The organism is Stenotrophomonas sp. 3(2025) (assembly GCF_052665395.1).
Genome location: NZ_JBQOIF010000006.1, coordinates 1 through 196932, shown reverse-complemented (window position 1 = coordinate 196932; position 196932 = coordinate 1). Strand labels below are relative to the sequence as shown.

164 protein-coding genes, 1 other RNA gene and 1 riboswitch are annotated in these 196932 nt (G+C 66.8%); of the genes, 83 read left to right on the top strand and 82 right to left on the bottom strand.

What is annotated here, in order from left to right; all coding sequences use genetic code 11:
* Positions 1-256: 256 nt before the first annotated feature.
* The 3 genes from ACUXVE_RS07165 to ACUXVE_RS07155 form a co-directional block, all read right to left on the bottom strand.
* Positions 257-2614 (bottom strand): beta-N-acetylhexosaminidase, encoded by a 2358-nt coding sequence (locus tag ACUXVE_RS07165; RefSeq protein ID WP_222388367.1) that lies wholly within the window; start codon positions 2612-2614, stop codon positions 257-259.
* Between the two features lie 112 nt (positions 2615-2726).
* Positions 2727-5390: a TonB-dependent receptor gene (locus ACUXVE_RS07160; RefSeq protein WP_445514102.1), complete on the bottom strand. Its 2664-nt coding sequence runs from the start codon at positions 5388-5390 to the stop codon at positions 2727-2729.
* 142 nt (positions 5391-5532) lie between these two features.
* Positions 5533-6549, bottom strand: a complete 1017-nt coding sequence (locus tag ACUXVE_RS07155) for a glucokinase family protein (RefSeq protein WP_445514101.1) — start codon at positions 6547-6549, stop codon at positions 5533-5535.
* A gap of 384 nt (positions 6550-6933) precedes the next feature.
* On the opposite strand from ACUXVE_RS07155, the gene ACUXVE_RS07150 reads away from it, so the two are divergent.
* The 6 genes from ACUXVE_RS07150 to ACUXVE_RS07125 all read left to right on the top strand — a co-directional run bounded on the left by ACUXVE_RS07150 (position 6934) and on the right by ACUXVE_RS07125 (position 15913).
* Positions 6934-8226, top strand: a complete 1293-nt coding sequence (locus ACUXVE_RS07150; RefSeq protein ID WP_025878685.1) for a sugar MFS transporter — start codon at positions 6934-6936, stop codon at positions 8224-8226.
* Between the two features lie 39 nt (positions 8227-8265).
* Positions 8266-9333, top strand: coding sequence for a LacI family DNA-binding transcriptional regulator (locus ACUXVE_RS07145; protein WP_025878684.1), 1068 nt, complete (start codon positions 8266-8268; stop codon positions 9331-9333).
* A gap of 7 nt (positions 9334-9340) precedes the next feature.
* Positions 9341-10369 (top strand): SIS domain-containing protein, encoded by a 1029-nt coding sequence (locus tag ACUXVE_RS07140; RefSeq protein ID WP_445514100.1) that lies wholly within the window; start codon positions 9341-9343, stop codon positions 10367-10369.
* On the top strand, positions 10369-11517 hold the full coding sequence (gene nagA / locus ACUXVE_RS07135) for an N-acetylglucosamine-6-phosphate deacetylase (protein WP_445514099.1): 1149 nt from the start codon (positions 10369-10371) through the stop codon (positions 11515-11517). Before ACUXVE_RS07140 ends, nagA begins: the two co-directional genes overlap by 1 nt.
* A 2-nt stretch (positions 11518-11519) precedes the next feature.
* On the top strand, positions 11520-12587 hold the full coding sequence (locus tag ACUXVE_RS07130) for an acyltransferase family protein (RefSeq protein WP_445514098.1): 1068 nt from the start codon (positions 11520-11522) through the stop codon (positions 12585-12587).
* A 359-nt stretch (positions 12588-12946) separates the two neighbouring features.
* Positions 12947-15913, top strand: coding sequence for an autotransporter family protein (locus ACUXVE_RS07125; RefSeq protein WP_445514097.1), 2967 nt, complete (start codon positions 12947-12949; stop codon positions 15911-15913).
* A 152-nt stretch (positions 15914-16065) separates the two neighbouring features.
* On the opposite strand, the gene ACUXVE_RS07120 is transcribed toward ACUXVE_RS07125, so the two are convergent.
* A complete protein-coding gene (locus tag ACUXVE_RS07120) occupies positions 16066-16410 on the bottom strand; it encodes a hypothetical protein (RefSeq protein ID WP_445514096.1) in 345 nt (114 codons plus the stop codon).
* Positions 16411-16782: 372 nt separating this feature from the next.
* Here ACUXVE_RS07120 and ACUXVE_RS07115 point away from each other — a divergent pair, with 372 nt between their 5' ends.
* The 3 genes from ACUXVE_RS07115 to ACUXVE_RS07105 are packed head-to-tail and all read left to right on the top strand — an operon-like array spanning position 16783 to position 18648.
* A complete protein-coding gene (locus ACUXVE_RS07115) occupies positions 16783-17823 on the top strand; it encodes a S41 family peptidase (protein ID WP_445514095.1) in 1041 nt (346 codons plus the stop codon).
* Between the two features lie 3 nt (positions 17824-17826).
* On the top strand, positions 17827-18162 hold the full coding sequence (locus ACUXVE_RS07110; protein WP_445514094.1) for a hypothetical protein: 336 nt from the start codon (positions 17827-17829) through the stop codon (positions 18160-18162).
* Between the two features lie 51 nt (positions 18163-18213).
* On the top strand, positions 18214-18648 hold the full coding sequence (locus ACUXVE_RS07105; RefSeq protein WP_059065110.1) for an SseB family protein: 435 nt from the start codon (positions 18214-18216) through the stop codon (positions 18646-18648).
* A 57-nt stretch (positions 18649-18705) separates the two neighbouring features.
* On the opposite strand, the gene ACUXVE_RS07100 is transcribed toward ACUXVE_RS07105, so the two are convergent.
* Positions 18706-19926, bottom strand: a complete 1221-nt coding sequence (locus ACUXVE_RS07100; RefSeq protein WP_445514093.1) for a multifunctional CCA addition/repair protein — start codon at positions 19924-19926, stop codon at positions 18706-18708.
* A 90-nt stretch (positions 19927-20016) separates the two neighbouring features.
* Entirely contained in the window at positions 20017-22002 is a 1986-nt protein-coding gene (locus tag ACUXVE_RS07095; RefSeq protein ID WP_032975397.1) for a transglycosylase SLT domain-containing protein, read from the bottom strand.
* A 151-nt stretch (positions 22003-22153) separates the two neighbouring features.
* On the opposite strand from ACUXVE_RS07095, the gene ACUXVE_RS07090 reads away from it, so the two are divergent.
* Both ACUXVE_RS07090 and ACUXVE_RS07085 read left to right on the top strand, forming a co-directional pair.
* Positions 22154-22561 carry an ExbD/TolR family protein gene (locus ACUXVE_RS07090; RefSeq protein WP_025878672.1) on the top strand — a complete coding sequence of 136 codons (408 nt, stop codon included), beginning with the start codon at positions 22154-22156 and terminating at the stop codon, positions 22559-22561.
* A gap of 371 nt (positions 22562-22932) precedes the next feature.
* Positions 22933-25797, top strand: coding sequence for a TonB-dependent receptor plug domain-containing protein (locus ACUXVE_RS07085; protein ID WP_445514092.1), 2865 nt, complete (start codon positions 22933-22935; stop codon positions 25795-25797).
* A 79-nt stretch (positions 25798-25876) separates the two neighbouring features.
* Here the strand turns inward: ACUXVE_RS07085 and fhuE are convergent, their stop codons facing one another.
* The 4 genes from fhuE to ACUXVE_RS07065 form a co-directional block, all read right to left on the bottom strand.
* Entirely contained in the window at positions 25877-28036 is a 2160-nt protein-coding gene (fhuE, locus tag ACUXVE_RS07080) for a ferric-rhodotorulic acid/ferric-coprogen receptor FhuE (RefSeq protein WP_445514091.1), read from the bottom strand.
* A 232-nt stretch (positions 28037-28268) separates the two neighbouring features.
* Positions 28269-28745 (bottom strand): hypothetical protein, encoded by a 477-nt coding sequence (locus ACUXVE_RS07075; protein ID WP_223496551.1) that lies wholly within the window; start codon positions 28743-28745, stop codon positions 28269-28271.
* A 109-nt stretch (positions 28746-28854) separates the two neighbouring features.
* Positions 28855-29409, bottom strand: a complete 555-nt coding sequence (locus ACUXVE_RS07070) for a M23 family metallopeptidase (RefSeq protein WP_445514090.1) — start codon at positions 29407-29409, stop codon at positions 28855-28857.
* Between the two features lie 43 nt (positions 29410-29452).
* Positions 29453-29926 (bottom strand): Lrp/AsnC family transcriptional regulator, encoded by a 474-nt coding sequence (locus tag ACUXVE_RS07065; RefSeq protein WP_093818005.1) that lies wholly within the window; start codon positions 29924-29926, stop codon positions 29453-29455.
* Positions 29927-29998: 72 nt separating this feature from the next.
* On the opposite strand from ACUXVE_RS07065, the gene ACUXVE_RS07060 reads away from it, so the two are divergent.
* Positions 29999-30874 (top strand): EamA family transporter, encoded by an 876-nt coding sequence (locus ACUXVE_RS07060; RefSeq protein WP_025878667.1) that lies wholly within the window; start codon positions 29999-30001, stop codon positions 30872-30874.
* A gap of 191 nt (positions 30875-31065) precedes the next feature.
* On the opposite strand, the gene ACUXVE_RS07055 is transcribed toward ACUXVE_RS07060, so the two are convergent.
* The 4 genes from ACUXVE_RS07055 to ACUXVE_RS07040 all read right to left on the bottom strand — a co-directional run bounded on the left by ACUXVE_RS07055 (position 31066) and on the right by ACUXVE_RS07040 (position 34332).
* On the bottom strand, positions 31066-31803 hold the full coding sequence (locus tag ACUXVE_RS07055; protein ID WP_025878666.1) for an endonuclease/exonuclease/phosphatase family protein: 738 nt from the start codon (positions 31801-31803) through the stop codon (positions 31066-31068).
* Positions 31804-31855: 52 nt separating this feature from the next.
* Entirely contained in the window at positions 31856-32671 is an 816-nt protein-coding gene (locus ACUXVE_RS07050) for a thiol:disulfide interchange protein DsbA/DsbL (RefSeq protein WP_222388380.1), read from the bottom strand.
* 106 nt (positions 32672-32777) lie between these two features.
* A complete protein-coding gene (locus tag ACUXVE_RS07045) occupies positions 32778-33428 on the bottom strand; it encodes a thiol:disulfide interchange protein DsbA/DsbL (protein ID WP_093818001.1) in 651 nt (216 codons plus the stop codon).
* A 106-nt stretch (positions 33429-33534) separates the two neighbouring features.
* Complete coding sequence (locus tag ACUXVE_RS07040) at positions 33535-34332, bottom strand: c-type cytochrome (RefSeq protein ID WP_025878663.1); 798 nt, start codon at positions 34330-34332, stop codon at positions 33535-33537.
* Positions 34333-34487: 155 nt separating this feature from the next.
* Between ACUXVE_RS07040 and yihA the strand changes: the two genes are divergently transcribed.
* Positions 34488-35090 (top strand): ribosome biogenesis GTP-binding protein YihA/YsxC, encoded by a 603-nt coding sequence (yihA, locus tag ACUXVE_RS07035; protein ID WP_025878662.1) that lies wholly within the window; start codon positions 34488-34490, stop codon positions 35088-35090.
* 84 nt (positions 35091-35174) lie between these two features.
* Here yihA and ACUXVE_RS07030 read toward each other — a convergent pair whose 3' ends face one another.
* From ACUXVE_RS07030 to ACUXVE_RS07020, 3 genes are all read right to left on the bottom strand, one after another.
* Positions 35175-36149: an MBL fold metallo-hydrolase gene (locus ACUXVE_RS07030; protein ID WP_445514089.1), complete on the bottom strand. Its 975-nt coding sequence runs from the start codon at positions 36147-36149 to the stop codon at positions 35175-35177.
* 661 nt (positions 36150-36810) lie between these two features.
* A complete protein-coding gene (locus ACUXVE_RS07025) occupies positions 36811-37635 on the bottom strand; it encodes a helix-turn-helix transcriptional regulator (protein ID WP_093817999.1) in 825 nt (274 codons plus the stop codon).
* Positions 37632-38336, bottom strand: coding sequence for a VIT1/CCC1 transporter family protein (locus tag ACUXVE_RS07020; RefSeq protein WP_445514088.1), 705 nt, complete (start codon positions 38334-38336; stop codon positions 37632-37634). The genes ACUXVE_RS07025 and ACUXVE_RS07020 overlap by 4 nt, the downstream gene beginning before the upstream one ends.
* A gap of 152 nt (positions 38337-38488) precedes the next feature.
* On the opposite strand from ACUXVE_RS07020, the gene ACUXVE_RS07015 reads away from it, so the two are divergent.
* The gene (locus tag ACUXVE_RS07015; protein ID WP_093817997.1) at positions 38489-39853 is read left to right on the top strand and encodes a glutamate--cysteine ligase; all 1365 of its coding nucleotides are present in this window, start codon (positions 38489-38491) and stop codon (positions 39851-39853) included.
* 117 nt (positions 39854-39970) lie between these two features.
* On the opposite strand, the gene ACUXVE_RS07010 is transcribed toward ACUXVE_RS07015, so the two are convergent.
* Positions 39971-41023 carry an NAD(P)-dependent alcohol dehydrogenase gene (locus ACUXVE_RS07010; protein WP_208083206.1) on the bottom strand — a complete coding sequence of 351 codons (1053 nt, stop codon included), beginning with the start codon at positions 41021-41023 and terminating at the stop codon, positions 39971-39973.
* A 107-nt stretch (positions 41024-41130) separates the two neighbouring features.
* On the opposite strand from ACUXVE_RS07010, the gene ACUXVE_RS07005 reads away from it, so the two are divergent.
* A complete protein-coding gene (locus tag ACUXVE_RS07005) occupies positions 41131-42015 on the top strand; it encodes a LysR family transcriptional regulator (RefSeq protein ID WP_445514087.1) in 885 nt (294 codons plus the stop codon).
* Between the two features lie 99 nt (positions 42016-42114).
* On the opposite strand, the gene ACUXVE_RS07000 is transcribed toward ACUXVE_RS07005, so the two are convergent.
* Together ACUXVE_RS07000 and ACUXVE_RS06995 are read right to left on the bottom strand one after the other, a co-directional pair.
* Entirely contained in the window at positions 42115-42531 is a 417-nt protein-coding gene (locus ACUXVE_RS07000) for a VOC family protein (RefSeq protein ID WP_445514086.1), read from the bottom strand.
* 108 nt (positions 42532-42639) lie between these two features.
* Complete coding sequence (locus tag ACUXVE_RS06995) at positions 42640-43743, bottom strand: alkene reductase (protein WP_445514085.1); 1104 nt, start codon at positions 43741-43743, stop codon at positions 42640-42642.
* 131 nt (positions 43744-43874) lie between these two features.
* Between ACUXVE_RS06995 and ACUXVE_RS06990 the strand changes: the two genes are divergently transcribed.
* The 5 genes from ACUXVE_RS06990 (at position 43875) to ACUXVE_RS06970 (ending at position 48800) form a co-directional block, all read left to right on the top strand.
* On the top strand, positions 43875-44783 hold the full coding sequence (locus ACUXVE_RS06990; protein ID WP_445514084.1) for a LysR family transcriptional regulator: 909 nt from the start codon (positions 43875-43877) through the stop codon (positions 44781-44783).
* 56 nt (positions 44784-44839) lie between these two features.
* Positions 44840-45115, top strand: coding sequence for a metal/formaldehyde-sensitive transcriptional repressor (locus ACUXVE_RS06985; protein ID WP_445514083.1), 276 nt, complete (start codon positions 44840-44842; stop codon positions 45113-45115).
* Between the two features lie 63 nt (positions 45116-45178).
* The gene (locus ACUXVE_RS06980; RefSeq protein ID WP_445514082.1) at positions 45179-46288 is read left to right on the top strand and encodes an S-(hydroxymethyl)glutathione dehydrogenase/class III alcohol dehydrogenase; all 1110 of its coding nucleotides are present in this window, start codon (positions 45179-45181) and stop codon (positions 46286-46288) included.
* 50 nt (positions 46289-46338) lie between these two features.
* Positions 46339-47169 (top strand): S-formylglutathione hydrolase, encoded by an 831-nt coding sequence (fghA, locus tag ACUXVE_RS06975; protein WP_222388385.1) that lies wholly within the window; start codon positions 46339-46341, stop codon positions 47167-47169.
* Between the two features lie 185 nt (positions 47170-47354).
* Positions 47355-48800, top strand: coding sequence for a diguanylate cyclase (locus tag ACUXVE_RS06970; RefSeq protein WP_445514081.1), 1446 nt, complete (start codon positions 47355-47357; stop codon positions 48798-48800).
* Positions 48801-48917: 117 nt separating this feature from the next.
* Here ACUXVE_RS06970 and ACUXVE_RS06965 read toward each other — a convergent pair whose 3' ends face one another.
* Positions 48918-49358 (bottom strand): universal stress protein, encoded by a 441-nt coding sequence (locus ACUXVE_RS06965; RefSeq protein ID WP_154881051.1) that lies wholly within the window; start codon positions 49356-49358, stop codon positions 48918-48920.
* Positions 49359-49499: 141 nt separating this feature from the next.
* Here ACUXVE_RS06965 and ACUXVE_RS06960 point away from each other — a divergent pair, with 141 nt between their 5' ends.
* The 4 genes from ACUXVE_RS06960 to ACUXVE_RS06945 all read left to right on the top strand — a co-directional run bounded on the left by ACUXVE_RS06960 (position 49500) and on the right by ACUXVE_RS06945 (position 54619).
* Positions 49500-50417 carry a LysR family transcriptional regulator gene (locus ACUXVE_RS06960; protein ID WP_025874094.1) on the top strand — a complete coding sequence of 306 codons (918 nt, stop codon included), beginning with the start codon at positions 49500-49502 and terminating at the stop codon, positions 50415-50417.
* 154 nt (positions 50418-50571) lie between these two features.
* Complete coding sequence (locus ACUXVE_RS06955; RefSeq protein WP_445514080.1) at positions 50572-52101, top strand: MFS transporter; 1530 nt, start codon at positions 50572-50574, stop codon at positions 52099-52101.
* A gap of 20 nt (positions 52102-52121) precedes the next feature.
* A complete protein-coding gene (locus ACUXVE_RS06950) occupies positions 52122-53213 on the top strand; it encodes an HlyD family secretion protein (RefSeq protein ID WP_445514079.1) in 1092 nt (363 codons plus the stop codon).
* Positions 53210-54619, top strand: a complete 1410-nt coding sequence (locus ACUXVE_RS06945; protein ID WP_445514078.1) for an efflux transporter outer membrane subunit — start codon at positions 53210-53212, stop codon at positions 54617-54619. The genes ACUXVE_RS06950 and ACUXVE_RS06945 overlap by 4 nt, the downstream gene beginning before the upstream one ends.
* Before the next feature lie 94 nt (positions 54620-54713).
* On the opposite strand, the gene ACUXVE_RS06940 is transcribed toward ACUXVE_RS06945, so the two are convergent.
* The 7 genes from ACUXVE_RS06940 to ACUXVE_RS06910 form a co-directional block, all read right to left on the bottom strand.
* Positions 54714-55112, bottom strand: a complete 399-nt coding sequence (locus tag ACUXVE_RS06940; protein WP_301864747.1) for a hypothetical protein — start codon at positions 55110-55112, stop codon at positions 54714-54716.
* Between the two features lie 181 nt (positions 55113-55293).
* Positions 55294-55857, bottom strand: coding sequence for a DUF3916 domain-containing protein (locus ACUXVE_RS06935; protein ID WP_445514077.1), 564 nt, complete (start codon positions 55855-55857; stop codon positions 55294-55296).
* A gap of 189 nt (positions 55858-56046) precedes the next feature.
* Positions 56047-56385 (bottom strand): hypothetical protein, encoded by a 339-nt coding sequence (locus ACUXVE_RS06930; protein WP_222388387.1) that lies wholly within the window; start codon positions 56383-56385, stop codon positions 56047-56049.
* Positions 56386-56463: 78 nt separating this feature from the next.
* Positions 56464-57405 carry a DegV family protein gene (locus tag ACUXVE_RS06925; protein WP_093817987.1) on the bottom strand — a complete coding sequence of 314 codons (942 nt, stop codon included), beginning with the start codon at positions 57403-57405 and terminating at the stop codon, positions 56464-56466.
* 95 nt (positions 57406-57500) lie between these two features.
* Positions 57501-58133, bottom strand: coding sequence for a 2-hydroxychromene-2-carboxylate isomerase (locus ACUXVE_RS06920; protein WP_445514076.1), 633 nt, complete (start codon positions 58131-58133; stop codon positions 57501-57503).
* A gap of 19 nt (positions 58134-58152) precedes the next feature.
* Positions 58153-59415 carry an amidohydrolase family protein gene (locus tag ACUXVE_RS06915; protein WP_445514075.1) on the bottom strand — a complete coding sequence of 421 codons (1263 nt, stop codon included), beginning with the start codon at positions 59413-59415 and terminating at the stop codon, positions 58153-58155.
* Entirely contained in the window at positions 59415-60824 is a 1410-nt protein-coding gene (locus tag ACUXVE_RS06910) for an amidohydrolase (RefSeq protein WP_445514074.1), read from the bottom strand. Before ACUXVE_RS06910 ends, ACUXVE_RS06915 begins: the two co-directional genes overlap by 1 nt.
* Before the next feature lie 255 nt (positions 60825-61079).
* Here ACUXVE_RS06910 and ACUXVE_RS06905 point away from each other — a divergent pair, with 255 nt between their 5' ends.
* The 3 genes from ACUXVE_RS06905 (at position 61080) to ACUXVE_RS06895 (ending at position 66199) form a co-directional block, all read left to right on the top strand.
* Positions 61080-64709 carry an autotransporter domain-containing protein gene (locus tag ACUXVE_RS06905; RefSeq protein WP_445514073.1) on the top strand — a complete coding sequence of 1210 codons (3630 nt, stop codon included), beginning with the start codon at positions 61080-61082 and terminating at the stop codon, positions 64707-64709.
* Between the two features lie 130 nt (positions 64710-64839).
* Positions 64840-65616, top strand: coding sequence for an AMP nucleosidase (locus tag ACUXVE_RS06900; protein ID WP_093817982.1), 777 nt, complete (start codon positions 64840-64842; stop codon positions 65614-65616).
* 43 nt (positions 65617-65659) lie between these two features.
* The gene (locus ACUXVE_RS06895; RefSeq protein ID WP_032975420.1) at positions 65660-66199 is read left to right on the top strand and encodes a DUF924 family protein; all 540 of its coding nucleotides are present in this window, start codon (positions 65660-65662) and stop codon (positions 66197-66199) included.
* 120 nt (positions 66200-66319) lie between these two features.
* Here the strand turns inward: ACUXVE_RS06895 and grxD are convergent, their stop codons facing one another.
* Positions 66320-67246, bottom strand: a complete 927-nt coding sequence (gene grxD / locus ACUXVE_RS06890; protein WP_025874107.1) for a Grx4 family monothiol glutaredoxin — start codon at positions 67244-67246, stop codon at positions 66320-66322.
* Between the two features lie 60 nt (positions 67247-67306).
* Between grxD and ACUXVE_RS06885 the strand changes: the two genes are divergently transcribed.
* Entirely contained in the window at positions 67307-68086 is a 780-nt protein-coding gene (locus ACUXVE_RS06885) for a polysaccharide deacetylase family protein (protein WP_445514072.1), read from the top strand.
* A gap of 253 nt (positions 68087-68339) precedes the next feature.
* Here ACUXVE_RS06885 and ACUXVE_RS06880 read toward each other — a convergent pair whose 3' ends face one another.
* From ACUXVE_RS06880 to ACUXVE_RS06870, 3 genes are read right to left on the bottom strand one after another with little or no spacing between them, the layout of a single operon-like run.
* On the bottom strand, positions 68340-69071 hold the full coding sequence (locus tag ACUXVE_RS06880; RefSeq protein ID WP_445514071.1) for a class I SAM-dependent methyltransferase: 732 nt from the start codon (positions 69069-69071) through the stop codon (positions 68340-68342).
* 4 nt (positions 69072-69075) lie between these two features.
* Entirely contained in the window at positions 69076-69693 is a 618-nt protein-coding gene (locus ACUXVE_RS06875) for an SGNH/GDSL hydrolase family protein (protein ID WP_222388394.1), read from the bottom strand.
* A 3-nt stretch (positions 69694-69696) separates the two neighbouring features.
* Positions 69697-70971, bottom strand: a complete 1275-nt coding sequence (locus tag ACUXVE_RS06870; RefSeq protein ID WP_117311357.1) for a pyridoxal phosphate-dependent aminotransferase — start codon at positions 70969-70971, stop codon at positions 69697-69699.
* 112 nt (positions 70972-71083) lie between these two features.
* On the opposite strand from ACUXVE_RS06870, the gene rsgA reads away from it, so the two are divergent.
* Together rsgA and ACUXVE_RS06860 are read left to right on the top strand one after the other, a co-directional pair.
* Positions 71084-72193: a ribosome small subunit-dependent GTPase A gene (gene rsgA / locus ACUXVE_RS06865; RefSeq protein WP_445514070.1), complete on the top strand. Its 1110-nt coding sequence runs from the start codon at positions 71084-71086 to the stop codon at positions 72191-72193.
* A 156-nt stretch (positions 72194-72349) separates the two neighbouring features.
* A complete protein-coding gene (locus ACUXVE_RS06860) occupies positions 72350-73603 on the top strand; it encodes a flavohemoglobin expression-modulating QEGLA motif protein (protein ID WP_313250387.1) in 1254 nt (417 codons plus the stop codon).
* A 436-nt stretch (positions 73604-74039) separates the two neighbouring features.
* Here ACUXVE_RS06860 and ACUXVE_RS06855 read toward each other — a convergent pair whose 3' ends face one another.
* The 4 genes from ACUXVE_RS06855 to ACUXVE_RS06840 form a co-directional block, all read right to left on the bottom strand.
* A complete protein-coding gene (locus ACUXVE_RS06855; RefSeq protein ID WP_445514069.1) occupies positions 74040-76328 on the bottom strand; it encodes a TonB-dependent receptor in 2289 nt (762 codons plus the stop codon).
* Positions 76329-76504: 176 nt separating this feature from the next.
* Entirely contained in the window at positions 76505-77245 is a 741-nt protein-coding gene (phbB, locus tag ACUXVE_RS06850) for an acetoacetyl-CoA reductase (RefSeq protein WP_222388396.1), read from the bottom strand.
* 25 nt (positions 77246-77270) lie between these two features.
* Positions 77271-78599: a CitMHS family transporter gene (locus ACUXVE_RS06845; RefSeq protein ID WP_222391103.1), complete on the bottom strand. Its 1329-nt coding sequence runs from the start codon at positions 78597-78599 to the stop codon at positions 77271-77273.
* Positions 78600-78674: 75 nt separating this feature from the next.
* Positions 78675-79811, bottom strand: coding sequence for an OprO/OprP family phosphate-selective porin (locus ACUXVE_RS06840; protein ID WP_445514105.1), 1137 nt, complete (start codon positions 79809-79811; stop codon positions 78675-78677).
* A gap of 327 nt (positions 79812-80138) precedes the next feature.
* Here ACUXVE_RS06840 and ACUXVE_RS06835 point away from each other — a divergent pair, with 327 nt between their 5' ends.
* The 4 genes from ACUXVE_RS06835 (at position 80139) to ACUXVE_RS06820 (ending at position 83993) form a co-directional block, all read left to right on the top strand.
* Complete coding sequence (locus ACUXVE_RS06835) at positions 80139-80828, top strand: response regulator transcription factor (RefSeq protein WP_025874118.1); 690 nt, start codon at positions 80139-80141, stop codon at positions 80826-80828.
* Positions 80821-82212 carry a sensor histidine kinase gene (locus ACUXVE_RS06830; RefSeq protein ID WP_032975453.1) on the top strand — a complete coding sequence of 464 codons (1392 nt, stop codon included), beginning with the start codon at positions 80821-80823 and terminating at the stop codon, positions 82210-82212. Before ACUXVE_RS06835 ends, ACUXVE_RS06830 begins: the two co-directional genes overlap by 8 nt.
* Positions 82209-83264, top strand: coding sequence for an ABC transporter substrate-binding protein (locus tag ACUXVE_RS06825; protein ID WP_309911349.1), 1056 nt, complete (start codon positions 82209-82211; stop codon positions 83262-83264). The genes ACUXVE_RS06830 and ACUXVE_RS06825 overlap by 4 nt, the downstream gene beginning before the upstream one ends.
* A gap of 72 nt (positions 83265-83336) precedes the next feature.
* Complete coding sequence (locus ACUXVE_RS06820) at positions 83337-83993, top strand: response regulator (protein ID WP_033831979.1); 657 nt, start codon at positions 83337-83339, stop codon at positions 83991-83993.
* 214 nt (positions 83994-84207) lie between these two features.
* Here ACUXVE_RS06820 and ACUXVE_RS06815 read toward each other — a convergent pair whose 3' ends face one another.
* A complete protein-coding gene (locus ACUXVE_RS06815; RefSeq protein ID WP_445514068.1) occupies positions 84208-86859 on the bottom strand; it encodes a hybrid sensor histidine kinase/response regulator in 2652 nt (883 codons plus the stop codon).
* A gap of 68 nt (positions 86860-86927) precedes the next feature.
* Complete coding sequence (locus tag ACUXVE_RS06810; protein WP_093817970.1) at positions 86928-88097, bottom strand: OprO/OprP family phosphate-selective porin; 1170 nt, start codon at positions 88095-88097, stop codon at positions 86928-86930.
* A 331-nt stretch (positions 88098-88428) separates the two neighbouring features.
* Between ACUXVE_RS06810 and ACUXVE_RS06805 the strand changes: the two genes are divergently transcribed.
* Together ACUXVE_RS06805 and ACUXVE_RS06800 are read left to right on the top strand one after the other, a co-directional pair.
* Positions 88429-89784 (top strand): dicarboxylate/amino acid:cation symporter, encoded by a 1356-nt coding sequence (locus ACUXVE_RS06805; protein WP_049466649.1) that lies wholly within the window; start codon positions 88429-88431, stop codon positions 89782-89784.
* Between the two features lie 229 nt (positions 89785-90013).
* Entirely contained in the window at positions 90014-92305 is a 2292-nt protein-coding gene (locus ACUXVE_RS06800; protein ID WP_093817969.1) for an NADP-dependent malic enzyme, read from the top strand.
* Positions 92306-92810: 505 nt separating this feature from the next.
* On the opposite strand, the gene ACUXVE_RS06795 is transcribed toward ACUXVE_RS06800, so the two are convergent.
* Both ACUXVE_RS06795 and ACUXVE_RS06790 read right to left on the bottom strand, forming a co-directional pair.
* Positions 92811-93566 carry a basic secretory protein-like protein gene (locus tag ACUXVE_RS06795; RefSeq protein ID WP_032951610.1) on the bottom strand — a complete coding sequence of 252 codons (756 nt, stop codon included), beginning with the start codon at positions 93564-93566 and terminating at the stop codon, positions 92811-92813.
* Complete coding sequence (locus ACUXVE_RS06790) at positions 93563-96907, bottom strand: GH92 family glycosyl hydrolase (RefSeq protein ID WP_445514067.1); 3345 nt, start codon at positions 96905-96907, stop codon at positions 93563-93565. The genes ACUXVE_RS06795 and ACUXVE_RS06790 overlap by 4 nt, the downstream gene beginning before the upstream one ends.
* A gap of 438 nt (positions 96908-97345) precedes the next feature.
* Here ACUXVE_RS06790 and ACUXVE_RS06785 point away from each other — a divergent pair, with 438 nt between their 5' ends.
* The 4 genes from ACUXVE_RS06785 to ACUXVE_RS06770 all read left to right on the top strand — a co-directional run bounded on the left by ACUXVE_RS06785 (position 97346) and on the right by ACUXVE_RS06770 (position 100710).
* On the top strand, positions 97346-97543 hold the full coding sequence (locus ACUXVE_RS06785) for a zinc-finger domain-containing protein (RefSeq protein ID WP_025874129.1): 198 nt from the start codon (positions 97346-97348) through the stop codon (positions 97541-97543).
* A 15-nt stretch (positions 97544-97558) separates the two neighbouring features.
* Positions 97559-98674 carry a glycosyltransferase gene (locus tag ACUXVE_RS06780; RefSeq protein WP_445514066.1) on the top strand — a complete coding sequence of 372 codons (1116 nt, stop codon included), beginning with the start codon at positions 97559-97561 and terminating at the stop codon, positions 98672-98674.
* A complete protein-coding gene (locus ACUXVE_RS06775; RefSeq protein WP_445514065.1) occupies positions 98655-99986 on the top strand; it encodes an O-antigen ligase family protein in 1332 nt (443 codons plus the stop codon). Before ACUXVE_RS06780 ends, ACUXVE_RS06775 begins: the two co-directional genes overlap by 20 nt.
* Before the next feature lie 274 nt (positions 99987-100260).
* The gene (locus ACUXVE_RS06770; protein ID WP_059065052.1) at positions 100261-100710 is read left to right on the top strand and encodes an REP-associated tyrosine transposase; all 450 of its coding nucleotides are present in this window, start codon (positions 100261-100263) and stop codon (positions 100708-100710) included.
* 159 nt (positions 100711-100869) lie between these two features.
* On the opposite strand, the gene ACUXVE_RS06765 is transcribed toward ACUXVE_RS06770, so the two are convergent.
* A complete protein-coding gene (locus ACUXVE_RS06765; RefSeq protein WP_025874133.1) occupies positions 100870-101787 on the bottom strand; it encodes an LpxL/LpxP family Kdo(2)-lipid IV(A) lauroyl/palmitoleoyl acyltransferase in 918 nt (305 codons plus the stop codon).
* 60 nt (positions 101788-101847) lie between these two features.
* Between ACUXVE_RS06765 and waaA the strand changes: the two genes are divergently transcribed.
* Both waaA and ACUXVE_RS06755 read left to right on the top strand, forming a co-directional pair.
* Positions 101848-103146 (top strand): lipid IV(A) 3-deoxy-D-manno-octulosonic acid transferase, encoded by a 1299-nt coding sequence (gene waaA / locus ACUXVE_RS06760; protein ID WP_222388404.1) that lies wholly within the window; start codon positions 101848-101850, stop codon positions 103144-103146.
* A 235-nt stretch (positions 103147-103381) separates the two neighbouring features.
* A complete protein-coding gene (locus ACUXVE_RS06755) occupies positions 103382-104704 on the top strand; it encodes an amino acid transporter (protein ID WP_445514064.1) in 1323 nt (440 codons plus the stop codon).
* A gap of 81 nt (positions 104705-104785) precedes the next feature.
* Here the strand turns inward: ACUXVE_RS06755 and ACUXVE_RS06750 are convergent, their stop codons facing one another.
* The 3 genes from ACUXVE_RS06750 to ACUXVE_RS06740 all read right to left on the bottom strand — a co-directional run bounded on the left by ACUXVE_RS06750 (position 104786) and on the right by ACUXVE_RS06740 (position 107625).
* Complete coding sequence (locus tag ACUXVE_RS06750) at positions 104786-106144, bottom strand: TolC family outer membrane protein (RefSeq protein WP_025874136.1); 1359 nt, start codon at positions 106142-106144, stop codon at positions 104786-104788.
* Positions 106145-106160: 16 nt separating this feature from the next.
* Positions 106161-106808, bottom strand: coding sequence for a protein-L-isoaspartate O-methyltransferase family protein (locus ACUXVE_RS06745; protein WP_222388405.1), 648 nt, complete (start codon positions 106806-106808; stop codon positions 106161-106163).
* 136 nt (positions 106809-106944) lie between these two features.
* Entirely contained in the window at positions 106945-107625 is a 681-nt protein-coding gene (locus ACUXVE_RS06740; protein WP_117311341.1) for a TetR/AcrR family transcriptional regulator, read from the bottom strand.
* A gap of 123 nt (positions 107626-107748) precedes the next feature.
* Between ACUXVE_RS06740 and ACUXVE_RS06735 the strand changes: the two genes are divergently transcribed.
* Entirely contained in the window at positions 107749-108885 is a 1137-nt protein-coding gene (locus tag ACUXVE_RS06735) for an efflux RND transporter periplasmic adaptor subunit (RefSeq protein ID WP_222388406.1), read from the top strand.
* A 3-nt stretch (positions 108886-108888) separates the two neighbouring features.
* A complete protein-coding gene (locus tag ACUXVE_RS06730) occupies positions 108889-112050 on the top strand; it encodes an efflux RND transporter permease subunit (protein WP_093817963.1) in 3162 nt (1053 codons plus the stop codon).
* Between the two features lie 522 nt (positions 112051-112572).
* Here the strand turns inward: ACUXVE_RS06730 and ACUXVE_RS06725 are convergent.
* The gene (locus ACUXVE_RS06725; protein WP_445514063.1) at positions 112573-113481 is read right to left on the bottom strand and encodes a LysR family transcriptional regulator; all 909 of its coding nucleotides are present in this window, start codon (positions 113479-113481) and stop codon (positions 112573-112575) included.
* Between the two features lie 116 nt (positions 113482-113597).
* Between ACUXVE_RS06725 and ACUXVE_RS06720 the strand changes: the two genes are divergently transcribed.
* Together ACUXVE_RS06720 and ACUXVE_RS06715 are read left to right on the top strand one after the other, a co-directional pair.
* Entirely contained in the window at positions 113598-114371 is a 774-nt protein-coding gene (locus tag ACUXVE_RS06720; protein WP_049465737.1) for an SDR family oxidoreductase, read from the top strand.
* A 100-nt stretch (positions 114372-114471) separates the two neighbouring features.
* Entirely contained in the window at positions 114472-115545 is a 1074-nt protein-coding gene (locus tag ACUXVE_RS06715; RefSeq protein WP_222388409.1) for a hypothetical protein, read from the top strand.
* Positions 115546-115607: 62 nt separating this feature from the next.
* Here the strand turns inward: ACUXVE_RS06715 and leuB are convergent, their stop codons facing one another.
* From leuB to ilvC, 9 genes are all read right to left on the bottom strand, one after another.
* A complete protein-coding gene (leuB, locus tag ACUXVE_RS06710) occupies positions 115608-116669 on the bottom strand; it encodes a 3-isopropylmalate dehydrogenase (protein WP_093817959.1) in 1062 nt (353 codons plus the stop codon).
* On the bottom strand, positions 116659-117237 hold the full coding sequence (leuD, locus tag ACUXVE_RS06705) for a 3-isopropylmalate dehydratase small subunit (RefSeq protein WP_093817958.1): 579 nt from the start codon (positions 117235-117237) through the stop codon (positions 116659-116661). Before leuD ends, leuB begins: the two co-directional genes overlap by 11 nt.
* On the bottom strand, positions 117237-118655 hold the full coding sequence (leuC, locus tag ACUXVE_RS06700; protein ID WP_222388411.1) for a 3-isopropylmalate dehydratase large subunit: 1419 nt from the start codon (positions 118653-118655) through the stop codon (positions 117237-117239). Before leuC ends, leuD begins: the two co-directional genes overlap by 1 nt.
* 59 nt (positions 118656-118714) lie before the next feature.
* Positions 118715-119494 (bottom strand): class I SAM-dependent methyltransferase, encoded by a 780-nt coding sequence (locus ACUXVE_RS06695; RefSeq protein WP_445514062.1) that lies wholly within the window; start codon positions 119492-119494, stop codon positions 118715-118717.
* Positions 119495-119504: 10 nt separating this feature from the next.
* The gene (locus tag ACUXVE_RS06690) at positions 119505-121091 is read right to left on the bottom strand and encodes a 2-isopropylmalate synthase (RefSeq protein ID WP_025874148.1); all 1587 of its coding nucleotides are present in this window, start codon (positions 121089-121091) and stop codon (positions 119505-119507) included.
* Positions 121088-122179, bottom strand: coding sequence for a threonine dehydratase (locus ACUXVE_RS06685; protein WP_445514061.1), 1092 nt, complete (start codon positions 122177-122179; stop codon positions 121088-121090). Before ACUXVE_RS06685 ends, ACUXVE_RS06690 begins: the two co-directional genes overlap by 4 nt.
* A gap of 96 nt (positions 122180-122275) precedes the next feature.
* Positions 122276-122527: an ACT domain-containing protein gene (locus ACUXVE_RS06680; RefSeq protein WP_025874150.1), complete on the bottom strand. Its 252-nt coding sequence runs from the start codon at positions 122525-122527 to the stop codon at positions 122276-122278.
* Positions 122511-124247 (bottom strand): acetolactate synthase 2 catalytic subunit, encoded by a 1737-nt coding sequence (gene ilvG / locus ACUXVE_RS06675; RefSeq protein ID WP_059065039.1) that lies wholly within the window; start codon positions 124245-124247, stop codon positions 122511-122513. The genes ACUXVE_RS06680 and ilvG overlap by 17 nt, the downstream gene beginning before the upstream one ends.
* A 37-nt stretch (positions 124248-124284) precedes the next feature.
* Positions 124285-125259: a ketol-acid reductoisomerase gene (ilvC, locus tag ACUXVE_RS06670; protein WP_025874152.1), complete on the bottom strand. Its 975-nt coding sequence runs from the start codon at positions 125257-125259 to the stop codon at positions 124285-124287.
* 801 nt (positions 125260-126060) lie between these two features.
* On the opposite strand from ilvC, the gene ggt reads away from it, so the two are divergent.
* Positions 126061-127722, top strand: a complete 1662-nt coding sequence (gene ggt, locus ACUXVE_RS06665; protein WP_093818215.1) for a gamma-glutamyltransferase — start codon at positions 126061-126063, stop codon at positions 127720-127722.
* 552 nt (positions 127723-128274) lie between these two features.
* On the opposite strand, the gene ACUXVE_RS06660 is transcribed toward ggt, so the two are convergent.
* Positions 128275-129852 carry a BCCT family transporter gene (locus ACUXVE_RS06660; RefSeq protein WP_445514060.1) on the bottom strand — a complete coding sequence of 526 codons (1578 nt, stop codon included), beginning with the start codon at positions 129850-129852 and terminating at the stop codon, positions 128275-128277.
* A gap of 247 nt (positions 129853-130099) precedes the next feature.
* A riboswitch (TPP riboswitch) is annotated at positions 130100-130201 on the top strand.
* Between the two features lie 93 nt (positions 130202-130294).
* Here ACUXVE_RS06660 and thiC point away from each other — a divergent pair.
* From thiC to ACUXVE_RS06635, 5 genes are all read left to right on the top strand, one after another.
* Positions 130295-132139 (top strand): phosphomethylpyrimidine synthase ThiC, encoded by a 1845-nt coding sequence (gene thiC, locus ACUXVE_RS06655; protein WP_222388415.1) that lies wholly within the window; start codon positions 130295-130297, stop codon positions 132137-132139.
* Positions 132140-132240: 101 nt separating this feature from the next.
* On the top strand, positions 132241-132912 hold the full coding sequence (locus ACUXVE_RS06650; protein WP_093817951.1) for an ion channel: 672 nt from the start codon (positions 132241-132243) through the stop codon (positions 132910-132912).
* A gap of 259 nt (positions 132913-133171) precedes the next feature.
* The gene (locus tag ACUXVE_RS06645) at positions 133172-135496 is read left to right on the top strand and encodes a winged helix-turn-helix domain-containing protein (RefSeq protein ID WP_445514059.1); all 2325 of its coding nucleotides are present in this window, start codon (positions 133172-133174) and stop codon (positions 135494-135496) included.
* Positions 135497-135611: 115 nt separating this feature from the next.
* A complete protein-coding gene (locus ACUXVE_RS06640; protein ID WP_445514058.1) occupies positions 135612-136511 on the top strand; it encodes a helix-turn-helix transcriptional regulator in 900 nt (299 codons plus the stop codon).
* 49 nt (positions 136512-136560) lie between these two features.
* Positions 136561-139449: a TonB-dependent receptor gene (locus ACUXVE_RS06635; protein ID WP_177176989.1), complete on the top strand. Its 2889-nt coding sequence runs from the start codon at positions 136561-136563 to the stop codon at positions 139447-139449.
* Between the two features lie 233 nt (positions 139450-139682).
* On the opposite strand, the gene ACUXVE_RS06630 is transcribed toward ACUXVE_RS06635, so the two are convergent.
* Together ACUXVE_RS06630 and ppa are read right to left on the bottom strand one after the other, a co-directional pair.
* The gene (locus ACUXVE_RS06630; RefSeq protein WP_445514057.1) at positions 139683-140804 is read right to left on the bottom strand and encodes an HDOD domain-containing protein; all 1122 of its coding nucleotides are present in this window, start codon (positions 140802-140804) and stop codon (positions 139683-139685) included.
* Between the two features lie 151 nt (positions 140805-140955).
* Positions 140956-141492: an inorganic diphosphatase gene (gene ppa / locus ACUXVE_RS06625; protein ID WP_005410935.1), complete on the bottom strand. Its 537-nt coding sequence runs from the start codon at positions 141490-141492 to the stop codon at positions 140956-140958.
* Positions 141493-141677: 185 nt separating this feature from the next.
* Here ppa and ACUXVE_RS06620 point away from each other — a divergent pair, with 185 nt between their 5' ends.
* The gene (locus ACUXVE_RS06620; RefSeq protein WP_445514056.1) at positions 141678-142169 is read left to right on the top strand and encodes a hypothetical protein; all 492 of its coding nucleotides are present in this window, start codon (positions 141678-141680) and stop codon (positions 142167-142169) included.
* The gene (locus ACUXVE_RS06615) at positions 142169-142645 is read left to right on the top strand and encodes a hypothetical protein (RefSeq protein ID WP_445514055.1); all 477 of its coding nucleotides are present in this window, start codon (positions 142169-142171) and stop codon (positions 142643-142645) included. Before ACUXVE_RS06620 ends, ACUXVE_RS06615 begins: the two co-directional genes overlap by 1 nt.
* A 153-nt stretch (positions 142646-142798) precedes the next feature.
* On the opposite strand, the gene ACUXVE_RS06610 is transcribed toward ACUXVE_RS06615, so the two are convergent.
* Positions 142799-143056: a DUF2789 domain-containing protein gene (locus ACUXVE_RS06610; protein ID WP_093817945.1), complete on the bottom strand. Its 258-nt coding sequence runs from the start codon at positions 143054-143056 to the stop codon at positions 142799-142801.
* Positions 143057-143243: 187 nt separating this feature from the next.
* Positions 143244-145271, bottom strand: coding sequence for a sodium-translocating pyrophosphatase (locus tag ACUXVE_RS06605; protein WP_222388420.1), 2028 nt, complete (start codon positions 145269-145271; stop codon positions 143244-143246).
* Between the two features lie 306 nt (positions 145272-145577).
* Here ACUXVE_RS06605 and ACUXVE_RS06600 point away from each other — a divergent pair, with 306 nt between their 5' ends.
* Positions 145578-146081, top strand: a complete 504-nt coding sequence (locus tag ACUXVE_RS06600; RefSeq protein WP_222388421.1) for a hypothetical protein — start codon at positions 145578-145580, stop codon at positions 146079-146081.
* A 79-nt stretch (positions 146082-146160) separates the two neighbouring features.
* Here ACUXVE_RS06600 and ACUXVE_RS06595 read toward each other — a convergent pair whose 3' ends face one another.
* Together ACUXVE_RS06595 and ACUXVE_RS06590 are read right to left on the bottom strand one after the other, a co-directional pair.
* On the bottom strand, positions 146161-146550 hold the full coding sequence (locus ACUXVE_RS06595) for a DUF488 domain-containing protein (protein ID WP_093817942.1): 390 nt from the start codon (positions 146548-146550) through the stop codon (positions 146161-146163).
* 32 nt (positions 146551-146582) lie between these two features.
* On the bottom strand, positions 146583-147839 hold the full coding sequence (locus ACUXVE_RS06590; protein WP_445514054.1) for a 6-phosphofructokinase: 1257 nt from the start codon (positions 147837-147839) through the stop codon (positions 146583-146585).
* Between the two features lie 136 nt (positions 147840-147975).
* Here ACUXVE_RS06590 and ACUXVE_RS06585 point away from each other — a divergent pair, with 136 nt between their 5' ends.
* The 3 genes from ACUXVE_RS06585 (at position 147976) to ACUXVE_RS06575 (ending at position 150807) form a co-directional block, all read left to right on the top strand.
* Positions 147976-148539, top strand: a complete 564-nt coding sequence (locus ACUXVE_RS06585; RefSeq protein WP_025874177.1) for an adenylate kinase — start codon at positions 147976-147978, stop codon at positions 148537-148539.
* 328 nt (positions 148540-148867) lie between these two features.
* A complete protein-coding gene (gene mpl / locus ACUXVE_RS06580) occupies positions 148868-150232 on the top strand; it encodes a UDP-N-acetylmuramate:L-alanyl-gamma-D-glutamyl-meso-diaminopimelate ligase (RefSeq protein ID WP_445514053.1) in 1365 nt (454 codons plus the stop codon).
* On the top strand, positions 150229-150807 hold the full coding sequence (locus ACUXVE_RS06575; protein ID WP_445514052.1) for an LON peptidase substrate-binding domain-containing protein: 579 nt from the start codon (positions 150229-150231) through the stop codon (positions 150805-150807). Before mpl ends, ACUXVE_RS06575 begins: the two co-directional genes overlap by 4 nt.
* A gap of 143 nt (positions 150808-150950) precedes the next feature.
* Here the strand turns inward: ACUXVE_RS06575 and ACUXVE_RS06570 are convergent, their stop codons facing one another.
* Positions 150951-152948, bottom strand: a complete 1998-nt coding sequence (locus ACUXVE_RS06570; RefSeq protein ID WP_093817938.1) for a bifunctional DedA family/phosphatase PAP2 family protein — start codon at positions 152946-152948, stop codon at positions 150951-150953.
* Positions 152949-153033: 85 nt separating this feature from the next.
* On the opposite strand from ACUXVE_RS06570, the gene ACUXVE_RS06565 reads away from it, so the two are divergent.
* The gene (locus ACUXVE_RS06565; RefSeq protein ID WP_445514051.1) at positions 153034-153696 is read left to right on the top strand and encodes a serine/threonine-protein kinase; all 663 of its coding nucleotides are present in this window, start codon (positions 153034-153036) and stop codon (positions 153694-153696) included.
* On the top strand, positions 153693-154181 hold the full coding sequence (locus ACUXVE_RS06560) for a DUF2867 domain-containing protein (protein WP_140225562.1): 489 nt from the start codon (positions 153693-153695) through the stop codon (positions 154179-154181). The genes ACUXVE_RS06565 and ACUXVE_RS06560 overlap by 4 nt, the downstream gene beginning before the upstream one ends.
* A gap of 47 nt (positions 154182-154228) precedes the next feature.
* On the opposite strand, the gene ACUXVE_RS06555 is transcribed toward ACUXVE_RS06560, so the two are convergent.
* The gene (locus ACUXVE_RS06555) at positions 154229-154912 is read right to left on the bottom strand and encodes a hypothetical protein (protein WP_445514050.1); all 684 of its coding nucleotides are present in this window, start codon (positions 154910-154912) and stop codon (positions 154229-154231) included.
* Between the two features lie 107 nt (positions 154913-155019).
* Here ACUXVE_RS06555 and ACUXVE_RS06550 point away from each other — a divergent pair, with 107 nt between their 5' ends.
* The 3 genes from ACUXVE_RS06550 (at position 155020) to ACUXVE_RS06540 (ending at position 158028) form a co-directional block, all read left to right on the top strand.
* A complete protein-coding gene (locus ACUXVE_RS06550) occupies positions 155020-155838 on the top strand; it encodes an SDR family oxidoreductase (protein ID WP_093817934.1) in 819 nt (272 codons plus the stop codon).
* 92 nt (positions 155839-155930) lie between these two features.
* On the top strand, positions 155931-156923 hold the full coding sequence (locus ACUXVE_RS06545; RefSeq protein ID WP_222388426.1) for a YiiG family protein: 993 nt from the start codon (positions 155931-155933) through the stop codon (positions 156921-156923).
* A gap of 238 nt (positions 156924-157161) precedes the next feature.
* Positions 157162-158028: a YiiG family protein gene (locus ACUXVE_RS06540; protein WP_445514049.1), complete on the top strand. Its 867-nt coding sequence runs from the start codon at positions 157162-157164 to the stop codon at positions 158026-158028.
* Positions 158029-158178: 150 nt separating this feature from the next.
* On the opposite strand, the gene ACUXVE_RS06535 is transcribed toward ACUXVE_RS06540, so the two are convergent.
* Positions 158179-159051 carry an ion transporter gene (locus tag ACUXVE_RS06535; RefSeq protein ID WP_093818214.1) on the bottom strand — a complete coding sequence of 291 codons (873 nt, stop codon included), beginning with the start codon at positions 159049-159051 and terminating at the stop codon, positions 158179-158181.
* 63 nt (positions 159052-159114) lie between these two features.
* Here ACUXVE_RS06535 and ACUXVE_RS06530 point away from each other — a divergent pair, with 63 nt between their 5' ends.
* Entirely contained in the window at positions 159115-160341 is a 1227-nt protein-coding gene (locus tag ACUXVE_RS06530) for an acetylornithine transaminase (protein ID WP_093817931.1), read from the top strand.
* Positions 160342-160412: 71 nt separating this feature from the next.
* Here ACUXVE_RS06530 and ACUXVE_RS06525 read toward each other — a convergent pair whose 3' ends face one another.
* The gene (locus ACUXVE_RS06525; protein WP_445514048.1) at positions 160413-161015 is read right to left on the bottom strand and encodes an HAD-IA family hydrolase; all 603 of its coding nucleotides are present in this window, start codon (positions 161013-161015) and stop codon (positions 160413-160415) included.
* Between the two features lie 123 nt (positions 161016-161138).
* Between ACUXVE_RS06525 and azu the strand changes: the two genes are divergently transcribed.
* Positions 161139-161588, top strand: a complete 450-nt coding sequence (gene azu, locus ACUXVE_RS06520) for an azurin (RefSeq protein ID WP_025874190.1) — start codon at positions 161139-161141, stop codon at positions 161586-161588.
* Positions 161589-161784: 196 nt separating this feature from the next.
* Here azu and hemL read toward each other — a convergent pair whose 3' ends face one another.
* Positions 161785-163074, bottom strand: a complete 1290-nt coding sequence (gene hemL, locus ACUXVE_RS06515; protein ID WP_445514047.1) for a glutamate-1-semialdehyde 2,1-aminomutase — start codon at positions 163072-163074, stop codon at positions 161785-161787.
* Positions 163075-163089: 15 nt separating this feature from the next.
* The gene (thiE, locus tag ACUXVE_RS06510) at positions 163090-163725 is read right to left on the bottom strand and encodes a thiamine phosphate synthase (RefSeq protein ID WP_445514046.1); all 636 of its coding nucleotides are present in this window, start codon (positions 163723-163725) and stop codon (positions 163090-163092) included.
* Positions 163726-163759: 34 nt separating this feature from the next.
* On the opposite strand from thiE, the gene ACUXVE_RS06505 reads away from it, so the two are divergent.
* Positions 163760-163984 (top strand): rubredoxin, encoded by a 225-nt coding sequence (locus ACUXVE_RS06505; RefSeq protein ID WP_025874193.1) that lies wholly within the window; start codon positions 163760-163762, stop codon positions 163982-163984.
* 110 nt (positions 163985-164094) lie between these two features.
* Here the strand turns inward: ACUXVE_RS06505 and ACUXVE_RS06500 are convergent, their stop codons facing one another.
* The 8 genes from ACUXVE_RS06500 to ACUXVE_RS06465 all read right to left on the bottom strand — a co-directional run bounded on the left by ACUXVE_RS06500 (position 164095) and on the right by ACUXVE_RS06465 (position 168336).
* On the bottom strand, positions 164095-164940 hold the full coding sequence (locus ACUXVE_RS06500; RefSeq protein WP_025874194.1) for a SirB1 family protein: 846 nt from the start codon (positions 164938-164940) through the stop codon (positions 164095-164097).
* 305 nt (positions 164941-165245) lie between these two features.
* The gene (locus tag ACUXVE_RS06495; RefSeq protein ID WP_140225571.1) at positions 165246-165692 is read right to left on the bottom strand and encodes a DUF192 domain-containing protein; all 447 of its coding nucleotides are present in this window, start codon (positions 165690-165692) and stop codon (positions 165246-165248) included.
* A 21-nt stretch (positions 165693-165713) separates the two neighbouring features.
* Positions 165714-166361 (bottom strand): ribose-5-phosphate isomerase RpiA, encoded by a 648-nt coding sequence (rpiA, locus tag ACUXVE_RS06490; protein WP_049469006.1) that lies wholly within the window; start codon positions 166359-166361, stop codon positions 165714-165716.
* Positions 166362-166385: 24 nt separating this feature from the next.
* Positions 166386-166865 (bottom strand): EVE domain-containing protein, encoded by a 480-nt coding sequence (locus ACUXVE_RS06485; RefSeq protein WP_025874197.1) that lies wholly within the window; start codon positions 166863-166865, stop codon positions 166386-166388.
* On the bottom strand, positions 166862-167455 hold the full coding sequence (locus ACUXVE_RS06480) for a 5-formyltetrahydrofolate cyclo-ligase (RefSeq protein ID WP_032976727.1): 594 nt from the start codon (positions 167453-167455) through the stop codon (positions 166862-166864). Before ACUXVE_RS06480 ends, ACUXVE_RS06485 begins: the two co-directional genes overlap by 4 nt.
* 83 nt (positions 167456-167538) lie before the next feature.
* Positions 167539-167724, bottom strand: a non-coding RNA gene (gene ssrS / locus ACUXVE_RS06475) — 6S RNA.
* A gap of 97 nt (positions 167725-167821) precedes the next feature.
* Complete coding sequence (locus ACUXVE_RS06470; protein ID WP_025874199.1) at positions 167822-168118, bottom strand: cell division protein ZapA; 297 nt, start codon at positions 168116-168118, stop codon at positions 167822-167824.
* Positions 168115-168336: a TIGR02449 family protein gene (locus ACUXVE_RS06465; RefSeq protein WP_049469000.1), complete on the bottom strand. Its 222-nt coding sequence runs from the start codon at positions 168334-168336 to the stop codon at positions 168115-168117. The genes ACUXVE_RS06470 and ACUXVE_RS06465 overlap by 4 nt, the downstream gene beginning before the upstream one ends.
* Before the next feature lie 150 nt (positions 168337-168486).
* Here ACUXVE_RS06465 and ACUXVE_RS06460 point away from each other — a divergent pair, with 150 nt between their 5' ends.
* Both ACUXVE_RS06460 and ACUXVE_RS06455 read left to right on the top strand, forming a co-directional pair.
* Complete coding sequence (locus tag ACUXVE_RS06460) at positions 168487-169035, top strand: UPF0149 family protein (protein ID WP_445514045.1); 549 nt, start codon at positions 168487-168489, stop codon at positions 169033-169035.
* Positions 169036-169040: 5 nt separating this feature from the next.
* Positions 169041-170363 (top strand): aminopeptidase P N-terminal domain-containing protein, encoded by a 1323-nt coding sequence (locus ACUXVE_RS06455; RefSeq protein WP_445514104.1) that lies wholly within the window; start codon positions 169041-169043, stop codon positions 170361-170363.
* 540 nt (positions 170364-170903) lie between these two features.
* Here ACUXVE_RS06455 and pepQ read toward each other — a convergent pair.
* The 7 genes from pepQ to rph all read right to left on the bottom strand — a co-directional run bounded on the left by pepQ (position 170904) and on the right by rph (position 178073).
* Positions 170904-172235, bottom strand: a complete 1332-nt coding sequence (gene pepQ, locus ACUXVE_RS06450; RefSeq protein ID WP_093817923.1) for a Xaa-Pro dipeptidase — start codon at positions 172233-172235, stop codon at positions 170904-170906.
* 75 nt (positions 172236-172310) lie between these two features.
* The gene (locus ACUXVE_RS06445) at positions 172311-172685 is read right to left on the bottom strand and encodes a PilZ domain-containing protein (protein ID WP_025874204.1); all 375 of its coding nucleotides are present in this window, start codon (positions 172683-172685) and stop codon (positions 172311-172313) included.
* On the bottom strand, positions 172682-174964 hold the full coding sequence (locus ACUXVE_RS06440; protein WP_445514044.1) for a DUF1631 family protein: 2283 nt from the start codon (positions 174962-174964) through the stop codon (positions 172682-172684). The genes ACUXVE_RS06445 and ACUXVE_RS06440 overlap by 4 nt, the downstream gene beginning before the upstream one ends.
* A gap of 119 nt (positions 174965-175083) precedes the next feature.
* Positions 175084-176310, bottom strand: coding sequence for a radical SAM family heme chaperone HemW (gene hemW, locus ACUXVE_RS06435; protein ID WP_261311977.1), 1227 nt, complete (start codon positions 176308-176310; stop codon positions 175084-175086).
* Positions 176311-176368: 58 nt separating this feature from the next.
* Complete coding sequence (gene rdgB, locus ACUXVE_RS06430; RefSeq protein WP_080150629.1) at positions 176369-176965, bottom strand: RdgB/HAM1 family non-canonical purine NTP pyrophosphatase; 597 nt, start codon at positions 176963-176965, stop codon at positions 176369-176371.
* Positions 176965-177351 carry a VOC family protein gene (locus ACUXVE_RS06425; RefSeq protein WP_445514043.1) on the bottom strand — a complete coding sequence of 129 codons (387 nt, stop codon included), beginning with the start codon at positions 177349-177351 and terminating at the stop codon, positions 176965-176967. Before ACUXVE_RS06425 ends, rdgB begins: the two co-directional genes overlap by 1 nt.
* Positions 177348-178073, bottom strand: a complete 726-nt coding sequence (gene rph / locus ACUXVE_RS06420) for a ribonuclease PH (RefSeq protein ID WP_025874210.1) — start codon at positions 178071-178073, stop codon at positions 177348-177350. The genes ACUXVE_RS06425 and rph overlap by 4 nt, the downstream gene beginning before the upstream one ends.
* Positions 178074-178195: 122 nt before the next feature.
* Between rph and ACUXVE_RS06415 the strand changes: the two genes are divergently transcribed.
* The 15 genes from ACUXVE_RS06415 to ACUXVE_RS06345 form a co-directional block, all read left to right on the top strand.
* Entirely contained in the window at positions 178196-179056 is an 861-nt protein-coding gene (locus ACUXVE_RS06415) for a YicC/YloC family endoribonuclease (RefSeq protein WP_093817918.1), read from the top strand.
* On the top strand, positions 179053-179715 hold the full coding sequence (gene gmk / locus ACUXVE_RS06410; RefSeq protein WP_032976987.1) for a guanylate kinase: 663 nt from the start codon (positions 179053-179055) through the stop codon (positions 179713-179715). The genes ACUXVE_RS06415 and gmk overlap by 4 nt, the downstream gene beginning before the upstream one ends.
* Before the next feature lie 110 nt (positions 179716-179825).
* A complete protein-coding gene (rpoZ, locus tag ACUXVE_RS06405; protein ID WP_049469622.1) occupies positions 179826-180125 on the top strand; it encodes a DNA-directed RNA polymerase subunit omega in 300 nt (99 codons plus the stop codon).
* 106 nt (positions 180126-180231) lie between these two features.
* Positions 180232-182394, top strand: a complete 2163-nt coding sequence (locus ACUXVE_RS06400) for a RelA/SpoT family protein (RefSeq protein WP_025874213.1) — start codon at positions 180232-180234, stop codon at positions 182392-182394.
* A gap of 197 nt (positions 182395-182591) precedes the next feature.
* Positions 182592-182978 carry a RidA family protein gene (locus tag ACUXVE_RS06395; protein WP_025874214.1) on the top strand — a complete coding sequence of 129 codons (387 nt, stop codon included), beginning with the start codon at positions 182592-182594 and terminating at the stop codon, positions 182976-182978.
* Between the two features lie 7 nt (positions 182979-182985).
* Positions 182986-185097: an ATP-dependent DNA helicase RecG gene (gene recG / locus ACUXVE_RS06390; RefSeq protein ID WP_059064985.1), complete on the top strand. Its 2112-nt coding sequence runs from the start codon at positions 182986-182988 to the stop codon at positions 185095-185097.
* Positions 185098-185587: 490 nt separating this feature from the next.
* Positions 185588-186526, top strand: a complete 939-nt coding sequence (locus ACUXVE_RS06385; protein ID WP_445514042.1) for a nucleoside hydrolase — start codon at positions 185588-185590, stop codon at positions 186524-186526.
* Positions 186527-186613: 87 nt separating this feature from the next.
* Positions 186614-186856, top strand: a complete 243-nt coding sequence (locus tag ACUXVE_RS06380; RefSeq protein ID WP_006389217.1) for a type B 50S ribosomal protein L31 — start codon at positions 186614-186616, stop codon at positions 186854-186856.
* Between the two features lie 296 nt (positions 186857-187152).
* Positions 187153-188430 carry a citrate synthase gene (locus ACUXVE_RS06375; RefSeq protein WP_025874217.1) on the top strand — a complete coding sequence of 426 codons (1278 nt, stop codon included), beginning with the start codon at positions 187153-187155 and terminating at the stop codon, positions 188428-188430.
* A gap of 269 nt (positions 188431-188699) precedes the next feature.
* A complete protein-coding gene (locus ACUXVE_RS06370) occupies positions 188700-189797 on the top strand; it encodes a hypothetical protein (protein WP_445514041.1) in 1098 nt (365 codons plus the stop codon).
* Between the two features lie 375 nt (positions 189798-190172).
* Positions 190173-190679, top strand: a complete 507-nt coding sequence (locus ACUXVE_RS06365; RefSeq protein ID WP_093817912.1) for a CS1 type fimbrial major subunit — start codon at positions 190173-190175, stop codon at positions 190677-190679.
* A 51-nt stretch (positions 190680-190730) separates the two neighbouring features.
* Positions 190731-193454, top strand: coding sequence for a TcfC E-set like domain-containing protein (locus ACUXVE_RS06360; protein WP_445514040.1), 2724 nt, complete (start codon positions 190731-190733; stop codon positions 193452-193454).
* A 20-nt stretch (positions 193455-193474) separates the two neighbouring features.
* Positions 193475-194578 carry a CfaE/CblD family pilus tip adhesin gene (locus tag ACUXVE_RS06355; protein WP_445514103.1) on the top strand — a complete coding sequence of 368 codons (1104 nt, stop codon included), beginning with the start codon at positions 193475-193477 and terminating at the stop codon, positions 194576-194578.
* Positions 194579-194597: 19 nt separating this feature from the next.
* The gene (locus ACUXVE_RS06350) at positions 194598-195296 is read left to right on the top strand and encodes a pilus assembly protein (protein ID WP_445514039.1); all 699 of its coding nucleotides are present in this window, start codon (positions 194598-194600) and stop codon (positions 195294-195296) included.
* 66 nt (positions 195297-195362) lie between these two features.
* On the top strand, positions 195363-196932 hold a 1570-nt coding region (locus tag ACUXVE_RS06345; RefSeq protein WP_445514038.1), incomplete at its 3' end, for an ESPR-type extended signal peptide-containing protein.

Genomic DNA, 196932 nt, shown 5'->3' with positions numbered 1-196932 from the left:
GTGGATGAATCTTCCCGGCGCCAACCAGGGTTGGCGTCTACCAAAGGCAGCCAGGCATGGCCTGGCGCTACAGTAGATCCACGCCATGCAAGGCAGCCAGGCATGGCCTGGCGCTACAGTAGATCCACGCCATGCGTGGATGAATCTTCCCGGCGCCAACCAGGGTTGGCGTCTACCAAAGGCAGCCAGGCATGGCCTGGCGCTACAGTAGAGCCACGCCATGCGTGGATGGAACCCGCTACAAGAAGATCCGCCGCTATTTCCCCAGCGTCACCTCATCCAGCACCCACATCGCCGGGCGCGTGTCGCCGGTGAAGTTGATGCACAGATCACCCGTACCCGAGGTGCCCTTCGGCAATGCCGCACGCAGGGTCACGAAGCCGTCGGCATCGGTCTGCGCCGGCAGCGGCACCTGCGCCAGGACCTTGCCGGTGCAGTCACCGCGACGGATCAGCATTTCGCCGTGCGCGCTCCGGGCCTTTTCGAAGCGACGCTTCGGCTCGTCGTGGGCCAGCTGGAAGTAGTACGGAATGCGGCCTGCGCGCACTTCCACGCTGCCGATGCCATCCAGCTGTGCCTGCGGCCAACGCCAGCACGGCTGGAAGATGTCGACGGTGAACACCGCTCGCGCACCTTCGCGCGGACCATCATCTTCCAGGCGCAGGACCAGGCCCTTCTCGCCGACGCAGCTGCGCAGTGCTTCGCTGTGACGCGACAGCAGCGACTGCGCGGTGTACGCCGCCACCGTCGGCTTCGCGGCCAGCGGCTGGCCCTGGTAGAAGGCGGCAGCCTGCACCGTCGCCGGCAGCGTGGACGTCAGTGGCTGCCGGTACAGCGGCGATTGCGCGGTCACCGGCTTGCCGTCGCTGCTGTAGCGCACTTCATAGCCCAGTGGATTGGCCAGCGACACGGTCACCGCGTTCGCCGCGCGGTCATCGGTGTAGGCCACGCCTACTTCGAACGGCGTCTGCGCGTAGGCCAGGCCCCAGGCACGGTAGCGCTGCAGCTGCGAGGGCAGGCGGGCCAGGAAGTCGCGGTAATCGCGATGCTCCGGCGTGCTCCAGCCGGTCTCGGCCACGGCGGCCAGGCGCGGGAACAGGTTGTGCTGCAGGCGTGCGTAAGTGCGCGTGTGCTCGGTGAACATGTTCGCCTGCAGGCCGAGAATGTGCCCGCGCTTGTCGGCGGCCAGTTCGGCCGGCACCGGTTCGTAGTTGTAGAGCTTGGCCAGGTTCACCTGCGTCGGTCGGCCCGGCGGCTCGTTCGGCGAGGCCGTCTGCAGGTAATCCAGGTACAGGTGGCTGACCGGCGACATCACCACATCGTGGCCGGCGCTGGCCGCAGCAAGGCCGCCTTCGGTGCCGCGCCATGACATTACCGTGGCCTGCGGCGGCAGGCCGCCCTCAAGGATTTCGTCCCAGCCGATCAGGCGGCGGTCGTGTTGTTCCAGGAAGGTCTCCAGGCGCTTGATGATGTGGCTCTGCATGGCCATCTCATCCTTGATGCCGAGCGCGCGCATGCGCTGCTGCACCTTTTTTGAGGCCTCCCACTGGTCCTTCACCGCCTCGTCGCCACCCACATGCACATACCTGGCCGGGAACAGCTGGATCACTTCTTCCAGCACGTTTTCCAGGAAGGTGACGGTGCCGTCCTCGACGTTGAACAGGTTCGGGAACACGCCCCATTCGCTCAACGGCTTCAATGGCGTGTCGATCGTACCCAGTTCCGGATAGGCGGCGATGGCAGCGGTGGCGTGGCCGGGTACATCGATCTCCGGAATCACCTGGATATGCAGCTTGGCGGCGTAGGCGATCACTTCGCGGATCTGGTCCTGCGTGTAGAAGCCGCAGTACGGATGCTCCTTGCCACTGACCGGATCGATGCCGCCATCACCGGCCGGAAGGCGGCAGCTGCCGACTTCGGTCAGCTTCGGGTAGCGCTTGATCTCCATGCGCCAGCCCTGGTCGTCGGTCAGGTGCCAATGGAAGGTGTTGAGCTTGTGCGCGGCCATCGCATCGAGCACGCGCTTGATCTCGTCCAGGCTCTGGAAGTGCCGCGCCGAGTCGAGCATGAAGCCACGCCAGCTGAAGCGCGGCGCATCCTGGATCTGCACGGCCGGCAGCACGCCGTTGCTGCCGCCGGTGGCGAGCTGGGCCAGGGTGGTGGCGCCGTAGAACAGGCCGGTCTCGTTGCCGGCCTGCACCAGCACGCCCTGTGCGGTGCTTTCCAGCGTGTAGCCCTCGCCGCTGTCGCGGAAGGTCGGCACGATCTGGAAGCGGATGCTGTTGCCCTCGCCGGCGGCCTTGCCGTTGGCCACGGCCAGTCGCGGCCCACCACTGCGCGCCAGCAGGTCGGCGAACTGTGCGGCCACGCGCTGTGCGGCTTCGCCATCGGCATGCAGCACGGTAGCGGCGCCCACGGTGATGCCCGCGCCGTTGCCGCGCTGCACGTTGGCCGGTGCGGGAATCAGCATCAGGCTGCCGGCGCGCAGCTGCGGGCCAGGGCCGGTATCGAGTGCCGGGGCATCGGCGGCCAGTGCCGGCAGCACAGGCAGGGCGGCCAGCAGGCTGCCCAGCAACAGAAGGCTGCGCATCCTGGCGCGGGTGGGCTTCGTCATCGGAAGGACTCCTTGGATCGGGTGCGATGTTCGCTATACATGAAAAACGCCGGGCCCGGAATGACCCAGGCCCGGCGTGCGTGCACGACTCGGCGATGAGGCTGCCGCTGGATCAGTACTTGAAGCGGAAGTTCAGGTAGTACTGGCGACCGTTGCTGTAGAACGAGGTCGGAATGGCAGCGGTCTGGTAGTACTTGTAGGTCGGGTTGTTGAGGTTCAGGCCATCCAGGCTGATGCTCAGCCAGTCGGTGGCCTTGAAGCTCAGCGACGCCGACAGCGTGCCGAAGTCATCCTGGTAGTACGGGTTGGTGCCCGACAGGCTGATCAGGAACGAGGAACGGTGGGTGTAGCTGACCCGTGCACCGAAGCGCTCGTTCTCGAAGTAGGCGCCCACGTTGTAGGTGTTCTTCGAGGTGCCCAGCAGGTTGTGCGAACCATCGGACCAGGTGTGCGCGGTCGTGCCGTTGGCGTAGGTGTAGTTGGCGTTGACGCCGAAGTATTCGCCGATCGGCTGCTCGTAGGCCACTTCCACGCCGGTGACCTTGCCGTCGGCATTGATCGGGGTGGAGATCTGGTAGGTCTCAAGCTGGTTGGTCAGTTCGCTGTACAGCTGGCGCGAGACGACGTCGAAGGCAATGTAGTCCTTCAGGTCCATGTGGTAGGCGCCGACCGACAGCAGGCCACGCGGCATGAAGTACCACTCCAGGTTGGCATCCAGGTTGGTGGACAGGGTCGGCTTGAGATTCGGGTTGCCGCCGCCGCCGGTCCGGTTCAGGTCGGAACCGTACGAGGACGCGCCCAGTGCCGAGTAGTCCGGCAGGGTCTGGGTCTGCGACGCGGCCACGCGCAGCACGAGGTTGTCGTCCAGGTCGAACTTGATGTTGGCGCTGGGCAGTACGCGGTTGCGCTTGTTCTGGAAGGCCATGCGTTCCCACATGCCGAACAGGCTGCTGACATCCGCATCGGCAGCATTGCTGACGGCGTTGTAGGTATCGATGTCCTGCTTGATGTTGACGTAGCGCAGGCCCAGGTTGCCGCTCCACCAGTCACCGCGGAAGTTGGCCTGCACGTAGCCGGCGAAGTTCTTTTCCTTCACCTGCCACTCGGCGCCGTAATTGTGGCGACCGGTCGGGCCGTCGTTGCCCGCCAGCCAGGTGGAGTTGTTGGTCACCGCATCCTTCAGCGCACCCGGGGTGAAGTACCAGATGTTGCGCGGGAAGGTGCCGCCGATATCGCCGGCGAAACCGCTCGGATAGTTGGAGGTGGCGCCGTTCTTCAGCGCACTCCAGATGTCACCCGGCGTTGCACCTTCCGGCGACAGCGCTTCGCGCTTGTGGTCGGCGAAGCGCAGGCCGAAGTCGATGGAGCTCAGCACGCCGCCGTCGTTGAAGTACTGGTTGAAGTCGAGCGTGGCCCACTTCTCCTTGTCTTCGGCGGTGACCTGCTGGTTGCCCCAGGTGCCGAAGCTGGTCACGCCGTTGGGCGAGAGGTCGCCGCCGACGTTCCAGTCGATCGGCGAGCCGCTGCCGTGCGTAGCCCAGCTGGCGCCACCGCCGCCGGCCAGGGTGACCTCGGCGATGTACTGGCGCGGGGTCTCACCGGTGCCCTTGGTGCTGCCGGCCTGGAACTTGGCGGTCAGGCTGTCGCTGATCTGCCAGTCGGCGTCGAAGGTGACGTAGCTCGACTTGGCCTTCGACTCGCGGTAGATCATGTCGTACACCGCGTAGTTGGTGCCCGGCACGCCTGCGTAGGTGGCGTTGGTCAGCACGCCATCCTTGACCACATAGCCCGGGTTCGGCGCCTGCGACTTGGCGAAGCTGTTGCCGAACATCATGAAGTTGCGGTTGTAGTTGTTCGCCTTCAGCTCGGAGCTGAAACCATTCAGGCCCAGGGTGAGGGTATCGGTCGGCTTGAACTGCAGCGAGACCAGGCCGCCCTTGCGCTCACGGGTCTGCTCGAACAGGGTCGAGCCCAGCAGGCCGGGAACATTGACGCCGATCAGGTCCGGATTGGTCAGGGCCACCGGGTCGTCGGCGCCGATCTTGAAGAAGCCACCCGGAATTTCCTGCGCTTCACGGCGCAGTTCGCGCTTCTGGCTGAAGCCCTGCACCATCACGCCGAAGGTGCTTTCTTCGTTCTTGTAGTTGAACAATGCCGAGTACTGCGGGTCGTTCGACTTGGCCTGGTCCGAACGCACCATGCCGATCGAACCTTCAGCGGTGAACTGCTTGGAGAACTCCAGCGGCTTGCGGGTGATGATGTTGACGGTACCGGTGGTGCCACCGTCCTGCAGCTTGGCCTGCGAGGACTTGTTCACTTCCACCGAGCTGACCAGTTCCGACGGCAGCAGCGAGTAGCTGACGCTGCGACCGACGTTGTTGCCCTGGCTGAGCACGAACCAGTCGGCCGAACCGACGGTGTGGCCGTTGATCAGGGTCTGGGTGAGGCTGGGGCTGGTGCCGCGCAGGCTGACACGGTCGGCTTCGTCGAAGCCGCCCTCATCGGCGCTGGACGAGCTGATGTTGACGCCCGGCAGGCGCTGCAGGGTGTCGGCGACGTTGTGCGCCGGCAGCTTGCCCACGTCTTCGGCGGTGACCACTTCCACGCGCGCGTTGGCTTCGCGCTTGGTGTCCAGCGACTTCTCCATCGAACCGCGGATACCGGTAACGGTGACGGTGTCCAGATCGGTGGCGGTCGGGGCGGCCTGCTGCGCGTGCGCACTGAAGGCGATGCAGCTGACGATGGCGGCCGAAAGCAAGGTCTTGCGGGTATTCATGATGTCTCTCCTCATCACTCGATTGGATGCCGGCGGCGATATGGGATTGCGGTTGCGATGACGTGCGCGGGGCGGCGGCGATGTCCCGGCATTGGCGTGCCACGTACTGCGTGCTGCGATTGCGTTGAAGCCGATTGCAGGTTCAGGCGTCGGCGTGGAGCAGGTACCAGCTGGCAGCGCCGATCACGCCCAGCTGTCCGTGCTCGACCACCTTCACCGGGATGCGTGCCAGCGCCTCGCCCATCGGCCCCTTCTGCAGGTAGCGTTCGACGAAGGTGCTGGTGCGCAGGTACTCGCGGATCTGCGGCAGGATCCCGCCGGCCAGGTACACCCCGCCGTGGGCGCCGTAGAACAGGGCCATGTCGCCGATGGTGCTGCCGAGCAGGCCGCAGAACACATCCAGCGCCTGCCGTGCCAGCGGATCGGTGCCGGACATCGCCGCAGCGGTGACCGCATCGGGGCTGGCCAGCGCCGGTGCCTGCCCCTCCAGCGCGCAGATCGCGCGGTACAGGTTCATCAGGCCGGGGCCGGAAAGGGCATGTTCGATCGACACGTGCGCGCGGTCGCGCTGCATGTGGCGGACGATCGCCATTTCCAGCTCGGTGCTGGCGGCCAGGGTCGGCTGGCCGGCCTCGGTGGCCAGCACCACCGGGCCGTTGGCGGTGGGAATCCACAGCGCTGCGCCCAGGCCCGTGCCGGGGCCGACCACCAGGGTCGGGCCGCGCGGCGCCGTTTCCGGGCCGCACAGGTGCAGCACGCCGCTGGCATTGACCTGCGCGGCTGCGTAGGCCACCGCTTCGAAGTCATTGACGATGTGCACCCGCTGCAGGCCGACGTCGGCCTCGATCTGCCGCGCCGACAACGGCCACGGCACGTTGGCGGTGATCACCGTGCCGTCTTCGCGGGCGTAGCCGGCGGTGGCGACCACGCAATGCGACGGGCGCGGGCCTTCGGCCAGGAAGTCGGCGAGGATCGCGCTGAGCCCGGCGTGGTCGGCGTTGCGGTACTTGCGGTAATCGAGCACCTGCACCGGATGGGCATCGTCGCCGCTGGCCTGGACCCGGGCGACACGCACATGGGTGCCGCCAACGTCGGCAGCCAGGAACGAGGGCGCGACGCGGGACAGGACATGGGCCGGGGCGGGATGGCTGGCGGTCACGCGGGCTCCTGCTGCAGGTGGGGCCGGCCCCGGGAAGGGCAACGATGGAGCCGGCGATTGGGCGGAGTCTGTAACCGCGTTGACAACGATGTCAACGAGTTCGTGACACTTTCGTTGCTGCGCCGCAACGAATGCAGATCGCCGTAAACGTTTACATGGCGTGAATGCGGCGCCCTCGGCAGAACCATTGCAGCAAGGGGCTTCAAGGGCCAAGCGCATTCAGCGGATGGCCGTGCAATGCGCTGGCGCAGTGCAGCATGAGGTAGGGTGACCCGTGCGTGGAAGTTGACAAACGGTCGCTGTCCATCGAAAGAATGTGACAACGTTGTTCCCAGCCACTCTCCGACGCCGTGTTCTGCGGCCGTCGCCGCAGGAGCCTTCCTGATGTCAGCCGTCCCCGCTGCAAGCGCACGCCCGAACGTGGCCTCGTCCATCGCCATCGTCGGCGTGCTGTTCTTCCTGATCGGCTTCTTCACCTGGCTCAACGGCCCGTTGATCACCTTCGTCAAACTCGCCTTCGAGCTGAGCGAGGTCGGCGCCTTCCTGGTGCTGATGGTGTTCTACCTGTCCTACTTCTTCCTGGCCCTGCCGGCCTCGTGGATCCTGCGCCGCACCGGCATGAAAAAGGGCCTGAGCCTGAGCCTGCTGGTGATGGCCGGTGGCGCGGCGTTGTTCGGTGAATTCGCCACCCAGCGCTGGTATCCCGGTGCACTGGGCGGCCTGTTCGTGATCGGTAGCGGCCTTGCGCTGCTGCAGACCGCGATCAACCCGTACATCTCCATCCTCGGCCCGATCGAAACCGCCGCACGGCGCATCGCGATGATGGGCATCTGCAACAAGATCGCCGGCATCCTTGCGCCGATATTGATCGGCACCCTGGTGCTGCATGGCATCGGTGATCTCGACGCCCAGGTGCAGGCCGCCGATGCGGCCACCAAGGCCACGCTGCTCAACCAGTTCGCGGCCAAGATCCACGCGCCGTATCTGGCCATGGCTGGTTTGCTGGTGCTGCTGGCGGTGGCGGTATTGTTCTCGCCGCTGCCCGAAATCAAGGCCTCCGAGGCCAATGCCACACCGGCCGGCGTGCCAGGCAAGGCCGAGCGCAGCAGCATCTTCCAGTTCCCGCATCTGTGGCTGGGCGTGCTCTGCCTGTTCGTCTACGTCGGCGTGGAAGTGATGGCCGGAGATGCCATCGGTACCTACGGTCATGGCTTCGACCTGCCGCTGGACCAGACCAAGATGTTCACCGCATTCACCCTGTTTGCGATGCTCATCGGCTACGTGGTCGGCCTGGTGTTGATCCCGCGAGTGGTCTCGCAGTCGCGCTACCTGACCGTCTCGGCGGTACTGGGCGTGCTGTTCTGCCTGGGCGCCTTCTTCACCCACGGCTATGTGTCGGTCGCCTTCGTGGCGCTGCTGGGCTTTGCCAACGCGATGATGTGGCCGGCGATCTTCCCGCTGGCGATCCGTGGCCTGGGCCGCTTCACCGAAACCGGTTCGGCACTGCTGGTCATGGGCATCGCCGGCGGCGCGATCATTCCGCAGCTGTTTGCCGTGCTCAAGCAGCACATCGACTTCCAGCTGGTGTTCCTGCTGCTGATGGTGCCCTGCTACCTGTACATCCTGTTCTACTCGGTGGTCGGCCATCGCGTCGGCCTGCCGCAGGACAAGGTCTGATCGGCGATGATGGACGGCAGCCAACCCCAGGAAAAGCCGATGCGCAGAGCGACCATCAAGGACGTTGCCGAAAAGGCCAAGGTCTCGCTGAAGACGGTGTCGCGGGTGATCAACAACGAGCCCTCGGTGATGCAGGCCACCCGTGCGCGGGTGCTGCGTGCCATTGCCGAGCTCGACTACGAACCCGATCCGTCGGCGCGCAACCTGCGCAGCGGCACCACCTTCGTGATCGGGCTGGTGTACGACAACCCCAACCCGTACCACATCATCGGCGTGCAGAACGGCGTGCTCGCGGCCTGCCGCGAAACCGGCTTCGGCCTGCAGATCCATCCGTGCGATTCCAGTTCGCCGCTGCTGGCCGATGAACTGGCCGACTGGGTGCAGCGCTCGCGCCTGGCCGGGCTGGTGCTGACCGCCCCGATGTCCGAACGTCGCGACCTGGTCCAGGCGCTCACCGCGCGCGGCATCAAGCTGGTGCGGATCATCGCCGCCACCGAAGACCCGGCCGATGGCGCCTGCGTGTTCGTCGACGACCGCGAAGCCGCCTATGAAATCACCGAGCACCTGATCCAGCTGGGCCACCAGCGCATCGGCTTCCTCTGGGGTGGCACCTCGCACCGTTCTTCGGGCGAACGCTACGCCGGTTACGAGGCCGCGCTGAAGGACTACGGCATGACCGTGGACAAGCATCTGGTGGTGCAGGGCGACTACACCTTCGACGATGGTTTCCGCGGTGCGCGGCGCCTGCTGGCACTGCGCGAACCGCCCACCGCCATCTTCGGTTCCAACGATGAAATCGCCGCCGGCGTGCTGGCCGCAGCGAAGTCGGCCGGCATGAACGTGCCCTACGACCTGTCCATTGCCGGCTTCGAGGACAGTCCGTTCTCGCGGCAGTCGTGGCCGCCGCTGACCACCGCCAAGCAGGCCACCGAAGACATCGCCCGCCATGCCGCGCGCCTGCTGATCGCACAGCTGCGCAGCGATGCCTACGACGATGCGCCGGCGCCGCTGCACAACCAGGGCTTCGTGCCGCAACTGGTGGTGCGCGGCTCGACCGCACCGATGCGTCCTGCCGCCGCCCGTCCCCTCCCTTCCGATCCTTCCTGAGCCTGCCATGTCGCTGTCCGATCCCACCTCCACCCTGATGTTCGCCGAGGCTGCCGAAGCGGCCGAGGTCGTTGCCCGCCAGTTCGCCCGCAACCACGCCGTGATGGAGACGCTGGCCGCCAGCCTGCGCGCTGCGCCGCCGCCGTTCGTGGTGACCTGCGCACGTGGCAGCTCCGACCATGCCGCGACCTACGGCAAGTACCTGCTGGAAACCCAGCTGGGCCTGGTCGTTGCCTCGGCCTCGCCATCGGTGGGTTCGGTCTACGCGGCACCGCTGCAGCTGCGCGGTGCGTTGTTCATTGTCATCTCGCAGTCCGGCAAGAGCCCGGACCTGCTGCGCAACGCCGAAGCGGCCAAGGCCGCTGGCGCGCGCGTGGTGGCGCTGGTCAACGTCGAGGATTCTCCGCTGGCACAACTGGCCGACACGGTCATTCCGCTGCATGCCGGCGTGGAGAAGAGCGTGGCGGCGACCAAGAGCTACCTCGCTTCGTTGTCCGCGCTGCTGCAGCTGGCCGCGTACTGGAAGCAGGACAGCGCGCTGCGCAATGCACTGGACCTGCTGCCCGATGCGATGCGTGAGGCCTGGCAGTGCGACTGGAGCGCGGTGACCGATGGCCTGGTGGAGGCCAACAACCTGTTCGTGCTCGGCCGTGGCCTCGGCCTGGGCGCGGCGCAGGAAGCGGCGCTGAAGTTCAAGGAAACCTGCAGCCTGCATGCCGAGGCCTACAGCTCGGCCGAGGTCAAGCATGGTCCGATGGCGCTGGTCGATCGCGGCTTCCCGGTGCTGGCCTTTGCCCAGCCCGATGAGACCGGCGCCGGTACCCGTGCCGTGGCTGAAGAGTTCACCGCACGTGGCGCCAAGGTGTGGCTGGCCGGTGCCGGCGGCAACCTGCCGGTCGCTGCCGCGCCGCATCCGCTGTGCGCGCCGCTGCTGACGGTGCAGAGCTTCTATCGCGCGATCAATGCACTGGCGCTGCGCCGTGGCTTCAACCCGGATCTGCCGCCGCATCTGAACAAGGTGACGGAGACGGTGTGATGGCAACCGTCCTGCGCAATGCCCGCATTCTTGCCGGCGATGAGTTCCGCGATGATCTTGCGGTGGTGATCGAAGACGGCCACATCAGCGCGCTGCTGCCCGACGCGGCGCCGCAGCTGGGTACGGCCGACGAGCAGGTGGACCTGGGCGGTGGCTGGCTGCTGCCCGGCTTCATCGATGTACAGGTCAATGGCGGTGGCGGCGCGCTGTTCAACAACACGCCCGACGTCGAGTCGCTGCGCACGATTGCCCGTGCGCATCGCCGCTTCGGCACCACGGCGGTGCTGCCGACCCTGATCAGTGACGACGTGGCCGTGATGCGCGAGGCGATCGGCGCGATGCGCCAGGCCATTGCGCAGGGTGTGCCCGGCGTGATCGGCATCCACCTGGAAGGCCCGTACATCGCACCGGCGCGCAAGGGCACGCACGATGCCAGCAAGTTCCGCGTGCCGGACGAGCAGGAAATCGAACTGGCGTCGTCGCTGGACAACGGCGTGACCCTGCTGACCCTGGCGCCCGAGCGCGTGCCGCTGGAGACCATCCGCGCGCTGGTCGAGCGCGGTGTGATCGTCGCTGCTGGCCACACGGCCGGCACCTATGAAGAGATCCGTGCCGGCCTCGATGCCGGCGTGCGTGGCTTCACCCATCTGTACAACGCGATGTCGCCGCTGCAGGGCCGCGAACCCGGCGCAGTCGGCGCGGCGCTGGAAGATCGCGACAGCTGGATCGGCATCATCGTCGATGGCGTGCACGTGCATCCGGCCAGCCTGCGGGTGGCGCTGGCGGCCAAGCCGCGTGGCCGCCTGCTGCTGGTGACCGACGCGATGCCGCCGGTCGGTGCCGACGATCCGAGCTACGTGCTGTATGGCGAAACCATCACTGCCATCGACGGCGTGGTGCGCAACGCGGCCGGCTCGCTGGCCGGTTCGGCGCTGGACATGGCCACTGCCGTGCGCAACACCGTGCAGTTGCTGCGCCAGCCGCTGGCTGAAGCCGCGCGCATGGCCTCGACCTATCCGGCGCAGTTCCTCAATGTCGATGATCGCCTGGGTTACATCGCCGAGGGCTACCAGGCCGACCTGGTGCTGCTGGACGACGCGCTGCACGTGCGTGGTACGTGGATCGCCGGCCAGTACGAGGCGGCCTGACGATGAGCAGCGCGCCGCCACGCCGGTTGGGCTCGATCGACGCCCTGCGCGGCATGACCGTGGCGGCGATGCTGCTGGTCAACAACCCAGGCGACTGGAGCGCGGTGTTCGCACCGCTGCGCCATTCGGACTGGCACGGTTGTACGCCGACCGATCTGGTGTTCCCGTTCTTCCTGTTCCTTGTTGGCGTGTCGATGGCCTTCAGCGTTGCACCGCGCGCGCTGGATCCGGCGGCACGGCCTGCGCTTGCACGTGGCGTGCTGGAACGCGCGCTGCGCATCGCCGTTGCCGGTGTGCTGCTGCACCTGCTGGTGTGGTGGGCACTGCACACGCACCATTTCCGCATCTGGGGCGTGCTGCAGCGCATTGCGCTGTGCGCGGCCGTGGTGGGCGTGCTGGCGGTGTATGCGCGCCCGCGCGTGCAGGCGGCCGTGCTGGTGGCGCTGCTGGTGGGTTACGCCGCGCTGCTGCTGGGCGTGGGTGACCTGGCGCCGTGGACCAACCCGGCCAGTCGCCTGGATACCACCTTGTTCGCGCCATGGATCTACCAATGGCAGGCCGATACCGGTCTGGGCCATGACCCGGAAGGATTGCTGAGCAGTCTGGGCGCATTGGCCAGCACCGTGCTGGGCCTGCTGGCCGGGGGCCTGCTGCGCAGTGGCCGCGCCGGTGCATTGGCCGCGCTGGGTGCGGTCACCGCCGTGCTTGGCCTGCTGCTGGCAACCGTACTGCCGCTCAACAAGCAGCTGTGGACGCCCAGCTACGTGCTGTGGACCGCTGGCCTGGCCGCGCTGGCATTGTGGCTGGGCCACCTGCTGATCGACCGCAAGGGATGGCCCGCGCTGGGCCGGCGCTTCGGCGTCAATGCCATCACCGCCTATCTGGGGGCCTCGGTGATGTCGGTGATCCTGTTGGCCACCGGCGCCTGGGGTTGGGTCTGGCAACAGTTGGCCGCAGCAATGCCACAGGCGCTGGAGCTGGCCTCGATGCTGCAGGCGCTGGCGTTCGTCGCGCTGTGGTGGGGCGTGGCGTGGTGGTTGGACCGACGTCGCATTTATCTGAAGATCTGAGCGCGGCAAACATCGTGGAGAAACGCCCATCCACGCATGGCGTGGATCTACTGGGCATGGCCCATCCGTGTGTGGTGTGGCGCCACGGTTTATCCACGCGTGGCGCGGATCCATGGCCCATCCATGCGTGGCATGCCTGCTGTAGATCCACGCCATGCGTGGATGTTCCATCCCGGGCGATGGGAAATGAATCGGTTCATCGACATGCGGGCGGCGTGACTACTACCCGGTTTCACAACGAAAGCGTGACCGACTGCCGATAAGTTCACCTGTCGAAACCATTCATGGCAGGGCAGACTGCATCAGCAGTGTCGTACAGAGCATCCGCAGTTCCTGATCCCCCGACCCAGGAGTGCTGTATGTCCCATGTCGTCCCGCGCGGGTTCCGCCAGCGCCGCTTGACCGTTTCCCTGCTGCAGATCCTGGCGATGCCCTCGCTGCTCGCCCTGTCCGCCCCTGCCGCCTGGGCAGGGTGCGATGCAACGGCTCCCGTGGCCGGGCAGACCGTCACCTGCAGCAGCACCGCCCCCAATCCCGAGACAGCAGCCATCAGCGCCAGTGGCGCGGCAGGCATCACCGTGAATGTTGGCAATGGCGCGCAGCTGCAGCAGGCCGGCGCGGGCAGCGCCGTCTCCCTGCTCGGCGCTGGCGGGCACGTGCTCACCAATCTCGGTGCCATCAGCTCGGCGAGCGGTACCGCGGTACAGCTTGGCGGCGGCAGCCGCGTCGACAACACCGGCAGCATCAGTTCCGGCAGCGGTATCGCACTGCAGTTCAGCGGTGCCGGCGACAGCGAGCTGGTCAACCGCGGCACCATCAGTGGCAGCAGCGGCGTGCAGTCCGGTGCCGGCAACGATCGTCTGCAGATGCTGGGCGGCAGCATCAGCGGCGGCGTGCAGCAGGGCGATGGCAACGACGTCCTGCTGCTCAGCGGCGGCACCATCGACAGCCTCGACCAGGGCAATGGCGATGACCAGCTGACCGTCAACGCCGGCACCATCACCGGGCTGGTGACGCAGGGCAGTGGCCGCGATGATTTCGTCATGACCGGCGGCACCATCGGCGCCCTGCAGCAGGGCGACAACATCGACACCTTCCGCATGAGCGGTGGCCGCATCGTTGGCGCGTTCGAAGATGGCGACCAGGCGTGGATGACCGGCGGCCGCATCGGCCGCGTCAACATGAAACTGGACAAGAACCTGTGGGACATGTCCGGCGGCACCGTCGACGGCAACGTGGTCACCGGCTTCGACACCGACACCATCATCATCTCCAACGACGCCTACATCGGCGGCAACATCAGCGTCAGTGGCGGCGCCGACAGCGTCACCATCACCGGTGGCACGGTGCGTGGCCAGGTGCTGCTGAGCACCGGCAACGACACCTTCAACTGGAATGGCGGCGGCATTGTCTACGGCGCCATCGACATGGGCCCCGACGATGACGTCGCGACCCTGGGCAATCTCAACCAGGCCAACCTCGGCGCTGTACCGCTGTTCGATGGTGGCACCGGCAGCGATCGCCTCAGCTTCAACAACGTCAAGACCGCTGGCGTCGGACGCTTCCAGAACTGGGAAGCGATCAGCCTGGCCAGCAGCACCGAGCTCACCTTCGATGGCGACCTGGTGCTGGGCGACAGTGCCACCGGCACCGGCAGCTTGAACGTGGACGAGACCAGCACGCTGTTCGGCGGTGGCGGCAACCATGCGATCCGTCCGTTCGCGGCAGCTGCGCTGGTGAACATGGTCAACGCCGGACGCATTGATCTGACCAACAACAGCGGCGCCGGCGATGCTTTCACCATCCGTGGCAACTACCGCGGCGACGGTGGTGGCGTGTACCTGCAGACCGTGCTGGGTGCAGACGACTCAGCCAGCGACCGCCTGGTCTTTGATGGCGGCACCGCCACCGGCAGCACCGGCCTTGGCATCATCAATACCGGTGGCGGAGGAGCGGCCACGCTGGTCGACGGTATCCTGGTGGTGCAGGCGCTGAACGGCGCAACCACCGCGCCAGGCGCGTTCTCGTTGTTCGCACCGGTCTCGGCCGGTGCCTACGAGTATTTCCTGTTCAAGGGCGGCGTCAGCGCCGGCACCGGCGAGAACTGGTACCTGCGTTCGACATTGGCGGCCGGGCCGACGCCCGCGCCGAACGGCGGCGGCGGGGGTGCCACCGATCCGGACCTGACCGCAGGCGAGACCGCACCGCCGCCACCGCCGCCGGAACCTGCGCCCGTAGCGCCGCCCAGTGATCCACCCGTACCGGACGTGCCGGTGGCCGGTGGCAGCCTGCCCGGTACCGGTTCGCCGCCGCCCAGTGCGGGGGCAAGGCCCGCCGCGCCGAACGAGAACGGCCTGGTGCCGCTGTACCGCCTGGAGACCGCGGCCTACGCCGTGGTGCCACCGCTGCTGCGCGAGACCTCGCTGGCCAGCCTGGGGACCTTCCATGAGCGCCAGGGCGAACAGCGCCTGCTGTACAACCAGGGCGCCTTCCGCACGGCGTGGGGAAGGCTGGTCGGGCAGAGCAGCGAGATCCACTGGAAAGGCGATGCACGGCCCGGCTTCGATGGTGATGTGATGGGTGTGCAGGCAGGCCTGGATGTGTGGGCTGCCAGCGGTGACAGCCACCGCAACCAGATCGGCGTGTTCGTCGGCCGTACCCGCGCCGATGGCAGGATCACCGGCCTGGCGGTGGGCTGGGACAACGTGTTGGTCGGCCAGAGCCGGTTGGACGACAAGCACGTGGGCCTGTACTGGACGTTGACCGACAGCAGCGGCGGCTACATCGACGCGGTGGCGATGCAGAGCCGCTACGACGGCCGCACGCGCTCCTCGCGCGGGCTGGGCATCGACCTCAAGGGCGATGGCACCACGCTGTCGCTGGAAACGGGCAAGCCACTGCTGCAGTTCGGGCAGTCATCGTGGTGGCTGGAACCGCAGCTGCAGGTGATCTGGCAGCGCAGTTCACTGGATGACCAGCGTGATCTGGTGTCCACCGTTTCCTTCCACAACGACAACGCCTGGACCGGCCGCGTCGGCCTGCGCCTGGCGGGCGATTACCAGTTGGCCGACAACGGCTGGCAGCCGTACTTCAAGTTGAACTACTGGCATGGCCGTTCGGGCGAGGACCGCATCCTGTTCGACAGCGACGCGATCATCAATTCGCAGCGCTCGCGTGCTGTGGAGGCCGGTGTCGGCGTGGTCGGGCGCTTCAACCGCACGATCAGCGCGTATGCCGTGGCCGACTACACCCGCGAGGTGGGTGGCAGCGACAACGGCAAGCGTCGCATCATCGAAGGCAACATCGGCCTGCGCGCGGACTGGTGACGATCGCCGCTTTGGTGGGTGTCGACCTCGGTCGACATGCCTTTCCACCAGTCAAACAATCCCAACGCCGCTGCATTACAACGGCGAACGCCCCAGCAACGCGCCCGCGTGATCGGCCAGCAGCTGCACCGCGTGCAACAGCCCTTCCTCCGTCAGCGGCGGGCACTGCGCATCCGCGTCGTCCAGTTCACGCGCCGCCTGCGTCGCCAGCAGCACCCCCCCAGCGCCGACAACGCCAGCAGGCAACGCGTGGTGCAGGCCAGATCGCGCGCCCGCGCCGGCGTGATGCGCAGTTCCGTCCACGGCTCGCCGTCAGCGGCGTGGCAGCGCGTGACGTCGCGCAGCCGCTTGAAGAAGGCGGGCGTGGGGGCAGCTTCATCGGCTTCGGCCAGCGCGTCTTCCAGTGCTTCGGCGGTGGCGTTGGGCAGCTGCAGGTCGGGCAGGGCATCACCCAGCAATGCGTGCAGGCGCGGATAGGTGGGGTAGAGCGTGGTCATGGCAACAACCTCACAGGGCTGGGCCATCTGCGGGATGCAAGGTGGCGGGCGGTGCGGGTTGGCGTGCCGGTCAAGAGCAAAGAAGAAGCCGACGGACCCAAGGGTCCCCACGCACCGCCCGCCATGGACCGGCAGGTGGTGCATTGTCGCGAGTGCCTGCATCGAGGCAATCGGTCATCTTTGCTCATTGATTCAGGACGCCAATCCCGGCCAGCGCAGGCGGCGCCGGCACAGCGACCTTCGCGCGTTTGCCAGCGTGCCGACATGGGCAAAGTTGTAAATCGCAGTCTGATCCTGACGTGCCTTATGCGACACGCCGCGCGGCGGCCAAGGCGCTATGCTTCGCCTTCATTCAACGACAGGGAGATGTCGATGCGGAACAGCAAAGGATTGCCGGGACGCGCCCTTCTCATCGCCGCGCTGCTGGCAACGACCGCTGCCACTGCGGCCGACGCCATCGAGATTCCATCACCCTCCGCACAGGCACAGCTGCTGGACATGCTTGAACGCGAGGCGCTGTACCGAGGCAGGGTCGATTGGCCTGCCACGCGCACGCGGCTGAAGGATGTGCAGGGCGATCCGGCCAAGGTCCGGACCGTCCTGGCCGAGGCCATCGGTCGCAGTTCAGGCGGTCACGGCAGCTGGATGACCCCGCAACGACAGCAGCAACGCGTGGAGCGTTTCGCCCGCGAAAACGCCACTGCCGCTGCCCGCAGCGAAAGCGACACCACCCGCGCACGTGACCCGCGTATCGGCCAGGTGCTGATCGAGGACTATGCGGCAGATCCCGGTGCGCCGCCGCAGCAGCTGCAGCAACAGAACATCCAGCGTGCGGTGCGTTGGCAGAACATCATCCGTGCAAAGGACAGCACGCCTCGCTGTGGCTGGATCGTCGACCTGCGCGACAACACCGGCGGCAACATGTGGCCGATGCTGCTTGGCGTTGCGCCGCTGCTGCGCACCTCGGCGATGGCTATCGAGGACGTGGGCTCATTCGAGACCGCCGACGGTCCGGTACGCTGGCAGACCACTGCCAGTGGCGTGCGCATGGGCGAGGCGACGCGCCTGGATTTCGGCCAGCCCGGCTATCTGCCCCGCCAGGTTGGCGCGCCGGTGGCGGTGTTGACCGGCCCGCGCACCGCCAGTTCCGGCGAAGCGACCGTACTGGCGTTCCGTGGCCGGGCGCAGACCCGCAGTTTCGGACAGCCCACGGCGGGTGTATCGACGGCCAACGTGGTGCGCCGGCTGGTGGACGGCAGCGCGTTGGTGCTGACCACCAGCGTCATGCGCGATCGCAATGGAAATGGCGACGGGCGGAAGATCGCGCCGGACCAGGCCACCGCTGGCGATGACGCCACGGTGGCGGCGGCCGAAGCCTGGCTGTTGGCCCAGCCCGCCTGCAAGGAGGGCTGAACCTTGCTGCTGATCGGCCAACACGAACGGGTGCTGATTGTCGGCCCCACCAAAGCACACCACTGCCTGCGCTGCCAGACCGAAACCGAATTCGCCCCGCAGCTGCGCTACAGGATGGCGCGCATCGACCTGCTGTTCGGCTTCGTCTACCAGCGCCGCTACGAGCTGGCCTGCACCGGCTGCGAGCACGGCTGGGTGCTGGATACCGAAAGCATGGACCAGCAGCTGGGCGGGGTGCCGATCCCATTCCGGCACCGCTTCGGCCTGCCGGTGATGCTGATGGTGGTGGCCGGGCTGGCGGTGGCGGGGTGGATGTGGCGGCATGGACACGTCGCTTGAAGACGCGGGCTGCTAAAGTTGCAGCCAGTAGCCACGCAGTCGGACCCCACCATGGACCACGAAACGCCTTTCGAACCCGCCAACGACCTGGAAGTGCGCCTGTTGCAGGCCCAGGACGGAACCCTCACGGCCTCGCAGTTCCTCGACGGCCTGCTGACCGCGCCGGTGTTCGTGCTGCTGGACAAGGCCATCGGTGAAGACGGCGCCTGGGACGAGAGCATTTCGCCGCTGGTGCTGACCAGCGAAAGCGGCGAGCCGATGTTTGCGGTGTTCACCGCGCCCGAGCGCGCGGAGATCTGGCACGAGCAGCTGCCGCAGTTTGCCCACGCCATGCCCATCGCGGTGCATGCACTGCTGTCGGGCATCGGCGAGGGCGTCGGCCTGGTGCTGAACCCCGGCCTGGACGTGGGCATGGAGATGATCCCCGACGCGGTGGCGCAGCTGAAGGAACGTGCTGCGGCGATCACCCGTGGGATGGCGCACTGATAGCGCTGTGGTTGCCGGCCAGCGGCCGGCACTACCGGTAAAAGTGCCGGATAAGCATCAGCGGGCGGCGGCGATCGCCTTCACCCGCGCCTTGGCCAGCGCCTCACCAATGGCCGGGCCTTTCAGGTGTGTGGTGTCCAGGTCACGCGCCTGCACTGACAGCGCCGCCCGGTGCAGGCGCTTCAGCGTCTCGCCCTGTGGGTAGTCGCTGTCCTCGAAACCGAGCCGGCCGCGCTTGTCGGCCTCGCAGCACAGCGCGATGCGTGCCACCCGCTCCGGCCGGCGCAACGCATCGCAGCGGCCCAGCAGTTCCAGCACGGTGGCATCGCGCAGTTCGTCGATGCGATGTACGTTCAGATGCTCGCGGCAGACGGCCTCGGCCAACTGCTGGTGCTCGGTCGGAATCTTCAGGCGCGCGCACAGTGCTTTCAGCGGTTTGATGCCGCGCTGCTCGTGCATGATGTGGCGCGGCCATTCCTCGGCCGGGGTCAGGCCCTTGCCGAGGTCGTGGGTCAGTGCGGCGAAGCCGACCAGGTCATCACCGGGCGCCAGCGTCGCCGCCATGTCGCTGACCATTTCCTGGTGGATGCCGGTGTCGACTTCCGGATGGAATTCCGCGCGCTGCGGCACGCCGTACAGCGCTTCCAGCTCTGGCAGTATCGGGCCAAGCGCGTGCGCGTCGTGCAGGGTGCGCAGGAACGCCGATGGGCGCTCGCACACCAATGCCTTGCGCAGTTCCTGCCACACACGTTCCGGCACCAGCGCGTCGAGTTCGCCACTGACGGCTACCTCGCGCATCAGCGCCATGGTTTCCGGCGCGACGGTGAAGCCGAGCGAGGCGAAGCGGGCCATGAAGCGCGCCGCACGCAGCACGCGTAGCGGGTCTTCAACGAATGCGGGACCGACGTGGCGCAGCACGCGTTGCTCGATGTCGCGCGCGCCGCCATAGGGATCGACCAGCGCGCCGCTGTCTTCATCGCAGGCGATGGCGTTGATGGTGAAGTCGCGGCGCTGCAGGTCTTCTTCCAGCGTCACCGCCGGATCGGCATCGACCACGAAGCCGCGGTAGCCACGGCCGGATTTGCGTTCGGTGCGGGCCAGCGCGTATTCCTCGCCGGTCTTCGGGTGCAGGAAGACGGGAAAATCACGGCCCACGGCGGTGAAGCCCTGCGCTTCCATCTGCGCGGGCGTGGCGCCGACGACGACCCAGTCACGGTCGCCGGCAGGCCGCTGCAACAGGCGGTCGCGCACGGCGCCGCCGACAAGATAGATCTTCATGGGGGGATGATGGCACGGTAGCGCCGGGCCGTGCCCGGCCGAACACATGGCGTTCGCCGGGCATGGCCCGGCGCTACCGATACCACGTGATCAATCGCCGCCCTGGTCGGCGTTGGCGGCGCAGGTGAAGGCCTTGCGCTTGTCCACCAGGCGGCCCATCAGGCGGTCGCTCAGCGGCAATGCGTCGCCATTGAGTCGCCAGTCGTAGATCACGCTGAAGGCCAGCACGCGGGCGACATACTCGCGCGTTTCCTTGTAGCTGATGGTCTCGATCCACAGGTCCGGATCGAAGCCCGGGCGCTGGGTCTGCCAGCGTGCGGTCGGCGTCGGGCCCGCGTTGTAGGCGGCGATGGTCACGTAGGGCAGGCCGTCGTACTTGTTCATCAACTGCCGCAGGTACGCGGTGCCGATGGCGATGTTGGTATCCGGGTCGTACAGGCTGTCAGCGCCGCCGTAGCCGGTCAGGCCGATGGACCTGGCCACGCCGGCGCCGGTCGCCGGCAGTACCTGCATCAGGCCCATGGCGTTGGCAGGCGAACGCGCGCGCGGGGTGAAGGTGCTCTCGGCGCGGATCTCGGCGGCCACCCAGGCCGGGTCGATGGCATTGCGTGCCGATTCACGGCGGATCGTGGCGTCGTGGTGCAGCGGGAAGCGCAGGTCGTACAGGCGTTGCTCCTGCGGTTGCTTGCCGAGCGCGAACACCGCGCGGTCGAACCAACCGTTGTCCTGCGCCACGCGCACGGCGAGGCGACGCTGGGTGTCATCGAAGCGCGACAGCGCATTGTTCCATTCGGCCACCGCCCAGCCGGCGCGGTCGATCTGGTACAGCGCCATCGCTCGCTGGATGGCCGGATCGCGGGCCACCGCGGCCTGCGCCTGCGCGCTGTCGTTGGGCTTCCACGGGCACAGCGTGTAGGGCTGCTGCAGCTTGTCCGCAGCGAGGAAGCCATGGAAGGTCGGTGCGCGCGCGGCTTCGCGGAACAACGGCTGCGCCTGCTGTGCCTGGCCGGTTTTTTCCAGCATGCGGCCTTCGAAATAGCGCCAGCGCGAATCGTTGCGCTGGGTCGGGCCCATCTTGCGGATCGCTGCCAGCGTCGCCGGCCAATCGCCGCGCGACATCGCTTCGCGCGCGCGCCATTCGTGCAGGCGTTCGTCGTAGGCCGCATCGGGCACGGCATTCAAGCGGCGGGCAGAGTCGGGCAGGTACGACGCCACCGTCCACAGGGCGATCTGGTAACGCACCTGGCCCTGCTGTTCGGCGCTCAGGCCCAGCGCCTGCGCGTACTGCGGCAGCTGCTGTTCGGTAGCATCCGGGTCGGCCTTGGCCAGCTTGGCCAGGCCGTCGGTGGCGATGCGCCGGCTGCGCTCGTTGCGCGGCCAGTTCAGGGCGCTGGCATTGGGCTTGTCGACGAAGGCGGCGTAGGTGTTGGCCAGGGCCAGATCGCTGGCCGGCAGGCCGCGCGCGGCCGAACGCATCACCGCCGGCTGCTGTGCATCGGCAGCGGCATCAATGCGTTCCCAGCGCAGCGCATCGCTCATGCCACCCTGCGCCTGCAGCACGGCGAACACGGCGTCGCAGGCGTCGGGCAACGACTTGCCGTTCTTGCGCCACAGATCCTGGGCTTCACCGATCCACTGCGGGTCCAGCTTGCCGGTGGCCTGGCGCGCTGTCAGCTGCGCACAGCGCAGGCCGAGGTTGTCGGTGGGAGCCCAGTTGGCCAGCAGCGTCGGCCAGTCCTGGCGGCGCGCTACAGAGGGCAGCCAGGCGCTGCGGAAGCTGTTGGCCACGGCCTGGCCCTGGTAGCGCTTGAGGAAGGCCTGTGCCTGCGCCGTATCGACGGTGTCGATGTTGCGCCGCAGGTTGGCGAACTCCAGCCAGCCATACGCGGGATGGCGGCTGAGCGCGGCGGCCTGGCCGGGATCGAACTGGCCACGTTCGGCGGCGGCGATGGCGGCCTTCAGCTGGGCGTTCTGGGCATCGAGGGACTGGGCACTCGCGCAGCCGATCAGCAGCGTGGTGGCCAGCGGGAGCAGGGACAGGGCGGTCGAAGATCGTCGGGTCATGGCGACCAGCATAGCGGGCAGTGGCTGAATTCAGTTTCGCATTGTGTACACGGCCGAAGACGGCAACGACAGCTGAATGATGGTGGGATCCACACTGCCGCGAAGGCGGTTGTCCGGCGTAGGTTTGGGCTGGGGCGACCGGCCCTGCTGCAGGGAGCGGCACATGGCATTCAGTAGCGCAGGAAGAAGCGGCCCGCTGGCGGACATCAACGTCACGCCCCTGGTGGATGTAATGCTGGTGTTGTTGATCATCTTCATCGTGACCGCGCCGATGTTGTCGCGGCCGATCAACGTGCAGTTGCCGCAGGCCACCGATCGCGTGGTGGATCGCCCCGAGCCGCCGCCGCCGATCGAACTGCGCCTGGATGCGTCCAGCCAGTTGAGCTGGGACGGGCAGCCGATGGCCATCGGTGATCTGCAGTCGCGCCTGCAGGCGCAGGCCAGCGAGCATGCCGGCAACCTGCCGGAGCTGCGCATCAGCACCGATCCGTCGGCCGAGTACGACGGCATGGCCAAGATCCTGGCCGCCGCCGAAGCCACCGGCATGCAACGCATCGCGTTCGTGCAGTGAGCGGAGCACCGGTGCGGCCTTCCCAAGGGAAGGCCGCACGTGCACCGGTAACGCCGGGTCATGCCCGGCGGCAGGCCTGCGATGCGCACCGGGCTTGGCAGAGGCGTGTTCGACAGTTCGCCGGGCATGGCCCGGCGCTACCGTGACCCCGGCGGGAGAATGACCCAGCGCTACGGCGATGTTGTCGTACGCGCATTTCGGTGAATGCGTAGGCAATTGACGTTATCTGCTCTCAGAATCGTCAAATTCGCGTGAAAGAGTGTCGGGCATCACGCCGCGATGTTTACCGCTTGTTTACAAAGGAGACGCTGCCGCCATGCAGGGGGGAGCGCGGCAGTCCATGTCCCGACATTCCTTTGGAGAGAGAGCGAATGAATTACCTGCATCACCGCCCCTTGGCGGTTGCCGTCGCGCTGTGCGTGACCGCACTGGCCCCGTTGGGGGCTGCTGCCCAATCGGCCACCACCGACCTGGATCGCGTCGAAGTCACAGGTACCCGCATCAAGCGCGCTGAAGTGGAAGGCCAGGTGCCGGTCCAGACGCTCAACCGCGCCGACATCGAACGCACCGGCCTGACCTCGATCGGTGAAGTGCTGCAACAGCTCACCGGCTCGGGCTCGGCGCTCAATGCCAAATTCAATTCGTCGGGCAACTTCGGTTTCCCACCCGACGGTAGTGGCGTCGGCGCGGGTTCGGCGCAGGTGGACCTTCGCCATCTCGGAGCCAAGCGCGTACTGGTGCTGGTCGATGGCATCCGCTGGGTCAATGAATCCTCGGCCTCCGGCGTGGGCTCGGCCACCGATCTCAACACCATCCCGCTGGCGATCGTTGAGCGCATCGAAGTACTGGAAGACGGCGCATCGTCGCTGTACGGCTCCGATGCCATCGCAGGTGTGGTCAACATCATCACCCGCCGCGATTTCGATGGCGGCCAGGTGACGTTGAACTACGGCCAGTACGGCAAGGGCGATGGCACGCAGAAGGGCGTGGACCTGGCCTGGGGCAAGAGCGGCGACCGTTACAGCCTGTTCCTGGGGGCAAGCTGGACCAAGCAGGACCCGGTGTATGCGAAGGACCGTGAGCAGTCGCGCTTCCCGATTCCCGGCACCGGCCTGGCCTTCGGCAGCGGCGGCATTCCGCAGGGGCGCTTTGCCTTCGTCGATCCCAACACCGGTGCCGAACAGGACATCGTGCCCAACACCGGCGTGAGCAGCCCGCGTTACGACGGCAGCGCCGGCTGCAACCGCACCGACGACTACCATTGCTTCACCAGCGCCGACCGCTTCAACTTCGCCGAATACAACATGGTGCTGACACCTTCGGAGCGTAAGGGCCTGTTTGGCCAGTTCCGGTTCGACATCACCGACAACGTGCAGTGGTACGTCAAGGCGCTGGGCAACCGCCGCGAGTCGACCAACCAGGCTGGCCCGGAGCCGCTGTTCTTCGGCCCTGATGGTGCCACCGGCAATCCGCTGGCCGACAACATCGTGGTCTCGGCACTGAACCCGTACAACCCGTTCGGCTTCGACCTGGTGTCGTCGGGCAACATGAGCCTGATCGGCCGCCGTCCGGTGGAAGGCGGCGCACGCGTATTCGAACAGCAGGTGGACACCACGTACTTCGCCACCGGCCTGGTCGGCAACTTCCAGGCCGCTGACCGCAGCTGGTACTGGGACGTCAACGGCATGTACAGCAAGAACAAGGCCGAGCAGACCAACTACGGCAGCTACAACATCTACAACGTCAACATGGCGCTGGGCGATCCTGCGGTGTGCGCGGCCACGCCGGGCTGCGTACCGCTGAACATCTTCGGTGGCGCCGGTTCGATCACCCCGGACATGCTGCGCTGGATCCAGCCGGTGGTGCGCGACCGCAGCCAGAACGAGCTGAGCCTGTTCACCGCCAACCTGTCCAGCGATCTGTTCACCCTGCCGGCCGGCCCGGTGTCCTTCGCCACCGGCCTCGAACACCGCAAGTACAAAGGTTCGTACCAGCCTGATCCGCTGACGGTGATCGGCCACTACAACGGCGTACCGTCGCAGCCGACGTCCGGCTCCTACGACGTCAACGAAGCGTACCTGGAGCTGAGCGTGCCGATCTTCGCCGACTCGGCACTGGGCAAGAAGCTGGACCTGAGCCTGGCTGGCCGCTACTCGGATTACTCGACCTTCGGTGGCGAGTTCACGCCCAAGTACGGCCTGCGCTGGCAGGTGACCGATGACTTCGTGCTGCGTACCACCTACGCCGAAGGCTTCCGCGCACCGTCGATCGGCGAGCTGTACGGCTCGGCCGCGCGCGCCGATCTGCAGTTGTTCGATCCGTGCTCGGTGGGCCTGGGTGGCACACCGCCGCGTGGCAGTGCGGCCAACTGCGCGTCGCTGGGCGTGCCGACTGGCTTCCAGCAAGCCAACTCGCAGATCTCGGTGACCACCGGCGGCAACCGCGAGTTGGAGCCGGAGCGCTCGCGCAGCTTCAGTGCCGGCTTCGTGTGGAGCCCCTGGTTCGGCAACGATGCATCGTGGTCGGAGCGCTTCGACGTGGAAGTGACGTTCTACCGCCACAACATCGATGGCGCGATCCAGGCGATCAACGCGCAGACCCAGCTGGACCTGTGCGTGGATACCCTGGACCCGATCTACTGCGACGGCATCACCCGTGCCAGCACCGGTGCGGTCAGCAGCTTCAACAACCGCCTGACCAACCTGGGTTCGATCAAGACCGACGGCTGGGATGTGGACCTGTTCTGGACCCTGCCGCAGAGCTCGATCGGCCAGTTCAAGCTGGGCTGGAAGAACACCTTCGTCGGTCGCTATGAGGCCACCGGTGCGGCCGGCCAGCGGCAGCCGCAGAAGCCCGGCGTGGAAGTGGCTGACAGTTCGATTCCGGAGTGGACCAGCAACGCCAGCATCGGCTGGACGCTGGACAACTGGAGCGCCAACTGGACGGTACGCCACATTTCCGAACTGACCGAAGACTGCGGTGACGCCGTGGCGTTCCCGGTGTGCAGCAACCAGGCCGCCGGCACCAACACGCTGTCGGCCACCACCTTCCATGACATGCAGGTGGGCTACAAGATCGACTGGATGAAGGGCCTGCAGCTGACGGCGGGCCTGAACAACGTGTTCGACAAGGACCCGCCGATCTGCCTGTCGTGTTCGTTGAACGGCTATGACGCCTCGACCTACGACATCCCGCGTGGCCGTTACTGGTACCTGCGCGCGGATTTGCGGTTCTGATGTGAGTACAGCAGCGCCGGAGAGATTCCGGCGCTGCTGTTGCCGCGGTAGCGCCGGGCCATGCCCGGCGACGTTTCCTTCAGAACGACCAGGTAAACGTCAGCGAGCCGTTGCGACCATCGCCATACGCACCGTAGCCATTGATCTGCGAGAGGTACTTCTTGTCCAGCAGGTTGTTGAGGTTGGCCTGCACGCTGAACTCCGGCGAGATGCGGTAGCGCACGAAGGCGCTGACCAGTGCGTAGCCGCTCTGCTCGATGCGGCCATAGGCCGGCACCGGGTAGTAGATGCGGTTCTGCCAGTTGGCACCGCCACCGACAGTCAGTTCCTGCAGCGACTGCGGGGTGTAGCTGGTGAACAGCTTCAGCGCGGTCTGCGGCAGGTTGGTGTTGATGTCGGCATCGTTGGCATCCTTGGCCACGTAACGGGAGGCGCCGAACGTGGCGTTCCAGCCCGGTGCCAGTTCGCCGTTGAGCTCGAACTCGAAGCCACGGCTCACCGTGCCGCGTGCGGCGCGATAGGCGAATTCGTTCTGGCTGCCGGGCACCGGTTCGCCAGTGATCTGGCCGACGTTGTCCTGCTCGATGCGGAACACCGCCAGCGAAGCATTCAGGCGGTTGTCGAACCAGGCGCCCTTGACCCCCACTTCGTAGCTTTTGCCATCCACCGGGTCCAGATAGCTGCCGTTGCGGTCCTTCAACGTCTGCGGCTGGAAGATCTCGGTGTAGCTGGTGTACGCCGAGTAGGTGTTGTTGATGTCGAACACGAGGCCGGCATACGGCGTGGTCACCTTGTGCTGGCGATCGGCGCCTTCGCCCTCGCTCTTCCAGTCGGTGTAGCGCGCGCCGATGATCAGCTTCAGCGGATCGGCCACCGACAGGCGGGCGGCGGCATAGCCGGCCTTCTGGGTGATGGTGCCCTCGCTGGCCAGCGCCAGCGGGTTCCAGTCCGGCTCGCTGATGTTGCCGGTCCAGTTGAGGTAGCTGGCGAACGGGTCCCAGCTCTGGCCGGCGCCGCCGACCTGGTAGTCGCCGTAGTTGGCGTAGTCGCGCTTGTTGTAGCTCAGCCCGGCCATGAACTGGTGCTCGCGGCCGAACAACTGGAACGGACCATCAACGTAGCCATCGACACCGGTGACCTTGCGCTCGGTGTTGTAGAAGCCTGCGGAGGGCGAAATGCCGGCGCCGGTGGTCCTGTCGAAGTTCGACGCGCCGGTGGTCCAATCGTTGTAAGCAGGGTAGAACAGCTTGTCGTCGGCCCTGGTCTGGTCATGCGTTGCGCCGATCTTGAACTTCCAGCCGTTGCTGAAGGCGTGCTGCAGGGTGGCAAACGCGCGCTTGCTGGTGGTGTCCCAGTAGGTCCAGTTCGGGCTGGCGTTGAACGATTCGTCGTAGCCGGTGGGCGAGCCATCGGAATACAGCATCGGGAAGCCGCCCCAGGTAGCGCCGTTGGCGCGCTTCTGCTGGTAGTCGTAGCCCACGCTGAGCTGGGTGTCCGGCGTCAGGTCGGCATCGATGACCGCATAGCCCAGCGTCTTGCGCTGGTTGTAGCGATCCATCTGGCCGTCGGTGTCCAGGTAGCTGCCGATCACACGGCCGCGCACGGTGCCGCTGGCGTTGAGCGCGCTGCCCACGTCCACGGTGGTGCGGGTGCGGCCCCAGCTGCCGACGTTCACCGACACGCTGCCGGTCAACTCAGCGCTGTCGGCGTGCTTGCGGATCAGGTTCACCGAGGCGGAAGGATTGCCGGCGCCGCTGAGCAGGCCGGTGGCGCCACGCACCACTTCCACGCGGTCATACAGGGCCAGGTCCAGGCCGGAGTCGCCGTAGCTCCAGTTCTGCACCATCTGCGTGGGCAGGCCATCGAACTGGTAGCTGTCGATGTAGAAGCCGCGCGCGTAGAACTCGGTGCGCTCGCTGTCCGACTGCGTGCTGGTCACGCCGGTGGTGTTGCCCAGCACGTCGATGATGTCGTCCAGCTTCTGATCTTCGATGCGCTGGTGGCTGATGATGCTGACCGACTGCGGGATTTCGCGCGGCGCCAGGTCGAAGCGGGTGCCGGCCGAGGTGCGGCGCACCGAATAGCCTTCGGCACGCTCGCCCTTCACCACGACCTTGTCGAGGGTGGTCGGGTCGGTGGCGGTTTCGGCGAAGGCGGCGGGCGCGGCGGCCAGGCACAGGGCGGAGAGCACCGCTGCGGACAGGCGATGCGGCAGCAGGGGGGAGGTCGAACGGTTCATCAAGGTTCCTGGACGGGCACGTGCGTGCGTCCGACCGGCTTCCCGGATGGTCTGGCGCCGCGGCTGGTGGGGATCTCACGCCGCTGGCGAAGCCCTGCGTTTCAGGGCGGTGGCTGGGCAATGCGAGGACGGACGAACCGTCCTGGCTGCCCGGAAAACGCGAATAGCGTAATGGGAATTGTTTCCATTTACAAATGGGCCAGCGGCTGTGCCTGCGTTCCGCGCGATAGGGCTATTCGTCGGGAGCCAGGCGTTCAGCAAGGATATTCAGGCGCGGCAATTGGCCCTCGATGCCGTCGGCATATTCGATGGAGATCATCACGTTCCGCTCGAGCCCACGGATGTCGGACACATGGATCTTGCCGGTCAGGTACTCGGGCGTGGTACGCACCGGTCCGGCATAGCGGGCGCCGGGGTCCAGGCAGGCCATCGCGCTGCGGATGTTGGCCGAGGCGAATTCGGTGGAGGAATGGGCAAGCAGCCAATCGCAGAACCGCTTGCTTGCCGGATTGCCCTCGTGCGTGCAGCCCTTGCTCCACGTGTTCCAGTCAGTAACCAGTTCGATCGACTGGCTGACGCCCACCGGCGTGCTGTTGGCGAAGGCGAGCATCTGCGCGCATATCGGCTCGCGCGGCGCCTGCAGCGTGCTGCAGCCCGTGGCCAGCAGCATGATGGTGATCAGCAGCGGGGTGGGGCCAAGTGCGGCCATCGGCGTGCTCTCCCTGTCACTGTGGTTGATGATGGGGGCATGCAGGTGAAGAGTCGAGCTTGCAGAACTGCCTGGCAGCGGTCGGCAACGTGTGACTCTGCGAGGCAGCTCAGCGCAGCAGCGGCAGCGGGTTGCGGGCACCATCGGCGCCGTAGATACCCCAATGCAGATGGGGCGGCGTGCCCTTGGCGTTGCCGCTGTCGCCGACATGGCCGAGCAGGTCGCCGGGTTGCACTACCTGTCCGCGCCCCAGGCCATCGGCCCAGTCTTCCAGGTGCGCGTAGTAATAGCGCTCGCGTCCCGGCCCGATCACCCAGACCTGGCGGCCACCGAGTCCGCTGTCGCGGATGTCGGCGACAACGCCGGGGGTAGCGCTGCGCACCGGCGTGCCGCGCTTGCCGAAGATGTCGATACCCGCGTGCGTGCGGTCGCGCCCGCGCGGTGCGCCGAAGGTATCGGCGATCTGCCGGGGCCGCACGCCGTCCACCGGCACTGGCAGTTGCGTGGCCGGTGGCATGCGCGAGAGTGTCCACAGCATCTTCGGTGCGGCAGCCCACGGGCTGTTCCAGAAGGCCATCGCCGCGATGACCAGGATCAGCAGGAAGGCGCCACGCAGCAACCAGCGGCGCAGGCGTCTGGCGTTGGAGGGGGAAGCGGTGTTCATGCGTCACCAGTGTAGGAGCAGGACAGGCTCGACGGCGTCTGCGTCATGTCAGTGGCACGTCGAACCCGCGCTTCAACGTGCCCAGCACCACCGACGTGCGGAAGCGCTCGATGTTGTCATCACCGCCGAACAAGCGCTCGGTGATCGCCTCGTATTCCTCCATCGATGCCGCCGAGAGCAGCAGCAGGAAATCGCCGTCGCCGGTGATCGCGTAACACTGCTGCACGGCAGGGTCGTCCTGCACGCGGCGGCGGAACGGGGCGACCTTCCCGCGCTGTTCGCTGACCACGCGCACCTCGACGATGATGGTCAATGGCCGGCCGATTTTCGCAGCGTCGATCACCGCCACGTTGGCGGCGATCACCCCGCTGTCCTGCAGGCGCCTGATCCGCCGCTGCACCGCCGGCGTGGACAGGTGCACGGCTTCGGCGATCTGCCGCTGCGGCAGGGTGTTGTCCTGCTGCAGGAGGGCGAGGATGGCGCGGTCGAAGCTGTCCAGCACGGGGGTGGTGGCCATGGTGAGCAGAAGTTGCGCGGACGGGCCGTCAATTGAGCCAAGTGCTCGCCGCCGACGCAATAGACTGGCGGCATGCAGACGTCTCGAATCGCGCCGATGTTGCCGGCGCTGGCGGTGCTCGGCTCGGTCACCGCACTGGCCATTGGTACCTCCTACGCCAAGCAGCTGTTTCCGTTGATCGGCGCGCAGGGCACCAGCGCGCTGCGCGTGGGCTTTTCGGCGCTGTTGCTGCTGCTGTTCTGGCGGCCATGGCGCTGGAAGACCAGCCGCGTGGATGCGGTCACCATCCTGCGCTACGGCCTCACCCTGGGCCTGATGAACCTGCTGTTCTACATGGCCTTGCGCACGATCCCGTTCGGCATCGCGGTGGCCATCGAATTCACCGGCCCGTTGACGGTGGCGATGCTGTCGTCGCGGCGGCCGATCGATTTCCTGTGGGTGGGTTGCGCGGCGGTCGGGCTGCTGTTGCTGCTGCCGATCGGTGGCGGCCCGGCACTGGACCCGGTGGGCGTGCTGTACGCCATGGGGGCGGCAGCGTGCTGGGGCCTGTACATCGTGTTCGGCAAGCGCGCCGGCCACCTGCACGCCGGGCATTCGGTGTCGCTGGGGCTGCTGGCCGCGTCGCTGGTGGTGGTGCCGGTGGGCGTGGTGCATGCCGGCGCGGCGTTGCTGGAGCCGAAGATCCTGCTGGCCGGGCTGGTGGTGGCGCTGGTGTCCAGCGCGATCCCGATGTCACTGGAAATGATGGCGCTCAAGCGACTGCCCAAGGAGACCTTCGGCATCCTGATCAGCATGGAACCGGCGGTGGCCGCGCTGTGGGCGATGCTGCTGCTGCATGAGCACCTGCATGGCCTGCAGTGGCTGGCCATCGGCTGCACGGTACTGGCCTCGGTGGGCAGCACGATGACCGCACGGCGGTTGAAGGTGCCGGTGGCGCAGGCGGGGTAGCGCCGGGCCATGCCCGGCGGAGAGCGTGCGGACCAACGGTCCGCACCCACCAGGGAAGCCTGCCAACGGTCCGCACCCACCAGGGAAGCCTGCCAACGGTCCGCACCCACCAGGGCAGCGTGCCAACCAGGGTTGGCCCCTACCAGGGTCGGTAGCGCCGGGCCATGCCCGGCGAGCGTAGCGGCAGCGCGTCAGCGCAGGGCGTCGGCCGGGACGTCGATTGCCATGGCCAGGGCAAGATGGTCGGAGAACGCAGCGGGCACCGCTTCCACGGTGCGGGTCTGCAGGCCGCTGCTGACCAGGATGTGGTCGATGGCGCGGTCGGGGCGCCAGCTGGGGAAGGTCGGCACGATGCAGCCGGGCGGCTGCAGCCGGGTCTTCTGGTACAGCACCTGCATTTCCGGACGTTCGGCCAGGCAGTTGAAGTCGCCCATCAGCACCGCATTGGGATGGTCGGACAACAGCTCGGCAATGAAGCCGAGCTGGGCCATCCGCGAACCGGCGCCCAAGGACAGATGCGCTACCGCAACGGCCAGGCCATCGCGGCCATCGCCGAACTTGGCCAGCAGCACGCCGCGCCCGCCGATACGGCCGGGCAGGGCGTGGTCCTGCACTTCCACCGGTTCCAGCTTGCTCAGCAGGCCGTTGGCGCTGGAGGCGACGCCACCCATGCGCCGGTTCGGCTGGTGGCTCCAGTAATTGAAGCCGGCGCGTTGGGCCAGGTAATGGGTCTGGTTGGTGAAGCCCGAGCGCAGGCTGCCCGGGTCGGCCTCCTGCAGGCCGACGATGTCATGACCGCGCGCCAAAGTGGCAATCGCGTCAAGGCTGCTGCGCTTGCGACCCGCCGGCAGCGCATGTGACCAGCTGCGGGTCACATAGTCGCTGTAGCGGCGGGTGCTCGAGCCGGCCTGGATGTTGGCCGTCAGCAAGCGCAGGGTCCGTGTTGTGGGGGAAGTCACGGCCGGGAAAACGTCTCTTTGATCAGTGAGCCTGGGCCGCACCGCGTTCGCGGGCGATCAGGTGGTCGGCAATGCGCAGCATGTCCGGGAAGCTCTTGCCCTTCACCAGGTACTTGCCGTTGACGATGATCGACGGGGTGCCGCTGATCTGGCTGCGCTGGGCGAACTGCTTGGCCGAGTTGGTCTTGGCATTGACCGCGAAGCTGCCCATGGTGGCGGCGAACTGCTTCGGATCCACGCCGTAGGCACCATAGAACTTGGCGATGTCATCGACCGAATCAGCACCGCGCTCGCCCTTCAGGGTCTTCTGCGAGTGGATGGCCGAGTACAGCGCTTCGTGGGTCTTCTCCTGCACGCCCAGGGTCTGTGCGGCGTAGAAGGCACGGGCGTAGTTGTCCCAGGTGCCGCCGAACATGGCCGGCACGTAGACGAAGTTCACATCGCTCGGCAGGCCAGCCTTCCACGGGCCGACCAGCGGCTGGAACGCCGCGCAGGCCGGGCAGACGTAACCGAAGATCTCGACCACTTCGACCTTGCCGGCGGCCGGCTGGAACGGCTGGCCGTTCGGGATCAGCTGGTAGTCGGCGCCTTCCACCGGGGCCGGGCCGGTCAGCGCGGCGGTGGTCGGGGCAGGCGCAGCGCTGGCAGCGGTCTTGTCACCTTCGGCAGCCGGTGCAGCGGCTTCGGCGCCTGCGGCCGGCGCTGCCGGTTCGGTGCTGGCCGGGGTCGCTGCCGGTTCTGCCGGGGCGGAGGTGTTGGTGGTGCCATCGTCGGCCTTGCAGGCCGCCAGGATCGGCAGCAGCGCTGCGAGGGCGAGGGCGGCGAAACGGGTCTTCATGGAAGCGTCTCCAGCATCTGGAAAGGTGGGGCCGGCGTCAGGCGCCGGCCAGAGGGAAATGATGACATGCGGCGGCGACAGCGCCGTGTCGATGGTGTGTGTTGGTTCAGCGGCCGCGGGCGGCGCGGGCCTGGGCGATCAGCGCCGAGGCGATGCGCAGCTGGTCGTCGAAGCTCTTGCCACGGACCAGGTACTGGCCGTTGATGATGATGGCCGGGGTTCCCGGCACCTGGGTGCGCTGGGCGAAGGCACGGGCGGCATCGACCTTCTTCTGTACCGCCTCGCCGCGCAGGGCCTGCGTGTAGCGCTCCGGGGTCACGCCGTAGGCCTTGTAGAAGCTGGCGAGCTCATCGGCCGAGACGTTCTGCATCGGCAGCGTGCCGTCATCGTGCAGGGCCTTGAACACAGCGGCGTGGCTGCGCTTGGCCACGCCCACTTCGTCGGCGGCGTAGTAGGCCAGTGCCCAGGCATCCCAGGCACCGCCGAAGGCGGCCGGGACCGGGGTGAAGCGCACGTCGGCCGGCAGCTTGGCGGCCCAGGCGGCCAGCTGCGGTTCGAAATGGGCGCAGTGCGGGCAGGTGTAGCCGAATACTTCAACGACCTCGATCTTGCCGGCCAGCGGCTGGAACGGGCCAGGCTGGGCGATGCGCTCGTAGTCTTTGCCTTCGACCAGCGGGGCGTTGGCGGGGGTGGCGGCGCAGGCCGCCAACGGCAGCAGCACCAGCAGGGACAGCAGAAGGCGGGGAATCAACCTCATCGACACGCATCTCCGTTGAAAATGACAACGCCGGCGCAGCCGCCGGCGTGAAGGAAACATACCGCAGCGACGGGCCGTCGTGGCGACCGGCGCCGACCAGTGGCGGTCAGGGGGCGGCAGCCGGTCGCGTCGAAGCGCCTTCGGCGGCGAGATCGTCGGCCTTGTTGTGCAGGCCCTGCAGGTAGCTGGAAAGGGCCTGCACCTCCTGCTCGGTCAGCTTCTGCGCCACCGTGGCCATGATCTGGAAGTGCGCCTTGTCGGTCTCGTTGGTCTGCCCGGCCTGGTACTCCTGCAGGCGCCGGGCGACATAGCTGGCGTGCTGGCCGCCGATGTGCGGGTAGGCCGGGCCGGGGTTGCCGGCGCCGCTGGGGCCGTGACAGGCCATGCAGGCCGGCAGCCCGCGCTGGGCGTCGCCGCCGCGGTAAAGCTGCTGGCCGATCTGGTAGAACTTCATGCCCTTGTACGGGCCCTCGGCCACCGGCGTGTCGTCGGCGATGCCGGCGTTGGCCTTCTGGGTGGCGAAGAACGCGCCGATATCGCGCATGTCCTGCGGGGTGAGGTTCTGCACGAAGGGCACCATCGCCACGGCGGCGCCGGAACTGCGCTGGCCATTGGCGATCAGGGCCATCTGCTGGGCGACGTAGCGCTCGCTCTGGCCGGCGATGCTGGGATACATCTCCACCGTGGAATTGCCATCGGCACCATGGCAGGCGGCACACGCGGTGGCCTTGGTCTGGCCGGCCTTGGCGTCGCCCCAGGTGGTCTTGCTGAAATCCACCTCGAGCGAGGCGGTCTTGATCGGGCCGTTGTCGGGCAGCGGGGTCAGCGTGGTCTGCGCAAAGGCAGCAGCGGCAACAACGGCAGTAGCAAGGGCGGATACGGCAAGAACGCGAGCGTGGCGCATGCTGAAGCTCCGTATGGACCGGCCGGGCGGCGGCGGCCGGCATCGCCCGGATTATCAACGCCGTTTCCTTGCACGGTCAACGCAGCAGTGCAGCATTTTCCCGCTGGAAGGCCCCGGGCCGGGCGCGCGGCGCCGCAACATGCGATCCTATGCGCATGTCATTGCTCATCGAACGCGCCCAATACCACCTCTCTGCCCACAACATGGGGCAGCTGCCGCCCGATGAAGGTTCTGAAGTGGCCTTTGCAGGTCGCTCCAACGCCGGCAAGTCCAGCGCGCTCAATGCGCTGACCCGCCAGAACAGCCTGGCCCGGGTCTCCAAGACGCCTGGCCGGACCCAGCAGCTGGTGTTCTTCCAGGTTACCCCGGACGCCCATCTGGTCGATCTGCCCGGTTACGGCTACGCCAAGGTGCCGCTTGACCTGCAGGCGCACTGGCAGGCCTTCATCGACCGCTACTTCCGCACCCGCGAGGCCTTGAAGGGGCTGGTGGTGGTGATGGACATCCGCCATCCGCTGAAGGACTACGACCGGCAGATGCTGGCCTATGCCGTGCAGCGTGGCCTGCCGGCGCATGCGCTGCTGACCAAGGCCGACAAGCTGAGCCGCAGCCAGCAGATGCAGACCCTGCAGAAGGTACGCAAGGAACTGCATTCGTCGTTCGGCGATACGGTGAGTGTGCAGGTGTTCTCCGGCTCGGCCCGTACCGGCGTGGATGAAGCCCGCGGCATCATCGGCGGCTGGCTGGGGCTGGAATAAGGCGCTCGCCGGGCATGGCCCGGCGCTACCCTGATGTTTTCCGTCACCGCCATCCGGTAGCGCCGGGCCATGCCCGGCGGCACATCATTTCAGTGACGAATATTCCGCCGGTACCCATGCATAGGCCTTGCCTTCGCTGCGCACGTGCCCCAGGCCGGGGAAGGGCAGGTGCGCGCCAGCAACCCACCAGCCCTTGGCGGTGGCTTCCTGCAACAGGCTGCGACGGCTGGCCGTAGCCGCCTTGCGATCCGAATCGGCCTCGAATGCCGCTTCCGGGTGTGCGAACTGCACCGCATGGAAATGCAGCACATCGCCCCACACCAGCAGTGACTGGCCCTGGCTGTCGAAGCGGTAGGACACATGCCCCGGCGTGTGGCCGTGGGTATCCATCGCCACCGCGTGCCCCGGCAGGGCGTCGCCAGGCTGGAAGGTGTGCAGGCGACCGGCGGCCTGGTACGGCGCGATCGCGTTGCGTGCCAGCGCGAAGGCAAAGCGCACGCCCTGCGGTGCCGTGGCCTCGCTGGCCGGGTCGAGCCAGTAGCGGGCATCGGCCTTGGACAGCCACACCGTCGCATTCGGATAGGCCGGCTTGCCCTGTGCATCGAGGATCCCGCACAGATGATCGGGATGGGCATGGGTCAGCAGCACCTCATCGATCTCGGCCGGGTCTACGCCGGCCGCACGCAGGTTGCCCAGCACCTGGCCCTGGTCAGGGCCGAAGCACTGCGCGGTGCCGGCATCGACCAGGGTCAGGTGCTTGCCCTGGCGCACCAGGAAGGCGTTGATCGCGGTCTGCAGGCCCTTCTTGTCTTCGGGCACATAGCGGCCTTCGAGCAGGCGGCTGACCAGCGTTGGCGGCACGTCGACCACTTCCTGCCGGCCGAGCGCAACCACGCCGTCGAACAGGGCCGTGACCTGCAGCGCACCGATGCGCTGGTGTTGCACGCCCGGCACCTGCTGGGTGGGGGCGGGCGAGGTGGCCTCGGCCAGCGCGGCCAGCGGCAGGGAGGACAGGGCCAGCAGGAGGGCGGCGTGCAATGGCAGATGACGCAGGGTCATGGCGGTTCTTCTCGGTGAGTGATGGGCAGGCCCGTTGCGCACAGCGTGCCGTGTTGCGCGTGCGTGCGGCGCTCAAAGCACTGCGCGGAATGCTCAATGGGGGGTATCGGCAGGGCTGCGCCCTGCACCCGCAGAGGCAACGGCCGAAGCAGCAGCAGAAGCTGGTTTCCTGTGGGAGGCGGGGTGGGTCCGGTTGCGGGGGACGCCGTGAATACGTCCCTGTAGGCTTGGCCGCGGCATCCATGCCGCGGACACCCCCGCAACCGGACCCACCCCGCCTTCGACAGGTTTCTGCGATCTGTCGGGATGGCATGGCCTGCTTTTGGTGGGTGTCGACCATGGTCGACACGTAGATCCACGCCATGCGTGGATGCTCTTCGAATTCAATTCGGAATCATCGAAATGAATCGAATGGAAGGGGAGAAAATCATCCACGCATGGCGTGGATCTACTGGCCACCGGAATCTGTCAGAGGTGGGGCGGTGTGGGTATGCAGGACCGTTGGCGCCATGGATGGCGCCATCGAGCCCCCATGGATGGGTTTACGGCGTGTCCTGCATACCCACACCGCGCCGCCATCCCACGGAATGCACGCTGTTGCTGTTGCTTCGGCTGTTGCCGTTGCCTCTGCGGGTGCAGGGCGCAGCCCTGCCGAACAACCCTAGATATCTGTGGGAGCCAGCCCGTACTGCTCGGCGAAGCGCTTGCTGAAACTCGCTGCGGAACGATACCCCGCGCGTGCTGCCACGGTCTTCAACGGCAGATCGGTGGTGTACAGCAGCTGCATGCCATGGGCCAGGCGCGCTTCGGTCAGCAGCTGGCGCAGGCTGGTGGCTTCAGCTGCCAACCGCCGCCGCAGGGTCGCGCCACTCAGTGCGAAGTGCGCTTCAACGTCGCGCGACTGCCAGTCGCGGGCCGGTTCGGCGGCGATGCGGTCGCGGATCTGCTCGCCCAGCGTCGGTGCGTGCGGCAACAGCAGATTGCCGTGGCCCTGCCGGCACCACGCCAGCACCAGCGTGGCCAGTGCCAACCGCGCTTCGCTGTAGTGGCCGTCCTGCAACGACTGCCGCCAGCTGCGCAGCACCGTGGCGTGATCGCCCAGCGCCTGCCGGGCCAGCGCCGCTCCGGCCGTTGGCAAGGCCTCGCTCCACAGCGTGCGCGCCGCCGCCAGGACTTCCGTGCACAGCGGCACGATCGCGCTGAGGTAGCGGCCGGTCTGCGGGTCCGGTGTGTTGACCACGTCGATGCGGCAGCGCTGGGTGATCAGCAGGATGTCACCGGGCACGAAGGTCAGCGACTGGTGGGCGGTACGTACCTGCTTGCGGCCTTCCAGCAGGATGGCGAACTGTGGCTGCGGAATCTCCACCGAAACGGCACCGTGCTCGCGGCGGGCGGTGATGCAGGCATAGCCTTCAGCGCGTTGGCAGCCGGCCAGGCTGGCCATCTCCGCCAGTAATGCCATCGCGGTGGGGGGCATGCCGGTCATACGACGTGCGCGCCCAGCAGGCGGCCGACACCCGCTGCGGCGGCCATCGCCAGTGCACCCCAGAACATTACGCGCAGGGCGCCGCGCGTGGAGGATGCGCCACCGGCGCGTGCCGCCATCGCGCCGGTCAGGCACAGGCCGGCCAGCGTGCTGACCGTGGTGGCCGTGGCGACGTTCTGTACCGGCGTCAGCAGTGCGGTCAGCACCGGCAGCGCGGCGCCACAGGTGAAGGCGGCGGCCGACGCCAATGCGGCCTGCAACGGCCGCGCGCGCAGTTCCTCGGTGATGCCCAGTTCGTCGCGCGCGTGGGCACCCAGCGCGTCGTGGGCGGTCAGCTGTTCGGCAACCTGGCGCGCCAACGCCGGCTCCAGTCCGCGATGGCGGTAGATCGCGGTCAGCTCGTCCAGTTCGCTGTGCGGGTCTTCGTGCAGCTCGCGCTTCTCCATCGCCAGATCGGCATTTTCGGTATCGGCCTGGATCTGTACCGACACATACTCGCCGGCGGCCATCGACATCGCACCGGCCACGGTGCCGGCCACGCCGGTGGCCAGGATCGTGCTGGCCGAGGCGCCGCTGGCGGCCACGCCGACCACCAGGCCGGCGACCGAGACGATGCCATCGTTGGCGCCCAGTACGGCGGCCCGCAGCCAGCCGACGCGATCGGCACGGTGCAGCTCGGGATGTCGTGAATGGCGGCTCATGGCCCTGAGTGTACGAGGGTCAAGAGGGTGTCGGTAGGATGCTGAAACCCGTCATCGTCGCATGACGTAACGAGCCGCCACGCTATAGTGCGCCCTTGCGATGCAAGGCTCCCAGCCCCACATCCCCTGCCACCGTCCAGCGAGCCACCCCCTTGTCGAGCCCCAGCCACGTCGCCGATACGCCCATTACCGACCGCTCGCAACTGGTGGCGGAGATCGCCTCCGGCGAGAAGCCCCGTTCGCAGTGGCGCATCGGTACCGAGCACGAGAAGTTCGGGTTCCGCCTGGATGACCTGCGTCCGCCGACCTTCGATGGCGAGCGCGGCATCGAGGCCCTGCTCAACGGCCTGGTCCGCTTCGGCTGGACGCCGGTGCAGGAGAACGGCAACACCATCGCCCTGCTGCGTGATGGCGCCTCGGTGACCCTGGAGCCGGCGGGCCAGCTGGAGCTGTCCGGTGCGGCGCTGGAAACCATTCACCAGACCTGCGTGGAAACCGGCACCCACCTCAATGAAGTGGCGCAGGTGGCCGGCGAACTGCAGCTGGGTTTCCTCGGCATGGGCTTCCAGCCGAAGTGGGCGCGCGATGAAATGCCGTGGATGCCCAAGGGCCGCTACAGGATCATGCGCTCGTACATGCCCAAGGTCGGTTCGCTCGGCCTGGACATGATGACCCGCACCTGCACCGTGCAGGTGAACCTGGATTACGCCAGCGAAGCGGACATGGTGAAGAAGTTCCGTGTGTCGTTGGCGCTGCAGCCGATCGCTACCGCACTGTTCGCCGACTCGCCGTTCACCGAAGGCAAGCCGAACGGCTACCTCAGCTACCGCTCGCACATCTGGACCGATACCGATGCCGACCGTACCGGCATGCTCGACTTCGTGTTCGAGGACGGCTTCGGTTACGAGCGCTATGTCGACTACCTGCTCGATGTGCCAATGTATTTCTCCTACCGCGATGGCATCTACCACGATGCCAGCGGGCAGAGCTTCCGCGACTTCATGCAGGGCAAGCTGCCGGTGCTGCCGGGCCAGCTGCCGACCCTGCGCGACTGGTCGGACCACACCACGACCGCGTTCCCGGAAGTGCGGTTGAAGAAGTATCTGGAAATGCGCGGTGCCGATGGTGGCCCGTGGAGCCGCCTGTGTGCGCTGCCGGCCTTCTGGGTGGGCCTGCTGTACGACGACACGGCGCTGGATGCGGCGTGGGATCTGGTGCGTGACTTCAGCCTGGCCGAGCGCCATGCGCTGCGTGATGGCGTGCCCAAGCACGCGATGGGCCTGCCGTTCCGCGGTGGCACCGTGCGCGACCTCGCCCGCGAGGCGGTGAAGATTTCGGTGGACGGGCTCAAGCGCCGTGCGGCGCGCAATGCCGATGGCCAGGATGAAAGCAAGTTCCTGGACGTGCTGCAGGAAATCGTCGAGTCCGGCCTGACCCCGGCCGAGCGCAAGCTGGCGCTGTTCCATGGCCGCTGGCACGGCGACGTCGACCCGGTGTTCCGCGAGTTCGCGTACTGAAAATGCGCCCGGCGCTACCCGCCACGAATCCGGTGGCGCCGGGCCATGCCCGGCGGGTGGCGTACGCAAAAAAAACCCCGGCAATGCCGGGGTTTCTTCATTCCATCAGCGCAGCGATCAGGCCTTGATGGTGGCCATGTCGATCACGAAGCGGTAGCGCACATCGTTCCTGGCCATGCGCTCCCAGGCTTCGTTGACGTTCTTGATGTCGATCATCTCCACGTCGCTGACGATGCCGTGCTCGGCGCAGAAGTCCATCATCTCCTGGGTTTCGGCCATGCCGCCGATCGCCGAGCCGGTCAGGTTCCTGCGACCGAAGATCACGCTGCCACCGGTCAACGGCGGGTCCAGTTCGGTCAGCACACCGACCAGGCACATGGTCGCTTCGCGCTTGAGCAGGCCCAGGTACGGGTTGGTGTCATGGCTGACCGGGATGGTGTTGAGCAGGAAGTCGAAGCTGCCGGCATGCGCCTTCATCTGCTCGGCATCGCGCGAAACCAGCACTTCGTCAGCGCCCAGGCGCTTGGCGTCGGCACCCTTTTCCGGGGTGGTGGTGATCATCACCACGTGCGCGCCGAGCGCCTTGGCGAACTTCACGCCCATGTGGCCGAGGCCGCCCAGACCGATCACGCCGACCTTCTGGCCCGGGCCGACCTTCCAGTGGCGCAGCGGCGACCAGGTGGTGATGCCGGCGCACAGCAGCGGCGCGGCTGCCTTCAGGTCCAGCGTTTCGGACACCTTGACCACGAAACGCTGCTCGACCACCACATGGTCGGAGTAGCCGCCGTAGGTCGGTGCGCCGCTTTCACGCTCGCGGCCGTTGTAGGTCCAGGTCGCACCTTCGGCGCAGTACTGCTCCAGGTCGTGCTGGCAGGCATCGCAATGGCGGCAGGAATCGACCATGCAGCCGACACCGGCGTGGTCGCCGACCTTGAAGCGGGTGACCTCGCTGCCGACTTCGGTGACCCGGCCGATGATCTCGTGGCCCGGCACCATCGGGTAGATCGAGCCACCCCAGTCGTCGCGGGCCTGGTGCAGGTCGGAATGGCAGATGCCGCTGTACAGGATCTCGATGCGCACATCGTTCGGGCCAACCGCGCGGCGCTCGAATTCGAAGGGCACCAGCGGGTCGGTATGGGTGTGGGCGGCGTAACCACGGGCGAGGGACATGGGGAATCCTTGGCAGGGTTTGTCGAAAGGCGTTTTACAATACGCCCCGTACCCCAGGGTAAGAAGCGGATATATCGGCATGATTCATCAAGGCAGACTGCATAATCATGGCCACTGACAACCTGACCCACCTGGCCGCCTTCGCTGCGGTCGCGCGCCACCGCAGCTTCCGCCGCGCCGGTGCCGAACTGGCCCTGTCGACCTCGGCGGTGAGCTATGCGATCCGCGCGCTGGAGGAACGGCTGGGGGTGGGCCTGTTCCACCGTACCACCCGCAGCGTGGCCCTCACCGAGGCCGGGCAGCGCCTGCTGGAGCGCCTGCAGCCGGCGCTGGGGCAGGTGCACGATGCGCTGGAGGAAATGAACCACTTCCGCGCGGTGCCGGCCGGCCTGCTGCGGATCAATGCGACGCGGGCGGCGGTGGCGACCCAGTTGGGGCCGCGGCTGGCGCGGTTCCTGCACGCGCATCCGGACGTACGGGTGGAGCTGACCGAGAACGATGGCCTGGTCGATATCGTTGCCGAGGGCTACGACGCGGGCGTGCGCCTCCACGAGTTCGTGCCCGAGGACATGGTGGCGGTGCCGATGGGGCCGCCGCTGCGCGGCTTGATTGTCGGTTCACCGGAGTACCTGCGGCGCCGGCCGGCCCCACAGCATCCGCGCGACCTGTCCGCGCACGAGTGCGTACGTTTCCGTTTCGCCAGCGGCCATCTGTACAAGTGGCAGTTCGAGCGCGATGGCCAGACCCTTGAGATCGACGTACCGGGTCGGCTGACGCTGTGCGAGCAGGGCACCGTGGTTGGCGCAGTGCTCGATGGCATCGGTCTGGCCTATGTGCTGGAAGACACCGCGCGGCCGTATCTGGACGACGGCCGCCTGGTGGCGGTGCTGGAAGACTGGAGCGAGCCCTTCGCCGGGTTTGCGCTGTATTACCCGAAGCAGCGGCAGATGCCCGGTGCGCTGCGTGCGTTCGTGGACATGCTGCGCGAGTGAATCGCGGTGAGTGATGCGGTGCCGACCAACGATCGGCACCCGCCCGCGTCGGTAGATCCACGCCATGCGTGGATTGCTGCCCGCTACGCAGCCACCAGTTCATTCGACCAGCGCGTCATACCCTGCATCGCTGAACTGGATCAGGCAGAAGCCATGGCCGAACGGATCGGACAGCACGGCGATCGTTCCCCAGCGGCGTTCGCGGATGGGACGTTCGAGTGCGGCTCCGGCCGCAACCGCGCGGGCAAGCGCCGCGTCGATGTCAGTGACCACCCAGTCCAGATGCACGGGCGTCCAGTGGCGCTCGTAATCGCGGACATCGCCATCCTCGGTCGCTGCGCTGCCGGCATCGTTCTGCAGCAGGTACAGCGGCGTGGGGGCGCCGAGCAGTTCCAGCGCACCGGGGCCAAGGCGGCGGCCGCTGCGCAGGCCAAAGGCCTGGGTGTAGAAGGCTTCGGCGGCGGTGATGTCAGGGACGTCGAGGTTGACGATGAAGGAGGCGGCGGAGGCGTTCATGGGGCAGGACCGAGGTCGGGCCGGGCCACGATGCGCTCATGGCCCGGCAGGATCAAGGCGCGGCACGCCGGCGGTGGCCGGTGCAGCGTATCCACGCCTGGGATGGATCTACGGTGCCGGCGGGTAGTCCAGATAGCCCTCGCTGCCGCCGCCGTAATAGGTGCTGCGGTCGGGGATGGCCAGCGGGACATCGCGCTGCAGGCGCTCGACCAGATCCGGGTTGGCGATGAACGGTTGGCCGAAGGCGGCCAGATCGATGCTGCCTTCCTCGACCAGCCGCAGGGCGCGTTCGCGGGTCATGCCGCCGGCCAGGATCACCGTACCGCCATAGGCCTGCTTGAAGGCCTTGAGGAAGGCCTCGCCGATCGCCGGTGCGCCGTGCAGGTAGTTGTCGTTCAGATGCACATAGGCCAGCCCGCGCTTGCCCAGTTCCTCGGCCAGGTACAGATAGCTGGCTTCGTTTTCCGCATAGGCGGGCATGTCGAAGACCTGGCTGTTCGGCGCAAGGCGCACGCCGATGCGGTGCGCGCCGATGCGCGCGGCCATCGCATCCACGGTGTCCAGGATCAGCCGCGCGCGGTTGCGCAGCGAACCGCCGTACGCGTCCTGCCGGTCATTGGTGACCGGGTTGAGGAACTGCTCGAACAGATAGCCGTTTGCCGCATGCAGTTCGATGCCATCGAAGCCGGCGGCGATCGCGTTGTCGGCACCCTGCACGAAGTCGGCGACGATGCCCGGCACTTCTTCCGTGCTGAGTGCACGCGGCGGTGTCGGATCGGCATGGCCACGGCTGCCGTCGTCCAGGTACACGAACGAGGTGTTCTTCGGATCGCTCGCCACCGGCCGCGTGCCAGCGCTCACCGGCTGGCCGCCGTCGGGCTGCAGCGAGCTGTGTGACATGCGGCCGACGTGCCACAGCTGCGCGAACATCGTGCCCTGCGCAGCGTGTACGGCGTCGGTGACGAGCTTCCAACCGCCGACCTGCTCGGCCGACCAGATGCCCGGCACGTCGATGTAACCCTGGCCCTGCGGTGTGACCGGGGTGCCTTCACTGATGATCAGGCCGGCACTGGCGCGCTGCCGGTAGTACTGCGCGGTGAGTGCATTGGCGACGGCGCCGGGGTTGCGGGCACGGGTCATCGGCGCCATCGCGATGCGGTTGTGCAGGGGTAGTCCAGCGAGGTCGAAGGGGCGGAACAGGGCGGCGGTCATGTCAGTCATCTCGGAGCGGGGGAGGGCGCCAACGGCGCGACAGCACCATGATGGAGTTGACATGCGGGCACATAAAGGCGGTAGATTTCCCGTCAGGCGGGACAATCTGTCCCCAATGAGCGAGCCTGCCGATGCTTCCCGTCGAATCCCTGAATGGCCTGGCGACCTTCGTCACCACGGCGCGCTCGGCCACCTTCACCGAGGCCGCCGACGCGCTGGGCATCTCCCGCTCGGCGGTCGGCAAGGCCATCGCCCGGCTGGAAACGCGGCTGGGCGTGCGCCTGTTCCATCGCACCACCCGGCGCATCGCGCTGACCACCGACGGCGAGGCGTACTACGCCTCCTGCGCCGCGGCCCTGGATGAAATCGCGGCGGCCGAAGCCTGCCTGGGCTCGGCTGCGCATCTGCCGAGCGGCCGCCTGCGCATCGACATGCCGTCCTCGTTCGGGCGGCTGGTGGTGCTGCCGGTACTGCTGCGCATGTGCAATGAACACCCTGACCTGCAGTTGACGATGACCTTCACCGATCACTTCGTTGACCCGGTGGAAGAGGGCATCGACCTGCTGATCCGCTTTGGCGGCCTGCATCACGCCGAGCACCTGGTCGCGCGCAAGCTGGCCAGCCAGCGCCTGGTGACCTGCGCGTCGCCGGCCTACCTGAAGGCCTATGGTGTGCCGCAGACGCTGGACGAACTGCGCGACCATCGCAGCGTGGTCGGCTTCCGTCATGGCCAGTCGGTGGCGTGGCGGATCGGCAGCGAGGGCACCAACGGCAGCTTCATCCCCAGTGCCACGCACCAGCTCAACGATGGCGATGCGGTGATCGAGGGGGCGATCGCCGGGTTGGGGATCTGCCAGATGCCGATGTCTCTGGTGCGCCATCACCTGGAATCCGGTGCGTTGCAGACGGTGCTGGACCACTGCACGCAGCACCATGTGGACATCCATGCGCTGTGGCCACAGACGCGGCATCTGCGGCCGAAGGTGCGTTATGTGGTGGAAGAGCTGACCCGGCTGGCCGCAGAAGGGGCGTTCGATTGAGGTCCGGATCGGCTCCTGTATACTATCCCCCAGTATAGTTCAGAGGCCGGTCCGCGATGCCGCACTCTCCCGAAGAGAAAAAGAAGGTTCTGGCCCGCGTGCGCCGCATCCGCGGCCAGTGCGATGCGCTGGACCGCGCGCTGGAAGCCGGTGCCGACTGCGGGCCGGTGCTGCAGCAGATCGCCGCCATCCGTGGCGCGGTCAACGGTCTGATGTCCGAAGTGATGGAAGCGCACCTGCGCGAGGAGTTCGGCCAGCCCGCCGCCTCCGATGAACTACGCGCCGAACGCGTGCGCGACATGAGCGCGTTGATCCGCTCGTACCTGAAATGAACGACGGCGCGACACAGCGCCGCGCATCCTGTTTTCCGCAAGCCCTTTCTGGAGAGTGCCATCATGAAATCCCGTGCCGCCGTCGCCTTTGGTCCCGGCCAGCCGCTGCAGATCGTCGAGATCGACGTCGCCCCGCCGAAGGCGGGCGAAGTGCTGGTCAAGATCACCCACACCGGTGTCTGCCACACCGATGCGTTCACCCTGTCCGGCGATGATCCGGAAGGCCTGTTCCCGGTGGTGCTGGGCCATGAAGGCGCCGGCATCGTGGTGGAGGTGGGCGAGGGCGTGACCAGCGTCAAGCCGGGTGACCACGTCATTCCGCTGTACACCGCCGAATGTGGTGAATGCCTGTTCTGCAAGAGCGGCAAGACCAACCTGTGCGTGTCGGTGCGTGCCACCCAGGGCAAGGGTGTGATGCCCGATGGCACCAGCCGCTTCAGCTACAACGGCGAGCCGATCTACCACTACATGGGCTGCTCGACCTTCAGCGAATACACCGTCGTTGCCGAGGTGTCGCTGGCGAAGATCAACCCGGAAGCGAACCCGGAGCATGTCTGCCTGCTCGGCTGCGGCGTGACCACCGGCATCGGCGCGGTGCACAACACCGCCAAGGTGCAGGAAGGCGACAGCGTGGCCGTGTTCGGCCTGGGCGGCATCGGCCTTGCGGTCATCCAGGGGGCGCGCCAGGCCAAGGCCGGGCGCATCATCGCGGTGGACACCAACCCGTCCAAGTTCGAGCTGGCCCGCGAATTCGGCGCCACCGACTGCATCAACCCGAAGGACTTCGACAAGCCGATCCAGCAGGTGATCGTGGAGATGACCACCTGGGGGGTGGACCACAGCTTCGAGTGCATCGGCAACGTCAACGTGATGCGTGCGGCGCTGGAATGTGCGCACCGTGGCTGGGGCCAGAGCGTGGTGATCGGCGTGGCCGGTGCCGGGCAGGAAATCTCCACCCGTCCGTTCCAGCTGGTCACCGGCCGCAAGTGGATGGGCACCGCGTTTGGTGGCGTGAAGGGCCGCAGCCAGCTGCCGGGCATGGTCGAAGATGCGATGAAGGGCGAGATCGAGCTGGCCCCGTTCGTCACCCACACCATGGACCTGGACAAGATCAACGAAGCCTTCGACCTGATGCATGAAGGCAAGTCGATCCGTTCGGTCGTCCACTACTGAGCCGCGCCGGGCGGCAGGCGCTTGCCTGCCGTCCCTCGGGAGGAAACCTCATGGAACGTATCGAACACCGCGCCTGTGCCGGCGGTTGGCAGGATGTCTACCGCCATCATTCGACCACGCTGGGCTGCGACATGCAGTTCGCCGTGTACCTGCCGCCGCAGGCCGAAACCCGGAAGCTGCCGGTGCTGTACTGGCTGAGCGGGCTGACCTGCACCGAGCAGAACTTCATCACCAAGGCCGGCGCGCAACGCTATGCGGCCGAGCACGGCGTGATCATCGTCGCCCCGGACACCAGTCCGCGTGGCGATGACGTGGCCGATGCCGAGGGCTATGACCTGGGCAAGGGCGCGGGTTTCTATCTCAACGCCACACAGCAGCCGTGGGCCAAGCACTACCGCATGCACGACTACGTCGCTCACGAGCTGCCGGCGTTGATCGAGGCGGGTTTCCCGGCAACCGACGCACGAGGCATCAGTGGCCACTCGATGGGCGGCCATGGCGCGCTGGTGATCGCGCTGCGCAACCCGGGCCGTTACCGCAGCGTGTCGGCGTTCTCGCCGATCGTGGCACCCAGCCACGTGCCGTGGGGGCAGAAGGCATTCGCCGCCTACCTCGGTGACAACCCGGCCGACTGGGCGCAGTGGGATGCCTGCGAACTGGTGGCCCACGCTGGCGAGCGCCTGCCGCTGCTGGTTGATCAGGGCGAGGGGGATGAGTTCCTGCACACCCAGCTGCAGCCGCAGCGCCTGCAGCAGGCCTGCGAAGCTGCCGGTCATCCGCTGAACCTGCGCCTGCAGCCCGGCTACGACCACAGCTATTACTTCATCGCCAGCTTCATCGGCGAACACATCGCCCACCACGCCCGCGCGCTGTACGCCTGACGTTTTGCGGGTAGTGCCGGCCGCTGGCCGGCAACCTGCAGACCGGTGATTCCCTGGAGTTGCCGGCCAGCGGCCGGCACGACCAGCGCATGTGCCCGGAGTGTCGTTTTGTCGCAGTGGATCACGCCGCTGTGGCGTGCCGGCACGCTATCGTGCCGCCATACGGCCTTGCGCATGGGGGATGCATGCTGGTTGTGCTGGCGCTGATGTTCCTGATCTGCCATGGCGTGGTCGTGGCGTTCTGGCCGGGTGCGGCCGGTGAGGGATCGTTCGTGTTCCTGACCGTGGCCCCCCTGCTGGCGGCCGCGGCCTGCCTGTGGCGTGGCCAGCGCGACCGCGCTGCCCTGGGCTGGCGTGCCACTGCAGTGGCGCTGCTGCTCTGGGCCGGTGGCATGGCCTTCAACATGGCAGACGCACTGGGCGCCGGACGGGCCGACATCACCCCACGCGCCAGCCTGCTGCTGTATGTGCTGTACGGTGTGCCGCTGGTGTTCATCCTGGCCCGCGCCCGTCGCGAACGCTGGACCATCAGCCTGATCGACGGCGTGATGGCCGCCCTGCTGGGTGTGTTGTTCTTCGTGCATACCCAGTCCTTCGCCGACCGCATCGATATCGACGACCAGGCGATGGCGCACATGCAGCGCATGTTCGACATCCAGAACCTGTGCATCGCCGGTTTCGCGGTGGTGCGCTGGGTCGCCGGCGATGCGCCTGAACGGCGCAGCTTCTACCGCGCGCTGGCGCTGTATGCGCTGTCCTATCTGCTGCTGGCGTTCTACATCAATCACTACACCGCCGAGCAGTCGTTCGGCGCCTACAACGATCTGCTGATCGACCTGCCGTTCCTGCTGCTGGCGCTGCTGGCGCTGCGCCAGGCACCCGCACCGGGCTTCGTGCTGCATCCTCGCCTGCTGCGATTGGTGCAGGCCGGTGGACCGATCATCCTGCCCTTGTTGCTGCTGGTGGTCGGTACCCTGGTGGTGGACCACGCGCGGCCGTTGGCGCTGACCGGGTTCGTGGTGGCAACGCTGGGCTTCAGCCTGCGCAGCACGTTGCTGCAGCTCGACCTGCTGGAGCGGCAGGCAGGCCTGGATCAGCTGGCACGGCAGGATGGCCTGACCGGCGTAGCCAATCGCCGCCAGTTCGATACGCTGCTGCTGGCCGAATGGAACCGGGCGCGTCGCAGCGGCAGCGAACTGGGATTGCTGCTGGTGGACATCGACCATTTCAAGGCATTCAACGACGAGCACGGTCATCCTGCCGGCGACCGCTGCCTGCAGGCGGTGGCCGCGGTGCTGCAGGCCACCGCCGGGCGCGCGGCCGACAGCGTGGCGCGCTATGGCGGTGAGGAATTCGCGGTGATCGTGCCCGGCAGCCCGCTGTCGGGTGTGCTGGCGCTGGCCGAGCGCCTGCGCGAGGCGGTGGAAGCGCTGCCGCTGCCGGAAGGCCAGGTCAGCATCAGCGTGGGCGTGGGTTACCTGCATCCGCCGGCGCTGGCCACCGCCGAACAGTTGCTGGCCGATGCCGATGCCGGCCTGTACGCGGCCAAGCGTGCGGGCCGGAACCAGGTAGTCCTGCATGCACACGTGCTGGACGACGACGGGGGCGCGCACGACACGCTGGACTGTTGAGCATGGCTGCGCGACTGCCACGGCAGGAAAGTGCGTGGTTGATCGGGGCTGGCACTACCCTGGCAGGCAGCCCGCGTCAGGCCGCCGCAGGCCAGTACATCGCCATGCTGGCGATACCTAAGGATCACGTGTTTCCACCAGCACCGGGCAGGGCGCATGGTCGATCGTCCATTGCCCCACCGAGGGCTCGAACAGGCGCTGCAGGCGTGACAGATGGCGGTGGCCGATGACGATCAGGTCGCATTGCAGGCGACGCGCCTGCGCGCTGATCACTTCGCCAGGATCGCCGGAAGGCAGCTGTGCGATGGCGTCCACGCCGCGCTCGCGCAGCTCGGCCAGGGCGTCGGCCAGTACCGCTTCGGCATGCGCCTGCTGCCGGGCGGCGGCGGGATACTCACGGCGGTCGGCATCGGTGGCACCAGCGGCCAGTGCGAATTCGGGGTCAAGCACGCACAGCAGGTGCAGGCGGCTGCGGGGGCCGGCCATGGCGGCGGCCAGGTCCAGCACGCGGTCGTGCTGGGGGCCGCCATCAAGCGCGACCAGCAGGGTGTTGAACATGGAAAGCTCCTTTGCAGGGCGCTGATGGTCGCTGATGTCGTCGCGCACACCCATGCCGTGCGCCGCAGTCAATGCGTGCGTACAGCGCAATTCTGGATGGTCTGGATTGCAGTAGAGTCATCCCATTTGCGGGAGACTGCCATGCCCTTGCCGGACCTGAACCTGTTGCTGGCACTGGATGTGCTGATCGACGAATGCAGCGTGGCGGCCGCTGCGCGACGGATGAATCTCAGTGCGCCGGCGATGAGCCGTACCCTGGGCCGGGTACGGGTAGCCCTGGGTGATCCGGTGCTGGTGCGCGCCGGCCGTGGGCTCGCTCCCACGCCACGCGCGCTGGAACTGCGTGAGCAGGTGCGCGATGTGATCGAGCAGGCACACCGCGTGTTCAATGCGGGCCGCGAGGTCGACATGGCCACCTTGGAACGAACGTTCAGCGTGCGCGCCAACGATGTGTTCATCGGCAGCTATGGCGGCCGCCTGCGTGATGTCTTCCGCCAGCAGGCACCGCGCTGCATGCTGCGCTTCGTGCCCGAAGGCGATACCGATGACGACGCGATGGTGCAGGGGCGGATCGACCTGTACATCAGCACGGCCGGCAAGCACAGCCCTGAAACCAAGGTGCAGCACCTGTTCACCACCTCGCTGCTGGGCGCGGCACGCGAGGACCATCCGTTGTTCGACGGCGACATCAGTGTCGAGCGCTTCGCCGCCTGCGACCACATCGCCGTGTCCCGGCGCGGGCTTGCGCATGGCCCGATCGACGAAGAGCTGGCAGCGCTCGGCCTGCAACGGCGGGTGGCGGTGGTCATCCCTACCTTCCATGGCGCGATCTTTGCTGCCGCCGATTCGGACCTGGTGCTGCCGCAGATGCCAAGCGTGATGCTCGACCGCATCACCCGCATGGGCCTGCCGCTGCGGATGTTCCCGCTGCCGGTGCCGGTGCGGACCGTAGCGCTGGTGCAGGCCTGGCACCCACGCATGGACAACGACCCGGCCCACCAGTGGCTGCGGCGGGCGATCAAGGGCATGTGCGATTCGGTCGAGGCGGCCCACCACTGATTGCCCGCGGGCGTGCGCCGGACGCACGCCTGCGATGCCGGGCACGCCATTTTTCGCAGGCAACGGCCTTTCTAGACTGCGCTCCCAAAAGTTCCACTGAGCGCAATCCAATGTCTCCATATATGCCGTGTACTGCACGGATCGGCAGTCGGCAGTGAGCACGCCGGCCGCCATGCCCGCGGCGCCGGCAGTGCCCCGGCCTGTCGCTGCCCCCGGCTTCGACCGGCGCATCCTGATTGGGCTGTGCGGTGTGCTGCTGGCAGTGCTGGTGTCGGGTTTCAACGAGAACGTCACCAAGGTCGCGCTGGCCGACATCCGCGGTGCGATGGGTTTCAGCGTCGATGACGGCAGCTGGATCGTGGCGCTGTACAGCGCCATGTCGGTCAGCGCGATGGCATTCGCACCGTGGTGCGCAGCCACCTTCTCGCTGCGCCGCTTTGCGCTGGCGATGATCGGCGGCTTCATGGTGCTGGGCGTGCTGTGCCCGCTCGCCCCCAACCTGCAGACCTTTCTGCTGCTGCGCGCATTGCAGGGCCTGTGTGGGGGCGCGCTGCCGCCGCTGCTGATGAGCGTGGCGCTGCGCTTCCTGCCGCCGGGCATCAAGCTGTACGGCCTGGCCGCCTACGCACTGACCGCCACCTTCGGCCCGAGCATGGGCACTCCGCTGGCCGCATTCTGGGTGGAGCAGGTGGGCTGGCACTGGGCGTTCTGGCAGATCGTGCCGTATTGCCTGGCGGCGATGGCGATGGTCGGCTGGGGCCTGCCACAGGATCCCCTGCGGCTGGAGCGCTTCGCACAGTTCGACGGCGTCGGCCTGATGCTCGGCCTGCCGGCGCTGGTGCTGCTGGTACTGGGTTTGGTGCAGGGCCCGCGCCTGAACTGGTTCGACTCGTCGTTGATCACGCTGATGCTGGGTGGCGGTGCGGGTCTGCTGGTGCTGTTCCTCATCAACGAGTGGTTCCATCCACTGCCGTTCTTCAAGCTGCAGCTCCTGGCCAACCGCAACCTCAGCTACTCGCTGATTACCCTCGGTGGCGTGCTGTTCGTGCTGCTGGCGGTGATCTCCATTCCTTCCGGCTTCCTCGCCAGCGTGCAGGGCTATCGCCCGCAACAGACCGCGCCGATGCTGCTGTGGGTGGCGGTGCCGCAGGTCATCGCGCTGCCGTTGGTCGCCGCACTGCTGAACATCCGTGCGATCGATTGCCGTTGGGTGCAGGCCACCGGCCTGGCGCTGCTGGCGCTGGCCTGCTGGCTGGGCGCGCATCTGGACGTCAGCTGGATACGCGACAACTTCCTGTGGGTACAGCTGCTGCAGGTGTTTGCGCAGCCGATGGCGGTGCTGCCGTTGCTGATGCTGGCCACCGGCGGCCTGGCGCCGCAGGACGGCCCCTTTGCCTCGGCGTGGTTCAACACGGTCAAGGGCTTTGCTGCGGTGCTGGCCAGCGGCGTGCTGGAAGCGGTCGCGCAGGGACGCCGCCATTTCCACTCCACCGTGCTGGTCGAGCGACTTGGCGAACAGCCGTGGCTGGCCGAAGGGCCGCAGCTTGGCGCGCGCCTGCACGCGCAGGTGCAGACGTTGACCTCGGCCGATCTCTACCTGCTGGTCGCGTTGGTCGCGCTGGCCTTCATTCCCCTCATTGCCTGGATGCCCACCCGCATCCATCCGCCACGTGCCGTGGCCTGATCCCTTCGCAGGAACTCCCCATGACAATCAATCGAACGTATCTCAACGCCGGCCTCGGCCTGGGCGTACTGCTTCTGGCCGGTGCTGCCTGGTTGCTGCTGCGCGATGGCCGCCACCAGACCACCAACAACGCCTATGTGGTTGCTGATTACACCGTAGTCGCACCGAAGATCGCCGGCTTCGTCAGCGCGGTGAACGTGGAAGACAACCAGGCGGTGAAGGCCGGTGACGTGCTGGCCCGCATCGATGACCGCGACTACCAGGTCGCGTTGCTGGCCGCCCGCGCCGACCTGGCCAATGCGCGCGCGCAGCTGGCCAACGCGCAGGCGGCGCTGGCACAGCAGGGCTCGCTGATCGAACAGGCCAGGGCGAGTGTGGATGTCAGCCGCGCCGAACTGACCCTGGCCAGCGCCGACCAGCAGCGCTACCGCGAGCTGGCCCGCGACGGTGCCGGTACCGTGCAGAACGCGCAGCAGGCGCAGTCGAAGCAGGCCGTGGCCAGTGCACATCTGCAACAGGGACAGGCCGCGTTGTCGACCGCACGCCAGCGCACCGACATCCTCGCTGCCGGGGTGCAGGCCGCACAGGCGGCCGTGCAGCGTGCCGAAGCCGCACAGGCGCGCGCCGAACTGGATCTTTCGCACACCGAGCTGCGTGCACCGATCGATGGCGTGGTGGGACGCCGCGCAGTGCGCGTCGGCGCCTACCTGACCCCGGGCACGCCGGTGGCCGCGGTGGTGCCGCTGCAGCGGGCCTTCGTGGTCGCCAACTTCCAGGAAACGCAGATGACCCGCATGCAGCCGGGGCAGCAGGTCGAACTGACGGTGGATGTATTTCCCGGCACGCGGCTGCGCGGCCATATCGACAGCATCGCCCCGGCCACTGGCGTGACGTTTGCCGCGGTGGCGCCGGAAAACGCGACCGGCAACTTCACCAAGGTGGTGCAGCGCATTCCGGTGAAGATCGTGCTGGAGCCGGAGCAGGCATTGCTGGGCCAACTGCGGGCCGGCATGTCGGTGGAAGCCAGCGTGGATCTGCAGCGTCCGCAGCGTCCGCAGCGGGTGCAGAGCGCGCAGCGCGAGCGGCACCGCACGGGCGGGGAAGGCGCATGATCCGCGTATTCCCGCGTGGACTGGCTGCAGCGGCACTGTGCACGGCGTTGACCGCCTGCATGCTGGGCCCGGACTTCGTGCGCCCGCAGGCCGACCTGCCCACGCAGTGGCAGGGCGAAGCGGTGGCTTCAGCTGCGCTGGATGACGACGCCAGCTGGTGGTCCGGTTTCGATGATCCGCTGCTGGGGCAACTGGCGACGCAGGTACTGCAGGCCAATCTCGACCTGCAGCTGGCCGCCAACCGGGTGCAGCAGAGCCGCGCCGCGCGTGGCGTCACCGCGGCCGACCGGCTGCCCAGCGTCGGCGCCACTGCCAGTGGCGTACGCGCGCGCAACAGCGAGGTAGGCCTGAACGATCCGTCCGGTAATGGCGGTCGCGATGACTATGGGCTGTTCCAGGCCGGCATCGGCATGAGCTGGGAACTGGATCTGTGGGGACGCGTACGCCGTCAGGTGGAAGCGGCCGACGCACGCGTGCAGATGGCTGAGGAAGATGCACACGCGGTGCGCATCGCGCTGCTGGCCGAGACCGCGCGTGATTACCTGCAGTTGCGCGCAATGCGCCAGCTGCTGGCCATCACCGAGGACAACCTCAGCATCGCCCACGACATCAAGCGGCTGACCGAAGCGCGCCAGCGCCAAGGCGTGGCCAGCACGTTGCAGGTCTCCAGTGCGGCGGCGCAGGTGGCATCGCTGCAGGCTCGCATCGCACCGCTGCGGCACCGCGAATCGCAGCTGCGCAATGCACTCGCGTTCCTGCTGGCACAGCCGCCGCAGGCGCTGGATGCGCAGCTGCAGAGCGCGCGCCGCGATTGGGCCGCGTTGCCGACCGTGGCTGTGGGCGTGCCCAGTGAACTGGCCGAGCGTCGCCCGGATGTCCGCCGTGCCGAGGCTGCACTGCATGCTGCCACGGCGGGAATTGGCGTGGCCAAGGCCAGCTTCCTGCCGCGCATCACCTTGAATGGCGATGCCGGTTTCCAGGCCAGGCAGCTGGATGATCTGGATGGCTGGAACGCGCATCGCTTCAGTATCGGCCCGTCGATCAGCCTGCCGATCTTCCAGGGCGGACGCCTGAAGGCCAACCTGGCGCTGAGCAGGCTGCAGCAGCAACAGGCGGCCCTGCAGTTCCGCCGTACCGTGCTGCAGGCCTGGCATGAAGTGGACGATGCCATCGACAGCTATGCCGCCGAACAGCAGCGTGCCGCGCAGCTGCACGTGGCGGTGGATGAGAGCGAGACGGCGCTGGGTGCGGCGCGTCGGCAGTACCAGGCCGGCGTGGTCGACATGCTGGATGTATTGAGCACCCAGCGCATCGCGCTGGACAACCAGGCCGCGCTGGCCAACAGCCAGGCGACCGCCGCGATTGCACGCGTAGAGCTGTATCGCGCATTGGGCGGCGGTTGGTAAGGCGCAGGATGGGTAGTGCCGGCCGCTGGCCGGCAGATGCCGTATGCATGAGTTGCCGGCCAGCGGCCGGCACTATCCTGGCAGGCAGCCCGCGTCAGGCCGCCGGCTTTTCGCGTTTGCGGAACAGCAGATAAGGCCAGATACCGATCAACACCGCTGCGATGACCGTGCCGTAGACCAGCGCGAACACTGACTTGCCCGGCTCGGTCCAGACCATGCCCAGCAGAAGCAGGCCGAACACGATGGTCGGCCCGCCCAGCAGGATCATGGCGAAGGTCTTTATCCGTCCACTGGTGGGCGCATTGGCGAGCTTTCCGACCATGTCGGTACCACCGAAATGCACCTGCAGTGCATCGTTGGTGGAACGGGCGGGCTGCGGTTTTGCGGGTTCCGGCGGTGCCACCGGCTGCTGCAGATCCATTTCCCGAGGCGTCGGCGGCAGCAGGTCCGACAGGTTGGTCTGCTCGATGAGCGCTTTCAGCTTGGGGTCCATGTGCAATCCGTGCAGTCGCCTTTGGCGGCGGCACGATACCAGCACACCCAGATGCCGGGTAGTGCCGGCCGCTGGCCGGCAGCTCGGCAAGGTGAAGCCGGTAGTGGCCAACCTTGGTTGGCACGTTCCAAAAGGCTGCCAACCAGGGTTGGCATTTACCGGAACGGGGCGGTCTTACCCATCACGGCTGGTCGGCAATCTCGCCGAAGAACCAGTATTCCTGTTCCATCCCCTCGTGGTCATCGGCAGGTGGGATGCGCACCTGCACGCCGCGCTCTTCGATGCCGCTGGGCAAGGCGAGCCCCCATTCGGCAGCAAGGCTGCGCGAGGTGATGGCGGTGACCTGTCCATCTGCCGTAGTGGCGACATGTCCCTGGAAATAGTCTTCGTCCAGGTAAAGACATACCTCGCTGGAGAACATGCCAGGCTGGGCGATGCAGCAGGTTATCCGCACACCTGCTTGCGAGGCCGGGCGCGACTGGATCAGATTTGCGCAGGCATTGATCAGGGCCTGCGCGCAGGCGCGCTGCAAAGCCGGCGTCGATGCAGGACCTTCGATCAGGCCTGCGCGAGTGGGAATTTTGTAATTCCAATAACGGGTGTTGGTCTGCAGCTCTTCCGGAGTCGGAAATTCATCGACGAATCTCCGGGCCCAGCGCTGCAGGTAGCGGAGTCGCCGTGGAGCATCGCGCAGCTTCTTCTGGCCGCGAGTGCCTGGCCGGGTGATTGGGTCTGTGTTTCTCATCGCGCCAGTGTGCCAGTCACGTGAGCGATGTGCCGGGAAGTACCAGCCAAAGTTGGCACCTACCAAAGCACGGTCATCATTACCGGGCTATTTGCGACAATTCGGAGGCGCAGAGTCGGTAGATCCCAACCTTGGTTGGCAGCCTTCAGGAAAGCGCCAACCAAGGTTGGCACCTACCAGAGCCGGAACTCAACGCACGTCGCGCAGTTCCCAGTGGTGGCCGGCCAGCAGGCGCAGGCGCTGCTTGAACACGTCACTGTCGATGCGGGTAGTGGCCACCAGGTTGATGCGCAGGTCCTTCTGCTCACCGGTCACGGTGGCCTCCGGATCAGTCGCGCCCCACTGCGGCTCCACCGCATCCGGGTCCGGCTGCTTGTCGCGCCAGCGCTCGAACAGGCTGCCATTGCGCAGCGCGTTCTGCAGTTCTTCGGCGAGGCCGGCAGCGCCCTGCGAATGGAACGACAGGTCGGGGTCGTTGCCGCGGGCCTTGGACGGTTCGGGCAGGCTGATGTGGTACTGCGCAGGCATGTTGATCTCCTTGAGGTGCGGCTAGGCTGGCATAGGCGCGGTGGAATCGATGTGCAGATTCCAGAGCGCGGTTGGCCTTCATTCAAACCGATGCGGCCCATCGGCAAAACCCACGGTGACCGCGCCCTTGCCGACGTTGACCATGCCGGTCAGGCTCATCACCGATTCGTACACGGTCACGCCATGGTCGGCGCAGACCTCCTTCATCTGCGCATAGCCGGGCAGGGCACGCAGCTCGTCCAGTTCGCCGCCGTAGCTGACGCACACGGTCGGCGTCATCAGGCCGGCGCGTACGCGCTGGCCGACCACGCCGAACAGCTTCAGCACGGCGCTGTCGAAACCCTTGATCTTCGCCACCGGCCCGGTCTGCCCGCGATAGCCATGCAGCACTGGCTTGATGTCCAGCGCACTGCCCAGTGCTGCGCTGAGCAGGCCAACGCTGCGGTCGCCCTTGTGCCGGGCGCGGGCACGCATGTAGTACAGGTCGCGGGTGACCATGTAGCCGTGCACGTTGCCGGCCAGTTCTTCCAGGCGCTCACGGATCTGCTGCACGCTGGCATCACTGGCGCGCAGGCGCACCGCTTCCACCGCCGTCACCGCCTGGGCGGCGAACAGGTTCTGGGTATCCAGCACGCGCAGCGCGAACGGCGAGTTGAAGCCGGCCGCCTGCCGCACCGGCTTGTAGTCGTTGAGGATGGCGAAGCTGGCCTGCAGTGCGTTGTCGTGGATCGGGCTGCGGGTCTTGGTGATGGTCATGCAGAACACGTGGTCGTAGTCGATCACCAAGCGTTGCAGGAACAGGTCGCGGATCTGGCTGACGCTGAAGGGGATGGTCTCCGCTTCGGCGCCGTGCTCGGCGACGTGCGCGTGCAGGAAGCTGAGCGTTGCCTGCTCGTCGCGGTGGTCGGCAAGCACCGCTTCGCCGATCCGCACGGTGATCGGCAGCAGCACGATGTTGTGCTCGGCAATGAAGTCCTGCGGCAGGTCGCAGGCCGAGTCGACGACGATTCCGATGCGCATCCGCGGCTCCCCCTCCAGGGCGGTTGTAGGTTCGGAAATGTGAAAACTATCTCAAAACGGGACCGGGCGCGCGAGGGAAAAGCGCCACTGCCTGTTCAGCGACTGCGCTGCACCGCCACCGGCAGCGCCACCGCCTGCCGCCATTCCGGCCGGTCCAGCAGGCTGGGGTCGTCCAGCACCGCCGCCATCAGCGGGTGGGTATCGTTGCCCCAGAACAGATCGCCGTCGATGGCCAGGGTCGGCACGCCGAACACCCCGGCCTCGATCGCCGCCTCGGTGTTGCGTCGCAGCTGCTCCTTGATGGCTGGCTCGCCAATGGCCGCCTCCACATCGCTGATACCCAGCCGGGCGGCGGGTTCGCGCAGGGCCTCGGCCGTGTCGCCGGCGTGGCCGTCGCGCCAGATCCAGTCGAACAGCACGTCCACCGCCGCAGTGCTGGCACCGGCGGCCAGGCACAGGCGCAGGGCCGCCAGCGGATTGAACGGGTGCCCGGGCGGGAAGCGCAGAGGGGTGCCCTCGGCCTGCGCAGTCCACAGCAGCTGGCGGTACATGAAGCGGCGCTTGGCCGGAATCTCCGCCGGGCCCAGGTTGCCCAGATGGTGCAGCACCGCACCAAAGGCGATGGGCACCGGTTGGATGCGCCCGAACTGCGGCAGCTGTTTCACCTTCTGCCAGTGCAGGTAGGAATAGGGCGAGACGAAGTCGAAATACCAGCGCAGGGTGGGCATTGATGGCTCCTGGTAATGGTCAAGGCTGCGCGTTGCGCTGCAGGTAGCGGTCACGCAGTTCGGTCTGGCGCGAGCGCATCGGCATTGCGCGGCCGCCCAGCCAGACCTGTTCGGCATAGTGCGCCACATCCAGCGGATCGCCTTCCCACAGCACCAGGTCTGCACGCTTGCCCGGTTCGATGCTGCCGATCTGGTCGGCCACGCCCAGCACCTCGGCCGGTATCCGGGTCAGCCCGGCCAGGCCGTCGGCCCAGGGCAGGCCATTGGCCACCGCGTTGCCGGCCAACTGGCGCATCTTGCGCGCGTTGTGCGAGGCGTCATCGCGCTGGGCGAAGGCCACCGGTACGCCCGCGCGCTGCAGCCGCGCGGCGTTTTCCAGGGTGGCGCCGATCTGGTCGAAGGTGGCCGGCAGGTTGCCCAGCGCGTCGACGAATACCGGTACCTTGGCCGCTGCCAGTTCCGGTGCCAGCTGCCAGGCCTCGGCACCGCCGGCGACGGCGATCTTCACCTTCTCGCGGGCCGCCCAGCGCAGCAGCTGGCGGATGTCGGCTGCACGGTCCACTTCCACCACAATGCGGCCCTGCCCGGACAGATAGCGGGCCAGCGTGCGGCGACCGGCCGGGGTCAGCAGCGCATGCGGCGAGTCGGCGGCCACTTGGCCGCGTGCCTCGTCCACCATCTGCTGCAGCAGCATCCACTGCGCCGCGCGCGATTGACCGGTCAGTTCAGATGCTGCAGCACCCAGGCGCAGGAACAGCGCGCGCGGGCCGATCGGGTCGGCACTGCCATCGAAACGCACCACGCCGCCCTGGCCGGCAACGAAGCCCCCGCCAGTGGCCGCGCCCAGCGCCGTGAAGCCGATGCCGTCCAGGCGCGCCACCGGAATCAGCACGGACGCCGGGTTATAGGCCAGTGTCACGTCGAACTCCGGGCGCAGCGGCTGCTCGCCGATCTTCAGTGCGCTGTCGACCGTGCTCGATTCACCGGATACTTCCTCGATGCCGATCTCGGTGATGCCACCGAACAGGGCAGGGGTCAGCATGCGGCCCTTGGCTTCGACCACCGGCACACCGGCCGGTGCGGACAGGCCCCGGCCGACCGCGCGGATGATGCCGCCCTGCACCAGCACATCGGCGTCTTCCACGTTGCCACGTGCGCTGGCGGTAGCGACGGTCGCACCGCGCACCAGCAGGTCCTGCGCCGAGGCTGCGGTTGTCAGCAACAACAGCGCAACCAAGGTAGTGCCGGGCCATGCCCGGCGGCGCTTGTTCAACATGCCCATCAGTGCAACTCCTGTCCAAGCTGGAAATCCGACCGCGGCGTTGCCGGTGGCATGCTGCGGTCGTACACACGGCGGCCATCGACGAACACCTGCTCGGCCAGTGCATACGAACTGAAGGGGTTGCCGTTCCAGATCACCACATCGGCCATTTTCCCGGCTTCCAGCGTGCCGGTCTGCGCCTCGATGCCCAGCGCCTTGGCGGCGTTGGCGGTCATCCAGGTGATCGCGCGTTCCGGTGCGATCTCCGGCATGTGCGCGCGGCGCGCGGCGGCCATCACCTTGGCTGCTTCCTGGTTCAGGCGCTGGATGCCCTCGGGCGAGTCGGAGTGGACGATGGCGCAGCTGTTCTTTGGCCGGTCGACCAGCGCGATGTTCTCGGCTATGCCGTCGAAGGCTTCCATCTTGAAGCCCCACCAGTCGGCCCACAGTGCCCCGCACACGCCTTCGGCCGCCAGCCGGTCGGCCAGTTTGTAGGCCTCCACGCCGTGGTGGAAGGCGGCCACCTTGAAGCCGAATTCCTTGGACAGGTCGAGCATGGTGGCCATTTCATCGGCGCGATAGCAGTGGATGTGCACGCGGATATCGCCCTGGATCGCACCGGCGAGCGTATCCAGCTTGAGGTCGCGCTTGCCGCCGGCATCACCGGCGCTGTCGCCCTTGTCGCTGCCGAACCAGCCCTTGCGCTTGGCCGGCTTCGGCGTGTTCTTGGCGATGTAGTCGGCCGCGTCGATGAAGGCTGCGCGGTAACCGGCCACGTTGCCCATCCGCGTTGCAGGTGCCACGCCTTTGCCGCCACCGTAGACGCGCTTGGGGTTCTCGCCGCAGGCCATTTTCAGGCCCCACGGCGCGCCGGGGAACTTCATCGCCTGGTAGGTGGTGGCAGGCACGTTCTTCAGCGTTACGCCGCGGCCACCGACCAGGTTGGCCGAGCCGGGCAGCACCTGCATGCTGGTCACGCCGCCTGCCAGTGCCGCCTGGAAACCTGGGTCCTGCGGCCATACCGAATGCTCGGCCCAGACGTTGGCGGTGACCGGCGCGGTCATCTCGTTGCCGTCGCTGTGCGCGCCGACACCGGGGCTGGGATAGACGCCCAGGTGCGAGTGCACGTCGATCAGGCCGGGCGTCACCCACTTGCCGTCGGCGTTGATGCGGGTGACGCTGGCATCGACCTGCAGGGCATCGCCGACGGCGACGATGCGACCGTCGCGCAGCAGCACATCGGCGTTGTCGAGGCGCTGGCCGGTGCCGGTCAGCACTGTGGCGTTGTGGATCAGCAGCGGCCCATCGGGGTGCGCCTGGTAGGTGCTCGGGTAGGGATCGGCCACGAAGCGCGAAGCGCCCACGGCCGGCGCCGTGCTCAGCGATACCAGCGCCAGACCCAACCCGGCGCGCAACAACGTCGATGTCATGCAGATCCCCTTGGCAGCGTGTTCAACCCACCGACGCTAGCCGGGGAGCGGCGTGCTTGCCAAGTGACCTTGGGCAGGGGCGAAGTGGGGATTTTCCCGACAGTACCAATGTGAAAAATATATTAAGTTGCGGGCACGCCCGCCGATAGCGACATGCGGGTGAGCGCGCGCTGACTCGCCGCGCAGGTGTTCCCACACAGCTCCATGAGGGAGCAGCACCTGAAACAATCCATGGAATCAAGGACGTAATCCCCGATGACTGCTGCAACGTCGTATCGCTCCACCTCTCTCCGTCGTTCTTTCCTGCCTTCCCCGCTCGCATCGGCCATCGTAGGCTCGCTGCTGATGGCAGCCACCCTGCCGGCCCTGGCGCAGGGCACCCCCGACGACCTGTCCCGCTACCAGTACCAGCGCAGCCTGCAGGCCGCATTCGCGCGCCCGACCGTGACCGCAGCACCGGCAACCGCACCGCTGCAGGCGCCTGTCGGCAGCGCGCCGATGGCCAGCGTCGAGCCGCAGCCGGTGATGGGCGCCCCCGCTGACCGCGCCAGCTGGCGTACCAGCGAGTTCAACCGCGACTGGGGTCTGCAGGCCATCAATGCCGACGCCGCCTATGCGCGTGGACTGACCGGTGCAGGGATCCGCCTGGGCGTGTTCGACAGCGGCACCGGACTGGATCATTCCGAATTCGCCGGCAAGAACCACCGCAGCATCCACTTGGCCGATCGCCTGGCTGACGGATCGTTGTGTACCAACACCACCATGCTGAGCGGACCGGATGCCTGCTTCAGCAGCGATGGCAATGACGTGGCCATCGACATGACCCTGCTCGACATGGACCAGGCGAACATTGACAACGTCAACAGCCAGGGCTTGTTCGAAGGGCTGGCCTACAACACGCATGGCACGCACGTATCGGGCACCATCGCTGCCAACCGTGATGGCTCTGGTACCCACGGCGTCGCCTTTGGCGCCGATCTTTCGGTGGCACGCCTGTTCTTCAACAGCCTCACCGTATGGGATGTCGATCCGTCGACCCTGCAGTACCGCAATGGCTCGGTCGGCATTGGTGCGTCCGATGCGGTGTTTGCCGACCTGTACGAGCAGTTGAACGCGCAGCAGGTGCGGGCCGTCAACCACAGCTGGGGTTTCACCAACGAGCCGACCACGGCTGGCCAGCAGGACGCGCAGTTCTTCAACAACCCGGCCTACGACGACTATTTCCAGATCATCGGCGATGGTTCGCGTGCCAATGGCATGATCCAGGTGTGGGCTGCCGGCAATACCTATCCGTACAACACCTCGCCGGAAGACGCGCCGATTGCCGGCGTGCATGCCACCCTGCCGCGCTTCCAGGCCGACCTGGAACCGTACTGGCTGAGCGTGGTCAACGTTGACCGCAACCTGGTCCTGGCCGAAAGCTCCATGCGTTGTGGCCTGAGCGCCAACTGGTGCCTTGCGGCACCGGGCAGCGACATCACCTCCACCGCCTACGGCGCTGACTCGCAGATCATCGGTGCGCCGTTCCAGACCGGCAACGATATCGGCCTGGACATCCAGCAGCGCATGCCGACCTATGCCTACGAGGACATGACCGGCACCTCGATGGCCGCACCGCATGTCACCGGTGCGCTGGGCCTGCTGTTCGAGCGTTTCCCGTACCTGGACAATGCGCAGGTGCGCGACGTGCTGCTGACCACCGCCACCGACCTCGGCGCCGCTGGCGTGGACGATGTGTATGGCTGGGGCATGATGAACCTGGCCAAGGCCATTGAAGGCTACGGTTCGCTGCGCGTGGACACCGACGTGGTGATGAACCAGAAGGCCGGCGGCCTGAAGGTGTGGGAAGGCGATGCGTGGGACGACTGGACCAACGACATCGGCGGTCCGGGCAAGCTGACCAAGAGCGGCATCGGCTGGCTGCGCCTGAGCGGCAACAACAGCTTCAACGGCGCCGTGGTGCGCGAGGGTGTGCTGGAACTTGACGGCGTCAATACGCTGGGCAGCGTGTGGGTACCGGGCGGTCGCCTGGCGCTGAACGGTTCGCTGGTATCGACCCTCCTGGGTGTCGACGGTGGCGAGGCCCGGCTCAACGCCGGATCCGTGGCAAGCAACACCGACATCAATCTGTCAGCCGGCAAGCTGGTGGTCGCCGGTAGCGTCGATGGTCGCTGGTTGAACGTGACCGGTGGCACCGGCACCATCACCGAGACCGGCAAGGTCCGCATGGACAACATCGACATGCGCGACGGCACGCTGCAGGTGGACGGCACGCTGAGCAGCACCCTCTTCTACATGTACGGCGGCAATACCCGGGTGGGCACCACCGGCGTACTGGACAACACCCTTCTGGATATCGTCGGCGGCGTGGTGTCGTTCAACGGTACCCAGAACGGTGGGATGACCGCGGTGGAAGTGGGCGCAACGCTGAAGGGCACCGGCACGCTCGGCTACACGATCGTGAAGGGCACCATTGCACCGGGCAATTCGATCGGTACGCTGACCATCAACGGCGACTACGTGCAGACCGAGACCGGCGTGTACCAGGCCGAGGTGGCACCGGGCAGCCGCAGCGACCAGCTGCATGTCACCGGCACCGCCACGCTCGGCGGCACCCTGGTGGCGCTGCCGGAGCCGGGCATCTACTACCTGGGTGAGCAGTTCAACTTCATCCGCGCCGATGGCGGCGTGAACGGACAGTTCGCCATCACCGACTTCAGCGCGTTCTCGCCGTTCATGCAGTTCAACCTGGCCTACGGCGCCACCGGCGCACGCATTGAAGTGACCCGCGGCAACTCGCTGGCCAGCTCGGCCAGCACCGCAAACCAGCATGCCGTGGCTACCGTGGTCGATACGCTGGCGATCAACCAGGGGCTGCCCAAGCCGCTGACCACGCTGTTCCCGCAGCAGGTGGGCGCAGCGCTGGACAGCCTCAGCGGTGAACTGCATGCAGCCACGTCTATCGCGCTGGTCGAAGGCAGCCGCCATGTCCGCGATGCGGCGCTGTCGCGTCGTGCGGGTGCGACCTCTCCGGGCAGTGACGAGCCGGCCGCGACCGGTGTGTGGGTGCAGGCAATCGGTGGCAGCGGCACGCTGGATGGCAATGCCAACACTGCCCGCACCGAGGCCAACAGCAACGGCCTGCTGATGGGCGTGGACCGCCAGTTCGGTGGTTGGCAGGTGGGCCTGCTGGCCGGCACCGGCCGCACCGACGTCAAGCAGCAGGACGGCCGTCGGGCGAAGTCGAAGATCGACAACACCCACTTCGGTGCATACGCCAGCCACAACTGGGGCGGTTTTGGTCTGCGTGGCGGCCTGGCGTGGAGCGAGCACGACATCGACAGCACCCGTGAACTGGCATTCGCCGGCTACAGCGATACGCTCAGCGCGCGCTACGACGGGCGTACCCGCCAGGCCTTCATCGAAGCGGGTTACCGTTTCGGCGGCCGCGAGGCAGGCCTGGAGCCGTACCTGCAGGTGGCACGTGTTGAAGTGGACATGAAGTCGATCAACGAGCGCGGTGGCGCGGCGGCCCTGCAGGGTGACGTGGACGATACCCGCACCACCCTGGCTACGGCCGGTGTGCGCTTTGACAAGGGTCTGAAGGCTTCGTTCCAGCAGGACAGCTGGCTGCACGTGCGCGGCGGGGTGGGGTATCGCCACGCTTCGGGCGACCGCAACCCGATGGCCAGGCTGGGCTTTGCCAGCGGTGGCGATGCGTTCGCGGTCAGCGGTGCGCCGATCGCCGACAGCGCGGTGGTGGCCGAACTGGGCCTGTCGGCCTGGCTGACGGCCAACCAGCAGCTGGAACTGGGCTACACCGGCCAGTTCGGCGATGAAAGCCGTGACCATGGCGCCAATCTGCGTTGGTCGGTGCGTTTCTAAGCCTGCCGGTTGCCAAGGCAAACCTCGGGAGGGCGGCCGCAGGGCCGCCCTTCTTCGTTGCCGCAGCCGCATGTATGGCGGGGGCGGGCGGGGGCCTACAATATCGGCCCCACGCCGTACCGGAGCGCCCATGAAGAGCAAGCAGGACATCGTCGACAATTGGCTTCCGCGCTATACCGGCGTGCCTCTGGACCAGTTCGGCCAGCACATCCTGCTGACCAACTTCGGGGGCTACCTGCATACGTTCTCCGCGCTGACCGGGGCGCCGGTGATCGGCCTGGACCGGCCGATGGCCAGCGCCACCATCGACGGCATCACCATGATCAACTTCGGCATGGGCAGCCCCAATGCCGCGATCATCATGGATCTGCTGTCGGCGGTGATGCCCAAGGCCGTGCTGTTCCTGGGCAAGTGCGGCGGGCTGAAACGCAAGAACCAGCTGGGCGACCTGGTGCTGCCGATCGCCGCCATCCGCGGCGAGGGGACCTCGGGCGACTACCTGCCGCCGGAAGTGCCGGCCTTGCCGGCCTTCGCCCTGCAGCGTGCGGTTTCGACCATGATCCGCGACCTGGGCCATGATTACTGGACCGGCACCGTCTACACCACCAACCGCCGGGTCTGGGAGCACGACGAGGCCTTCAAGGAGCGGCTGCGGGCGATGCGCTGCATGGCCATCGACATGGAAACCGCTACGATCTTCGCTGCCGGCTTCGCCAACCACATTCCCAGCGGGGCCCTGCTGCTGGTTTCAGACCAGCCGATGATCCCGGACGGGGTGAAAACCGAGGCGTCCGACGCCAAGGTCAGCTCGCAGTTCGTGGAAAACCATATCCAGATCGGCATCGAGGCGCTTAAGCTTATCCGGCGCAACGGCAAGTCGGTCCGCCACCTGCGCTTCGACGAATGATGATGATGGCCTGGCGCGGCGCGCCGGCCCTGGGGAGTAGGTGATGGACGTTGCCGCGCAAGTGGTGGAATTCTGGAAGGACGCGGGCCCTGAAAAGTGGTTCGCCCGCGATGATGCGTTCGACGCGCGGTTCCGTACGCTGTTCGCGGACGAACACCACGCTGCCGCATCGCGCGCGCGCGAGCACTGGCTGGGCAGCGCCGAGGGCGCGCTGGCGCTGATGCTGCTGCTGGACCAGTTCCCGCGCAACTGCTTCCGCGGCACGGCCCATTCCTATGCCACCGATGGCCTGGCACGTCACTACGCCACGCGCGCGATCGAGGAGGGGCTGGACCTGCAGCTGGTCCCCAAGCTGCGCGCCTTCATCTACCTGCCGTTCGAGCACTCCGAAGATCCGCTGGACCAGGACCGCTCGGTCGCGATGTTCGACGTGCTGGGTGACAAGGAATACCTGCAGTACGCCGAACTGCACCGCGACATCATCCGCCGCTTCGGCCGGTTCCCGCACCGCAATGCGGTGCTTGGCCGCATTCCGTCGCCGGAAGAACTGGATTACCTGGCCGAAGGCGGGTTCGCCGGGTAACCGGAACGTCAGCCCCCGCGCTTGGGGCACGGAAGGAGTAGATCCACGCCATGCGTGGATGGGCTCAACAGAAAACGCCGGCTTTCGCCGGCGTTTTTCCCATGTATCAAGCGCCGCCGATCAGTACTTCGGCACGCCGTTGTCCACTTCGTCCGACCAGGCATCGATGCCGCCGGTGACGTTGAACACCTTGCTGAAGCCCAGCGCACGGAACTGCTCCGCTGCCTGCGCGCTGCGGCCACCGTGATGGCACAGGAATGCCAGGGCGGTGTCCTTGGGCAGGGCTTCCAGCTCGGCGCGGCCGTTGCCATCGAAGCTCTTGAACGGCACGCCGACAGCGGCGATGGCGCGTTCTTCGGCCGGACGCACGTCCACCAGCATCACGTTGCCGGCACGCACCAGGTCGTCGGCATCACGCACGCTGATTTCCTGCACCGGCTTGGGCGCGTTCGGGTTGTCGATCGCCAGGCCCTTGCCACGGATGTCGTCGACCCAGTCGATGGTGATGCCATCGGCGCGGCGGGCGCTGGCCAGGTCGAACTGCACGCGCAGGCCGTTGGACTCGGCGGCGATCGCGCCTTCATCGTACGGGGCCAGCTGGAAGTTCGGCTGGAAGCGGGCATCGATGCCCAGCTGCAGCGACGCACCCGGCGAATCGGCCAGCGCGCCCTTCAGCATTTCCACCGCGGCGGGGGTGACGGTGATGCGCGGCGGGGTGCGGTCCGGTGCAGCCAGGCCCAGCACGCTGCTCAGCTCACCGCTGGCGGCCATCTGCAGCACGATGTCGCTGCCGCCGACCAGTTCGCCGTCGATGTACAGCTGCGGGATGGTCGGCCAGTCGCCATAGGCCTTGATGCCTTCACGGATCTCCGCGTCAGCCAGCACGTTGACGTGGGCGAACTCCACGCCCAGGTCCTGCAGGGCACCCACGGCCTTGGCCGAGAAGCCACACTGCGGCATCGACGGCTGGCCCTTCATGAACAGCACGACGCGGTTGTCGTTGAGGATGGTTTCGATGCGCGAACGCAGGGCGGGATCGAGGGACATGGCAGTCATGGGTCCGAAAAATTCGAATCATCAATTCTACCCCCCATGGCATCATGGGGCATGACCAACGCAGGAACATTGCATCGCATCCCGACCCGGCCCTGGCGCTGGGTGCCCTGGCTGGTGCTGTCGCAGCTGGCCGTGATCCTGGTCTGGATGCTGGCGGGCTGGCACTGGGGCCTGGCCCTGATGGTGGCAAGCCACGCGTTGTTCATGGTGCCGGTGTTCCTGCCCAACAGCCGCTTCTATGCGCCGGTGCTGAGCCGGTTGCCCGCGGCCGGCAACAGCGTCTGGTTGACCATCGATGACGGCCCCAGTGAACAGACCCCGGCGGTGCTGGATCTGCTGGACCGGCACCAGGCGAAGGCGACCTTTTTCCTGGTCGGCGAGCGCGTATTGGCGCATCCGGCCTTGGTGGAGGAGATCCTGCGTCGCGGACACGACCTCGGCAACCACAGCCACAGCCATCCGCAGGCGCGCTTCTGGCGGCTGGGCCCGGGCACGATGGCGGCGGAAATCGAGGGCTGCCAGCAGGCACTGCAGGCGGTGAGTGGGCGACCTGTGCGCTGGTACCGCTCGGTGGTGGGCATGACCAACCCGTTCGTGGCGCCGGTACTGCGCAAGCTGGGCCTGGTGCGCGTGGGCTGGAGCGCTCGCGGTTACGACGGTGTCGGCTGCACCCCGGATGGCGTGCTGGCGCGTCTGCTCCCGGACCTGCGCCCGGGCGCGATCGTGCTGCTGCATGAAGGTGCCGCACATGGCCACAACCTGGCCATCATCGAACGGGTGCTGCAGGTGCTGGACGAGCGCGGCCTGAAAGCCGAACTGCCGGCCAGGTGACCGGTAGTGCCGGGCCACGCCCGGCGAGCGCGCAGCGCCGCAAGAGCGAAGCGACCCGCGTTTGCCCTTCGCTTTTCTCCTGTCTTCCGTGGTGGACGTACCCGTAAACCGTCCGTGCCCGGGTGGGATGGGCTGCGCGGGGTATCCGCGCCATGGATGGCGCGGCTAAGCCCCCAAGGAGGGGTTCACGGCGTCCCCGCGCAGCCCATCCAGCCCGGGCAGCCCCCGTAGACAGCCGCCCACCACGAGGGGCTCAGCCGTTGGCCGCAGTTCCCGGCCGCTCGGCCACCAGCAACCAGCTGTTGAACGGCGTGCGCCCATGCAGCGGACGCAACGGAGCCACCTGCATGCCGGCAGCCGCCAGCGTGGCCTGCAGCCGCTGCGGATCCGGGTAGTGGCGAGGTCGCGTGCCCATCCAGCCGACCAGCCAGGCCAGTCGGTCAGCCACCCGCGTGGTGCGGTCGCGGCGGTCGCCGGTCGCCAGCGGCGTGCGCAGCAGCAGACGGCCACCGGGCGCGACCCGCGCGCTCACCGCGCGCAGCAGCTCCAGTTGCGGCGCTTCGTCCAGGTACTGCAGCACATCCAGCAGCAGCACATGCCCACCATGCACCGGCAACGGCGCCTGCACATCCAGACAGTCGAACCGTACGTCGGCCAGGCCACTGCCGGCGCGCTGCGCACGGGCGATCTTGTCGCTGTCCACGTCGACCCCGAGATACCGCTGCTGGCGGCCGCGCTGGCGCAGCACATGCGCGAACAGGCCCAGCCCGCAGCCCAGGTCGAGCACCGGCTGGCCGTCGTCGGGAAGGTGCTGCAGTACGCCGTCATACAGCGGGTCGCTGCCCAGCTTGCCGCGCGTGTAGTAGTAATCGCGGCGGCTGCCCCAGGCCTGCATCGGCCGGAAGGACTCGGCGATCAGGCGCGCCTGCCCGGGATCCAGTGGCGAACAGGGCAGGGGCGTGCCGTTCCGTGGCGTGCCGTCCATCGTCTCAGTCCGTCCTGCCCAGCAGGTGTGCGGCCACCGGCAGCGCACGCGCGCTCCACAGCGCGTACATCCGTGCGGACGGGTGCAGGCCATCCTCGGCGATCATCGCCGGGTCAGCGCCGGTGTCGCGGCTGATATCGGTGATGTCGACGAAGGCCACGCCCTGCTGGGTGCTGATCACCTCGGCGGCAGCGTTGAACTCGTCGGTTTCCAGTTCGATCTGGCCCAGGTCGCGACCGCTGCCTGCACCGTACGGCGTGGTGCCCCAATCCGGGAAGGACAGCACCAGGACCCGGTCCGCACGGCCGCCGGCAAAATCAATCGCGCGCTGCAGCAGGGCCTGGAACTGCACCTGGTACTCGTCCAGCGGACGCCCGCGATACTGGTTGTTGACGCCGATCAGCAGGCTGACGAAGTCGAACGGCCCTTGCGGCGCAACGTCGTTGATGCCGGCATCGAGCTCGTCGGTGGTCCAGCCGGTGGTGGCGATGGTCTGCGGGTCGCCCAGCGCGATGCCCTGCGCGCGCAGGGCGGCGGCGAGCTGATGCGGCCAGCGGCCGTCGACCGCGACCGCTTCACCGATGGTGTAGGAATCGCCCAGGGCCAGATACGACAAGCCCATCGATCAAGCCACCGACCGGCGGGGCTTCAGCGGCACCACCTTGGTGGCGTCTTCGGCACGGCGGGCGAGGGCGCGGTCGATACGGGCGAACACGTCGCGCATCACCGACGCCTCCGGCAGCAGGGTCACGCGGAAGTGATGGCGGTAAGGCACGTTGAAGCTCGAGCCCGGTACCACCAGCACGCCGTCGTTGTTCATCAGGTCCAGCGCGAAATTATGATCGTCGAAGCCCTTTGCAGCGGCACCGACTACGGCCGGGAACGCGTACAGCGCACCAGCGGGGGCAACCAGCGACAGGTGCTCGCTGGCCGCGCAGGCTTCGATCACCGCGCGGCGGGTTTCATACAGGCGGCCACCCGGCGCGCACAGCTCCGAGATGGTGTCCGGGCCGTTCACTGCGGCGTCGATGGCGTACTGGCCCGGCACGTTGGCACACAGGCGCAGCGCGCCCAGCAGGTCCAGTGCGGCACGGAAGTCGCCCAGCCGCGCGTCGTCACCGCTGAGGTGTGCCCAGCCCACGCGCCAGCCGCAGGCGCGGTGCACCTTGCTCAGGCCGCTGAAGGTCAGGCAGGGATGGTCGCCGGCCAGTGGTGCGACCGGCTGGAACACCGCGTCGTCGTACAGGATCTGATCGTAGATCTCATCGACCAGCAGCAGCAGGTTGTGGCGGCGCGCGATCTCGACCACCTGCTCCAGCAGCTCGCGCGGGTAGCTGGCACCGCTGGGATTGTTCGGATTGATCAGCACGATGGCGCGGGTGCGCGAGGACACCAGCGTCTCGATCTCGCTCGGGTCCGGCTGGAAGCCGTTCTCGGCGGCGCAGCGGTAATACACCGGGCGGCCATCGTTGAGGATGGTCGAGGCCGACCACAGCGGGTAGTCCGGCGAGGGCACCAGCACTTCGTCGCCCGGGTTGAGCAGCGCACGCAGCGACAGGTCGATCAGCTCGCTGACACCGTTGCCGACGAACACGCGGTCCGGATGGGCATCCGGTGCGCCACGGCGAGCATAGGCAGCGGCGATGGCCTCGCGGGCGACCGGCAGGCCCTGCTGGTGGGTGTACGGATCGGTGCGGCCCATGTCATCGGCGATCGCGCGCTGCAGGTGTTCCGGTGCACGGAAGCCGAAAGCGCCGGGATTGCCGATGTTGAGCTTGATCAGCTTGTGGCCCTGCGCTTCCAGTTCCCGGGCTCGCCGTGCCAGTTCTCCGCGGATTTCGTAGCGCACTTCGGAAAGGCGCTCGCGGATGACCAGGGGTTTGGGCGAGGGAGTGGACATGGGCGGTGGGCCGCAAAAGGCATGGGGCTTCCATGGTAGCGGAATTGCTGCAGCGCATGGCAAGGGCCGCAGGGCCCGCCAACATTGGGCTGGGCGGCACCACACAGGTAGAATGGCGGCGATGACCCAGACCCCCGATTTCACTGCTCTGCAGACCATTGGCTGGCCCTGGCCGGGCCCGCCGCAGCAGGCCGACTGGCAGGCTGTGATGGCCGCACACCCGGAGGCCCACCCGGCGCGGGTGATCGAGCAGCATCGCACCCACTATGTGGTGGCTGATGGCCCGGAGGCATCGATCAAGGCCGAATCGCTGCCGGAGTGGCAGCGCCCGCGCTTCCCCAGCCACGAACGGCCGGCGGTGGGCGACTGGGTGCTGCTGGATGGCATCCGCATCGTTGCCCTGTTGCCGCGCCGTACCGCCATCAAGCGTGGCGCTGCCGGTGAGCATTACCACCAGCAGGTGATCGCCGCCAACATCGATACCGTCTTCATCGTCTGTGGCCTGGATGCGGACTTCAATCCGCGCCGTATTGAACGCTATCTGCTGCTGGTCGGCGGTGGCGGTGCCGAGCCGGTGGTGGTGCTGACCAAGGCCGACCAGACCGAGTACAGCGAAGATGCGCTGGCGGTGCTGGAAGAGCTGGAGATGCAGGGCATCGCCCTGCATGCGATCAATGGCCTGGATGCCGACAGTGTTGCAGTGCTGGAGCCGTGGCTGGGCCCCGGCCGCACGGTGGTGCTGGTGGGTTCTTCCGGTGCGGGCAAGTCGACGCTGACCAACACGCTGCTGGGCGAACAGCGCATGAAGACCAATACGGTGCGCGCCAACGATTCGCGCGGCCGCCATACCACCACCCACCGCGCACTGATGCCACTGCCGATGGGCGCCTGCCTGATCGATACGCCGGGCATGCGCGAACTGAAGCCGACCGGCGAAGAAACGCTGGCCGAAGGCGGTTTCGCCGACATCGAAGCACTGGCCGCGCAGTGCCGCTTCCGCGACTGCATGCACCAGCAGGAACCCGGCTGTGCCGTGCGTGCGGCGATCGATGCCGGCGAGATCGAAGAGAGCCGGCTGCTGAATTACTTCAAGTTGAAGGAAGAAGTGGCCGCCGCCGCCGCCAAGCTGGCCGTGCGCCAGGCCGAGACCGCGCAGGAACGCGGTGGCAGGAAGGGCAAGAGCCAGCAGTTCCGCCCGGCGGGCAAACCGCGCCGGCGCTAAGGCTGGAGAATGGTGGCTGCCAACCTTGGTTGGCACTGTCACGGCAGGGGCAGCCCAGTAGATCCACGCCATGCGTGGATGCTTTCCGCGCATGCATATCTGTGCCAACCACGGTTGGCACCTACCAACGTGCGGGCAGGGCGTTATAGTCCGCCCATGGAACCGACCGCGACGCTGGACCGTGACGTGGCCCACCATGCAGCGCTCGATGCGCGCCTGGTCGAGGCCGTAGGAGGCATCCGCCTGCTGGGCCTGACCAGCTGGCCGGCGACACTGCAGGCACCCTTCCTGGACAGCGTGGCCCGTGGCCAGCCGACGCTGCCGGTGGTCGACTACCCGAAGCTGGACTTCAGCGCCGAGCGTCGCGCGCTGGCGGCACTCGCTGCCGAGTGTGACGAAAGCCATCCGCTGGGCCATTACGTGCGGCAGTCCGCGCAGAGCTGGGATCTGGCCGCGCAGCTGCTGGAAGGCCTCGGCACCGCAGCCGTGGATGCCTGTTCGGTGCAGTTGTTCGGGTCACCCGAGCAGCCGTTGCCGGGCAACGGACCGAGCACGCGCGATGCGGCGCGCCACTTCATCCAGATTGCTGCCGAACTGGATCACGAACTGCTGGCACCGGAAGAGCAGGTGCCGGTTTCGGCGATCGCCCTGCAGCTGCAGCTGCAGAATGATCTCGATGCGTTTTTCGAATCACGCATCATCCAGGTGCAGCTGGACCCGGAGCTGGTCTCGAAGGCGGCTGCCGGACCGACCCGCATCCGCCTGCGCACCAGTGCGCGTTTCAGCGCCTACGATCGCGCGCAGCTGTTCCACCACGAAGCGCTGGTGCATTCGTTGACGGCGTTGAACGGTCGCGCGCAGCCGGTGCTGCCGAGCCTGGCGCTGTCCTCGCCACGGGTGACGGCCACCCAGGAAGGACTGGCGACGTTTGCCGAGCAGATCACCGGCAGCATCGACATCGAGCGCCTGAAGCGCATCAGCCTGCGTACCGAGGCGATCGCGATGGCGCGCGAAGGTGCGGACTTCATCGAGGTGTTCCGCTACTTCTGCGATGCCGGGCAGAACCCGGAAGAGAGCTTTGCCTCGGCGCAGCGGGTGTTCCGCGGAGTGCCGCCAAGTGGGGGCCTGGCCTTCACCAAGGACACGGTGTACCTGCGCGGGCTGGTGTCGGTGCATACCTTCTTCCGCCACATGCTGGCCGAGGATCGCCTGCAGGTCTGCCGCTGGTTGTTCGCCGGCAAGATGAGCCTGACCGATGCGATCGCGTTCGCCCCGTTGTTCGAATCGGGTGTGCTGAAGCCCCCGCGCTGGCTGCCGCACTGGATGAGCCGGGCCAACGGCCTGGCCGGCATGCTGGCGTTCTCGCTGTTCGCCAACCGCATCCGGATGGACCAGCTGGCGCCGGAATGAAATGCGTTGGCGGCTTGTCGCGTCTTGATTGATATCGGGAGAGCGGGGGGCTTGCGCTGGCCAGGACACGCCGCAAGTACGTCCCTGTAGGCTCGGCCACGGCATCCATGCCGTGGACGGTCCTGGCCAGCGCAAGCCCCCCGCTCCAGACAATTTCCCGCTAGACGGCCAGCAATCCACCAGAGGGATTGCGTTTGAAAAGCTTGAAAAGCAAAGAGCCGGGCAATGCCCGGCTCTTTGCTTTTGCTCTTGCTTTCCATTGCCTCCGCGCCGGCGCAGGAAATCGTCGAGCGAGGTGGGACGGGCCGAGGCTGGACCGTGAGGCGCATGGATGCGCCGACCGAGCCTACAGGGACGTACTTGCGGCGTGTCCTGCCTCGGCCCGTCCCACCTCGCCCCGCTGCGGTACTGATGCGCCGCAGCGCCCGCTTCTGACTTAGAACTCCGCCGCCACCGTCATGAAGATCTGCCGCGGCGCACTCGCATGGATTGCATACCGCGTGCCCTTCGGATCGGTCGGTGCGAACGAACTCAGCTGGCCGGCATAGCGCTTGTTGGTCAGGTTGGTCGCGTTCAACGACACCCGCACGTTGCGCAGGCCCATGCCCGGGCCGAAGTCGTAGCCGGCGCCGGCATCGAAGGTGGTCACGCCCGGCACCGACTGGTCGTTGGTGTAGGTGTAGTACCGCTTGCCGGTGTACTTGGCGCGCAGGCTGGCGAAGAAGCCATCGCGGTTCCAGCTGATCTCGCTGGACGCCATGCGCTGCGGCGTATCCACGGTGATTTTGCCGGCCACCGGCACGATCGCACCGCCCGAGGTGTAGTCATCCTCGTAGGTGGTCTTGTTCCAGGACAGCGCGTTGTACCACTGCAGGCCATCGACCGGCTTGAGGATGAAGGTCAGCTCTGCGCCATGGCTCTTCACCGAACCGACGTTGATGAAGCGCGTCACGCACTCCGGACGCGTGCCTACCTCGATGCTCGAGCACGGGTTCAACGACAGCAGACGGTTGTCGAACTTCACGTTGTAGGCCGCGATCGATGCCTGGTATTTCTCGCCGAAGGTACGGAAACCAGCTTCCAGGCTCTTGGACTTCTCCGGCTCCAGGCCGGCGCTGGCCGCGAACGATTCCGGCGACACCTGCAGCGGGCCACCGCTGCCGCCGCCGACGAAGGCGGCGATGTTCTCGGCGTACGAGGCGAACACTTCATTGTTGGCGTTGAGCTTGAAGCCCACGCCCAGCTGCGGCAGCACCGATTCCTTGGCGGTCAGCGTACCCGAGGCGATGCTGGTTTCCACGCCCGGCTGGGCCTTGGCAGTCATGCGCGTGTTGGGGCTCTTGATACCCACGTCCACGGTCAGGCGCTGGTCGAGGAGGCGCATGCGGTCCTGCACATAGAACTGGCGGGTACGGATGTCGAAGTCCTGGTTGAACAGGCGACGGTCCGGGTTCTGCAGGTACAGGTCGTCCAGGAACGGGCCGCTGATGTAGTAGAAGTTGCGCGAGACGTTATGGTCGTTCTGTTCGTACCACACACCGGCTTCCAGTTCGTGGATGCCCAGCGTCCACGACAGCGCAGCGGTCACGCCATCGCGGTTGATGGTGTAGTTGGTGCTGCGGATCGAGATCGGCAGCATCCTGTCGGTGCCCGGGTAGGACGGCTGGCCCGGTGCCCACCAGTGGCCCTGGCCACGGTTTTCGTGGTGGTAGCCCAGTAGTTTCAGGCGGCCCTGTTCACCCAGGCGGATGTCGGCGTCGATCGAGTACAGGTTGTCATCGCGCAGCGCACGGCTCTGGTAGTAGGCATCGTCGATGCTGTTGACGCCGCCGCTGAATGCACAGCGTGCCTTGTTGTAGGTGCCCGGTGCGCAGTATGCAGCCGCGACGGCGCGATCCCAGTCCGGTGCATAGATGTTCCAGTCATAACCCAGGCCGCGCGCCAGCATGTCCTTGGACAGGTAGGCATAGTTGGCCTGGCTGGCGCGCGAGGTGGCGACGAAGGCACCGAAGCGGTTGTCGCCCACGTTCCATACCGCCTTGGCATTGAACTGGCGGGTGGTCTGGTTCTGGTACGGCGCGGCCCACATGTCCTGGTCCTGGTGCACGCCGGACACGTAGGCCGAGAAGCCGTTGATGTCGCCGGTGTCCACCCGCAGGTAGCCGCGGCGCTGGTTGTCATCGCCGACGGTGATGCTGGCGCGGCCGCCAAATTCGGTGGACGGGTCCATCGAGAAGTACTGGATGGTGCCGCCAAGGTTGCTGGTCGAGGCCACGCCCAGCGAGCCGATGCCCTGTGACAGCTCGGCGCCGGCCAGGTTCTCGGCGATCAGTGCACGGGCGATGCTGAGGCCGTTGTAGTTGCCGTAGCTGTTGTCGCCCAGCGGGATGCCGTCCAGCGTGTAACCCAGGCGGCTCTTGTCGAAGCCACGCAGGCTGATGGTCTGTGATTCCTCGTTGGCACCGAACGCATCGTTGGACTGCACCGACACGCCGGGCAGGCGGTCGAGGATCTTCTGGCCGCTGGTACCCGGCGGCAGCACCTGCTTGTCGACGGTGGTGATGCGCTGCACCTGGCGGGTCTCGCCCTGGCCGATGACCGAGACGGTATCCAGCGTCTGCGCGCTCAGCGCGGTATCGGCGGTGGCGTCGGTGGCTTCAGCGGCATGGGCGCTGGCGGCGGAAAGCGCGATCGCCACGGCGATCGTCAGGTATCGGGTCTGCATGATGGTCCGTTGCATGGGGGATGGTCACCGGCCCGGGGGCGTGGTGCACGGCCACTATGCGAACGGAACATGAAACCTTGTTTACGGAAAACCAACGAACGGCGTCGTGGGGGAAGCCGCGCAGGGCGTGAATCTGCCGGGGGAGGGAAGCAGACCCACGCCCTGCGCGGAGAGGGCTAGCCCATGTACAGGCCACCGTTGACCGGATAGTCGGCACCGGTCACGTAGGAGGCTTCATCCGAAGCCAGCCAGGCACACAGGCCGGCCACTTCTTCCGGGCGACCCAGGCGCCGCACCGGTACCGACGCGGCCAGGCGATCCAGCACGTCCGGCGGGAAGCTGCTGATCGCCTGGCTGGCGATGTAGCCTGGCGACAGCGTGTTGACGGTGACCCCGCGCGAGGCGACTTCAGCGGCCAGCGCACGGCTGAAACCGTGCATCGCGGCTTTTGCCGTGGCGTAGTTCACCTGGCCGATCTGGCCCTTGTGCGCGCTGACCGAACCGATGTTGATGATGCGGCCCCAGCCGCGCGTGGCCATGCCATCGACCACCTGCTTGGTCAGGTTGAACAGCGAATTGAGATTGGAGGCGATCACTGCATTCCAGTCCTCCACCGCCATCTGCCGGAACAGCAGGTCGCGGCTGCCGCCGGAGTTGTTGACCAGCACGTCCACCTCGCCCACTTCGGTGCGGACCTTGGCGAAGGCCGCCGTGGTCGACGCCCAATCGGTGGCGTTGCCTTCGGAGGCGATGAAATCAAAGCCCTGTTCGTGCTGCTCGCGCAGCCAGTTGGCCTTGCGTGGCGAGTTGGGTGCGCAGCCGGCAACCACGGTATGGCCGGAACGGGCCAGGCTCTGGCAGATGGCAGTGCCGACACTGCCCATCCCGCTGGTGACGTAGGCGATGCGAAGAGTCATTGCAGAACGCTCCTTGGTAAGGGAATCAGGCCGTGAAGGGATAGAGTCCGAACAACAGGCCGCCGATCATCAGCAGCAGCGAAATGGCGATCGCCCACTTCAGGGTGAACTTCTGGTGGTCGGCGAATTCAACCTTGGCCAGCCCCACCAGCAGATAGGTGGAAGGCACCAGTGGGCTGAGCAGGTGCACCGGCTGCCCGGCCAGCGACGCGCGGGCCATTTCCACCGGGGTGATGCCGTAGTTGCCGGCCGCCTCGGACAGGATCGGCAGCACGCCGAAGTAGAACGCGTCGTTGGACATGAAGAAGGTGAACGGCATCGAGGCCACGGCGGTGATCACCGCCAGGTACGGGCCCCAGCTGTCTGGGATGATCGCCAGGAAGCTGTGCGACATCGCCTCGACCATGCCGGTGTTGTTGAGGATGCCGGTGAAGATGCCCGCGGCGAAGATCAGCGCCACCACCGACAGCACGCTGCCGGCGTGGCTGACCACGCGGCGGCGCTGTTCGGCCAGGTTCGGGTAGTTGATCACCAGCGCGATGGCGAAGCCGATCATGAACAGCACCGGCATCGGCAGCACACCGATGATGAGCGCGCTCATCAGCGCCAGGGTCAGCACCAGGTTCACCCACAGCAGCTTGGGGCGCTTGGTGTCTTCGGCGTCTTCCACGGTCGGTAGCGTGTTGCCGTCGTCGGACACGCTGTTGTCCAGCCAGCTGCCGCCCTGGGGCAGGGTCACCACGCCCAGGCGACGACGCTCCTTCAGGCCCAGGTACCAGGCCAGCAGCAGCACGCCGGCGCAGGCGATCACCATCGATGGAATCAGTGGCACGAACACATCAGCCGGATCCACGTGCAGGGCGGTGGCCGCGCGTGCGGTCGGGCCGCCCCACGGGGTCAGGTTCATCACGCCGCCGGCGAGAATGGTCACGCAGGTCATGTTCAGCGCGTTCATGCCCAGCCGCTGGTACAGCGGCAGCATCGCCGAGACGGTGATCATGTAGGTGGTCGAGCCATCGCCATCGAGCGAGATCAGCATCGCCAGCACGGCGGTGCCAAGCACGATCTTCATCGGGTCGCCCTTGACGAAGCGCAGGATGATCCGCACCAGCGGATCGAACAGGCCCGCATCGATCATCACGCCGAAGTAGAGGATGGCGAACATCAGCATCACGCCGGTCGGCGCGATCTTCTTGATGCCTTCCAGCATCATTTCGTCGATGCCGGCGGCAAAGCCACCGATCAGGGCGAAGATGATGGGAATGGTGATCAGGGCAACGAGTGGCGACAGCCGTTTGCTCATGATCAAGTACATGAACGTAATGACCATGCCAAAGCCGAGGATGCTCAGCATCATCTGCGGACTCCTAGAGGAAACAGGACGTGGGACGTGGAAGGGGCCCGAGCGTGCGTGCCCGGGGAAAACGCGTCAGAAGTCGACCTGCAGGCGCCCGGTGACCGCGCGCGTGCGATCCACCGTGGTACCGGCGAGGCGGTCGCGGTTGCGGCTTTCGATCACGTTGAGCATGAAGCGCAGGTTGTCGCGCAGGTACCAGTTGCCGCCCAGCGTCCAGCCTTCGGTACTGCCACGGCGCAGGTCCGGGGCACCATCGAGGTGCTGCGCGCCCCACATCTGGTCGTAGCGCAGGGCCACTTCGAAGGCACCGGCCTTGTGGCGGATGTTCTTGACCCGGGCGAAGCGACCGGTCCTGCGGTCGTAGGCGCGGCTTTCGCCGGTAACGAACCAGCTGAGCATGCCGTAGGCGGCCATCACGTCGCCGCGCTGGGCACCATCATCGAAGGTGGCACCGCTGAACTCGCCCTGCCATGACAGCGGGCCGCGCACCTGCGCATATTCCAGCGACCACTTGTTGACGTCGGTATCGCGGCCAGCGGAGAAGTCGACCAGGGTCAGGCGGCTTTCGTCGGACAGATGGCCGGCCGGACGCGGACGGATCTTCAGGCCCGGGGTGCCGTTGCCGCCCGGGTTGTCGTAGGCCTCGCGGGCCAGCGACAGGCCCAGGTGCAGCACGTCGCCCTCGCTGGGTGACGGCGCCCAGGTGACGCGTCCACCCGCAGCGCGGCCCTTGACCTGCCAGGCATCGATGCTCTCCAGGCTGTACACGCTGGCCGCCCAGGTGAAATCGCCCGGGTTGGCCTGCCACGAGGCGCCCAGCCGGTACAGCGGCGCCAGCGTGGTGCCGGCGTTGCCGCGCTCCAGGAAGCTGCCGTAGTTGGAACCGGTGCGGTCGTCCAGCGAGAAATACTGCTTGAACTGGCCCACGGTGAGGCGGCCGGCATCGCCGAAGCTGCGGCTCAGGTAGACGTCCTTGGCCTCGACCCGGTCGCCGGAGAAATCAGCTTCCAGCTTGTAGTCGACCACGAAGAACTTGCCGGACACGTCAACCCAGGCGCGGCGGATCTCGGTGTCGTCCTTGTTCGGCGTACCCCGGTTGTCGTTGTCGAAGGTGGCGAAGTCCAGGTGCAGGCGGCCGCCCACAGTGGCGGTCACTGGACGTTCGTCTTCGGCGAAGGCCGGCGCGGCCAGCGCAGCCAGGGCCATCATGGCGGCAGGACGCCGCCAGGCAATGCTCAATTCCACAAACCCTCCCAGGTGCACGCCAGGCGCGCGGCAATCGTGGGCACCGGACGGTGCGCGGCCGCAGTCTGTGTCGCGCAAGCTGTCATCGTCCTGTCAGCGGTTTGTGCGGTGCAGCGTAAATGGTCTCCGCTGCGCTCGCCGGGCATGGCCCGGCGCTACCCGGCGACGATGCCCCCGGTGGCGCCGATCCATGACCGGCGGAACAGGTCAGCATCGGTAGCGCCGGGCCAAGCCCGGCGAGCGCAGCGGCGCCATGCGGTAGCATTCGTTTCCCCTCCCACTGTCGTGCCCATGCGCCTGCTGCTGGTCGAAGACAACCCGGACCTGGCCGATGCGATCATCCGTCGCATGCGCCGCAGTGGTCACGCGGTGGACTGGCAGGCCGACGGCCTGGCCGCCGCCAGCGTGCTGCGTTACCAGAGTTTCGATCTGGTGGTGCTGGATATCGGCCTGCCGAAACTGGATGGGCTGCGGGTGCTGGCCGGCATGCGCGAGCGTGGTGACAGCACACCGGTGCTGATGCTGACCGCACGCGATGGCATCGAAGATCGTGTGCAGGCACTCGATGTCGGTGCTGACGACTACCTCGGCAAGCCATTCGACTTCCGTGAATTCGAAGCGCGCTGCCGCGTGCTGCTGCGACGTGCACGCGGGCAAGCCAGCGAAGTGGTGCAGATCGGCGGCTTCCAGTTCGACAACGCTGCGCACCGGGTGACCCTGGATGGCGAGCCGATCGAGCTGCCCAACCGCGAGTATCGGTTGCTGGAGATCCTGGTCGGGCGCTTGGGCCAGGTGGTGGGCAAGGATGAGATCGGCAATGGCCTGTTCGGCTTCGATGACGAAGCCGGGCCGAATGCCATCGAGCTGTACATCGGTCGCCTGCGCAGAAAGCTGGCGGGCGCGCCGCTGCGCATCACCACGGTGCGTGGTGTCGGCTATCTGCTTGAAGCCAGCGACGGCCCGGCCGATGCCGATGGCTGACGCGCGCAGCGCAAGTGCCGCCCCCGGGTCGCTGCGGCGCACCCTGTTGCTGTACCTGGGCGCGTTGCTGGCGGTGTTCGCGGTGGCGCTGCTGTTCGCTGCACGCGACTATGGCCAGCGTGCCGCCAACCGCTCCTACGACCATCTGCTGGTGTCGTCGGCCCTGTCGATCGCCGATTCGGTGGCATTGGTCGATGGCCAGTGGCAGGTGGACCTTCCGTATGCCGCGCTGGACCTTCTTGCGATGGCGCCGGAAGACCGCGTGTTCTACCGGATCGCCGACAGCCGCGGCAACCTGATCACCGGCTACGGTGACCTGCCTGCGTCGCCGCGGCGGCCGGGCACGCAACCGCAGTTGTTCGATGCGCCCTACAGCGGCGAGATCGTGCGTTTCGTCGTGGTCGGCCGCAGCTTTGCCGCGGCCTCCGCGCAGGGCGAGGTGCAGGTGCAGGTGGGGCAGACCCGGCGCGCGCGCGAAGCGGTGGCGCAGGAACTGGTCACCCGCGCGCTGTTGGCCATCGGCGTGTTGTCGGGATTGCTGCTGGCACTGGTGGCGTTCGGCGTGCACCGCGCGTTCCGGCCGCTGGTGCGGGTCGAGCGCGAGCTGTCACGCCGTGAACCGTCCGACCTGAAGCCGCTCGATGCGCGCGTGCCACGGGAGATGGACCAGATGGTGGCCGCGCTGAACCGCTTCATGGAGCGCCTGTCCAGCAGCAATGAAACCCTGCGCGCGTTCATGGCCGAGGCCGCGCACCAGATGCGCACGCCGTTGGCCGCGCTGCGTGCGCAGGCACAGCTGGCGCTGGACGACGACGATCCGGAAGACATGCGGCGCAGCCTGCAGGCGATCGAGCGCAACGCCACCCACATGAGCCGGCTGCTCAACCAGCTGCTCAGCGATGCCAGCGTGATCCATCGGTCACATCTGCAGCGCTTCGCCACCGTGGACCTGGCCGAGACCGTGCACCAGGCCCTGCATGAAGCGCTGCCGCAGGCAGGGCCCGCCCCGCGCGTGCAGCTGGCGATGACGGCCGAGCCGGTGCAGGTGCATGGCGACGCGCTGCTGCTGCGCGAGGCCATCAAGAATCTGGTCGACAACGCGCTGAAGTACGGCGGTGATGGTCCCTTGCAGATCGCGCTGACCGCTGAAGGCGGGCAGGCCGTGCTGACCATCGCCGACCACGGCACCGGCATCGCCGCCGCCGATGCCGAACGCGTGTTCGAGCGTTTCGCGCGCGGCGAGGGCGCACCCTCCGGCGGTGCAGGCCTTGGCCTGGCCATCGTCAAGCGGGTGGTCGACAGCCATGGCGGCCAGATCGATCTCAGCAATCGACCGCAGGGTGGCCTGGTCGCCACCATCCGCCTGCCCCGGAGCAGCACATGATCCGCCTGTTCGCCGCAGCCTTTGCCCTGTTGCTGGCCGTGCCGGCCCTCGCTGCGCCGGGCGATGTACGCCGCTTCCCCGCCCAGGGTGCCGCCACCGCACAGCTGCGCATCCACGGCACCACCGATATCGAGGTCTTCGCCGAGGTCATCGCCGACTACCAGCGGCTGCATCCGGGCAGCGAGGTGGTGTACGAAGACATCATCACCCAGGACCTGTACGCGCGTTACCTGCGCGACCGCAGCGGCCCTGCGTCGCCGGACCTGCTGATCTCCAGCGGCATGGACCTGCAGACCAAGCTGGTCAACGACGGCCACGCGTTGCCACACCGCTCGCTGCAGACCCAGGCGCTGCCAGCGTGGGCGCAATGGCGTGGCGAGGCCTTCGGCATCAGCTACGAACCGGTGGTGATGGTCTACAACACCCGCAGGCTGCCGGCCGCGAAAGCGCCGCACACGCGTCGACAGCTGCTGGACCTGCTGCGCGCGGAGGGGGCGCCGTTGCGCGGCAAGGTTGGCACCTACGATATCGAACGCAGCAGCGTGGGCTACCTGCTGGCGACCCAGGACGCCCAGCGCGGCAGCATCGCCGGTGCGTTGCTCGGTGCGCTGGGCGACAACGCGGTGGTGCGCGAAGAGCGTACCGGGGTGCTGCTGGACCAGGTGGCCAGCGGCCAGTTGTCGCTGGTCTACAACGTGCTGGGCTCCTATGCGCAGGCGCGTATCGATGCGGGCGCACCGCTGGCCATCGTCGAGCCGGAAGACTACACGCTGGTGGTACTGCGTACGGCGGTGATTCCGCGTACCGGCGCGCACCCGCAGGAAGCGCGGCGTTTCCTCGACTACCTGCTGTCGCCGCGCGGCCAGCAGGTGCTCGCGAGGGAAGCGCGGCTGATGCCGATCGTGCGCAGCGATGCAGGCGGCGGGGATGCCCCTGGCCGCAGCCGTCGCCCGATCCAGCTCGGCCCCGGCCTGCTGGTCTACCTGGATGCGCTCAAGCGCCGCCAGTTCCTGGATGCATGGCGCAGCAGCGTGGAGCCGGCGGGGCGGTAGCGCCCGTACTGGTGCTCCAGTAGCGCCGGGCCCTGCCCGGCGGAGGCAGTTCGCTGCCCGTACAATGGCCGCATGAGCGAATACACCATCCTGATCGCCGATGACCATCCGCTGCTGCGTTCGGCGGTGGTGCAGTCGTTGCGGCAGAGTCTGCCGCTGGCGCAGGTACGCGAGGTCGCCAGCGCCGAAGCACTGGCCACTTCGCTGGACGCACAGCCCGATGTGGATCTGGTGCTGCTGGACCTGACCATGCCGGGCGCACATGGATTCTCCGCGCTGCTGCACGTGCGCGGTTCGCACCCGGACATTCCGGTGGTGATCCTGTCCTCCAACGACCACCCGCGGGTGATCCGCCGCGCGCAGCAGTTCGGCGCGGCGGGTTTCATTCCCAAGTCCGCGCCTGCCGAAACCATCGGTGAAGCGGTGGCAGCGGTGCTCGACGGTGGCCTGTGGTTCCCGGCGATGGCGGCCGAGCGTTCCGAGGCCGACGCGCTGCTGGCCAGCCGCCTGGCGCAGCTGACGCCGCAGCAGTTCCGGGTGCTGCTGTGCCTGGCCGATGGGCTGCTCAACAAGCAGATCGCCTATGAACTGGGCTTGGCCGAAAATACGGTGAAGGTGCACGTGACCGCCATCCTGAAGAAGCTTGAATGCCACAGCCGCACGCAGGCGGCAGTGCTGGTGAAGGCACTGGAGCCGGAAGGTGATGCGCGCGTTGGATTGGATGGCTGACAGAGACGGGACGTTGGCGCATGTACTGCGTCGTTGTGGATGTTGTTCCGCTTTCCTGATCAGTTCCCGCTGATCGAATTCAGTTCGGGATCGGTAGAGAACATGAATCTGTTCTCGTATCCAGCGCCGAGCTTCTCAGATACTTCGGCGTAGCTGTATGTGGGAGATGATCGGTCTGACGCCAGTCTGTGGCACTCGCTCAGGTGCGACTGGCTTACCCGCGATGCCGCAACAGCAGCTGCGTCATCAACGCCCGCAGCGCCGGCGGCCGCACGGGCTTGAGCAGGAAGCCCCAACCGTTCTCGGCAGCATGCACTTTCAGCGCATCATCGCGCTCAGCGGTCACCAGGATCACCGGTGGCCGCGCCCTCCACAGCGTGCACAGCGCTTCATACAGGTCCGGTCCGTGCCATTGCCCCATGCGTACGTCCAGCAGCAACAGCTGCGGCACGTTCAGCGCACTGGCGATTTCCAGTGCCCCCTGGGGGCCATCGGCAAGTTCCACATGGCAGCCCCAGCGTTCCAGCAGAGCACGGGTTGCCGCACAGACGTGGGGGTCATCATCGATGCTCCAGACCCGACATTCGCGCAGCGGGCTGTCATCGGACGGTTCGGTCGCGACGACCGGCGCCGCCGGCGGCGCAATCACCTCGTCGGCGCGCCCGAGTGCCACGCTCACGGTGAATACGCTGCCCTTGCCCAGCGTGGAACGCAGGCTGATGCGGTGGCCGAGCAGTCGGCCGATACGCTCGACGATGGCCAGGCCCAGGCCAGCGCCCCGTTCCTGCTCCACGCCGTCGTTGAGGCGCCGGAATTCTTCGAAGATCTCGCCCTGCAGGCTTTCCGGAATACCTGGTCCCTGGTCATGCACCTCGATGCGCAGCTGGTCGCCTGCACGCCGGCAGCCGATCAGCACGCGGCCACGTGGCGTATAGCGCAGCGCATTGGACAGGAAGTTCTGCAGGATGCGCCGCAGCAGTGCTTCGTCGCTGACGATCACCGCACGGGTGTCCACCCAGTCCAGCTGCAGGCCGCGGCTCTGTGCGGCGATGCCGAACTCGCGCGCCAGGGTTTCCAGCAATGGAGAAAGCGCGAATGCGCGCACCTGTACCTGTAACGACCCCGACTCCAGCCGTGAAATATCCAGCAGGCTGTTGAGGATCGCGTCCTGCGCGGCCAGTGCGGCGTCGATATGGTCGCTGGTCTGTTGCTGTTCGGGGTCGGTGAGCTTGCCGCGCAGCACCGACACGAACATGCGCGCGGCATTCAGCGGCTGCAGCAGGTCGTGCACGGCCGAGGCGACGAAGCGAGTCTTGTAACGGTTGGCCTGCTCGGCTTCGCGGCGGGCTTCGTCCAGATCCTGGGTGCGTTCGGCCACGCGGTGTTCCAGCGCATCGGCCAGCGAACGCAGCTCGCGTGCAGCGTTCTTGTAGCTGGTGATGTCGGCATAGCTGGTGACGAAACCACCGTCGGGCAGCGGGTTGCCGCGGATCTCCAGCACCGTGCCGTCGTCCTTCTCGCTCTCGCGCATGTGCGGGCGGCCACTGCGCAGGTGGGTCAGACGGCGTTCGATGGCCTCGTCGATCGGACCGGGGCCCAACAGGCCACGACGTGCGTTGAAGCGGAACAGTTCCTCGATCGGGCGGCCCACCCGCACCAGCCCCGCCGGGAAGCGGAACAGCTCCAGATAGCGCGAATTCCACGCGACCAGACGCTGTTCCTTGTCGATCACCACCACGCCCTGCGGCAGATGTTCGAGGCTGCGGCTCAAGCCAACGTCGGCATCGGTCGCGGCTTCCAGCAAGCCGTCCTGGGCGGTCCGCAGTTCCTGTGCATGCTGCTTGAGCAGGGTTTCCAGTTCACGCCGGCTGCGCTGGCGGTGCTTGGACAGGCGACGCCGTTGCTGCACGAACAGCAGCAGGAAACCCAGCGCCAGCCAAGCGGCGGCGCCGGCCACTGCCGCGCCGCGGCCGGCGCTGGTGGCTGCGCTGGCGTCGTGCAGCAGGTGCAGGCTCCAGTCTTCGTCGGGCAGCGGCAGGGTCTGCCACAGCATCGCCTGCGGCAGTGCCGGGTCGAGCAGGCGCACCATGCGGCCGCCATCGGCCAGCACGTCCTCGGTGCGCACGCGCAGCGGCTGCAGCGAGCGGTCGGCGTACTGCCGCGCCGCGCGCATCTCGCGGCGTTCCTCCGTGCCGAGCGGGCGCAGCAGGCGGTAGCGCCAGGCATCGCGGTTGGCCAGGAACACCACGTCGTGGTTGTCGCTGGTCAGCACCACGTCCGGGCTGTTCAACCATTCCTGTTCCAGCGCCGACAGCTCGATCTTGATCACGATCACGCCGATGCGCTGGCTGTCGGCATCGAGGATGGCCTCGGACATGAAATAGCCGGGCACGCCGGTGGTCATGCCGATGCCGTAGAAGCGACCACGGCCATGGGCCAGTGCTTGCTGGTAGTAGGGGCGGTAGCTGTAATCCTCGCCGACGTTGCTGGTCGGCTGGTCCCAGTTGCTGGCGGCCACGGCCACCCCATCGCGGCCGACCAGGGTCAGTGTCGAGGTGCGGGTGACCTGGTTGGCGCGCTGCAGTTTGAGGTTCAGGCGTTGCCGCTCGGCGGGCGAGGGCGGCACCTGCAATGCTTGCAGCAGGTCCGGGTCCAGCGCCATCACCTGCGGCAGGGTGCCGAACCGGTCGATGCGCTGTTGCAGGCCCTGGCCATACAGCTGCAGCTGGCGCTGCACCTGCGCGCTTTCGGTGCCCAGCGCGCGACGCCAGGCATAGTGGCCTGCGGCGGCGGCGCACAGCACGGTGCCGGCCACCATCACCAGAACGGTCAGCAACTGCAGGCGGTGTCGGCTGAGCCAGTACATGGCGGCAGTCTACGCAGGGCCGGCGGGCGTGGCATGCACACCCGCCGGGATCTGACGCGTGGAAGGGATCAGAAGTGCATCTGCGCGCGAAGTTCGAAGATCTCCGGGGTGCTGTGCACACCACGACGGCTGGCGTCGACCTTCACGTAGTTGGCCTGGAACTTGAAGTGGCTGGTCAGGTACCAGTTCGCGCCCAGGGTCAGGTCGTGCTGGCGGCCACCGAGGATGCTGCCGTCGTCCAGGTCCAGGCGGCTGTAGCGGGCCACCAGTTCCACCGCACCGTAGTCGTGCGCCGGCTTGATGTTGGCAACGGCGCCGGCGTTGTACGGGCGCGATTCGCCGGTCAGCACCCAGCTGGCCATCGCGTACTGGCCGTGGCCGGTGTAGTCGGGCTTGCCATCATTGCGGGTGACGGTGGCCTGCAGCGCTTCGGCCTGCAGCGAGAACGGACCGCGGATCCAGATGCCTTCCAGGCCGGTGCGGCGGATCTGGTCGGCGGTGACCAGTGCCCCCGAATCGACCAGGCGGATATCGGTCAGGCCGGCTTCCGGACGGGCCCGCAGGCGCGCGCTGGCTTCGTGGTGCACGTCGCGGCCATCGTGGTAACCGCGCGGATTTTCCTGCGAATAGGCCAGGCCGAGGTGGATCACGTCACCCGGTGCCTTCACCGGCGTCCACACCGCACGCACCGCCTGGGTGGTGCCGGGGTTGTCGCCCTGCAGGTCCTTGCCGCCATAGGCGCCGGCCTGCAGCAGGTACTGCGGACGCTCCAGCACCCATTCCACGCCGGTGCGGCGGCCTGCGTAGAACGCCTGCACGGGCAGCGCGGTTTCCAGGAAGCTGCCGGCGCGCGAGGAGGTGTTGGCATCCAGGCCGACCGGGGTCTTCATGTAGCCGAAGCGGAAGCGGCCGACATCGCGGCCGAAGAACGCCTTGCTCTCCAAGCGCACGAACACGTCCAGCCAAGTATCGGCCTGGAAATCGTAGTAGACCATCGCGTCGTACACGCCCTTTTTTTTCAGGGTCGCGCCGAACTCCTTGCGACGCACCGCATCGTCATCCTCGATGCCGCTGGCGGACGAGAAGTCGTTGTAGTCGTAGGCGATGTTGGCGGTAGCGGCCAGCTCGGTGCCGTCGCCGAAGGCGTACTTGGTCGGCCAGTTGTCGAAATCCGCAGCGGATGCGAAGGCGGGGAGGGCGGCCAGGGACAGGGCCAGCAAGGTGGGAATCGGGCGCATGGGTGGTGCGGCTCTCTCGGATTGCGTGTGGACAGGACAACAACGGCCGCGATGGCCGGAACTTTCGCAATGACGCGCCCGGCCGTTCAGGTCGGGCCACCGGCGTCCCCGCGATCAGGGGTGCGGCGCCAGTGTAGGCAGCGCAGCCACCTGAACCGGGGGGCTAGTACCAATAGGTTATCTGCGCTGGCGTGCCCGGCGCGTACAAAGGCGTCCATTGGTCGCACCCCTGCGCCTGCAGTCACGGGGCGTGCGGTCAGTTTCCACGGTAGCGGTTCCCGTGCATTTCCGGGGCCGTACGTGCCTGAAAACGCCCCTTCCGGAGTCCGCCATGCACATCCCGACCGCTGCGCCGGTGCCCAGCAAGCCGTTGCCGCTCTACCGCCAACTGTATTTCCAGGTGATCGTGGCGATCGTCCTGGGTGCTGTCCTCGGCCACTACGAGCCGCTGATCGGCGAGAAGATGAAGCCGCTCGGCGATGCCTTCATCAACCTGGTGAAGATGATCATCGCCCCGGTGATCTTCCTGACCATCGTCACCGGCATCGCCGGCATGACCCACCTGCGCACGGTGGGCCGGGTGTTCGCCAAGGCGATGGCGTATTTCCTGTTCTTCTCCACGCTGGCGCTGATCGTCGGCATGATCGTGGCGCACGTGGTGCAGCCCGGCGCCGGCATGAACATCAACCCGGCCGAGCTGGACCAGACCGCGGTGCACAGCTATGTCGAGAAGTCGCACGACCTGACCCTGGTCGGCTTCCTGATGGACATCATCCCGAAGACGCTGATCAGCGCCTTCGTTGACGGCAACATCCTGCAGGTGCTGTTCGTGGCGGTGCTGTTCGGCATCGCGCTGGCCTCGGTGGGCGAGAAGGGCAAGCCGATCCAGAACTTCCTGGAAGCGCTGGTCGCGCCGGTGTTCAAGCTGGTGCACATCCTGATGAAGGCTGCGCCGATCGGTGCCTTCGGTGCCATCGCCTTCACCATCGGCAAGTACGGCGTCGGCTCGCTGGTCAACCTGGCCTGGCTGGTCGGCTCGTTCTACCTCACCGCGTTCCTGTTCGTTGCGGTGATCCTGGGCGTGGTCTGCCGCCTGTGTGGCTTCTCGGTGTTCAAGCTGGCCCGTTACCTGAAGGCCGAGCTGCTGCTGGTGCTGGGCACCTCGTCGTCGGAGTCGGCGCTGCCGTCGCTGATGGAGAAGATGGAACGTGCCGGCTGCAGCAAGTCGGTGGTCGGCCTGGTGGTCCCCACCGGTTACTCGTTCAACCTGGACGGCACCAACATCTACATGACCCTGGCCGCGCTGTTCATCGCCCAGGCCACCAACACCGAACTGACCCTGGGCCACCAGATCGCGCTGCTGCTGGTGGCGATGCTCAGCTCCAAGGGCGCTGCCGGCGTCACCGGTGCCGGCTTCATCACCCTGGCCGCCACCCTGGCGGTGGTGCCGGAAGTGCCGGTGGCCGGCATGGCGCTGATCCTGGGCGTGGACCGCTTCATGAGCGAGTGCCGCTCGCTGACCAACTTCATCGGCAACGCAGTGGCCACGGTGGTGGTCTCGCGCTGGGAAGGTGCGCTGGACCGCGATCGCCTGAAGCTGGCGCTGGATGGTCGCGAAAGCGAACTGCCGCCGCCGGTCGATGCCGTGCCGCTGGCGATGGCCGAGGCGCTGCCCGCCAAGGGCTGATCCGGGTGTGTGGTACTGCGGGGCCGGCCACGACAGTGGCACGGCCCCGCAGCGTTTCGAGGCGTCCCACGGCTGTCATCGCCAGCGCCGAAGCTGCGCTCTGGTAACGTCGCATACGCCATGGAATTGTGCGGTCGCAGCATCACTGCGACAGCATAGCGACAGGTCCGACCGCTCCAACGGGGGTATGATCCCCTGTCCCTTCTGCCCATTCATGTAACCCACATCGATGTCCAACGAAGATTTCAAACAGGCCGCCCTCGATTACCACCGGATGTCTCCGCCCGGCAAGATCAAGGTTTCCGCTACCAAGCCCATGCTGACCCAGCGCGACCTGTCGCTGGCGTATTCGCCGGGCGTGGCGTACGCCTGTGAAGCGATCAAGGCCGATCCGCAGCAGGCCAGCGAGCTGACCGCCCGCGGCAACCTGGTGGCGGTGATCTCCAACGGCACCGCGGTGCTGGGCCTGGGCAACATCGGCGCGCTGGCCGGCAAGCCGGTGATGGAAGGCAAGGGCGTGCTGTTCCAGAAGTTCGCCGGCATCGATGTGTTCGACATCGAAGTGGACGAGAACGACCCGGACAAGCTGGTCGACATCATCGCCTCGCTGGAGCCGACCTTCGGCGGCATCAACCTGGAAGACATCAAGGCACCGGAGTGCTTCATCGTCGAGCGCAAGCTGCGCGAGCGCATGAAGATCCCCGTGTTCCATGACGACCAGCACGGTACGGCGATCATCGTCGGTGCTGCGGTGCTGAACGCCATGGCGATCACCGGCAAGAAGATCGAAGAAGTGAAGCTGGCGACCACGGGCATGGGCGCGGCCGGCATTTCCTGCGTGAACATGCTGGTGCAGCTGGGCCTGAAGCCGGAGAACATCCTGGCCTTCGACCGCGAAGGCGTGATCCACACCGGCCGTACCGACCTGGACCCGGAAAAGCTGCGCTATGCGCGCGACACCGACAAGCGCACCCTGGCCGAGATCGTCGACGGCGCGGACATCTTCCTGGGCCTGTCGGCGCCGGGCATCCTGACCGCCGAGATGGTCAAGACGATGGCGCCGGACCCGGTGATCTTCGCCCTGGCCAACCCGACCCCGGAAATCATGCCGGAGCTGGTGCGTGCTGCGCGTCCGGACGCGATCATCGGTACCGGCCGTTCGGACTATCCGAACCAGGTCAACAACGTGCTGTGCTTCCCGTACCTGTTCCGCGGTGCGCTGGACGTCGGTGCGACCGCGATCAACGAGGAAATGAAGATCGCCTGCGTGCGCGCGATCGCCGCGCTGGCCCGCCGCGCCGCCACCGACATGGGTTCGGCCTATGGCGGTGAGACCCCCAGCTTCGGCCGCGAATACCTGATCCCGCGTCCGTTCGATCGCCGCCTGCTGGTGGAGCTGTCGGCCGCCGTGGCCCAGGCCGCGATGGATTCGGGCGTGGCCGCCCGCCCGATCGCCGACATGGAAGCCTACCGGCAGAAGCTGTCGCAGTTCGTCTACCGCACCAGCCTGATGATGAAGCCGGTCTACGACCGCGCGCGCAGCGACAAGCAGCGCGTGGTGTATGCCGAGGGCGAAGAAGAAGTGGTGCTGCAGGCGGTGCAGAATGTGGTCGACGACGGTCTGGCACATCCGATCCTGATCGGTCGCCCTGACGTGATCGAATCGCGCATCGAGCGCCTCGGCCTGCGCCTGAAGATCGGCGAGAACATTGAAGTCACCAACATCAATGACGATCCGCGCTTCAACGAATACTGGCAGTACTACCACGGCCTGACCGGCCGTCGTGGCGTCACCGTGGCCGCCGCCAAGAACCTGATGCGTTCGCGGCCGACCCTGATCGCTGCGGTGATGGTGGCCCGTGGCGAAGCCGATGCGATGCTCACCGGTATCGTCGGCCGCTTCCACAAGAAGCTGGGCTACGTGCGCAGCGTGCTGCCGCTGGAATCGAAGGTCACCTCGACCTCGGCGATGACCGGTGTGATCAACCAGCAGGGTGTGTTCTTCTTCGTCGATACGCACGTGCAGGAAGACCCGACCGCAGAGCAGCTGTGCGAAGCGACCCTGCAGGCCGCTTACCGCATGAAGTTGTTCGGCGTCGAACCGAAGGTGGCACTGCTGTCGCACTCCAACTTCGGCAGCCACGATTCGAAGGATGCGCTGAAGATGCGCCAGGTGCGCGAGCTGCTGCTCAAGCGCAATCCGCGTCTGAACGTGGACGGCGAAATGCAGGGCGACACCGCATGGGATGAAGCCCTGCGCCAGAAGCTGCTGCCGGGCTCGACCCTGCAGGGCCGTGCCAACCTGTTCGTGCTGCCGAACCTGGAAGCGGCCAACATCGCCTACAACCTGGTGCGCGTGTTCACCGATGGCGTGGCGATCGGTCCGATCCTGATGGGCGTCAACAAGCCGGTGCACATCCTGACCACCAGCGCGACCTCGCGCCGGATCCTGAACATGACCGCGATCGCCGCGGTGGATGCGCAGATCCGCAAGCAGATCGAAGCGGAAAAGAAGGCATAAGCCTTCGTTCCGCTGCGATCTGCAGAAACGCGCCCCACGGGGCGCGTTTCTGTTTCCGCAACGCGGAAACCGGATCGGGTAGCGCCGGGCCATGCCCGGCGAGCGCACAGCGCGGCGCTTTTTGTGTTCCGCCGGGCATGTTCCGCCGGGCATGGCCCGGCGCTACCGGAGAAGCAGCGCGGAAACGGTAGTGCCGGCCGCTGGCCGGCGAGCGCGCAGCGCGGCGCTTCTTGTATTCCGTCGGGCATGGCCCGGCGCTACCGGAGAACTGCAGCCGCCCGGTAATCGCCCTGCAACCTCGCTGCGGCCCAATACGCCCACGCGGCCTGGCCGTGGGAAGGGACCGGACCGGCCTTCCCACCCTGGGCCCGACCAACTTTCCATGGGCGGAGCAGTGTCATGCGCAGTCGAGTGAGCAAGCGGTATTTCCAGCAGCTGTTCGCGCTGTACGCCGGTTTCGTGCAGTCGCGTTGAAGGCCGGGGCATCGCCCCGGCAACATCGAACTTACCGCCGCTTCGCGCGCCGCGCGGGCGGCGGCGCAGGGGCCGGGGAGCGCGGCTTGGCATACTCCGCCCACAGCGCCGGCAGGGTCTTGCCGGTGTGCTTCTGCCACAGCGCCGGTGCATAGCGCCCGTCGCGCAGATCCTTGTCCAGTGCCAGCACCAGCCCCGGGTGCGCCGCTTCGGCCCACTTCAGGAAGGCACCGGTCACCCGGTAGCCGCTTTCCACCGTCTGGCCCTGGCTCAGCTTGTCCGGCAACGCCCAGCCGGCAGCGGCGTTGTTCATGCCGTAGCGATCGCGGGCGTAGTCGGCGATGCCCTCCACCAGCCAGCCCGGCACGCGCTTGTCGCCGTAGCTGGGGTAGCCCTGCACGATGTGCATCGCTTCGTGGGTGACCAGATCGATGTCATCCGGGTGCTGGACCAGCCAGCCCGGATTGATCGTGATCGTGCTGGCCTTGTCCTTGTCGCCGACGAAGGCGACGCCGTTGTACGCCGGATCGATCACGATGCGCACCTCGTTGGGCGCGGCCGGGCGGAAGTCCGCACGCTCGCGCAGGTAAGCGAAGTAGAACGTATCGATGATGCGCTTGCGCACCGGCGCGGCCAGCGCGCCGGTGGCATCCTGGTAGTACAGGGTCACCCCGTCACGGCTGACCTGGCCATCGAAGGCCTGGGTCTGCGGTTGTGCGTGGCTGAGGCTGGGAAATACAAGGGCGGCAAGAGCGAGGGGGAGCAAACGTAGGCGCATGGACGTCATTGTAGAGGGGAGGGCGCCAACAGTTCGATCTCGGCCAGCTGCAGGCGCCCCGGCGCAGCCAGGCGCAGACGGTACTCGGCGTAGCGTGAGGGCGAGGCGATACGGAACGGGCGGGTCTGCCGCGCCGAGGTGAAATCTTCGCCGCGTCGCTGGTCCAGCGTTACCCAGCGCCCGTTGCCGGCACGCGCTTCCAGCGTCCACTCACCGCCACGGATCGTGCCGTCACCGCTGGTCAGCGTGTACATCGTCGGTACGCCATCGCCCACGTGGCTCAGTGCGATGGTCACGCCACCGCCCAGCGGCACGGCCGTGTTGGCATCGTCGTCGACCAGCGCGGGCAGGGCACGGCCATCAGCCAGTGCCGCCTGCGCGCCATTGCCGAGCAGATCATGCAGCAACTGCGGGCGCTGGCCACGGGCGGTCAGCGAGCGCGGTACATCATCCACGCCGCTGCCCCAGCGTGACGGCTGCGGGCCCATCACGAAGTCCAGGGTTGCACCCTTGGCGATCACTTCGTGCGGCACCCAGGTCTTCGTCCACGGCTTGCCGTTGATCTTCAGCGACTGCACGTATACGTTCTCCGACGAATTCTGTGGTGCATTGACGGTCAACACCGCGCCGCCCTGCAGCTCGACGCGCGCATGCTGGAACGCCGGCGAACCAATCACGTACTCCGGTGCCCCCATCCGCAGCGGATACAGGCCCAGCGAGGCCAGCACGTACCACGCCGAGGTTTCGCCGTTGTCCTCGTCGCCCGGGTAGCCCTGGCCGATCTCGCTGCCGACATACAGTCGCGACAGGATCTCGCGCACATGCTGCTGGGTCTTCCACGGCTGCCCGGCATACAGGTACATCCACGGAATGTGGTGTGCCGGCTGGTTGCTGTGCGCGTACATGCCCATGCGCACGTCGCGCGCTTCAGTCATCTCGTGGATGGTGCCGCCGTAGGAGCCGGCGAACGCGGCGTCGGCGGTTTCCGGCGTGGCGAAGAAGGTGTCGAGCTTGGCGGCCAGCTTGTCGCGGCCACCGTACAGCGCGGCCAGGCCCTCGCCGTCGTGCGCGGCGGTGAAGGCGAACGTCCAGCCATTGGATTCGGTGTAGTCGTGGCCCCATACGCGCGGGTCGTAGTCCTTGGCCTGCAGGCGCCAGCTGCCATCGGGCCGGCGGCCCTGGAAGAAGCCGGCGGCCGGATCGAACAACGTCGCGTAGCTGCCGGCGCGGTGACGGAAGTAGTCGGCCTCGGTGGCGTAGCGTTCGCGTGCGGACGGTGTCGTCGCGCGCTTGGCCAGGGCATCGGCCATGTTGGCGATGCCGAAATCATTGAGCGCACCTTCCATCGTCCACGACATGCCTTCATGCACGTCGGCGCTGGCATAGCCGCGGAACGTCGAACGATCCATGCCCTTGCGGCCGACGTGGCGGTCCGGTGGCACCACGGTGGCGTTCTTCAGCGCTGCGGCGTAGGCCTCTTCCGGATCGAAGCCACCGATGCCCTTCAGCCACGCATCGGCGAAGGCGACGTCCGAGCTGGTGCCGACCATCAGGTCCGCGTAGCCCGGCGAGGACCAGCGCGCGACCCAGCCACCGGCGCGGTACTGCTCGATGAAACCCTGTACCAGCTGCCCGGCATCATCCGGGGTGAACAGCGCATACGCCGGCCAGGTGGTGCGGAACGTGTCCCAGAAGCCGTTGTTGACGAAGACCTTGCCGTCGCGCACCGGTGCGAAACTGCGCGTCGCGCTGCCGTCGGTGTTGTCATCGGCGGCGCTGGCCTGGCTGGCATAGCGCCACTCGGGCGCGGCGGCGGTGCCCACATTCTCGTGGCCGGAATTGGGGTACAGGTACAGCCGGTACAGGCTGGAGTACAGCGTGGTCTTCTGGTCGTCGCTGGCATTGCCGATGTCGAAACGGGCCAGGCGCGCATCCCACGCATCCTGTGCACGTCCGGCCACGCTTTCCAGCGTATCGGCGGCGGCGATTTCCAGCGCCAGGTTGTGCCGCGCCTGCTCGACGGAGATCAGCGAGGTGGCGATGCGCATCGTCACCCGGCGCTCGCTGCCTGGGTCGAACTTGATGTAGCCGGTCGGGCGGCCGGTACCGATCTGGCCGCTGCTGCGCCACGGCCTGTCGAAGCTGGCGACCACGTACATGCGGGTGGCGCCGTTGGACAGGCCGCTGCGGGTATCGGTGTAGCCGGTCAACGTCTGCGTGGCGGCATCGAGGGTGAGTCCGCCGCGGGCATCGACGTTGTCGAACAGCAGGTTGGCGTCGCCACCTTCGGGAAACTCGAAGCGGAACAGCGCGGCATGGTCGGTGGGGGCGATGGACGCGGCGATGCCGTTGTCGAAGCGCACGTCGTAGCGATACGGGCGCGCGTTTTCCTGCGTGCGGTCGAAGGACAACGCCCGCTTGCTGCGATCAGCCTCGGGCACACCGCGCGTGGCGGAGGGCATCACCTGGAAGGTCTGGCGGTCGCCCATCCACGGGCTGGGCTGGTGGCTCAGCGCCAACGCCTGCAGCTGCGGCCGGTTCTTCGCATCGTTCTGCTCGTTCCAGCGGTACAGCCAGTTCAGGGCGCCGGCATCGGTCACCGGCGTCCAGAAGTTGAAACCGTGCGGTACCGCAGTGGCCGGGAAGTTGTTGCCGCGCGAGAAGGTGCCGTTGGCCTGGGTTCCGCGCGTGGTCAGTACCCAGTCGGAGACGCGCTGCGGCGCCTGCCGTGGCTGCACGTCCAGGCGCACGTCGTCGATCCAGCCCGACACAGGCGCGCCGTTGGCGCTGGCTACCTCGAGCTCGATGGCCAGCACGCGGCGGCCCTTCAGCGCCGGCATGTCGCCCAGCCTGACCGCCTTGCGCGCCCACTGCTGCGGGTACAGCGTCTTCGAATCACCCTGCGCCTGTGCGCCCAGCGCTACGCCGTGCTGGTCGCGCGCGCCGCTGGCGGAGACGCGGCTGCCATCGTCCAGCAGCAGGTCCAGCGAGACATAGGTGGAGGCCACGGTGTCCTTGCCGACGATCTCCGGCAATACCAGCCAGGACAGCGTGGTGTCGGTGTCGATGGGCAGATCGGTCTTGAACAGTTCGCGGCGCGCCTGGCCGCCACTGGCGCTGTAATGCAACGCATGCAGGCCGCTGTAGCCGACGTTGCGCTTGGCCGCGTACGGCGCGGCAGGACCACTGCCGACCTCGACGGACAGCGCGCCAGCGGACCTGGCCGGTGCCGGTTCGCCCGGCTCGAAGGAGGTCTGCAGCCCTTGCGCCAGCACCGGCGTCGCAGTGGTCGCACAGGCCAGGGCCAGGGCGAGCGGAAGCAGGGCGCGGCGTGGATCGGACAGGGTCATGCAGGGTCTCCCGGTAGGGCAGGCGGCAGGCAGAACCCGCATCGGCGAACACCACGGACAGCATCGCCCCGTCCGCCGCAGGGCAGTCGGGGAGGCGATGCAGGTCCGGTGGGGGGCGGGCCATGCGATCGGGTCAGGAATGGATCGCTGCCGATGCTGCAACAGCCGGCAGCGCCCTGACAAGTGCCATTTAGTTCGATCCAAATGCGGAAAATTCGAACGACGACCGATTCCGCGCGGAACTGACTGGCCGGCCTGGGATTTCCCGCCGATGGGGGCAGGGCGACGGCGGCGCGGGAGGGGCAGGGCGGTCGCACGTGGCTGCGCCGGCGAAGGCTGCAAGCGGGCCGCCGCGCGCAGCGGCCACGCAGCGCACGGTGTTTGCCGGGCTCAGATGCTAGAATCGCAGGCCTCGCAATCCGTTCATCGACATCCGCCATGAGCCATACCGCCACCGCGCCCGCCAATGCCGAAAAGCGCTACACCGTGCACCGCAGCGATCTGCCGCTGAGCTGCCCGACCCCGGAAATGGCGCTGTGGAACTCGCATCCGCGGGTGTACCTGCCGATCGAAGACGAACCCAACGGGCAAGCGCAGTGTGCTTACTGCGGCGCCGTGTTCGTGCTGGCCGACTAAACGGCTGCCCCCTCGATGCGCCGATTGACCGTGGTGCAGTTGCTGCCGGCGCTGCACTCCGGCGGTGTCGAGCGCTCGACCCTTGAAATCGCCGCGGCCCTGGTCGCTGCCGGCCATCGCGCGCTGGTGGTGTCCGCTGGTGGTCGCCTGGTGCAGCCGCTGCTCGACAGCGGTGCCGAGCACCTGACCCTGGATATCGGCCGCAAGTCGCTGCTGACGCTGCGCCATCTGCCTACCCTGCGTCGCCTGTTCACCGAAGTGGGCGCCGACATCGTCCACGCCCGTTCGCGCCTGCCGGCGTGGCTGGGGCTGTACGCCATCCGTGCGATGCAGCCGGCACAGCGGCCGCATTGGGTGACTACCGTGCATGGGCTGAATTCGCCCAGCCGCTACAGCGCGGTGATGACCAGCGGCGAACGCGTGATCTGTGTGTCCAACAGCGTGCGCAACTACGTGCACACGCATTACCCGACGGTGCCGCACGACAGGCTGCAGGTGATCCCGCGCGGGGTGGATGTCAGCCAGTTCCCACGTGTGGCACGCGCCGATCGGCGGCCCCGGCTGGCGCTGGCGGCGGACTACCCCTGGCTGGCCCAGGTCGATGGACCGCTGTTGCTGTTACCGGGGCGCGGCACCCGGTTGAAAGGCCACGCCCACGCGTTGCAGCTGCTTGCCGATGTCCGTAAAGCCGGGGTGCCGGCGCAGCTGTGGATGCTGGGCACCGACGAGCCTGGCCGGGAAGCCTATGTGGCAGAGCTGCGCAGGCAGGCGGCCGCACTGGGCGTGACCGGGGCGGTGCACGTCAGCACGCCGACTGCGCGCATCGCCCAGGCGTACGCCGCCAGCGATCTGGTGTTGCAGGTGTCGGACAAACCGGAAGCCTTTGGTCGCACCGTGGTCGAAGCGTTGTCGGTCGGCCGCCCGGTGCTGGGTTGGAACCATGGTGGGGTCGGCGAACTGCTGCAGCAGCTGCAACCCAGTGGCGCCGTGCCGCTGGGCAATGCGCAGCTGCTGGGTGAACGTGCGCTGGCCCTGCTGGCACAGCCGCCATCGCTGCCGGGCCGTATCCCGTTTACCCTGCAGGCCATGCAGCGCGATACCCTCCGCCTTTATGCCGACCTCGCTGGCTGACGCCACGCCGCCCCTGCACGATGAGCGCGCCGGCCGCTGGGCACCCTGGTGGGTGCTGGCCTACGTCGCGTTGTGGCCGCTGCCGGGTATCGCCGAAACAGTGCTGGGCCTGGGGGCGTTGTACGCCGCCGCACGCATGGTCATCCGCAGGGTGCAGCATCGCCCTCATCTGCTGAGCCCGGCAGCGTGGGCACTGACATCGATTCTTTTCCTCGGCTACTGGTTGCCGCAGGCGTTCTCGGCCTTCGATGCCGTGGACCCTTCGGCGTCGTGGACCAAGGCTGCGGCCGGGCTGCGCTATCTGCCTTTCATGTGGCTGGTGGCGATCGCCGTGGCCACCCCGCAGCGGCGGCGCCTGACCCTGGGTGGGTTGGCGGTGATCACCGGCCTGTGGACGCTCGATGCGCTGGTGCAGGCACTGGCAGGCACCAGCCCCTGGTTCTGGTCGCTGCAGCAGATCAAGCTGGCCATCAGCGGCCACGCATTGTGCCCGGCTGAAGAAGCCGCGCTGGCCGACCGTCTCAGCGGCGCGCTTGGGCCGTGCAACCTGAAATTCGGCCAGGTGCTGGCCAGTCTTTCGCCGTTCCTGTTGTTGCCGGTGGCGCGCCGTTTCGGCAATGCGGGCTGGCTGCTGGCCGCTGCTGCAGTGGGCGTGGTGCTGCTGCTGGCCGGCTCGCGTGCCTCATGGATCACCTTCGGCCTGGTGGTCGCCTACAGCGGCGTGCGCCAACTGGGATGGAAGCGGCTGGGCCTGCTCGCGCTGGTGGGTATTCTCTCGGCGAGCGTACTGGCCGCCAGCGTGCCGCAGCTGCGTGAGCGTGTGGCGCGCACGGCAATGGCCTGGGACGGTGGCGAGGACGGGGTCGAGCAGGCACTGTCCGGTCGTACCCGCATCTGGAGTGCGGCGGCCTGCATGATCGAAGCACACCCGATCAATGGTGTCGGTGCACGCGGCTTCCGCGATGCCTATCCCCACTGCGTTGCGGATGAAGGACCGGCGGTGTGGGGCACCATGCCCGCGCTGCACGCCCATCAGATCGTGCTGGAGATCCTGGCCGAGACCGGTGTGCTGGGGCTGCTGCTGTGGCTGGCGGCGGTGGCACAGGCGTGGCGGGCATGGCGTTTCGCCCCGCCCCCGGCGCGCGAACGTGCACGCCCGGCCATGCTGGCACTGGCGGTCACCGTGTTCCCGCTCAACACCCACCTGGCGTTCTATTCCGCGTTCTGGGGCGGCCTGACCGTCCTGCTCGCCGCGCTGTTCGTCGGCACGTTGCTGGCGCGCGAACCGGACGATCAGCCGGGCGCCGGGTAATCTCCGCATCCACGCATGGCGTGGATCTACTGAATCACGCGGGGTTGGGGAACGTCCCATCCACGCATGGCGTGGATCTACTTGCGTGTGCGGTACGGGGCCTATCCACGCATGGCGTGGATCTCCGGGGACGTGTCTGGCGGGGGAGCAGTAGATCCACGCCATGCGTGGATGGGCTTTCCCATGAACATTGGCCAGTGTCGCGGCTTTTCCCGACCGTCCGCAGGGTGGTCCGCCAATGCAAGGATGACCGCGCAAACCGCAGTCTGTCCCCATGGCAAGCCCCAGACTCCGCTACGGTCGCTACTCCCGCACGGGAAATGTCTATTCCCTGACCACGACAACACACGGCCGGGAGCCATTCTTCTCCGACGCAGGCAATGTCGCTGTGCTGGTGGACGCGCTGCGCTTCGTCGAACGCAGCGGCATCAGCCACAGCCTCGCCTGGGTGGTGATGCCCGACCACCTGCACTGGTTGATGGAGCTGCAGAAGGGAACGCTGGCCCAGTGCATGGCGTTGCTGAAATCACGCAGCAGCCGGCAGCTGAACCGGATATCGGGACGAAAAGGGCCGCTCTGGCAGCACGGCTATCACGACCATGCGGTGCGTACCGATGAATCCCTTCATGACAAGGCGATGTACATCCTGGGCAATCCGGTGCGGGCCGGATTGGCTGGTGGGCTGGGGGACTACCCTCACGCCTGGTGTCGTTGGCCGTTGTAGATTCCGGCATCGGAAGAGAGAACATCCACGCATGGCGTGGATCTACTGATCGGCGGCTGGCTGCTGATCGGCATTCCCGGTAGATCCACGCCATGCGTGGATGAAACCAGCCGCCGGGTAGATCCACGCCATGCGTGGATGAGCCATCCAAATCTCACGTCACTTGTAGAAATCGCTGCGCCCACCGGGCTGGCGCTTGAAGCGGCGATGGATCCACAGGTACTGGTCCGGTGCCTCGCGCACCATCTGCTCGATGGCCTGGTTGACCCGCGCGGTATCGGCTTCGACGTCCTCGCTGGGGAAATTCTCCAGCGGCGCGCCGATCTTCAGGAAGTACTTCCCGCCTTCGCGGCGATGGAAGTAGGGGATGACCGCACAACCGGTCATCCGCGCCAGCTGGTGGGTGGCGGTGATGGTGGAGGCAGTGTGGCCGAAGAACGGCACGAACACGGTGTCCTTGCCGCGCATGTCCTGGTCGGGTGCGTACCAGAGGAAGCCGCCCTTTTTCAGGTGGCGCACCGTCGCGCGGATGTCCTCGTTGGCGTACATCGCCTTGGCATAGCGCAGGCGGCCGAACTTCACCGCCCACTCGTACACCGGGTTCTTGTGCTTGCGGTACATGCCGGACAGGTCGACGTGGTCGCACAGCAGGCGGCCGCACATCTCCAGGGTCATGAAGTGGCCCGAGACCAGCAGCACGCCACGGCCTTCGGCCTGCATCTGCTTGAGGTGTTCCAGCCCTTCGATGTGCACCTGCGGGCGGATGCTGTCGATGCTGCCCCACCAGGAACGCGCGCATTCGAAGATGCCCACACCCAGGGCATCGAAGCTGTCGCGCACCAGGCGCTTGCGCCAGGCCTCGTCCTTCTCGGGGAAGCACAGCTTGAGGTTGACCTCGGCGGCATGGCGGCGGCTGCCGGCCAGGCGCCAGGCGATCGAGCCGACCCCACGGCCCAGCACGCGCTGCAGCGTCCACGGCAGCCGGGCGATCCCGAAGGCAGTGAACATGACGGCAAACATCGGCCAGTTGCGTGGGTCACGCAGCGATGGACGGACGGCGGTGGTGGCATCGGACATGCCGCCATTCTACCAACCCGGCCGCGTGTCTTTCCCGGGGGGCTCCCGTATCCTTGCCGCATGCGTAAAGACCCTGTCGAATGGATCCTGCGTGGCCTGTACTCGGCCGTGCTGTACCTCCTGCTGCCGATCACCGTGTACCACCTGGTCTGGCGCGGCTTCCGGGTCCGTGAATACTTCCGGCGCTGGGATGAACGCTACGCATCCTATCCGCAGCCCAGCGGCCAGCCCCGGGTCTGGCTGCACGCGGTTTCGGTGGGCGAGGTCAACGCCGCTGCGCCGCTGGTCAATGCGCTGCGCGCACAGCGGCCGGACATCCGCTGGGTCATCACCACCATCACCCCGACCGGCTCGGAACGGGTGCGCGCGCTGTGGGGCGATGCGCTGGACCATGTGTACCTGCCATACGACGTGCCGGGCAGCGTCAACCGCTTCCTCGGGCACTTCCAGCCCAGCCTGGCGCTGATCCTGGAAACCGAGCTGTGGCCGAACATGCTGTTCGGTTGCCGCGACCGTCGCATTCCGGTGTACATCCTCAATGCGCGCCTGTCGGCCCGATCGCTGCGCGGCTACCGCGTGCTGGCGGCGTTGATCCGGCGTGCGCTGCGCACGGTCACCTGCGTGGCCGCACAGTCGCAGGATGACGCTGCGCGGTTCGTGCAGCTGGGCGCGGCGCCGGAACAGGTGCAGGCACTGGGCAACCTGAAGTTCGACATCGCCACGCCGGACGTGCAGCCCTTCATCGAACAGTTCCATGCCCATGTGCCGGCCACGCGCCCGGTGTGGATCGCGGCCAGCACGCATGATGGTGAGGAGCAGGCAGTGATCGACCTGCACCGCCGCCTGCGCCAGCAGCATCCGGACCTGCTGCTGCTGTGGGCGCCGCGGCATCCCGAGCGCTTCCCCAGGGTGGAGGCGCTGGCCCGCGAGCAGGGCTGGAACGTGTCGACGCGGCGCGCACAGCAGTGGCCGGACGCGCGTAGCGATGTCTTCGTCATCGACACGCTGGGCGAACTGATGCCGTTCTACGGCTGTGCCCAGGTCGCCTTCGTCGGTGGCAGCCTGCAGGCCATCGGCGGCCACAACCTGCTGGAACCGGCAGCGATGGGCACCGCAGCGGTGACCGGCCCGCACCTGCACAACTTCGCCGAGATCTCGCGGCGCATGCGCGAGGCCGGTGCCCTGCTGATCGGCGAGGACGTGCAGGCCGTGGGTGATCTGCTGCTGCACCTGCTCGAGGACGTGCAGGCGCGCGAAGACATGGCCCGCGCCGGTTGCACGCTGGTCAGCAATGGCCGCGGCGCGCTGCAGCGGACCCTGCAGCTGGTGGCGCCGCACCTGCCGCCGCCGCTGGCCTGAGACCCGGCCTGTCGTCATCAGGTGTTTCAAGGGCGGCCCGGCGTTGCGCTGTCGTGAACGCCTGCATCAAGTCTGCTTGATGGTGGTGAATCTGTCGTGGTTGGACCGCTACCACCGCCCACGGCGTGCAAGCTGTCACATCATCGTTCGTATGGCGCAGATTCCGATTCCGCTTACCGCGTCAGGCTGCCAGCTTGTTGTCGACCACGCTTGGGCGACATCAAGGGAGCTTTGAATGATCGGCGACAACGGAGGCGCGCTGCACGCCAGCGCGAAGCCCGGGAGGCTGGGCACCGACCATCTGCTGGTGGTGGCGCTGACCCTGCTGTTGGGCGGCAGCGTTGTCGCCCTGGTCGGGCAGCACACGGCGGCTCAGGCGGGGCCCGCCATTGTCCTCAGCCTGTTGCTGGCGGCGCTGGGCGCAGTGCCGATGCTGTATTGCCTGCGCATGGCGATGCGGCGCCTGCCGGAGGCTTCGGGTCTGCATGGTCTGCTGCGTGCCGCCTGGGGCAGGCTGCCTGCCGACGTACTGGTGATTGCCCTGCTGCTGGAACTGACGGCGACCATCGCAGGGCTGGCGCAATCGATGGCGCGTCATCTGTACGCAGCCGCCGAGGTCATCGACGCTGCACCCGGGCAGTGGCTGCCCTTGCCGCTGGCGGCGGCGATCCTGGTGCTGCTGCTGGGGGCCGCCGCTGCAGTGCTGCGGACGCCGCGCGCGCTGTTGTTGGCCAGTGCACTGTTGACGGTGAAGCTGGGCGTGGGCCTGCTGCTGTTGTTGCTGGCAGCACGCCATGTGCACTACGCGCATTGGATTCCGTGGCTGCCATCGGCTACCGCGCCCTATCGCTTCGGGGTGGGTGGCGTGCTGGCAGCGGGCGTGGCATTGCTCGGCGTCCTGCTCGGTGCAGGCCTGCTGGCAGGGTTCTGCGGGCGGGTGCCGCGCCCTCGTTCGCAGGTTTCCAGAGCCGCCGGCGCAGCGGTGCTGATGGCGATGTTGTGGCTGATGGTACTGGCTGCGCTGCAGTCGGGCCTCGTCGAGTTTGCCGCGTTGGCCAGCACACGGCCGCTGTCGGTGGCGTTGCAGGGGATCCCGCAGCTGCAGTGGTTGCTGCCACTGTTGCCGTTGGCGGGCGGCGCGGGGCTGGCGGCCCTGCAGTTGGTGCTGCTGCTGTTGGCCGCGCGGGTGGGGAGGGAAGTCTGGCCGCCGAAGTCCGGCGCAGTGGGTACCGGTGCGCGTTTGCTGCTGACGCTGGCGCTGACCGTGCTGTCGGCGGCGTTGGCGCTGTCGCTGCCGGAGGGGTGGCTTCCACAGCTGCCGGGGCCTGCAGGCCTGCTGGTCCTGGCCGCCGTGTGCCTCGGCGTTGCGCGCAGCCAGTGGCGGGCGACGGATGTGGCCGGCGAACGGCGGTTGATCCCGATGGTGCTTGCCCCTTTGGCAACTGCACTGTGCCTGTTGCCGGCAGTCACGTCGCGTCTGTTCGTACCCGTGCTGGTGGTGCTGGTGGTCGGGTTGGCAGGCGGCCTGGTGCGTCGACGCGCCGGGCGTTCGCGTTAGCGCCCCTCACCGCAGGCCATCTGCAATCAATAAAAAAGCCACCCTCGCGGGTGGCTTTCTGACCAGGCCGGTCGCGCCGACTCAGTTCGTGGTCGTCGACGGGTTGCCCGCGTCCTGGGTCAGCAGGCGGTTGATGTCCTGCAGTTCGGCGACATCCAGGCCACCCACGGCCTGGCTCAGCAGCAGGCGGTTCTGCAGGAAGTTGTAGCGGGCCTGCGCGTAATCCAGCTGTGCGGAGAACAGGATGCGCTGGTTCTGGATCACGTCCAGCACGGTGCGGGTACCCACTTCCAGGCCGACCTGCGAGGCATCGTAGGCGCTCTGCGCGGAAACCACGGCCAAACGGCGCGCTTCCACTTCGCTGATGCCCTGCACCAGGGTCTGGTAGGCATTGCGGGTGTTGCGGTCCAGCGCGCGCTTCTGCTGCTCGAAACCGTCCTGGGCGATGTCACGCTGGGCCAGCGCCTGGCGCACGCCGGACTGGGTGGCGCCGCCGGAGAAGATCGGCACGCTCAGGGTCAGGCCGATGCTGTTGGTGCGTGCATCGGGCGAGAGCGAACCGGCGCCGACGCTGTCGCCCCAGGTTGCGCTCTTGCCCCAGCTGCCGCCCAGCGACAGGGTCGGGTAGTGACCGCCACGGGCGGCCTGCACGCCGGCTTCGGCGGCACCGACCTTCAGCTCCTGCGCCTTCAGCGCCGGATTCTGCGTGGTCGCCTGCTGCACCAGCTGGTCCAGGTTGCCGCGGTTGGCCGGCACTTCCGGACGGAAATCGGCCGGCAGGCCCTTCAGGTTGACCACCGGCTGGCCGGTCAGTTCGGTCAGGGCCTGGTAGTTGTCGGCCAGGGTGTTCTGCGCAACGATGGTGTTGGCACGCGCCTGGTCGTACTGGGCGCGGGCCTCGTGCACGTCGGTGATCGGCGCCAGGCCCACTTCCAGGCGCTTGTCGGCGAAGTCGAACTGCTTCTTCGCGGCCGCTTCGTTGGTCTGTGCGGCGTTCAGCGATTCGATCGCCACCAGCACGTTGAAGTAGGCCGCCGAGGTGCGCACGATCAGGTTGTCGTTGGCCGAATCGAGGGTGAAATCAGCCGCCTTGCTCAGCTCGCGCTGCGAACGCAGGTTGTTGATCTGGGTCCAGTTGAACAGCGTCTGCGAACCGTCGATCGTGTAGTTGCGACGCTTGCTGGTGACCGTGCCGGAGTTGGCATCATGGTCGGCTTCGGTGCGGGTGCGGCTCAACTGGGCCTGGCCATTGATCTGCGGCAGCAGCGCAGCACGCGCCTGCACGGCGCCTTCCTTGTCGTACAGCCGGGTGGATTCGGCGGCGGACAGCTGCGGGTCACCATTGCGCGCCATTTCATAGACCTGCAGCAGGTCGGCGGCATGGGCGGACAACGGCAGCAGGGCAGTGGCCAGCGCAACAGCGAGGGATCGGCGGATCATTGCGGCTTCCTTGGACTCAGAGGTGGAACTGGGGGGCCGGGGCGGCACCACGCAGGTAATCGATATCGGTCTCGAACAGCGACTCGGTGCTGCCATCGGCCTTCACCAGCAGTGCTTCCATCGCCGGCGAACGGCCCTGGATGACATACAGGCGACCACCCGGACGCAACCACGAAGCAAACTGTGACGGCACCACGTCGACGGCGCCAGTGACACAGATCACGTCGAAGCGGCGTTCGGTCTGCCAGGCCAGGCCATCGGCCACTTCCACGCGCACGTTGGTACCCAGGCCGGTGGCATCCAGGCGGGCGCGCGCAGCGGCGGCCAGTTCCGGATCGATCTCCAGGCTCAGCACGTCGCGCGCCAGCGCGCCGATGCAGGCCGACAGGAAGCCGCTGCCGGTGCCGATTTCCAGCACTTCGTCACCCGGCTGCAGATCCAGTGCCTGCAGGGTACGGCCCTCGATGACCGGCTTCATCATCTTCTGGCCGTTGCCGATCGGCAGTTCGACATCGGCATAGGCCAGCGCCCGGTGCGCGTCGGCGACGAAGACCTCGCGCGGCAGGCGGGCCAGGACGTCGAGCACCTTGATGTCCAGCACGTCCCAGGGACGGATCTGCTGTTCCACCATCAGTTCGCGGGCGTGGGCGTAATCAATCGTCATGAGGTTCAAATCCAGCGCAGTGGGCCGGCCATTTTACCGGTGCCGGGGGCCGGCGGCGCGCCCAGAGCATCAGCTGCGGGGTGGCCGGGGTCGCAGTGCCGGAAGTCATCGCGACCTCCGGTTCGTTCAGTTTTGGTTATCCAGCGTTCCCCGCCCCCCGCGGCGCGTAGGCGCGCAGGAAGAAATCCACGCTGGCGGCCACGTGGATCGCAGCATCGGTCTCGACGGGGGACAGTGGCATGCCGCACATCATATGCATGTGCACTTCGCCCTTCACCAGGGTCAGGAACTGCTGGCCGGCGATGTAGCAGTCGGGGATATCCAGTTCGCCGCGCTCGGCACGCGAACGCATGAAGTCGGCCAGTGCCTCGCAGGTGCGTTGCGGGCCCGCCTGCCAGAACAGTTCGCGCAGGCGCTCGTCGGTCTCCGGCGCCATCATCATCCGCTGGATCGACAGGGCCGCGTCGGAGGTGATCATTTCGAAGAACGCCATGCCGATGCCCAGCAACTGGTCACGCAGGGGGCCTTCGACGTCGGCCACGAACAGCGCGTCGGGCAGCATCTCGATGCACTTGGACTGCACAGCTTCGGAGAACAGGGTCTCTTTGTCGCCGAAATGGCTGTAGACGGTCAGCTTCGAGACGCCGGCCTGGGCAGCAATGCTGTCCATGCTCACGCCGCTGTAGCCCTGCTCGATGAACAGTGTCTTGGCTGCCTCGAGAATCGCCGCGCGCTTGCCCAGATCCTTGGGGCGCCCGGGACCGGCAGCCTTGGCAACGGGCTTGGCCGTCGGCTTTCGGGAAGTGGGAGAACTCATTCCACTAATACTAGACCAAGCGGTTCGATATTTATACTATACCGGCTGGTTCACTAATGTCCGCGCTGCAACAGCATGTTGCCGGCGCGTTCCCCCCGGTTTTCTTTTCAGGTCCTGTACCTCATGAAAAACATGCGTTGGTTGGGCGTAGGCGTGCTGGTCGTGGTGTTGGCAGCGTGCGGCAAGCAGGCCGCCGAGCCGGCGGCGGCCATTCCGGTGCTGGTGGTGCATCCCACCACGCAGGATGGACAGGCCGCGGCCGCCTACCCCGGCGAGGTGCGTGCCCGCCAGGAAAGCCCCTTGTCGTTCCGGGTTGGCGGCAACCTGGTCAAGCGCCATGTCGACGCTGGCGAGCGGGTGAAGAAGGGCCAGCTGCTGGCCGAGCTGGATGCGGCCGACTACGCCTCGCAGGCGGCGGCGTCGCAGGCGCAGCTGGCGGCGGCGGAAGCAGACCTGGTGCGCGCCCGCGATGACCAGAAGCGCTATGCCAAGCTGGCGGAAGACCAGCTGGTGAGCCGCTCGGCACTGGACCAGCAGACGGCGGCATTCAAGGCTGCACAGGGGCAGGCCAACGCCGCCCGGGCCAACCTCGCCGTAGCCCGCAACCAGGCCGAGTACGCGCAGCTGCGCGCGCCCGCCGATGGCGTGATCGCCAGCCGCCAGGCCGAAGCCGGGCAGGTCGTGAGCGCGGGGCAGACGGTGCTCACCCTGGCCGCCGATGGTGGCCGTGAGGTGCTGATCGCGCTGCCGGAAAGCAGCATCCGCGACTACAAGGTCGGCCAGTCGGTGCAGGTGGAACTGTGGAACCGCCCGGGCCAGCTGCTGCCGGGTACCCTGCGCGAGATCGCCCCGGCCGCCGATGCACAGGCCCGTACCTATGCCACGCGCGTGAGCCTGGCGCCGGAAGCTCTGAGCGAAGTGGAACTGGGCCAGAGTGCGCGGGTGTTCGCCACCGCCGGGCGCAGTGGTGCGTTGCAGCTGCCGCTGGCGGCCGTGCTGCGCGGCAGTGATGGCAAGGCCAGCGTGTGGGTGGTCAATCCGTCCAATGGTGCACTGAAGGCAACGCCGGTGCAGGTCGGTGCCTACGGCGCGCAGGCCGTGCCGGTCGTGTCCGGCGTGGGCGCGACGGACTGGGTGGTCGCTGCCGGCGGCCATCTGCTGCGCGAAGGCCAGGTGGTAACGCCGGTCGACCGCCAGAACCGCCCGGTGCTGGCACCGTCGGCCGCCAAGCCGGCGCCGGCCGCAGGCAAGGGGCACTGACCCGTGCGCCGCTTCAATCTCTCCGAATGGGCGCTGGGCAACCGTGCGCTGGTGTTGTTCGCGATGCTGGCGTTTGCCGTCATTGGTGCCTGGTCGTACAAGCATCTGGGCCAGTCCGAAGATCCACCCTTCACCTTCAAGGCGATGGTGGTACGCACGATGTGGCCGGGCGCGACCGCCGAGCAGGTCTCGCGTCAGGTGACCGAGCCGATCGAAAAAGCGTTGATGAACACCGGCGAGTACGAATTCATCCGTTCGTACTCGCGGCCGGGCGAATCGCAGGTGATCTTCATGGCGCGCGACAGCCTGCGCTCCAAGCAGATCCCGGACCTGTGGTACCAGGTGCGCAAGCGCGTGGGCGATATCCGCGCGACGCTGCCGAGGGAGATCGTCGGGCCCTTCTACAACGATGAGTTCGGCGACACCTTCGGCAACATCTATGCATTGACCGGCGAAGGCTTCGACTACGCGGTGATGCGCGACTATGCCGACCGCATCCAGCTGGAGCTGCAGCGCGTACCCGACGTCGGCAAGATCGACCTGGTCGGCCTGCAGGACGAGAAGGTGTGGATCGAGCTGTCCAACACCAAGCTGGCCACGCTGGGCGTATCGCTGCAACAGGTGCAGCAGGCGCTGGCCGACCAGAACGCGGTCAGCGCCACCAGCTTCTTCGAAACCCCGACCGACCGCGTGCAGCTGCGCGTGACCGGTCAGTTCGATTCGATCGAGGACATCCGCAAATTCCCGATCCAGGCCGGCGAACGCACGCTGCATCTGGGCGACATCGCCGAGGTCAAGCGCGGCTTTGCCGATCCGGCCTCGCCTAAGATGCGCTTCATGGGCCAGGATGCGATCGGCCTGGCGGTGGCGATGAAGGACGGCGGTGACATCCTCAAGCTCGGTGCCACCCTGGATGCCGAGTTCGAACGCCTGCAGAAGACCCTGCCGGCCGGCATGCAGCTGCGCAAGGTGTCCGACCAGCCGCATGCGGTGGAAGAGTCGGTGGGCGAATTCGTGCAGGTGCTCACCGAAGCGGTGGTGATCGTGCTGCTGGTCAGCTTCTTCTCGCTGGGCCTGCGTACCGGCCTGGTGGTAGGCGTGACCATCCCGTTGGTGCTGGCGATGACCTTCTTCGTCATGCACTACTTCGATATCGGCCTGCACAAGATTTCGCTGGGTGCACTGGTGCTGGCACTGGGCCTGCTGGTGGACGATGCGATCATCGCGGTGGAGATGATGGCCACCAAGATGGAGCAGGGCTACGACCGCCTGCGCGCGGCCAGTTTCGCCTGGGAATCCACCGCCTTCCCGATGTTGACCGGTACCCTGATCACTGCCGCTGGCTTCCTGCCCATCGCCACGGCGGCATCCAGCACGGGTGAGTACACCCGTTCGCTGTTCCAGGTGGTGACCATCGCGCTGGTGGTGTCGTGGATCGCGGCAGTGCTGTTCATCCCGTACCTGGGTGACAAGATGCTGCCGGACCTGTTCAACCCGCAGCTGCCGAAGCCGGACAGCCTGGCCGGTCGCTGGCGCGCCAAGCGCCTGCAGTGGGCCGACCGGCATCCGTCACTCGCGCGCTGGATCGCACCGAAGGAGCATGCGCACGATCATGATCCGTACCAGCGGCCGTTCTACACGCGCTTCCGGGCGTTCCTGGATACCTGCCTGCGCCATCGCTGGTGGGTGATCGCTGCGACCATCGCCCTGTTCATCGGTTCGTTGATGCTGTTCCGCTTCGTGCCACAGCAGTTCTTCCCCGACTCGACCCGTCCGGAACTGATGGTGGACATCGAGCTGGCCGAAGGTGCGTCGCTGGCCGCGACCCAGGCACAGGCCGACAAGCTGGAGAAGCTGCTGAAGGGGCGCGAAGGCATCAGCAACTACGTGGCCTACGTCGGCACCGGTTCGCCGCGCTTCTACCTGCCGCTGGACCAGCAGCTGCCGGCCACCAACTTCGCCCAGTTCGTGGTGCTCACCGAAGACGCCAAGGCCCGCGAATCGACCCGCGACTGGATGCTGAAGGACGTGATCAGGCAGTTCCCGGATGTGCAGATGCGGGTGACGCGCCTGGAGAACGGGCCGCCGGTCGGTTATCCGGTGCAGATGCGCGTGTCCGGCGAGCACATCGCGCAGGTGCAGGCGATCGCGCGCCAGGTCGAGGCCAAGGTGCGCGAGAACCCGCACGTGATGAACGTGAACCTGGACTGGAGCGAGCCGAGCAAGGTGGTGCGGCTGGTGATCGACCAGGACCGCGCCCGCGCGCTGGGCGTCAGCAGTGCGCAGGTCAGCCAGTTCCTCAGCAGCTCGTTGTCGGGCATGAGCGTGAGCACCTATCGCGAAGGCAACCGCCAGATCGAGATGCTGCTGCGTGGCCCGGACAACGAGCGTGCGCAGCTGGACCTGCTCGGCAGCCTGGCGATCCCGACCAGCAGCGGCACCGCGGTGACGCTGTCGCAGGTCGCGCGGCTGGAATACGCCTTCGAAGACGGCATCATCTGGCACCGCAACCGTTTGCCGACGGTGACCGTGCGTGCCGACATCAGCGATGGCATGCAGCCGCTGGATGTGGTGCAGCAGATCGTGCCGACCCTGGACGGCATCCGTGCCGATCTGCCCAGTGGCTACCTGCTGGAGACCGGCGGCTCGGTGGAGGATTCGGCGCGCGGGCAGAACTCGATCAAGGCCGGCATGCCGCTGTTCCTGATCGTGGTGGCCACGTTGCTGATGCTGCAGCTGCGCAGCTTCTCGCGTGCGGCGATGGTGCTGGTGACCGCACCGCTGGGCATCATCGGCGCGACGCTGTTCCTGTTGCTGTTCCGCGCGCCGTTCGGCTTCGTGGCGCTGCTGGGCACCATCGCGCTGGCGGGCATGATCATGCGCAACTCGGTGATCCTGATCGACCAGATCCAGCAGGACATCGATGCCGGGCATGACCGCTGGCATTCGATCATCGATGCGACGGTGCGGCGTTTCCGCCCGATCGTGCTGACTGCGCTGGCGGCGGTGCTGGCGATGATCCCGCTGTCGCGCAGCGCGTTCTATGGCTCGATGGCGATTTCGATCATGGGTGGATTGATTGTCGGCACGGTGCTGACGCTGGTGTTCCTGCCCGCGCTGTATGCGGCGTGGTTCCGGGTCAAGCCGGACGAATCCGGGGCGTGATGCCCCGGGTTTCCCGGCCACCGGGCTGAGCCCCCTCTGCGGTGGTGGCAGTAGTGCCGTGGTTGGCCGGGTGGGCAGGTGGGCTGGGGGACGCCGCAGGTACGTCCCTGTAGGCTCGGGCGCGCCATCCATGGCGCTTACGCCCCCAGCGCACCTGCCCACCCGGCCACGGACAGTTTCCTGTGGCCTCCACCGCAGGAAGAGAAAGTAGAAGATCAAAAGCAAAGGCAACAGCAACAGCAACAGCAACAGCCGCGTGCTGATGGTTGGGGTCGGATACACCTCATCCACGCATGGCGTGGATCCACCAACCGTCATCGGGAAATTGTCGAAGGCGGGGAGGGGGCAGCTGGCGGGACCGTCCACGGCATGGATGCCGTGGCCGAGCCTACAGGGACGTACTTGCGGCGTGTCCCACCAGCTGCCCCCTCCCCGCCTACCAAGCAACAACCCAGAGCCGCTCTGGCTTTTGCAGTTGTAGTTGCAGTTGCTTCTGCGGGCGCCCGGCAGCCGCCCGGCCGATCACCCCTGCAACTGCAGCCGCTCACGCAGCAGCGGCACCAGCCAATCCAGGAACACCTGCACACGTTGCGCGCGATGCTGCCGGTGCGGCAGCAACAGGGTCACCGGCAGCGGCTGCGCCGCGTACTGGGGCATCACTTCCACCAGCGCACCGGTTTGCAGTTCGGCCTGCACGTCGTAGCGTGGAATCTGCAGCAGTCCCAGCCCCGCGACGCAGCAGGCAATCGACGCCTCGGCGCTGTTCACCCGCACCCAGCCGGGCATCGGCAGCGTGCGCAGCTGCGCGCCGTCCTGCCATTCCCACGGTTCCACCCGCGCCGTGGTCGGCGACGCATAGTTCACCGCGCGGTGCTGCTGCAGGTCGGTGGGGTGCTGCGGTACGCCGTGCGCGTGCAGGTACGCCGGCGCGGCAACGTTGACGAAGTCCAGCTGGCCCAGCGTGCGGGCCACCAGACTGGAGTCACCCAGCTGCCCCACCCTCAGCACCGCATCGCAGCCGTCCTCGATCAGATTCACCGCGCGATCGGTCATGCCCAGGTCCAGCTCGACCTGGGGGTGCCGTGCGAAGAAGTCCGGCAGCGCCGGGGCGATGATGCGGCGGCCGACCCGGCTGGGTACATCGATCTTCAACAGGCCACTCGGCTGTGCGTCGTCCTGGCGGAACAGCGACTCGGCGTCTTCCACCTCGGCAATCAGGCGCAGGCAGCGAACATAGAACGTGTCGCCATCGTGGGTGGTGGAGACCCTGCGGGTGGAGCGCTGCAGCAGGCGCGTGCCCAGGCGCTGCTCGAGTTCCGCCACGGCCGCCGAGACGGTGGAGCGGGGCAGGCCGAGCTGGTCGGCGGCGCGGGTGAAGCTGGTGCACTCCACCACCCGGGCAAAGATGCGGAAACGCTCGATCCGGTCCATTGTTCGCCCGCTTTGGAAAGTTAAGTCAATGTTGCGGTCTTTATCCGCAATTTCTGCACGATATCGTCGTCGGCACAGGGTTGCCAGCCCGGCAGCCTCTTCCCGAGACCGATGCCATGACCGACCACCGTATCCAGGGCAAGACCGTGCTGATCGCCGGCGGTGCCAAGAACCTCGGCGGGCTGATCGCCCGCGACTTCGCCGAACAGGGTGCCAAGGCCATCGTCATCCACTACAACAGCGCCGCCACCCAGGCCGACGCGGAGGCGACCGTTGCGGCGGTGCAGGCCGCAGGTGCCAAGGCCGTGGCGTTGCAGGCCGATCTGACCTCGGCCGCTGCGATGGAGCGTCTGTTCGCCGACGCGGTCGCCGCCGTCGGTCGCCCCGACATCGCCATCAACACCGTCGGCAAAGTGCTGAAGAAGCCGATGCTGGACATCAGCGAAGCGGAGTACGACCAGATGAGCGCGGTCAATGCGAAGACGGCCTTCTTCTTCCTCAAGGAGGCAGGACGCCATGTCAACGACGGCGGCCGCATCTGCACGCTGGTCACGTCGCTGCTGGGCGCGTTCACGCCGTTCTATTCCAGCTACGCGGGCACCAAGGCGCCGGTGGAACACTTCACCCGCGCGGCATCGAAGGAGTTTGGCGAGCGTGGAATCTCGGTGACCGCGATCGGACCCGGGCCGATGGATACGCCGTTCTTCTATCCGGCCGAGAGTGCCGATGCGCAGGCCTACCACAAGACTGCCGCGGCGCTGTCGGCGTTCACCCGCACCGGCCTGACCGATATCGCCGACATCGTGCCGTGGATCCGCTTCCTGGTGACCGATGGCTGGTGGATGACTGGGCAGACCATCCTGGTCAATGGTGGCTACACCACCAAGTAGAGGCACGCGAGGCTTGGGTTTGCGCAGTAGATCCCCAAGTGGACAGCTTCAGGGCGTTCACGGGCACAATAGCGGGCTGTCCCGGGGCCGGAGAGCCTGCATGTTCCCTCGCACGATCCGCGCTTGCGTGCTGATGCTGGTTGCCTGCTGCGGTCTTGCCGATGCAGAGCCGGCGCAGACCGAGGCCCTGCGCTTCGAGCAGAACCTGCTTGCCGTGCTCGAATGCCGTGCCAATGTTGATACCCGGCGAAACGTCGCCAGCACCCTGCGGGCGGCACGCTACGGCGATCCAGCCGGTCGCCCGTTGCATCTGCGTGATTGGCATTTCGAGCAGGCCGGGGGCGCCGACGCTGCTTCGGTGACGGTCATCGAGTTGCCGGTGCCGTTGACCGTGCAGGGCGTCCGGACCCTGCGCGTTTTCGCAGACGCGCAGGGGTTGTCCATTGCCATCGACGCTGCAGCGCGTGATCGTATCGTTGCCCGCCATGGCCTGCAGCTGCAGTCGAGCACGCTGCATGAACCCTTCCGGGTGTGGTCCGCACGATCGGTTGATGGCAACACGTCGGCCCCGTCGATCATGGTGAGCAGCGATGGCGACGGCTACCGGTTGGGATGTACTGCCCAATCTGCCAGCACGCAGGGAACGTTGCCACTGGATCGGCAGCAGCGTGCAGATGCCAATGACCTCACAGCGGCCATCGAGTGCCGTGCCGACGATGCGGCCCTGCGCCGCGTCGGGCGCTTGCTGCAGCAGGTGATGGAACAACCGCAGGGCGAATGGCCGGCAGAGGTGCACGCAGTGTCGGCACCCACGCATGCGATCAACGGCACGGTGCTTCCCGTCTTCCAGATCGAACTGCAGACGCCGCTGCAGATCCAGGGCATCGCCACCGACAAGGTGCTGGCCGCACCGGCCGGCCTGTTCGCTGCAGACCTTGGCAGAATCAACGTGGCAAGCGTGTTGCTCGATGCCGGTCTGACAACTGCTCACCAGCAGGCCGGCGTGCAGGTCTGGCAACGCGAAGCGTCGCGCAGCGGCCTGCCTTCGGGCAGCATCCGAATCCATGAACGCGTGGTGGCCAGAGCCGACGACGGCACTGTCCTGACCGGATGCAGCAGCTCGCAGATGCGCGCGGCCGCGAGCGATCCGCAGAGCGCGAACATCCCGCACTGAGTGAGTCAGTGCGGGATGCGCAGAGAGAACGGGTACCGGACGCCGTCCGGTACCCCGATCACTCATCCCAGTTTGGCCAGCACCGCGTCGGTGGCCGTCGCCGTGCTCACCGCGTGGCCCTTGGCGGCCAGGTCTGCGGTGAAAACGCCATCGTCCAGCACCGCGTGCACCGCCGCTTCCACCGCTGCTGCTTCGTCTTCCAGCCCCAGCGAATGGCGCAGCAGCATCGCCGCGCTGAAGATCGTCGCGTACGGGTTGGCGATGCCTTTGCCGGCGATGTCCGGTGCCGAGCCGTGGATCGGCTCGTAGATACCCACCGCACCCGGCTCGCCCAGCGATGCCGATGGCAGCAGGCCCAGCGAACCGGCCAGCATCGAGGCCTCATCGGTGAGGATGTCGCCGAACATGTTCTCGGTCACGATCACGTCGTACTCGCGTGGCTTGGCCAGCAGATGCATCGCCATGGAATCGACCAGCTGGTGTTCCAGCGCCACGTCCGGGAATTCCTCGCGGCCGATGCGCGCGGCCACGTCACGCCACAGGCGTGAGGTTTCCAGCACGTTGGCCTTGTCCACCGAAGTGACCTTGCCGCGACGCTGCTGCGCCAACCGGAAGGCACTGCGCAGCACACGCTCGATCTCGGCCACGGTGTAGCGGCACAGATCGCTGGCGCTGTCGGCATCGCGGGTCTTGTCGCCGAAGTAGATGCCACCGGTCAGTTCGCGCACCACCACGAAGTCCACGCCCTGCAGCAGTTCGGCCTTGATCGGCGAGGCGTGCAGTGCGGCTTCATGGGTGCGCACCGGACGCAGGTTGGCATACAGGCCCAGCGCCTTGCGGATCGCCAGCAGGCCCTGTTCCGGGCGCACCTTGGCGTTCGGGTCGGACCACTTCGGCCCGCCCACGGCGCCCAGCAGCACCGCGTTGGCGGCCTGGCAGGCGGCCAGGGTCGCTGCCGGCAGCGGTTCGCCGTGGCGGTCGATGGCGATGCCACCGATGTCGTGCTCGCTGAAGGTGAAGGTGTGGTTGAAGCGCTTGGCGACGGCGTTCAGAACGGCGACCGCGGCGGCGGCCACTTCCGGGCCGATGCCATCACCGGGCAGGACAACAATTTCAGCGTGCATGCTCACTCTCGTAACGTTCGATTTCAGGGACACGGCCCAATAGATAACCCAGTTGATCGACGCCTTCCAGCAGGCAGGTCTGCGAGAAGCCGTCCAACGGGAAGGAGTAGACGCGGCCATCGGGCGTGCGCAGCTCGCGCGCCGCAACGTCGATGGTCAGCTCATCGTCAGGGCGCTGCATCAGCAGCTGCACGTCGGCCTCGTCCAGCACGATCGGCAGCAGGCCGTTCTTCAGCGAATTGCCGCGGAAGATGTCGGCGATCTCGCTGCTGACGATGGCACGCACGCCGAGATCGGTCAGCGCCCACGGCGCATGTTCGCGCGATGAGCCGCAGCCGAAGTTGCGCCCGGCCAGCAGGATGCTGCGGCCGGCGTTGTGCGGTTGGTTGAAGGCGAAGTCCGCCACGGGCGAGCCATCGGCCTGCCAGCGCCAGTCGTTGAACGCATTGCGGCCCAGGCCAGCGCGCTCGGTGGTTGACAGGAACCGCGCCGGAATGATCTGGTCGGTGTCGATGTTGGTCTGGCGCAGCACCACGCTGGCCGAGCTCAGGGTGCGGAAGCCGCTCATCAGGCCACCTCCTGGGCGAACAGTTCACGGGCATCGGCGACGTGGCCCTGCACCGCGGCCCAGGCAGCACTCATCGGCGAGGCCAGCAGCGTGCGCGAGCCCGGGCCCTGGCGGCCTTCGAAATTGCGGTTGCTGGTGCTGACCGCCAGTTGGCCGGGGGCGACCAGGTCGCCATTCATGGCGATGCACATCGAGCAGCCCGGTTCGCGCCATTCGGCACCGGCCGCGCGTACGATCTCGTGGATGCCTTCGGCCTCGGCCTGGCGCTTGACGATCTCGGAACCGGGCACCACCAGCATGCGCACGCGCTCGGCGACGCGACGGCCGCGCAGCACCTGTGCCACTTCGCGCATGTCGCTCAGCCGGCCATTGGTGCAGGAGCCGACGAACACCACGTCCACCGGCGTGCCGGCCAGCGTCTGTCCCGCCTGGAAGTGCATGTAATCCAGGCCCTTCTGCGCGGCGGCATCGTTGGCCGCCGGGATCGGCGCATCCACCGCGATGGCGGTGCCGGGGTGGGTGCCCCAGGTCAGGGTCGGGCGGATATCGGCGGCATCGATGCGCACCTCGCTGTCGAAGCGCGCGCCTTCATCGCTGCGCAGCTGCGTCCAGCGGGCAACGGCAGCGTCGAAGTCGGCGCCCTTGGGGCCACGCGGCGTATTGGCGACGAAGTCGAATGTCACCTGGTCGGGCGCGACCATGCCGGCGCGTGCGCCGGCTTCGATCGCCATGTTGCACAGGGTCATGCGCTGTTCCATGTCCATCGCTTCGATGGTGCTGCCGCGGAACTCGATCACGTGCCCGGTGCCACCATTGACGCCGATCACGCCGATGATGTGCAGGACCACATCCTTGGCGCCGATACCCGGCGCGAGCTTGCCATCGACGGTGATCGCCAGCGTCTTCGCCTTGCGCTGCAGCAGGCACTGCGTGGCCAGTACATGGCCGACTTCGCTGGTGCCGATGCCGAAGGCCAGCGACCCGAATGCGCCGTGGGTGGAGGTGTGGCTGTCGCCGCAGACGATGGTCATGCCCGGCTGGGTGAAGCCCTGTTCCGGTGCGATCACATGGACGATGCCGCGGTTGTCCGAGGCCATGTCGAACAGTTCGATGCCGTGCTCGGTGCAGTTGCGCGCCAGCATCGCGACCTGTGCTTCGGAGGCGGCACTGGCGTAGGGCAGCGTACCGTCTGCAGCGGCCGGCAGGGTCGGCGTGGAATGGTCCATCGTGGCCTTGGTCCGATCCGGACGGCGCGGCTTCAGGCCGCGCTCGCGCAACTCGGTGAAGGCCTGCGGAGAGGTCACTTCATGGATCAAGTGCAGGTCGATGTACAGCACGGCGGGCGCGCTGTCGGTTTCTGGAACCACCACGTGGGCGTCCCACAGTTTGTCGTACAGGGTGCGGGGTGCGGAAGTCATGCGTTTGCCTGGCAGGAGTACGGAGTAACGGGCATCGAAGAGAAAGTAACAGGAGCAGGTCAGCGGCGCCGCGCGAGCACGCGCAGGCGCACGTAGTCGGCCAGCGGCTGGCCGGCGGCATTGCGCGGCAGGTCGGCCAGCAGGGCCGTGGCGGCATCGCGTACCGTGGCGCGCGCCTCGGCTGGCAGGTCGTCCAGCAGTGGAGCGGCGAATACCCGCAGCCAGCCGGCAACGCCGGTCGGCAGCGCGGTCGGGCGCGGCAGGCATTCGATCAGCTGCACCTGGAAGCCATGCTGGCGCAGGCGGTCTGCGTAGGCATCGGCGGTGGGGAAGTACCACTGGAATGCGCTGGCACCATGGCCATGGGCGACGCGCGCGGCCTGCACGGCGGCAGTGATCGTGGCCACGTTGCCATGGCCGCCGAACTCGGCGACCAAGCGCCCGCCGGGGCGCAGGGCACGGCGCACGCCCTCCAGCACGCGATCCGGGTCGGGCATCCAATGCAGGGCGGCATTGCTGAACACCGCATCGAACACACCGTCGAAGGACAGGGCGTGGCCGTCCATCACCTGCGCATCGACGCCCCGCGCACGCGCGGCGATCACCATTTCCGGCGAGGCATCGACGCCCAGCATGTGTGCGCCGCTGAGGGCCAGTTCGGTGGTGAGCACGCCATCGCCACACCCCAGGTCGAGAATGCGCTCTCCCGCACGCGCATCGAGCAGGCGCGCCACGGCGCCACCGAGGGTCGGCACGAAGCCGGCATCGATCGCATAGTCCTGGGCATTCCACTGCTGGCCAGCGCTGCTGGTGGTGGTCGCGGTGTCGAAGGCGCTCATCTCACATTCCTCAGGCAGTGGCGGTGGCAGGTGATTCAGTACTGATGCCGGCGTTGGCCTGGCGCTGGCGCAGCAGACGGTTGGCCACGTCCAGCCAGGCCAGCGCGGACGCTTCGATGATGTCCTTGCTGGTACCGGTGCCGTCGTACTCCACGCCCTCGTGGCGCACGCTCAGGTTGGCCTCGCCACGCGCGTCGGCGCCGATGCCGACGCTGTGCACGTGGTAGCTGTCCAGCATCAGCTGCACGCCGGTGGCGGCCGACAACGCGCCGAACAGCGCATCGACCGGGCCGTCGCCCTGCGCGGTCTCGGCCACGCGGTTGCCGTCCGGGTCGGACAGTTCGACCAGCGCGTTGGCGCGGCTGCCGACATCGCTGATGGTCATCGAAGCCAGACGGTAGCCCTGGGCATTGGAGCCGCCCTGCATCAGCGTCTGCAGGTCGGCATCGGTGACAACGCGCTGCTGCTCGCACAGCCCCTTGAACTGCTCGAACACCAGCTTCAGCTCGTCTTCTTCCAGCCAGAAGCCCAGTGCGCGCAGGCGGGCTTCGACGGCAGCGCGGCCACTGTGGCGGCCCAGCACCATCTGCGAATCTTCCCAGCCCACGTCTTCCGGACGCATGATTTCGTAGGTGCCGCGGTGGCGCAGCATGCCGTGCTGATGGATGCCCGACTCATGGGCGAAGGCATTGGCACCCACGATGGCCTTGTTGCGCTGTACCGGCATGCCGACCAGGCGCTGCAGCAGCTGCGAGGTGCCGACGATGCGCGGGGTGTCGATGGCGGTGTCCTGCTCGTAGAAAGCCTGGCGCACCTTCAGCACCATCGCGATCTCTTCCAGCGAGCAGTTGCCGGCGCGCTCACCGATGCCGTTGACGGTGCATTCGACCTGGCGCGCGCCGCCTTCGATGGCGGCCAGCGAGTTGGCCACGGCCAGGCCCAGGTCGTTGTGGCAGTGGGCGCTGAAGATCACGTTGGCTGCGTTCGGCACATCGGCGACGCCAGCGATGACCTGCTGGAACATCGTGCGGATCTCTTCCGGCGTGGTGAAGCCGACGGTGTCGGGCAGGTTGATGGTGGTGGCGCCGGCAGCGATCGCCACGCGCGAGACCTCGATCAGGTAGTCCAGTTCGGTGCGGGTGGCGTCCTCGGCGGAGAACTCCACGTCATCGATGTAGGAGCGGGCCAGCGCTACGTGCCTGCGTACCGATTCCAGTACCTGCTCGCGGGTCATCCGCAGCTTGTGCTCACGGTGCAGCGGGCTGGTCGACAGGAACACATGCAGGCGCGGGTTGGCAGCGGCTTCCAGCGCACGCGCCGAGGTTTCGATGTCGGCCTGCAGGCAGCGCGACAGCACCGCCAGGCTCAGGCTCGGACGGCGCAGTTCGCGGCCGATCAGGGCCATCGCTTCGCGGTCGGACTGCGAGCTGGCCGGGAAGCCGGTCTCGATGATGTCCACGCCCAGTTCGTCCAGCGCACGCGCCATCACCAGCTTCTGCGGCGGGCTCATGCTGCAGCCGGGGGACTGCTCGCCGTCACGCAGGGTGGTGTCGAAGATGCGGATGCGCGGGGTGGTAATTCGTTCGATGGTGGTCACAGGGAAATCTCCTCGACAGCGGGTGCGACGGCTTGCAGGGGGGAAGGGGAAGGCGTGGGAAAAGCGGTGGCGGTCGCCTTGCCGGGCGAGCGCGGGGCTTCTGCCCGGCGTCGGCGCGGCTTGCGTGGCGGGCGTGGACGGATGTCGGTGAGCAGGCCGGCGAGCACGCCGGCATCGATGTTGCCGCCGGAGACGACCGCGCACTTGCGGCGCCCGGCGACGCGACGGCCGGCAGCCAGTGCCAGCGCACCGGCGCCTTCGGCGATGATGTGTTCTTCCAGTGCCAGCCGCACCAGGGTCTCGCGCAGCTCGGCTTCGCGCACGATCACCACATCGTCCAGCAGCGAGGTACACAGGCGACGGGTCAGGAAGCCGGGGATCTTCACCCGCACGCCATCGGCCAGCGACGGCACAGGATTGATCTCGCGCACGTCGCCGCGGATCGCACGGGCCATCGAATCGACTCCCTCGACCTGCGCGCCGACGATGCGCACGCCCTGCGATTTCAGCGCCAGCGCGACGCCGGATGCCAGGCCGCCACCGCCGATCGGTACGATCACCACGTCCGGCGCGTGTGCGGCCAGCTCGATGCCGACGGTGCCCTGGCCGGCGATGACATCGGCATCGTCGAACGCGGACAGGAAGCGATAGCCATGACGCTGCGCCAGTTCGACGGCGAACGCATAGGCCTCGTCATAGCTGTTGCCATGCTGGCGCACCGTTGCGCCCCAGTGGGCGACGCCAGCGATCTTGGTGGCCGGTGCGCCATGCGGCATCACGGTGATGGCCGGCACATCCAGGCGATAGGCGGCCCAGGCCACGCCCTGGGCGTGGTTGCCGGCCGAGGCGCAGATCACCGGCCGGGTATCGCCACGTTCGCGGGCGGCCAGCAGGGCATTCAGGGCGCCGCGTACCTTGTACGAACCGGTACGCTGCAGGTTCTCCAACTTCAGCCAGGTGCCGAAGCGCTCGGCATGATGCAGTGGAGTGGGCGGCAGGAAGCGGCGCAGGCGGGCCTGCGCGGCCAGTACGTCGGCAACGGTTACGTCGCCGACATCGCTTTCCTTGCTGGCATCAGCAGCCGGCATGGGCCACCAGCGGCGTGTTGCGGAACACCGCATGCGGGCACGGGCGGCGAAGAAGACGCCTCCGTACCGGCACCGTGTTGCATACGGTACGGGCATTCATGCGGATGCTCCTTCCAGTGCGGTCATCTGCACCGAAACGCAGTCGTAGATCTTTTCCATCTGCCGGCACAGCGTTTCCGGCGGGCGCTGGCTGTCCACCACCAGTTGCAGGTGCCAACGGCCATCATCGGCGGCCACCGGCGCACCGGTGATCGCGCGCGGCGCGAAACCGCGGCGTTCGGCCATGCCGATCACGCGCAGCAGCGCGCCCTCGGCCGGTTGCAGCACCAGGTCAAGCCGGTATTGCATTGGGGATCTCCTGGCGTGCATGTGCAGGGTTGCTTTCCAGCATGGTGCTGTTGGCGGTATTGGGCGGCACCAGCGGCCACACGTTCGCGCGTGCATCGATGGCCACGTGCAGCAGGGCCGGGCCGGGTTCGGCCAGCAGCGCGGCCAGGCCACCTTCGACGTCATCACGTGCGTCGATGCGCGTGGCCGCGATGCCGAACACCTTGGCCAGGGCGACGAAGTCCGGGTTGTCGGACAGGTCGATCTCGCTGTAACGCTCGGCAAAGAACAGTTCCTGCCACTGCCGCACCATGCCCAGCGAACTGTTGTCCAGCAGGATGATCTTCACCGGCAGGCGGCAGCGGGCGATGGTCGCCAGCTCCTGCACGTTCATCATGAAGCTGCCATCGCCGGACACCAGCACCACCGTGCGCTCGGGGCAGGCGAACTGCGCGCCCATCGCCGCTGGCAGGCCGAAGCCCATCGTGCCCAGTGCGCCGCTGGTCAGGTGGTTGCGCGGATGAGTGAAGCGGCAGTGCTGCGCAACCCACATCTGGTGCTGGCCGACGTCGCAGGCGACCACCGTATCGGCCGGCGCCAGTTCGCTCAGGCGCTTCAGCAGCGCCGGGGCGTAGATGTGCTGGCCGGGTGCGTCGTAGCGCGCGGCGAAACGATCGCGATGCTGTGCGCAGCGCTTGCGCCATGCGTCCTGGTGGGCCTTGGGGGAGGGGAAGGCCGCACGCAGGGCGCGGATGGCGTGGCCGACGTTGCCGGGCACGGCGACATCAGCGCTGCGCAGCTTGGAGATCTCGTACGCATCGGCATCGATGTGCACCACGCGGGCAAACGGTGCGAACTCGGCCAGCTTGCCGGTCGCCCGATCATCGAAGCGCGCACCCAGCACCAGCAGCAGATCGCTTTCCTGCACGGCCATGTTCGCCGCGCGGGTGCCGTGCATGCCCAGCATGCCCAGCGACTGCGGGTGCTGGGGAGGCAGCGCGCCCAGCCCACGCAGGGTCATCACGGTGGGGATGGCGCTGGCTTCGACGAATTCGCGCAGGTCCTGCACGGCATCGCCCAGGGCGATGCCACCACCGGCGTAGACCACCGGCTTCTCGGCCGCCGCCAGCGCCGCGATGGCCTCGGCGATGGCCGCGTCGGCAGGGGCTGGCGGCGGTTCCACATTGGCCGGCACATGCGCCGGCAGGTGGCTGGCATCGGCCAGCTGCACGTCCTTGGGCAGATCGATCAGCACCGGGCCGGGACGGCCTTCGCGGGCGATGCGGAAAGCATCGGCCACCACGCGCGGCAGGTCATCGACGCTGCGCACCAGCCAGCTGTGCTTGACGATCGGCATCGTCAGGCCGAACACGTCCAGTTCCTGGAACGCATCGGTGCCCAGCAGCGGCGTGGCGACCTGGCCGGTGATGCAGACCATCGGCACCGAATCGAGCATCGCATCGGCGATGCCGGTGACCAGGTTCGAGGCGCCCGGCCCGGAGGTCGCCACGCAGACGCCGACCTGGCCACTGGCGCGCGCAAAGCCGTTGGCGGCCAGTGCAGCGCCCTGCTCATGGCGCACCAGGATGTGCTTCAGCGACGAATCCACCAGCGCGTCGTAGAACGGCATGATGGTGCCGCCCGGATAGCCGAACAGCGTACGGACACCCTCGGCCTCCAGCGCCTGGGTCAGCCAGCGCGCGCCGTTGGGCGGCGCGCTGCGGTGTGTGGGAGAGTTCATGGGGGAACCTTGCAGAGCGGGTGGGGGTGCCGCGTTGTTACGCGGCTTGACCTTGCAACCAGACCATCTTGGCGCGCAGTTCCTTGCCTACCTTCTCGATCGGGTGCTCCAGGTCGGCCTGCTTGAACTTGTTGTAGTTCGGCAGGCCCGCTTCGTACTCGGCCACCCAGTTCTTGGTGAAGGTGCCGTCCTGGATGTCCTTCAGCACTTCCTTCATGCGCGCCTTGGTACCGGCGTCGATCACCCGCGGGCCGCTGACGTAGTCGCCGTACTGCGCGGTCTCGGAGATGAACTCCAGCATCCGCGAGATGCCGCCTTCGTAGAACAGGTCGACGATCAGCTTCAGTTCGTGCAGCACTTCGTAGTAGGCGATTTCCGGCTGGTAACCGGCTTCGACCAGCGTCTCGAAGCCCGCCTGCACCAGTGCCGAAGCGCCGCCGCACAGCACCGCCTGCTCGCCGAACAGATCGGTTTCGGTTTCTTCCTTGAAGGTGGTCTGGATCAGGTTGGCGCGCGCACCACCCAGGCCGGCCGCATAGGCGAGCGCGTACTCGGCGGCCTTGCCGCTCTTGTCCTGGTAGACCGCCCAGATGCATGGCACACCGCGGCCGATTTCATATTCGCGACGGACCAGTGCACCCGGGCCCTTCGGTGCGACCAGCACGACGTCCAGGTCTTCGCGCGGCTTGATCATGTCGAAGTGCACATTCAGACCATGCGCGAACAGCAGCACCGCGCCCTGCTTCATGTTCGACGCCAGCACGTCCTCGTACAGCTTCTTCTGCACCATGTCCGGGGTCAGTACCGCGACCAGGTCGGCATCCTTCACCGCATCGGCCGGTGCCTTCACGGTGAAGCCATCGGCCTGTGCCTTGACCTCGGTGGGGCCGCCCGGACGCAGGCCTACCACCACATCGAAGCCGGATTCACGCAGGTTCAGCGCGTGCGCGCGGCCCTGGCTGCCGTAGCCGATGACGGCGATCTTGGTCTGGGGCAGTTCGTTGGTGCTCATGGGGGAGGTTCCTTGCGGGTGGGAAGAAAAAAGACGGCCGGCAGTCGAAGCGACGTACCGGCCGGTCAGGGAAAAGTGGCGAGGGCAACGCCGCGCATCGCACAGGTACTGCCACCACGAGAGTTCGTGGTGCAGCAGGTCCAGATTGTGGAGGAGGCGGTGGTCATGGTGGTTGCGTCTGAAACCAGGTCCTGAAATGAAAAAACCCGCACCTGGGCGGGTGCGGGTTTTTGAAGAGTTCCGGTGTGTTTGTTGCTTACACGCTGGCTCGTCCCGCACCTGTTGGTTGGGTAATAAGTACGAGCACAAGAATCGAACGCAGCGAGGCGGCGCCGGTATCGACGGCTTCGATGTGGGTTCGCGGTGGTGTGTTGTGATGCAACATGTGATCGAGAAAAACACAGCCATTTCCGCCGTGTCAACCCTCGTAGCACTATTTCCGTCAGTTTCCGCTGCATGCAGTGCAATCGCTTGTGGCACAAGGATGGTTGCTGCTGAAAGTGTTTCGGTGAACCCGAATTCACTCTTTTCAACGGGTTTTTTGCGCGGATTCCGGCGATACCAGCTGCGCTCGCCGGGGAGTGCAGCGCCCTCAGGTGCCGCGGGAGATTCGGCGCGCATTGCGATGCGTTCGTGGCAATGGCGCCCGTGGCTCCATGAAGCGCCCCATGACCTATGCCCGATGGCCCCCGGTCGCGGTAGCGGCGAAGATCGGGTCACCACCCCTTCCCTCGGAACCTGACCGTGTCCCGACGTCTTGCCCGTTCCCTGCTGGCAGCTGCCGTGCTGGCTGCCGTGCCCATGCTGTCCCAGGCCGCCGACCGCATTACCGGCCACACCTTCGCCACCCGTTCGGAGGTGATCGCCCCGCATGCGATGGCCGCCACCTCGCAGCCGCTGGCTACCCAGATCGCGCTGGACGTGATGAAGGCCGGTGGCTCGGCCGTCGATGCCGCCATTGCGGCCAACGCAGCGCTGGGGTTGATGGAGCCCACTGGCAATGGCGTCGGCGGCGACCTGTTCGCCATCGTGTGGGACCCGAAGACGCAGAAGCTCTACGGCTACAACGGCTCGGGCCGTTCGCCGAAGTCGCTCACCCTGGCCGAGTTCCAGCGTCGTGGCCTGAAGGAGATCCCCGCGACCGGCCCGCTGCCGGTATCGGTGCCGGGCGCGGTTGATGGCTGGTTCGCGCTGCACGAGCGCTTCGGCCGCAAGCCGATGGCCGACAACCTGGCCCCGGCCATCCGCTACGCGCGCGACGGTCATCCCGTTGCCGAAGTGATTGCCTATTACTGGGATCGCTCGGTGCCGAAGCTGTCGCAGTATCCGGGTTTCAAGGAACAGTTCACGATCGATGGCCACGCGCCGCGCAAGGGCGAGATGTGGAAGAACCCCAACCTTGCCGACACCCTGCAGAAGATCGCCGACGGCGGCCGTGATGCTTTCTACAAGGGCGACATCGCCCGCACCATCGGCGATTACTTCAAGAAGAACGGTGGCTACCTGAGCTACCAGGACATGGCCGACCATCATGGCGAGTGGGTCGAGCCGGTCAGCAGCAACTACCGCGGCTACGACCTGTGGGAACTGCCGCCCAACAGCCAGGGCATCGCCGCGCTGCAGATCCTCAACGTACTGGAAGGCTACGACTTCTCGAAGATTCCGTTCGGCTCACCCGAGCACGTGCATCTGTTCGTGGAAGCCAAGAAGCTGGCCTTCGCCGACCGTGCGCGCTTCTACGCCGACATGGCCTTCCAGCCGGCGCCGGTACAGAAGCTGATCTCCAAGGAGTACGCAGCGCAGCGTCGCGCGCTGGTCTCGATGGACAAGGCGCTGAAGGAAGTACAGCCGGGTACGCCCAAGCAGCTGGAAGAGGGCGACACGATCTACATGACCGTGGCCGATGCCGACGGCATGATGGTGTCACTGATCCAGTCCAACTACCGCGGCATGGGCAGCGGCATGGCCCCGCCGGGGCTGGGCTTCATCCTGCAGGATCGCGGCGAGATGTTCGTGCTGCAGAAGAACCATCCCAACGGTTACGCACCGGGCAAGCGTCCCTTCCAGACCATCATTCCGGCCTTCATCACCAAGGGCGGCAAGCCTTATGCAAGCTTCGGGGTGATGGGTGGTGCGATGCAGCCGCAGGGGCACGCACAGATCGTGATGAACCTGGTGGACTTCGGCATGAACCTGCAGGAGGCCGGTGATGCCCCCCGCATCCAGCATGAGGGATCGACCGAACCGACCGGGCAGGCGACGGCGATGACTGATGGTGGCGAGGTCAATCTGGAAACCGGGTTCCCGTACGAGACGGTGCGGGCGCTGATGCGCAAGGGGCATCGGGTGGTGTTCGCCGATGGTCCGTATGGTGGTTATCAGGCGATCCTGCGTGATCCGGAAACGGGCGTGTACTACGGCGCGTCGGAGAGCCGCAAGGATGGGCAGGCGGCGGGGTATTGAGGTTTCCCGGCCACCGGGCTGAGCCCCCTCTGCGGTGGATTCCGTAATGCTGGGTTTGGCCGGGCGGGTGGATTGTCTGGGGGCCGCCGTGAATACGTCCCTGTAGGCTCGGTCGCCGCATCCATGCGGCTCACGCCCCAGCCAACCCACCCGCCCGGCCACGGACAGTTTCCTGTGGCCGCCACCGCAGTAAGAGAAAGAAGAAGATCAAAAGCAAAGGCAACAGCAACAGCCGCGCGCTGTGTGTTGGGGTCGGATCCGTTTTCCTTTGGAAAACGGATCCGACCCCTCCTTGTTTTCCGATACACCTCATCCACGCATGGCGTGGATCCACCAACCGTCACCGGGAAATTGTCGGAGGCGGGGGGCCGATGGCGGGACCGTCCACGGCATGGATGCCGTGGACGAGCCTACAGGGACGTACTTGCGGCGTGTCCCGCCATCTGTCCCCTTCCTGCCAGGCAAGCAACAACTCAGAGCCGCCTTGGCTTTTGAAGTTGCACTTGCAGTTGCTTGAAAAAAAGCGGTGCAGCCGCTGGCTGCAAAACACCCTCAATCCTGATCCTGCGCGCGTGCCGCCTCCGCCAGGGTCTCTTCCTGCGCCGCCATCTCGCGTGCGATCCACGCATCGATCATGCGCCGCTGGCGCTGCGCCTGCCGCCGCTCGCGCGTGTATTCCTGGTCCAGTACCCGGTACAGCGACACCATCACCAGCACCATCAGCAGCGCGAACGGCAACGCCGCAATCGTGATCATGCCCTGCAACGCATCCAGTCCGCCCGCGAGCAGCAATGCCGCCGCAATCAACGCTACCGCGATGCCCCACGCCAGCTTGCGCTTCAGCGGCGGATCTCCGGCTTCGTCGGTGGACATGCTGGCCAGTACCAGCACCGCCGAATCGGCCGAGGTCACGAAGAAGATCATCAACAGCACCAACGCCACCGCCGACAGCATCAGCGACGCCGGCAGGCTGTCGAACAGGGTGAACAGCACCGTCTCATAGCCATTGCCCAGTGCCTGCACAAGGTCGGCGTGGCCGAAGATCTGCGCCCACAATGCCGTTCCGCCGAACACGGCGAACCAGAAGAAGCCCAGCAGGGTCGGTGCCAGAACAACGCCGATCACGAACTCGCGCACGCTGCGGCCGCGCGAGATGCGCGCGATGAAGGAACCCACGAACGGGGCCCACGAAATCCACCACGCCCAGTAGAAGATCGTCCAGTCGGCCACCCACGTGCTGCCGGAGAACGGCGACATGCGCAGGCTCATGGTCACCAACTGGTTTAGGTAGGAACCCAGTGTGGTGGTGAACGTATCGAAGATGAATCCAGTCGGCCCCAGCACAAGTACGGTCGCGGCCAGCAATGCAGCCAGTGCCAGGTTGAAGTTGGACAGCCACTTCACGCCGCGCTCCACACCGCTGGCGGTCGAGGCCATGTACAGCACGAAGGCAATGGCGATGATGGTCATCTGCACCGGTACAGTCGCCTGCAGGCCAAATACACGCTCCACGCCTGCAGCGATCTGGATGGTGCCGAAGCCGAGCGTCGTCGCCACGCCGATCGCCGTGGCGACCACCGCCGCGATGTTGACGACACGGCCGATCCAGCCGCGATGGTGGCGGCCGATGATCGGCTGCAGCATATCGCTGACCAGCCCGCGTCCATTGCGGTTGAACTGGAACCAGGCCATCGCCAGGCCGATCAGTGCATAGATCGCCCACGGATGCAGGCCCCAGTGGAAGAACGCATAACGCATCGATGCACGCGCGGCATCCATGCTTTGCGGTTCAAGGCCTTCAGGTGGCTTGGTGAAGTGCGAGATCGGCTCGGCGGCGCCCCAGAACACCAGGCCGATGCCCATGCCGGCGGCGAACAGCATCGACATCCAGCTGGCGCGCGAAAATTCGGGTTCAGCGTCTTCGCCACCGATGCGCAGGTTGCCGAAGCGGCCGAAGGCCAGGTACATCAGGAACACCAGCGCCAGGAATACCACCAGCAGGTACAGCCAACCGACGCTGCGGATGACATCAGCCAGCGCCGCCTGCACGACGGTATTGAAGGGGCCGGGCGCGAGGCCGGCCAGCAGCACCAGGACAAGCACCAGTGCGATGGAAATGCGAAACACCATGAAGGAGCTTCTCCGATCAAGGGAATGAGGGGAGCGAGCGAAAGCTTGCAGGGAGCAGGCCGGCGACAGTGTGCGCGCACCGGACAGGCACCGCGATGGCGGCAGGGAAAGCGCCACGTGCAACGGTGCGGCGCGCGTGCACGTTACTGAATGCGACGTCACGGTTCTGTTAACGCGGGTGCGGCAGATCTGCGCCCTGCGTGGATGAACGGGCAGGAGGTCGAGTGGTTTCTATGCTCTAATGCCCACCAAGAAGCGGGGGTACCGCGGCCTTGTGGCCACGGTTGAGATAGTCCCTTGGAACCTGATCCGGCTCATACCGGCGTAGGGAAGCTTTGCAATGCAGCCGTACCCGGAACCTGCCCAGGGAGCGCCTTGGTGCCGTCCGTGCGCGGGTGCAGTGCGCCGCCGCTTCGTCCCTGACCTTCCTGGACGATGCCCGATGAACGCACAGCTCTCCGCCCTGCAGCAACAGGCCCAGCAACTCTCCGAATCCGTGACCCGGCCCATTCCCGGCTCGCGCAAGATCCACGTGCCTGGCTCGCGCCCGGACCTGCAGGTGCCCATGCGCGAGATCGCGCTGACCCGCACGCCGACCGTGTTCGGCGGCGAAGAGAACGCACCGGTCACCGTCTACGACACCTCCGGCCCGTACACCGATCCGGACGTGCGCATCGACCTGTCTACGGGCCTGCCGGCACTGCGCCGTGGCTGGGTGGAGGAGCGCAACGACACCGAGCAGCTCGACGGCCTCAGCTCCTCGTTCGGCCGCGCGCGCGAACATGATCCGAAGCTGGACCCGGTGCGTTTTCCCGCGCGCAGCCTGCCACGTCGCGCGCGGGCCGGCGCCAACGTCACCCAGATGCACTATGCGCGCCGCGGCATCATCACCCCGGAAATGGAATTCGTGGCAATCCGCGAAAACCAGCGGCTGGAAGCGATCCGCGATGCCGCACTGCTGCAGCAGCATCCTGGCGAGGCATTCGGTGCGTCGATCCAGCAGATCATCACCCCGGAATTCGTGCGCGAAGAAATCGCCCGCGGCCGTGCGGTGCTGCCCAACAACATCAATCACCCGGAAAGCGAGCCGATGATCATCGGCCGCAACTTCCTGACCAAGATCAACGCCAACATCGGCAACAGCGCGGTGTCCTCGGGCATTGCCGAGGAAGTGGAAAAGCTGGTGTGGGCGATCCGCTGGGGCGGCGACACGGTGATGGACCTGTCCACCGGCAAGCACATCCATGAAACGCGCGAATGGATCATCCGCAATTCGCCGGTGGCGATCGGTACGGTGCCGATCTACCAGGCGCTGGAAAAAGTCGACGGCCGCGCCGAAGCGCTGACCTGGGAGATCTTCCGCGACACCCTGATCGAACAGGCAGAGCAGGGCGTGGACTACTTCACCATTCATGCCGGGGTGCTGCTGCGCTATGTGCCACTCACTGCCAGGCGGGTTACCGGCATCGTCAGCCGCGGCGGCTCGATCATGGCCAAGTGGTGCCTGGCCCACCACAAGGAGAACTTCCTCTACACCCATTTCGAAGACATCTGCGAAATCATGAAGGCCTACGACGTGACCTTCTCGCTGGGTGATGGCCTGCGTCCTGGTTGCATCGCCGATGCCAACGATGCGGCACAGTTCGGCGAGCTGGAGACGCTGGGCGAGTTGACGAAGATTGCGTGGAAGCACGACGTACAGACCATGATCGAAGGCCCCGGCCATGTGCCGATGCAGCTGATCAAGGAAAACATGGACAAGCAGCTGCGCGAGTGCGGCGAGGCGCCGTTCTACACGCTCGGTCCGCTGACCACCGACATCGCGCCGGGCTATGACCACATCACCAGCGCGATCGGTGCGGCGATGATCGGTTGGTTCGGCACTGCCATGCTCTGCTACGTCACGCCGAAGGAGCATCTGGGCCTGCCCAACCGGCAGGACGTACGCGACGGCATCATGGCCTATCGCATCGCCGCCCATGCTGCTGACCTGGCCAAGGGGCATCCGGGTGCGCAGGTGCGTGACAACGCGCTGAGCAAGGCACGCTTCGAATTCCGCTGGGAAGACCAGTTCCACCTCGGCCTGGACCCGGAGAAGGCCAAGGAATTCCACGACGAGACCCTGCCCAAGGACGCGCACAAGCTGGCCCACTTCTGTTCGATGTGCGGCCCGCATTTCTGTTCGATGAAGATCACCCAGGACGTGCGCGAGTACGCCGAGAAGGGCATGCAGGAAAAGTCCGAGCAGTTCCGGGCGGCCGGCGCCGAGGTGTACCAGCAGGGCTGATCGCAGATGGGTAGTGCCGGGTCATGCCCGGCACCGTCCAGTCACCCATCTCACCGACATGCCGCTATCCTCGCCCCATCGTTCCCCGGGGACACGGAACCATGCCCATTGCCGTCACCACCCGCTGGCTGGCCATCGCCCGCCGTCATCCCTCGGCCTGGCTGCTCGGCGCACAGCTGCTGTCGGTACTGCTGTACCCGGCGTTGGACGAAACCGCTGCCGGGCGCGCGGCAGTGGGCGTGTTCGGCATGGCCGTGCTCGGCCTGGCACTGTGGGTGGTGCAGCGCAGCCCGCTGGGGACATGGCTGGCGTTGGTGCTGGCCATCCCGGCGGTGGTGTTTTCCCTTTCGGCGGCCCTGCTTGATCGGCCTGCACTGGGCATCACCGCGCAACTGCTGGAAAGCCTGCTGTATTTCTACACCGCCGGTGCGCTGATCGCTTACATGCTGCAGGACCACAAAGTGACGCGCGACGAGCTGTTCGCCGCCGGTGCCACGTTCACTCTGCTGGCATGGGCATTCGCTTTTACCTTTGCCGTATGTCAGCAGTGGTATCCGGGCAGTTTCCAGGGCGCCAATGGCGGGGCGCAGCGCACGTGGATGGAGCTGCTTTATCTGAGCTTCAGCTTATTGTCGGGGGTGGGTCTCAGCGACGTCGTGCCGCTGCATCCGCAGGCCCGCGCGCTGGTAATGCTGGAGCAGTTTTCCGGCGTCATGTACGTAGCGTTGGTGGTTTCGCGGCTGGTTGGCCTGACCATGCTGAAACGCTTCTGAAAATGAACGCCAGATAAAAATATCGCGCCCAGAAGGGCGCGAATGATGATGCGTATTATGTGAATGCGTCGGCGAGAGAGAGCCTGATGTCGACCACGCGATAGGCGAGGTAACTCGCATAGGCTAATATCCGGAGGCTTCGTTTTTTTTGCGGTATGCGCCGATGCTTTGTGCGGAATCTGGCTTCTTGCTGTGCCAAGGATGGGAAGGGATCGATGGTGAACAGTGTTTGCGGCCTGTTTCAGCCCCATAGCAACGAATGATCAACAGCGAAATCCAGCCGCCTGAATCCGACCGCGTCCGCGTCGGCGAGTGCATCGTTACTTTGTCCTCGCGTGAGGTTGAAGTTGCCGGTGCCCGCCGTACACGCCGTTTGACGCCCAAGTCGCTGGGCGTGCTGCGCGTGTTGATGCGGCAGCCGGGGCGGGTGGTGACCCGTGACGAGCTGTTCGCCGAAGTGTGGCCGGACACGCTGCCGACCAATGATGTGCTGACCCAGGCTGTCACCCAGCTGCGCAAGGCGTTCAGCGTCGACGATGACAACGGCCAGGCCTACATCGAGACCATCGCCAAGACCGGTTACCGCCTGCTTGTGCCGGTGCAACCGCTGGCGGACCACGAGACCGATGCGATCGCCGTTGCAGAGGACTCGACCGCATCGCCACCGCCTGCGCCGGAGGCGGTGACCACCGGCGGCGCGCCGGTGGTTGATCGCGGAAGCCGCCGCTGGCGCCGTTGGCGTCGTCGCCTGTTGCTGGCACTGGGCGTGGCGATGCTGCTTGCGCTGGTGGTGTTGAGCGTACTGCTGCTGCACCGCCCGGCGCCGGTGAATTCCCCGGTGGATGCGGCAGTGGAGAACGGCACGCGGGTGATCGGGAGTCCGGAGCGGCCGTATCGATTGATTACCGCGACGGCCGGTTTTGAGACCTATCCCACACTTTCGCCTGATGGATCGCAGGTCGCCTACGAAGGCGCCAACGACGATGGCACCGGCGGCAACGCCATCAAGGTGCAGACCTCCGGCAACGCCCCTGCGCGCCAGCTGCTTTCGCCGCCGTCGGGTGCCAGCGACCGTTTCCCGAACTGGTCGCCCGATGGCCGCGAAATCGCCTTCGCCCGCTTTGGCGCCGATGCCAGCTGCCAGGTGCTGATCGCCAGCGCCACCGGCGGCGCCGTGCGCCAGGCCACGCGCTGCGACGGCACCGAGCTGCTCAGTTTCGACTGGACGCCCGATGGCCGTGGCCTGGTCTTCGGCAGCATGGTCGGTCGCTATGCCCATCGCGGCATCCGCGTGCTGGATCTGGCCACCGGCCAATGGCGTGCGCTTGATTACGCGGTCGACGAGGATGATTTCGACTACGCCCCGCGCTATTCCCCGGATGGCCGATGGCTGGTGTTTGTCCGCAACCCACAGCTGGGCGACCTGTGGCGTATGCCTGCCAGTGGCGGTACGCCCGAGCAGTTGACCACCGAATCGGCCGAGCTGCGTGGTTGGGCGTGGCTGGGTGACGGCCGGCATATCGTGTTCGGTCGCCGCGTGGACAGCGAAGCACGCCTGTACTACCTCGACGTCGAGCGCCGCACGCTGCGCGACGCCGGGCTCGACGATGCGCAGTGGCCGGCAGTGTCCCGCCGCGGCGACATGCTGGCGTTCGTGCATCGGCGCGCGCAGTTCGGGGTGTTCAGGATGCCCGCGCAGGGCGGTGCCGGTGAGCGCCTGTTCGCCTCCAGTGGCCGCGACGGGCAACCGATGGTGGCACCGGATGGGCGGCAACTGGTGTTCAGTTCCGATCGTTCCGGCAGCTTCGCCCTGTGGTGGGCCGACATGCAGCGGCCGGAGTCGCTGCGGCCGATCGAAGGACTGAAGCCAGAGGCACGGCAGGCGCCGGACTGGTCGGCCGACAGCCGGCATCTGCTGGTGGTCGGCCGCGATGAGCATGGCGAAGCGGTTGTCTACGAGATCGCACCGCGCGATGAACAACTTCAGCGGCTTCCGGTCCCCGCCGATCAGCCATTGCAGGCGTTGTACGGCGCAGACGCGGAGCAGCTGCTGGTGGTCGAACGTGATGCCGACCAGCACACCCGCTTGAGCCTGTTCGACCGCAGCGTGCAGCCATGGCGGCGGTTGGCCAGCCTGGAGGGGGTGTCGCAGGCGCGTTTCGACCGCAGCACCGGGCGGGTGCTGTTCACCCGGCTGGCAGCCGGTGGGCTGTGGTCGGTGGACGCGGCGTTGACCCCCGGCAGCGTGCAGCAGGTCAGTGAGGACCGACCCAGCCGCTGGCGCTATCGCACCTGGACGGTGGCCGGCAACGGCAGCATCGACTACCTCGGCAGCAGTGCCAGCTGTGGCACGACCCTGGTCCGTATCCAGTCCGGACGCGAAGAAGCGGAGCGCTGCCTGGACGCCCAGCGGTTGAGCGCGGGCAATGGACTGAGCGCCAGTGCCGACGGAAGCAACCTGTACCTGGCCCTGGCCATCAGCGATGGTGCCGACATCGGCGTAATGCGACTGCCCGAACAACCGCCCGCCCTGTTCCCGGCATTTTCCAAGCTGTTGATCTTGAACGAGAAAGGGCCTTCGTAATTTCTTCGTGACGATCTCGCCGCGAATTCGTGGCGATCTCGGCAGTCTTTCCTGACGCGCTGCCACCTCATTTGGCAAAACGGAGGCCTGTACTTGGCAAATCCGTGGTGCCCCTATGCGTCAACTCTCGCTGGCCGATCGTGGCCAAACCGTATCCCTGGACAAGGCGATCGACGATGTCGCGCCGACCTGCATGGGGGTTGCCCGCCTCGGCAGCCTGCAGACCGCCGGCACCAGCTTCAGCGTCTGGATGCAGGTGCGCGGCACCTCGTGGGTGGAAGCCAAGGAAGGGCGGTTCCGGCTTCGCCAGGGCGAGTGGATCGCGTTCGAGAAGGAGTCCAGGCCACTGGTCCAGGCCGGACGCAACGGCTTGTGCGTGGGCATGAACCTGAACGTGGAAGCGCTGCGCGTGCTGACCGAAATGGCCGACTGCGGCCTGTACGCCGGTCGTGGCCAGATGAACCGCGCTGATGCGCGGGTTGCGCTGCGCCTGTGGCGTGACGCCCTGGCCACTGGTCATCCGGCGCAGGCGCTGCGCCCGTTGCTGCTGCATCTGGCCGGTCTGCAGCGCAGCCTGGCCGACAACGTACAGCGTTGCCCGGGCCGCTCGCGCAGCCGCAAGCGCCAGGTGTTCGGTCGCATGCAGCGCGCGCGCCTGTATCTGGAAGGCAACAGCCATCGTGTGGTGCGCATCGGCGAACTGGCCGAGCTGACCAACTTCTCCAGCTGGTATCTCTCCAAGACGTTCCAGAGCCTGTACGAGGAAAGCCCGCAGTCGCTTTCGGCACGGTTGCGCCTCGAGCGCGCGGCCGACCTGCTGCGCGATACCGACATGATGGTCGGCGAAGTGGCTGCCGCCAGCGGTTTTGACAACTGCTGCAGTTTCGCGCGTGCCTTCCGCGCCCGCTACGGCCAGTCCGCCTCACGCTTCCGCGAGAATGACGGGCAGCTTCCGCCACACTCCGCAAAGTCTCCGGTTGTGTCGCGCAAATACAGCGCTGCAACGCAATCGTAACGTGCTACGGCGTTTTAACACGCTACTAACACGTACCTTGGAGAGATTGATGAACGTTCGTATTCCTGCAGTGCGGCTCGGCTTGTTGCCGGCCGGCATTGCGCTTGCCTTGGCACCGTCCTTCGCTTCGGCGCAGGACGCAGCTGCCGGCGGCACGACCGACCTGGACCGCATTTCGGTCACTGGTTCGCGCATCCGCCAGGCGAGCATGGAAACCGCGCAGCCGGTGATCGCGCTGCAGCGCGCCGACATTGAAAAGCAGGGCTTCACCAGCGTTGCCGACATCGTGCAGAACCTGTCGGCGACCGGTTCGCCGGCGATCAGCCGCGCCGATGCCCTGTCTTCGGGCGAAGAAGTCGGCGGCCAGTACGTCGACCTGCGCAACCTCGGCCCGGAGCGCACCCTGGTGCTGCTGGACGGCAAGCGCATGGGCACCAGCACCGGCGGCTACACCGACCTGGCCTCGATCCCGACCTCGGTCGTGGAACGCATCGAAGTGCTGACCGACGGTGCATCGGCCATCTATGGTTCCGACGCCATCGCCGGCGTGGTCAACATCATCACCCGCAAGAATTTCGACGGCCTGGAAGCCAGCGTCTACGGTGGCCAGTACGGCCAGGGCGACGGCCAGAAGCAGGTCTACAACTTCGTCTACGGCCAGACCGGTGAGCGCGGTTCGATCACCTTCGGCGCTGAGTACAGCAAGGAAGACGAGGTCAAGGCCAAGGATCGTTCCTTCAGCCGCTACCCGAACGGCCGCTTCCACCCGTTCCCGACCGACGACGATGCCAATGGCTGGTCGCCGGCGTCGAACCAGGGCGTGCTGATCGACGACATGGGTACCCCGAAGGACGCCAACGACGATATCTGGTACACCCGTGCCAATACCGGTGCCGGCAACGGCATGGGCGACTTCCGTGAGTTCGGCACCGCCGACTACACCAATGCCAGCCAGGAAATGTGGCTGCAGAACAAGCTGACCCGTCGCTCGGTCTTTGCCAACGGCAACTACGACCTGACCGACAACATCCGCGCCACCGCGAACGTGCTGTACACCAAGCGCACCGCGACCTCGCAGATTGCCGGCTACCCGTACCAGTCCGAGGTCTACGGCACCCCGCTGTCGGCCGACAGCATCTACAACCCGCTGGGCAAGGACGCGAACTTCATCCGTCGCACCTCCGAGTTCCCGCGCCAGACCGAATCCGAGCAGGAAACCTTCCGCTTCTCGGCCGGCCTGGAAGGTTCGTTCGAGTTCGCCGACAAGTTCTGGGACTGGGACGTAGGCTACGTCTACAACCAGAACAAGGGCGTCAAGACCGGCACCGGCAACCTGTTCATCCCGAACGTGCAGAACGCCGTCGGCCCGTCCTTCATGGACGGCGACGTTGCCCGTTGCGGCACCCCGGGCAAGGTGATCGCCGGTTGCACCCCGTGGAACCCGCTCGCACCGTACGGCTCCACCGGCAACGGTTCGCTGGCTGACCCGGCACTGCAGGCCTACCTGTTCCTGCCGAGCCACGACACCTACACCAACACCACCAAGGCTTACAGCGCCAACATCTCCGGTTCGCTGTTCACGCTGCCGGCCGGTGACCTGGCTATCGCCGCCGGTTACGAGCACCGCCAGGAAAGCGGTGAGTACAACCCGGATGCACTGCTGCAGTCGGGCCTGAGCACCGACCTGGCCGGCGCGCCGACCAAGGGCAGCTACAAGCTCGACGAGTTCTACGTCGAACTGAACGTGCCGGTGCTGGCCGACATGCCGTTCGCCAAGGAACTGTCGCTCGACATGGCCGGTCGCTATTCGGACTACAACACCTTCGGCGACACCATCAACAGCAAGTTCGGCCTGAAGTGGAAGCCGATCGACGACCTGCTGGTGCGTGCGACCTATTCGACGGGCTTCCGCGCGCCGAACATCGCCAACATGTACGGCGGCACCTCGCAGACCTTCGACGCCTACACCGATCCGTGCGACAGCAGCTTCGGTTCGGCGTCGCGCAACCCGTCGGTTGCCGCAGCCTGCGGCGCCCGTGGCGTTCCGGCGAACTTCCGCCAGATCACCTCCGGTGGCGCACAGTCGACCGGCCCGGGCACCCAGTCCTACAGCGCCTTCGAGTCCGGTTCCAACCCGGAACTGCAGCCGGAAACCTCCAAGACCTGGACCGCTGGCCTGGTCTACAGCCCGAACTTCGTGCAGGGCCTGGACGTCAGCCTGGACTGGTGGAAGATCCGCATCGACAACGTGATCGCCGCCGAGTCGGTGACCTCGATCCTCAACCAGTGCTACGTGCTGGGCGTGGCGTCGGCGTGTGACCGCTTCAGCCGCGGTACCGAAGGCCGCACCGTCAACCAGGTGGTCGACGTTACCCGTACCCTGATCAACGGTGGTTACCAGGAAACCGCAGGTTACGACCTGGGCATCAAGTACCGCCTGCCGGAGTTCTCCTTCGGCAAGATCGTGGTTGACTGGAAGACCACCTACGTCGACTACCTCGAGTACAAGCGCGACAACGAAGCCGAGACTCCGGTCGAGCAGCACACCAGCTGGGCAACCGGCGACTGGGGTGCGAACTTCCGCGTCCGTTCGAACCTGAATGTCGATTGGAGCCTGGGCAACCTGGGCGTCAACTGGGCCGTGCGTTACTACTCGAGCATGAAGGAGCCGTGCTCCTACGACACCGAGTGCAACCTGCCTGACTTCAACTCGGCCTATACCCTGGGCCAGCCGACCCGCAAGGTCGGTTCGAACACCTTCCACGATGTGCAGGTGCGTTACACCCTGCCGTGGCAGGCCACTGTCTCGGTCGGTGCCAACAACGTGTTCAACCACGAAGGCCCGGTCATGTACAGCCAGCCGAACTCGAGCTTCTCCTACTACGGTGGCTTCGACATCGGTCGTTACTACTACATGAAGTACACCCAGCGCTTCTGATCCATCGAAGCGTGACAGCAGAAAGAGGAGGGCGGGCCGCAAGGTCCGCCCTTCTTGTTTGTGCGGTCGGGCAACGCGGCTGTCCACGCCGCGCGCCGAACCCCCGGTCACCAGCGATTGATCCACGTCTCCAGTAGATCCACGCCATGCGTGGATGAACTTCCGTCGCAACGAAAAAAGGCAGGCCACCTGGCCTGCCTTTCGTCCCATCCGCACTCGCCTGGCGCGGTGCCTCAGGCCTCGTTCGGCACCAGCCCCATCAGGCTGTTGGCGTGCTCACGCCACTGCGGCAGCTTGTTCAGCACACCGGCGCGCTGCAGATACTCTTCATCCACCGGGTCGCCGTTGACCAGCGCCAGCGCCACGTGCACCGCACCGGTCACCCAGAAACTGCGGGTGTTCGCGCGCTGCGGCTGCAGGTGGAACGCCACTGCCTCGATGATCGGCATCGGCAGGCCCCACAGGCCCAGCAGATAGGCGCCGGCTTCGGCATGCCCGGGGCGATCATCATCGGCCGGCTCCGGTTCGCTGCGCTCGTTGCGTACGCCTGGCAGCAGCAGGCCGATGTCGGCCAGCAGGGCGGCGGTGGCACCGAGTTCGGCGCTGGAGTCGGGCAGCAGGCGTGCGGCCAACCGGGAGGCCATCAACGCACGCTGCTGCAGCGAATTGCGTTCGGCCCCGGACAAGGTGGGCGCGGAGAACACCTCACTGGCCAGCACCAGGTCACGCAGCGTGGCCAGGCCCAGCCGGGTCACGGCGGTGCGCAGGTCGGCGATGGTGCGGCCCTGGCTGAAGAACGCCGAATTGGAAAGCTGCAGCACCTTGGCCGCGATCGCCGGGTCGGCGGCGACCAGCTTGGCGACATCGGCGCTGTCGGCGTCGTCGTCATGTTCCAGGGCCTGGGTCAGGCTCAGGTAAAGATGCGGCGGCGAAGGCAGCTTCTCGATGCGGCCGATGGCATCGCGCAGGCGTGGGCTGTCCAGCACGTCGCGCAGCTCTTCCAGGCTGGTCAATGCTTCCAGCAGTACTTCCGGTGCCAGCGGCAGTGGCAGGAAGCGATGGGCGACCCCGATCAGGCGCGCCGGCGGCGGCCGGTTGCCGTGCTGTGCATCGACCAGTGCGATGCGGATGGTCTCCGGGCGCAAGGTGCGGATCTGTCCCAGCAACGTGGTCGCGTTGAGATCGGGCAACTGCGGGCAGACGATCACCGCGTCCACGCCCTGAGTGGCGACCGCGGTCATCGCGGCATGGCCATCGGTGGCGGTCAACGGCTGCCAGTCTTCCCCAAGATCGGCAATGAATTCGGTCAGCTCAGCCGGCAGGCTGGCTGCATCCCCAACAAGCAGAATACGCACGACACATTCCCCTGGCTGTCTCGACGGTCGATGTCGATGACGTGTGAAGTGACGCAATTTACCTAATACGGCGGCAAAGGTGATGTGCCGCCGTCATGAAACGTGACCCGCATCGCTCCGACGCCGTGCGCCGGAGCAATGCTGTTCAGTCTCAGGCCTTGCTGTCCAGATGGCGCTGGTGCGCTTCGATCAGGATCTGCTTGGCCTCGGCCGCGCCACCCCAACCGTCCAGCTTGACCCACTTGCCCTTCTCCAGGTCCTTGTAGTGCTCGAAGAAGTGGCCGATGCGCTCCAGCCAGTGGCTCGACACCTGGGCGATGTCCTCGACGTGGGCATAGCCGCTGAAGATCTTCGAAACCGGCACGGCCAGGATCTTCTCGTCGCTGCCTGCCTCATCGCTCATCTTCAGCACGCCGACCGGACGGCAGCGCACCACCGAACCCGGGACCAGCGGCAGCGGCAGCACCACCAGCACGTCGGCCGGATCGCCGTCGCCGCACAGGGTGCTCGGCACGTAGCCGTAGTTGCAGGGGTAGCGCATCGGGGTGGACAGGATGCGGTCGACGAAGATCGCGCCGGTTTCCTTGTCCACTTCGTACTTCACCGGCTCGGAATCCTTCGGGATCTCGATGATGACGTTGATTTCTTCCGGCGGGTTCTTGCCGGGCGAGACGAGTTCCAGACCCATGGTGTGCTCCAGGTGGGGGATGTAGACGGATAGCTCTCCATTTTATGCCTTTGCCGGGCGCTGTGCAGGGTAGGGCAGGGCCGACCTGCGCGCTCGGCCCTGGCGGAGGTGCCAGGGCGGGGTTTCCCGATGGGGCCGGCCGGGCGGCCGGGGCAGGGTGGAACCCTGAACCGAGGAGACCTGCCATGAACTGGAACCGTTGGCGCTGCGGCGTCCTGCTGTTGCTCGCCCCGCTGGCCGCGCTCGCGCGCGGGACGCATGTCGACCTGATCCACTACCCGACCCAGGAGGCCGGGTGGGACAGGGCCTACGCGCTTGAGGGAGCGCTTGCACAGGCATTCGACCGTGTGTGCGCCGATACTTTCTGCGAGGGCGATTACAGCAACTACCGGGTGATGGAGTTCCGCTGTGCAGTGCTGGCCCACCGGGGCACGGTGCAGCGGTGTGTGTGGGTGCTGGCGGCCAGCGAACTGGTGGTGCAGGGTGACACCGGCCAGGTGCAGGTGGACAACGGTCGCTGGACCTGCCCGGTGGAGATGCGGCCCGGGGTGCCGGTTGAAACCTTCTTTGCCGCGCTGGAGGCGCCGGATGGGCTGATGGCAGCGCTGCCCGGGCTCGATCATGGGCTGTTCGACGGGCTTGCCGACTGCCTGCGGGCGCAGGGGAGGGACGCCTGATGCGCACTTTCCCGGGACGATGGCTGCTCTGCGGTCTGATGGTGGCTGGCGCTGCGCAGGCCGCGCCGACGTTCGTGGACGCCCGTGACTATCCCGACCCAGCGACTGGCCGGGAGCGGTTCCTGGCCGCCGAACGGATGCTGGTGCGCGGGTTCGATGATGTCTGTGGCGACACGTTCTGCGAGGGGCAGTACTACAACCTCTGGGCCATGCGCCTGCGCTGTTCGGTGGAGCGAGCGACAGGTGTGGTCGGAAGCTGCATCTGGACCTTCGCCGGCAGCGATACCTGGGTGCGGAAGGAAGGACGGATCGATGTCGACCTTGGCAGCTATGCATGCGTGCTGCCGCTGGCATCTGGAACCCGGTTGGAGCAGCTCCTGCAGGTCTGGCAGGTGGGTTCCGGGCATGAGGCGATCCACGCGCCCTTGCCCGGTACGACCACGAGCGTCTATGACGGGCTGACAGACTGTCTTTGATAGCTGGATAGGCCGGCGCTGGGCGTGATGCTGGCACTGCGTCGCGCCACGCGTCTGGCCTCTGCTCGGCGGTATCGAGTGAACGTATTCGACCGTGGGCGCAGCCGGGTCGGTGCGGACGCTGGGTCCGCACCGATGCCAGGGACCGGGCGCTTATTGTCCGGTCGCGGCCTTCACCGCTGCTTCGTGCAGCGCTTCGTTCAGTTCGTCGACCACGGTGGTCCAGGCCGCGTCTGCCTGCAGCGACTCGGCCAGGAACTGGCGCTGGGCATTGTTCCAGTATGCCGCGTCGGCCACTTCCACTCCGGCCGCCAGCTGGTGGTCGGCGATGAACCGGGCAATGCCCTCGGCACTGGCATCCAGGCCCAGCTGCAGAAAAAGGTTGGTCATGCGCGGTTCGGTGGTGATCATCGGTGGGGGCTGGTAATGGAAAGGAACCGCATTATCAACGCAAGCAGGGGCGGGGGAACTCCCGCATGATTCGTCTGGGCAGTGCCTGCCCTGGCACAGCCTGCGTCCGTCGATGCGCGCAGGCATCGACCGAGGTGAGGAAAGGTGCGGCCGACGACCATCATCATGGCCGTCAGCCGCACACCTGCTACAGCAACGGCACCAGCAGCAGCGCCACGATGTTGATGATCTTGATCAGCGGGTTGATCGCCGGGCCGGCGGTATCCTTGTACGGATCACCCACGGTGTCGCCGGTTACCGCTGCCTTGTGCGCCTCGCTGCCCTTGCCGCCGAAGTGGCCATCCTCGATGTACTTCTTGGCGTTGTCCCAGGCACCGCCGCCGGTGGTCATCGAAATGGCCACGAACAGCCCGGTGACGATCGTGCCGATCAGCAGCCCGCCCAGCGCGCGTGGCCCCAGCAGCAGGCCGACCACCACCGGCACGGCCACCGGCAGCAGCGACGGCACGATCATTTCGCGGATCGCCGAGCGGGTCAGCATGTCCACCGCCTTGTCGTACTGCGGCTTGGCCGTGCCCTGCATGATGCCGGGGATCTCGCGGAACTGCCGCCGCACTTCCTCCACCACAGCACCAGCTGCGCGACCGACGGCTTCCATCGCCATCGCACCGAACAGGTATGGAATCAGGCCGCCGATCAGCAGGCCGATGATCACCGTGTGGTCGCTGAGGTCGAAGCGGAACTCCTGGCCGGGATTGGCCGCCTGCAGGTTGTGCGTGTAGTCGGCGAACAACACCAGCGCGGCCAGTGCTGCCGAACCGATGGCATACCCCTTGGTGACCGCCTTGGTGGTGTTGCCCACCGCATCGAGCGGATCGGTGATGTCGCGGATTTCCGAAGGCAGCTCGGCCATCTCGGCGATGCCACCGGCGTTGTCGGTGATCGGCCCGTAGGCATCGAGTGCGACGATCATGCCCGCCATGGACAGCATTGCAGTGGCGGCGATGGCGATGCCGTACAGCCCGGCCAGTGCGTGTGCGCCCCAGATCGCCGCGCAGACGGCAATCACCGGCAACGCGGTGGATTTCATCGAGATGCCGAGGCCGGCGATGATGTTGGTGCCATGGCCGGTGGTCGAGGCCTGGGCCACGTGCTGCACCGGCTTGTACTGGGTACCGGTGTAGTACTCGGTTATCCACACGATCAGCCCGGTCAGAACCAGGCCGATCAGCGCACAGCCATACAGCGCCATCGGCCCGTGCACGTTGTCACTCATCAGCCCGGTGGTGATGGGATAGAACGCGATCGCTGCCAGCACACCGGAGACGATCACGCCCTTGTACAGCGCGCCCATGATCGAGCCACCGGGCTTCACCTTCACAAACAGTGCGCCGATGATCGAAGCGATGATCGAAACACCGCCCAGCACCAGCGGATACAGCACCGCATTGGCGCCGGCCTCGGCCAGCATCAGGCTGCCCAGCAGCATGGTGGCGATCACGGTGACCGCATAGGTTTCAAACAGGTCGGCGGCCATGCCGGCGCAGTCGCCCACGTTGTCGCCGACGTTGTCGGCGATCACTGCCGGGTTGCGCGGGTCGTCCTCGGGAATGCCCGCTTCGACCTTGCCGACCAGATCGGCGCCGACATCGGCACCCTTGGTGAAGATGCCGCCGCCCAGGCGCGCGAAAATCGAGATCAGCGATGAACCGAAGGCCAGGCCGACCAGTGCATGCAGTGCCTGTTCCATCGGCAGGCCCAGCCGCAGCAGCAGCGTGTAGTAGCCGGCCACGCCGAGCAGGCCCAGGCCGACCACCAGCATGCCGGTGATCGCACCGCCGCGGAACGCCACATCCATTGCTGCACTGATGCCATGGCGCGCGGCCTCTGCGGTGCGTACGTTGGCGCGCACCGATACGTTCATGCCGATGTAGCCCGCTGCACCGGACAGCACCGCACCGACGGCGAAGCCGATCGCGGTATACCAGCTCAGGAAGACGCCGACCAGGACGAACAGCACCACGCCGGCGATGCCGATGGTCAGGTACTGGCGGTTGAGGTAGGCGCGCGCGCCCTCCTGGATGGCTGCGGCGATGGCGACCATGCGTTCATTGCCGGTGGGTTGGCGCAGGATCCAGCGCGCCGAGACGATTCCGTACAGGATCGCGAGAATGGCGCAGCCCAGCGCCAATGACAGCCCGTGACGTTCCAGCATTAGACCCCTCCGCAGAATGGATGGACAAGCATCCAGTGGCGATGAACGGCACCACGAGGGGGACGACGGGCTGCAGCCTGGAACCAACCCGTACCGACCTTGGTGGTCGTCCGACGTATGGCGGTGTTCAGCATTCCCTGGTGTCCGCAGTATGCGTGCACCCGCGCCCGGATGGTAGCGCCGGGCCGCGCCCGGCGAGCGCAGCGGTTGCTGCAACGACGCGATATCCGTCGTCCCCATCGCCACCTTTGCACCCCGTTAAGCCAGCCTCTGCAAGCCTGCGCGCAGTCCCGTCGGAGAATCCCCATGCGCCTGTCCCTGTTGATGCTTGCCGTTCTCGCCCCGGCCATGCCCGCCTTCGCGGCGGAAGCACCGGAACTGCAACGAGCGGTGGGTGCACCACAAGCGGTCGGCGCGGTGCACACGTTGCGGCAGATTCCCGAAGCCTGTGCCCGCCTGGAAGGCGCGTTCACCGGCCAGGCCGCAGAGCCCTACCGTTTCTCGGCGGTGCGCAGCAGCGAGCAGTGCCAGCCGCGTGCCCGCTTTGTCGACTACAGCAAGGCGCAACCCAGCGCCGACAAGGGCTGGAAACTCAATGATGTGATCCGTGTGCCGAATGCCGCCTGCCCCGCGCAGCAGGCGGTGGTGCGCGTGTGGCGTCTGCCGGTGAACAACGCCCAGGCGCTGGATGGGCAGGGACAGTCACGCATCTATCTGGAAGAAGCCAAGAAGCAGGCCGCCGCCGGCAAGATCCCGCAGGTGACGATGTTCGCCGCGCAGCTGCAGATGGAAGGCAAGGCCTGCAATTGAGGCCGAGCATCCACGCATGGCGTGGATCTACTGGGTGGCAGACCTGGGTAGTGCCGGCCGCTGGCCGGCAACCGATGGATTACTCCGCCAGTTTCGCCCCGCGCGCCACCAGCAGATCGCGCAGCGCCGACCGATGGCAATGCGCCTCGTCCTCGCAATAGCAGCCCACCGCGATATCGCTGTGCTGCGACAGCGCCGCGAGCAGGTCCAGCGCATGCGCTGCATCGGGCGCCTTCATTTCGGCGTTGTAGTGACGGAAGAACGCCGTCCAGTCGGCGGCGCTCTTCGCCTCATGCGCCTGTTTCACCAGCTCCGCACTGGGAGACAGCGTAGGAAACCAGACGTCGTACCAGTCCTGCCGGGCAAATTCGCTGCGCGGCACACCGCGCGGCGGACGCCGCACGGTGCCGATGCGCAAGCCTTCACCGCGCGCGCGCGCTGAGCCAAGTCGAACAACACGCAACGCCATGGCATTCCTCGCAAAAAGGGGGACGGAGGGGGTCAGCCTTCGAACGCTGGCAGCTTCTGCTTCACCGCCACGTTCTTCAGCGTCACGTACTTGGGCAGGCCATCGCTACCGTAGGGCAGCGGTGCTTCGCCCTTGATCAACGGCTGCAGGTAGGCGCGCGCCTTGGCCGTGATGCCGAATCCATCGCGACGGATGAAGCTGGCCGGCATCTTCTTCTCGTGGTTGGCGATCTTCGACAGTGGTGCGGCTTCGATCTTCCAGCGATACGGCGCATCGCTGCTGCGCACGATCACCGGCATCACCCCGTTCTGGCCCTTCAGCGCCAGCTGCACCGCAGCCTTGCCTACCGCCTGGGCCTGTTCCCAGTCGGTTCTGCTGGCCAGGTGGCGGGCTGAGCGCTGCAGGTAGTCGGGCAGGGCCCAATGCACCTTCAGCCCCAACTGGTCCTTGACCCGCCCGGCCAGGTGCGCGGCCACGCCGCCCAGCTGCGAATGGCCGAAGGAGTCCTTGCCGCCGCCGGCGTCGGCGACGAAGCGGCCATCGGCGGTGGCGATGCCTTCCGACGCCACCACCACGCAGTAGCCCACGCGGTCGACCACGGCCTTGACCTTGGCCAGGAACGTGGCCTCGTCATAGGCGCGTTCGGGCAGCAGGATGATGTGCGGGGCGTCGTGCTCGCCGGTGCCGGCCAGGCCGGCGGCCGCGGCCAGCCAGCCGGCGTGGCGGCCCATCGCCTCGTAGATGAAGACGCGGGTGGAGGTCTCGGCCATCGCCGCCACGTCCAACGCCGCTTCGCGCACCGACACGGCCGTGTACTTGGCCGCCGAGCCGAAGCCGGGGCAGGTGTCGGTCACCGCCAGGTCGTTGTCGATGGTCTTGGGCACGCCGATGCAGGTCAGGTCGTAGCCGGAGCTTTTTGCCAGCTGCGACACCTTCAGTGCGGTATCGGCCGAGTCGTTGCCACCGTTGTAGAGGAACCAGCGCACGTCATGGGCGCGCAGTACCTCCAGCAGGCGGTCGTAACGGGCCCGGTCGGCCTCCAGCGACTTCAGCTTGACCCGGCACGAGCCGAACGCGCCGCCGGGGGTGTGGGCCAGGGCGCGGATGGCCGCAGCACTCTCCTTGCTGGTGTCGATCAGCTCCTCGCGCAGGGCGCCGAGGATGCCGTTGCGCGCAGCCAGGACCTTGATTCCCTTGGCGCGGGCCTGTTCGATCACCGCCGCGGCAGTGGCGTTGATGACGGCGGTGACGCCGCCGGACTGGGCGTAAAGGAGGGTGCCGTTGCGCATGCTTCTACCTGCTTGGGGGAGGGGACATTGCAGGGACATTACCCGGATGCGCTAAAGTGGCGCTATTGCGGTGCAGCGATACCGGACCGTCCGGGGCGCGAACCTTCTTTATTTTCAACACGTTGGAGTCAGGTCAATGCGATTGGTTCTGTTGGGACCGCCCGGTTCGGGCAAGGGGACACAGGCGACGCGCCTGAAGGAAAAGCTCGAGATCGCCCACATCTCCACCGGCGACATGCTGCGCGCTGAAATTGCCGCCGGCTCGGAGCTGGGCAAGCAGGCCAAGTCGGTGATGGATGCCGGCAACCTGGTGTCCGATGAGATCCTGCTGGGCATGCTGAAGTCGCGCCTGGCCCAGGCCGACGTCGCCAAGGGCTTCATTCTTGACGGCTATCCGCGCAACGTGGCCCAGGCCAACGCACTGGACGGCATGCTGGCCGAAATCGGCCAGCCGCTGGACGCCGTGGTGCAGCTGGACGTGGCCACCGAGCTGCTGGTCGAGCGCATCGCCGGCCGTGCGCAGGAGCAGGGCCGCGCCGACGACAATCCGGAATCGGTGCGCAAGCGCCTGCAGGTCTACACCGAGCAGACTGCTCCGGTGGTCGACTTCTACGCCGGCCGGGGCACCCTGGCACGCGTCGATGGCGTCGGCGAACTGGACGAGATCGAAGCCCGCATCCTGGCGGCGATCAAGCGCTGACCCGCTTGGCCGGTTGGTGCCGGCCCGCGCTGGCGCAAAAAAAACAGGCCTGATCCGCGAGGACCAGGCCTGTTTCGTTTCATAGGTGCCAGCAAAGGGCTTGCTCAGGGCCCCCGCAGCATGAGCTCCCTTGGGGATGGCCTCTTGGGGAGTAGGACCGGTTCGGGTACTGCAGCTGGCATCCTGAATTGTGTCCGGGTTCACAGAACATCGCTATCAGGAATTCCCTGACATGTGGCTGGAGTTTTCTCACAGCAGCTGTAGGGGTTCTCTTACCCCGGTGCTGACAATGGCCCTATACAGCCGTGATCGGTCACAATCCCCGGTCATGAGCAGCGTACATATCCTTGCAATCGCCGGCACCTTCATGGGTGGCGTGGCCGCCTTGGCGCGGGAACTGGGCCATACGGTCAGTGGCAGCGACCAGGCCATCTATCCGCCGATGTCGACCCAGCTCGAGCAGCTGGGCATCACCCTGGACCAGGGCTACCGCGCCGACAGCGTGCCGGAGGGCACCGGGCAGGTGGTGATCGGCAACGCGCTGTCGCGCGGCAATCCCGCCGTCGAAGCGGTCCTGGACGCCGGCCAGCGCTACATTTCCGGCGCCCAGTGGCTGTCCGAGCAGGTCCTGCCGGGCCGTGACACCCTGGCCGTGGCCGGTACCCATGGAAAGACCACTACCACCACGATCCTGACCTGGCTGCTGGAGAATGCCGGTCGCTCCCCCGGTTTCCTGATCGGTGGCGTGGCCGAGGACTTCGGCGTGTCCGCCCGCTTGGGCCAGGGCCGCGAGTTTGTTGTCGAAGCCGACGAGTACGACACCGCGTTCTTCGACAAGCGCAGCAAGTTCGTGCACTACCGACCGCTGGTGGCGATCCTCAACAACCTCGAATACGACCATGCCGACATCTTCCCGGATGTGGCGGCGATCCAGCGCCAGTTCCACCACCTGGTACGTACCGTGCCGGCGCGTGGTCGCCTGATCGTCAACGGCGAAGATGCGCACCTGGCCGAAGTGCTGGCGATGGGCTGCTGGACCCCGGTCGAACGCTTCGGCTTCGACCCCGCGCTGGAATGGCATGCCGAGCTGCTGGCTGCCGATGGCAGCGCGTTCCGCGTCCGTCATCGTGGGCAGGCGCTGGGTGATGTGCACTGGTCGCTGCTGGGCCGGCACAACGTACTCAATGGCCTGGCTGCACTGGCCGCTGCGCACGCAGTCGGTGTCGCGCCGGCCGAGGTGATCCCGGCGCTGGCGCGCTTCCGCAGCGTCAAGCGGCGCATGGAAGTGATCGGCAACCACGATGGCATCACCGTCTACGACGACTTCGCCCATCACCCGACCGCGATTGCGACCACCCTCGAAGGCCTGCGTGCCAGGGTCGGTGATGCCCGCATCGTGGTGGCGATGGAGCCGCGCAGCAATTCGATGCGGTTGGGCGCTCACGCACAAGCACTGGCACCGTCCTTGGCACTCGCCGATGAGGTGGTGTTCCTGCACCGCCCGGAGCTGGCCTGGGATGCGGCAGCGGTGATCGCGGCGGTGCGCGGACAGGCGCATGCCGTGGCCGACACCGATGCGCTGTTGGCGCAGCTGCAGGCCGACGTGCGCAGCGGCGACCATGTGGTGTTCATGTCCAACGGCGGCTTCGACGGCGCGCCGCGCCGCTTCCTTGCAGGGCTGCAGGCACGATGAGCAGTGAGGGTTCGCTGCCGCTGTTCCCGCTGCATACGACGCTGCTGCCGGGCGCGGCCATCGGCCTGCGTGTCTTCGAGCCACGCTACCTGGATCTGGTGCGCGAAACCGGCCGCAGCGGTGAAGGTTTCGGAGTCTGCCTTATCCTGGACGGAAACGAAGTGGGCGCGCCGGCAACGCCGGCCGCCTTCGGCGTGCAGGTGAAGATCGAGGATTTCGATGTCGGCGCCGATGGCGTACTGCAGCTGCGATTGCGTGGCACCCGTCGCTTCCACGTCGAGCGCACGCGCGTGCGCGACAACGGGCTGGTGGTTGCCGATGTGCGTTGGTGCGATGAGGATCCCGATGACGAACTGCGTCCGCAGCATGCGTTGCTGGCCACGGTACTGGACCACATCATCGAGCAGGCGGGCACGGCGTTCGCACCGGCCACGCCGGCCTTGATGGACCAGGCCAGCTGGGTCAGCTGGCGGTTGGCCGAGCTTCTGCCGCTGAGCGAACAGCAGCGCCTGCAACTGCTGCAGCTGGACGACCCGCACCAGCGCCTGCAGCAGCTGCTGGGCTGGATGCCGTAAAAGCCAGGCCGCGGTGCTCGCCGGGCATGGCCCGGCGTCGTCGGTGGCTGCCAACCTTGGTTGGCAGCCTTTCCCGAAAGCGCCAACCAAGGGGGCGACCACCAGAGCGGGACGGCAGCGCCGGGCCATGCCCGGCGGCTTCGCTACGGCGTGGCGGTCTTCAACCGCAGTACCGGCAGCCCGGTCTCCGGCTGCATATCCTCGCGCTGCGGCAGCGACTGCACCGCCTCCTTGACCGCGTTCAGCGCCGGGTCGATGCCACGCACCGGGTGCCACATGCCGATCCACTGGAAGTGGCGCTCGTAGCGCAGGGTCTGTGCGCTGCCCAGCCACAACGGGGTGTCTCCCGGCTGCAGCTGCGCCGGCGCCTGCCACAGGCGCAGCACGTAACGCTCGTCGGCCCGCGCGCCCTGGCGCACCATCAGCAGTGCTTCAACGCGCGTATCCAGTGTTGCCGGCAGTACCGGCAGTTCGTCGGCGCCGGTGTTCTTGTCCAGCATCAGCAGCGCCTGCTGCCAGCCCGCCTGTTCCTGCCGCTTCCAGCCGCGTGCTTCCAGCTGTGCCTGCAGTGGCGCCAGCGGCCCGGCCACCTGCACGTCCAGCGGCCAGCGCTGGTCGTCGTCGAACTCGTTGCGGCGCGCCGGCAGCGTCACCCAGTCATGCTGCCACCAGGCCCGCAGGCCCATGGCCTGTGGTGCCGGCAGGGTCGGTTCGAAGCGTTCCAGCTTCACCGGGATGTTGCGTGGCGCGTACCACATCGCCGCCACCGCGAAGACACCGTAGAACAGCCACGCCACCGGCTTCACCCAGAACGAGCGGTTGAAGCGGCGGCGGTAGGCGATGCCCAGCACCAGCAGCCAGAACGTGCCGAACAGCATGCCGCCGATCACATCGCTCAGCCAATGCGCGCCCAGGTACAGCCGCGAGAAGCCGATCAGGCTGACCACGATGCCCGACACCAGGTAGGGCCAGACGCGGGTGCGGCCGGGCATCTCACGGGCAATCAGCACCGCGAAGAAGCCGAAGGTGATGGTGGCCATGGTCACCGACACCGAGGGGAAGCCGAAGCCGCTGCTGGCATCGACCGGGCGCACCACATCGACGGTGGTACCGAGCAGTTTGGTCAGGGCCAGGCCGAAGGCCAATGCGGCCAGCCAATGGGCGGCCGCCATCCAGCGCCGGCGCCAGACCAGGTAGCCCATCGCGGCAGCGGTTGCGGGCAGCAGCACCTGCCATGCGCCGAGCGAGGCCAACGCGGCCATCGGGTAGTCGGCCAGCGGATTGCGCAGGGCCAGCATCGCCTGGTGCACCAGCAGGTCCACCGCCAACGGCTCGCCATGGGCGACCACCACCGTCAGCAGCGCGAACCAGCCCCAGCCCAGCAACAGCAGCATCAGCGCCAGCATCGCCAGCGGCACCGATTCGCGGCGCTTGGGGTCGAGCACGCCCACCGTGTAGCGGCCCAGCGTCGGGTGTCGGTTGGACCAGTCGAGCAGGCGTGCCAGCCAGCTGTCCATGCGCGCGGCCGACCAGCGATAGCCGTACAGCACGATGGCCCAGACCAGGCTGAGGATCACGGCCAGCAAGCCCACCACCACCACCAGCCGGCCGGCTACAGCAGCGACGGCATCATAGGCTTCGCCGAGAATCCAGCCCGGTGCCAGGAACAGCACGGCCCAGGAAATACTGGCGATGCCACTGGCCTGCACGTAACGGCTGGCGGGCATTTTCATCATGCCGGCGATGGCGGGCACGAATGGCCGGATGGCACCGACATAGCGGGCGATCAGGATGCTCTTGAATGCATTGCGGCGGAACAGGTTCTCGCCGCGATCAAGCAGCTGCGGGTAGCGGCTGAATGGCCAGACGCCACGCAGGCGGTCGCCCCAGCGCCGGCCTATCCAGTAGCTGATGCCATCACCGGCGAACGCACCCAGTGCCGCAGCGGCAACCGCATACGGCCCGGATATCTGGCCCAGGCCGATGAACACGCCAACGGCGAACAGCAACGGCAGCGCCGGCACGATGGCGCCAAGAATGATGACCGCATCGCAGAAGGCGATCAGAAAGATGACCGCACCCGCCAACACGGGATGAGCGGCAATCCACGCGAGGGTGGCGTCGATCCATGAAGAGTCCATTGCCCGATTATAGGGGCGTGAAGGTGACTGGTTCCCAGCCGCTTGGTGACCGTTTGCAGCCGGCGCCATCGCCTAGAATGTCGCCATGCCTGTATCCAACGACGCGCCAACGCATGCACTGAAGGCCGACAGTTTCGGCCGGATCCTCCTCATGCAGGGGCCTGAAGGCCCCTTCGTGCGCCGTGATCTGGGGGCCACGCCGCTGTGGTTGCGGTTGCCTGCGTGGTGGTTGGCGCGACGCGAAGCGCGCGCATTGCGCCATATCCACGGCATGGCCGACGTGCCGCAACTGCTGGACTGGGACGGTCGCCACCTCGACCGCAGTTTCATGGCCGGCGATGCGATGTACCAGCGCCCGCCGCGCGGTGACGTGGCCTGGTTCCGCGCCGCACGCCACCTGCTGCAGCAGCTGCATCGGCGCGGTGTGGCCCACAACGACCTGGCCAAGGAAGCCAACTGGCTGGTGACCGGGGACGGTCGACCGGCCCTGATCGACTTCCAGCTGGCAGTGATCGGCGACCCGCGCTCGCGCTGGATGCGCCTGCTGGCGCGCGAGGACCTGCGCCACCTGCTCAAGCACAAGCGCATGTACTGCCGGGAGTCGCTGACGCCGGTGGAGAAGCGTGTGCTCAAGCGCACCTCGTGGGTGCGCGATCTCTGGTTCGCCACCGGCAAGCCGGTCTACCGCTTCGTCACCCGCCGCATCCTGCATTGGGAAGACAACGAAGGGCAGGGCCCCAAGCCGTGAGCGCCCAGCTGAGCGAAGGCAGCGTGCTGCGTTCGCAACTGCCGGGTGCCGATTTCGTCCATGCCTGCCAGGCGGCAGCGCCACGCAACGGCCGTTCGGCGCTGCAGGCCTACCGCGATATGGCGGCGACGGTGCCCGGCTGGTTCGATGGACTGATGGCGCTGCGCAACAGCGGCATGCGGCTGCTGGGCATGAAGGATCTCGGCTCGCTGCGCGCGGTGCAGCAGACCGCCGATCCGCAGCCCGGGCAACGCCTCGGCATCTTCACCCTGCAGGCGCTGGACGAGGATGCCATCGTGCTGGAAGACAACGACCGCCATCTACGCGTGCAACTGGCATTGCAATGGCAGGGCGATACGCTGGAAGTGGCGACGGTGGTGCACACCCACAACGCGTTCGGCCGCCTGTACATGCTGCCGGTGGCGCCGGTGCATCGATGGATCGCCCCGCACCTGCTGAGCAGGCAGGTGCGCGGATATCAGTAGATCCACGCCATGCGTGGATGTGCGTTGCCGCAGGGCGCGACAAACCCCTACGGTGTCACCGGCACCACCTGCTGGCCGATGAAGTTGCGCTTGCCATCGAAGTCATAGCCGATCTGCAGCTGGCCCACGTCCGGGCACGCATGGCAGTCGCGCAGCGGCGTGCGGTACAGCAAGCGGATGCCGCCGCCGTCCAGCGGTGCGGTGCCCGCAGCCTGCGCCGGCGCGAACGGCGTAGCCTGCGGATGCGCCTTGAGCACCTCCTGCACGCCGGGATCGGCGCGCAGCGTATCGTCCAGCTGCACCGCATCCACGTCGATACGCTTGCCTGCGGCATCGACCAGGCGCGTGCCTTCATTGGTATTGGCGCGGAACGGATATTCGACGGTGGCCACGCCCAGGCCGTCGTGTTCATGCCAGGCAGTCACGTAGGCCAGTTCGCCACCGGTGGACAGCTGCTCGGCCGCAGTGACCGCATCGGCACTGGCCCCACCGGATCGCATCGCATCGCGCAGGCAATCGCGGGTGGCGGCGCTATCACCCTGGCGGCAGGCGTTGAGGTCACCATCCCAGACAACGGCCTCGCTCCAGCGCAGCTTGCCATCACCGGTGGCCTTGTCGACGCTGGCGGCGTCATCCTTGGCCGGCGCGCTGCCGGGTTCGGGCGAGCGGCCCTGGCAGGCGGTGAGCAGGGCCAGGCCCAGGGCAGGCAACAACAGGCGGGAACGGCGCATGGCATGGACCTCGTGCAGTGACCGGGGCGCCAGTATCGTCAACGTGCGGTGAACTCTGCGTCGGCGCGGCATACTAGCGGCTCATTGCATACGCTGGAGTGTGGAACGTGGGCAGTCTGCAGGGCAAAACCCTTTTCATCACCGGTGCCTCGCGCGGCATCGGCCTGGCCATCGCGTTGCGCGCCGCGCGCGACGGCGCCAACGTCGCCATTGCTGCCAAGTCGTCGGTGCCCAATCCCAAGCTGCCCGGTACCATCCACAGTGCCGCCGAGGCCGTGACCGCAGCCGGTGGCCAGGGCCTGGCGCTGAAGTGCGACATCCGCGAGGAAGACCAGGTGCAGGCGGCGGTTGCCGCCACCGTGGATACCTTCGGCGGCATCGACATCCTGGTCAACAACGCCAGCGCCATCTGGTTGCGTGGCACCCTGGATACGCCGATGAAGCGCTTCGACCTGATGCAGCAGGTCAATTCGCGCGGCAGCTTCCTGTGCGCGCAGGCCTGCCTGCCGTACCTGCTGCAGGCGCCGAACCCGCATATCCTGACCCTCGCACCGCCGCCAAGCCTCGATCCCAAGTGGTGGGGCGCGCATACCGGCTACACGCTGGCGAAGATGGGCATGAGCTTTGTCACCCTCGGCCTGGCCGCCGAGTTCGGTCCGCAGGGCGTGGCGGTCAATGCGCTGTGGCCGCGCACGGTCATTGCGACCGATGCGATCAACATGATTCCCGGCGTGGACGTCGGTGGCTGCCGCACGCCGCAGATCATGGCCGACGCTGCACACGCGGTGCTGGTGCGCGAGGCGGCCGGTTTCCACGGCCGTTTCCTGATCGATGACGAGGTACTGGCCGAAGCTGGCGTGACCGATCTTTCCGGGTATGCGGTGGATGCGTCGCGTCCGTTGCTGCCGGATCTGTTCCTGGATTGAGCCAGCCGGTAGGGAAAGGCCGATGGCTGCCGCCTTCGGCCGGCTGCGCTAAAATGCACGGCTGTAATCGTTTTCAACAGGGATGTGAGCCCATGTCACGTACTCTTTCCATCGCGGCGCTGGCCGCTTCGCTGTCGCTTCTTCTGGCTGCCTGTGGTGGCAAGGCGCCCGCAACCGTCGGCGACACGGGTTCCGCCGGCAAGCCGGAGGCCAGCACGGCGCCGGCCGACGCCCAACAGCAGTTGACCGCAAAGCTCAATGCCTACATCGGCTGCTTCAACGCGCTTGATTCGAAAACGCACGGCAGCATCCAGTCCTACACGCGCTGGATCAAGGACGTGGATGCCGGCCCGAGCGGGCGCGAGACGAACGTGTACGGACCGTTCGAGATCGGCGATTACGATATGAAGCAATGCGAGGGCCCCGTGACCGAGGCGATCGCTGCCAAGCCGGCGCTTGCCGATCTCGATGTCGCTGCGGGCCACTACCAGCAGGCGCTGAAGGCGCTGGTGCCGATCAGCAAGGAAGCCCACGACTACTACGAGCGTCAGGACTACGAAGACGACGGGTTTGCCAAGGGCAAGCAGCTGCACGCGCCGTTGATGACCGCCTTCAAGGATTTCGTCGTTGCCAGTGAAACATTCAACACCGAACTCGAGCGCCAGAACGACGCTGCCCAGCGCGAACAGCTCAAGGCGCTGGAGCAGGCTGAAGGACGCACCCGCGAGTACTACCGACTGGCGATGATGCTGGAAGCGAAAGCGATCATGGAGATGATGGGCGAAGACGACTTCGACGTGGCCCGGGCACGGGAGCGGCTGGACGCCTTCAACCGCATTTCCGACGAAGCGCATGCCAAGGTGGCCGATCAGGAGCCGGGCAAGCTGGACTGGAACAGCTTCGAACGCGAGGCCGAGAACTTCCGCCGCGAAGGCAAGGAGCGTCTGCAGCGGGTCAGCGCGAACACGCCCTACACCGACTTCGAACGACGCATGCTTGATTCGCCCTCGATGGCGCCGAGCGGCTCGGCCGGGCGACTGCTGCACATCTACAACGCACTGGTGTTCCAGAGCAACCGCCAGTAATCCGGGGCGCTGCACTGACTTCTGTCGCATTCGAGCAGGCTGATTGCGACGTGAAGGATGGGGTGCCCCGTCGTCTCGATGGCATCGGCGTCCGCGTATGCGGGCTGTTCCACCGCGCGCGAGAATGTGCGCCGTCTCATATCTGCAAGGAACCGGTTTGAATTCTTCTTCGCGTGTACTTTCTCTGCTCATGCTCGGCGCTGCCGCCGCCCTCGCTGGTTGCAACGGTTCGACAGGAATGCCTGTGGCCGATCCGGGCCTGCAGAAGATCAACGCCTACATCGAGTGCTACAACGGCGTCGAACAGCCCATCCAGGCGGGTTTCCAGACCTATACCGCCTGGATCAAGGATCCCGAAGCGGGGCCGACGGGCAAGGAAGCGCAGCCGCGCTCGCCGGGCAAGGTGCTGTCGCATCGTGTTGAGTACTGTGGCCAACCGCTGACCGATGCATTGGCCCGGACGCCGGCCACGCCGCTGGATGAGCCGGTGCGGCAGTACCAGACGGCCTTCCAGTCGTTGTATGCGCTGATCGAACGCGCTGATGGCTATTTCACCCGTGAGGACTATCGGCGCGACAACGGCGAAGGGATGCGCGCCCAGCATGCGCCGCTGATGCAGGCCTACGCTGACTTCTTCAAGGCCAGCGAGGCCCTGGACGCGGCGCTGGAGAAGAACGAGGAGCAACGCCGTGCCGCGCAGCTCAAGCAGATCGAAGCGGACGAAGGTCGTTCACTGGCGTACTACCACCTGCGCATGATCGGTGACGGCAAGCGCCTGGCACTGTCGCTGCAGGGAGAGGCGCCGGACCTGCAGGTGGCGCGCACGCAGCTGGCCGACTACCAAGCGCTGGTGAAGGAAATGCAGGATGCAGGGGTGGGCAAGGACAACCCGCTGTGGGCACATGTGCAGCGGTCGACGGACGTGCTGATCCGGGATGCCGGGCGCCGCGTCGAGCGCCTTGCATCAGGCAAGGCATTCACCGAACGTGAGCGCGAGGAAGAACGGACATCCAGTGGCCGTGTCGGATCGGCGCCTGCGGGCTCGGAGGCGGCAGTGATGGCCGCCTACAACGATCTGGTGACCACCAGCAATCGCATGAATTGAGCCAGTCGGTCGACTGCGATGGATGGATGCGGGATGCCGCATTCGTCCATCGCGCGGATCTGCTGTGTGCCTTTGGTGAGGCTTCATCCACGCATGGCGTGGATCTACTGTGCTGGCTTCGGTGGGGCCGGCCGCCGTCCGGCCTCATCATCAGTGGCTGAACGTGTCCGGCAGCTGCCCGCCGCACTTGCGGCAGTGCCGTGCATCCGGCTCGTGGCCTTCCAGCCCGCAGTGCGGGCAGCCACGTGCATCGCGGCGCGCGGCCAGTTCGGCATCGCGCATGGTGCTGGCCAGTTCGGCGGTGTAGATGCCGGTGGGCACGGCGATGATGCTGTAACCGATCAGGATCAGCACCGAGGTGACGAAGCGGCCGAGCACGGTCTGCGGCACGATGTCGCCGAAGCCGACCGTGGCCATCGTCACCACCGCCCAGTACATGCTGCTGGGAATGCTGGTGAAGCCATGGTTCGGTCCCTCGATCACGTACATCAGCGTGCCGGCGATGATGGTGATGGTGACCACCGTGAACAGGAACAGCAGGATCTTGCGCCGGCTGCGCCACAGCGACTGCATCAGCACGCCGCTTTCTTCGATGTAGCGGGTCAGCTTGAGGATGCGGAACACGCGCAGGATGCGCAGTGCGCGCACCACCAGCAGGCTCTGCGCACCGGGAATGAACAGCGACAGGTAGGTCGGCAGGATCGAGGCCAGGTCGATGATGCCCCAGATGCTCACCGCATAGCGCAGCGGGCGCTTGACCACCGCCAGCCGCAGCACGTATTCGGCGGTGAACAGTATCGTGAACCCCCATTCCAGCACGTACAGCCAGTCGGCATGCGCGATGTGGAAGCGCTGCACGCTGTCGAACATCACCACCAGCACGCTGGCGATGATCGCGTAGACCAGCAGCAGGTCGAAATTGCGCGAGGGCCGGCTGTCGTGGCGGTAGATGATGTCGAACCACCGGCGGCGCCAGCCGGTCTCGGTGGCGGGGTTCAGCTGGGGGGCGGAAAACGGTCGCATGCGTGCATTGTGCCGCACGGGTTCCAGCGCGAGAATGGGCATTCCTGAACCCTGCTGACCGCCATGACCGCCGCTACCGATCCGCTGATCTCCCTGTCGCACTACTACCTGCCGGTGTACAAGCCCCGCCAGGTGGTGCTGGAGCGAGGCCAGGGCGCCCGCGTGTGGGACAGCCAGGGGCGTGAGTTCATCGACCTGGCCGCGGGCATTGCCGTGTGCGGCCTGGGCCACAACGACCCGGACCTGGTCGCCGCGCTGGTCGAACAGGCCGGCAAGCTCTGGCACACCAGCAACGTGTTCTACAGCGCGCCGCCGCTGCACCTGGCTGAGGAACTGGTGAAGGCCAGCCGCTTCGCCGAGCGCGTGTTCCTGTGCAACTCCGGCGCCGAAGCCAACGAAGTGGCGATCAAGATGGTCCGCAAGTGGGCCTCCAGCCAGGGTCGCCCGGCCGACAAGCGCGTGATCATCACCTTCCGCGGCAGCTTCCACGGCCGCACCATGGGCGCGGTGACCGCCACCGCGCAGCCGAAGTACCAGGAAGGCTACGAGCCGCTGCCGGGGGGCTTCCGCTACATCGACTTCAACGATGAGGTGCAGCTGGAAACGGCGATGGCCGCTGGCGACGTGGCGGCGGTGATGCTGGAGCCGATCCAGGGCGAGGGCGGGGTGATGCCGGCCAGGTCCGGGTTCCTCAAGCGCGTGCGCGAACTGTGCGACCAGCACAACGCACTGCTGGTGCTGGACGAGATCCAGGCCGGCATGGGCCGTACCGGTACCTTGTTCGCGCATTGGCAGGATGACGTGGTGCCGGACATGGTGACCCTGGCCAAGGCACTGGGCGGTGGTTTCCCGATCGGCGCGATGCTGGCCGGCCCGAAGGTGGCCGAGACCATGCAGTTCGGTGCCCACGGCACCACCTTCGGCGGCAATCCGCTGGCCGCGGCCGTCGCCCGCGTGGCGCTGCGCAAGCTGGCCTCGGCCGAGATCGCGGCCAATGTCAGCCGCCAGTCGAAGGCGCTGCGCGATGGGTTCGCCCGCATCAACGACGAGTTCAAGGTGTTCAGCGAGGTGCGCGGTCGCGGCCTGATGCTGGGTGCGGTGCTGAGCAAGGCGTTCGCTGGCCAGGCCGGTGCCATCCTCGACCACGCTGCGGAGCAGGGCCTGTTGACCCTGCAGGCTGGCCCGGACGTGCTGCGCTTCGTGCCGTCGCTGAACATCACCGACGAAGAAGTGGCCGAAGGCCTCAAGCGCCTGCGTGCGGCGATTGCCGCGTTCGTCGCAGCGCGCTGATCATTACCAAGGTGGCGCCGGGCCATGCCCGGCGTTGCTTTTGCGCTGCGCTCATCGGGCACGGCCCGGCGCTACCGCACCCCGTAGCGCTTCAGCACCTTTCCCAGTCCGCGTCCGTCCTGCACGGTTTCCGCGTGCAGGCCCGCTGCGCGTGCACCGCGCACGTTTACAAACAGGTCATCGACGAACAGCGTGTGCGCCGGTGCCACCTCGAGGGCTGCGAGCGTGCGCAGGAACACCTCCGGCGCCGGCTTGCGCAGGCCGAAGTCCGCGCTGCAGAACAACCGGCCGTGCAGCATGGGATACAGCTCCGGCAGCAGCGTCGGCAGCGCCTGCGTCATCAAGGCACCATTGTTGGTCAGCACCGCCATCGGCACCTGCAGGGCATGCAACCGTTGCAGCACGGCGTGTTGCGGGTGGCTGGCCGCGTGTCGTGCGGCGATCCAGGTGTGCAGCGTTACTGTTGTGCCGAGCCGCTCGCCCAGCTGGGCCAGATAGCGCGCGCCATCCAGCGTGCCGCTGTCGTGCGCCGCTTCGAGCCCGCTGTCGTACAGCGCGGCCTGCACGTGCGCGGTCGGCACGCCCAGCGTCTGCGCCAGATGCAGCACGCGCTGTGCGCGCTGGTAGTGCAGCAGCACGCCATCAACATCGAGCAGGAGAAGATCGATCCGCATCGGTCGAGCATGCCATTGCCGTATCCCCGCGCAAACCCTGGACCACCCCCTGCGACACACGGTCGCAGCCGGGTGGCCAGGTGTCTGCCTAGAATGACCACCGAACCTGCAGGAGACGCGACGATGAAGGCTTGGACGGTAGCGGTGGGGCTGGGTGCGCTGATGCTGGCGCCATCGGCGATGGCGCGCGTATGTGCGGTAAGCATCGACAGCACCGACCAGATGAGCTTCAGCAGCCGGGAGATCAAGGTGGCCGCCGATTGCAGCGAAATCGACCTGACCCTGCGCCACACCGGCAGGCTGGCCGCCACCGCGATGGGCCACAACTGGGTGCTGACCCGCACCGCCGACTACCAGCCGGTGGCGATGGCAGGCATGCGCATGACCCTGGCCGACAGCTACCTGCCGAAGGCCGACAAGCGCGTGCTGGCCCACACCAAGGTGATCGGTGGTGGCGAGACCGCCCGCGTGCGTTTTTCCACGAAAGGCATGCAGAAGGGCGGCGATTACACCTTCTTCTGCTCGTTCCCCGGCCACTTCGCGATGATGAAGGGCAAGTTCGTCTTCGGTTGAGTGCGCAGCAGCCACGCATGGCGTGGCTCTACTCCAGAGACGCAGCTCGGTAGATCCACGCCATGCGTGGATGAAGCACATCGATCCAGTAGATCCACGCCATGCGTGGATGAAGCACATCGATCCAGTAGATCCACGCCATGCGTGGATGAGGGCAGGCAGTGCCGACCACGGTCGGCACCTACCAGGCCGGGGTTCAGCCCTTGGCCGCCCTGAACGCCACGCGTGCCGCTGCCAGCGTGGCCTCGATCACGTCATCGTCGTGCGCGCTGGACAGGAAGCCGGCCTCGTACGCCGACGGTGCCAGGAACACACCCTGGTCCAGCATCGCGTGGAAGAAGCGGTTGAACGCCGGGATGTCACAGGCCGTGGCCTGGGCGTAGGTCTCCACCTTCTCAGCGGTGAAGAACAGCCCGAACATCGCGCCCACCTGGGTGGTGGTCACCGCCACGCCCGCATCGGCGGCGGCAGCTTCCAGCCCCGCGCACAGGCGTGCGGCGCGCGCGCTCAGATCGTCGTGGAAACCCGGCTGCTGGATCAGCTCCAGCATGGCCAGGCCGGCGGCCATTGCCACCGGGTTGCCGCTGAGCGTGCCGGCCTGGTAGATCGGGCCAGCGGGCGCGATCTGCTGCATCAGCTCGCGGCGGCCGCCGTAGGCGCCCACCGGCATGCCGCCACCGATGATCTTGCCGAAGGTGGTCAGGTCCGGGCGGATACCGTAGTGCGCCTGCGCACCGCCAAGGGCAACGCGGAAACCGGTCATCACTTCGTCGAAGATCAGCAGCGCGCCATGCTGCGTGCACAGCGCGCGCAGGTGCTGCAGGTAGCCTTCGCGGGGCGGAATGCAGTTGGCGTTGCCCACTACTGGCTCGATGATCAGGCCGGCGATCTCGCTGCCGCGTGCGTCGAACAGGGCGGTGGCCGCCTCGAAGTCGTTGTAGGGCAGGGTCAGGGTCAGTTCGCTCAGGCCGGCCGGCACGCCGGGCGAGGTCGGCACGCCCAGGGTCAGCATGCCGCTGCCGGCCTTGACCAGGAACGAGTCGCCGTGGCCGTGGTAGCAGCCTTCGAACTTGACGATGCAGCTGCGGCCGGTGGCACCGCGCGCCAGGCGGATCGCCGACAGGGTGGCTTCGGTACCGGAGTTGACCATGCGCACCATCTCGCACGACGGCACCAGCCGGGTGATGGTCTCGGCCATGGTCACTTCCGCTGCGCACGGCGCACCGAAGGACAGGCCGTTGTCGATCGCCTTCTTCACCGCCTGGCGTACGGCGGTGTGGTTGTGGCCGACGATCATCGGGCCCCACGATCCCACGTAGTCGATATAGCGGTTGCCGTCGACGTCGTACAGGTAGGCGCCGTCAGCGCGCTCGACGAAGAAGGGTTCGCCGCCGACCGACTTGAACGCGCGCACCGGTGAGTTGACGCCGCCAGGCAGCAATTGCTGGGCGCGGGAGAACAGGGCGTGGGACTGGTCGTGGTTCATGGGGTTTCCTGGGGGTTACTGCTGCGTATCGAATCGGGCGAGGTAGGCGCGCTGGGTCGCGACCGGGTCCTGCGCGGCGTAGATGCCGCTGACCACGGCCAGCAAGTCGGCGCCGGCATCGATGATGGGACCGACATTGTCCGGGCTCAGGCCACCAATCGCCACCCGCGGCACGCCCAGTGCGGCGCTTTGCCGCAGCAGGTCGGGGTGGGCGCGGCTGCTGGTGACCTTGGTGGTGGTGGGGAAGAACGCGCCGAAGGCCACGTAGCTGGCGCCGGCCGCCACGGCACGCTCGGCGTTGGCCAGCTGGTCGTAGCAGGAGGCGCCGATGATGGCGTCCGGGCCGAGCAGGCTGCGTGCGGCGCCGATGTCACCGTCGGTGCCGCCCAGGTGCACGCCGGCCGCGCCGATGGCCTGGGCAAGCGCCGGGTCGTCGTTGACGATCAGCGGCACGCCGTGGGCGGCGCACAAGGCCTGCAGCGCCGTGGCCTGTTCCCGCCGCAGGGCATCGCTGGCGGTCTTGTTGCGGTACTGCAGCCAGGTGGCGCCGGCGGCGAGCAGCGGCGCGGTGCGCGCCAGCAGGCGTGCGGTATCGGGTTCATCCGGGGTGATCAGGTAGACGCCGCGGGGCGCCGGGGAAGCAGAAGGCATCGATGGCTACCGGTGAGTGGACCGCGATGGGACAATGGCGGCCCGTGAATCCAGCCCTGATTATCCGATGAGCGAAGCCACCCCCACCACCCTGCGTACCTGGATGTGCGTGGTCTGCGGATTCCTGTACCGCGAAGCGGATGGGCTGCCGGAAGAGGGCATCGCCCCGGGCACGCGCTGGGAAGACATCCCCGAGACCTGGACCTGCCCGGATTGCGGTGTGACCAAGGACGATTTCGAGATGGTCGAGATCGATTGATCGCAATCGCCGCCGGGCATGGCCCGGCGCTACCGGTGGGGCGGATCGTTGGCGGTGGGTGCGGACCGTTGGCGGTGGGTGCGGACCGTTGGTCCGCACACCGGACAACCTCAATGCAGCCGCGGTACCGGTCCGCCCAGGTCGATCAGCTTCTCGCGCAGCCATTGCGCGTCGCTGGCCTCGGGGTTGCGCTTGAGGTACAGGCCCAGGTCGTTGCGTGCGCCGGCCAGGTAGTCCAGCTGCAGGTAGGCCAGGCCGCGATCACGCAGGGCATCGTCCTGTTCGGGGGCAAGCTTGAGCAGGCGGTCGGCACTGCGCGCGGCACGATCCCACTCGCTGGCCTCGGCATAGACCCCATGCAGGTTGCGCAGCATGCGGATCAGGATCGCGCGGCTCGGTGCAGGATCGAGGATCTGCGCCAGCACCTGGTCGTCGGGCATCTGCCCGCCCAGGTGCGATTTGGCGCGTTCGCGCAGTTCGTCCACGTCCAGCGGCCGGCCCCCATTGAACGGGTCCATCACCAGCACGCCATCGTCAACCGGCAGGCGCACCAGGAAATGACCGGGGAATGACACGCCGTCCAATGGAATGCCCAGCCGTCGCGCCACCTCCATCTGCACCAGTGCCAGCGAGATCGGATTGCCCAGACGGCGCTCGAAGACCTGGTTGAGGTAGCTGTTGCGCGGGTCGTAGTACTCCTGGTGGTCGCCGCTGTAGCCCAGCTCATCGAACAGATGCCGGTTGATGGCCGCCATCTTCAGCGGGCTGTGCTCGATGCTGTCCACCTCGGCACGCAGGTGCTCGACGTGGCTCTGCACCAGCGCATCGTAGGTCGACGGCTGCAGATCGGGATATTCATCGCGCGCGATCAGCAGCGCGGTCGGCAGCAGTGGCAGCGCCTCGTCGTCGAAGTCGGCCAGTGCATCCCAGTCGGGGAGTGTGATCCGGTCCTGCATGTCCACAGACTGGCGGCAATCGCAGGCGGTTTCAAGCAGTGCGGCGTGAATTCATCATCCCCACGTCTCCCCATCCACGCATGGCGTGGATCTACCGTGTCGACCAAGGTCGACACCCACCAACAGCGGCAGGAAGCTGTCAGAGGTGGTTGCAGGACCGCAGGCGCCATGGATGGCGCCTACGAGCCCCCAGGGATGGGTTTACGGCGTGTCCTGCAAGCCCACACCGCCCCACCATGCCTCGATAACCCAGCTCTTGCTTTTGATGTTGATTCGGCGGGTGCCGGGCGCAGCCCGGCCGCCCCCTACTTTTCGATGCCGGGGCCGAAGATCAGCTCGGTGCCATCCTTCAGCTTGAGCTTCTCCGCCTGGCCGGCATTGAGTTCCAGCACGAAGCGTGCCGGGCCACCGCTGGGGTAGGGCGGGCACATGTCACCGGCCGAGCACGGCGGCACATCGCGCTGCTGGCTCACCAGCCGCCGCTCGCTGTCGAAGTACAGGATGTCCAGCGCGATCTTGGTGTTCTTCATCCAGTACGCCTGCATTTCCTCGCGGTCATGCACGAACAGCATGCCGTGGTCCTCGGCCATCTTGTCGCGGAACATCAACCCGCGCGCACGGGTTTCATCGTTGGTGGCCAGTTCAACGTCATAGCGCGCACCGTCAAGTTCCACCCAGTGGCGGGCAGCATCGGTGGCGCAGCCGGTCAGGGCCAGCAGCGGGAGCATCAGCAATGAGCGCAGCAACGACATCGTCAGGGTCCTTCGAAAGGGTCAGAGCACGATCGGCGGCTCGCCGCCGACGATCACCACATCGGCACGGCGCCGTGCGAACAGGCCGACGCAGACCACGCCCGGCAGCTGGTTGAGCTCACGCTCGAGCTTTTCCGGATCGGTGATCTGCAGGTTGTGGATGTCCAGGATCTGGTTGCCGTTGTCGGTCACCACGCCCTCGCGCCAGGTCGGCTGGCCGCCGGTCATGTCGCGGATCTGGCGGGCAACCAGGCTGCGTGCCATCGGGATCACTTCCACCGGCAGCGGGAACCTGCCCAGCACCGGTACCTGCTTGCTCGGGTCGACGATGCAGACGAAGCGCTCGCTGGCCTCGGCGATGATCTTCTCGCGGGTCAGCGCAGCGCCGCCGCCCTTGATGAGGCACTTGTTCGGATCGCACTCGTCGGCGCCATCCACGTACAGCGACAGGGTGCCGGTGTGGTTCAGCTCGATCACCTCGATGCCATGCTGCTTCAGGCGCGCGGTGCTCTGTTCGGAACTGGACACCGCACCCTTGATGCGATGCTGGATGCGGGCCAGCGCATCGATGAAATAGGCGACGGTGGAACCGGTGCCGACACCGACGATCATGCCGTCTTCGACGTACTCGATGGCCTTTTCGGCGGCCAGGCGCTTGGCTTCAGACATTGCGGGGAGCTCTCAGGCAGGGAATCAGGATTTCTTTTCCAGCGACAGCAGCAGCTTCCACTGCGCAGCGGTCACCGGGAACACCGACAGGCGGTTGCCCTTGGCAACCAGCGGGAAGCCTTCGCCGAGTTCCTCGGCATGCAGCTTGATCTCGTCCAGCGCGATCACCTGCTTGAGCTTGCGGTCGAAGGCCACGTCCACCAGCATCCAGCGCGGGTTCTCGCGCGTGCTCTTGGGATCGTGGTAGTCGGATTTCGGGTCGAACTGGGTGTCGTCCGGGTAGGCCGCGCTGGCCACCGTGGCCAGGCCGACGATGCCGGGCACCTTGGTATTGGAGTGGTAGAACAGGATGCCGTCACCGACCTGCATGCCATCGCGCATGAAATTGCGCGCCTGGTAGTTGCGCACGCCGTTCCAGGGTTCAACCTTGACCTTGGCCAGGTCATCGATGGAAAAGGCGTCCGGTTCGGACTTCATCAGCCAGTAGCGCTTGCGGGCGGTCATGCGTTCACGGGGGCAGCGGAAGGGAGCAGGGTGCCGGCTTCAGTGCAGATCGCATCCACCGGCACGTCCCAGGACGCCACCGGCAAGGACTCGACCTGCTGCACCGAGAATGCCGCGCCGACCAGCCAGGGTGGCGCCGGCCGATCATGGCGGAAGGCGAAGCTGCGATCATACCAGCCACCTCCCATGCCCAGCCGCCGGCACCGTGCGTCGAAGCCCACCAGCGGCGTCACCACCAGGGCCATCTGCGCCGGTTCCAGCGTGTCTTCGAGGGCGATGTCCGGTTCGGGAATGCCGTAGCGGTTGCTGGTCAACGGTTGGCCGGGGCGCCAGGGCGCGAAGCGCAGCACGTCGCCGTGCAGCACCGGCAGGCAGTAGGTCAAGCGATCGGGCAACTGCAGTTGCCAGCGGTGCAGGGCGATTTCGCCATCCAGCGCCCAGTAGCCGGCCACGGCGCCTTCGCGCGGGGCGAACGGCAGCGCCAGCAGCGCATCGGCCAGCGATTCGGCAGCGGCGATACGGGCGGGGGCGGAAAGGTCGCGGCGGCGTTGCCGCAGGTCGTGGCGCAGGGCCTGTCGCGGGTCGGTCATGGCAGCGTGCGGCAAGGATCAGCCGTCATTGTGCCGGAAAGAACAAGGGCGACGCCCGAAGACGCCGCCCTTGCTGGAATATTGCATTCTCCGCAATGTCGATGCATGCGAAACGACCTTGAACCCGGGGGCTCAAGTGGGAACGCTGGAGAACCATCGGGCTTCCCGCTGCAAGGCGGACCTGCACTCCCGGCGCTGTCGCGCTCCCGGTGTCGTTCTTAAGGGACAAGGCGAATGTTTGCACATGCCGTCGAGTACCGCAGAGAACGCGTGGCCATTATAGCTACCGCGGGTGATCTGGATAGGCCGTTCGTCGGCAACAGTGCGTGCCAATTCAGAAAAGAGAAGGCGCATTCCGCGCCCATCTCAGGTGCTGCTGTCGATCGCCCGGTCCAGGCGCCGGTTCAGGTCGGCCAGGGTCTGTTGCAGGGCGACCGCCTGGCGGGCGTTCTCATCGCGCAGCAGCTGCAGTTCGTGTGCCAGGTTGAGCGCGGCCAGCACCGCGATGCGGTCCACCGCGGCCATCCGGTTGCTGCCGCGGATCTCGCGCATGCGCGCGTCCAGCAGGCGGGCCGCCGCCATCAGGCTGTCGCGTTCATCACCACCAACGCCGACCGTGTATTCACGGTCGAGGATACGGACGCTGACCGGTTCGGCACTCATGTGTGCTGCTCCAGGGATTTGAGCCGGGTGATCATCGCCTCCACCCGCGAACGCGCCTGCTCGTTCTTGGCCAGCAGCGTCGAGCGCTCGGCCACCAGCTGTTCCTGCTGGTGGCGCAGGCTGCGGTTCTCCTCGGCCAGCCGCAGGTTGCGGTCGAGCAACGCCTCCACACGGGCGGCGAAGGCCTGCAGCTGGGCAAGGGGATCGGCGGGTTCCATGCCCGCACGATAGGCAAGCCGGGTCAGGCCGGTCAAGCACTGTCGCAGCAGGCCCCGGCTGCTACGGAGAGCAGGCGGACACATTGCTACACTACCCGGCTGACGGGCGCGCGCGCGCTCTGCCGTTTTCCCTTCCGAACGAGCCGCACGATGACCGAACTTCCCTCCGTCGACGACGTTACCCGCGCCAGCCAGGAACTGGGCCTGGGCGCCACTGCTGCCGAGCTGCATGGCGGGCTGTGCGGCTGGCTGGCCGCTGGCGGCGCCCCCGGCAATGACTGGCCGGCGCGCGTGCTGGCTGACGACACGCTGCCGCAGGCGGCTGCCGGCAGTGCGCTGGCGCAGTTGCTGGAGGCCACCATCAAGCAGCTGGAAGACCGGGACTTCGCCTTCGAGCTGCTGTTGACCGACAGCAGCGACGTGGCCGCGCAGGCGGACGCCATGTTCAGCTGGACCCGTTCCTTCCTGGGCGGCTTCGGCCTGGGCAGTGGCGGCCACCGGCCGGCCCTGTCCGAAGAAGGCGAGGAGGCGCTGAACGACCTGGCCAGCCTCGCCCGCGCCTCGAGCGAGGATTTCGAAGCCAGCGGTGATGATGACGAGGAAGCCCTGTCGGAGATCGAGGAGTTCATCCGCGTGGCGGTGCTGCTGCTGCACGGTGACGTGGTGCTGGCCGCGCGCCATCGGCAGCGCCTGAACTGATGGATATCAAGCAGCGCACCGGCATCGCTGCCGGCGAGTACAAGCGTCGTCGCCGGCAGTTGATGGACATGGCAGGCGAAGACGCGATCCTGGTGCTGCCGGCGGCATCTGAGAAGGTGCGCAGCCTCGATACCCATTATCCGTACCGGCAGGATTCGGATTTCCAGTACCTGAGCGGCTTCCCGGAGCCGGAAGCGGTACTGGTGCTGATTCCCGGCCGTCGCCACGGCGAAGCGATCCTGTTCTGCCGCGAGCGCGATCCCGAGCGCGAAGCCTGGGATGGCGGTCGCGCCGGGCAGGAAGGCGCGGTGGCCCAGTTCGCGATGGACGATGCCTACCCGATCACCGACCTGGACGACATCCTGCCGGGGCTGCTGGAAGGGCGTTCGCGGGTGTACTACCACTTCGGCCGCGATGCGGATTTCGACCTGAAGCTGATCGGCTGGGTGAACCGCGTACGTTCGCAGGTGCGCCATGGTGCGCAGCCGCCGCATGAGTTCCTGGAATTGGGCCATCTGCTGCACGAGCAGCGGTTGTTCAAGTCCGGTGCCGAGGTGGCGTTGATGCAGCGTGCGGCCGACATCAGTGTGCTGGCGCATCGCGCGGCCATGCAGGGTGCGAAGGCGGGCATCCACGAGTACGAACTGCAGGCCGAACTGGAGCGGGTGTTCCGTGCCAACGACGCGGTGCCTGCGTACTGCAGCATCGTCGGTGCCGGCCGCAACGCCTGCATCCTGCATTACCGCGACAACAACGCACGCTCGCGCGACGGCGAACTGGTGTTGATCGATGCCGGCGCCGAGTACCGCGGCTACGCCAGTGACATCACCCGTACGTTCCCGGTCAATGGTCGTTTCAGCGCCGAGCAGCGCGCGCTGCATGATCTGGTGGGTGCCGCGCAGGCGGCGGCGCTTGCTCAGGCCAAACCGGGCGTGGCGTACGAAATGGGCCATCTGTTGGCGGTGCAGACCCTCACCGAGGGGTTGCTGCAGTTGGGCCTGTTGAAGGGCACGCTGGAAAAGAATCTCACCGAAGGCTTGTACCAGCGCTTCTACCGGCACAAGACCGGGCACTGGATCGGGCTGGATGTGCACGACGTGGGTGACTACCGCCTGGCCGGCGATTCGCGCCTGCTGGAGCCGGGCATGGCGTTCACCATCGAGCCGGGGCTGTACATCGGCGTGGACGACACCACGGTGGAACCGCGCTGGCGCGGCATTGGCATCCGCACCGAGGATGACGTGCTGATCACCGACGACGGGCATCGGGTGTTGACCGAAGGCCTGGAACGCAGCGCCGACGAGATCGAAGCGTTGATGGCGGGGTAAGGGTGTTTCAGCAGGGCTTGCAGCCCTGCACCCGCTACAAGCCAGAGCAACGGCAACAGCAACAGCAACAGCGGCATTCGGTGGGATGGCGGGGTACTGTGGGTTTGCGGGGCCGCCGCAAGTACGTCCTTGTAGGCTTGGTCGCCGCATCCATGCGGCTCACACCCCGCAAACCCACAGTACCCCGCCTTCGACAGTTGGCCGGTGGCTGTTGGTGGGTGCCGACCGTTGGTCGGCACATCTGTCAGCTATCGAATGAATCATCCACGCATGGCGTGGATCTACTGGTAGGTGTCGACCTTGGTCGACACGGAGCGAGCGCAGCAAGCGACCCGCTTTTGATCTTCATTTTCTTTTTTCCGTGGCTGGCCGCGCTCAGCAAACTGTCCGTGGCCGGGCGGGTGGGCTGCGCAGGGGCGTAAGCGCCATGGATGGCGCGCCCGAGCCTACAAGGACGTATTTACGGCGTCCCCTGCGCAGCTCACCCGCCCGGCCACGTCTCCGTAGTCCGGACGCATTTCGCGACCAACCACGAGGGGCTCAGCCGTTGGCCGCCGCAAACACCGGGCGCGTCAGGTTGTCCGCTTCGCCATCAGTGCACAGCACTTCGTCTTCAATGCGGATGCCGCCGTACGGACGGAAGAAGTCCACACGCTCCCAGTTGATTGCATCGCCATGACCGGCGGCCTTCACTTCGTTCAACAGCATGTCGATGAAGTACAGGCCCGGCTCGATCGTCACCACCATGCCCGGCTCCAGCACGCGGGTCAGGCGCAGGTACGGATGGCCAGCAGGACGCTCGATGCGGCCGCCTTCATCGCTGGCCGCGAAACCGGCCACGTCATGCACCTGCAGGCCGATCAGGTGGCCGATGCCATGCGGGAAGAACGCGGCGCTGACGCCGGTTTCCAGCGCGGTCTGCGGCGATACCTTGATCACGCCGAAGTCCTTCAGCACGCCCATCAGCGACAGGTGCGCATCCACGTGCAGCTGCTTGTAGTCGAAGCCCGGGCGCACGGCCGCGCACATCGTCTGCTGCGCGGCATCGACCGCGTCGATCATCGCCGCGAATTCGTCATGGCCGGCGGCGGCGTAGGTGCGGGTGATGTCACTGGCATAGCCGTGCGCGCTGGCGCCGGCATCGATCAGGAAGCTGCGCAGCGGTTGCGGCGCCTTGCGGCCCAGTTCGGTGTAATGCAGCACCGCCGCATGCTCGTTCAAGGCCACGATGTTGCCGTACGGCAGCTCGGTGGCGTCCTGGCCCACGGCCTGGCAGTACGCCATGTGGATGCTGAACTCGTCGGCGCCGTTGCGGAACGCCGCTTCGGCCGCGCGATGGCCGCGCACGCCGAGCACCTGCGCCTGGCGCATCAGGGCGATTTCGTACGCCGTCTTGCTGCCGCGGTGCCATTCCAGGTAGTTCACCACCGGCGGCGGATTGTTGGGCACATACGCGCCCAGCGCGCTCTGCGGCTCACCCAGGATCGCACAGCGCGCCGGGTCGGGCGGCAGCAGTGCCAGCGCTTCGTCCGGCGTGCGGATGATGTGGATGTCGAAGTGCTCGACCCACCAGCCGCTCGGTGCATCCGGCACCACATGCCAGTAGTCGAACGGCTGGTGGAAGATCACCGCCGGACGCTTGCCCGGGGTGAACACGATCCAGCTGTTGGGCACGCGGGTCAGCGGCAGCCAGGCCTTGAACTGCGGGTTGACCGCGTATGGATAGTCACGATCGTCGAAGACCTGGTAGTGCAGGGTGCCGCTGGGCACCACCAGGTGGTCGAAGCCGCCGCGGGCCAGCGCCTGCTCGGCGCGTCGGCACAGCACGGCCAGGTGGTCGGGATACAGGGCGCCGGGGTCTTGCTGGATCATTGCGGTGGCTCGACACGGAAAACGGCCCTAGATTCTGCCGGATACCGACGCAATCCGCTGTGCCGGAACCGGCACTCAGCCCGTCGAAACCGGTGCCTCGTCGCTGTCTTCGCCGATCCACCGGCGCAGCAGCTGCCGATGCTCGCGTGACAGGGTCAGGAAGCGGAAGCCCGCCCAGCTCTGGCCGGGTGCATGCGCCGGTTCGCTCCACAGCAGGTGTACGCCGACGTCGATCCACTCGCTGCGGCCATCGGCCAATGGCAACGGGAAACGCAGCTGATACAGCGCGTCGTCGCGCAGCGCGGCGCTGGCCAGCATCAGCATGCCGGTCTCGGACACGTTGCCAAGCCGGCCGACCACGCTGTCGCGCATCTGGTCGGTCACCGGTACCAGATCGGACACCTGCCGGCGCGGTGCGCGGCGGGTATCAACGGGCGGTTGCGTACTCATGCGTTGGGCTCCTGCGGGCGACGTCCGGCCAGCGTGCGCAGTGCGCTCAGGCTGGCCTGCCAGGCGCGATCGACCAGACGGCCCTTGTCTTCGGTGACCAGCTGCGCGCGTCCGGCGGCCATCTGCCGGGCGAGGGCATCCAGGCTGGTTTCGCCGATCTTCTGCCCACGCGCGTTGACCAACAGCACATGGCCGGTCAGCAGGCTGTACCAGGACAGGCGCTGGCGGCGCAGCGCGCCTTCGCCATCGCCATCGTCGATATCGAACCAGCTGCCGAAGGGCAGCGCGCACAGCTGCTGGTAACTGGCCTCCTCGGCCTCGCTGCGTGGTGCCGCATCGCTTGCCAGGGCCTGTGCGCCGGTGTGTTCGCCCAGCCGTGCACGGGCCTTCAGGCGTGCACTGAGCTCGGTGCGCGAGGTGCTTTCGTCTTCGCCACCGGGCGTGGACAGGCGGCGCGCGACGGCAGCCGCCTCCTCTGCGTGGTAGCCGACCTGCAGCAGGGCCGATTCAACCTCGGCAGCCAGCGCAGCGTCGGTCGCGCTGCTTTCGCTGGCGGCCTCGGCAGTGATTGCCGCGATGCGTTTGGTCTGCTGCAGGCGCTCCTGCCATTGCGGCGAATCATCGCCGTGGCGCAGGCGGGTCAGTGTCAATGCATCTGCCCACGCCTGGCGCAGCAGTGTCTGCACGAAGCGCGGCGGTTCCTGCGTGTCGCAGCACTGGTCGATCTGCGCAGTGGCCTGGCGTCGCGCAAGTTCCAGTCGCTCCTTGCCGCGTGCGGCTTCCACGTGTCGGCGCTCGGCCAGTTCGGCGCGGTGCGCGGCCGCACGCTGGTGCTGCTGTATCTCGTCGTTGGCGGCGGCAAAAGCCTCGGGCGTGCGTGCATCCTGGCCGAGCAGGCCCTGCACGCTCTGCGCCAGCCGCTGCAGCAGCTGCGGATCGACATCGTCATCGCCGAGCCAGCTGGCGCCGGCTTCAGCGACATGGTTGAGCAGTTCGCGTGCGGGATGTTCGTCGCGCACGAAGAACCCGGGATCGGCCATCGCTGCGCGCGCCAGCGGTACCTGCAGGCGCGCGAGCAGCGCGGCCGGCACCGGGTCCGGCCGTTGCTGCTGCTGCACCTGCTGCAGCAGCAGGCGCAGCAGATCGAGATTGTCGCGGTCGTGGCTGCCAAGGGTGGCCTGCGCGCCATGTTCGCTGCGCAGCTGGGCGACCACCGCGGCCTGCAGATCGGTCATGGCGCTGGCGGCGCTGGCCTGGCCCTGCAGGCGCGCCAGCACGGCATCGACCGCTGCACTGGGCAGTGCCGCTGGATCGGCCGCTGGCTGCGGGGTCTGCCGCGCCTGTTGCAACATCTCGTGCAGCACGCTGCTGGCCGCTACCGTCATGCCGGCCGACGCGCCGGGCGCAGCCGCGTCGGCGAAGGCATCCTGCATCAACGTCGACCACGAGCCGGGCGGTGCCGAGCCACCCCAGCCGGTCATCGGCGTGGGCACGCGCGGCGACGGGCGCCCGCTGCGGCCGCTGCCGACCGACTGGGTGATGATCCGGCGGGTGCTCGAAGAACGTGCCAGGTACGGGGTGTAGACCAGGCCCGGCAGGATGCCGTGCTGTGCCAGCAGCGCATTGGCGCGGTCGAGCACATCGCCCAGCCGCTCCAGCACCTGCCGCTCGAAGCTGCGGTACAGCGCCATCTGCACCTCGGCGCTGAGGGCATCCTGTTCGGCCAGCTTGCGCACCATCGCGCACAGGGCCTGCGGGGCCAGCGGCAGGGTATCGGCTTCAAAGGCCGGGGCACCGGCGACAACACCCAGGCGCTGGCCGAGCAGGTTCAGGGCGTTGGCCGAACGCAGCGTTTCCCGGCGCACCATTTCGGTCAGCAGCAGGTCGCGGTCGACTTCATGCTCGGCGACCAGGCTCAACCCCAGCATGCCGATCAAGGGCGGTGGGGGGGCGGCGGCCACCACCGGGGCAATCGGCTCACGCAGCCGTGCAAGCGCGTCGGCCAGCGCATCGAGCATGCGGTCGCTGAAGTGGCCGGCGAACGCATGCAGCTGGCCGCGCTGCGCCAGCAGGTCGGCCTGCTGCTGCGGGTTGCGGGCATGGTCGGCGTCATGCAGCAGGGTCTGCTCCAGCGCTTCCACGGTCAGGATCAGCGGTGCCGTCAGGGCATGACGGCACAGGCCGATCAACGCGCCCAGCAGCTCGCGTACACGCGGCGGCAGCTCGGCCGCGGCCAGGCGGGCAGTGTCGGCACTGGAAAGGGAAAAGACAGCAGACATCGGCGAGGGGGTCCGGATTCCCGCGGATCGATCTTGGAATCTACCGTGTCGGCCGGTGAAGGCGCTACTTTAGCGATGGATCCATTCAGGGCCGCCTTCGATGGCGGCGCCGCAGCGGATCATGCTTCCAGGAACAGGCTGACCACATCGTTGGTGAAGCGCCGGCCCAGCTCGGTCGGCTGCACGTGCCCGCCTGCCACCACCAGCCAGCCACGCTGCACTGCTTCGCGCAGTGGTGCGTCCAGCACGCTGCGGGCCAGGCCGGTGCGCGATTCGAAGTCGCGCAGGCTGAACCCTTCGTGCAGGCGCAGCAGGTTGAGCATGTACTCGAACGGCAGGCGCTCGGCGGCGATCACTTCGTCACCGCCGAACGATGCGGCCGTGCCTGCCGTATCCATGAACGTCTGCGGGTGCTTGTGCTTCCAGCGTCGCAGCACGTGTTCCTCGGCACCGGAACTGATCTTGCCGTGTGCGCCGGCACCAATGCCCAGGTAGTCACCAAAACGCCAGTAATTCAGGTTGTGCGCGCTCTGCCGGCCGGGGCGGGCATAGGCACTCACCTCGTACTGGCCGAAGCCGGCCTGCGCCAGCAGCGCCTGGCAGTGTTCCTGCATGTCCCAGGCATGGTCTTCATCGGGGATGCCCTGCGGCGGCCGCGCGAAGAACACGGTGTTCGGTTCCAGGGTCAGCTGGTAGTGCGAGATGTGGGCCGGCTGCAACGCGAACGCGCGTTCCAGGTCGGCCTCGGCACCGGCCAGGGTCTGCTCCGGCAGTGCGTACATCAGGTCGATGTTGAAGTTGTCGTAGCCCGCGTCCTGCGCCATCTTCACCGCGCGCTCGGCCTCGACACTGTCGTGGATGCGGCCCAGTCGTTTCAGCGCGGCATCATCAAAACTCTGGATGCCGAAGCTGAGGCGGTTCACCCCGGCCGCGCGGTAACGATCAAAGCGACCGTGCTCGGCGGTGCCCGGGTTGGTTTCCAGGGTGATCTCGGCATTCGGCGCAAAGCGCAGGCGGGCACTTGCCTGCTGCAGGAAGCGGTCGATCGCCTCGGGCGGGAACAGGCTGGGCGTGCCACCCCCGAAGAACACGCTGCTGACCACCCGGCCCCAGACCAGCGGCAGGTCCTGGTCGAGGTCGCGCACCAGCGCATCGATGTAGGCATCGAAGGGCAGTTCGCCCTTGGCCTGGTGGGAGTTGAAGTCGCAGTACGGGCACTTGCGCACGCACCACGGCAGATGCACGTACAGCGCCAGCGGCGGTGGCACCAGACGCGGTGGTGCGTCGTGGTCGCAGGCTTCGCCGGGCAGGTGGTTGCAACGGTCGTGGTCGTGGTCGTGCGGCATGGTGGTCATCGGTAGTGCCGGCCGCTGGCCGGCTTCCCTGTGTCGATCGGGTGGGGTATCAGAGCCAGGCCGCGAGCTGCTGCTTGAGCTGCTGCAGGGCGATGGCGCGATGGCTGATGGCGTTCTTCAACGCCGGTTCCATTTCCGCAGCGGTCAGGCCGTGGGTGGTGTCCAGGAACACCGGGTTGTAGCCGAACCCATTCGTACCGCGCAGTTCGCGGATGATCTGACCTTCCCAGCGGCCTTCGCAGATCAGCGGCTGCGGGTCGGTGGCATGGCGCAGCAGCACGATCACGGCGTAGAAGCGGGCGCTGCGCTGGCCATCGGCGATGTCGGCCATCGCTTCCAGCAGCTTGGCATTGTTGGCCGCCGCATTGGTCGGGTGACCGGCATAGCGCGCGCTGTACAGGCCCGGTGCACCGCCGAGGGCATCGACAATCAGGCCCGAATCATCGGCCAGCGCCGGCAGGCCGGTCGCTTCGCAGGCGGCGCGTGCCTTCAGCAGCGCGTTCTCGACGAAGGTCAGGCCGGTCTCTTCCACATCGCCCAGGCCCAGTTCGGCGGCCGAAGTGATCTGCAGCGGCAGATCGGCGAGGATTTCCTGCATTTCCACCAGCTTGCCAGCGTTGTGGCTGGCCAGGACAAGCTTCTTCATCAGTGGGGCTCCAACAGGTCCCAGGTGTTGCCATACAGGTCGCGGAACACCGCGACCGTGGCGTAGGGTTCTTCGCGCGGTTCTTCCAGGAACTGGACACCGGCAGCCAGCATCGCCGCGTGGTCGCGGCGGAAGTCATCGGTATTGAGGAAGAAGCCGACGCGGCCACCGGTCTGGTTGCCGATGCGGCTGCGCTGCTCGTCGTCGCTGGCGCGGGCCAGCAGCAGGGCGGCAGCGCTGCCGTCGGTCGGGCCGACCACTACCCAGCGCTTGCTGCCCTGGTCGATGTCGTCCAGCAGCTGGAAGCCGAGCTTGCCGGTGTACCAGGCAATGGCCTCGTCATAGTCGGCCACCACCAGGGTGGTCAGGGCGATGCGCCGGTTCATGCCGACAGCGCTGCCTGCTGCGCGGCCAGCAGCTCGGTCACGCCCTTCTCGGCCAGGCCCAGCAGCGCATCGAGTTCGTCACGACGGAAGGCATGGCCTTCGGCGGTGCCCTGCAGTTCGATGAAACCGCCGCCGTCGTTCATCACCACGTTCATGTCGGTGTCGCAGTCGCTGTCTTCGGCGTAGTCCAGGTCCAGCACCGGGGTGCCGCGGTAGACGCCGACCGACACCGCCGCCACCGCGCCGAGGATCGGGTTGCGCTTGATGTCGCCACGCTTCATCAGCACGTTCACCGCATCGACCAGGGCCACGTAGGCGCCGGTGATGGCCGCGGTACGGGTGCCGCCGTCGGCCTGCAGCACGTCGCAGTCCAGGGTGATGGTGCGTTCGCCCAGTGCGTTGCGGTCCACGCAGGCGCGCAGGCTGCGGCCGATCAGGCGCTGGATCTCCAGCGTGCGGCCGCCCTGCTTGCCACGTGCGGCTTCGCGGTCGCTGCGGGTGTGGGTGGCGCGCGGCAGCATGCCGTACTCGGCGGTCACCCAGCCTTCGCCCTTGCCACGCAGGAAGCCCGGCACCCGGTTCTCGATGCTGGCCGTGCACAGCACGCGGGTTTCACCGAAGCAGACCAGCACCGAACCTTCGGCGTGGCGGGTGAAACCGCGCTGGATGACGACCGGGCGCAGCTGATCGGGCTGACGGCCACTGGGGCGGAAATCGGACATGGGGCAGGTTCCGTAGGGAAAGGGAGTACGCCACCATCCCCGCGGCCTTCACGGGGCGGGGAAAGGGGCTCAAAAGAGACCGCTAGGGTACCATTCCCCCTTTGCAAGCACCGGATACATCCATGATTCGAAGCATGACGGCCTATGCCGGCGGCGAGCGCTCCACCCCGTGGGGAACGCTGGGCTGCGAGCTGCGCTCGGTCAACCACCGCTTCCTGGAAGTGGGCACGCGCCTGCCCGAGGAACTGCGCGCATTGGAACCGCAGCTGCGCGAACGCATTTCCGCACGCCTGAGCCGTGGCAAGCTGGATCTGGTGATGCGCCTGCGCGCGCCGGACTCGGCCGCCAGCCTGCAGGTCAACGAGGTGCTGCTGGGCCAGTTGGGCCAGCTGGCGCACCGGCTGACCTCCGATTTCCCCAACCTGCAGGTCAGCTTCACCGACCTGCTGCAGCTGCCGGGCGTCACCCAGGGTGAGGCCACCGATGCGGCAGCCCTGCAGATTGAAGCGCTGGCGCTGCTGGACCAGGTGCTGGAGGGCTTCATCGCCGCCCGCGAGCGTGAGGGCAATACGCTGGCCGCCGCCATCGCCGAGCGCGTGGATGCCATCGAGCGCATCGCCGCGGAGGTCCGTACGCTGATTCCCGCCATTCGCGACGGCCAGCGCACCAAGCTCGCCGCCCGCCTGGCCGACCTGCCGCATCCGGTTGATCCGGGCCGCGCCGAGCAGGAACTGGTGATGTGGCTGCAGAAGCTGGACGTGGACGAGGAGCTGGATCGCCTGTCCAGCCATATCGTCGAGATCCGCCGCGTGCTCAAGCAGCGTGAACCGGTCGGCCGCCGCCTGGACTTCCTGCTGCAGGAGTTCAATCGCGAGGCCAACACGCTTGGCTCCAAGTCGGTGGACAGCCGCACGTCCAATGCCGCGGTCGAGCTGAAGGTGCTGATCGACCAGATCCGCGAGCAGGTGCAGAACATCGAATGAGCATTTCCACGCCCCCGGCCGCGATCGCACGCGGCACGCTGTACATCGTTGCCGCTCCCTCCGGCGCCGGCAAGAGCAGCATCGTCAACGCCACCCTGGCCCGCGACCCGCAGATTGCCCTGTCGATCTCGTTCACCTCGCGCGCCATGCGCCCGGGTGAAGTGAACGGCCAGCACTACCACTTCGTCAGCGCCGAGAAGTTCGAGGAAATGATCGCCGCCGGCGATTTCTTCGAACACGCCTGGGTGCATGGCGACTGGAAGGGCACCGCCCGCCAGTCGGTGGAGCCGCAGCTGGCGGCCGGCCAGGACGTGCTGCTGGAAATCGACTGGCAGGGTGCGCAGCAGGTGCGCCAGCTGGTGCCGGGCACGGTGACGGTGTTCATCCTGCCGCCGTCCAAGCAGGCCCTGCAGGACCGCATGCGCAAGCGTGGCCAGGACAGCGAGGCGGTCATCGCCCAGCGCCTGGGCGCCGCCCGCGATGAAATGCTGCACTTCAACGAATTCGACTACGTCATCGTCAACGAAGTGTTCGATACCGCCGTGGACGAACTGTGCGCGATCTTCACCGCCAGCCGCCTGCGCCGGGACGCCCAGAAGGTCCGCCATGCCGGCCTGATCCAGGCCCTGTTGACCCCGGATGCGGGTTCAACTGATTGATTCCTAAAGGGTCCGGTGGGGGTTGGCTTGATTTTGTCCAGCCCCTGCCAGTACACTCCGTCCCCTTTCCCTCATTCGACTGAGCGGCCGACCGGTCGCCGGGAGCCCGTATGGCCCGCATTACCGTAGAAGATTGCCTGGAAGTCGTTAACAACCGTTTCGAGCTGGTGATGATGGCCTCCAAGCGCGCCCGTCAGCTCGCCAATGGCGTGCAGGCCACGCTGGACAACAGCGAGAGCGAGGACAAGCCGACCGTGCTGGCGCTGCGCGAAATCGCTGCCCGCAAGATCGACAACGCGCTGATCGACGAAGTCGAGAAGGCCGAGCGTGAGCGCGCCGAGCGCGAAGCGCTGGAGTGGGCCGCCGCCGAAGTGGTCGCCGACGAAGACATGTCCAAGAACGACGATTGATCGCATCGATCAACGTCATTGCTGGATACGCCGAACAGCCCGCCCCGTGCGGGCTGTTTCGCATTCAGGGTTTGCCGTAAACGTCGCGCTGGCATAGGCTTTGGCCATGAACCCAGGCCCCACTGCCAAGGTCGCCGCAGTCCCCGCTGCCGCCGTACCCGATTACGTCCTCCAGCTCGAACGCGCCGCCCACTACCTGCCGCCCGAGCAGCTGCCGCTGCTGCGCCGTGCGTGGGAAGTCGGTGCCTCCGCGCACGCTGGGCAGACGCGCAAGTCGGGCGAGCCCTACATCACCCATCCGGTGGCCGTGGCCCAGGTGCTGGCCGAGCTCGGCCTGGACGTGGAAGCGCTGATCGCCGCGATCCTGCACGACACCATCGAAGACACCCCGCTGACCCGCGAGGCCCTGTCGGCCGAGTTCGGCGAAGCCGTGGCCGAACTGGTGGACGGCGTCACCAAGCTGGACAAGCTGAAGTTCCGCGACCGCCAGGAAGCGGCCGCCGAGAGCTTCCGCAAGATGCTGCTGGCGATGTCGCGCGACCTGCGCGTGATCATGATCAAGCTGGCCGACCGCCTGCACAACATGCGCACGCTGGGCGCGCAGAGCCGCGAAGCGCGTGGCCGCATCGCCCGCGAGACGTTGGAGATCTACGCCCCGATCGCGCAGCGGCTGGGCATGAGCCTGGTCAAGAGCGAACTGCAGAACCTCGGCTTCAAGGCGCTGTACCCGTGGCGCCACGCGATCCTGGAAAAGCACATCCGCAGCCAGCCGGTCGTGCGCCGCGAGGCGCTGGCGCAGGTGGAAGTGCAGCTGTCGCAGCGCTTGGCCAAGGAAGGCATCGAGCACCGCCTGGTCAGCCGCATCAAGACCCCGTGGAGCATCTACAACAAGATGCGCGACGAGAACAAATCCTTCGACCAGGTGATGGATGTGTTCGGCTTCCGCCTGGTCGTGCGCGGCGTGCCGCAGTGCTACCACTCGCTGGGCGCGGTGCATGCCGCGTTCAAGCCGCTGGATGGGCGCTTCCGCGATTTCATCGCCATTCCCAAGGCCAACGGTTACCAGTCGCTGCATACCGTTCTGTTCGGGCCCTACGGTTCGCCCATCGAAGTGCAGATCCGCACCGAGGAAATGGACCTGATCGCCGAGCGCGGCGTGGCTGCGCACTGGACCTACAAGTTCGGCGGCGATTCGCCCAACAGCGCGCAGAGCCGCGCCCACGCCTGGATCGTCGAACTGATCGATTCGCAGCGGGCCGCCGGTTCGTCGCTGGAGTTCCTCGACAACGTCAAGGTCGACCTGTTCCCGGACGAGGTCTACCTGTTCACCCCCAAGGGCAAGATCCTGGCCCTGCCGCGCAATTCCACCGCGCTCGACTTCGCCTACGCCGTGCATACCGACGTCGGCAACATGGCCGTGGCCTCGCGCGTGGACAAGAAACTGGTGCCACTGCGCACCAAGCTGGTGTCGGGGCAGTCGGTGGAGATCATCACCGCGCGCTCGGCCACGCCCAAGCCGCAGTGGCTCGAATTCGTGGTGACCAGCAAGGCGCGCACCGCCATCCGCCACCAGCTCAAGCAGCTGGAGCACGAAGACGCCGTGCAGTTGGGCCACCGCATGCTCGACCGCGCGCTGGAGGCGATGGACAGCTCGCTGGAGCGCCTGCCCAAGGGCCGTCTGGATGCCTTCCTGGCCGAACACCGGTTCCCGCGCCTGGAGGCCCTGCTGGCGGAAGTCGCGCTGGGCAACTGGATGCCGACCCAGGCTGCGCAGGCACTGATGGCCTACGCCGAACTGCGCGGCGGCGCGCATTCGCGCCACAGCTCGCAGGAAAAGATCCTGATCAACGGTAGCGAGCGTGGCGTGGTCACCTTCGCCGGCTGCTGCCAGCCCATTCCGGGCGACGACATCATGGGCTACCACACCGCCGGCAAGGGCATCGTGGTGCACCGCATGGATTGCCCGAACCTGGCCGAACTGCGCAAGTCGCCCGAGCGTTGGGTACTGATCGGCTGGGATACCACCGTATCCGGCGACTACGACACTTCGCTGGTGGTGGAAGTGGAGAACGGTACCGGCGTGCTCGCACAGCTGGCCGCGGCGATCGCGCAGAGCCACTCCAACATCGAGCGCGTGGATTACCTGGACCGCGATTTCAACGCCGCGGTGCTGGCGTTCAACATCCAGGTGCGCGACCGCAACCATCTGGCCGAAGTGATGCGTCGCCTGCGCCGCCTGTCGGTCGTGCAGGCCGTTCGCCGGCAGTAGATCCTGCGCGTACCCTGGTAGCGCCGGGCCATGCCCGGCGAGCGCGCAGCGCGGCATGAATCAATTGCCGCCGGGCATGGCCCGGCGCTACCGGATCCGCGCTGTTTCCCAACGGGAAGAAGATCCGACCCCAGCCGACATTGCCCCCACCCGGTACAATCACCGCTCTGTTTTCCCCCAACGCACCGGAGCGACCCATGTCCCGCCAGATCATCAACACCGAAAAGGCCCCGGCCGCCATCGGCCCGTACTCGCAGGCCGTGCGCGCCGGCAACACCGTGTATTTCTCCGGCCAGATTCCGCTCGACCCGGCCACCGGCGACATCGTCGGCGTCGGTGACGTCGAAGCGCAGGCCCGTCGTGCCTTCGACAACCTCAAGGCCGTGGCCGAAGCCGCCGGCGGTTCGCTGGACAAGGTCGTGCGCCTGGGCCTGTACCTGACCGACCTGGCCGAATTCGCCAAGGTCAACGCGGTGATGCAGGACTATTTCCAGGCCCCGTTCCCGGCCCGTTCCACCATCGAAGTCTCCGGCCTGCCGAAGGGCGCCAACTTCGAGGTCGACGCGGTGATGGTCATCGACTGACCGCCACGTGGCACGCAAGGCGGCGGTCACCCCGGCACTGGCACCGTCCGGTGAAGCATCGCTTGCGATGCTCGCCGGCGTCGGGCCGGCCGTGGCCGCCAAGCTGCAGGCGCGTGGCCTGGCCACCCTGCAGGATCTCTGGCTGCACCTGCCGCTGCGCTATGAAGACCGTACCCGGCTGACCCGCATCGAAGACCTGCGCAACGGCATTCCGGCGCAGGTGGAAGTGCGGGTGGTGGCCGTCGAGCGCGGCATGCGCTACCGGCCGATGCTGAAAGTGGCAGTTGAGGATGAAGGGCAGGGCACCCTGGTGCTGCGCTTCTTCCATTTCCGCCAGCAGCAGGTCGGCCAGTTCGCGGTCGGCAACCGCCTGCGCTGCTTCGGTACGCCCAAACCGGGGCACCTCGGTTTGGAGATTGTCCATCCCAGCTACCAGGTACTGGGCCGCAACGATGATCCCGATCTCGGCGATCGCCTCGACCCGGTGTATCCCACCGTCGAAGGCGTCGGCCCGATGACGATGCGCAAGCTGATCGGCCAGGCGCTTGATCGCCTGCCGGAAGAAAGCACGCTGGAACTGCTGCCGACCGGCTGGCTCGAGGGCCTCGGCCTGCCATCGCTGCGCAGTGCGCTGCTGACCGTGCATCAACCTCCGCCGGATGCAGACCTGGCTGCACTTGCCGCCGGTACCCATCCAGCGCAGCGCCGGCTGGCAATGGAAGAACTGCTGGCGCACCACCTCAGCCTGCGTCGCCAGCGCATTGCGTTGCAGGCGCATCACGCGCCGCCGCTGGCCGGTCCCGGCAAGCTGGCCAAGGCGTTGTTGAAGCAGTTGCCGTTCGCCTTGACCGGCGCGCAGGCACGCGTGTTCAAGCAGATCCGCGAAGACCTTGCGCGCCCCAGCCCGATGCTGCGGCTGGTGCAGGGCGATGTCGGTTCGGGCAAGACCGTGGTGGCGGCATTGGCAGCGATGCTGGCGGTGGAGCAGGGCAAGCAGGTCGCACTGGCCGCCCCCACCGAACTGCTGGCCGAACAGCATCTCAACAACCTGCGCGGCTGGCTGGAGCCGCTGGGCGTGCGTATCGCCTGGTTGGCCGGCAAGGTCACCGGCAAGGCGCGCGCAAAGGTGATGGAACAGGTCGCCAACGGCGAAGCGCAGGTGGTGGTGGGTACCCACGCACTGATGCAGGAGGCGGTGGTATTCCACGATCTGGCGCTGGCCATCGTCGATGAGCAGCACCGCTTCGGCGTGCACCAGCGCCTGGCGCTGCGCGACAAGGGCAAGGGCGGCAACAACGTGCCGCACCAGCTGGTGATGACCGCCACGCCGATTCCGCGCACGCTGGCGATGTCCGAATACGCCGACCTGGATGTATCGGCCATCGACGAACTGCCGCCGGGCCGCACGCCGGTGCAGACCGTGGCACTGAACAACGATCGCCGCCCCGAGCTGATCGAGCGCATCGCCCTGGCCTGCCGCGAAGGGCGGCAGGTGTACTGGGTGTGCACGCTCATCGAAGAAAGCGAAGAGCTGGATGCCACCCCGGCACAGGCCACCTACGAATCGCTGCAGGCGCTGCTGCCGGGCGTGCGCGTGGGGCTGGTGCATGGCCGGCTGAAAGCGGCCGAGAAGCTGGCGACGATGGTCGCGTTCAAGGCCGGCGACATTGACCTGCTGGTGGCCACCACCGTGATCGAAGTCGGCGTGGACGTGCCCAACGCCTCGCTGATGGTGATCGAGAACGCCGAGCGCCTGGGCCTGGCCCAGCTGCACCAGCTGCGTGGCCGCGTCGGCCGGGGTTCGGCGGTGTCGCGCTGCGTGCTGCTGTACCAGGCACCGCTTTCGCAGATGGCACGCGAACGCCTGCAGACCATGCGCGAAACCAACGACGGTTTCGTCATTGCCGAGAAGGATCTGGAGCTGCGCGGGCCCGGCGAACTGCTGGGCACCCGGCAGACCGGCCTGGCCGGTTTCCGCATTGCCGATCTGGCCCGCGACGCTGGCCTGCTGCCGGGCGTGCATGCGCTGGCCGAACGCCTGCTGGCGCAGCAGCCGGCGCTTGCAGATCGCGTGGTGCAGCGCTGGATCGGTACGGCCGTGCGCTACGCCTCGGCGTAAGCTGCGGGGTCGGATCCCTTTGCTTGGCAAAGGGCTCTGACCCCATGCCCTGGCGCTCATCCACGCATGGCGTGGATCTACTGCGCGCTGCGTGCGTGAGTCGAGCACGGCTCGACTCTACAGACAGCGCTTTCGATCATTTCCATGTTCATCCACGCATTGCGTGGATGTGTCGACCAAGGTCGACACCTGCCAACATCCGCCGTTCCGACAGACCGCGGAAATCTGTCGAAGGCGGGGTGGGGCCGGTTGCGGGGGTGTCCGCGGCATGGATGCCGCGGCCAAGCCCCCAAGGACGGGTTTACGGCGTCCCCCGCAACCGGACCCACCCCGCCATCTCCCAGAAAGCCAGCCTTTGACGTTGCTGTTGCCGTTGCTGTTGCCGTTGCTCCGGCCTCTGCAGGTGCAGGGCGCAGCCCTGCCGAACCCCCATACTTGCAACGGTCATCATCCCGGTCCACACTTCGTTGCCGATCTGAAGACGGCAACGATGACCAAGAAGATCCCGCTGTTGATCGATACCGATCCCGGTGTCGACGACGCACTGGCCCTGCTGATGGCCTTCGCCGATGAACGGCATGACGTGGTCGCCCTGACCATCGCCGCCGGCAACGTAGGCCTGCAGTACACCGTCCGCAACGCCCTCAAGCTCTGCGACATCGTCGGCCGTACCGACGTGCCGGTGTTCGCCGGCAGCCCCGATCCGCTGCTGCATCCATCCGTCGACGCCGCCCACGTGCATGGCCGCGATGGCTATGGCGATGTGGACCTGCCGCCGCCGAGCCGCCAGGCCGACGCCGAGCACGCCGCGCTGGCCATCCTGCGCCTGTCGCACCAGCATGCCGGCGAACTGATGCTGGTGATGCTCGGCCCGCTGACCAACCTGGCGCTGGCGCTGAAGCTCGATCCGACCCTGCCCCAGCGCATCAAGCGCATCGTGGTGATGGGCGGCGCAGTCACCTGCCACGGCAACATCACCCCCGCCGCCGAATTCAACATCGCCTTCGATCCGGAAGCCGCGCATGTGGTGTTCACCGCGTTCCCGCACCTGCTGGTGTCGGACTGGGAAGCCACCGTTGCCCACGGCCTGCCGTTGGCCGAAGCCGAGCAGTGGCTGGGCGCAGATTCCGAGCGCGCGCGCTTCTACGAGCTGATCTCGCGCAAGACCCGTGGCCTGTCCGAAGACAGCAAGGGCGGCCGCTGGTACACCGCCGACGCGCTGGCCATGGCCTGGGCGCTGAACCCGGAAGGGCAGTTGCAGGTCGAATCACGGCCGCTGAATGTGGAACTGAACGGCACGTTCAGCCGCGGCGCGACCATCGTCGACTGGAACCGCCAGACCGGCCAGCCGGACAACTGCGATCTGCTGATGGCCTACGACCAGGGGCGTTTCGAAGCCCTGGTGCGCCAGGCCCTGGGTGCGGACTGAGGCCAGCCCCCCGCACTGGTTGCCCCCGGTGGCAACCAGTGCTTATAATGCCGCTCTTGACCACCAGCCCATTTACGGTGTGAGCCCATGAAGGCCGATATCCATCCGAACTACCGCGACGTCGTCTTCCATGACGTCACCTCCGATTTCAAGATCCTGACCCGCTCGACCATGAGCACGAAGGAAACCATCAAGTGGGAAGACGGCAACGACTACCCGCTGGTGAAGGTTGAAATTTCCTCGGCTTCGCATCCGTTCTACACGGGCAAGCACAAGGTCATCGACACCTCGGGCCGTATCGACAAGTTCCAGAAGCGCTACGCGCGCTGATACGTCGTACCCGGTTCGAACCGACGGCCGCGCTCTGCGCGGCCGTTTGTTTTTGTCCAGCGCCTGCCCAACGGGCGTTTGGATGGACGGAACACTGCGTCCTTGTGACAACGCTCTTGCCGATCCCGGCCGCTCGCTGGCAGGGTGCCGGCTGCCTGTCGTCTACGACTTCTGTCTAGCGCCCGGCAAATGCTGCTGTGCGATAATGACCTGATCCCCGGCACAGGCCGAGGACGTCATTCACGTGCCTGACCAATGCGCTTGGGCAGGCGCCTTCCCATGAAGGAGCGCACACAGTGTCCGATCTTGATCAGGTCACGCTCAACGCCGGCGATAAGTCGGTCGTTCTGCCCGTCATCAAACCCACCCTCGGCAACGACTGCGTCGACATCGCGAAGCTGACCAAGGAAACGGGGTATTTCACCTACGATTCCGGTTTCACCGCGACGGCCAGCTGCAAGTCCGCCATCACCTACATCGACGGCGACAAGGGCGTGCTGCTGTATCGCGGCTACCCGATCGAGCAGCTGTCGGAGAAGTCGAGCTACGTCGAAGTGGCCTACCTGCTGATCAACGGCGAGCGCCCGAGCGCCGAGCAGCTGAAGGCCTTCACCGACGAGCTGGCTGCCGAAGCCAACGTCGATGAGTCGATCAATACCCTGATCGGCAGCTTCGCCAAGGATGCCCATCCGATGGCCATCCTGACCGCCGCCATCGCGCAGCTGTCGGGCATCTACCACGCCTCGCTGGACCTGTCCGACGCCGAACAGCGCCGCCAGGCTGCCGTGCGCCTGATCGCCAAGGTGCCGACCCTGTCGGCGCTGATCTACCGCCACGGCAAGGGCCTGCCGGCTAACAAGCCGGATACCTCGCTGGACTACGTCAGCCGCTTCCTGAAGCAGACCTTCGAGTCGGCCGATGGCAAGTACGAACTGAACCAGGACGTGGTCAAGGCACTGGACCTGCTGTTCATCCTGCACGCCGACCACGAGCAGAACGCGTCGACCTCGACCGTGCGTCTGGTCGGTTCGACCGGTGCCAACCCGTATGCGTCGGTCGCCGCTGGCGTCACCGCGCTGTGGGGTCCGGCCCACGGCGGTGCCAACGAAGCCGTGCTGAAGATGCTGGAAGAGATCGGTTCGGCCGACAACGTCGAGTCGGCCGTGCTCAAGGCCAAGGACAAGACCTCCGGCTTCCGCCTGATGGGCTTCGGCCACCGCGTGTACAAGAACTTCGACCCGCGCGCCAAGGTCATCGGCGAGATGACCGGCAAGGTGCTCAAGCAGCTGGGCGTGCAGGATCCGCTGCTGGACGTGGCCGTGAAGCTGGAACAGGCCGCGCTGCAGGACGAGTACTTCGTCGCCCGCAAGCTGTACCCGAACGTCGATTTCTACAGCGGCATCATCTACAAGGCGCTGCAGATCCCGACCGAGATGTTCACCGTCATGTTCGCCCTGGGCCGTACCTCCGGCTGGGTCTCGCATTGGCTGGAACAGCAGGTCGACCCGGAAATGAAGATCGGCCGTCCGCGCCAGGTCTACACCGGTCACGACGTGCGTGACTACCAGGGCTGATTGCCTGCGGTAGGTTGTGCTGAAGACGCCCCGCGATTGCGGGGCGTTTTTTTTGCTTCGCTTTTGGTAGATGCCAACCTTGGTTGGCAAGCTTTCGGCGCGCGCGGAACATCATCCACGCATGGCGTGGATCTACTGCGCTCCGGCGAGTGGCACGTTGCTCACCGCGCCAAGACCGCGTGATTCAAGGGTCTCACCAGCTTCACAAGCGCTCGCGCAGCCTCAAGACGCCAGCTGCACCTGCAGCACTGATACGGAGCGTCCAACCCATGAGTACCCGTTTCGACCTGCCCGAGCGCGATCCACTCGGTCCTGACATCGCCACCGTAGTGGCCACTCCCGTCGTGCCACCGCCCAGCGAAAGCGCGGTGTCCTGGGGCGCCATTTTCGCCGGCGCCGTTGCGGCCGCCGCACTGTCGCTGATCCTGTTGATCCTGGGCGTTGGCCTCGGCCTGTCCTCGGTGTCGCCCTGGTCGTTCGAAGGGGTGTCCAAGGAAACCTTCGGCTGGACCAGCGTCGCGTGGTTGACCTTCACCGCGCTGGCCGCTTCCGGTCTGGGCGGTTATTTGGCCGGTCGCCTGCGCACCAAGTGGACGCAGCTGCACGGCGATGAGACCTACTTCCGCGACACCGCGCACGGCTTCGTGTCCTGGGCTGTGGCGACTCTGCTCACTGCTGGCCTGTTGACCTCGGCCATCGGTGGCGTGCTGGGCGCCGGCGCAAAGGTTGCCGGTGCGACCGCAGGCGCCGCTGCCACCACTGCCGGTGCTGCCGTGGCCGGAGCTGGCAGCGCTGCTGCAGGCGCACCGGAGAGCGACCTCAACTACTGGGTGGATTCGCTGTTCCGCAGTGCCACCACGGCGGACCCGGACGCTGCCGGTGCACCTCCGGCTGCGCCGGCAGCGGGCGCAGCGCCGGGGACCAGCCCGATGGTCCCGGCCGCACCGCCGCCGCCCCCGGCCGCCGCCAGCGTTGGCCCACGTGACGCCCGCACGGCCCCGCCGCCGCGCCCGATGCCGGGCAATGCCCCGATGGGCGACCGCCGCGAAGTCCGTGCCGAGGTGAACCGCATCATCGTCAACAGCCTGCAGGGGGATGGCCTGGACCCGGCCGATACCCAGTACCTGTCGCAGCTGATCGCGCGCGAGACGGGCATGAGCCCGGCCGAAGCGCAGGCCCGTGTGACCGACGTGCAGACCCGCATGCGTGCCACGCTGGAAAAGGCCAAGACCACCGCCAAGCAGGCCGCCGACGATGCGCGCAAGGCAACGGCCTATGCCGCACTGTGGCTGTTCATCACCCTGCTGATCGGCGCCTTCTTCGCCAGTCTCAGCGCCACCTGGGGCGGCCGTCGCCGCGATCTGTAACCCGCATCTGATGCAAGGAGACCTGTCATGAAAACGCTTCTGCTCTGGTTCCTGGGCGTGCCGATTCCGCTGTTGATCCTGTACGCGATCTTCTTCTAGGCACCGCACCGTTCATCGCATCAGGCCGCCGAAAGGCGGCCTGATGCATTTGGCGCTACTGCAATGAGGTTTGTTGCAAAGGCCGGATGAGGACAGTTGCATAACTCTCAAACTTTGAGCAACTTCAAGAAATTCCCTTAACATTCATCTGTTTAGGAAAGCTTGAATGGCCGCAAGGTACGGCGCTGCCTACCATTCTCTCGTCGCCCGCCCCCACGCAGGCGGGTGATGCCTCCACAAGCGAGGCCTCATATCCCACCGTCCGAGAGAGACACCATGAACACCATCCTGAAGAAGGCCGCGCTCGCTGCAGCGCTGGCTACCGTTTCGCTGTCCGCCCATGCATTCGACGCCGACATCAAGGTCTGGGCCGACGTGGATCCGACCCTGGCCCTGCTCAAGGCCGATGGCACCGCGCTGGATTCGGTGGTCAACATGGTCCACAACCCGGTCAGCGGCCTGGTGCCGTGGGCGCAGCAGGTACGCATCTACTCCAACGATGAAAGCAAGGACATCGAAGTGCGTGTTGGCAGCACCCCGCAGCTGCTCAACACCGATGGTGGCGGCGCGCCGGTGCCGTTGACGGTCAGCCTCAATGGCAGGGCACTGACCGTGGCCGCACAGGATTTCACCGCATCCGATCTGTTCGATGGCGCGCTGCCGGGCGCATCGATCCCGATGGCGCTGCGCATCGCGCAGACCAGCCCGGCACCGATCGCCCGCGGTGGCCGCTACGAAGGCATCGTCACCATCGCGATGCAGCAGAAGACCACCAGCCCGTAAGGCACCCGCGCCGGCCCGCTTGCCGGGCCGGCTGCTTCCGGTAATTCCCCCATGAATGCTCCCGCACCCGCCGTCACCCGGCTGGCGGTCGCGCTCGCCCTGTCGCTGGCCACACCCCTGGTCGCGGCGCGCGGCGTTCCCGCCGGTTTCGAGGATCTGGTCGAAGGCCAGACCGAACACCTGGAGATCCGTCTGTTCGGTCGTTCGACCGGGCTGGTGCCGGTGCGCGTGACCCTGGAACACGTGCAACTGGAAACCCCGGCCGAGGCGCTGCAGGCCTTGCAGCTGTCCGCCGAGGCGCAGGCTGCGCTGCTGCCGGCGTTGTCGCAGCCGCTGCCGCGCAACAGCCACCTGGCATGCCGTTACGGCGGTGCCAGTGCCGGTTGCGGGTACATCGATCCTCCCCAGGAGCCCACTGCCGTGCGCGCGCTGTATGACGAAGGCGAGGGCGCTGTGCGCCTGTTTGTCGCCCGCCAATGGATCCCCGGCGAGCCGGCCGCCGAGCGCTACCACCAGGTCAGCGCCAATGCCGAGAACGCCTTCCTGCACCAGCACACCTTCAACGTCAGCGGTGGCCGCGGCTACCAGGCGCTGGCCGCGCAGGGCATGGGCGCACTGGGCGTGTTCCAGCGCGGGCACCTGTCCGCCGACTGGACCTTCAGCCAGCAGCACTACCGCGGCGGTCTTGCCAGCCGCCGTTTCCAGCTCGACAACGCCTACTACCGCCATGACCTGGGCCAGCAGCACTACCTGCAGGCCGGGCGCATGGACCGCCGCAACCTGAGCAGCCCGCAGGGCGGCACCTTCAGTTTCAGCATGCTGCCGATGGATCGCTTCCAGGGCCTGCGGCTGGGCACCACGCAGGCCTACGTGGATTCCGCCGCCGCCGTGCAGGCCACGCCGCTCACCGTGCTGCTGGCGCGCGATGCGCGCGTGGATGCATTCGATGGCGAGCGCCTGCTGCAGACCTTCTACCTGCAGGCAGGCATCAACCAGCTCGATACGCGCCGGTTCCCCATGGGCAACTACACCGTCAGCCTGCGCATCTACGAAGACGGCGTGCTGGTACGCAACGAGGACGCGCCGTTCGACAAGGGCGGTGACTGGACCGACAGCAGCGTGCAGTGGTTCCTGCAGGGCGGCCGCCGCAACGAGCGCCGCAGCGACCGCTTCGACGACGAACTGGCGGCCATGGGCGGCCTGCGCGTGCCGATGGGGCGCAACGTGGCCATGACCGCCGGCATCGCCGATCTGGGCGGTTTCAGCTACGGCGAACTGCGGCTGGACCTGCGCCATGTGTTTGCGACCCAGGAAGTCCGCGCCACCTTCAGTGGCATGCACGGCAGCGATGGCAGCCGTGGCCAGCAGCATCAGCTTTCCTACCGTCGCCGTGCTTCGTGGAATGTGTACCACCAGCGCATGCGCGGCCGTGCCTGCCAGTTCGAGGATGACGCGCGCGACCGGCTCGGCTGCGCCGATTCGCTCAGTGCCTCGATGGCGCTGCCGGTGGCCGGCGGCAACGCCTACGTGGCCTATACCCGCCGCCAGACCTGGCGTGCAGGCACCGTGCGGCCGGGGCTGGATGATGATCCGCTGGCCGGACTTGACCCGCTGCTGCCGCCGTGGCTTCCACAGCCCACGCGCATACCGCAGCTCAGCCGCACCTGGCAGGCCAGCTACAGCCGCAGCCAGCGCTGGGGCGAGTTCAGTGTGTCCAGCCGCATCGGCGTGTGGCAGCAGACCAGCGGCGGTGGACTGCGCGATGGACGTGACCGCGGCATCTACCTCAATTTCAGCCTCAACCGCCTGCAGCACGATGACCGCGGCAGTTCGCAGCGACGCTATGGCGTGGACGTGCGGCAACCACGGCATGCGCGGCCGGACATCAACTACAGCGCCGGGCAGACGCTGCGCCAGGAATACGAGGATCAGTACCGCGAGGTATCGGGCGAACTGCGCGGCAACAACAACGAGCGCTACAGCGCCACGCTGAGTACGCAGCTGCAGAACCGCATCGGCCAGACCGGTGCCACGGTGTCGCGCTACCAGCACCAGGGTGGCAACGAAGTGGCATACAGCGCCACGCACAGTTCCGGCCTGGCCATCGGCAAGCGCGGCGTGTACTGGGGCGCTGGCGTTGGCGCCGACGCGGGGCTGGCGGTGCAGGTGGATGACACCGACGACCTGGACCTGACCGGCGTTGCCGCCGAGCTGCAGGTGGGCGGGTTGCGCCGGCAGCGACTGAAGCTGGGCGAGCGCCGGCTGCTGCCGATTTCCGCCTACCAGTCGCACCGCGCTGAAGTGCAGGACGCCAGCGCCCTGGACAGCATCGCCGCCGTGCGCGTGAGCGGTGTGGGCGGCGCGCGTCCGCTGTTCCTGTCACCGGGCCGGCTGGTGCGCATGCCGGTGCCGATTGAAGTGACCTACACCTTCATCGGCAACGCCCAGGACATCGCCGGCGCACCGCTGCGCGGTGCCCGCATTCTCAACGCGCCGGTGCCCGGCACCGGCAGCAATGGAGGTTTCGTGGCCGACTTCCCACGACGCGAGAAGACCCTGTACCTGCTGCAGGACGACCGGTTGCTGCACTGCCCGCTACAGGTGCGCGAGCGCCGCAGCGTGGTGATGCTGGTAGGCGCCGTGCAGTGCGAGCCGCTGGCCGTGGCCCAGCTGCCGGCCGACATCCGCCACCAGGCACGTGTGGCGCGTTTGCTGCAGGAGCAGGCGCTGATTGCCGCCACGCCGCAGACCGCAGCAGCGGGAGGTGCGAAGTGAGCCGGCGCGTGTGGTGGGCGATGGCGGTGTTGTGTGGGCTGGTGCTGTTGGTGCCGCGGGCGAAGGCGCAGAGGCCGCCGGAGACGCATCCGTCGAGTGAACACCGCGACATCGTGATGAGGTGGGATCGCTCTGCGATGCCGGGAGATATCGAGCTGTGGGCGCGGAGGACTGTGCTGGGCTATGAGGCAAGTTCGACGCGATACGGAACGCTGCATCTAACTTGTCGATCATCAACTGACGCAGCACATGGCCGGTGCCCCACTGTCGGCAATGAGCTTGAAACTGGACGGGGAGCGGTGACGATCCGCGCTACCGAAAGACGCTCTGGTTTGGTTGAGGAGATACAGCTGCAGGGCTATATCGAGAGAGCGATGCCGGGGCGAGCCTGCTCAATCGACTTCTGGGGCAAGACGCCGCTTCCGCCATGGTCTTCCTCTGCAGCTGAGTGCGGGGGGGAATGGCCGGTAGGCACAGGCATGCATTTGGAGCTTCCGAGTTCCGAACTTGAAAGACTTGTGGCCGGAACATGGGAGGCGGTTGCTTTCCTCGATCTTCATGAGGTTGCCAATGGCCCAGTACTCGCGACCTACTCGTTCTCCTTCGACTTCACCATCACCGACCACAACGCGGTCTCCATCTACTTCCCGCTTTTCGATCAAGTCACCCCGCACGTCGGCTTGAACCTGCAGTACGACCCGATCGCGCAGACCATCGGCGGCCGTACCCAGCTCGACATGTGCCTGTACGACGGGCTGGGCTCGCAGAGTGCTTACCTGGGCGTCACCGTGCGTGACAGCGGCGCGCAGCCTCCCGGGCCCTCGGGCTACTCGGTATGGCACGTCGATGGCGGCAGTGATGCCACCCAGCGCGTGGACTACACCGTCGCGCTGGATCACAACGGCAGCAGCCTGCCGATGCGCAATGGTGTGGAGCAGCTGCTGCATGGCATCGATACCGCACGGCTGCGCCTGGTGCTGCTGCCCGGCATGACGCAGCCGGTGTTCTGCGTGCCTACGCCATTGACGGTGGAAACACCGCGCGTGCCGGTCAGCACCAAGCGCCCCGGCTACTACAGCGGCGACCTCAAGGTGGAACTGCGTGTTCCCACCGTCACGCCCTGAACCCCACATGGAGTACCCGATGAAGTCCTTAGTCCGCTGCCTGCTGCCGCTGTCGCTGCTGACGGCGTTGCCTGCCCACGCCAATCTCACCGTGCATCCCATGCGTACGTCGGTGGACGCGAAGAAGGGCGCGCAGATACGCATCTACTCGCAGTCCACTCAGCCGCAGTACGTGCAGGCATCGATCAAGCGCATCGTCGACCCGGCGGGAGCAGGTGAACAGGAGGTCGAGGTGGAGCCGAATGAGGCGGCCATCGCCATCACACCGGGCAAGTTCGCTCTGGCCGGTGGTGGCAACCGGCTGATCCGTGTGATTCCGCTGCAGCCGGTCGAAAAGGAAACGGCATACCGCGTGTACTTCGAGGGCATGCGCGGGCCCGATGGCGCAGACCCCGCAGGCGAGGGTGAGACGGCGCAGGCCAATGTCGGCGTCAGCCTGGTCTGGGGCGCACTGGTCAATGTACTGCCCGCGCAGTCCACGATGGACGTGCAGGTGGAGGGAAGCCACCTGCGCAATACCGGCACGCTGCGCGTTGGCGTCACCAGCATCGCTGACTGCGATGGCGCGCGCTGCACCGCGCATGACGTATCGCGGAGCCTGTATCCCGGCAGCACGCTGCAGCTGCCGTTTCCCGTGCAGCCGGGCCACACCCTGCAGTTGCGCTATCGGCTGACCCGCGATGGCTATCGCGAGCACGTGCACAACGTCGCGCTCTGAGTGCATCACGCCGCTGTGGCTTGGCGCCACAGCGGTTCCTTCTGTTCCGCTTGTTAAGGAGAATCCATGAACAAGATCTATCGACGACTCTGGTCCACCGCACGGCAGTGCTGGGTGGTGGCAAGTGAGCTGACCCGCAGCAAGGGACGTAGCGCCGGAAGTACCCGAGGTGCCTTGCTGCTTTCCGTGCTGGTTGGTTCTGTTTCCAGCAGCGCGAGCGCCGGCGCGATCTTCTATGGCTGTGGTGAGAATGAGACCGGATTCGTGCGGTGCGCTCCGTTCATGGGACATGAAGATGCGACAAATGCGACTTCTACGCTGCGCAGTTCCTACTATCTTTCCATGGGCGGGGGCGCGTGGACCGATGGCAGCTACTCCACCAGTTTCGGGCATAGAACCTCTGCCGAGGGCGACAAGAACGCGGTGATGGGTTACGGGGCGATCTCGAAACAAGGGTATGCCTCGGTGTTTGGTGCGCACGCGCTCGGCGATGGCATCGGAACAATCGCCGTTGGTCATGACGCGCAGGCCTACACCGAAAATTCAATCGCGGTTGGAAGCGGCTCACGGACAAATACAGGGGCAGGCGTATCGAGGATCGCCATCGGTGGCGACGCCTATGCCGGGAGCAATGGCTGGACCGGCGCCATCGCCTTGGGAGGTGAGGCCCGCGCTCAGTACGATGGCGTGGCCATCGGCCATGGTGCGGCCACCTCGGCCAGCGGCACCGTCGCACTCGGGCGGGGATCGATCGCAGGCGAATCCAATACGGTCTCGGTTGGCAGCAGCAGTATCAAGCGTCGCATCGTCAATGTCGGCGATGCACAGCTGAATGCCGCCAGCACCGATGCGGTTACCGGCCGGCAGCTGTATCAGCTGCTCACCACGACCAATGGCCTGATCAGCCAGACAAGCACGGGTGGGACAGTTCGCATTGGCGCGGAGAACACTGGTCCGACATTGACGATCAGCAACAAAAGTGGAGCTGCCCGATATCTCAACGGGGTCCGCAATGGCGCGCTCAACGCAACCAGCACCGATGCGGTCACTGGACAGCAGCTCAACGCTACCAATATCAACGTGACCACTGCGCAGAACGCGGCCAATACCGCGCAGGTGACCGCCACAGGGGCGAAGACCGCAGCCGACAGCGCGCTGACGAAGGCCAACGCCCTGGCCGGGCTGGTGAGCCAGGTTTCGGCCACGGGCAACGTGCGTCTGGGAGGTGAAAACACCGGTGCCGTACTGGACGTGCGCAACAAGAACAATGCCAGCCGCAGTATCAGCGGGGTGGCCGACGCGACGCTGAGCAGCAGCAGTACCGAGGCTGTCACCGGTCGGCAACTTACGGCGACCAACAGCAATGTGACCACGGCCCAGAACACCGCCAATGCCGCGCAGACGACGGCCACGGCGGCCAGGACCGCAGCCGACAGCGCGCTGACGAAGGCCAACGCCTTGGCTGGGCTGGTGAGCCAGGTATCGGCTACGGGCAACGTGCGCCTGGGAGGTGAAAACACCGGTACGGTGTTGGACGTGCGCAACAAGAACAATGCCAACCGCAGTATCAGCGGGGTGGCCGACGCGACGCTGAGCAGCAGCAGTACCGAGGCTGTCACCGGTCGGCAACTTACGG

Coding starts and splice junctions, on each gene's coding strand:
- hemW (WP_261311977.1), bottom strand. CDS start 176,310: ATGCCGCACGACCACGACCACGACCGTTGCAACCACCTGCCCGGCGAA.
- ACUXVE_RS06585 (WP_025874177.1), top strand. CDS start 147,976: ATGCGATTGGTTCTGTTGGGACCGCCCGGTTCGGGCAAGGGGACACAG.
- ACUXVE_RS06370 (WP_445514041.1), top strand. CDS start 188,700: ATGAGTACCCGTTTCGACCTGCCCGAGCGCGATCCACTCGGTCCTGAC.
- waaA (WP_222388404.1), top strand. CDS start 101,848: ATGCGTAAAGACCCTGTCGAATGGATCCTGCGTGGCCTGTACTCGGCC.
- ACUXVE_RS06415 (WP_093817918.1), top strand. CDS start 178,196: ATGATTCGAAGCATGACGGCCTATGCCGGCGGCGAGCGCTCCACCCCG.
- ACUXVE_RS06525 (WP_445514048.1), bottom strand. CDS start 161,015: ATGCGGATCGATCTTCTCCTGCTCGATGTTGATGGCGTGCTGCTGCAC.
- ACUXVE_RS06400 (WP_025874213.1), top strand. CDS start 180,232: ATGAACCCAGGCCCCACTGCCAAGGTCGCCGCAGTCCCCGCTGCCGCC.
- ACUXVE_RS06365 (WP_093817912.1), top strand. CDS start 190,173: ATGAACACCATCCTGAAGAAGGCCGCGCTCGCTGCAGCGCTGGCTACC.
- ACUXVE_RS06545 (WP_222388426.1), top strand. CDS start 155,931: ATGTCACGTACTCTTTCCATCGCGGCGCTGGCCGCTTCGCTGTCGCTT.
- ACUXVE_RS06990 (WP_445514084.1), top strand. CDS start 43,875: ATGCTTCCCGTCGAATCCCTGAATGGCCTGGCGACCTTCGTCACCACG.
- ACUXVE_RS07065 (WP_093818005.1), bottom strand. CDS start 29,926: ATGGCCACCACCCCCGTGCTGGACAGCTTCGACCGCGCCATCCTCGCC.
- ACUXVE_RS06845 (WP_222391103.1), bottom strand. CDS start 78,599: ATGCTGAGCATCCTCGGCTTTGGCATGGTCATTACGTTCATGTACTTG.
- thiC (WP_222388415.1), top strand. CDS start 130,295: ATGAACGCACAGCTCTCCGCCCTGCAGCAACAGGCCCAGCAACTCTCC.
- ACUXVE_RS06470 (WP_025874199.1), bottom strand. CDS start 168,118: ATGAGTGCCGAACCGGTCAGCGTCCGTATCCTCGACCGTGAATACACG.
- ACUXVE_RS06980 (WP_445514082.1), top strand. CDS start 45,179: ATGAAATCCCGTGCCGCCGTCGCCTTTGGTCCCGGCCAGCCGCTGCAG.
- ACUXVE_RS06495 (WP_140225571.1), bottom strand. CDS start 165,692: ATGTCGTTGCTGCGCTCATTGCTGATGCTCCCGCTGCTGGCCCTGACC.
- ACUXVE_RS06595 (WP_093817942.1), bottom strand. CDS start 146,550: ATGGCGTTGCGTGTTGTTCGACTTGGCTCAGCGCGCGCGCGCGGTGAA.
- ACUXVE_RS06735 (WP_222388406.1), top strand. CDS start 107,749: ATGAAAAACATGCGTTGGTTGGGCGTAGGCGTGCTGGTCGTGGTGTTG.
- ACUXVE_RS06385 (WP_445514042.1), top strand. CDS start 185,588: ATGACCAAGAAGATCCCGCTGTTGATCGATACCGATCCCGGTGTCGAC.
- ACUXVE_RS06715 (WP_222388409.1), top strand. CDS start 114,472: ATGTTCCCTCGCACGATCCGCGCTTGCGTGCTGATGCTGGTTGCCTGC.
- ACUXVE_RS07070 (WP_445514090.1), bottom strand. CDS start 29,409: ATGAACACCGCTTCCCCCTCCAACGCCAGACGCCTGCGCCGCTGGTTG.
- ACUXVE_RS06945 (WP_445514078.1), top strand. CDS start 53,210: ATGATCCGCGTATTCCCGCGTGGACTGGCTGCAGCGGCACTGTGCACG.
- ACUXVE_RS07075 (WP_223496551.1), bottom strand. CDS start 28,745: ATGGCCGCACTTGGCCCCACCCCGCTGCTGATCACCATCATGCTGCTG.
- ilvG (WP_059065039.1), bottom strand. CDS start 124,247: ATGAACTCTCCCACACACCGCAGCGCGCCGCCCAACGGCGCGCGCTGG.
- fghA (WP_222388385.1), top strand. CDS start 46,339: ATGGAACGTATCGAACACCGCGCCTGTGCCGGCGGTTGGCAGGATGTC.
- ACUXVE_RS07045 (WP_093818001.1), bottom strand. CDS start 33,428: ATGAGGTTGATTCCCCGCCTTCTGCTGTCCCTGCTGGTGCTGCTGCCG.
- ACUXVE_RS06535 (WP_093818214.1), bottom strand. CDS start 159,051: ATGCGACCGTTTTCCGCCCCCCAGCTGAACCCCGCCACCGAGACCGGC.
- ACUXVE_RS06445 (WP_025874204.1), bottom strand. CDS start 172,685: ATGAGTACGCAACCGCCCGTTGATACCCGCCGCGCACCGCGCCGGCAG.
- ACUXVE_RS06465 (WP_049469000.1), bottom strand. CDS start 168,336: ATGGAACCCGCCGATCCCCTTGCCCAGCTGCAGGCCTTCGCCGCCCGT.
- ACUXVE_RS06875 (WP_222388394.1), bottom strand. CDS start 69,693: ATGGGCTTGTCGTATCTGGCCCTGGGCGATTCCTACACCATCGGTGAA.
- leuB (WP_093817959.1), bottom strand. CDS start 116,669: ATGCACGCTGAAATTGTTGTCCTGCCCGGTGATGGCATCGGCCCGGAA.
- ACUXVE_RS06960 (WP_025874094.1), top strand. CDS start 49,500: ATGCCCTTGCCGGACCTGAACCTGTTGCTGGCACTGGATGTGCTGATC.
- ACUXVE_RS06600 (WP_222388421.1), top strand. CDS start 145,578: ATGCGCCTGTCCCTGTTGATGCTTGCCGTTCTCGCCCCGGCCATGCCC.
- ACUXVE_RS06750 (WP_025874136.1), bottom strand. CDS start 106,144: ATGATCCGCCGATCCCTCGCTGTTGCGCTGGCCACTGCCCTGCTGCCG.
- ACUXVE_RS06900 (WP_093817982.1), top strand. CDS start 64,840: ATGAAGAGCAAGCAGGACATCGTCGACAATTGGCTTCCGCGCTATACC.
- ACUXVE_RS06805 (WP_049466649.1), top strand. CDS start 88,429: ATGCACATCCCGACCGCTGCGCCGGTGCCCAGCAAGCCGTTGCCGCTC.
- thiE (WP_445514046.1), bottom strand. CDS start 163,725: ATGCCTTCTGCTTCCCCGGCGCCCCGCGGCGTCTACCTGATCACCCCG.
- ACUXVE_RS06620 (WP_445514056.1), top strand. CDS start 141,678: ATGAACTGGAACCGTTGGCGCTGCGGCGTCCTGCTGTTGCTCGCCCCG.
- ACUXVE_RS07160 (WP_445514102.1), bottom strand. CDS start 5,390: ATGAATACCCGCAAGACCTTGCTTTCGGCCGCCATCGTCAGCTGCATC.
- ACUXVE_RS06855 (WP_445514069.1), bottom strand. CDS start 76,328: ATGCAGACCCGATACCTGACGATCGCCGTGGCGATCGCGCTTTCCGCC.
- ACUXVE_RS06360 (WP_445514040.1), top strand. CDS start 190,731: ATGAATGCTCCCGCACCCGCCGTCACCCGGCTGGCGGTCGCGCTCGCC.
- ACUXVE_RS06725 (WP_445514063.1), bottom strand. CDS start 113,481: ATGGACCGGATCGAGCGTTTCCGCATCTTTGCCCGGGTGGTGGAGTGC.
- ACUXVE_RS06530 (WP_093817931.1), top strand. CDS start 159,115: ATGACCGCCGCTACCGATCCGCTGATCTCCCTGTCGCACTACTACCTG.
- ACUXVE_RS07025 (WP_093817999.1), bottom strand. CDS start 37,635: ATGACCGGCATGCCCCCCACCGCGATGGCATTACTGGCGGAGATGGCC.
- ACUXVE_RS06570 (WP_093817938.1), bottom strand. CDS start 152,948: ATGGACTCTTCATGGATCGACGCCACCCTCGCGTGGATTGCCGCTCAT.
- ACUXVE_RS06380 (WP_006389217.1), top strand. CDS start 186,614: ATGAAGGCCGATATCCATCCGAACTACCGCGACGTCGTCTTCCATGAC.
- ACUXVE_RS06615 (WP_445514055.1), top strand. CDS start 142,169: ATGCGCACTTTCCCGGGACGATGGCTGCTCTGCGGTCTGATGGTGGCT.
- ACUXVE_RS06800 (WP_093817969.1), top strand. CDS start 90,014: ATGTCCAACGAAGATTTCAAACAGGCCGCCCTCGATTACCACCGGATG.
- ACUXVE_RS06790 (WP_445514067.1), bottom strand. CDS start 96,907: ATGACCCTGTCCGATCCACGCCGCGCCCTGCTTCCGCTCGCCCTGGCC.
- ACUXVE_RS06650 (WP_093817951.1), top strand. CDS start 132,241: ATGCCCATTGCCGTCACCACCCGCTGGCTGGCCATCGCCCGCCGTCAT.
- ACUXVE_RS06695 (WP_445514062.1), bottom strand. CDS start 119,494: ATGAGCGCCTTCGACACCGCGACCACCACCAGCAGCGCTGGCCAGCAG.
- ACUXVE_RS06635 (WP_177176989.1), top strand. CDS start 136,561: ATGAACGTTCGTATTCCTGCAGTGCGGCTCGGCTTGTTGCCGGCCGGC.
- ACUXVE_RS07010 (WP_208083206.1), bottom strand. CDS start 41,023: ATGTCCCTCGCCCGTGGTTACGCCGCCCACACCCATACCGACCCGCTG.
- ACUXVE_RS06905 (WP_445514073.1), top strand. CDS start 61,080: ATGACTGCTGCAACGTCGTATCGCTCCACCTCTCTCCGTCGTTCTTTC.
- ACUXVE_RS06925 (WP_093817987.1), bottom strand. CDS start 57,405: ATGCGCATCGGAATCGTCGTCGACTCGGCCTGCGACCTGCCGCAGGAC.
- ACUXVE_RS07085 (WP_445514092.1), top strand. CDS start 22,933: ATGAATTACCTGCATCACCGCCCCTTGGCGGTTGCCGTCGCGCTGTGC.
- ACUXVE_RS06835 (WP_025874118.1), top strand. CDS start 80,139: ATGCGCCTGCTGCTGGTCGAAGACAACCCGGACCTGGCCGATGCGATC.
- gmk (WP_032976987.1), top strand. CDS start 179,053: ATGAGCATTTCCACGCCCCCGGCCGCGATCGCACGCGGCACGCTGTAC.
- ACUXVE_RS06740 (WP_117311341.1), bottom strand. CDS start 107,625: ATGAGTTCTCCCACTTCCCGAAAGCCGACGGCCAAGCCCGTTGCCAAG.
- ACUXVE_RS06500 (WP_025874194.1), bottom strand. CDS start 164,940: ATGCAGGACCGGATCACACTCCCCGACTGGGATGCACTGGCCGACTTC.
- ACUXVE_RS07005 (WP_445514087.1), top strand. CDS start 41,131: ATGGCCACTGACAACCTGACCCACCTGGCCGCCTTCGCTGCGGTCGCG.
- ACUXVE_RS06885 (WP_445514072.1), top strand. CDS start 67,307: ATGACCAACGCAGGAACATTGCATCGCATCCCGACCCGGCCCTGGCGC.
- ACUXVE_RS07145 (WP_025878684.1), top strand. CDS start 8,266: ATGCGCAGAGCGACCATCAAGGACGTTGCCGAAAAGGCCAAGGTCTCG.
- ACUXVE_RS06910 (WP_445514074.1), bottom strand. CDS start 60,824: ATGACATCGACGTTGTTGCGCGCCGGGTTGGGTCTGGCGCTGGTATCG.
- ppa (WP_005410935.1), bottom strand. CDS start 141,492: ATGGGTCTGGAACTCGTCTCGCCCGGCAAGAACCCGCCGGAAGAAATC.
- ACUXVE_RS06785 (WP_025874129.1), top strand. CDS start 97,346: ATGAGCCATACCGCCACCGCGCCCGCCAATGCCGAAAAGCGCTACACC.
- ACUXVE_RS06720 (WP_049465737.1), top strand. CDS start 113,598: ATGACCGACCACCGTATCCAGGGCAAGACCGTGCTGATCGCCGGCGGT.
- ACUXVE_RS07120 (WP_445514096.1), bottom strand. CDS start 16,410: ATGACCACGCTCTACCCCACCTATCCGCGCCTGCACGCATTGCTGGGT.
- ACUXVE_RS06940 (WP_301864747.1), bottom strand. CDS start 55,112: ATGGACCCCAAGCTGAAAGCGCTCATCGAGCAGACCAACCTGTCGGAC.
- ACUXVE_RS06985 (WP_445514083.1), top strand. CDS start 44,840: ATGCCGCACTCTCCCGAAGAGAAAAAGAAGGTTCTGGCCCGCGTGCGC.
- ACUXVE_RS06810 (WP_093817970.1), bottom strand. CDS start 88,097: ATGCGCCCGATTCCCACCTTGCTGGCCCTGTCCCTGGCCGCCCTCCCC.
- ACUXVE_RS06815 (WP_445514068.1), bottom strand. CDS start 86,859: ATGTACTGGCTCAGCCGACACCGCCTGCAGTTGCTGACCGTTCTGGTG.
- ACUXVE_RS06995 (WP_445514085.1), bottom strand. CDS start 43,743: ATGACCGCCGCCCTGTTCCGCCCCTTCGACCTCGCTGGACTACCCCTG.
- ACUXVE_RS06540 (WP_445514049.1), top strand. CDS start 157,162: ATGCCTGTGGCCGATCCGGGCCTGCAGAAGATCAACGCCTACATCGAG.
- ACUXVE_RS07100 (WP_445514093.1), bottom strand. CDS start 19,926: ATGAAGATCTATCTTGTCGGCGGCGCCGTGCGCGACCGCCTGTTGCAG.
- ACUXVE_RS06555 (WP_445514050.1), bottom strand. CDS start 154,912: ATGCGCCGTTCCCGCCTGTTGTTGCCTGCCCTGGGCCTGGCCCTGCTC.
- ACUXVE_RS07165 (WP_222388367.1), bottom strand. CDS start 2,614: ATGACGAAGCCCACCCGCGCCAGGATGCGCAGCCTTCTGTTGCTGGGC.
- ACUXVE_RS06395 (WP_025874214.1), top strand. CDS start 182,592: ATGTCCCGCCAGATCATCAACACCGAAAAGGCCCCGGCCGCCATCGGC.
- ACUXVE_RS07125 (WP_445514097.1), top strand. CDS start 12,947: ATGTCCCATGTCGTCCCGCGCGGGTTCCGCCAGCGCCGCTTGACCGTT.
- ACUXVE_RS07090 (WP_025878672.1), top strand. CDS start 22,154: ATGGCATTCAGTAGCGCAGGAAGAAGCGGCCCGCTGGCGGACATCAAC.
- ACUXVE_RS07095 (WP_032975397.1), bottom strand. CDS start 22,002: ATGCTGGTCGCCATGACCCGACGATCTTCGACCGCCCTGTCCCTGCTC.
- ACUXVE_RS06645 (WP_445514059.1), top strand. CDS start 133,172: ATGATCAACAGCGAAATCCAGCCGCCTGAATCCGACCGCGTCCGCGTC.
- rpoZ (WP_049469622.1), top strand. CDS start 179,826: ATGGCCCGCATTACCGTAGAAGATTGCCTGGAAGTCGTTAACAACCGT.
- yihA (WP_025878662.1), top strand. CDS start 34,488: ATGTCATTGCTCATCGAACGCGCCCAATACCACCTCTCTGCCCACAAC.
- azu (WP_025874190.1), top strand. CDS start 161,139: ATGAAGGCTTGGACGGTAGCGGTGGGGCTGGGTGCGCTGATGCTGGCG.
- hemL (WP_445514047.1), bottom strand. CDS start 163,074: ATGAACCACGACCAGTCCCACGCCCTGTTCTCCCGCGCCCAGCAATTG.
- ACUXVE_RS06460 (WP_445514045.1), top strand. CDS start 168,487: ATGACCGAACTTCCCTCCGTCGACGACGTTACCCGCGCCAGCCAGGAA.
- rsgA (WP_445514070.1), top strand. CDS start 71,084: ATGGCGGCGATGACCCAGACCCCCGATTTCACTGCTCTGCAGACCATT.
- ACUXVE_RS06575 (WP_445514052.1), top strand. CDS start 150,229: ATGAGCAGTGAGGGTTCGCTGCCGCTGTTCCCGCTGCATACGACGCTG.
- ACUXVE_RS06775 (WP_445514065.1), top strand. CDS start 98,655: ATGCCGACCTCGCTGGCTGACGCCACGCCGCCCCTGCACGATGAGCGC.
- grxD (WP_025874107.1), bottom strand. CDS start 67,246: ATGTCCCTCGATCCCGCCCTGCGTTCGCGCATCGAAACCATCCTCAAC.
- ACUXVE_RS06660 (WP_445514060.1), bottom strand. CDS start 129,852: ATGGTGTTTCGCATTTCCATCGCACTGGTGCTTGTCCTGGTGCTGCTG.
- nagA (WP_445514099.1), top strand. CDS start 10,369: ATGGCAACCGTCCTGCGCAATGCCCGCATTCTTGCCGGCGATGAGTTC.
- rph (WP_025874210.1), bottom strand. CDS start 178,073: ATGTCCGATTTCCGCCCCAGTGGCCGTCAGCCCGATCAGCTGCGCCCG.
- ACUXVE_RS06935 (WP_445514077.1), bottom strand. CDS start 55,857: ATGAGAAACACAGACCCAATCACCCGGCCAGGCACTCGCGGCCAGAAG.
- ACUXVE_RS06640 (WP_445514058.1), top strand. CDS start 135,612: ATGCGTCAACTCTCGCTGGCCGATCGTGGCCAAACCGTATCCCTGGAC.
- ACUXVE_RS06565 (WP_445514051.1), top strand. CDS start 153,034: ATGCCTGTATCCAACGACGCGCCAACGCATGCACTGAAGGCCGACAGT.
- ACUXVE_RS06590 (WP_445514054.1), bottom strand. CDS start 147,839: ATGCGCAACGGCACCCTCCTTTACGCCCAGTCCGGCGGCGTCACCGCC.
- phbB (WP_222388396.1), bottom strand. CDS start 77,245: ATGACTCTTCGCATCGCCTACGTCACCAGCGGGATGGGCAGTGTCGGC.
- ACUXVE_RS06965 (WP_154881051.1), bottom strand. CDS start 49,358: ATGTTCAACACCCTGCTGGTCGCGCTTGATGGCGGCCCCCAGCACGAC.
- ACUXVE_RS07060 (WP_025878667.1), top strand. CDS start 29,999: ATGCAGACGTCTCGAATCGCGCCGATGTTGCCGGCGCTGGCGGTGCTC.
- ACUXVE_RS06930 (WP_222388387.1), bottom strand. CDS start 56,385: ATGCCTGCGCAGTACCACATCAGCCTGCCCGAACCGTCCAAGGCCCGC.
- ACUXVE_RS06770 (WP_059065052.1), top strand. CDS start 100,261: ATGGCAAGCCCCAGACTCCGCTACGGTCGCTACTCCCGCACGGGAAAT.
- ACUXVE_RS06915 (WP_445514075.1), bottom strand. CDS start 59,415: ATGGGCATGTTGAACAAGCGCCGCCGGGCATGGCCCGGCACTACCTTG.
- ACUXVE_RS07040 (WP_025878663.1), bottom strand. CDS start 34,332: ATGCGCCACGCTCGCGTTCTTGCCGTATCCGCCCTTGCTACTGCCGTT.
- ACUXVE_RS06350 (WP_445514039.1), top strand. CDS start 194,598: ATGAAGTCCTTAGTCCGCTGCCTGCTGCCGCTGTCGCTGCTGACGGCG.
- ACUXVE_RS06610 (WP_093817945.1), bottom strand. CDS start 143,056: ATGATCACCACCGAACCGCGCATGACCAACCTTTTTCTGCAGCTGGGC.
- ACUXVE_RS07000 (WP_445514086.1), bottom strand. CDS start 42,531: ATGAACGCCTCCGCCGCCTCCTTCATCGTCAACCTCGACGTCCCTGAC.
- ACUXVE_RS06860 (WP_313250387.1), top strand. CDS start 72,350: ATGGAACCGACCGCGACGCTGGACCGTGACGTGGCCCACCATGCAGCG.
- ACUXVE_RS06765 (WP_025874133.1), bottom strand. CDS start 101,787: ATGTCCGATGCCACCACCGCCGTCCGTCCATCGCTGCGTGACCCACGC.
- ACUXVE_RS06950 (WP_445514079.1), top strand. CDS start 52,122: ATGACAATCAATCGAACGTATCTCAACGCCGGCCTCGGCCTGGGCGTA.
- ACUXVE_RS06480 (WP_032976727.1), bottom strand. CDS start 167,455: ATGACCGACCCGCGACAGGCCCTGCGCCACGACCTGCGGCAACGCCGC.
- ACUXVE_RS06840 (WP_445514105.1), bottom strand. CDS start 79,811: ATGATGGCCCTGGCTGCGCTGGCCGCGCCGGCCTTCGCCGAAGACGAA.
- ACUXVE_RS06605 (WP_222388420.1), bottom strand. CDS start 145,271: ATGCTGGAACGTCACGGGCTGTCATTGGCGCTGGGCTGCGCCATTCTC.
- ACUXVE_RS06830 (WP_032975453.1), top strand. CDS start 80,821: ATGGCTGACGCGCGCAGCGCAAGTGCCGCCCCCGGGTCGCTGCGGCGC.
- ACUXVE_RS07050 (WP_222388380.1), bottom strand. CDS start 32,671: ATGAAGACCCGTTTCGCCGCCCTCGCCCTCGCAGCGCTGCTGCCGATC.
- ACUXVE_RS06355 (WP_445514103.1), top strand. CDS start 193,475: ATGGCGGTGTTGTGTGGGCTGGTGCTGTTGGTGCCGCGGGCGAAGGCG.
- ilvC (WP_025874152.1), bottom strand. CDS start 125,259: ATGAGCACCAACGAACTGCCCCAGACCAAGATCGCCGTCATCGGCTAC.
- ACUXVE_RS06820 (WP_033831979.1), top strand. CDS start 83,337: ATGAGCGAATACACCATCCTGATCGCCGATGACCATCCGCTGCTGCGT.
- ACUXVE_RS06920 (WP_445514076.1), bottom strand. CDS start 58,133: ATGCCCACCCTGCGCTGGTATTTCGACTTCGTCTCGCCCTATTCCTAC.
- ACUXVE_RS06795 (WP_032951610.1), bottom strand. CDS start 93,566: ATGACGTCCATGCGCCTACGTTTGCTCCCCCTCGCTCTTGCCGCCCTT.
- pepQ (WP_093817923.1), bottom strand. CDS start 172,235: ATGATCCAGCAAGACCCCGGCGCCCTGTATCCCGACCACCTGGCCGTG.
- ACUXVE_RS06440 (WP_445514044.1), bottom strand. CDS start 174,964: ATGTCTGCTGTCTTTTCCCTTTCCAGTGCCGACACTGCCCGCCTGGCC.
- rpiA (WP_049469006.1), bottom strand. CDS start 166,361: ATGTCTGAAGCCAAGCGCCTGGCCGCCGAAAAGGCCATCGAGTACGTC.
- ACUXVE_RS07030 (WP_445514089.1), bottom strand. CDS start 36,149: ATGACCCTGCGTCATCTGCCATTGCACGCCGCCCTCCTGCTGGCCCTG.
- ACUXVE_RS06895 (WP_032975420.1), top strand. CDS start 65,660: ATGGACGTTGCCGCGCAAGTGGTGGAATTCTGGAAGGACGCGGGCCCT.
- ACUXVE_RS07020 (WP_445514088.1), bottom strand. CDS start 38,336: ATGAGCCGCCATTCACGACATCCCGAGCTGCACCGTGCCGATCGCGTC.
- ACUXVE_RS06425 (WP_445514043.1), bottom strand. CDS start 177,351: ATGAACCGGCGCATCGCCCTGACCACCCTGGTGGTGGCCGACTATGAC.
- ACUXVE_RS07140 (WP_445514100.1), top strand. CDS start 9,341: ATGTCGCTGTCCGATCCCACCTCCACCCTGATGTTCGCCGAGGCTGCC.
- ACUXVE_RS06745 (WP_222388405.1), bottom strand. CDS start 106,808: ATGACGATTGATTACGCCCACGCCCGCGAACTGATGGTGGAACAGCAG.
- leuC (WP_222388411.1), bottom strand. CDS start 118,655: ATGACTTCCGCACCCCGCACCCTGTACGACAAACTGTGGGACGCCCAC.
- fhuE (WP_445514091.1), bottom strand. CDS start 28,036: ATGAACCGTTCGACCTCCCCCCTGCTGCCGCATCGCCTGTCCGCAGCG.
- ACUXVE_RS06505 (WP_025874193.1), top strand. CDS start 163,760: ATGGCGGCCCGTGAATCCAGCCCTGATTATCCGATGAGCGAAGCCACC.
- leuD (WP_093817958.1), bottom strand. CDS start 117,237: ATGAGCGGCTTCCGCACCCTGAGCTCGGCCAGCGTGGTGCTGCGCCAG.
- ACUXVE_RS06755 (WP_445514064.1), top strand. CDS start 103,382: ATGATCGGCGACAACGGAGGCGCGCTGCACGCCAGCGCGAAGCCCGGG.
- ACUXVE_RS07115 (WP_445514095.1), top strand. CDS start 16,783: ATGCGGAACAGCAAAGGATTGCCGGGACGCGCCCTTCTCATCGCCGCG.
- ACUXVE_RS06880 (WP_445514071.1), bottom strand. CDS start 69,071: ATGGACGGCACGCCACGGAACGGCACGCCCCTGCCCTGTTCGCCACTG.
- ACUXVE_RS06970 (WP_445514081.1), top strand. CDS start 47,355: ATGCTGGTTGTGCTGGCGCTGATGTTCCTGATCTGCCATGGCGTGGTC.
- ACUXVE_RS06685 (WP_445514061.1), bottom strand. CDS start 122,179: ATGCCGGCTGCTGATGCCAGCAAGGAAAGCGATGTCGGCGACGTAACC.
- ACUXVE_RS06870 (WP_117311357.1), bottom strand. CDS start 70,971: ATGTCCACTCCCTCGCCCAAACCCCTGGTCATCCGCGAGCGCCTTTCC.
- ACUXVE_RS07105 (WP_059065110.1), top strand. CDS start 18,214: ATGGACCACGAAACGCCTTTCGAACCCGCCAACGACCTGGAAGTGCGC.
- ACUXVE_RS06485 (WP_025874197.1), bottom strand. CDS start 166,865: ATGACCGCCCGCAAGCGCTACTGGCTGATGAAGTCCGAACCGGACGCC.
- ggt (WP_093818215.1), top strand. CDS start 126,061: ATGCTGTCCCAGGCCGCCGACCGCATTACCGGCCACACCTTCGCCACC.
- ACUXVE_RS06680 (WP_025874150.1), bottom strand. CDS start 122,527: ATGCAATACCGGCTTGACCTGGTGCTGCAACCGGCCGAGGGCGCGCTG.
- ACUXVE_RS07130 (WP_445514098.1), top strand. CDS start 11,520: ATGAGCAGCGCGCCGCCACGCCGGTTGGGCTCGATCGACGCCCTGCGC.
- mpl (WP_445514053.1), top strand. CDS start 148,868: ATGAGCAGCGTACATATCCTTGCAATCGCCGGCACCTTCATGGGTGGC.
- ACUXVE_RS06780 (WP_445514066.1), top strand. CDS start 97,559: ATGCGCCGATTGACCGTGGTGCAGTTGCTGCCGGCGCTGCACTCCGGC.
- ACUXVE_RS06825 (WP_309911349.1), top strand. CDS start 82,209: ATGATCCGCCTGTTCGCCGCAGCCTTTGCCCTGTTGCTGGCCGTGCCG.
- rdgB (WP_080150629.1), bottom strand. CDS start 176,965: ATGAAGAAGCTTGTCCTGGCCAGCCACAACGCTGGCAAGCTGGTGGAA.
- ACUXVE_RS07150 (WP_025878685.1), top strand. CDS start 6,934: ATGTCAGCCGTCCCCGCTGCAAGCGCACGCCCGAACGTGGCCTCGTCC.